The sequence below is a fragment of the Pseudomonas sp. PDM04 genome (genome assembly GCF_014851765.1).
Taxonomy (GTDB): Bacteria; Pseudomonadota; Gammaproteobacteria; order Pseudomonadales; family Pseudomonadaceae; genus Aquipseudomonas.
The window spans coordinates 57,350-288,035 of the sequence record NZ_JACVAI010000005.1 but is presented as its reverse complement, the minus strand read 5'-3'; the positions used below and the strand labels follow the sequence as shown (position 1 = coordinate 288,035).

208 protein-coding genes, 2 tRNA genes and 3 pseudogenes (2 of these 213 cut by a window edge) are annotated in these 230,686 nt (G+C 61.2%); 110 read left to right on the top strand and 103 right to left on the bottom strand.

Translation table 11 applies throughout. The features are described 5' to 3' along the window. The 5 genes in view from IB249_RS20950 to IB249_RS20930 are tightly spaced (each overlapping or abutting the next) and all read left to right on the top strand, a layout consistent with a single transcriptional unit that may run on beyond the window. Positions 1–83: the end of a hypothetical protein gene (locus tag IB249_RS20950; protein WP_225607130.1), read on the top strand. Its footprint begins 466 nt before the window's first position; 83 of the gene's 549 nt are visible here — the last part of the coding sequence; its start codon lies beyond the left edge, outside the window; its stop codon occupies positions 81–83. Next, positions 80–1,276, top strand: coding sequence for a beta-ketoacyl-[acyl-carrier-protein] synthase family protein (locus IB249_RS20945; RefSeq protein ID WP_192307615.1), 1,197 nt, complete (start codon positions 80–82; stop codon positions 1,274–1,276). The genes IB249_RS20950 and IB249_RS20945 overlap by 4 nt, the downstream gene beginning before the upstream one ends. Continuing rightward, positions 1,273–1,749 carry a hotdog family protein gene (locus tag IB249_RS20940; RefSeq protein ID WP_192307614.1) on the top strand — a complete coding sequence of 159 codons (477 nt, stop codon included), beginning with the start codon at positions 1,273–1,275 and terminating at the stop codon, positions 1,747–1,749. The genes IB249_RS20945 and IB249_RS20940 overlap by 4 nt, the downstream gene beginning before the upstream one ends. After that, positions 1,746–2,474, top strand: a complete 729-nt coding sequence (gene fabG, locus IB249_RS20935; protein WP_192307613.1) for a 3-oxoacyl-ACP reductase FabG — start codon at positions 1,746–1,748, stop codon at positions 2,472–2,474. Before IB249_RS20940 ends, fabG begins: the two co-directional genes overlap by 4 nt. Then, positions 2,474–3,703 (top strand): beta-ketoacyl-ACP synthase, encoded by a 1,230-nt coding sequence (locus tag IB249_RS20930; RefSeq protein ID WP_192307612.1) that lies wholly within the window; start codon positions 2,474–2,476, stop codon positions 3,701–3,703. The genes fabG and IB249_RS20930 overlap by 1 nt, the downstream gene beginning before the upstream one ends. A 129-nt stretch (positions 3,704–3,832) precedes the next feature. Here IB249_RS20930 and IB249_RS20925 read toward each other — a convergent pair whose 3' ends face one another. After that, positions 3,833–4,729 (bottom strand): LysR family transcriptional regulator, encoded by an 897-nt coding sequence (locus IB249_RS20925; RefSeq protein WP_192307611.1) that lies wholly within the window; start codon positions 4,727–4,729, stop codon positions 3,833–3,835. A 166-nt stretch (positions 4,730–4,895) separates the two neighbouring features. Here IB249_RS20925 and IB249_RS20920 point away from each other — a divergent pair, with 166 nt between their 5' ends. Then, positions 4,896–6,122, top strand: coding sequence for an MFS transporter (locus IB249_RS20920; protein ID WP_412548019.1), 1,227 nt, complete (start codon positions 4,896–4,898; stop codon positions 6,120–6,122). A gap of 127 nt (positions 6,123–6,249) precedes the next feature. On the opposite strand, the gene hemE is transcribed toward IB249_RS20920, so the two are convergent. The 11 genes from hemE to IB249_RS20865 all read right to left on the bottom strand — a co-directional run bounded on the left by hemE (position 6,250) and on the right by IB249_RS20865 (position 22,076). Continuing rightward, positions 6,250–7,317, bottom strand: a complete 1,068-nt coding sequence (gene hemE, locus IB249_RS20915) for a uroporphyrinogen decarboxylase (RefSeq protein ID WP_192307609.1) — start codon at positions 7,315–7,317, stop codon at positions 6,250–6,252. A gap of 254 nt (positions 7,318–7,571) precedes the next feature. Next, positions 7,572–8,990, bottom strand: a complete 1,419-nt coding sequence (locus IB249_RS20910) for an FAD-dependent oxidoreductase (RefSeq protein ID WP_192307608.1) — start codon at positions 8,988–8,990, stop codon at positions 7,572–7,574. A gap of 33 nt (positions 8,991–9,023) precedes the next feature. Beyond that, positions 9,024–13,469 carry a glutamate synthase large subunit gene (gene gltB, locus IB249_RS20905; RefSeq protein ID WP_192307607.1) on the bottom strand — a complete coding sequence of 1,482 codons (4,446 nt, stop codon included), beginning with the start codon at positions 13,467–13,469 and terminating at the stop codon, positions 9,024–9,026. A 351-nt stretch (positions 13,470–13,820) separates the two neighbouring features. After that, positions 13,821–15,416, bottom strand: a complete 1,596-nt coding sequence (locus IB249_RS20900) for an AAA family ATPase (protein WP_192307606.1) — start codon at positions 15,414–15,416, stop codon at positions 13,821–13,823. A gap of 10 nt (positions 15,417–15,426) precedes the next feature. Continuing rightward, the gene (gene aroB / locus IB249_RS20895) at positions 15,427–16,527 is read right to left on the bottom strand and encodes a 3-dehydroquinate synthase (RefSeq protein ID WP_192307605.1); all 1,101 of its coding nucleotides are present in this window, start codon (positions 16,525–16,527) and stop codon (positions 15,427–15,429) included. Between the two features lie 150 nt (positions 16,528–16,677). Next, positions 16,678–17,196: a shikimate kinase AroK gene (gene aroK, locus IB249_RS20890; RefSeq protein WP_192307604.1), complete on the bottom strand. Its 519-nt coding sequence runs from the start codon at positions 17,194–17,196 to the stop codon at positions 16,678–16,680. Between the two features lie 4 nt (positions 17,197–17,200). After that, positions 17,201–19,288: a type IV pilus secretin PilQ gene (gene pilQ / locus IB249_RS20885; RefSeq protein WP_192307603.1), complete on the bottom strand. Its 2,088-nt coding sequence runs from the start codon at positions 19,286–19,288 to the stop codon at positions 17,201–17,203. Positions 19,289–19,301: 13 nt separating this feature from the next. Next, the gene (locus IB249_RS20880; RefSeq protein ID WP_192307602.1) at positions 19,302–19,829 is read right to left on the bottom strand and encodes a pilus assembly protein PilP; all 528 of its coding nucleotides are present in this window, start codon (positions 19,827–19,829) and stop codon (positions 19,302–19,304) included. Beyond that, positions 19,826–20,449 carry a type 4a pilus biogenesis protein PilO gene (pilO, locus tag IB249_RS20875; protein ID WP_192307601.1) on the bottom strand — a complete coding sequence of 208 codons (624 nt, stop codon included), beginning with the start codon at positions 20,447–20,449 and terminating at the stop codon, positions 19,826–19,828. Before pilO ends, IB249_RS20880 begins: the two co-directional genes overlap by 4 nt. Next, positions 20,446–21,012: a PilN domain-containing protein gene (locus IB249_RS20870; RefSeq protein WP_192307600.1), complete on the bottom strand. Its 567-nt coding sequence runs from the start codon at positions 21,010–21,012 to the stop codon at positions 20,446–20,448. Before IB249_RS20870 ends, pilO begins: the two co-directional genes overlap by 4 nt. Further along, a complete protein-coding gene (locus IB249_RS20865) occupies positions 21,012–22,076 on the bottom strand; it encodes a pilus assembly protein PilM (RefSeq protein WP_192307599.1) in 1,065 nt (354 codons plus the stop codon). Before IB249_RS20865 ends, IB249_RS20870 begins: the two co-directional genes overlap by 1 nt. A gap of 219 nt (positions 22,077–22,295) precedes the next feature. Here IB249_RS20865 and IB249_RS20860 point away from each other — a divergent pair, with 219 nt between their 5' ends. Further along, positions 22,296–24,731 carry a penicillin-binding protein 1A gene (locus IB249_RS20860; protein WP_412548018.1) on the top strand — a complete coding sequence of 812 codons (2,436 nt, stop codon included), beginning with the start codon at positions 22,296–22,298 and terminating at the stop codon, positions 24,729–24,731. A gap of 215 nt (positions 24,732–24,946) precedes the next feature. Here the strand turns inward: IB249_RS20860 and IB249_RS20855 are convergent, their stop codons facing one another. The 3 genes from IB249_RS20855 to rpmE form a co-directional block, all read right to left on the bottom strand. Continuing rightward, entirely contained in the window at positions 24,947–26,215 is a 1,269-nt protein-coding gene (locus IB249_RS20855) for a malic enzyme-like NAD(P)-binding protein (RefSeq protein ID WP_192307597.1), read from the bottom strand. A 179-nt stretch (positions 26,216–26,394) separates the two neighbouring features. Further along, on the bottom strand, positions 26,395–27,186 hold the full coding sequence (locus IB249_RS20850) for a thermonuclease family protein (RefSeq protein WP_192307596.1): 792 nt from the start codon (positions 27,184–27,186) through the stop codon (positions 26,395–26,397). Between the two features lie 35 nt (positions 27,187–27,221). Next, positions 27,222–27,440 carry a 50S ribosomal protein L31 gene (gene rpmE / locus IB249_RS20845; protein ID WP_018929146.1) on the bottom strand — a complete coding sequence of 73 codons (219 nt, stop codon included), beginning with the start codon at positions 27,438–27,440 and terminating at the stop codon, positions 27,222–27,224. 289 nt (positions 27,441–27,729) lie between these two features. Here rpmE and IB249_RS20840 point away from each other — a divergent pair, with 289 nt between their 5' ends. The 10 genes from IB249_RS20840 to IB249_RS20795 all read left to right on the top strand — a co-directional run bounded on the left by IB249_RS20840 (position 27,730) and on the right by IB249_RS20795 (position 40,549). Next, complete coding sequence (locus tag IB249_RS20840) at positions 27,730–29,949, top strand: primosomal protein N' (RefSeq protein WP_192307595.1); 2,220 nt, start codon at positions 27,730–27,732, stop codon at positions 29,947–29,949. 162 nt (positions 29,950–30,111) lie between these two features. Next, positions 30,112–31,848 (top strand): arginine--tRNA ligase, encoded by a 1,737-nt coding sequence (argS, locus tag IB249_RS20835; protein WP_192307594.1) that lies wholly within the window; start codon positions 30,112–30,114, stop codon positions 31,846–31,848. 1 nt (position 31,849) lies between these two features. Further along, a complete protein-coding gene (locus tag IB249_RS20830) occupies positions 31,850–32,548 on the top strand; it encodes an SPOR domain-containing protein (protein ID WP_192307593.1) in 699 nt (232 codons plus the stop codon). A 214-nt stretch (positions 32,549–32,762) separates the two neighbouring features. Next, positions 32,763–33,293 (top strand): ATP-dependent protease subunit HslV, encoded by a 531-nt coding sequence (gene hslV, locus IB249_RS20825; protein WP_003186641.1) that lies wholly within the window; start codon positions 32,763–32,765, stop codon positions 33,291–33,293. 55 nt (positions 33,294–33,348) lie between these two features. Then, on the top strand, positions 33,349–34,683 hold the full coding sequence (hslU, locus tag IB249_RS20820; protein ID WP_192307592.1) for an ATP-dependent protease ATPase subunit HslU: 1,335 nt from the start codon (positions 33,349–33,351) through the stop codon (positions 34,681–34,683). A gap of 73 nt (positions 34,684–34,756) precedes the next feature. Beyond that, positions 34,757–35,128 (top strand): gamma-butyrobetaine hydroxylase-like domain-containing protein, encoded by a 372-nt coding sequence (locus IB249_RS20815; protein ID WP_192307591.1) that lies wholly within the window; start codon positions 34,757–34,759, stop codon positions 35,126–35,128. A 256-nt stretch (positions 35,129–35,384) separates the two neighbouring features. Beyond that, a complete protein-coding gene (gene phaC / locus IB249_RS20810) occupies positions 35,385–37,064 on the top strand; it encodes a class II poly(R)-hydroxyalkanoic acid synthase (protein WP_192307590.1) in 1,680 nt (559 codons plus the stop codon). A 147-nt stretch (positions 37,065–37,211) separates the two neighbouring features. Next, entirely contained in the window at positions 37,212–38,066 is an 855-nt protein-coding gene (gene phaZ / locus IB249_RS20805; protein ID WP_192307589.1) for a poly(3-hydroxyalkanoate) depolymerase, read from the top strand. Between the two features lie 111 nt (positions 38,067–38,177). Beyond that, complete coding sequence (gene phaC / locus IB249_RS20800; protein WP_192307588.1) at positions 38,178–39,860, top strand: class II poly(R)-hydroxyalkanoic acid synthase; 1,683 nt, start codon at positions 38,178–38,180, stop codon at positions 39,858–39,860. 68 nt (positions 39,861–39,928) lie between these two features. Further along, positions 39,929–40,549, top strand: coding sequence for a TetR/AcrR family transcriptional regulator (locus tag IB249_RS20795; RefSeq protein WP_192307587.1), 621 nt, complete (start codon positions 39,929–39,931; stop codon positions 40,547–40,549). An 83-nt stretch (positions 40,550–40,632) separates the two neighbouring features. Here IB249_RS20795 and IB249_RS20790 read toward each other — a convergent pair whose 3' ends face one another. From IB249_RS20790 to IB249_RS20780, 3 genes are all read right to left on the bottom strand, one after another. Next, positions 40,633–41,568 (bottom strand): phasin family protein, encoded by a 936-nt coding sequence (locus tag IB249_RS20790; RefSeq protein WP_192307586.1) that lies wholly within the window; start codon positions 41,566–41,568, stop codon positions 40,633–40,635. A 10-nt stretch (positions 41,569–41,578) separates the two neighbouring features. Continuing rightward, the gene (locus IB249_RS20785; RefSeq protein ID WP_192307585.1) at positions 41,579–42,001 is read right to left on the bottom strand and encodes a phasin family protein; all 423 of its coding nucleotides are present in this window, start codon (positions 41,999–42,001) and stop codon (positions 41,579–41,581) included. 247 nt (positions 42,002–42,248) lie between these two features. Next, positions 42,249–42,524: a polyhydroxyalkanoic acid system family protein gene (locus IB249_RS20780; protein ID WP_192307584.1), complete on the bottom strand. Its 276-nt coding sequence runs from the start codon at positions 42,522–42,524 to the stop codon at positions 42,249–42,251. A 154-nt stretch (positions 42,525–42,678) separates the two neighbouring features. On the opposite strand from IB249_RS20780, the gene ubiE reads away from it, so the two are divergent. From ubiE to IB249_RS30240, 11 genes and pseudogenes are all read left to right on the top strand, one after another. Further along, a complete protein-coding gene (gene ubiE, locus IB249_RS20775; RefSeq protein ID WP_192307583.1) occupies positions 42,679–43,449 on the top strand; it encodes a bifunctional demethylmenaquinone methyltransferase/2-methoxy-6-polyprenyl-1,4-benzoquinol methylase UbiE in 771 nt (256 codons plus the stop codon). Next, complete coding sequence (locus IB249_RS20770) at positions 43,449–44,072, top strand: SCP2 domain-containing protein (protein WP_192307582.1); 624 nt, start codon at positions 43,449–43,451, stop codon at positions 44,070–44,072. Before ubiE ends, IB249_RS20770 begins: the two co-directional genes overlap by 1 nt. Further along, positions 44,069–45,673: a ubiquinone biosynthesis regulatory protein kinase UbiB gene (gene ubiB / locus IB249_RS20765; protein ID WP_192307581.1), complete on the top strand. Its 1,605-nt coding sequence runs from the start codon at positions 44,069–44,071 to the stop codon at positions 45,671–45,673. Before IB249_RS20770 ends, ubiB begins: the two co-directional genes overlap by 4 nt. Positions 45,674–45,763: 90 nt before the next feature. Further along, the gene (hisI, locus tag IB249_RS20760; protein WP_192307580.1) at positions 45,764–46,165 is read left to right on the top strand and encodes a phosphoribosyl-AMP cyclohydrolase; all 402 of its coding nucleotides are present in this window, start codon (positions 45,764–45,766) and stop codon (positions 46,163–46,165) included. Further along, positions 46,158–46,490, top strand: a complete 333-nt coding sequence (locus tag IB249_RS20755) for a phosphoribosyl-ATP diphosphatase (protein WP_192307579.1) — start codon at positions 46,158–46,160, stop codon at positions 46,488–46,490. The genes hisI and IB249_RS20755 overlap by 8 nt, the downstream gene beginning before the upstream one ends. 25 nt (positions 46,491–46,515) lie before the next feature. Continuing rightward, on the top strand, positions 46,516–46,794 hold the full coding sequence (locus tag IB249_RS20750; protein ID WP_192307578.1) for a twin-arginine translocase TatA/TatE family subunit: 279 nt from the start codon (positions 46,516–46,518) through the stop codon (positions 46,792–46,794). Between the two features lie 10 nt (positions 46,795–46,804). Continuing rightward, positions 46,805–47,233 carry a Sec-independent protein translocase protein TatB gene (gene tatB, locus IB249_RS20745; protein ID WP_192307577.1) on the top strand — a complete coding sequence of 143 codons (429 nt, stop codon included), beginning with the start codon at positions 46,805–46,807 and terminating at the stop codon, positions 47,231–47,233. Beyond that, on the top strand, positions 47,230–48,024 hold the full coding sequence (gene tatC / locus IB249_RS20740) for a twin-arginine translocase subunit TatC (protein ID WP_192307576.1): 795 nt from the start codon (positions 47,230–47,232) through the stop codon (positions 48,022–48,024). The genes tatB and tatC overlap by 4 nt, the downstream gene beginning before the upstream one ends. Further along, positions 48,021–48,728, top strand: coding sequence for a 16S rRNA (uracil(1498)-N(3))-methyltransferase (locus tag IB249_RS20735; protein WP_192307575.1), 708 nt, complete (start codon positions 48,021–48,023; stop codon positions 48,726–48,728). Before tatC ends, IB249_RS20735 begins: the two co-directional genes overlap by 4 nt. 57 nt (positions 48,729–48,785) lie before the next feature. Then, a pseudogene (locus IB249_RS30245) lies at positions 48,786–49,868 on the top strand (methyl-accepting chemotaxis protein); the annotation flags it as partial. Further along, positions 49,854–50,726: a methyl-accepting chemotaxis protein gene (locus IB249_RS30240; protein ID WP_412548017.1), complete on the top strand. Its 873-nt coding sequence runs from the start codon at positions 49,854–49,856 to the stop codon at positions 50,724–50,726. The pseudogene IB249_RS30245 and the gene IB249_RS30240, both read left to right, overlap by 15 nt. Before the next feature lie 95 nt (positions 50,727–50,821). On the opposite strand, the gene IB249_RS20725 is transcribed toward IB249_RS30240, so the two are convergent. The 20 genes from IB249_RS20725 to hutC form a co-directional block, all read right to left on the bottom strand. Next, positions 50,822–51,556, bottom strand: coding sequence for an amino acid ABC transporter ATP-binding protein (locus IB249_RS20725; RefSeq protein ID WP_192307573.1), 735 nt, complete (start codon positions 51,554–51,556; stop codon positions 50,822–50,824). Continuing rightward, positions 51,549–52,508, bottom strand: a complete 960-nt coding sequence (locus IB249_RS20720) for an amino acid ABC transporter permease (protein WP_192307572.1) — start codon at positions 52,506–52,508, stop codon at positions 51,549–51,551. Before IB249_RS20720 ends, IB249_RS20725 begins: the two co-directional genes overlap by 8 nt. Before the next feature lie 130 nt (positions 52,509–52,638). After that, a complete protein-coding gene (locus IB249_RS20715) occupies positions 52,639–53,436 on the bottom strand; it encodes a transporter substrate-binding domain-containing protein (protein ID WP_192307571.1) in 798 nt (265 codons plus the stop codon). A 198-nt stretch (positions 53,437–53,634) separates the two neighbouring features. After that, the gene (mdoH, locus tag IB249_RS20710; protein WP_192307570.1) at positions 53,635–56,205 is read right to left on the bottom strand and encodes a glucans biosynthesis glucosyltransferase MdoH; all 2,571 of its coding nucleotides are present in this window, start codon (positions 56,203–56,205) and stop codon (positions 53,635–53,637) included. Continuing rightward, entirely contained in the window at positions 56,198–58,024 is a 1,827-nt protein-coding gene (locus tag IB249_RS20705) for a glucan biosynthesis protein G (RefSeq protein ID WP_318653507.1), read from the bottom strand. Before IB249_RS20705 ends, mdoH begins: the two co-directional genes overlap by 8 nt. 276 nt (positions 58,025–58,300) lie before the next feature. Beyond that, complete coding sequence (gene dtd / locus IB249_RS20700; protein ID WP_192307569.1) at positions 58,301–58,738, bottom strand: D-aminoacyl-tRNA deacylase; 438 nt, start codon at positions 58,736–58,738, stop codon at positions 58,301–58,303. Further along, positions 58,735–59,706, bottom strand: coding sequence for a prolyl aminopeptidase (gene pip, locus IB249_RS20695; RefSeq protein WP_192307568.1), 972 nt, complete (start codon positions 59,704–59,706; stop codon positions 58,735–58,737). The genes dtd and pip overlap by 4 nt, the downstream gene beginning before the upstream one ends. A gap of 104 nt (positions 59,707–59,810) precedes the next feature. Continuing rightward, positions 59,811–60,737, bottom strand: a complete 927-nt coding sequence (locus IB249_RS20690) for an alpha/beta hydrolase (protein WP_192307567.1) — start codon at positions 60,735–60,737, stop codon at positions 59,811–59,813. Between the two features lie 146 nt (positions 60,738–60,883). Continuing rightward, a complete protein-coding gene (locus IB249_RS20685) occupies positions 60,884–61,840 on the bottom strand; it encodes a choline ABC transporter substrate-binding protein (protein ID WP_192307566.1) in 957 nt (318 codons plus the stop codon). A gap of 270 nt (positions 61,841–62,110) precedes the next feature. Next, complete coding sequence (gene hutG / locus IB249_RS20680; RefSeq protein WP_192307565.1) at positions 62,111–62,914, bottom strand: N-formylglutamate deformylase; 804 nt, start codon at positions 62,912–62,914, stop codon at positions 62,111–62,113. A gap of 10 nt (positions 62,915–62,924) precedes the next feature. Then, entirely contained in the window at positions 62,925–64,130 is a 1,206-nt protein-coding gene (gene hutI / locus IB249_RS20675) for an imidazolonepropionase (RefSeq protein ID WP_192307564.1), read from the bottom strand. A gap of 114 nt (positions 64,131–64,244) precedes the next feature. Next, positions 64,245–65,777, bottom strand: coding sequence for a histidine ammonia-lyase (hutH, locus tag IB249_RS20670; protein ID WP_192307563.1), 1,533 nt, complete (start codon positions 65,775–65,777; stop codon positions 64,245–64,247). 117 nt (positions 65,778–65,894) lie between these two features. Then, a complete protein-coding gene (gene hutH / locus IB249_RS20665) occupies positions 65,895–67,418 on the bottom strand; it encodes a histidine ammonia-lyase (protein WP_192307562.1) in 1,524 nt (507 codons plus the stop codon). Between the two features lie 138 nt (positions 67,419–67,556). Further along, positions 67,557–68,387, bottom strand: a complete 831-nt coding sequence (locus IB249_RS20660) for a quaternary amine ABC transporter ATP-binding protein (RefSeq protein ID WP_192307561.1) — start codon at positions 68,385–68,387, stop codon at positions 67,557–67,559. Beyond that, entirely contained in the window at positions 68,384–69,235 is an 852-nt protein-coding gene (locus IB249_RS20655) for an ABC transporter permease (protein ID WP_192307560.1), read from the bottom strand. The genes IB249_RS20660 and IB249_RS20655 overlap by 4 nt, the downstream gene beginning before the upstream one ends. A gap of 193 nt (positions 69,236–69,428) precedes the next feature. Next, a complete protein-coding gene (locus tag IB249_RS20650) occupies positions 69,429–70,397 on the bottom strand; it encodes an ABC transporter substrate-binding protein (protein WP_192307559.1) in 969 nt (322 codons plus the stop codon). Between the two features lie 69 nt (positions 70,398–70,466). Continuing rightward, the gene (locus IB249_RS20645) at positions 70,467–71,933 is read right to left on the bottom strand and encodes a purine-cytosine permease family protein (protein WP_192307558.1); all 1,467 of its coding nucleotides are present in this window, start codon (positions 71,931–71,933) and stop codon (positions 70,467–70,469) included. Positions 71,934–72,086: 153 nt separating this feature from the next. Further along, positions 72,087–73,784, bottom strand: coding sequence for a urocanate hydratase (gene hutU, locus IB249_RS20640; protein WP_192307557.1), 1,698 nt, complete (start codon positions 73,782–73,784; stop codon positions 72,087–72,089). Between the two features lie 402 nt (positions 73,785–74,186). Then, positions 74,187–74,756, bottom strand: a complete 570-nt coding sequence (locus tag IB249_RS20635) for a HutD family protein (protein WP_192307556.1) — start codon at positions 74,754–74,756, stop codon at positions 74,187–74,189. A gap of 10 nt (positions 74,757–74,766) precedes the next feature. Continuing rightward, positions 74,767–75,477 carry a histidine utilization repressor gene (gene hutC, locus IB249_RS20630; RefSeq protein ID WP_192307849.1) on the bottom strand — a complete coding sequence of 237 codons (711 nt, stop codon included), beginning with the start codon at positions 75,475–75,477 and terminating at the stop codon, positions 74,767–74,769. Positions 75,478–75,623: 146 nt separating this feature from the next. On the opposite strand from hutC, the gene IB249_RS20625 reads away from it, so the two are divergent. After that, positions 75,624–76,988, top strand: coding sequence for a formimidoylglutamate deiminase (locus IB249_RS20625; protein WP_192307555.1), 1,365 nt, complete (start codon positions 75,624–75,626; stop codon positions 76,986–76,988). A 109-nt stretch (positions 76,989–77,097) separates the two neighbouring features. Here IB249_RS20625 and IB249_RS20620 read toward each other — a convergent pair whose 3' ends face one another. Further along, positions 77,098–77,667, bottom strand: a complete 570-nt coding sequence (locus tag IB249_RS20620) for a lipocalin family protein (RefSeq protein ID WP_192307554.1) — start codon at positions 77,665–77,667, stop codon at positions 77,098–77,100. Positions 77,668–77,698: 31 nt separating this feature from the next. Next, positions 77,699–77,953, bottom strand: a complete 255-nt coding sequence (locus IB249_RS20615) for a hypothetical protein (protein WP_192307553.1) — start codon at positions 77,951–77,953, stop codon at positions 77,699–77,701. 173 nt (positions 77,954–78,126) lie between these two features. On the opposite strand from IB249_RS20615, the pseudogene IB249_RS30235 reads away from it, so the two are divergent. The 4 genes and pseudogenes from IB249_RS30235 to IB249_RS20600 form a co-directional block, all read left to right on the top strand. Continuing rightward, positions 78,127–79,269 (top strand): annotated as a pseudogene (locus tag IB249_RS30235) (cache domain-containing protein); the annotation flags it as partial. A gap of 93 nt (positions 79,270–79,362) precedes the next feature. Then, a complete protein-coding gene (locus IB249_RS30230; RefSeq protein ID WP_412548016.1) occupies positions 79,363–80,127 on the top strand; it encodes a methyl-accepting chemotaxis protein in 765 nt (254 codons plus the stop codon). A gap of 121 nt (positions 80,128–80,248) precedes the next feature. Beyond that, a complete protein-coding gene (locus IB249_RS20605; RefSeq protein WP_192307551.1) occupies positions 80,249–80,521 on the top strand; it encodes a type II toxin-antitoxin system Phd/YefM family antitoxin in 273 nt (90 codons plus the stop codon). Next, positions 80,518–80,892, top strand: coding sequence for a type II toxin-antitoxin system RelE/ParE family toxin (locus IB249_RS20600; protein ID WP_192307550.1), 375 nt, complete (start codon positions 80,518–80,520; stop codon positions 80,890–80,892). The genes IB249_RS20605 and IB249_RS20600 overlap by 4 nt, the downstream gene beginning before the upstream one ends. Here the strand turns inward: IB249_RS20600 and IB249_RS20595 are convergent. The 5 genes from IB249_RS20595 to IB249_RS20575 form a co-directional block, all read right to left on the bottom strand. After that, complete coding sequence (locus tag IB249_RS20595) at positions 80,843–81,445, bottom strand: DUF924 family protein (RefSeq protein ID WP_192307549.1); 603 nt, start codon at positions 81,443–81,445, stop codon at positions 80,843–80,845. The two genes, IB249_RS20600 and IB249_RS20595, sit on opposite strands and share 50 nt — an antisense overlap. Positions 81,446–81,448: 3 nt before the next feature. Further along, positions 81,449–82,459 carry a class 1 fructose-bisphosphatase gene (locus IB249_RS20590; protein ID WP_192307548.1) on the bottom strand — a complete coding sequence of 337 codons (1,011 nt, stop codon included), beginning with the start codon at positions 82,457–82,459 and terminating at the stop codon, positions 81,449–81,451. 238 nt (positions 82,460–82,697) lie between these two features. Beyond that, the gene (locus IB249_RS20585; protein ID WP_192307547.1) at positions 82,698–84,071 is read right to left on the bottom strand and encodes a DUF3999 domain-containing protein; all 1,374 of its coding nucleotides are present in this window, start codon (positions 84,069–84,071) and stop codon (positions 82,698–82,700) included. After that, positions 84,068–87,283, bottom strand: a complete 3,216-nt coding sequence (locus tag IB249_RS20580) for a DUF2339 domain-containing protein (protein ID WP_192307546.1) — start codon at positions 87,281–87,283, stop codon at positions 84,068–84,070. The genes IB249_RS20585 and IB249_RS20580 overlap by 4 nt, the downstream gene beginning before the upstream one ends. 257 nt (positions 87,284–87,540) lie before the next feature. Further along, positions 87,541–89,991, bottom strand: a complete 2,451-nt coding sequence (locus IB249_RS20575; RefSeq protein ID WP_192307545.1) for a glycogen/starch/alpha-glucan phosphorylase — start codon at positions 89,989–89,991, stop codon at positions 87,541–87,543. 256 nt (positions 89,992–90,247) lie between these two features. Between IB249_RS20575 and IB249_RS20570 the strand changes: the two genes are divergently transcribed. Then, entirely contained in the window at positions 90,248–90,688 is a 441-nt protein-coding gene (locus IB249_RS20570; RefSeq protein WP_192307544.1) for a YkgJ family cysteine cluster protein, read from the top strand. A 182-nt stretch (positions 90,689–90,870) separates the two neighbouring features. Here IB249_RS20570 and typA read toward each other — a convergent pair whose 3' ends face one another. Together typA and thiI are read right to left on the bottom strand one after the other, a co-directional pair. Continuing rightward, positions 90,871–92,691 carry a translational GTPase TypA gene (typA, locus tag IB249_RS20565; protein WP_192307543.1) on the bottom strand — a complete coding sequence of 607 codons (1,821 nt, stop codon included), beginning with the start codon at positions 92,689–92,691 and terminating at the stop codon, positions 90,871–90,873. 139 nt (positions 92,692–92,830) lie between these two features. Continuing rightward, entirely contained in the window at positions 92,831–94,285 is a 1,455-nt protein-coding gene (thiI, locus tag IB249_RS20560) for a tRNA uracil 4-sulfurtransferase ThiI (RefSeq protein WP_192307542.1), read from the bottom strand. A gap of 328 nt (positions 94,286–94,613) precedes the next feature. On the opposite strand from thiI, the gene glnA reads away from it, so the two are divergent. The 5 genes from glnA (at position 94,614) to ntrC (ending at position 100,107) form a co-directional block, all read left to right on the top strand. Then, positions 94,614–96,020: a type I glutamate--ammonia ligase gene (gene glnA / locus IB249_RS20555; RefSeq protein ID WP_192307541.1), complete on the top strand. Its 1,407-nt coding sequence runs from the start codon at positions 94,614–94,616 to the stop codon at positions 96,018–96,020. 211 nt (positions 96,021–96,231) lie between these two features. After that, complete coding sequence (locus IB249_RS20550; protein ID WP_192307540.1) at positions 96,232–96,741, top strand: DUF4124 domain-containing protein; 510 nt, start codon at positions 96,232–96,234, stop codon at positions 96,739–96,741. Next, the gene (locus IB249_RS20545; protein ID WP_318653506.1) at positions 96,738–97,358 is read left to right on the top strand and encodes a DUF4124 domain-containing protein; all 621 of its coding nucleotides are present in this window, start codon (positions 96,738–96,740) and stop codon (positions 97,356–97,358) included. Before IB249_RS20550 ends, IB249_RS20545 begins: the two co-directional genes overlap by 4 nt. A 230-nt stretch (positions 97,359–97,588) precedes the next feature. Beyond that, positions 97,589–98,674, top strand: coding sequence for a nitrogen regulation protein NR(II) (glnL, locus tag IB249_RS20540; RefSeq protein WP_192307539.1), 1,086 nt, complete (start codon positions 97,589–97,591; stop codon positions 98,672–98,674). After that, a complete protein-coding gene (ntrC, locus tag IB249_RS20535) occupies positions 98,671–100,107 on the top strand; it encodes a nitrogen regulation protein NR(I) (protein WP_084322499.1) in 1,437 nt (478 codons plus the stop codon). Before glnL ends, ntrC begins: the two co-directional genes overlap by 4 nt. A gap of 536 nt (positions 100,108–100,643) precedes the next feature. Here ntrC and IB249_RS20530 read toward each other — a convergent pair. Continuing rightward, positions 100,644–101,084 carry a hypothetical protein gene (locus tag IB249_RS20530; protein WP_192307538.1) on the bottom strand — a complete coding sequence of 147 codons (441 nt, stop codon included), beginning with the start codon at positions 101,082–101,084 and terminating at the stop codon, positions 100,644–100,646. Here IB249_RS20530 and trmL point away from each other — a divergent pair. Further along, positions 101,083–101,538 carry a tRNA (uridine(34)/cytosine(34)/5-carboxymethylaminomethyluridine(34)-2'-O)-methyltransferase TrmL gene (gene trmL / locus IB249_RS20525; RefSeq protein ID WP_192307537.1) on the top strand — a complete coding sequence of 152 codons (456 nt, stop codon included), beginning with the start codon at positions 101,083–101,085 and terminating at the stop codon, positions 101,536–101,538. The genes IB249_RS20530 and trmL overlap by 2 nt on opposite strands. Positions 101,539–101,660: 122 nt before the next feature. On the opposite strand, the gene secB is transcribed toward trmL, so the two are convergent. The 3 genes from secB to IB249_RS20510 are packed head-to-tail and all read right to left on the bottom strand — an operon-like array spanning position 101,661 to position 102,857. Then, positions 101,661–102,146 carry a protein-export chaperone SecB gene (secB, locus tag IB249_RS20520; protein ID WP_192307536.1) on the bottom strand — a complete coding sequence of 162 codons (486 nt, stop codon included), beginning with the start codon at positions 102,144–102,146 and terminating at the stop codon, positions 101,661–101,663. Between the two features lie 41 nt (positions 102,147–102,187). Then, positions 102,188–102,442 (bottom strand): glutaredoxin 3, encoded by a 255-nt coding sequence (gene grxC / locus IB249_RS20515; RefSeq protein WP_192307535.1) that lies wholly within the window; start codon positions 102,440–102,442, stop codon positions 102,188–102,190. 1 nt (position 102,443) lies between these two features. Further along, positions 102,444–102,857, bottom strand: coding sequence for a rhodanese-like domain-containing protein (locus tag IB249_RS20510; protein ID WP_192307534.1), 414 nt, complete (start codon positions 102,855–102,857; stop codon positions 102,444–102,446). Positions 102,858–103,007: 150 nt separating this feature from the next. Here IB249_RS20510 and gpmI point away from each other — a divergent pair, with 150 nt between their 5' ends. From gpmI to IB249_RS20490, 4 genes are all read left to right on the top strand, one after another. Beyond that, a complete protein-coding gene (gpmI, locus tag IB249_RS20505) occupies positions 103,008–104,537 on the top strand; it encodes a 2,3-bisphosphoglycerate-independent phosphoglycerate mutase (RefSeq protein WP_192307533.1) in 1,530 nt (509 codons plus the stop codon). A 226-nt stretch (positions 104,538–104,763) separates the two neighbouring features. Continuing rightward, a complete protein-coding gene (locus IB249_RS20500) occupies positions 104,764–106,056 on the top strand; it encodes a murein hydrolase activator EnvC family protein (protein WP_192307532.1) in 1,293 nt (430 codons plus the stop codon). A 31-nt stretch (positions 106,057–106,087) separates the two neighbouring features. Beyond that, positions 106,088–107,407, top strand: a complete 1,320-nt coding sequence (locus IB249_RS20495) for a S41 family peptidase (protein WP_192307531.1) — start codon at positions 106,088–106,090, stop codon at positions 107,405–107,407. Between the two features lies 1 nt (position 107,408). Continuing rightward, positions 107,409–108,185 carry a divergent polysaccharide deacetylase family protein gene (locus tag IB249_RS20490; RefSeq protein ID WP_192307530.1) on the top strand — a complete coding sequence of 259 codons (777 nt, stop codon included), beginning with the start codon at positions 107,409–107,411 and terminating at the stop codon, positions 108,183–108,185. Positions 108,186–108,229: 44 nt separating this feature from the next. Here the strand turns inward: IB249_RS20490 and IB249_RS20485 are convergent, their stop codons facing one another. The 7 genes from IB249_RS20485 to IB249_RS20455 all read right to left on the bottom strand — a co-directional run bounded on the left by IB249_RS20485 (position 108,230) and on the right by IB249_RS20455 (position 114,090). Next, entirely contained in the window at positions 108,230–108,985 is a 756-nt protein-coding gene (locus IB249_RS20485; protein ID WP_192307529.1) for a substrate-binding periplasmic protein, read from the bottom strand. A gap of 121 nt (positions 108,986–109,106) precedes the next feature. Further along, complete coding sequence (gene hisF / locus IB249_RS20480; protein ID WP_007897430.1) at positions 109,107–109,877, bottom strand: imidazole glycerol phosphate synthase subunit HisF; 771 nt, start codon at positions 109,875–109,877, stop codon at positions 109,107–109,109. Between the two features lie 9 nt (positions 109,878–109,886). Then, positions 109,887–110,624 carry a 1-(5-phosphoribosyl)-5-[(5-phosphoribosylamino)methylideneamino]imidazole-4-carboxamide isomerase gene (hisA, locus tag IB249_RS20475; protein ID WP_192307528.1) on the bottom strand — a complete coding sequence of 246 codons (738 nt, stop codon included), beginning with the start codon at positions 110,622–110,624 and terminating at the stop codon, positions 109,887–109,889. A 42-nt stretch (positions 110,625–110,666) separates the two neighbouring features. Then, positions 110,667–110,924, bottom strand: a complete 258-nt coding sequence (locus IB249_RS20470) for a DUF2164 domain-containing protein (RefSeq protein WP_192307527.1) — start codon at positions 110,922–110,924, stop codon at positions 110,667–110,669. Further along, on the bottom strand, positions 110,925–111,563 hold the full coding sequence (gene hisH / locus IB249_RS20465) for an imidazole glycerol phosphate synthase subunit HisH (RefSeq protein ID WP_192307526.1): 639 nt from the start codon (positions 111,561–111,563) through the stop codon (positions 110,925–110,927). Continuing rightward, positions 111,563–112,156, bottom strand: coding sequence for an imidazoleglycerol-phosphate dehydratase HisB (gene hisB, locus IB249_RS20460; protein ID WP_024778052.1), 594 nt, complete (start codon positions 112,154–112,156; stop codon positions 111,563–111,565). Before hisB ends, hisH begins: the two co-directional genes overlap by 1 nt. 269 nt (positions 112,157–112,425) lie before the next feature. Further along, entirely contained in the window at positions 112,426–114,090 is a 1,665-nt protein-coding gene (locus tag IB249_RS20455) for an OFA family MFS transporter (RefSeq protein WP_192307525.1), read from the bottom strand. Positions 114,091–114,315: 225 nt separating this feature from the next. Between IB249_RS20455 and IB249_RS20450 the strand changes: the two genes are divergently transcribed. The 7 genes from IB249_RS20450 to IB249_RS20420 all read left to right on the top strand — a co-directional run bounded on the left by IB249_RS20450 (position 114,316) and on the right by IB249_RS20420 (position 120,800). Beyond that, positions 114,316–114,720 (top strand): acetyl-CoA sensor PanZ family protein, encoded by a 405-nt coding sequence (locus IB249_RS20450; protein WP_192307524.1) that lies wholly within the window; start codon positions 114,316–114,318, stop codon positions 114,718–114,720. A gap of 77 nt (positions 114,721–114,797) precedes the next feature. After that, positions 114,798–117,026, top strand: a complete 2,229-nt coding sequence (locus IB249_RS20445) for an AsmA family protein (protein ID WP_192307523.1) — start codon at positions 114,798–114,800, stop codon at positions 117,024–117,026. After that, on the top strand, positions 117,023–118,090 hold the full coding sequence (mutY, locus tag IB249_RS20440) for an A/G-specific adenine glycosylase (protein WP_192307522.1): 1,068 nt from the start codon (positions 117,023–117,025) through the stop codon (positions 118,088–118,090). The genes IB249_RS20445 and mutY overlap by 4 nt, the downstream gene beginning before the upstream one ends. Continuing rightward, entirely contained in the window at positions 118,087–118,359 is a 273-nt protein-coding gene (locus IB249_RS20435) for an oxidative damage protection protein (protein ID WP_003220737.1), read from the top strand. Before mutY ends, IB249_RS20435 begins: the two co-directional genes overlap by 4 nt. 103 nt (positions 118,360–118,462) lie before the next feature. After that, a tRNA-Phe gene (locus IB249_RS20430) sits at positions 118,463–118,538 on the top strand. Positions 118,539–118,867: 329 nt separating this feature from the next. Then, complete coding sequence (locus IB249_RS20425; protein WP_192307521.1) at positions 118,868–119,947, top strand: hypothetical protein; 1,080 nt, start codon at positions 118,868–118,870, stop codon at positions 119,945–119,947. A 64-nt stretch (positions 119,948–120,011) separates the two neighbouring features. Next, positions 120,012–120,800 carry a TSUP family transporter gene (locus IB249_RS20420; protein WP_192307520.1) on the top strand — a complete coding sequence of 263 codons (789 nt, stop codon included), beginning with the start codon at positions 120,012–120,014 and terminating at the stop codon, positions 120,798–120,800. A 27-nt stretch (positions 120,801–120,827) separates the two neighbouring features. Here IB249_RS20420 and IB249_RS20415 read toward each other — a convergent pair whose 3' ends face one another. Continuing rightward, on the bottom strand, positions 120,828–121,277 hold the full coding sequence (locus tag IB249_RS20415; RefSeq protein WP_192307519.1) for a carboxypeptidase regulatory-like domain-containing protein: 450 nt from the start codon (positions 121,275–121,277) through the stop codon (positions 120,828–120,830). Positions 121,278–121,443: 166 nt separating this feature from the next. Between IB249_RS20415 and IB249_RS20410 the strand changes: the two are divergent. From IB249_RS20410 to vapC, 6 genes and pseudogenes are all read left to right on the top strand, one after another. Continuing rightward, positions 121,444–121,643, top strand: a pseudogene (locus IB249_RS20410) (DUF1016 N-terminal domain-containing protein); the annotation flags it as partial. Positions 121,644–121,765: 122 nt separating this feature from the next. Further along, entirely contained in the window at positions 121,766–122,746 is a 981-nt protein-coding gene (locus tag IB249_RS20405; protein WP_192307847.1) for an alpha/beta fold hydrolase, read from the top strand. Positions 122,747–122,765: 19 nt separating this feature from the next. Further along, a complete protein-coding gene (locus IB249_RS20400; protein WP_192307518.1) occupies positions 122,766–123,179 on the top strand; it encodes a hypothetical protein in 414 nt (137 codons plus the stop codon). A 6-nt stretch (positions 123,180–123,185) separates the two neighbouring features. Continuing rightward, positions 123,186–123,638 (top strand): hypothetical protein, encoded by a 453-nt coding sequence (locus tag IB249_RS20395; protein ID WP_192307517.1) that lies wholly within the window; start codon positions 123,186–123,188, stop codon positions 123,636–123,638. Positions 123,639–123,787: 149 nt separating this feature from the next. Further along, complete coding sequence (gene vapB / locus IB249_RS20390; RefSeq protein WP_192307516.1) at positions 123,788–124,018, top strand: type II toxin-antitoxin system VapB family antitoxin; 231 nt, start codon at positions 123,788–123,790, stop codon at positions 124,016–124,018. Beyond that, complete coding sequence (gene vapC / locus IB249_RS20385; protein WP_192307515.1) at positions 124,018–124,425, top strand: type II toxin-antitoxin system tRNA(fMet)-specific endonuclease VapC; 408 nt, start codon at positions 124,018–124,020, stop codon at positions 124,423–124,425. Before vapB ends, vapC begins: the two co-directional genes overlap by 1 nt. Before the next feature lie 74 nt (positions 124,426–124,499). Here the strand turns inward: vapC and gabP are convergent, their stop codons facing one another. Continuing rightward, positions 124,500–125,891: a GABA permease gene (gene gabP, locus IB249_RS20380; RefSeq protein ID WP_192307514.1), complete on the bottom strand. Its 1,392-nt coding sequence runs from the start codon at positions 125,889–125,891 to the stop codon at positions 124,500–124,502. A gap of 577 nt (positions 125,892–126,468) precedes the next feature. Between gabP and IB249_RS20375 the strand changes: the two genes are divergently transcribed. The 10 genes from IB249_RS20375 (at position 126,469) to IB249_RS20330 (ending at position 136,422) form a co-directional block, all read left to right on the top strand. After that, positions 126,469–127,242 (top strand): ABC transporter ATP-binding protein, encoded by a 774-nt coding sequence (locus IB249_RS20375; protein ID WP_192307513.1) that lies wholly within the window; start codon positions 126,469–126,471, stop codon positions 127,240–127,242. Between the two features lie 13 nt (positions 127,243–127,255). Continuing rightward, the gene (locus IB249_RS20370) at positions 127,256–128,002 is read left to right on the top strand and encodes an ABC transporter substrate-binding protein (RefSeq protein WP_192307512.1); all 747 of its coding nucleotides are present in this window, start codon (positions 127,256–127,258) and stop codon (positions 128,000–128,002) included. Positions 128,003–128,080: 78 nt separating this feature from the next. Beyond that, positions 128,081–128,776, top strand: a complete 696-nt coding sequence (locus IB249_RS20365) for an ABC transporter permease (RefSeq protein ID WP_192307511.1) — start codon at positions 128,081–128,083, stop codon at positions 128,774–128,776. Continuing rightward, positions 128,773–129,462: an ABC transporter permease gene (locus tag IB249_RS20360; protein ID WP_192307510.1), complete on the top strand. Its 690-nt coding sequence runs from the start codon at positions 128,773–128,775 to the stop codon at positions 129,460–129,462. Before IB249_RS20365 ends, IB249_RS20360 begins: the two co-directional genes overlap by 4 nt. Continuing rightward, the gene (locus IB249_RS20355) at positions 129,443–130,693 is read left to right on the top strand and encodes a methyltransferase (RefSeq protein ID WP_192307509.1); all 1,251 of its coding nucleotides are present in this window, start codon (positions 129,443–129,445) and stop codon (positions 130,691–130,693) included. The genes IB249_RS20360 and IB249_RS20355 overlap by 20 nt, the downstream gene beginning before the upstream one ends. 278 nt (positions 130,694–130,971) lie before the next feature. Continuing rightward, entirely contained in the window at positions 130,972–132,213 is a 1,242-nt protein-coding gene (locus IB249_RS20350) for a nucleoside deaminase (RefSeq protein ID WP_192307508.1), read from the top strand. 119 nt (positions 132,214–132,332) lie between these two features. Beyond that, positions 132,333–132,408, top strand: a tRNA-Thr gene (locus tag IB249_RS20345). A 172-nt stretch (positions 132,409–132,580) separates the two neighbouring features. Beyond that, positions 132,581–133,903, top strand: coding sequence for a tyrosine-type recombinase/integrase (locus IB249_RS20340; protein WP_192307507.1), 1,323 nt, complete (start codon positions 132,581–132,583; stop codon positions 133,901–133,903). Positions 133,904–134,813: 910 nt separating this feature from the next. Beyond that, positions 134,814–135,794, top strand: coding sequence for an integrase domain-containing protein (locus IB249_RS20335; protein WP_192307506.1), 981 nt, complete (start codon positions 134,814–134,816; stop codon positions 135,792–135,794). A gap of 268 nt (positions 135,795–136,062) precedes the next feature. Beyond that, complete coding sequence (locus IB249_RS20330; RefSeq protein WP_007897491.1) at positions 136,063–136,422, top strand: hypothetical protein; 360 nt, start codon at positions 136,063–136,065, stop codon at positions 136,420–136,422. 116 nt (positions 136,423–136,538) lie between these two features. Here IB249_RS20330 and IB249_RS20325 read toward each other — a convergent pair whose 3' ends face one another. The 4 genes from IB249_RS20325 to IB249_RS20310 form a co-directional block, all read right to left on the bottom strand. After that, positions 136,539–138,452 carry an ATP-dependent helicase gene (locus IB249_RS20325; protein ID WP_225607125.1) on the bottom strand — a complete coding sequence of 638 codons (1,914 nt, stop codon included), beginning with the start codon at positions 138,450–138,452 and terminating at the stop codon, positions 136,539–136,541. Then, positions 138,449–140,587 carry an ATP-dependent nuclease gene (locus tag IB249_RS20320; RefSeq protein WP_192307504.1) on the bottom strand — a complete coding sequence of 713 codons (2,139 nt, stop codon included), beginning with the start codon at positions 140,585–140,587 and terminating at the stop codon, positions 138,449–138,451. Before IB249_RS20320 ends, IB249_RS20325 begins: the two co-directional genes overlap by 4 nt. Positions 140,588–141,405: 818 nt before the next feature. Next, positions 141,406–141,690: a type II toxin-antitoxin system RelE/ParE family toxin gene (locus IB249_RS20315; RefSeq protein WP_192307846.1), complete on the bottom strand. Its 285-nt coding sequence runs from the start codon at positions 141,688–141,690 to the stop codon at positions 141,406–141,408. Beyond that, positions 141,680–141,922, bottom strand: coding sequence for a CopG family ribbon-helix-helix protein (locus IB249_RS20310; RefSeq protein ID WP_192307503.1), 243 nt, complete (start codon positions 141,920–141,922; stop codon positions 141,680–141,682). Before IB249_RS20310 ends, IB249_RS20315 begins: the two co-directional genes overlap by 11 nt. Before the next feature lie 24 nt (positions 141,923–141,946). Between IB249_RS20310 and IB249_RS20305 the strand changes: the two genes are divergently transcribed. Both IB249_RS20305 and IB249_RS20300 read left to right on the top strand, forming a co-directional pair. Further along, positions 141,947–142,135 carry a hypothetical protein gene (locus IB249_RS20305; protein ID WP_192307502.1) on the top strand — a complete coding sequence of 63 codons (189 nt, stop codon included), beginning with the start codon at positions 141,947–141,949 and terminating at the stop codon, positions 142,133–142,135. Positions 142,136–142,545: 410 nt separating this feature from the next. Next, positions 142,546–142,896: a DUF6124 family protein gene (locus IB249_RS20300; protein WP_192307501.1), complete on the top strand. Its 351-nt coding sequence runs from the start codon at positions 142,546–142,548 to the stop codon at positions 142,894–142,896. A gap of 106 nt (positions 142,897–143,002) precedes the next feature. Here IB249_RS20300 and IB249_RS20295 read toward each other — a convergent pair whose 3' ends face one another. From IB249_RS20295 to IB249_RS20255, 9 genes are all read right to left on the bottom strand, one after another. Continuing rightward, complete coding sequence (locus IB249_RS20295) at positions 143,003–143,713, bottom strand: SDR family NAD(P)-dependent oxidoreductase (protein WP_192307500.1); 711 nt, start codon at positions 143,711–143,713, stop codon at positions 143,003–143,005. Positions 143,714–143,756: 43 nt separating this feature from the next. Further along, positions 143,757–144,413 (bottom strand): DsbA family oxidoreductase, encoded by a 657-nt coding sequence (locus IB249_RS20290; protein WP_192307499.1) that lies wholly within the window; start codon positions 144,411–144,413, stop codon positions 143,757–143,759. Next, positions 144,410–144,631, bottom strand: a complete 222-nt coding sequence (locus IB249_RS20285; RefSeq protein WP_192307498.1) for a tautomerase family protein — start codon at positions 144,629–144,631, stop codon at positions 144,410–144,412. The genes IB249_RS20290 and IB249_RS20285 overlap by 4 nt, the downstream gene beginning before the upstream one ends. 199 nt (positions 144,632–144,830) lie before the next feature. Continuing rightward, a complete protein-coding gene (locus IB249_RS20280; protein ID WP_192307497.1) occupies positions 144,831–145,136 on the bottom strand; it encodes a type II toxin-antitoxin system RelB/DinJ family antitoxin in 306 nt (101 codons plus the stop codon). Between the two features lie 334 nt (positions 145,137–145,470). Continuing rightward, complete coding sequence (locus IB249_RS20275; RefSeq protein WP_192307496.1) at positions 145,471–146,757, bottom strand: OprD family porin; 1,287 nt, start codon at positions 146,755–146,757, stop codon at positions 145,471–145,473. 436 nt (positions 146,758–147,193) lie between these two features. Continuing rightward, positions 147,194–147,406: a hypothetical protein gene (locus tag IB249_RS20270; protein WP_192307495.1), complete on the bottom strand. Its 213-nt coding sequence runs from the start codon at positions 147,404–147,406 to the stop codon at positions 147,194–147,196. A gap of 245 nt (positions 147,407–147,651) precedes the next feature. Continuing rightward, a complete protein-coding gene (gene aguA, locus IB249_RS20265) occupies positions 147,652–148,758 on the bottom strand; it encodes an agmatine deiminase (RefSeq protein WP_192307494.1) in 1,107 nt (368 codons plus the stop codon). Positions 148,759–148,763: 5 nt separating this feature from the next. After that, positions 148,764–149,642, bottom strand: a complete 879-nt coding sequence (aguB, locus tag IB249_RS20260; protein ID WP_192307493.1) for an N-carbamoylputrescine amidase — start codon at positions 149,640–149,642, stop codon at positions 148,764–148,766. Positions 149,643–149,923: 281 nt separating this feature from the next. Further along, on the bottom strand, positions 149,924–152,836 hold the full coding sequence (locus tag IB249_RS20255; RefSeq protein ID WP_192307492.1) for an aminotransferase: 2,913 nt from the start codon (positions 152,834–152,836) through the stop codon (positions 149,924–149,926). Positions 152,837–153,012: 176 nt separating this feature from the next. On the opposite strand from IB249_RS20255, the gene rfbB reads away from it, so the two are divergent. The 7 genes from rfbB to IB249_RS20220 are packed head-to-tail and all read left to right on the top strand — an operon-like array spanning position 153,013 to position 160,095. Then, positions 153,013–154,095: a dTDP-glucose 4,6-dehydratase gene (gene rfbB, locus IB249_RS20250; protein ID WP_192307491.1), complete on the top strand. Its 1,083-nt coding sequence runs from the start codon at positions 153,013–153,015 to the stop codon at positions 154,093–154,095. Continuing rightward, positions 154,092–154,967, top strand: coding sequence for a glucose-1-phosphate thymidylyltransferase RfbA (rfbA, locus tag IB249_RS20245; protein WP_192307490.1), 876 nt, complete (start codon positions 154,092–154,094; stop codon positions 154,965–154,967). The genes rfbB and rfbA overlap by 4 nt, the downstream gene beginning before the upstream one ends. Further along, entirely contained in the window at positions 154,964–155,509 is a 546-nt protein-coding gene (gene rfbC / locus IB249_RS20240) for a dTDP-4-dehydrorhamnose 3,5-epimerase (protein ID WP_192307489.1), read from the top strand. The genes rfbA and rfbC overlap by 4 nt, the downstream gene beginning before the upstream one ends. Continuing rightward, complete coding sequence (gene rfbD, locus IB249_RS20235) at positions 155,506–156,375, top strand: dTDP-4-dehydrorhamnose reductase (RefSeq protein WP_192307488.1); 870 nt, start codon at positions 155,506–155,508, stop codon at positions 156,373–156,375. Before rfbC ends, rfbD begins: the two co-directional genes overlap by 4 nt. A gap of 36 nt (positions 156,376–156,411) precedes the next feature. After that, entirely contained in the window at positions 156,412–158,220 is a 1,809-nt protein-coding gene (locus IB249_RS20230; RefSeq protein WP_192307487.1) for a sensor histidine kinase, read from the top strand. Beyond that, complete coding sequence (locus tag IB249_RS20225) at positions 158,217–159,611, top strand: sigma-54-dependent transcriptional regulator (RefSeq protein ID WP_192307486.1); 1,395 nt, start codon at positions 158,217–158,219, stop codon at positions 159,609–159,611. The genes IB249_RS20230 and IB249_RS20225 overlap by 4 nt, the downstream gene beginning before the upstream one ends. A 28-nt stretch (positions 159,612–159,639) precedes the next feature. Continuing rightward, the gene (locus IB249_RS20220; protein WP_192307485.1) at positions 159,640–160,095 is read left to right on the top strand and encodes a YiiD C-terminal domain-containing protein; all 456 of its coding nucleotides are present in this window, start codon (positions 159,640–159,642) and stop codon (positions 160,093–160,095) included. A 131-nt stretch (positions 160,096–160,226) separates the two neighbouring features. Here IB249_RS20220 and cysQ read toward each other — a convergent pair whose 3' ends face one another. Both cysQ and nudE read right to left on the bottom strand, forming a co-directional pair. Next, on the bottom strand, positions 160,227–161,054 hold the full coding sequence (gene cysQ, locus IB249_RS20215; RefSeq protein WP_192307484.1) for a 3'(2'),5'-bisphosphate nucleotidase CysQ: 828 nt from the start codon (positions 161,052–161,054) through the stop codon (positions 160,227–160,229). Beyond that, positions 161,051–161,617 carry an ADP compounds hydrolase NudE gene (gene nudE / locus IB249_RS20210; protein ID WP_192307483.1) on the bottom strand — a complete coding sequence of 189 codons (567 nt, stop codon included), beginning with the start codon at positions 161,615–161,617 and terminating at the stop codon, positions 161,051–161,053. Before nudE ends, cysQ begins: the two co-directional genes overlap by 4 nt. 90 nt (positions 161,618–161,707) lie before the next feature. Between nudE and yrfG the strand changes: the two genes are divergently transcribed. Beyond that, positions 161,708–162,370 carry a GMP/IMP nucleotidase gene (yrfG, locus tag IB249_RS20205; protein ID WP_192307482.1) on the top strand — a complete coding sequence of 221 codons (663 nt, stop codon included), beginning with the start codon at positions 161,708–161,710 and terminating at the stop codon, positions 162,368–162,370. A gap of 108 nt (positions 162,371–162,478) precedes the next feature. On the opposite strand, the gene lysM is transcribed toward yrfG, so the two are convergent. Further along, the gene (lysM, locus tag IB249_RS20200) at positions 162,479–162,928 is read right to left on the bottom strand and encodes a peptidoglycan-binding protein LysM (RefSeq protein WP_192307481.1); all 450 of its coding nucleotides are present in this window, start codon (positions 162,926–162,928) and stop codon (positions 162,479–162,481) included. Positions 162,929–163,065: 137 nt separating this feature from the next. On the opposite strand from lysM, the gene IB249_RS20195 reads away from it, so the two are divergent. The 4 genes from IB249_RS20195 (at position 163,066) to IB249_RS20180 (ending at position 168,050) form a co-directional block, all read left to right on the top strand. Continuing rightward, the gene (locus tag IB249_RS20195; protein WP_192307480.1) at positions 163,066–163,953 is read left to right on the top strand and encodes a LysR family transcriptional regulator; all 888 of its coding nucleotides are present in this window, start codon (positions 163,066–163,068) and stop codon (positions 163,951–163,953) included. Positions 163,954–164,047: 94 nt separating this feature from the next. Continuing rightward, positions 164,048–164,887: a formate dehydrogenase accessory sulfurtransferase FdhD gene (gene fdhD, locus IB249_RS20190; RefSeq protein WP_192307479.1), complete on the top strand. Its 840-nt coding sequence runs from the start codon at positions 164,048–164,050 to the stop codon at positions 164,885–164,887. After that, a complete protein-coding gene (locus IB249_RS20185) occupies positions 164,884–167,232 on the top strand; it encodes an FdhF/YdeP family oxidoreductase (RefSeq protein ID WP_192307478.1) in 2,349 nt (782 codons plus the stop codon). Before fdhD ends, IB249_RS20185 begins: the two co-directional genes overlap by 4 nt. 332 nt (positions 167,233–167,564) lie before the next feature. Beyond that, entirely contained in the window at positions 167,565–168,050 is a 486-nt protein-coding gene (locus IB249_RS20180; protein WP_192307477.1) for a glycine zipper domain-containing protein, read from the top strand. Between the two features lie 70 nt (positions 168,051–168,120). Here IB249_RS20180 and IB249_RS20175 read toward each other — a convergent pair whose 3' ends face one another. The 3 genes from IB249_RS20175 to IB249_RS20165 form a co-directional block, all read right to left on the bottom strand. Continuing rightward, entirely contained in the window at positions 168,121–168,540 is a 420-nt protein-coding gene (locus IB249_RS20175) for an acyl-CoA thioesterase (RefSeq protein WP_192307476.1), read from the bottom strand. A gap of 83 nt (positions 168,541–168,623) precedes the next feature. Beyond that, complete coding sequence (locus tag IB249_RS20170; protein ID WP_192307475.1) at positions 168,624–169,850, bottom strand: 3-hydroxyacyl-CoA dehydrogenase; 1,227 nt, start codon at positions 169,848–169,850, stop codon at positions 168,624–168,626. A gap of 132 nt (positions 169,851–169,982) precedes the next feature. Next, complete coding sequence (locus IB249_RS20165) at positions 169,983–171,917, bottom strand: ATP-dependent DNA helicase RecQ (protein WP_192307474.1); 1,935 nt, start codon at positions 171,915–171,917, stop codon at positions 169,983–169,985. A 253-nt stretch (positions 171,918–172,170) separates the two neighbouring features. On the opposite strand from IB249_RS20165, the gene IB249_RS20160 reads away from it, so the two are divergent. After that, a complete protein-coding gene (locus IB249_RS20160; protein WP_192307473.1) occupies positions 172,171–173,235 on the top strand; it encodes a S8 family peptidase in 1,065 nt (354 codons plus the stop codon). 26 nt (positions 173,236–173,261) lie between these two features. Here IB249_RS20160 and IB249_RS20155 read toward each other — a convergent pair whose 3' ends face one another. Beyond that, positions 173,262–173,765, bottom strand: coding sequence for a polysaccharide deacetylase (locus tag IB249_RS20155; RefSeq protein WP_192307472.1), 504 nt, complete (start codon positions 173,763–173,765; stop codon positions 173,262–173,264). Between the two features lie 426 nt (positions 173,766–174,191). Between IB249_RS20155 and IB249_RS20150 the strand changes: the two genes are divergently transcribed. Continuing rightward, positions 174,192–175,046 carry a DMT family transporter gene (locus IB249_RS20150; protein ID WP_192307845.1) on the top strand — a complete coding sequence of 285 codons (855 nt, stop codon included), beginning with the start codon at positions 174,192–174,194 and terminating at the stop codon, positions 175,044–175,046. A 49-nt stretch (positions 175,047–175,095) separates the two neighbouring features. On the opposite strand, the gene IB249_RS20145 is transcribed toward IB249_RS20150, so the two are convergent. Next, positions 175,096–176,637, bottom strand: a complete 1,542-nt coding sequence (locus IB249_RS20145; protein WP_192307471.1) for a phosphoenolpyruvate carboxykinase — start codon at positions 176,635–176,637, stop codon at positions 175,096–175,098. 179 nt (positions 176,638–176,816) lie between these two features. Then, positions 176,817–177,719 carry an Hsp33 family molecular chaperone HslO gene (gene hslO, locus IB249_RS20140; protein ID WP_192307470.1) on the bottom strand — a complete coding sequence of 301 codons (903 nt, stop codon included), beginning with the start codon at positions 177,717–177,719 and terminating at the stop codon, positions 176,817–176,819. Between the two features lie 103 nt (positions 177,720–177,822). Here hslO and IB249_RS20135 point away from each other — a divergent pair, with 103 nt between their 5' ends. Beyond that, positions 177,823–178,623, top strand: coding sequence for a phosphatase PAP2 family protein (locus IB249_RS20135; protein ID WP_192307469.1), 801 nt, complete (start codon positions 177,823–177,825; stop codon positions 178,621–178,623). A 128-nt stretch (positions 178,624–178,751) separates the two neighbouring features. Here the strand turns inward: IB249_RS20135 and IB249_RS20130 are convergent, their stop codons facing one another. Next, positions 178,752–179,159 (bottom strand): RNA-binding S4 domain-containing protein, encoded by a 408-nt coding sequence (locus tag IB249_RS20130; RefSeq protein WP_192307468.1) that lies wholly within the window; start codon positions 179,157–179,159, stop codon positions 178,752–178,754. A 116-nt stretch (positions 179,160–179,275) separates the two neighbouring features. Between IB249_RS20130 and IB249_RS20125 the strand changes: the two genes are divergently transcribed. Genes IB249_RS20125 through rimK form a run of 3 tightly spaced genes read left to right on the top strand, consistent with a single transcriptional unit; the run spans position 179,276 to position 181,453 of the window. Beyond that, a complete protein-coding gene (locus IB249_RS20125) occupies positions 179,276–180,055 on the top strand; it encodes an EAL domain-containing protein (protein WP_192307467.1) in 780 nt (259 codons plus the stop codon). Positions 180,056–180,104: 49 nt separating this feature from the next. After that, positions 180,105–180,551, top strand: a complete 447-nt coding sequence (locus IB249_RS20120; protein WP_192307844.1) for an ATP-dependent zinc protease — start codon at positions 180,105–180,107, stop codon at positions 180,549–180,551. Next, positions 180,548–181,453: a 30S ribosomal protein S6--L-glutamate ligase gene (rimK, locus tag IB249_RS20115; RefSeq protein WP_065257794.1), complete on the top strand. Its 906-nt coding sequence runs from the start codon at positions 180,548–180,550 to the stop codon at positions 181,451–181,453. Before IB249_RS20120 ends, rimK begins: the two co-directional genes overlap by 4 nt. Before the next feature lie 114 nt (positions 181,454–181,567). Here rimK and IB249_RS20110 read toward each other — a convergent pair whose 3' ends face one another. Beyond that, positions 181,568–182,881: an ATP-binding protein gene (locus IB249_RS20110; RefSeq protein WP_192307466.1), complete on the bottom strand. Its 1,314-nt coding sequence runs from the start codon at positions 182,879–182,881 to the stop codon at positions 181,568–181,570. Positions 182,882–182,984: 103 nt separating this feature from the next. Beyond that, positions 182,985–183,725, bottom strand: a complete 741-nt coding sequence (ompR, locus tag IB249_RS20105; protein ID WP_192307465.1) for a two-component system response regulator OmpR — start codon at positions 183,723–183,725, stop codon at positions 182,985–182,987. A gap of 361 nt (positions 183,726–184,086) precedes the next feature. On the opposite strand from ompR, the gene IB249_RS20100 reads away from it, so the two are divergent. The 7 genes from IB249_RS20100 (at position 184,087) to tauD (ending at position 192,433) form a co-directional block, all read left to right on the top strand. Beyond that, the gene (locus tag IB249_RS20100) at positions 184,087–186,405 is read left to right on the top strand and encodes a Tex family protein (protein ID WP_192307464.1); all 2,319 of its coding nucleotides are present in this window, start codon (positions 184,087–184,089) and stop codon (positions 186,403–186,405) included. Beyond that, positions 186,405–186,788, top strand: a complete 384-nt coding sequence (locus IB249_RS20095; RefSeq protein WP_192307463.1) for a PaaI family thioesterase — start codon at positions 186,405–186,407, stop codon at positions 186,786–186,788. Before IB249_RS20100 ends, IB249_RS20095 begins: the two co-directional genes overlap by 1 nt. Positions 186,789–187,031: 243 nt before the next feature. Next, positions 187,032–188,615 (top strand): glutamate--cysteine ligase, encoded by a 1,584-nt coding sequence (gene gshA, locus IB249_RS20090; protein ID WP_192307462.1) that lies wholly within the window; start codon positions 187,032–187,034, stop codon positions 188,613–188,615. A gap of 218 nt (positions 188,616–188,833) precedes the next feature. Beyond that, positions 188,834–189,811, top strand: coding sequence for a taurine ABC transporter substrate-binding protein (gene tauA, locus IB249_RS20085; RefSeq protein ID WP_192307461.1), 978 nt, complete (start codon positions 188,834–188,836; stop codon positions 189,809–189,811). Positions 189,812–189,826: 15 nt separating this feature from the next. After that, positions 189,827–190,621 carry a taurine ABC transporter ATP-binding subunit gene (tauB, locus tag IB249_RS20080; protein WP_192307460.1) on the top strand — a complete coding sequence of 265 codons (795 nt, stop codon included), beginning with the start codon at positions 189,827–189,829 and terminating at the stop codon, positions 190,619–190,621. Beyond that, a complete protein-coding gene (gene tauC / locus IB249_RS20075) occupies positions 190,618–191,451 on the top strand; it encodes a taurine ABC transporter permease TauC (RefSeq protein WP_192307459.1) in 834 nt (277 codons plus the stop codon). The genes tauB and tauC overlap by 4 nt, the downstream gene beginning before the upstream one ends. Before the next feature lie 139 nt (positions 191,452–191,590). Next, positions 191,591–192,433: a taurine dioxygenase gene (gene tauD / locus IB249_RS20070; RefSeq protein WP_192307458.1), complete on the top strand. Its 843-nt coding sequence runs from the start codon at positions 191,591–191,593 to the stop codon at positions 192,431–192,433. A 137-nt stretch (positions 192,434–192,570) separates the two neighbouring features. On the opposite strand, the gene mgrA is transcribed toward tauD, so the two are convergent. Further along, positions 192,571–193,608: an L-glyceraldehyde 3-phosphate reductase gene (gene mgrA, locus IB249_RS20065; protein WP_192307457.1), complete on the bottom strand. Its 1,038-nt coding sequence runs from the start codon at positions 193,606–193,608 to the stop codon at positions 192,571–192,573. A 133-nt stretch (positions 193,609–193,741) separates the two neighbouring features. Beyond that, complete coding sequence (locus IB249_RS20060; RefSeq protein WP_192307456.1) at positions 193,742–194,632, bottom strand: LysR family transcriptional regulator; 891 nt, start codon at positions 194,630–194,632, stop codon at positions 193,742–193,744. 121 nt (positions 194,633–194,753) lie between these two features. On the opposite strand from IB249_RS20060, the gene IB249_RS20055 reads away from it, so the two are divergent. Together IB249_RS20055 and IB249_RS20050 are read left to right on the top strand one after the other, a co-directional pair. Then, positions 194,754–195,494, top strand: coding sequence for an SDR family oxidoreductase (locus IB249_RS20055; protein WP_192307455.1), 741 nt, complete (start codon positions 194,754–194,756; stop codon positions 195,492–195,494). A gap of 141 nt (positions 195,495–195,635) precedes the next feature. Then, positions 195,636–195,896, top strand: coding sequence for a hypothetical protein (locus IB249_RS20050; protein ID WP_192307454.1), 261 nt, complete (start codon positions 195,636–195,638; stop codon positions 195,894–195,896). A 15-nt stretch (positions 195,897–195,911) separates the two neighbouring features. Here IB249_RS20050 and betT read toward each other — a convergent pair whose 3' ends face one another. Beyond that, positions 195,912–197,867, bottom strand: coding sequence for a choline transporter BetT (betT, locus tag IB249_RS20045; protein WP_192307843.1), 1,956 nt, complete (start codon positions 197,865–197,867; stop codon positions 195,912–195,914). 401 nt (positions 197,868–198,268) lie between these two features. Beyond that, positions 198,269–199,195: a serine O-acetyltransferase EpsC gene (epsC, locus tag IB249_RS20040; RefSeq protein WP_192307453.1), complete on the bottom strand. Its 927-nt coding sequence runs from the start codon at positions 199,193–199,195 to the stop codon at positions 198,269–198,271. Between the two features lie 213 nt (positions 199,196–199,408). On the opposite strand from epsC, the gene IB249_RS20035 reads away from it, so the two are divergent. The 11 genes from IB249_RS20035 to IB249_RS19985 all read left to right on the top strand — a co-directional run bounded on the left by IB249_RS20035 (position 199,409) and on the right by IB249_RS19985 (position 210,953). After that, a complete protein-coding gene (locus IB249_RS20035) occupies positions 199,409–200,401 on the top strand; it encodes a D-cysteine desulfhydrase (protein WP_192307452.1) in 993 nt (330 codons plus the stop codon). A 209-nt stretch (positions 200,402–200,610) separates the two neighbouring features. After that, positions 200,611–201,405, top strand: coding sequence for a cystine ABC transporter substrate-binding protein (gene tcyJ / locus IB249_RS20030; protein ID WP_192307451.1), 795 nt, complete (start codon positions 200,611–200,613; stop codon positions 201,403–201,405). Continuing rightward, positions 201,405–202,070: a cystine ABC transporter permease gene (gene tcyL, locus IB249_RS20025; protein WP_192307450.1), complete on the top strand. Its 666-nt coding sequence runs from the start codon at positions 201,405–201,407 to the stop codon at positions 202,068–202,070. Before tcyJ ends, tcyL begins: the two co-directional genes overlap by 1 nt. A gap of 4 nt (positions 202,071–202,074) precedes the next feature. Next, positions 202,075–202,830 (top strand): L-cystine ABC transporter ATP-binding protein TcyN, encoded by a 756-nt coding sequence (gene tcyN, locus IB249_RS20020; RefSeq protein WP_192307449.1) that lies wholly within the window; start codon positions 202,075–202,077, stop codon positions 202,828–202,830. A gap of 449 nt (positions 202,831–203,279) precedes the next feature. Beyond that, the gene (locus tag IB249_RS20015; protein WP_192307448.1) at positions 203,280–204,035 is read left to right on the top strand and encodes a hypothetical protein; all 756 of its coding nucleotides are present in this window, start codon (positions 203,280–203,282) and stop codon (positions 204,033–204,035) included. Between the two features lie 402 nt (positions 204,036–204,437). Next, positions 204,438–205,679 carry an SfnB family sulfur acquisition oxidoreductase gene (locus IB249_RS20010; RefSeq protein WP_192307447.1) on the top strand — a complete coding sequence of 414 codons (1,242 nt, stop codon included), beginning with the start codon at positions 204,438–204,440 and terminating at the stop codon, positions 205,677–205,679. Positions 205,680–205,717: 38 nt separating this feature from the next. Continuing rightward, positions 205,718–206,911, top strand: a complete 1,194-nt coding sequence (locus tag IB249_RS20005) for an SfnB family sulfur acquisition oxidoreductase (RefSeq protein WP_192307446.1) — start codon at positions 205,718–205,720, stop codon at positions 206,909–206,911. After that, positions 206,911–208,269: an LLM class flavin-dependent oxidoreductase gene (locus IB249_RS20000; protein WP_192307445.1), complete on the top strand. Its 1,359-nt coding sequence runs from the start codon at positions 206,911–206,913 to the stop codon at positions 208,267–208,269. The genes IB249_RS20005 and IB249_RS20000 overlap by 1 nt, the downstream gene beginning before the upstream one ends. A 116-nt stretch (positions 208,270–208,385) precedes the next feature. Then, positions 208,386–209,195: a MetQ/NlpA family ABC transporter substrate-binding protein gene (locus IB249_RS19995; protein WP_192307444.1), complete on the top strand. Its 810-nt coding sequence runs from the start codon at positions 208,386–208,388 to the stop codon at positions 209,193–209,195. A gap of 2 nt (positions 209,196–209,197) precedes the next feature. Further along, positions 209,198–210,319, top strand: a complete 1,122-nt coding sequence (locus IB249_RS19990; protein ID WP_192307443.1) for a methionine ABC transporter ATP-binding protein — start codon at positions 209,198–209,200, stop codon at positions 210,317–210,319. Then, a complete protein-coding gene (locus IB249_RS19985) occupies positions 210,309–210,953 on the top strand; it encodes a methionine ABC transporter permease (RefSeq protein WP_025211262.1) in 645 nt (214 codons plus the stop codon). Before IB249_RS19990 ends, IB249_RS19985 begins: the two co-directional genes overlap by 11 nt. Before the next feature lie 35 nt (positions 210,954–210,988). Here the strand turns inward: IB249_RS19985 and IB249_RS19980 are convergent, their stop codons facing one another. Beyond that, positions 210,989–213,823: an RHS repeat domain-containing protein gene (locus IB249_RS19980; RefSeq protein ID WP_192307442.1), complete on the bottom strand. Its 2,835-nt coding sequence runs from the start codon at positions 213,821–213,823 to the stop codon at positions 210,989–210,991. Positions 213,824–213,954: 131 nt separating this feature from the next. Here IB249_RS19980 and IB249_RS19975 point away from each other — a divergent pair, with 131 nt between their 5' ends. After that, a complete protein-coding gene (locus tag IB249_RS19975) occupies positions 213,955–214,584 on the top strand; it encodes a class I SAM-dependent methyltransferase (RefSeq protein WP_192307441.1) in 630 nt (209 codons plus the stop codon). Positions 214,585–214,680: 96 nt separating this feature from the next. Here the strand turns inward: IB249_RS19975 and IB249_RS19970 are convergent, their stop codons facing one another. Genes IB249_RS19970 through IB249_RS19960 form a run of 3 tightly spaced genes read right to left on the bottom strand, consistent with a single transcriptional unit; the run spans position 214,681 to position 219,898 of the window. Then, positions 214,681–217,734 carry an efflux RND transporter permease subunit gene (locus IB249_RS19970; RefSeq protein ID WP_192307440.1) on the bottom strand — a complete coding sequence of 1,018 codons (3,054 nt, stop codon included), beginning with the start codon at positions 217,732–217,734 and terminating at the stop codon, positions 214,681–214,683. Then, positions 217,731–218,798, bottom strand: coding sequence for an efflux RND transporter periplasmic adaptor subunit (locus IB249_RS19965; protein ID WP_192307439.1), 1,068 nt, complete (start codon positions 218,796–218,798; stop codon positions 217,731–217,733). The genes IB249_RS19970 and IB249_RS19965 overlap by 4 nt, the downstream gene beginning before the upstream one ends. Next, entirely contained in the window at positions 218,795–219,898 is a 1,104-nt protein-coding gene (locus tag IB249_RS19960; protein ID WP_192307438.1) for an efflux RND transporter periplasmic adaptor subunit, read from the bottom strand. Before IB249_RS19960 ends, IB249_RS19965 begins: the two co-directional genes overlap by 4 nt. 190 nt (positions 219,899–220,088) lie before the next feature. On the opposite strand from IB249_RS19960, the gene IB249_RS19955 reads away from it, so the two are divergent. Next, the gene (locus IB249_RS19955; RefSeq protein ID WP_192307437.1) at positions 220,089–221,249 is read left to right on the top strand and encodes an AAA family ATPase; all 1,161 of its coding nucleotides are present in this window, start codon (positions 220,089–220,091) and stop codon (positions 221,247–221,249) included. A gap of 116 nt (positions 221,250–221,365) precedes the next feature. On the opposite strand, the gene IB249_RS19950 is transcribed toward IB249_RS19955, so the two are convergent. The 8 genes from IB249_RS19950 to IB249_RS19915 form a co-directional block, all read right to left on the bottom strand. Further along, positions 221,366–222,247 (bottom strand): transporter substrate-binding domain-containing protein, encoded by an 882-nt coding sequence (locus IB249_RS19950; protein ID WP_192307436.1) that lies wholly within the window; start codon positions 222,245–222,247, stop codon positions 221,366–221,368. Then, positions 222,244–223,026, bottom strand: coding sequence for an amino acid ABC transporter ATP-binding protein (locus tag IB249_RS19945; protein ID WP_192307435.1), 783 nt, complete (start codon positions 223,024–223,026; stop codon positions 222,244–222,246). Before IB249_RS19945 ends, IB249_RS19950 begins: the two co-directional genes overlap by 4 nt. Then, positions 223,023–223,682 (bottom strand): amino acid ABC transporter permease, encoded by a 660-nt coding sequence (locus tag IB249_RS19940; RefSeq protein ID WP_192307434.1) that lies wholly within the window; start codon positions 223,680–223,682, stop codon positions 223,023–223,025. Before IB249_RS19940 ends, IB249_RS19945 begins: the two co-directional genes overlap by 4 nt. Beyond that, positions 223,663–224,328: an amino acid ABC transporter permease gene (locus IB249_RS19935; protein WP_192307433.1), complete on the bottom strand. Its 666-nt coding sequence runs from the start codon at positions 224,326–224,328 to the stop codon at positions 223,663–223,665. The genes IB249_RS19940 and IB249_RS19935 overlap by 20 nt, the downstream gene beginning before the upstream one ends. Positions 224,329–224,863: 535 nt before the next feature. Next, the gene (locus IB249_RS19930) at positions 224,864–225,646 is read right to left on the bottom strand and encodes a MetQ/NlpA family ABC transporter substrate-binding protein (protein ID WP_192307432.1); all 783 of its coding nucleotides are present in this window, start codon (positions 225,644–225,646) and stop codon (positions 224,864–224,866) included. A gap of 194 nt (positions 225,647–225,840) precedes the next feature. Beyond that, positions 225,841–226,764, bottom strand: a complete 924-nt coding sequence (locus IB249_RS19925) for a sigma 54-interacting transcriptional regulator (RefSeq protein WP_192307431.1) — start codon at positions 226,762–226,764, stop codon at positions 225,841–225,843. Between the two features lie 60 nt (positions 226,765–226,824). Continuing rightward, positions 226,825–227,406 (bottom strand): alpha/beta hydrolase, encoded by a 582-nt coding sequence (locus IB249_RS19920; protein ID WP_192307430.1) that lies wholly within the window; start codon positions 227,404–227,406, stop codon positions 226,825–226,827. A 415-nt stretch (positions 227,407–227,821) separates the two neighbouring features. Then, the gene (locus tag IB249_RS19915; RefSeq protein ID WP_192307429.1) at positions 227,822–228,895 is read right to left on the bottom strand and encodes a fatty acid desaturase; all 1,074 of its coding nucleotides are present in this window, start codon (positions 228,893–228,895) and stop codon (positions 227,822–227,824) included. Between the two features lie 100 nt (positions 228,896–228,995). On the opposite strand from IB249_RS19915, the gene IB249_RS19910 reads away from it, so the two are divergent. After that, positions 228,996–230,000, top strand: a complete 1,005-nt coding sequence (locus tag IB249_RS19910; protein ID WP_192307428.1) for an AraC family transcriptional regulator — start codon at positions 228,996–228,998, stop codon at positions 229,998–230,000. Between the two features lie 152 nt (positions 230,001–230,152). Here IB249_RS19910 and IB249_RS19905 read toward each other — a convergent pair whose 3' ends face one another. Continuing rightward, complete coding sequence (locus IB249_RS19905) at positions 230,153–230,518, bottom strand: response regulator (protein WP_192307427.1); 366 nt, start codon at positions 230,516–230,518, stop codon at positions 230,153–230,155. Between the two features lie 68 nt (positions 230,519–230,586). Continuing rightward, positions 230,587–230,686, bottom strand: partial view of a Crp/Fnr family transcriptional regulator gene (locus IB249_RS19900; protein ID WP_192307426.1) — the 3' end only. Its footprint extends 587 nt past the window's final position; 100 of the gene's 687 nt are visible here — the last part of the coding sequence; its start codon lies beyond the right edge, outside the window — the gene reads right to left on this strand; it ends in the stop codon at positions 230,587–230,589.

Sequence of the window (230,686 nt, the reverse complement as noted above, 5' to 3'; positions counted from 1 at the left end):
ACTCCCAACCGTTGAACTTTGAACTGAAACTGCCCAAGGGCCCGACGTATCAAGTCACGCCGCTGACCGGTGAAACCCCATGACCGCCTACCTCAATGCCCTCGGGGTGATCTGCGCCCTTGGCCGCGACAAACAGCAGGTTGCGCGCAACCTGTTTGCCGGCGATTGCTCCGGCATGCGCAGCGAGGCCGGCTGGGTGCCGGAACGTTCGATACCCGTGGCCGCCGTGCGCGGTGAGCTGGCGCCGATCCCCCCGGAACTGGCACGGCAAAGCAGCCGCAACAACCAACTGTTGCTGGAAGCGGCGTTGCAGATCCGCGACGACATCGACCGCGCGATCCACACCTACGGGCGCGACCGTATCGGCGTGGTCCTTGGCACCAGCACGTCGGGCATCGACGAAGCCAGCCAAGGCCTGGCCCATTACATCCGCGAACAGCAGTTCCCGGCCGAATACGACTACCGACAACAGGAGCTCGGCGCACCGGCGGACTTCCTGGCGGACTGGCTGCAGTCGAGCGGTCCGGCCTACGTGATTTCCACCGCCTGCACCTCCAGCGCCCGGGCGCTGATGAGCGCGCAACGCCTGCTGGATCTGGGCCTGTGCGACGCCGTGCTGTGCGGGGGCGTGGACACGCTGTGCAAACTGACCCTCAATGGCTTTTCTGCGCTGGAAGCCGTGTCGGGACAACGCTGCAACCCCTTCTCGGTGAACCGCAACGGGATCAACATCGGTGAAGCGGCGGCGCTGTTCCTGATGACCCGACAGCCGAACGACACCCCCTCGATTGCCCTGCTCGGCTGCGGCGCCAGTTCCGATGCCCACCACATTTCCGCACCGGAGCCGACCGGCCGCGGCGCCCTGCAAGCGATGCGCAAGGCCTTGAGCCGGGCTCAGCTGCAACCTGGACAGATCAGCTACCTGAACCTGCACGGCACGGCCACCCAACACAACGACGCCATGGAAAGCCTGGCCGTCGCGGCGCTGTTTGCGCACGGCGTGCCGTGCTCGTCGACCAAACCCATGACGGGCCACACCCTCGGCGCAGCCGGCGCGCTGGAAGCGGCGTTCTGCTGGCTGAGCCTGAGTGCGGACAACCACCGGCAAGCGCTGCCGCCTCATGTCTGGGACGGCCAGCAGGATCCCGACCTGCCGCCCTTGAAATGGGTGACCACAACCGATCATCTGACGTCCATTGCACCTCGCTATCTGATGAGCAATTCCTTTGCCTTCGGTGGCAATAATGTCAGCCTGATTATCGGAGACGCCCCATGATTGACTGGCCGCTCGCCGAACTGCTGCCGCACGCCGGCGACATGATCCTCATCGATCAGATCCTGGCGTTCGATGACGAGCAGATTCGCACCCGCCTCACCGTCAGGCCCGACGGCCTGTTCAGTCGTCCCGACGGCGGCCTGCCGGCATGGGTCGGCATCGAATTGATGGCCCAGAGCGTGGCCGCCTACGCCGGTTGCCATGCGCGTCAGCGCGGCGATGCCGTGGCGCTGGGTTTCCTGCTGGGCACGCGCAAGTTCGAATGCAACGTCGATCATTTCCCTGCGGGAACCGAGCTGGCCATTCACGGCATTCGCTCGCTGGAAGACGAGAACGGCATGGGCGTGTTCGAATGCCATATCAACGCTCCCGGCATTCATGCGACCGCTCGTCTGAATGTGTTTCGACCGCCGCAGGCGGCCCAATACCTCCATGAAACGCCACAAGCCCCTTCACAAGGAACCCAGGCATGACTGAATCCGTACTGGTCACCGGTTCCAGCCGTGGCATCGGCCGCGCCATCGCCCTGCGCCTGGCCCAGGCCGGCTACGACATCGTGCTGCATTGCCGCAACGGCCTTGCGGACGCCGAGGCCGTGAAGGCCGACATCGAAGCCTTGGGCCGCCAGGCGCGCATCCTGCCATTCGACGTCTCCGACCGCGCCAGTTGCAAGGCGGTCCTGGAAGCCGACGTTGACAGCCACGGCGCCTATTACGGTGTGGTGCTCAACGCCGGCCTGACACGCGACGGTGCATTTCCAGCGCTGAGCGAGGATGATTGGGATGTGGTGATGCGGACCAACCTCGACGGTTTCTACAACGTGCTGCACCCGGTCATGATGCCGATGATCCGTCGTCGCGCGGCCGGACGCATCGTTTGCATCACCTCGGTTTCCGGTTTGATCGGCAATCGCGGCCAGGTCAACTACAGCGCTTCGAAGGCCGGCCTGATCGGCGCGGCCAAGGCACTGGCCATCGAACTGGGCAAGCGCAGAATCACCGTCAACTGTGTCGCCCCCGGCCTGATCGACACAGCCATGCTCGACGAAAATGTGCCGGTGGAAGAACTGATGAAAATGATTCCCGCACAACGCATGGGCACGCCTGAAGAAGTGGCCGGCGCGGTGAATTTCCTGATGTCCGCGGAAGCGTCGTACATCACCCGGCAGGTGCTGGCCGTCAACGGGGGCCTGTGCTGATGAAGCGCGTCGTCGTCACCGGCATGGCCGGCATCACCTCGCTGGGCAGCGACTGGGACACCATCGCCGCCCATTTCGCGGGCAATCGCAGCGGCATTCGCCGGATGCACGAGTGGGATCGCTTCACCGAACTCAACACACGCCTGGCCGGCCCGATCGATGATTTCAAAGTGCCAAGCCACTGGACTCGCAAGCAACTGCGCAGCATGGGCCGCGTCTCGCGCCTGGCCGTCGGTGCGGCGGAACAGGCATTGGCCGACGCCGGATTGCTGGGCGACGAGTCGATCAAGGACGGGCGCATGGGTGTCGCCTGCGGTTCGTCCACGGGCAGCACCGACGAGATCAAGGCGTTCGGCAACATGCTGCTCAACTCAGTCGCCGAGGGCCTCAATGCCAACTCCTACGTGCGAATGATGCCGCACACCACGGCGGCGAACATCAGCATCTTCTTCGGCCTGACCGGCCGGCTGATCCCCACCTCCAGCGCCTGCACCAGCGGCAGCCAGGGCATCGGCTATGCCTATGAAGCGATCAAGTTCGGTCGCCTGCCACTGATGCTGGCCGGTGGTGCCGAAGAACTGTGCCCCACTGAAGCCATGGTGTTCGACGCGCTGTATGCCACCAGCCTGAAGAACGACGCGCCACAGACGTCGCCGCGCCCCTACGACAGCGGTCGCGACGGCCTGGTGATCGGTGAAGGTGGCGGCATGCTGGTGCTCGAAGAACTCGAGCATGCCCTGGCGCGCGGCGCGCATATCCACGCCGAAATCGTCGGCTTCGGCAGCAACGCCGACGGCCAGCACACCACCCGCCCGGAACAGGCGACCATGCGCCGCGCCATGGAACTGGCACTGGAAGACGCCAGCTTGCAGCCATCGGACATCGGCTACGTCAACGGCCACGGCACCGCCACCGAACAGGGCGACATCGCCGAAACCCTGGCGACCAGCAGCCTGTTCGGCGAGCACATGCCGATCAGTTCGCAAAAGAGCTTCCTCGGCCACACCCTCGGCGCCTGCGGTGCACTGGAGTCCTGGTTCAGCATCGAAATGCTCAATCGCGACCTGTACGTCCACACCCTCAATCTCGATGTGGTGGACCCGCATTGCGGCCAACTCGACTACCTGCGCGGCGAGTTCCGGCAGATGCACAACCAGTACGTGATGAACAACAACTTTGCCTTTGGCGGGGTGAACACGTCGTTGATTTTCCGGCGTTGGTCTCAGTAGCGCCAGAACGACAAAGGGCGCCTTTCGGCGCCCTTTCACAAACAGGTCGGCTTCAAACCTTCACACCCAGCGCACTGCGCACTGCGCACTGCGACCTCGATTGCCTCAAACGCATCTGTTTGCCCACGGTCAACCACCCTCACCCTTGCTCGTCAACAACGCCACAAACGCCTTGGCCATCGGCGATTTCTGATCCTTGCGCTGCACCAGCCACACCGCCGACACCGCAGCCGGGTCGAGCAAACGCCGGTAAACCACGCCATCGATGCGCACCCGCTGGTAGGAAGCGGGCAGCACCGATACGCCGAGCCCCGCGGCCACCAGCCCGATGATGGTCATCGCCTCGCCCGCCTCTTGCGCGAAGTTCGGGCTGAACCCTGCATCCCGTGTCAGGGCCAACAACTGCGCATACAACCCACTGCCGTAACTGCGTGGGAAAAACACAAAGGGCTCTTGAGCCAGGGCTGAAAGAAACAGACCGTCTTCACTGCCAAGCGCCAGTGGATGCTTGGAGCTGAGCACCGCCACCAGGGGTTCGCTCATCAATTCCACCACGCTGAGCGAATCCGGCAAACCCAGCGGGCGCATGATGCCGACTTCAATCGATTCATCCACCAGCGCATCGGCCACCTGGGTACTGCTCATTTCCCGCAGGGTCAGATGCACCGCTGGAAAGCGCTGGCGAAAGGTAAAAATCGCCTGGGGAATGGTCGAGTTGAACGGCGCCGACGAGGTGAACCCCATCTTCAGTTCGCCCAGTTCACCCAACTGCGCCCGGCGCGCCACATCGGCGGCTTTGTCGACCTGCGCCAACACCAGTCGCGCCTCTTGCAGGAACAACCGCCCCGCTTCGCTCAATTCGACCCGACGATTGGTGCGTTCGAACAACCGCGCCCCAACCTCCTGTTCCAGCGCCTGGATCTGCTGGCTCAGCGGCGGTTGCGAGATGCCCAGCATCTGGGCGGCACGGCCGAAGTGCAGTTCCTCGGCCACGGCGATGAAGTAGCGCAGGTGGCGCAATTCCATGAACACTCCATTAGGTCGTAAAACCTCTTAAACAGGTCGAACAATATATTGGATTGAATCATTAGCCAGCTATATGCTTTTTTCATTGCCTGACCGGCTGCCTGCTCCGAGGTCTCAAGTGAAAACTGTTGTCGCTCCACTCGCCCATGAAGTTCCTCCCGCCGCACTGGGTGAGACCGCCGCCGAGCTCAAGGATATCTACATCGAAAAAGGCACGCCGATGTTCATGCGCACGGTGCTGGCATTGTTCTGCGGCGGCTTTGCCACCTTCGCGTTGCTGTACTGCGTGCAACCGATGATGCCGCTGCTGTCCCACGAATACGCCATCAACGCTGCGCAGAGCAGCCTGATCCTGTCGGTGGCCACCGGCATGCTTGCCATCGGCCTGCTGATCACCGGGCCGATCTCCGACCGCGTCGGGCGCAAACCGGTGATGGTCCTGGCGCTGTTTGCCGCTGCGTTGTGCACCATCGCCAGTGCGATGATGCCGAGCTGGCAGGGCGTGCTGCTGATGCGTGCGTTGATCGGCTTGTCGTTGAGCGGCCTGGCGGCGGTAGCCATGACCTACCTGAGCGAGGAGATCCACCCCAACCACATTGGCCTGGCGATGGGGCTGTACATCGGCGGCAACGCCATCGGCGGCATGAGCGGGCGCTTGATCACCGGTGTCTTGATCGACTTCGTCAGCTGGCACACGGCGATGCTGGTGGTCGGCGGCCTGGCACTGGTCGCGGCGGCGGTGTTCTGGAAAATCCTCCCTGAATCGCGCAACTTCCGCCCCCGCTCGCTGCACCCGCGCAGCCTGCTGGACGGTTTCACCATGCATTTTCGCGATGCCGGCTTGCCGCTGTTGTTTCTCGAAGCCTTTGTCCTGATGGGTGCGTTCGTCACCCTGTTCAACTACATCGGCTACCGTCTGCTCGCCGAGCCGTACCATATGGACCAGGCCTACGTCGGACTGCTCTCGGTCGTATACCTGTCGGGCATCTACAGTTCAGCGAAAATCGGCGCCCTGGCGGACAAGCTGGGCCGGCGCCAGGTGCTCTGGGCCACCATCGTGCTGATGCTCGCCGGTCTCGGCCTGACCCTGCTCACCCCGGTGCCCGTGGTCATCATCGGCATGCTGATTTTCACCTTCGGCTTCTTCGGCGCGCATTCGGTGGCCAGCAGCTGGATCGGCCGCCGCGCCACCAAAGCCAAGGGCCAGGCATCGTCGCTGTACCTGTTCAGCTACTACGCCGGCTCGAGCATCGCCGGGACCGCCGGCGGCGTGTTCTGGCACCTCGGCGGCTGGAACGGCATCGGCCTGTTCATCGGTGCGTTGCTGGTGGTGGCGTTGCTGATCGCGTTGAAACTGGCGAAACTGCCGCCGTTGGCAAATGTGAGCGCCTGAACTCGCTCCACCACAAACAAATGAGGGAGCGAGCCTGCTCGCGATGGCGGAGTGTCAGCCAATACAAGGATGGCTGATGCACCGCTATCGAGAGCAGGCTCGCTCCCATTCGTTTAACGCCTGAAGATCACTCGTGATACTGCGCCGACAACTCGTGCACCGCGCGCAGGAACGCACCCGCATGCTCTGGATCGACTTCCGGGGTGATGCCGTGACCGAGGTTGAACACGTGGCCGCTGCCCTTGCCGTAACTGGCCAGGATCCGCCCGACTTCGGTGCGAATCGCTTCAGGCTTGGCATAGAGCACGGTCGGGTCCATGTTGCCTTGCAGGGCGACCTTGTTGCCGACACGGGCACGGGCGTTGCCGATGTCGCACGTCCAGTCCAGGCCCAGCGCGTCGGCACCGGCGTCGGCAATGCTTTCCAGCCACAGGCCGCCGTTCTTGGTGAACAGGATGACCGGCACCTGACGACCTTCGTGCTCGCGGATCAGGCCGCTGACGATTTTCTTCATGTAGGCCAGGGAGAATTCCTGATAGGCCGCCGCCGACAGGTTGCCGCCCCAGGTGTCGAAAATCTGCACGGCCTGCGCGCCGGCCTTGATCTGGCCATTGAGGTAGCTGGTGACCGACTGCGCGAGCTTGTCCAGCAGCAGGTGCATGGCTTGCGGGTTGTCGTAGAGCATGGCCTTGGTCTTGCGGAAGTCTTTCGACGAGCCGCCTTCGACCATGTAGGTGGCCAGGGTCCAGGGGCTGCCGGAGAAACCGATCAGCGGCACCCGACCGTTCAGTTCACGGCGAATGGTGCTGACCGCGTCCATGACGTAGCCGAGGTCTTTGTGCGGATCGGGAATCGGCAAGGCCTCGATGTCGGCCAGGGTGTTGACGACTTTCTTGAAGCGCGGGCCCTCGCCGGTTTCGAAATACAGGCCCTGGCCCATGGCGTCCGGAATGGTGAGGATGTCGGAGAACAGGATCGCCGCGTCCAGCTGCGGATAACGGTCGAGCGGTTGCAGCGTGACTTCGCAAGCGAACGCCGGGTTCATGCACAGGCTCATGAAGTCACCGGCCTTGGCACGGCTGGCGCGGTACTCAGGCAGGTAGCGACCGGCCTGACGCATCATCCACACAGGCGTGACGTCTACGGGTTGCTTGAGCAGGGCGCGAAGGAAACGGTCGTTCTTCAGGGCAGTCATGTCGGCATCCGGAAAAAAAGTGCGGGCATTTTCTCAGAGCTCGACGCAAAAGGCACGGCAAGAGCGGCGCCTTTTGTCTATAGGGTCAATTTGTCGCGGGGAAACAGCATTTTTTGCAACACTCAGAAACCAATGTGGGAGCGAGCCTGCTCGCAATGGCGGAGTTTCAGCCAATACATCGAGTGACTGATTCACCGCCATTGCGAGCAGGCTCGCTCCCACAGGGTTACTGCATTTCAAGTCCGGATCGGGGTTTAAACGCCCAGGTAATCCAGAATCCCTTCAGCCGCATTGCGGCCTTCGAAGATCGCCGTCACCACCAGGTCGGACCCGCGCACCATGTCGCCACCGGCGAAGATTTTCGGGTTGCTGGTCTGGTGCTTGTACTGACCTTGTTCCGGTGCCACGACGCGGCCCTGGCTGTCGGTCTGGATGCTGAACTGTTCGAACCACGGCGCCGGGCTCGGACGGAAGCCGAAAGCGATGACCACGGCATCGGCCGGGATGATCTCTTCGGAACCCGGGATCGGCTCGGGGCTGCGACGGCCACGGGCGTCCGGCTCGCCGAGACGGGTCTCGACCACTTTCACACCCTCGACCTTGTCTTCGCCGACGATGGCGATCGGCTGACGGTTGTAGAGGAACTTCACGCCCTCTTCCTTGGCGTTCTTCACTTCCTTGCGCGAGCCCGGCATGTTCGCTTCGTCACGACGATAGGCACAGGTCACCGACTTGGCGCCCTGGCGGATCGAGGTGCGGTTGCAGTCCATCGCGGTGTCGCCCCCACCGAGCACCACCACCTTCTTGCCTTTCATGTCGACGAAGTCTTCCGGCGACTTTTCAAAGCCCAGGTTGCGGTTGACGTTGGCGATGAGGAAATCCAGGGCGTCGTACACCCCCGGCAGGTCCTCACCGGCAAAACCGCCCTTCATGTAGGTGTAGGTGCCCATGCCCATGAACACGGCATCGTATTCTTCGAGCAGTTGCTCCATGGTCACGTCCTTGCCGACCTCGGTATTGAGGCGGAACTGGATGCCCATGCCGCTGAAGACTTCGCGACGATTGCTCAGTACGGTCTTTTCCAGCTTGAACTCAGGGATGCCGAAGGTCAGCAGACCGCCGATTTCCGGGTTCTTGTCGAACACCACCGGGGTCACGCCGCCGCGCACCAGCACGTCGGCACAGCCCAGGCCCGCCGGGCCCGCGCCGATGATCGCGACGCGCTTGCCGGTCGGCTTGACCTTGGACATGTCCGGGCGCCAGCCCATGGCGAACGCGGTGTCGGTGATGTATTTCTCGACCGAACCGATGGTCACCGCGCCGAAACCGTCGTTGAGGGTGCACGCGCCCTCGCACAGACGGTCCTGCGGGCACACCCGGCCGCAGACTTCCGGCAGGGTGTTGGTCTGGTGCGACAGCTCGGCGGCCTGGAGGATGTTGCCCTCGGCCACCAGTTTCAGCCAGTTCGGAATGAAGTTGTGCACCGGGCACTTCCATTCGCAATACGGGTTGCCACAACCCAGGCAGCGGTGGGCCTGATCGGCCGACTGCTGGGGTTTGAAGGGCTCGTAGATCTCCACGAACTCTTTCTTGCGTTGACGCAACAGTTTCTTCTTCGGATCTTTGCGCCCGACGTCGATGAACTGGAAGTCGTTATTCAGACGTTCAGCCATTGTTAAAACCTCATCACACTCTTCAGGCGCATATCACTGCGGGTTGGCACGGGTGCTGGAAAGCAACGATTTCAGGTTGGCAGCCTTGGGCTTGACCAGCCAGAAACGACGCACGTAATCGTCGAGGTTCTCGGCGAGTTCACGACCCCACTCGCTGTCGGTTTCCTCGACGTACTCGTTCAGCACACGTTGCAGGTGGCTGCGATAGGCTTCCATCGCTTCACCGCTGATCCGCTGGATTTCCACCAGTTCGTGGTTGACCCGGTCAACGAAGGTGTTGTCCTGGTCGAGCACGTAGGCAAAACCACCGGTCATGCCAGAGCCAAAGTTGTAGCCAGTCTTGCCCAGAACGCAGACGAAACCACCGGTCATGTACTCGCAGCAGTGATCGCCGGTGCCTTCCACCACGGTGTGGGCACCGGAGTTACGCACAGCGAAACGCTCGCCCGCGGTACCGGCGGCGAACAGCTTGCCGCCCGTGGCGCCGTACAGGCAGGTGTTACCGACGATGGCACTGTCCTGAGTCCGGTAGGCGCTGCCCTTCGGCGGAACGATGACCAGCTTGCCGCCGGTCATGCCCTTGCCGACGTAGTCGTTGGCGTCGCCTTCCAGGTACAGGTTCAGGCCACCGGCGTTCCACACGCCGAAACTCTGGCCGGCGGTGCCCTTGAAGCGGAAGGTGATCGGCGCGCTGGCCATGCCCTGGTTGCCGTACTTGCGCGCGATTTCACCGGAGATCCGCGCACCGATGGAACGGTCGCAGTTGCAGATATCCAGCGAGAACTCGGCGCCGCTCATGTCGTTGATGGCCGAAGTGGCCATCTCGACCATTTTCTCGGCCAGCAGGCCCTTGTCGAACGGCGGGTTGCGTTCCACGCCACAGAACTGCGGCTTGTCCGCCGGGACATGGTCGCTGCCGAGCAACGGGGTCAGGTCCAGGTGATGCTGCTTGGCGGTCTGGCCCTCGAGGATTTCCAGCAGATCGGTACGACCGATCAGCTCTTCGAGGGAGCGCACGCCCAGCTTGGCCAGCCACTCACGGGTTTCTTCGGCGACGTAGGTGAAGAAGTTCACCACCATGTCGACGGTACCGATGTAGTGATCCTTGCGCAGCTTCTCGTTCTGGGTCGCTACGCCGGTGGCGCAGTTGTTCAGGTGGCAGATACGCAGGTATTTGCAGCCCAGCGCGATCATTGGCGCGGTGCCGAACCCGAAGCTTTCCGCCCCAAGGATGGCGGCCTTGATCACGTCGAGGCCGGTTTTCAGGCCACCGTCGGTCTGGACCCGGACCTTGCCGCGCAGGTCGTTGCCACGCAGGGTCTGGTGGGTTTCGGCCAGGCCGAGCTCCCACGGTGCGCCGGCGTACTTGATCGAGGTCAGTGGCGAAGCGCCGGTGCCGCCGTCATAGCCGGAGATGGTGATCAAGTCCGCATAGGCCTTGGCCACACCGGCAGCGATGGTGCCGACACCGGCTTCAGCCACCAGCTTCACCGAGACCAGCGCCTGCGGATTGACCTGTTTCAGGTCGAAAATCAGCTGCGACAAGTCTTCGATGGAGTAGATGTCGTGGTGCGGCGGTGGCGAAATCAGGGTCACGCCCGGTACCGCATAGCGCAGCTTGGCAATCAGGCCGTTGACCTTGCCGCCGGGCAGTTGACCACCTTCGCCGGGCTTGGCGCCCTGGGCGACCTTGATCTGCAGCACTTCGGCATTGACCAGGTATTCCGGGGTCACACCGAAGCGGCCAGTGGCGACCTGCTTGATTTTCGAGCTCTTGATGGTGCCGTAGCGCGCCGGGTCTTCGCCGCCTTCGCCGGAGTTGGAACGCGCGCCGAGGCGGTTCATGGCTTCGGCCAGGGCCTCGTGGGCTTCCGGCGACAGGGCGCCCAGGGAGATGCCCGCGGAATCGAAGCGCTTGAGCACCGATTCCAGCGGTTCGATCTCGCTGATGTCCAGCGGCGTGTCCAGGGTCTTGACCTTGAACAGGTCGCGGATCATCGACACCGGACGGTTGTCCACCAGCGCCGTGTATTCCTTGAACTTGCTGTAGTCGCCCTGCTGCACAGCGGCTTGCAGGGTGTTGACCACATCAGGGTTGTAGGCGTGGTACTCGCCACCGTGGACGAACTTCAGCAGACCGCCCTGCTGGATCGGCTTGCGCGGGCTCCAGGCTTCGACGGCCAGGGCTTTCTGCTCGGCTTCGATGTCCACGAAGCGCGCACCCTTGATGCGGCTCGGCACGCCACGGAAGCTCAGGTCGCACACCTCTTCGGACAGGCCGATGGCTTCGAACAGCTGAGCGCCGCGGTAGGAGGCGATGGTCGAGATGCCCATCTTCGACAGGATCTTCAACAGGCCCTTGGTGATGCCTTTGCGGTAGTTCTTGAACACCTCATAGAGGTCGCCCAGCACTTCACCGGTACGGATCAGGTCGCCCAGCACTTCGTAAGCCAGGAACGGGTACACCGCCGAGGCGCCGAAACCGATCAACACGGCAAAGTGATGCGGGTCGCGAGCGGTCGCGGTTTCCACCAGGATGTTGGAGTCGCAACGCAGGCCTTTTTCGGTCAGGCGGTGATGCACAGCACCGGTCGCCAGGGACGCGTGGATCGGCAACTTGCCCGGGGCGATGTGACGGTCGCTCAGGACGATCTGGGTGCGCCCGGCACGAACGGCTTCTTCGGCCTGATCGGCCACGTTGCGCACTGCCGCTTCGAGGCCGACGCTCTCGTCGTAGTTGAGGTCGATGATCTGGCGTTCGAAGCCCGGACGATCGAGGTTCATCAGCGAACGCCACTTGGCCGGGGAAATGACCGGCGAGCTGAGGATCACGCGCGATGCGTGTTCCGGCGATTCCTGGAAGATGTTGCGCTCGGCACCGAGGCAGATCTCCAGCGACATCACGATGGCTTCACGCAGCGGGTCGATCGGCGGGTTGGTGACCTGCGCGAACTGCTGGCGGAAATAGTCGTACGGCGTACGCACGCGCTGGGACAGCACGGCCATCGGCGTATCGTCGCCCATCGAGCCCACGGCTTCGTAGCCCTGTTCGCCGAGTGGACGCAGCACCTGATCGCGCTCTTCGAACGTGACCTGATACATCTTCATGTACTGCTTGAGCTGGTCGACGTCATAGAACGCCGAACCGTGGTCGTTGTCCTCCATGGTGGCCTGGATGCGCAGGGCATTCTTGCGCAGCCATTGCTTGTATGGATGACGGGACTTCAAGCGGTTGTCGATGGCGTCGGTGTCGAGGATCTGCCCGGTTTCGGTGTCCACGGCGAAGATCTGGCCAGGACCGACACGACCTTTGGCGATCACGTCTTCAGGCTGGTAGTTCCAGACACCGATTTCCGAGGCCAGGGTGATGAAACCGTTCTTGGTGGTGACCCAGCGCGCCGGACGCAGACCGTTACGGTCGAGCAGGCAGACGGCATAGCGACCGTCGGTCATGACCACGCCGGCCGGACCGTCCCACGGTTCCATGTGCATCGAGTTGTACTCGTAGAACGCACGCAGGTCAGGGTCCATGGTTTCGACGTTCTGCCACGCTGGCGGAATGATCATCCGCACGCCACGGAACAGGTCGATGCCACCGGTGACCATCAGCTCGAGCATGTTGTCCATGCTCGAGGAGTCGGAACCGACACGGTTGACCAGCGGGCCGAGTTCTTCCAGGTCCATCAGGTCGTTGGTGAACTTGGTGCGACGGGCCTGCGCCCAGTTACGGTTGCCGGTGATGGTGTTGATCTCGCCGTTATGGGCGAGGAAGCGGAATGGCTGGGCCAGTGGCCATTTCGGCAGGGTGTTGGTGGAAAAGCGCTGGTGGAAAACGCAAATCGAGGTCTGCAGGCGCTCATCGCCAAGGTCCGGATAGAAGGCGGACAGGTCCGCCGGCATCATCAGGCCTTTATAAATGATGGTCTTGTGGGAAAAGCTGCAGATGTAGTGATCGACGTCGGCGGCGTTGGCCACGGACGACCGACGGCGGGCGCTGAACAGCTTGACCGCCATGTCCTGGTCGTTCAGGCCTTCACCGCCAATGAACACCTGTTCGATCTGCGGCAGACGCTCGAGGGCCAGGCGGCCGAGAACGCTGGTATCGATGGGCACTTTGCGCCAGCCGATCAGGTTCAGGCCTTCGGCCAGGATCTCGCGGTTCATGTTCTCGCGAGCGGCTTCGGCTTTTACCGGGTCCTGGTTGAAGAAGACCATGCCCACGGCATATTGCTTGGGCATCTCGACGCCAAAGGCTTCCTGGGCGATCGCACGCAGAAACACATCCGGCTTTTGAATCAGCAGGCCGCAACCGTCACCGGTCTTGCCGTCGGCGTTGATCCCACCGCGGTGGGTCATGCAGGTCAGGGCCTCGATGGCCGTTTGCAAAAGGGTATGACTGGGCTCGCCCTGCATGTGGGCTATCAGGCCGAAACCGCAGTTATCCTTGAATTCATCTGGTTGGTACAGACCTGCTTTCATAGACACTTTCTCACCAGGCTGCCTCTTACCGAGGCAAATTTCTTTTCAATTCAACCACTTGCCGTCCACGCCGAACGTACGCCAGCTTTGCAGGGGCAAAAGGGAGGTCATTGTACACACCGACACGGAGGCTCACAAATTTGACGACGAAATGTCGCAAATCTATGTCGCATTTGTGAAAGGTTTAAAACGATATGCTGTGCTAGTCAAAACTTTTTTTAATTTCGACCGCACTGACTCAAAGACTACTGTGACGCAGACACCACAAGGCACGCGGCCTCTAAGGCCAGCGCGCGCTTGCAGAAATTTTGAGGTGCCGGGAGAGGCGGCCTGGGTAAGGCCGCCGAATCATCAGCGAGTTGCAGCCAGTTCCTGTTGGACGCTGGCGACAGTGCGAGGCCAAGGTTTACCAGCCTGAACCTTCGCTGGCAAGGCCTTGATGGCAGATACGGCCGCATCGCGGCTGGAGAAGCTACCGTAGGTGATCACGTAAAGCGGCTTGCCGTTGAGGACTTTCTTGAAGTAACGGTACTCGCCGCCCTGCTCCTTGACGAAGTTTTGCGCCGTCGCTTCGGAGCTGGTGCCCAGAATTTGCACGACGTAATTGCTGGTCGGCTGGCCGGCGTACCAGGTGCCACCCGCCGCCTTGGCTGCGGCAACCGGTTTCTCGGCAGGTTTGGCGGTCGCCACAGCGGCCGGCTTGGCAGGCGCTGGCGCCGGTTTAACGGCAGGCGCAGTCGGAACCGGCTTGGCAGTTGCCACCTGAGTCGGCGCAGGGAGCGGCTTGGCGGTCGGTGTCGGTGCCGGACCCGCCGGAACACCTTCAGGTGGCGCGGTGGTGGTCACGGTGGGCGGCGTGTTGCTGGAGCCCTCGACCGGCACGCCATCGTCGCCCTCGGTAATACCACCGGCCGCTTCGGCGAGCGGACCGCGCATGACCGGTTGCGAATTGCCGACCAACGGCAATGGCATCGGTTGCGAGTTACCGGCGAACTCAACGGCGGGCGCACCGCCACTGTTAGGTTGCGGCGTACCCTGGCCGAGCGGCAGTTGAGCCTGTTCGTTGGCGGGTGCGCCGGTAGTCGGTGCCTTGCTGCGACCTGGCATCAACCAGGCAGCGGCTACCGCAACCACGACGACGGCGGAAATCGCCAATACGTGTTTCTTCGGCATGTTGAACCCCATCGTTGGACGCTTGACCGCTGAGCGGCTGGCAATCATGGCTTCGATCATTGCATCGCGGGCGACCTGATTGATATTGCCAGGCCAACCTTCGGAGCTTTCGTGAATATCAGAGATCTGATCCGCAGTGAAAAGTTCGACACCGCGACCTGCACCCTCGAGCCGCTGGTCCAGATACTCGCGAGTCTCTTCCTCGGTGTAAGGCTGCAGCTCGATGACGTGGAAGCGCTCTTCCTCGAGGCTCAACGCCTCCAGCTGGGCAATCAGCGAAGACTCGCCGAACAGGAACACGTGCGGTCGTCCCTCCGGCGCACCCGCCGCCAGCTCCATCAAGACTTCCAGCGCAGACTCATCCAGTTGCTCGGCGTCATCGACCAGCAAATAGACTTCCTGCCCGGTCAGCGCGAGTTGCACGACCTGAGCCAGGATCGGGCCGATCTCGGCCTGCTCGACATTCAGTGCCTGGGCGACCTGACGCAGTACCCCGGCCGCATCGCCGGCACCCCGGGCGGAAACCACCACGCTCTGCACCGACTGCTTGTTCGTGCTGGCCACCAGCGCCTGGCGCAACAGGGTTTTACCGCTGCCTTGCGGCCCGGTCACCACCAGCAACAACTGACTGTAGCGGGCCAGGTGGTGCAACTGGCCCAGCACCGGCTTGCGTTGGGCCGGGAAGAATTTGAAGCCCGGCACCCGTGGAGCGAAGGGGTCGTGACTTAACTGGTAATGGCCGAGGAAAGCCTCGTCGGCATGCAAACTGGTCATCGGGATCTTATCAACCTTTAAGCTGAGCCAGGGCGCGGTAATCCGCTCCCAGCGTGGCCTGTAGAACCTCTTTCGGATAATCGTCGGTCACCACCGCTTCGCCCATGTGGCGCAGCAGCACCAGGCGCAAACGACCGTCGATCACTTTCTTGTCAATTGCCATGTGTTCGAGAAAATCGGCCTCAGTCATCTCTTCAGGCGGGATGACCGGCAGGCCGGCACGCTGGAACAGGCGAATGCCGCGATCACGTTCCTGCTCGCTGATCCAGCCCAGGCGCGAGGACATCTCCAAGGCCATTACAGTGCCAGCAGCGACGGCCTCGCCGTGTAGCCACACACCATACCCCATGTGAGTTTCGATGGCGTGGCCGAAGGTGTGACCAAGGTTCAAGGTGGCACGAACGCCGGTTTCCTTCTCGTCGGCACCGACCACAGCCGCCTTGGCCGCGCAGGAACGTTCGATCGCATAGGTCAGGGCGACCTGGTCCAGGGCGCGCAGGCGATCGACGTTTTCTTCGAGCCAGGTGAGGAACGGTTCGTCGCAGATCAGCCCGTACTTGATGACTTCCGCCAGCCCGGCGGACAACTCGCGGGCCGGCAATGTATTGAGGGAGGCGGTATCGATCAGCACCACATTGGGCTGATAGAAGGCGCCGACCATGTTCTTGCCCAGCGGATGATTGATCCCGGTCTTGCCGCCCACCGAGGAGTCGACCTGCGACAGCAGCGTGGTCGGAATCTGGATGAAATCGACGCCACGCTGGTAACAGGCGGCAGCAAAGCCGGCCATGTCGCCGATGACGCCGCCGCCGAGGGCGATGACCGTGGTGCGGCGATCATGGCGTGCGGTCAGCAGGCCATCGAAAATCTGTTGCAGGGTTTCCCAGTTCTTGAAGGCCTCGCCGTCGGGCAACACCACCGAAATCACCGAGAACTGCGCCAGGCTGCGGGTCAGACGTTCGAGATAGAGCGGCGCAACGGTTTCGTTGGAGATGATCGCCACTTGCCGTCCGCGAATGTGCGGGGCCAGCAGCTCGGGTTGATCCAACAAACCTTCGCCAATGTGAATCGGGTAGCTGCGCTCGCCTAGATCGACCTTGAGTGTCTGCATGTGTCCCCACAGTGAAGATGGAATCAGGCGTCCTGCCCGAAGTTATCGAATGTCCACGGCATCTGCTGGTGTGACGCCGTTCGGTAGCCATCCGCCACAACTTGGGCGGTCGTGGCAGGACGCCGAGGATAGCGCATTTCGCGCCGCGCTTTAACGGGGAGGCAGTTGGTTCAGGCGCTCAAGAATGTCGAGCACGACCATTCGCGGTGGTCGCTCGTCGGTTTCCACCACCAGGTCGGCGATCTCCCGGTACAGCGGATCGCGCAACGCCAGCAAATCCCGCAGGGTCTTGGCCGGATCGGCGGTACGCAGCAGGGGTCGATTGCGATCCCGGGCCGTGCGACCGACCTGCTGCTCAACGGAAGCGTGCAGGTAAACCACCCGACCACCGGCGTGCAGGGCCCGACGATTGGCTTCGCGCATGACCGCACCGCCGCCGGTGGCCAACACCACGCCATCGCAGCCGCACAGTTCGGCGATCATCGCCTGCTCGCGGTCACGGAAGCCCGGTTCGCCTTCCTTGTCGAAAATCCACGGGATATTCGCGCCCGTGCGCAATTCAATTTCCTTATCGGAATCTTTGAACGGCAGGCGCAGCTCTTTCGCCAGCAACCGGCCGATGGTGCTCTTTCCAGCCCCCATCGGTCCAACAAGAATCAAATTTCGCACAGAATCAATGACTCACAGCAATCGCCTGATTGTTCATGATACGCGGAGTGAGAAAGACCAGCAGCTCGGATTTTTTCTCCGAAACCACGTCACGCCGGAAAAGGCGGCCAAGATACGGCACATCGCCAAGAAATGGCACCTTATCTACAACCTTGCTCTGAGTATTTGAGAAAACCCCACCGATCACGATGGTCTCGCCGTCGTTGACCAGGACCTTGGCGTTGACCTCGTTTTTCTTGATCGGCGGTACATCCTGCACCTTGTTGAGGTAGTCCGGTTCGTCCTTGGTGACCTTGACCTCCATGATGATCCGGTTGTCCGGTGTGATTTGCGGCGTCACTTCCAGCGACAGCGAGGCCTCCTTGAACGATACCGAAGTGGCACCGCTGGAAGCGGCCTCTTGGTACGGGATCTCGGTACCCTTGAGGATTTTCGCGGTTTCCTTGTCGGACGTGACCACCTTGGGCTGCGAGACGATTTCGCCGTTGCCGGTTTTTTCCATGGCGGTCAGTTCGAGGTCCAGCAGCACGTTGTCGGTGATGAACGCGATGCCGATCCCCGAGGTGTTGGCCGAGGTGCCCATGTCGACAAAGGGCGAATTGGTGCTGGTGCTGCCCGGTGTGCCGATGGTCGACGAGGCATTGGCACCGTTGCTGACACCGGACGTGTTCCAGTTGCCCTTGTTCTGCACCGAGCCACCCCAGCGCACGCCCAGGCTCTTGTCGTAGTCGACGTTGGCTTCGACGATCCGCGCCTCGATCATGACCTGTCGCACCGGGATATCCAGTTGCGCAACGATCCTGCGCAATTCGTCGAGACGGTCCTGGGTCTGGTAGGCAATGATGTTGTTGGTCCGCTCGTCGACGGTGATCGACCCACGCTCGTCGACCTTCGCCTCGGCACTGGTCACCGACTGGAACAACTTGGCGATGTCCGCCGCCTTGGCGTAATTGACCTGCAGCAGCTCCCGGCGCAACGGCGCCAGTTCGGCGATCTGCTTTTGCGACTCCAGTTCCTGGCGCTCGCGGGCGGCAATCTCGTCGGCCGGCGCCACCAGCAACACGTTACCGATCTTGCGCTTGTCCAGCCCCTTGGTCTTGAGCACCAGGTCGAGCGCCTGATCCCATGGCACATTTTGCAGGCGCAGGGTGATGCCACCCTGCACCGTATCGCTGGCGACCAGGTTGAGGTTGGTGAAGTCGGCGATCAGTTGCAGCACCGAGCGCACGTCGATGTCCTGGAAATTCAGCGAGAGCTTTTCACCGCTGTAGGCGAAACGCTCGGCGTTTCGCTTCTGCAAATCGTCGACAGTCATCGGACGGACGCTGACGGTCAGCTTGTTGTCGGTCTGATAGGTCGAATAGTCGAACGCCCCGCTGGGTTCGATGACGATGTTCGCCCGGTCACCCGTGGCGCTGGCGTTGACGAATTGCACAGGCGTGGCGAAATCCTTGACGTCCAGGCGCACCCGCAAGGGTTCCGGCAGTTGGGTCCTGGCGAAGCCCAGGACAATCTTGCCCTCGCGCTCCTGGATGTCCGGTGCGATGGACGGATCGGAGAGGTCGATGACGACGTTGCCTTCCCCCTGGGTACCGCGCTGGAAATCCACGCCGCGAATCGCCTTGCTCACCGGCGCATAGCTTTTGGCTGGCGCCGCCGTGGCCGTGGCGGCCCGTGATGGCCTGGGGGCGGAGGTCACGGCCTGGGTATTGGCACCACGCCCGACCACCACCACGACCTGATTGCCTTCGACCCTGGCGGTATACGGCGTCAGCTGGGTCAGGTTGATGATCAGCCGCGCGCGCCCCTTGGCCTCGACCACCGTGGCGCTGCGCGCATTGCCGCCGCCCAGGTCGCGGGTCTTGCTCGCCAGCTGGCTGACAACGCCGGGCAGGTCCAGCGCAATCCTGGCGGGCTGCTCGGTCGTATAGCCCTGGGGCTGCGGCGGCGGCCCATCGAATGACAACTTCAACTCGACACGGTCACCCGGCAGCGCCGCCACATCCAGCGCCTTGAGGTTGGCCGCCTGTACCATCGGTGACATCAACGCTATCCATAGCGAAATTCCGAAGGTTGCGAAAATCCTGTTCATTATTCGAGTTCCACTATGAGTGCTCTTTCAAAGGGATGGTCCGCGGCCGCTCCAGCCAGGCGCCCTGGCCATCGGGAACGATTTCGACCACATCGACTTGCGAGCTGCTGATGGCGACGATCCGTCCATCGTTACGCCCCAGGTAATCACCGACTTTCAACCGATGCACACCACCCGCCCCGCGCAGGAGCGCAAAGGAGCCCGTGGCATTGGAAAGGGTGCCGACCATTTCAAACTGCTCGATGTTGAAGCCTTCGAGGTATTGTTTCACCCGATTGGGGTCGGGCTTGACGTTGCGCGAGCCGTGTTGCCGGCCCGCCAGATCGACCCTGACCTGCCGGGAAAACGGGCTTCGCAGGTTCGAGGCGTTGTAGGTGAACGTGGGGTAAGACCGAAACGTCGGCGTTGGTTCAATCTTGCCCGGCGCACGCAGGCGCATTTCGTTCATGTAGGCATCCAGGTCCTGAAAATCACTGCCGCTGCCACAGCCGGAGAGGACAACCAGCGCCGCGATCATCGCCACTGTACGAATCAGGCTCATTTCTGCAGCCCCTTGTCGTTGTAGCGATAGGTCTTGGCCAGGATGCTCATGCGCAATTTCGGGCCACCTTCGGGGTCGACCGGCGCGATGTCGAAGTCATGCAGGGTGACGATGCGCGGCAAACCGGCCACCCCGCTGACGAACGTGGCGAGGTCGTGATAGGCGCCCGTCACGGTAATCTGGATCGGCAGTTCGATATAGAACTGTTGGGTGACTTCGGGCAGCAGCTTGATTTCCTCGAACTCCAGCCCGCTGCCGAGCCCGGTCCGGGTGATGTCCTCCAGCAAGCCAGGCACTTCGGTATCGCTGGGCAACTGCCGTAACAGCACGCCAAAGGAGTTCTCCATCTCCTTCATCTGCTGGACATACAGTTCCAGGTTCGCGGCCATGTGCACCTTGGTCGCGAATTGCTCCTTGAGCGTCGACTCTTCCTCTCGCTTGAGCTGCAGCTGGCTCTCAAGATCGCTGACGGAGAAGTTGTAGCCCAGCGCAAGCACCAGGATCATCAACAGGATGCCCACCACGGCCTTGATGGCGGGGGGCCAGGACCCCATGTTGTTGGTATCCAGGTCGTTGATATCGATCTTGCGCAGCCCCTCGAACCATTCCGCCAGGCTCATTGAACGCCCTCCCCGGCAACTGGCTGGGTTTGACGAACGGTCAACTGGAAGACGTTGGCCTGGTCCAGCTGGCCAGCGGTGGTCGCCTTGACTTCCGTCAGGGTGGGCGCGTCGAACCAGTCCGACGCATCCAGGTTGCGCATCAGGTCGGACACGCGATTGTTCGATTCTGCCGCGCCGACAATGGACAGGGTCTTGCCCTCCATTTTCACCTCGGTGAAATACACCCCTTCCGGCAAGGTTCGCGCCAACTGATCGAAGATTCGCCCGCTGATCGGGCGATTGCCTTGCAGGTCCTGAATGATGCGCATGCGCTCGAGCAGTTGCTGGCGCCGGGCCTTGAGGTCGCTGATCTGCTTGATGCGCTCGTCGACCCCGACAATCTGCTGGCCGATGTAGTTGTTTCGGGCAATCTGTCGATCGATGGCGCCACTGATGGCCTGACCGGCGATCAGCACCGCACCGATCGATCCCACCAGCACGCCGGCCAGCGCCAGCAAAAAACGCTTGCGGCGGTGTTCGCGCAGCTCTTCGCGCCAGGGTAAAAGGTTGATCCGTGCCATCAGTCGAAACTCCTGAGGGCCAGTCCGCAGGCGATCATCAGCGCCGGCGCATCGCTGGCCAGCGCCCCGGCATTGACCTTGCTGCTCAGCGCCATGTCCGAGAAGGGGTTGGCCACCTGGGTCGGCGTGCCAAGCCGCTGCTCGATCAGGCGGTCCAGCCCTGGCACCGATGCGGTACCGCCTGCCAGCAGTATGTGATCGACGGCGTTGTACTGGCCGGAGGCAAAGAAGAACTGCAACGAACGCGACACTTGCTGCACCAGTGCGTCACGGAACGGCTGCAAGACTTCGCTGACGTAATCGTCCGGCAGACCGCCCTGTTTCTTGGCAAGGCCCGCCTGCTCGAACGTCAGGCCGTAGCGGCGCTGGATCTCTTCAGTCAGCTGGCGCCCGCCGAACAATTGTTCACGGGTGTAGATGATGCGGCCGTTGTGCAGGACGCTGAGGGTGGTCATCGTCGCACCGATGTCGACCACGGCCACTGTCAGTTGCTCCCGGGAGGCGGCCAGGTGCCCGGTCAGCAAACCGAAGGCGCGCTCCAGTGCGTAGGCCTCGACATCGACCACCCGGGCGGTCAGCCCGGCCAGCGCAAGGGCGGCTTCGCGGACTTCGACGTTTTCCTTGCGACAGGCTGCCAGCAGCACATTCACCCGCTCGGGGCTGCGCGCCGACGCGCCCTGGACCTCGAAGTCGATGGCGACTTCGTCCAGTGGGTAAGGGATGTACTGGTCGGCCTCGATCTTCAGCTGGTTTTCCATGTCGTCATCGGAAAGCCCGGCGTCCATCTCGATGGTCTTGGTGATCACCGCCGACCCGGCCACCGCCACCGCGACATTCCTGAGGCCGGTCCGGGCCTTGAGCAACACACGAGTGAGTGCCTGACCCACGCCCTCGAGCTCGGCAATATTCTTCTCGACCACCGCATTGGCGGGCAGCGGCTCTACCGCATAGGCTTCGACCCGGTAGCGGTCGCCCTGGCGGCTCAACTCAAGAAGCTTTACCGACGTGGAGCTGATGTCGATCCCCAACAGCAGATTGGCCTTTTTATTGAAGAGTCCCAGCACTACCAATTCCCTATGACTTTCCGTGAGTTACGGACTCTGTAATGTCCATTGCGTTCCAACCATCTGTCTTGACAGCAGCGCAAATGACGCCCCCGATGGAAAAATGCTTATAATGCCCAACGTTTTTTTCCGCTATTCATGTCAAGCGCGGGTCGTTCTCCTCAGTATCTGAACCCTGATGCCTCACTCATTCTTTGCCCTGGATATCCCAACACCTTGATTCGTCTGCTGAAATTTTTCGGTTGGTCCATCGTCGCCGTTTTCTGCGGACTGCTTCTGGGTCTGAGCGGTGCATTTCTTTACCTTAGCCCCGGATTGCCGTCTGTGGAGGCTTTGAGAAGCATTCAGTTGCAGATTCCTCTGCGGGTTTACAGCAGCGATGACAAGTTGATCGCAGAATTTGGCGAAATGCGCCGCACGCCGATCCGTTTCGCCGACATTCCCCCCAATTTCATCAATGCGCTGCTGAGCGCCGAAGACGACAATTTTGCCAACCATTATGGTGTCGACCCGAGCAGCCTGATGCGTGCGGCCACGCAATTGGTCAAGAGCGGTCACATTCAGTCCGGCGGCAGTACCATCACCATGCAGGTCGCGAAGAACTTCTTCCTGACCAGCGAACGCAGCTTTTCTCGCAAAACCACGGAAATCCTCCTCGCCCTGCAGATCGAACGGCAACTGACCAAGGACGAGATCCTGGAACTGTACGTCAACAAGATCTACCTGGGTAACCGGGCCTACGGCATTGAGGCGGCGGCGCAGGTTTACTACGGCAAGTCGATCCGTGATGTCAGCCTGGCGCAGATGGCAATGATTGCCGGCCTGCCAAAAGCGCCCTCGCGGTTCAACCCGCTGGCCAATCCGGCGCGCAGCAAGGAACGTCGCGACTGGATCCTGGGGCGGATGTACAAACTCGGGAAAATCAGCGAAAGCGACTACACCGCAGCGATCAATGAACCGCTGAATGCCAGCTATCACGTGCCGACCCCGGAAGTGAACGCCCCCTACATCGCGGAAATGGCCCGTGCCGAGATGGTCGGCCGCTATGGCAGCGACGCGTATACCGAGGGTTTCCGCGTCACCACCACGGTGCCGAGCAACCTGCAGGAAATGGCCAACAACGCACTTCACGAAGGCTTGATGACCTACGACCAGCGCCATGGTTATCGCGGCCCCGAGTCGCGTCTGCCGGGCAAGACACGTGAAGCCTGGGCCAGCGAACTGACCAAGCAGCGCACGATCAGCAGCCTCGAGCCAGCCATCGTCACCCAGGTCGACAAAACCGGCCTGCAAGTCCTGACCCGCACCGGCAGCGAGCATGTCGGCTGGGACAGCATGAAGTGGGCGCGGCCATTCCTGAACACCAACAGCATGGGCGCCAACCCCAAGCAGCCGTCGGACGTGGCCCAGGTCGGCGACCTGATTCGCGTGCAGCGCCAACCGGACAACTCGCTGAAGTTCAGCCAGATCCCACAGGCACAAGGCGCACTGGTTTCCCTTGATCCACAGAACGGCGCGATTCGTTCGCTGGTCGGCGGCTTCGCCTTCGAGCAGAGTAATTACAACCGCGCCATGCAGGCCAAGCGCCAGCCAGGTTCGAGCTTCAAGCCATTCGTCTACAGCGCTGCACTGGACAATGGCTACACCGCCGCCAGCCTGGTGAACGACGCCCCGATCGTGTTCGTCGACGAGTACCTGGACAAGGTGTGGCGCCCGAAGAACGACACCAACACCTTCCTCGGCCCGATCCGCCTGCGCGAAGCGCTGTACAAGTCGCGCAACCTGGTGTCGATCCGCCTGTTGCAGGCGCTGGGCGTCGACCGCACCATCGACTACATCAGCAAGTTCGGCTTCAACAAGCAGGACCTGCCGCGCAACCTGTCCCTGGCCCTGGGCACCGCGACGCTGACGCCGATGGAGATCGCCACTGGCTGGAGCACCTTTGCCAACGGCGGCTACAAGATCACCCCGTTCATCATCGACAAGATCGAAAGTCGTAATGGCGACACGCTCTTCGTGGCCAACCCGCCGAGCGTGCCGAAAGGCGATGCCGCCTCGGACGGCATTGCCGCGCCGGCCGCGCAAGCGTTCACGGTCGACGCAACACCGGGCGAAGCAACGGGCCAGCCGGTCCCGCAGGCACCGGCCGTGGCCGAGCGCATTGTCGATGGCCGAACCACCTACATCCTCAACAGCATGCTCCAGGACGTGATCAAGCTCGGCACCGGTCGCCGAGCCCTGGCCATGGGTCGCTCCGACATCGCCGGCAAGACCGGTACCACCAACGAATCCAAGGACGCCTGGTTCTCCGGGTACAACGCGGACTACGTGACCACCGTCTGGACCGGTTTCGACCAACCGGAAAGCCTCGGCAAGCGCGAGTTTGGTGGCACCGTCGCCCTGCCGATCTGGATGAACTACATGTCCGCCGCCCTCAAGGACAAGCCGCCACACACCCAGCCGGAACCGGAAGGCATCCTCAGCCTGCGGGTGGACCCGATCAGTGGCCGCGCTGCGTCCCCAAGCACACCTGGCGCGTACTTCGAACTGTTCAAGGCCGAAGACACGCCCCCATCGGTGAACGAACTGGGCAACGGCAGCGCACCGGGCAGCCCGCTGCCGGCAGACGAATCGGCACCGATCGATTTGTTCTGATCCCTCGACGCACGCCAAAAGCCCCGCTCTTCGTTAGAAGGCGGGGCTTTTTTTGTCTGGAGATTCTCGGTGCAACTGCGGACCTCATCGCGAGCAGGCTCGCTCCTACACGTCCTGCTCACGATGAGGCCTGCCATATCGACCTGAAAACCGGGAGGCAATAAAAAACCCCGACGCTCACGAGCCGGGGCTTTCGGATGGAGTGCTACAACGACTTAGCCGTTGAACACGTCGTCCACGCTTTTCAGCGGGTAGTTCTTCGGATACGGCAGGGTCGCCACGCCGGTCTCGATCGCAGCCTTGGCCACGGCGTCGGAGATCAGGGTGATCAGACGGGCATCCATTGGTTTCGGAATGATGTACTCACGACCGAACTCCAGCTTGATACCGCCGTAGGCGTCGCACACTTCCTGAGGCACTGGCAGCTTGGCCAGTTCACGCAGGGCGTTGGCCGCCGCGACTTTCATCTCTTCGTTGATGCGCTTGGCGCGAACGTCCAGAGCGCCACGGAAGATGAACGGGAAGCCCAGCACGTTGTTGACCTGGTTCGGGTAGTCCGAACGGCCGGTGGCCATGATCACGTCGCTGCGGGTGGCGTGTGCCAGCTCCGGGGAGATTTCCGGGTCCGGGTTCGAGCAGGCGAACACGATCGGGTTGGCCGCCATGGACTTCAGGCCTTCGGCACTCAGCAGGTTCGGGCCGGACAGGCCAACGAACACGTCGGCGCCTTGCAGGGCATCCGCCAGGGTGCGCTTGTCGGTCGCGTGAGCGAAGACAGCCTTGTATTGGTTCAGGTCGTCACGGCCGGAGTGGATCACGCCGGTACGGTCAACCATGTAGATGTTTTCGATGTTGGCGCCCATGCTCACCAGCAATTTCATGCAGGAGATGGCGGCCGCGCCAGCGCCCAGGCAGACGATCTTGGCCTCTGGCAGGGTTTTGCCCGCGATTTCCAGGGCGTTGATCATGCCCGCAGCGGTCACGATGGCAGTACCGTGCTGGTCATCGTGGAATACCGGGATGTCACACTGCTCGATCAGGGCACGCTCGATCTCGAAGCACTCAGGCGCCTTGATGTCTTCGAGGTTGATGCCACCGAAGGTGATGGAGATACGCTTGACGGTGTCGATGAAGGCTTGCGGGCTTTCGGAGTCGACTTCGATATCGAACACGTCGATGCCGGCGAAGCGCTTGAACAGAACACCCTTGCCTTCCATCACTGGCTTGGAAGCCAATGGGCCCAGGTTACCCAGGCCGAGAATCGCGGTGCCATCGGAAATGACTGCAACCAGGTTGCCTTTGCCGGTGTATTTGTAGGCCAGCTCAGGGTCGCGACCGATTTCGCGCACTGGTTCGGCTACGCCGGGGCTGTAGGCCAGCGACAGGTCGCGGGCGGTAGCGGTGGGCTTGGTGAGCTCGACGCTCAGCTTTCCTGGACGAGGATTGGCGTGATACTCGAGAGCGGCAGTTTTCAAATCAGACATGTGGGCATTCCGCTTTTACTGTTGGACAGACTGGTCAGCGAGGATACGCGCCTCGCAAAGTCCCCACAAGACTGACCGGTCACCCCTGTCAAGCGCCCTGCACTACGACTTTGGGCCAAGAGCCGCGGAACACAAGGGATAGACTGTCTACAATCAACGGAAAAAATGTCTACAATTTTCTAGCGCGACATCACCTGAATCATCGCCGGATCGGTCAGTGGCAGCATCCAGCGCGCCTGACCAGGCTTGAGCCCACCGCGACGGGAACGGTCGAGCACCCAGCCACGCGCCTCGACGGGCTTGCCTTCCAGCCTTTGCAGCGAGTCCGCATCAAAACGACCCAACAGATTGGGTGCAACGCGCAACACAACCGAATCCTGCAATTCGATCCAAATCCCGCCACGATTGCGTTGAACCTTGCTCACACGCCCGCTGAGCAGGGCAAATCCGGACATGCTGATCTGATCCGCTTTCAGTACAGGCGACTGACGCCACAGGCCCAGTCCGGCCTGGCGCGCACTGCGCTCCGCCGCCTGTTGGCAGTCGACAAAATCAACATTCGGGGCGACCGCGACCAGATATCCCAGGCCTTCGGCGAGCATTGTCGCTTCAAGATTGGCCCCATCAGCCGCAAAGACATGGGCCAGGGTTCGACCGTAATGGTCTTTGCTTTCCTTGCCGGCCAGCAAACCGACCCGCCCGTCACTTGCCGCCACCAGGGCTTCGAGCCGTTTGCGTGCAGCCACGGCAAACGGTTCGTCGGATCGACCTTTCTTGCCCAGTTCGGGCGTATTCAAGCCGATCATGCGCACGCTGCGGCCATCAGCGAGGCGCAGGGTGTCGCCATCGACCACGCGCTGGACCGCGACCGATGTCAGCCCACCCGGCGCCGGGCAAAAGGCCTGGGCCGCGGAGAGCCAAATCGCGGACACAAAAAAGGCGCCCGCAAGGGACGCCTTTTTCATCAGCATGGAAAAACCGTAGCGGCTTCCCAAGTTGACAGGCCTTAGGCCTTTTTCGCGCCGAAAGCACCGAAACGGTCGGCGAAGCGCTGTACGCGGCCGCCAGTGTCCAGAGTCTTTTGCTTACCGGTGTAGAACGGGTGGCACTCGTTGCAAACGTCGATCGCCAGGGCTTTGCCGTAGGTCGAACGGGTTTCGAACTTGTTGCCGCAGCTGCAGGTAACAGCAACTGCTGGGTATTCTGGATGGATATCAGCTTTCATGGTGTTTTCCTCAGGCTAGCGTGCCGCCACCCAACACTATTGTTGAATACCGCACGTAATTAGGCCGCGGATTCTACCAGACAATGTCATTCGCGCAAGCTGTCGCTTCTACCGACCGTCTGCTAGGCTCCCGGCCTTGACGTACTCCCCTGTGGGAGCGAGCTTGCTCGCGATTACGCAACGCCGGCCAGCATCCATGTTGTCTGACACACTGCTATCGCGAGCAGGCTCGCTCCCACAAACAAGCCAAGTTCTTCTGTTAATTACCCGCTGATCGAGAATCCCCCGCGTGCCCGACGCCATTTTGCGCCTCGCCCTGCCCTCGCCGCTGCGCCGCCTGTTCGACTACCGGGCGCCGGCCGGGATTCTGCGTGCCCAGTTGCAGCCCGGCATGCGCCTGAGGGTGCCGTTCGGCCGGCGGGAGATGATCGGGATCCTGGTGGAGGTCACCGACACCAGCGAAGTGCCGGCGCAAAAACTCAAGCCGGCGCTGGCCCTGCTCGATGCCACGCCGCCCCTGCCGCCCGCGCTGTTCAAACTGTGCCTGTGGACCTCGCAGTACTATCAGCACAGCCTCGGCGACACCTTGAGCTGGGCGCTGCCGGTGCTGCTGCGCCAGGGCGAGCTGGCCGAAGCACGCCAGGAGCGCTTCTGGTCCGCCGCCCCCGGCGCCCGCCTGGATGACCCGCGCATCGCCCGCGCGCCGCGTCAGCGCGAGGCACTGGCGACCCTGGCCCAACACCCCCACGGCGTCGCCCACACGTTGCTGAGCAAACTGATGCTGAGCAAAGACAGTCTTGACCTGCTGCTGGCCAAGGAGCTGGTACAGGTCGAGATCCGCCGGCATGCGCCCGGCGTTCGCCACGAACACTGGTTGGCGCAACCGGAGTTGCCGCTCAACCCCGAACAGCGGGCCGCCTATGAAGCGATTCGCGCCGGTTTCGACAGTTATCACGCGTTTCTGCTGGCCGGCGTCACCGGCAGCGGCAAGACCGAAGTCTACCTGCAACTGATTCGTGAAACCCTCAAGGCCGGCAAGCAGGCACTGGTGCTGATCCCGGAAATCAACCTCGGCCCGCAAACCCTTGCGCGTTTCGAGCAACGCTTCAATGCGCGCATCGCGCTGATTCACTCGGCGGTCAACGACCGCGAGCGACTGGACGCGTGGCTGGCCGCCCGGGACGGCGAGGCCGACATCATCATCGGCACCCGCTCGGCGCTGTTCACCCCGATGAAGAACCCCGGCCTGATCATTATCGACGAAGAGCACGACGGCTCCTATAAACAGCAGGAAGGCCTGCGCTATCACGCCAGAGACCTGGCACTGGTCCGTGCACGACAGGAAAACATTCCGATCGTGCTCGGCTCCGCCACGCCATCGCTGGAAAGCCTGCACAACGCCTACACCGGCCGCTACGGCCTGCTGCGCCTGAATGAACGCGCCGGTGGCGCCAAACAACCGCGATTCCTGCGCCTGGATGTGAAAAGCCGGCCGCTGGACAGCGGCATCTCCGGCCCGATGCAACAAGCCATTGGCCAGACACTCGCCGCCGGCCAGCAGGTGCTGGTGTTCCTCAACCGCCGGGGATTCGCGCCCACCCTGTTGTGTCACGACTGCGGCTGGATGTCCGAATGCCAGCGCTGCGATGCGCGCATGACCGTGCACCAGCGCTACGGGGAACTGCGCTGTCACCATTGCGGCTATGCCGAGCGCGTGCCACGCCAGTGCCCGAAATGCAGCAAGGTCGATTTGCGCCCGGTGGGCGCCGGCACCGAACGGGCCGAAGAACGCCTGGCCATCCTGTTCCCGGACTACCCGGTATTGCGTGTCGACCGCGACAGCACCTCGCGCAAGGATGCTATGAACCAACTGTTCGCCACCATTCAGAAAGGCCAGCCGTGCATCCTGGTGGGTACGCAGATGCTCGCCAAGGGTCACCATTTCCCACGGGTCACCCTGGTGTCGATTCTCGATGCCGATGGCGGTTTGTTTTCCGGCGACTTCCGCGCCAGCGAACGCATGGCGCAACTGATCGTCCAGGTCGCCGGCCGCGCCGGTCGGGCCGAAGAACCGGGCCGGGTGATCATCCAGACCCACCTCGCCGACCATCCCCTGCTGGTGCAATTGACCGAGCAGGGTTACTTCGCCTTTGCCGAACAGGCCTTGAGCGAGCGGCGCGCGGCAGGCCTGCCGCCTTTCGCGCACCTGGCCCTGTTGCGGGCTGAAGCGCACAAACCCGGGCAAGCCGAGGGGTTTCTCGATGAAGCCTGCAGTGAAGCCGAGCGTTTGCTGCTTGAGCAGCACCTGACCGGCATTGAACTGCTGGGCCCCGTGCCGGCACCGATGGAGCGTCGGGCCGGACGCTTTCGTGCGCAATTGTTGCTCCAGGCCACGGCCCGGGCGCCGCTGCATCGGTTGCTGGCCAGTTGGTTGCTGGCGCTGGAACAGATGCCCAGCGGGCGGGCGGTGCGCTGGTCGCTGGATGTCGACCCCGTCGACCTGTATTGAACGACGGATCACCTGCGACCCGCTCGCGATGAGCGCTCGATTGTCACCGCATATCCACAACCTGCCTGCTAAGGTTGGCAAGCCAGCCCCGGCAACGGATAATGCCCAGTTTTTCCACCAGCGCACCCTGCGCCGCCGCGCCTGCGGTCGAAAGAGAAGACCATGAAAGACACCATTCGCCAGCTGATCCAACAAGCCATCACCCAACTCGTCAACGAAGGTGTGTTGCCTGAAGGCCTGTCGCCGGCGATCCAGGTGGAAAACTCCCGCGACAAGAAAAACGGCGATTTCGCCAGCAACATCGCCATGATGCTGGCCAAGCCGGCCGGCATGAAGCCGCGTGACCTGGCCGAGAAAATCATCGCCGCGCTGCCGGCCGACGAAAACGTTTCCAAGACCGAAATCGCCGGCCCGGGCTTCCTCAATTTCTTCCAGAACACCCAGGCCCTGGCCTCGCGCCTGGACGCCGCACTGGCCGACGAACGCATCGGCGTGCGCAAGGCCGGCCCGGCGCAACGTACGGTGGTCGACCTGTCGGCCCCCAACCTGGCCAAGGAGATGCACGTCGGCCACTTGCGCTCGACCATCATCGGCGACGGCGTGGCCCGTGTGCTGGAATTCCTCGGTGACGAAGTGATCCGTCAGAACCATGTGGGCGACTGGGGCACCCAGTTCGGCATGCTCATGGCCTACCTGCAGGAAAACCCCATCACCAGCGACGAGCTGTCAGACCTGGAGAACTTCTACCGCGCCGCCAAGCAGCGCTTCGACGAATCCACCGAGTTCGCCGACCGCGCCCGTGGCCTGGTGGTCAAGCTGCAGGCCGGTGACGCCGAGTGCCTGGCGCTCTGGACCCGCTTCAAGGACATCTCGCTGTCCCACTGCCAGAAAATCTACGAACTGCTGAACGTCAAGCTGACCATGGCCGATGTCATGGGCGAAAGCGCCTACAACGACGACCTGATCAACGTGGTCAACGACCTCAAGGCCGCCGGCCTGCTGGTCGAAAGCAACGGCGCCCAGTGCGTGTTCCTCGACGAATTCAAGAACGCCGACGGCGATCCGCTGCCGGTGATCATCGTCAAGGCGGACGGCGGCTACCTCTACGCCACCACCGACCTGGCGGCCGTGCGCTACCGCAGCGGCAAGCTCAAGGCCGACCGCGCCCTGTATTTCGTCGACCAGCGTCAGGCCCTGCACTTCCAGCAGGTGTTCGCCGTCGCCCGCAAGGCCGGTTTCGTGACGCACCCGATGGAAATGGAACACATGGGCTTCGGCACCATGAACGGCGCCGATGGCCGCCCGTTCAAGACCCGTGACGGCGGCACGGTGAAGCTGATCGATCTGCTGACCGAAGCCCAGGAACGCGCCTACACCCTGGTCAAGGACAAGAACCCTGAACTGGCCGAGACCGAACTGCGCAATATCGCCAAGGTGGTGGGCATCGACGCGGTGAAGTACGCCGACCTGTCCAAGCACCGCACCAGCGACTACAGCTTCAACTTCGACCTGATGCTCAACTTCGAAGGCAACACCGCACCGTATCTGCTCTACGCCTACACCCGCGTGGCCGGTGTGTTCCGCAAGCTGGGCAAGAACTTCAGCGAAGTCGACGGCCAGATCGTCCTGGAAGCCGCCCACGAACTGGAGCTGGCGGCGAAGCTCGCGCAGTTCGGCGAAGTGCTGAACAACGTGGCCGAGAAGGGCACGCCACACGTCCTGTGCGCCTACCTGTACGACGTCGCCGGCCTGTTCTCCGGCTTCTACGAGAACTGCCCGATCCTCAGCGCCGAAACCCCGGCGCAGATGCAGAGCCGCCTGCGCCTCGCCGCGCTGACCGGTCGCACTCTCAAGCAAGGCCTGGAACTCTTGGGCCTGGAAACTCTGGAGCGCATGTAAGTTGGCCGCCAAGAAAAAACCTGCACCCAAGCGTGGCGCCAGCCGTTACCAAGCCCCTGCAAAGCAACCGATCCCCGGCTGGCTGTGGATGGCCATCGGCCTGACGGTCGGTGCGTTCATCGTGTTCCTGATGAAACTGGAGCCGGGCAAGGGCAGCGACAGCGTCAAGCGCGAGAAAATCGAACAGCAGAAAGCCACCAGGATCGCCGAGGCCAACAAGACCCCGCCGAGCCCGACGCAACCGGTCAAACCCAAGTACGACTTCTACACCCTGCTGCCGGAATCGGAAGTCATCGTGCCGCCCGATGCCGTGCCGGAGAAAACCCCGCCGACACCTGCCGTGCCGACCACCCCGGTCACGCCAGCGGAAGCGGCGAAGATCGATACCGCACGCGCGCAGGCCGCACTGGCCGGCATTACTCCGCCTCCGGCACCGCCAGTGGCCAAGGCGGCGCCCGTGACCAAGTATTTCCTGCAGGCCGGTTCGTTCCGCAAGGAGGCTGATGCGGACAAGGTTCGGGCGCAGATCATCCTGCTGGGCCAGGCCGTTTCGGTGGAGTCCGGCACGGTCAAGGAAGAGACCTGGTATCGGGTGCTGGTCGGGCCTTTCAGCAACCGCGAACAACTGACCACCGCGCAGAAACAACTGGCCGGTGCGGGGTTCAGTAACCTGCTGTTACAACAGCGGCAGAATCGCTGATTCCCGACAGCGGGACACCGTGCATCGCGAGCAGGCTCGCACCCACAGGGCTCGGGTGGGAGCGAGCTGCTCGCGATGGCGTCAGCCGCCACACCGCCTCCCTTGTCGTATTGCACCGCTCGTCCCCCGCCAAAGTCCGCAGTTGAAATCCGCTCCACCACCCCCATATGAATGGGCAGAAGGCATTTTCGCCCCGCTGCGTGGAGACTCTCCCTTGACCACCATCGTTTCAGTTCGCCGCCACGGCAAAGTCGTCATGGGCGGCGACGGCCAGGTTTCTCTTGGCAATACCGTGATGAAGGGCAACGCGAAGAAAGTTCGCCGCCTGTACCACGGCCAGGTCATTGCCGGGTTTGCCGGTGCCACCGCTGACGCCTTTACCCTCTTCGAACGGTTCGAAGGCCAGCTCGAGAAACATCAGGGTCACCTGGTTCGCGCCGCCGTCGAACTCGCCAAAGAGTGGCGCACCGATCGCTCCCTCAGCCGCCTCGAAGCCATGCTGGCGGTCGCCAACAAGGACGCTTCGCTCATCATTACCGGCAACGGCGACGTGGTCGAACCCGAAGATGGCCTGATCGCGATGGGCTCCGGCGGCGCTTATGCACAGGCCGCCGCCAGCGCCCTGCTGAAAAAGACCGACCTGTCGGCCCGTGAAATCGTCGAGACCGCCCTCGGTATCGCCGGCGACATCTGTGTATTCACCAACCACACCCAGACCATTGAGGAGCAGGATCTCGCTGAATAAGCCTGTTGCGGCCCGTGTGCCACGGCTTGTTTCTGCTTGAGGACCGCCAATTATTATGTCCATGACTCCCCGCGAAATCGTCCACGAACTCAATCGCCATATCATCGGCCAGGACGATGCCAAGCGCGCCGTCGCCATTGCCCTGCGCAACCGCTGGCGCCGGATGCAGCTGCCTGAAGAGCTGCGCGTTGAAGTGACCCCCAAGAACATTCTGATGATCGGGCCGACAGGCGTCGGTAAAACCGAAATCGCCCGCCGCCTGGCCAAATTGGCCAATGCACCGTTCATCAAGGTCGAAGCGACCAAGTTCACCGAAGTCGGTTACGTCGGCCGTGATGTCGAATCGATCATTCGTGACCTCGCCGATGCCGCGATCAAGCTGCTGCGCGAGCAGGAAATGACCAAGGTTCGCCACCGCGCCGAAGACGCCGCTGAAGAGCGCATCCTCGACGCCCTGCTGCCACCGGCGCGCAGCTTCAACGAGGAAGCCGCCCCGTCGACCGACTCCAACACCCGCCAACTGTTCCGCAAGCGCCTGCGCGAAGGTCAGCTGGATGACAAGGAAATCGAGATCGAAGTCGCCGAAGCGGCCGGCGTCGATATCTCGGCGCCACCGGGCATGGAAGAAATGACCAACCAGTTGCAGAGCCTGTTCGCCAACATGGGCAAGGGCAAACGCAAGAGCCGCAAGCTCAAGGTCAAGGAAGCGCTGAAACTGGTGCGCGACGAAGAGGCGAGCCGCCTGGTCAACGATGAAGAGCTCAAGGCCAAGGCCCTGGAAGCGGTTGAACAGCATGGCATCGTGTTCATCGACGAAATCGACAAGGTGGCCAAGCGTGGCAACTCCGGTGGCGTCGACGTATCCCGTGAAGGGGTACAGCGCGATTTGCTGCCACTGATCGAAGGCTGCACGGTCAACACCAAACTGGGCATGGTCAAGACCGACCACATCCTGTTCATCGCCTCCGGTGCGTTCCACCTGAGCAAGCCAAGCGATCTGGTGCCGGAGCTGCAAGGCCGCCTGCCGATCCGTGTCGAGCTCAAGGCGCTGACGCCGGAAGATTTCGAGCGCATTCTCAGCGAGCCTCACGCCTCGCTCACCGAACAGTACTGCGCGCTGCTGAAAACCGAAGGCCTGGGCATTGAGTTCCAGCCGGACGGCATCAAGCGCATCGCCGAGATTGCCTGGCAGGTCAACGAGAAAACCGAGAACATCGGCGCGCGTCGTCTGCACACCCTGCTCGAGCGCCTGCTCGAAGAGGTATCGTTCAGCGCCGGCGACCTGGCCAGTGCCCATGACGACAAGGTGATCAAGGTCGACGCCGACTACGTCAACAGCCACCTGGGTGAATTGGCGCAGAACGAAGACCTGTCCCGTTATATCCTGTAAGCCACTCTTACTGAAACGGTGGGAGCGAGCCTGCTCGCTCCCACAAGGTTTCGCACAGGACGGAACCACGGCCATGCTCCCCACCGACATCAAGCTGCACAAAGCCTCGAAAACCCTGTCGCTGAAATACGCCTCGGGCGAGGAACATCACCTGCCCGCCGAATTCCTGCGCGTGCACTCTCCTTCCGCCGAGGTCCAGGGCCACGGCAAACCCATCCTGCAATTTGGCAAGATCGGCGTCGGCCTGAGCAAGGTCGAACCGGCCGGCCAGTACGCACTGAAACTGACCTTCGACGACGGCCATGACAGCGGCCTGTTCACCTGGGACTACCTGTACCAGTTGGGCGTGCGCCAGGAAGAGCTGTGGAACGATTATCTCGCCGAACTGAAAAGCGCCGGCAAGAGTCGCGACCCGAACGAGTCAGTCGTCAAGCTGATGCTCTAGCCCGTAGTTCTTGCTCATTAGTGGGCATTTTCTAATTTCATCTGTTTGAATGTTTGGCCGCGTGGCCACTCATTGGCCTGCTTGCGAAAAAAATTAAACTCGGGTAACCAATGGATCTGGCAAGTTCCCTGCAGTGCGCTCTGATGTGAAAGCAGCGATGCAGAATCAACGGTCACCCGAGCAGTAGTACCAGGCATTCGCTGTGTGACTACACAGCAGGACCGGGTACTCGTCTCAGGACAATGGAGCGTCGTAGATGAGTAAACAGAATAACGATGACTTGAAGTTTCAGGCCTCGGAAAACACCCTGGGGTTGAATCCTGTCGTTGGGCTACGTGGAAAGGATCTACTGGCCTCTGCTCGAATGGTACTCAGGCAAGCGGTCAAGCAACCGATACACAGCGCCAAGCATGTCGCGCATTTCGGTCTCGAACTCAAGAACGTGCTGTTCGGCAAGTCCGAGCTGCAACCGACCAGCGACGATCGCCGCTTCGCCGATCCGGCCTGGAGCCAGAACCCGCTCTATAAACGTTATCTGCAAACCTACCTGGCGTGGCGCAAGGAGCTCCACGACTGGATCGACGACAGCAGCCTGGGGCCCAAGGACGTCGCGCGCGGGCACTTCGTGATCAACCTGATGACCGAAGCCATGGCCCCGACCAACACGGCGGCCAACCCGGCTGCGGTCAAGCGCTTCTTCGAAACCGGCGGCAAGAGCCTGCTGGACGGCCTCTCGCATCTGGCCAAGGACATGGTGCACAACGGCGGCATGCCGAGCCAGGTCAACATGGGCGCGTTCGAGGTCGGCAAGAGCCTGGGCGTGACCGAGGGCGCGGTGATTTTCCGCAACGACGTGCTGGAGCTGATCCAGTACAAGCCGATCACCGAGCAAGTGCACGAGCGCCCGTTGCTGGTGGTGCCGCCGCAAATCAACAAGTTCTATGTCTTCGACCTCAGCCCGGATAAAAGCCTGGCGCGGTTTTGCCTGCGCAACAACGTGCAGACCTTCATTGTCAGTTGGCGTAATCCGACCAAGGAGCAGCGCGAGTGGGGCCTGTCGACCTACATCGAGGCGTTGAAGGAAGCGGTTGACGTGGTGACCGCGATCACCGGCAGCAAAGACGTGAACATGCTGGGCGCCTGCTCCGGCGGCATCACCTGCACCGCACTGCTGGGCCACTACGCCGCAATCGGCGAGAAGAAGGTCAACGCCCTGACGCTGCTGGTCAGCGTGCTGGACACCACCCTGGACAGCGACGTCGCCCTGTTCGTCGACGAGCAGACCCTCGAGGCCGCCAAGCGCCATTCCTACCAGGCCGGCGTGCTGGAAGGCCGCGACATGGCGAAGGTGTTCGCCTGGATGCGCCCCAACGACCTGATCTGGAACTACTGGGTCAACAACTACCTGCTCGGCAACGAGCCGCCGGTGTTCGACATCCTGTTCTGGAACAACGACACCACGCGCTTGCCCGCCGCGTTCCACGGCGACCTGATCGAGATGTTCAAAAACAACCCGCTGATCCGGCCCAATGCACTGGAAGTGTGCGGCACGGCGATCGACCTGAAGCAGGTTACCGCGGACATCTTTTCCCTGGCCGGCACCAACGACCACATCACTCCGTGGAAATCCTGCTACAAGTCGGCGCAGCTGTTTGGTGGCAAGGTCGAGTTCGTGCTGTCCAGCAGCGGGCACATCCAGAGCATCCTGAATCCGCCGGGCAATCCGAAATCCAGATACATGACCAACAGCGAAATGGCAGGCAAGGCCGAGGAGTGGCAGGAAAACTCCACCAAGCACACCGATTCCTGGTGGCTGCACTGGCAGGCCTGGCAGGCCGAACGCTCGGGCGAGCTGAAAAAGGCCCCGGCGAAACTGGGCAACAAGGCTTATCCGGCGGGCGAAGCGGCGCCGGGGACTTACGTACACGAGCGGTAACCGGAACACCTCGCCGTCCCTGTGGGAGCGGGCTTGCTCGCGAAAGCGCAGTGTCAGTCGACAGCAATGTCGAATGATCCGACGCCATCGCGAGCGAGCCCGCTCCCACAAGGAACCGAGGGCAGACTTAATCCACAGGGCCTGAGCATGCCGCAACCGTTCATTTTTCGTACCGTCGACCTGGATGGCCAGACCCTCCGCACGGCAGTACGCCCCGGCAAGTCTCATTTGACGCCCTTGCTGATCTTCAATGGCATCGGCGCCAACCTGGAACTGGTGTTTCCGTTCGTCGCGGCCCTGGACCCGGACCTGGAAGTGATCGCGTTCGACGTCCCCGGTGTCGGCGGCTCATCGACACCTAACCGGCCGTACCGCTTCCCGGGCCTGGCCAAGCTCACGGCGCGGATGCTCGACTACCTCGACTACGGCCAGGTCAATGTGATCGGCGTGTCCTGGGGCGGCGCCCTCGCCCAGCAGTTTGCCCACGACTACCCCGAGCGCTGCAAGAAACTGGTGCTCGCGGCCACGGCGGCGGGTGCGGTGATGGTGCCGGGCAAGCCGAAAGTGCTGTGGATGATGGCCAGCCCGCGACGCTACATCCAGCCGTCGCACGTGATCCGGATTGCACCGATGATCTACGGCGGCTCGTTCCGGCGCGACCCGACGCTTGCGGCCAGTCACGCAGCAAAAGTGCGCTCGGCGGGCAAGCTCGGTTACTACTGGCAGTTGTTCGCCGGCCTTGGCTGGACCAGCATCCACTGGCTGCACAAGATCCACCAGCCGACGCTGGTGCTGGCCGGCGACGATGACCCGCTCATCCCGCTGATCAACATGCGCATGCTCGCCTGGCGCATTCCCAATGCCCAGTTGCACATCATCGATGACGGGCATCTGTTCCTGATCACCCGCGCCGAAGCGGTGGCGCCGATCATCATGAAATTCCTCGAGGAGGAACGGCAACGTGCCGTGATGCACCCACATCCGGCACCACTGGGCGGTTAGTCGACCCCACGGCGGCTGGCAGGAGGCCACGCCGCGCAACTACCCGTAACAGCGTCTATGGTGTTCTGGTTCGGTGATTGTTTTGGACTGAAGACGAAGGAGTGTTGAGTCATGCGCGACAAGCCAGCAAGGGAGTCTTTGCCCACTCCCGCCGCGTTCATCAACGCACAGAGTGCCATCACCGGTTTGCGCGGTCGGGACCTGATGTCGACCCTGCGCAGCGTGGCGGCCCATGGATTGCGCAATCCACTGCACAGCGCCCGGCATGCCTTGAAGCTGGGCGGGCAACTGGGGCGAGTGCTGTTGGGCGAAACCCTGCACCCGACCAACCCTCGGGACAGTCGCTTCAGCGACCCGGCCTGGAGTCTCAATCCGTTTTATCGGCGCAGCCTGCAGGCATACCTGAGCTGGCAAAAGCAGGTCAACTGCTGGATCGACGAGAGCGACATGACCCCGAACGACCGTGCCCGCGCCCACTTCGTGTTCGCCTTGCTCAACGACGCCGTGTCGCCGTCCAACACCCTGCTCAATCCACTGGCGATCAAGGAGATCTTCAACTCCGGCGGCAACAGCCTGGTACGCGGCATCAGTCACCTGGTCGATGATTTGCTGCACAACGACGGTCTGCCCCGGCAAGTCACCAAGCAGGCCTTCGAGGTCGGTAAAACCGTGGCCACCACCACCGGCTCCGTGGTGTTCCGCAATGAGCTGCTGGAGCTGATCCAGTACAAGCCGATGAGCGAGAAGCAGTACGCCAGGCCATTGCTGGTGGTGCCGCCACAGATCAACAAGTACTACATCTTCGACCTGAGCCCGAGCAACAGCTTCGTTCAGTTCGCCCTGAAAAACGGCCTGCAGACCTTCATGATCAGTTGGCGCAACCCGGACGTGCGGCATCGCGAATGGGGCCTGTCGAGCTATGTCGAGGCGGCAGAAGAAGCGATGAATGTCTGCCGGGCGATTACCGGTGCCCGCGAGGTCAACCTGATGGGGGCCTGTGCCGGCGGGCTGACCATCGCTGCGCTGCAAGGTCATTTGCAGGCCAAGCGGCAGATGCGCCGCGTCTCCAGTGCGACCTACCTGGTGAGCTTGCTCGACAGTCAGCTGGACAGCCCGGCCACCCTGTTCGTCGACGAGCAGACCCTGGAAGCGTCCAAGCGACGCTCCTATCAGAAAGGAGTGCTGGACGGTCGCGACATGGCCAAGGTGTTTGCCTGGATGCGCCCCAACGACTTGATCTGGAGTTACTTCGTCAACAACTACCTGTTGGGCAAGGAGCCGCCGGCGTTCGACATCCTGTACTGGAACAACGACACCACCCGATTGCCGGCAGCCCTGCACGGTGACTTGCTGGACTTCTTCAAGCACAACCCGCTGGGGCATCCGGGCGGTCTCGAAGTGTGCGGCACACCGATCGATTTGCAGAAAGTCACCGTCGACAGCTTCAGCGTGGCCGGCATCAACGACCACATTACACCCTGGGATGCGGTGTATCGCTCCACCCTGCTGCTGGGCGGCGAGCGTCGCTTCGTGCTGGCCAACAGCGGTCATGTGCAGAGCATTCTCAACCCGCCTTCGAACCCGAAAGCCAACTTCGTCGAAAGCACGAAGCTGAGCAGCGATCCGCGGGCCTGGTATTACGATGCCAAACAGGTCGATGGCAGCTGGTGGCCGCAATGGCTGGCCTGGATTCAGGAGCGCTCGGGCGCGCAAAAGGACACTCACATGGCCCTTGGCAACCAGAACTATCCACCGATGGAAGCGGCTCCCGGCACCTACGTGCGTGTGCGCTGAACCTTGAATACCCCCGGCAACTGCCACCAGGAGCGCAATCGGCCTGACATGATCATTAAGAAGACTGGATGAAAACCCGCGACCGGATCCTCGAATGTGCCCTGCAACTGTTCAACCAGAAGGGCGAACCGAACGTCTCGACCATGGAAGTTGCCAATGAAATGGGCATCAGCCCGGGCAACCTCTATTACCACTTCCACGGCAAGGAACCGCTGATCCTGGGCCTGTTCGAGCGCTTCCAGGCCGAACTGGCGCCATTGCTCGATCCCCCTTCGGACGTGGAACTGGCACCGGAAGACTACTGGCTGTTCCTGCACCTGATCGTCGAGCGCCTGGCGCACTACCGGTTTCTGTTCCAGGACTTGTCGAACCTGGCCGGACGCCTGCCGAAACTGGCCAAGGGCATTCGCCATTTGCTCAATGCACTGAAACGCACACTGGCTTCCTTGCTGGCACGGTTGAAGGCGCAGGGGCAATTGGTCAGCGACACCCAGGCACTGGGACAACTGGTGGAGCAGATCACCCTGACGCTGCTGTTCTCACTGGACTATCAGCGGATCATTGACCGTGAAGGCGAGGTCAGGCTGGTGGTGTATCAAATCATGATGCTGGTGGCGCCGCACTTGCTGCCGCCGATCAAGGTGGCGACTGAGCAGATGGCGATGCAATACCTCGAAGAGCACGACTGACCCCGACACTCGGCCCCTGGCAGCAGCCCCACAAACGAAAACGCCCGACCTTGGCAGGCCGGGCGTTTTCTTGAGCCCTGGGATCAGGACTGACTCGTTGGCGTCGATGGGGTCGGCGCGACAGTCGGGGTTACAGCAGGCGTCGGTGCGGCAGCAGAGTTCGAGGCGCTGGCCGCAGGCGTCGGGGTTGCCGGTTTGGCAGCAGCCGCTGCTGGTTTCGGTGCAGCGGCTTTCGGTGCCGCCGGTTTTTTCACTGCAGGTTTCTTCGCGGCGGCAGGTTTTGCCGCTGGCTTGGCGGCCGGCTTGGCGGCAGCTGTTTTCGCAGCCGGTTTGGTCGCTGGCTTGGCGGCGGCAGTTTTCGCCGCCGGCTTGGCGGCCGGTTTGGCTGCAGGCTTGGCGGCAGGTTTTGCAGCCGCCTTCGCGGCGACCGGCTTGGCCGCTGCCTTGGTGGCTGCAGGTTTGGCGGCTGCGGTTTTCGCCGCAGGTTTGGCCGCTGCCTTGGCTGCGGGTTTAGCAGCCGGTTTGGCAGCCACTTTTGCCAGCGGCTTGGCTGCCGGCTTGGCTGCGGGTTTGGCAGCTGCGGTTTTCGCCGCAACAGGCGCCACCTTGGCACCCGTGAGTTTCTCGATCTGCCTGGTCAGGGTATCGACCTTGCTGTGCAGGGCCTTCACTTCATTGCGGCTCGGCACGCCCAGGCGCGAAATGGCGCTGTTCAAGCGCTTGTCGAAAGCACCTTCCAGCTCATCCCACTTGCCCAGCGCACGGTCTTTCACGCCAGAGATACGCGACTTGGCCGAGGACGCGGAGTCCTTGGCGGCATCGACACCCTTGCCGACAGCATTCTTGGTGAGCTTCTCGGCCTTCTCGCCGTCTTTGACCAATGCATCGAAGAGTTTGCTGCCGTCAGAGTCGATCTTCGAGTACACGCCTAAACCAGCCAGCCAGATCTTGCGGGAGTAGTCTTCGACTTTCCCGATCCACGAGCTGCCTTCTTTATCGGTGTTCTTTTTACCAGCCATCCCGTTCTCCTTAAGATTTACGCGCGACGCGTTCGAGCAATGCCGTCAGCTCATCGAGCTTGACAGAGAGTGTCTCAACGTCATGTTTAGACGGAATGCCGATACGATTCAAGGCACTTGCGACACGCGAGTCAAACGCCTTCTCGACTTTGTCGAGTTGAACTTCGACCTTGCCTTTGAAAGTGCTCACTTCACTCTTGGCTTCATCGATCTCGGTATTAGCCGCTTCAAGTTTTTCGGCAACTAGCTTTTTGCCTTTCTTTTCAACAGTTTGACCTTCCCTGATCAACTCCTGAAAGTACTCGCTGCCCTCTTGGCCGACCTTGGTGTAGGCGCCCAGGCCTGCCAGCCAGATCTTGCGGGCATAGGATTTGACGTCGCTCAGAGCAGTCGTCGAAGCGTCGATTTTTTTCTTCAAAATAATTTTGGCCATGGTGCACCTCACGCGCAGAAGGTTTGAGGAACTGCCCGGGAAAGTGTCGGGCTCATGCACAACGTAAGGAGAATAATTAGAAACGGCACCCTAACAACTGACATGAAACAATGAACACAACATCACCCCATGTGGGAGCGAGCCTGCTCGCGATGGCGGTGCAGCAGTCGATATCTACAGTGACTGACGCACCGCTATCGCGAGCAGGCTCGCTCCCAAAAGCGCAATGAACTGAGAGCAAAAGTAGTCAAGCCAACGCCTTGTCCAGCGCTTTTTCGATCTCCGCTTTGATCATGCCGCTCATGGCCGACATCATCAGCCCCAACTCCACGTCAACCCGGATCGAATCATCGGCTACGTGCACCGCGCCTTTTACGCCGGAACGCTTGAGGTTCAGGGTGTCGCCGGACCATTGCGGTTCCAGTCCATATTGATCGGACAACTTCTGCGCCAACTTGTCGGCCTTCTCACGGGCCGCTTCCTTGCCCAGACCATGGGCACGTTCAACACTAATTCGGGCCATCAACTGACTCCTGCTTTTTGAATGCGATGCTGAAGCATCTTGACCGCCGCTGCGGCAAAACGTCCCAGTGATTGACTATCTTACCTGCAGCCTTGCCAAGACAAAGCCGGCCACCGGGATTAGAATGCCCGCATTCTCTTCTGGTGACAGCGATATGACTGATCAGCGCAAAGGCAGCGATGCCGAACCCACCACTCACTTCGGTTTCAAAAACGTTCCGGAAAGCCAAAAAGCGGAAAAAGTCGCCGAGGTCTTTCACTCGGTAGCCGCCAAGTACGACTTGATGAACGACCTCCTGTCGGGCGGCATGCACCGTCTGTGGAAGCGCTTCGCAATCGAACTGTCGGGCGTGCGCAGCGGCAATCGCGTGCTCGACATCGCCGGCGGCACCGGCGACCTGACGAAAAAATTCTCCCACCTCGTCGGCCCCACTGGCCAGGTGGTATTGGCCGACATCAATGCGTCCATGCTCAAGGTCGGCCGTGACCGCCTGCTGGACCTGGGTGTGGCCGGCAACGTCGAATTCGTCCAGGCCGACGCTGAAAAGCTGCCGTTCCCGGACAACCATTTCGATTGCGTAACCATCGCGTTCGGCCTGCGCAACGTGACGCACAAGGAAGACGCCCTGCGCTCGATGCTGCGCGTCCTCAAGCCCGGTGGTCGCCTGCTGGTGCTCGAGTTCTCCAAGCCGACCAACGCCCTGATGTCCAAGGCCTATGACGCCTACTCTTTCGCCTTCATGCCGCTGGTGGGCAAGCTGGTCACCAACGACTCGGAAAGCTACCGCTACCTGGCCGAATCGATCCGCATGCACCCGAACCAGGAAACCCTGAAGTCGATGATGGTCGAGGCCGGTTTCGACCGCGTGACCTACCACAACATGACCGCAGGCATCGTCGCCCTGCACCGCGGCATCAAGCCCTGATGTTGTTCGCCGGCCTGCTCGCCAGCGTTGAACTCGGCCTGAACCGGGTGCTGCGCCTCGACAGCACGGCGTTGCCACGGCTCGCGCATTTGAGCGGCAAGGTGATTGCGGTCGAGTGCCGCAGCCCGGCCCTGCATCTGCACATCCTGCCCAGCGACGAAGGCCTGATGCTCGCCTCGCAGTGGGAAGGCGGTGCCGACTGTACGTTGCGCGCCCCCGCCACCCAACTGATCAAACTGGCGCTGAGCAAGGACAAGACCGCCGTCCTGCATGGCCCTGAAGTCGAACTCGAGGGTGACAGTGGCGTGCTGCTGGAGCTGGCGGCGATCCTTCAGGACCTCGAACTGGACTGGGAGTACGAGCTCTCGCGCTGGCTGGGGCCGGTGGCCACGCAACTGGTCGGCGGGCATCTGCGCAGTCGCGCTCGCTGGTACCAACAGGGATTCACCAGCCTCGGCCAGAACCTGGGCGAGTACCTGGCCGAAGAATCGCGTACCCTCGTCGGTCAGCGCGAAGCCGAAGCCCGTTTCACCGAACTGGACCGGATCAAACTCGATCTGGAACGTCTCGAGGCGCGTGTCGAGCGCCTTTCCCGATCCCTAGACCCAAGCGATAACGCATGAAGCTGCTTGCCGTCCGCCGTCTGTTGCGCATCCAGCGCGTTGTGATTCGTTATCGCCTCGATGACCTGCTGTTCGACCTGCCGCTGCCCTGGTTCCTGCTGGCGCTGCGCTATGTGTTGCCGTGGCGCTGGTTCCCGCGCAAGACCCTGGACCTGAGCCGTGGCGCACGCCTGCGCCTGGCGCTGCAGGACCTGGGGCCGATTTTCATCAAGTTCGGGCAGATCCTGTCCACCCGCCGCGACCTGCTGCCGGAAGACATCGCCGACGAACTGATGAAATTGCAGGACCGCGTGCCGCCGTTCGACTCGCAAGTCTCGGTGAAGCTGATCGAAGAACAGCTGGGCAAGAAGATCAGTGAAGTGTTCAGCCGTTTCGACGTCGAGCCGCTGGCTTCGGCGTCCGTGGCGCAGGTTCATGCCGCGCAACTGAAGACCGGTGAAGAGGTCGTCGTCAAGGTGATTCGCCCGGGCCTCAAACCGGTGATTGCCCAGGATCTGGCGTGGCTGTTCATCCTGGCCCGCGCGGCGGAAAAGCTCTCGGCCGATGCGCGCCTGCTGCACCCGGTGGACGTGGTCAGCGACTACGAAAAAACCATCTACGACGAACTCGACCTGTTGCGCGAAGCGGCCAATGCCAGCCAGCTGAAGCGCAACTTCGAGGGTTCGCCGATGCTCTACGTGCCGCAGGTCTACTGGGACTGGTGCCGGCCGAAAGTGCTGGTGATGGAGCGCATCTACGGGATTCAGGTCACGGACCTGGCCACCCTTGCCGACCAGCGTACCGACATGAAAATGCTCGCCGAACGCGGGGTGGAAATCTTCTTCACCCAAGTGTTCCGCGACAGTTTCTTCCACGCCGACATGCACCCCGGCAACATCTTCGTCAGCACCGTCAACCCGTGGAGCCCGCAGTACATTGCGATCGACTGCGGCATCGTCGGCAGCCTGACCCCGGAAGACCAGGATTACCTGGCGCGCAACCTGTTCGCCTTCTTCAAGCGCGATTACCGGCGCGTGGCGCAACTGCACATCGATTCGGGCTGGGTGCCGGCGGAAACCAAACTCAACGAATTCGAAGCGGCCATTCGTACCGTGTGCGAGCCGATCTTCGAAAAACCGTTAAAAGATATTTCCTTCGGTCAGGTGTTGATGCGCCTGTTCCAGACGGCGCGACGCTTCAACATGGAGGTGCAGCCGCAGCTTGTCCTGTTGCAGAAGACTCTGTTGAACATCGAAGGCCTGGGCCGTCAGTTGTACCCGGACCTGGATCTGTGGAACACCGCACAACCGTTCCTCGAGCGCTGGATGCGTGAACGCGTCAGCCCGAAGGCCTTGCTGGGCAATGTGCAGAGCCAGTTCGAGCAACTGCCGCACCTGGCCAACATGGCCCGCGACCTGCTCGAACGCATGTCGCAGCCCCACGCCTACGATCCGCCGCCTCCGTGGCATCGACGTCGGGACGACTGGTTCCTGCGCCTGCTCGGGACGGCCCATCTGGCAGGTGGTGCAATTCTGGCCATGGGCGGTCCGTTGAACGAGTTGGCTTACTGGCCGGCCGGGATCATGATGGCCGTCGGCTTGTATCTGGTCGTTCGCCGATAGCCAGTTGAGTTGCGCACTGGCACACTGTTTCAACGCTGAATGTCACACAGGCCTCTATTTCATGAAGTGTGGCCTGCCTCGGAGTCGAAGATGAGTAACTGGCTGGACGAGATCAAATGGGACGCCGATGGCCTGGTACCGGCCATTGCCCAGGATCACAAGACCGGGCGCGTCCTGATGATGGCCTGGATGAACCGTGAAGCGCTGGAACTGACCGCTGCCGAGAACCGCGCCATCTACTGGTCGCGCTCGCGTGGCAAGCTGTGGCGCAAGGGCGAAGAGTCAGGGCATGTGCAGACCCTGCATGAGATGCGCCTGGACTGTGACGCCGATGTCATCATCCTGATGGTCGAGCAGATCGGCGATATCGCCTGCCATACCGGCCGCCAGAGCTGCTTCTACCGCGTCTTCGAAAACGGCGACTGGAAAACCGTCGACCCGGTCTTGAAAGACCCGCACGCCATTTACAGCGCAGGACACAAACATGAGTGACACCCTGACCCGCCTCGCTCAGGTGCTGGAGGAGCGCAAAGGCGCCGCCGCCGACAGCTCGTATGTCGCCAGCCTGTACCACAAGGGCTTGAACAAGATTCTGGAAAAGGTCGGCGAAGAGTCGGTCGAAACCATCATTGCCGCCAAGGATGCCGCCATCAGCGGCGACTGCAGCGATGTGATCTACGAAACCGCCGACCTGTGGTTCCACAGCCTGGTCATGCTCGCCCAACTGGGGCAGCATCCGCAGGCCGTACTCGATGAACTGGACCGTCGTTTCGGTCTGTCCGGACACGCCGAGAAAGCCTCGCGCCCGTCCGCCTGAACAACCTTTTGAGAGGAGCAGCAACATGGGCATTTTTGACTGGAAACACTGGATCGTCATCCTCGTTGTCGTGGTGCTGGTGTTCGGCACCAAGAAGTTGAAAAACCTCGGTACCGATGTCGGCGAATCGATCAAGGGCTTCCGCAAGGCCATGAACGACGACGAGAAACCGGCCGATCCGACCGTCACCCCGGCCCAACCGGTGCCGCCGGCCCAGCCACAGCCCACCCAGGCCGTGAACCAGCCGCACACCATCGACGTGCAGGCGCAAAAAGTCGAAGAGCCGATCCGCAAAGACGTGTGAGCACTGACTAATGTTTGGTATCAGCTTCTCTGAACTGCTGCTCGTCGGCCTCGTTGCCCTGCTGGTGCTGGGCCCCGAGCGCCTGCCGGGTGCCGCGCGCACCGCCGGCCTGTGGGTCGGTCGCCTGAAGCGCAGCTTCAACGCGATCAAACAGGAAGTTGAACGTGAAATCGGTGCCGATGAGATTCGTCGGCAACTGCACAACGAGCACATTCTGTCGCTGGAACAGGAGGCGCGTAAGATTTTCACGCCGACCCAGCAGGAGCCGACACCGGTCCAGCCAGAAGTCACGCCGACAGTGGCTGCACCTGCGGCTGAAGCAGCGCCTGTCGAACCGACGCCTGCTGTTGCAGCCGCACCGGTTGAACCCGTCGTACCGGCGGCTGCGCCTGTTGCGCCGGCCCCTCAAGACCCTACATTGCCGCCGCGAGCCTCATGAGCGACCTTCCTGAAAACGACCAGCACATGCCGCTGGTTTCGCACCTCACCGAGCTGCGTACCCGTCTGCTGCGCTGTGTAGCGGCGATCTTCATCATCTTCGCCGGGTTGTTTGCCTTTACCCAGCAGATCTACACCTTCGTCTCCACGCCGTTGCGCCAGTACCTGCCAACGGGGGCGACGATGATTGCCACCGACGTGTCGTCGCCGTTCCTGACGCCGCTGAAGCTGACCATGATGGTCTCGCTGTTCCTGGCGATCCCGGTGATCCTGCACCAGATCTGGGGCTTCATCGCGCCCGGTCTGTACAAGCATGAGAAACGCATCGCGGTGCCCTTGCTGGTGTCGAGCATCCTGTTGTTCTATGCCGGCATGGCGTTCGCCTATTTCCTGGTGTTCCCGCTGATCTTCAAGTTCTTCGCCGCTGCCACCCCGGCCGGCGTGGAAATGATGACCGACATCACCAGCTACCTCGATTTCGTCATGACCCTGTTCTTCGCCTTCGGCGTGGCGTTCGAAATCCCGGTGGCCGTGGTGCTGCTGGTGTGGATTGGCGTGGTCGACGTCAAGTACCTGAAGAAAATCCGCCCGTACGTGATCATCGGCTGCTTCGTGGTCGGCATGATCCTGACACCGCCGGACATCTTCTCGCAGACTCTGCTTGCGGTGCCGATGTGGCTGCTGTTCGAGATCGGCATCCTCTTCGGCGGCCTGATCAGCAAGCGCGGCGATCATCCGGACGACCAGCCGGTCGACGATCACAACGACCAGCCGCCAGCGACCCAGGCGTGAACCTGCTGCTGCTCGAAGACGCCGACTTCATTGCGGCCGACCGGGTGGTCCTGCGTGATCGCCGGTTGACGCACATGCAGGAGGTCCACCGTTGTGAAGTGGGTGACAGCCTGCGGGTCGGACGGGTCGGCGGCCTGATGGGGTCGGCCAGCGTCCTGCGCCTGGACGCCGATGAAACCGAACTGCACGTCACCCTCGATCAGGCGCCGCCGGCCAAGCTGCCGCTGACCCTGGTACTGGCCCTGCCACGCCCCAAGATGCTGCGCAGGGTGTTTCAGACCGTGGCGGCCATGGGTGTGCCACGAATCGTGCTGGTGAACAGCTACCGCGTCGAGAAGAGCTTCTGGCAGACGCCATTCCTCGAGCCCGAGGCCATTCGCGAGCAGTTGATCCTCGGCCTTGAACAGGCCCGGGACAGCGTCTTGCCGGATGTGGTCATCGAAAAGCGCTTCAAGCCGTTCGTCGAAGATCGCCTGCCGGCAATTGCCCAGGGCACCCTCGGCCTGGTCGGCCATCCGGGCAACTACCCGCCCTGCCCGCGCGGCCTCGACGAGCCGGTCACCCTGGCCATCGGTCCGGAGGGCGGCTGGATTCCCTATGAGATCGACCTGTTGGCCAAATCCGGCCTGCAACCGGTGCAACTGGGCGAGCGTATCCTGCGGGTCGAAACAGCCGTCACAGCCCTGCTTTCACGGCTGTTCTAAAGAACGCACGCCCCTACAGAAACTTTTCCGCCCGCCGATACAACTCCCATAAAACCAATGAGTGGTTCAGGGAGTTGCAGCATGTACCGATGGCTAGCCGAAAGACTGGGAAACGTTAGCGTCAATCGAAAACTGAGTGCCGGTTTCGGTCTGGTGTTGCTGCTGACGTCGCTGATTACCTTCACCGGCTGGACCGGCCTGAAGGACGTGATCAGCCGTGGCGACAAACTCGGGTTCATTGCCAGCCTCAACGACCTGACCAAGGATTTGCGCATCGCCCGCCTGGACTACGAAATGCGACGCGGCGAACAGGGTACGGGCACCGTCAACGACCTGCTCGGTCAACTCGACACCGGCTTGAAAACAGCACGCACACTGATCGAACAGCCGGACGATGCGGCCAGGGTCGACCAGCAACTGGCGGCCGTCGGCGAGTACAAGCAAGCCTTCGCCGCCATGGCCCAGGCGGGCGCCAACCGTGAAGATGCGCGCAGCAAGCTCGGCGCTTCCGCCGACAATGCCGTGGCCCGGGTGGCTGAAGTCGAGAAATCCCTGCTGCAAGGCGACAGCGTCACCGATTTCAACCATATCGTCGAGGCCGGCAAGCTGCTGCAACAAGCCCGCTACCAGGTGCGCGGCTACACCTACAGCGGCAAGGCCGACGCCGAGCAACCGGCGCTGGATGCGATTGCCAACGTCCTGACTTACCTCGACAGCCTGCCCTCGAAACTGCCCCCGCAGTACACGGCCAATCTGCAACAGGCCAGCGAATCGTTCAAAACCTATCGCGCGGCGGTCAGCCAGTTCCGCGACTCACAGGTCGCCACGGCGGCCGCGCTGGTGCGCATGAAGACGCAAGGCGACATCCTGATCGACCTCAGCCAGAAGCTCACCGCTTCGCAAACCATCGTGCGCGATACCGACGCGGCACACGCCAGGAACCTGTTGTTCCTGGCCACTGCCCTGGCGCTGGCCTTCGGCCTGTTCGCAGCCTGGGCGATCACCCGCCAGATCGTCATTCCACTGAGTCAGACCCTGAAGGTGGCTGAACGCATCGCCGCCGGCGACCTGAGCCAGGACCTGGTTTCGCAGCGTCAGGACGAACTCGGCCAGCTCCAGCGCGCCATGCAGAACATGACCCTGGGCCTGCGCGAGTTGATCGGTGGCATCCGCGACGGCGTCACGCAAATCGCCAGCGCCGCCGAAGAACTGTCCGCCGTGACCGAGCAGACCAGCGCCGGGGTCAACAGCCAGAAAGTCGAGACCGATCAGGTGGCGACCGCCATGAACGAAATGACCGCCACGGTGCAGGAAGTGGCGCGTAACGCCGAGGAAGCCTCGGAAGCGGCGGTTGCCGCCGACCAGCAGGCCCGCGAGGGAGACAAGGTCGTCGGTGAAGCCATCGCCCAGATTGAGCGTCTGGCCCTGGAAGTGGGCAATTCCACCGAGGCCATGGGCGATCTCAAGCGCGAAAGCGACAAGATCGGCAGTGTGCTCGACGTGATCAAGTCCGTGGCCCAGCAAACCAACCTGCTGGCGCTCAACGCTGCCATCGAAGCTGCCCGTGCCGGCGAGGCCGGGCGCGGTTTTGCGGTGGTCGCCGACGAAGTCCGCAGCCTCGCCCAGCGCACCCAGAAGTCCACCGAGGAAATCGAAGAGTTGATCGTCGGCCTGCAAAACGGCACCCAGCAGGTCGCGACCATCATGGACAACAGCCGCAGCCTGACCGACAGCAGCGTCGAACTGACGCGCCGCGCCGGCGGCTCGCTGGAAAGCATCACCCGCACCGTGTCGGCGATCCAGTCGATGAACCAGCAGATCGCTGCGGCGGCCGAACAACAGAGCGCCGTGGCAGAGGAGATCAACCGCAGCGTGCTGAACGTGCGCGATGTGTCCGAGCAGACCTCGGCAGCCAGTGAGGAAACCGCGGCCTCCAGTGTCGAGCTGGCGCGGCTGGGGACCCATTTGCAGACGCTGGTGGGGCGGTTCAAGGTCTGAGGCAAAGCTTTCGCGAGCAGGCTCGCTCCCACAGGTTGACGTGGTCACCCGTGGGAGCGAGCCTGCTCGCGAATAAGACTGAACAGGCCGTGAACCTACAAAACCTGGCGCAGGAAGGCCTGCGCGCGCGGGTCCTTGGGTGCATCGAAGAACTCGGCCGGGGAGGCGTCTTCCAGCAGTTTGCCGTGATCGAAGAACAGCACCCGATCCGCCACTTCCCGCGCAAACCCCATCTCGTGGGTCACGCAGACCATGGTCATGCCTTCCACGGCCAGGTTCTTCATCACGTCGAGTACTTCGCCGACCATTTCCGGGTCCAGCGCCGAGGTCGGTTCGTCGAACAACATGACCTTGGGCTCCATCGCCAGCGCCCGGGCAATCGCCACGCGCTGCTGCTGGCCACCGGACAGGCGTGACGGAAACTCGTTGGCCTTCTGTGCGATGCCGACCTTTTCCAGCAATGCCATCGCCTTGGCTTCACGCTCTTTCTTGCCACGCTTGCGCACGACCTTCTGGGCCAGGCACAGGTTCTCCAGCACGGTCATGTGCGGGAACAGGTTGAAGTGCTGGAACACCATGCCGACTTCGCGGCGGTAGGCATTGACGTCGGTTTTCGGATCGGCCAGTTGCAGGCCGTCGATGCTCACCGAACCCGAGTCGAATGCCTCCAGGCCATTGAGGCAGCGCAGGAAGGTCGACTTGCCGGACCCGGACGGGCCGATGACGACGAGCACCTCGCCCTTCGCCACTCGGGTCGAGACGTTATCGACCGCGCGAACCACCTGGCCGCGGGTATCGAAGACTTTTACCAGATCGCGGACTTCAATCACTTTGCGCGAGCCTCCGCTCAAGCCGGCCGGCGATTTTCGACAGCGGCAGGTTGATCAACAAATACAGGCCGGCCACACAGAACAGGATTTCAAACGGCGAAAACGAGGTGGTGATGACTTCGCGGCCGCTTTTCAGCAGTTCGGTAATGGCGATCACCGACACCAGGGACGTGTCCTTGACCAGGCTGATGAATTGCCCGGCCAGCGGCGGCAGCACGCGCTTGAACGCCTGCGGCAGCACCACGTGGCGCATCGACTGGCCCGCGCTCAAACCCAGAGAGCGTGCGGCCTCGTTCTGGCCCCGGGCAATCGACTGCACGCCGGAGCGGATGATCTCCGCGACATACGCTCCGGTGAATAACGACAGCGCGGCGATACCGGCGAATTCCCGGGACAGGTTCATCACAGTGCCGATGAAGAAATAGAAAATGAAAATCTGCACCAGCAGCGGCGTACCGCGTACCAGTTCGATGTAGATCGTCGACAGGTCGCGCAGGGTCGGGTTGTTCGACAGGCGACACAGGCCGGTGGCCAGGCCGATCAACAAACCCAGCACACCTGACACCACCGACAGCCACAAGGTGGTCCAAAGCCCCCACAACAGCGGTCCGGCCGCCCAATGGCGGGTCACGCCGATCACATCGCCTTCAGCCACGTCGTCGCCCTGGGCGACTTGCAGGCTGTTGTCGTCGACGGTGACGCGCTGTTCGTCACCGGCGTCGTTGCGCAGGGTCACTTCAGCCTTGTCGCCGCTGCGCACCAGTTCGCTGACGGTGGAGATGTCGGCGGCACGCTGCGACTCTTCGGCGTGGTAGGCAAAGTACTGCGGCACGCGGTTCCAGCGCCATTCGTAGGACATCAGCGAGGTGGCGTAATACATCGCGGCGGCGAGGCCGATGAGCACCAGCCCGGTCAGCAGGTGCCAGGGCCATTGGGCTTTTTTCTGTTTCATTGCCAGTTCCGAAATTTGCATTGCTTACAAGGCCGTCTTCGCGAGCAGGCTCGCTCCCACAGAAATACGTGGCCTGAATATGGGAGCGAGCCTGCTCGCGAATGAAGCGACGCGGTCTGTCTGACCGGTCTTACTCCATGTCCTTCAGCCAGGCGGTGTCTTTAAACCACTTGTCATGGATGCGGTCGTAGGTGCCGTCGTTGTGGATCTGGTGCAGGAAGTTGTTGATGAAGTTGATGCTGTCGTAGTCCCCCTTCTTCAGACCGAACGCCAGCGGCTCATAGGTGAACGGCTTGTCGAGGAACACCAGCTTGCCGTTGCCGACCTTGGCCAGCGCCACGACGTTGTACGGCGCGTCATAGATAAAGGCATCGGCCTTGCCGTTGACCACGTCGAGCACCGCTTCCTGCTCGTTGTCGTAGCCGTGGTACTTGGCTTTGGAAATCAGCTTTTTGGCGACCATCTCGCCGGTGGTGCCGAGTTTGGAGGTGATGCGGTAATCGGCGGTGTTCAGGTCTTTGTAGGACTTGATGGTGCCTTCCAGCTCCTTGCGGATCAGCAGGGTCTGGCCTACCACGATGAACGGTTCGCTGAAGTTCAGGCGCAGGTTGCGTTCCTGGGTCAGGGTCATGCCGCTGCCGATCATGTCGAACTTGTCGGTGAGCAAGGCCGGGATGATGCCGTCGTAGCCGGTGGACACCAGCTCGAGCTTGACGCCCATGGCCTTGGTCATGGCCTTGAGGATATCGACTTCGAAACCGATGATCTCGCCGCGCTTGTTGGTCATTTCGAACGGCATGTAGGTCGGGTCCATGCCGACTTTGAGCGTGCCACGCTTGACCGCGTCATCGATGGCGCCGGCCTGTGCCGAGCCGACTGCAACCCATGCCGTGACGCCGACCAACAGCATCGAGAGGTACTTCTTCATCATCATTTCCCCAAACCCATTGCGTTATGAGGCGCGCAATCGCCGGCTTTCCAACGGGAAAACCCTGCGATACGGACAAAAATTGCCCGGGCGCACCAATTCGGGGACGGATGCTAACGCACTCGCTCGTTTGCACAAGGGTTCAGGCGGGATTTATTGCTGCAGGAGCGAGATCGCTCGCTCCTGCAGGGGGAGGCATCAGGCCAACTGCGGCTGCGCACTCAACGGCTTGAGCGGCAGGAGCGGCGCGTGGGGATCGGCTTTCACCGATTGGCGCCAGGCCTGCAGCCATGCCGGGTGAGCTTCGGTCCAGACCTGCTCGTGCAAGCGGGCCAGTGCCACCGGGTCACTGAGCAGTTGCACACGCTCATTGTTGGTCAGGCCCTCGGGCCCGACTTTCAATGCGTGGCGGACCCGTTCGATGCGCAGCCACTCGATCGGCTCGGCTTCGCGGTGACGCGAAGTCGCCAACGAGCACGCCAGGGCGTTCTGCTGTGGATCGACCACCGAGCGAATGAAGCCGTCTTTCAGCGCGTGGTAACGGTTTTCATGGGTGTACTGGTCAGTGGCCAGCAACGCCTGTGGCGGATTGTATTCCTCAGGGATCAGGAACAGGCTTTCGTCACGGGACTTCAAACCCAGGCCCACACGGCTGGAGATCACCGACACCGGGATCGACAGCATCAGCGAACCGACAATCGGCACCAGCCACCATAGGAAGCTCGGGTTCAGCCAGATCACCAGCAAGGCCCACAGGAAGCCCAGCACGGTTTGCGGACCGTGGCGCTTGACCGCTTCGCTCCATGGTGTGGAGTCGTCGTCACGTTGCGGCGAGTTCCAGGTCGCGGCCCAGCCGAGGAACGCGGCGAGGACGAAGCGGGTGTGGAAAATCATCCGCACCGGCGCCAGCAGCATGGAGAACAGCATCTCCAGCAGCATCGACAGGGTCACCTTGAACTTGCCGCCGAACTCTTTCGCGCCCTTGGCCCAGATCAGGATGATGCTCAACAACTTCGGCAGGAACAGCAGCACGATGGTGGTCGAGAACAGCGCGATCGCCTTGTCCGGGTGCCATTGCGGCCACAGCGGATACAGTTGGCGCGGTTCCAGGAAGTACTGCGGCTCCATCAACGTATTGACCGCCAGCAGCGCCGTCGACAGCACCAGGAAGAAGAACCACAACGGCGCCGACAGGTAGGACATCACGCCCGTCAGGAACACCGCACGGTGAACCGGGTGCATGCCCTTGACCAGGAACAGGCGGAAGTTCATCAGGTTACCGTGGCACCAGCGACGGTCACGCTTGAGTTCATCCAGCAGGTTCGGCGGCAGCTCTTCGTAGCTGCCCGGCAAGTCGTAGGCAATCCATACGCCCCAGCCGGCACGGCGCATCAGCGCCGCTTCGACGAAGTCGTGTGACAGGATCGCACCGGCGAAGGCGCCTTTGCCCGGCAGCGGCGCCAGGGCGCAGTGCTCGATGAACGGCTTCATGCGGATGATCGCGTTGTGGCCCCAATAGTGCGACTCACCCAACTGCCAGAAGTGCAGGCCGGCGGTGAACAGCGGACCGTACACACGGGTGGCGAACTGCTGCATGCGCGCGTACAGGGTGTCCATGCCCGAAGCACGCGGCGCGGTCTGGATGATCCCGGCATCCGGCGTGGCTTCCATCAGGCGCACCAGACTGGTCAGGCACTCGCCGCTCATGACCGAGTCGGCGTCGAGCACGACCATGTACTTGTAGTCGCCGCCCCAACGACGGCAGAAGTCGTCGAGGTTGCCGCTCTTGCGCTTCACGCGACGGCGGCGGCGGCGATAGAAGATCTTGCCGAAGCCCTTGGCTTCGCGGCAGACGTCCAGCCAGGCCTGCTGCTCGGCGACGCAGATGTCGGCGTCGTTGCTGTCGCTGAGGACGAAGAAGTCGAAGCGATCCAGGTCGCCGGTGGCCGCGACCGACTCGAATGTCGCCCGCAGACCGGCGAACACCCGCGGCACGTCCTCGTTGCATATCGGCATGACCAGTGCGGTGCGCGCGTCTTTCGGAATCGGCTCGTTACCTGCACTTTTACCGGAGATACGGTATTTATCGTGCCCGGTCAGCAACTCCAGGAAGCCCATCAACGCAGTCCAGAAACCGGCCGACACCCAGCAGAACAGAATCCCGAACATGATCAGGATGCTGGTTTGCAACGCATACGGCAGCACTTGCGTGGCCGTTTGCATCAACGGTTGGTGCAGGACTTCGTTGAGGTCGACGAACGACCAGCCCTGGTACGGCATGATGCCTTTCATGTACCAGCCGGCCACGATGGTCTGGCCCAGCATCAGCACCAGCAGGATGTAGCGACGGATCGAACCGACCGTGCGCCAGCGCGCGGCCGGCAGGACGTTTTCGTCTTTCGGCGGCTTGGGCGGGTTGGTGCGACCGGTCAGGCGACGCCAGCCACGCACCAGGATGTTGGTGCGCCACGGCTCCGGCACGACCTTGGTCCGGCGAATCGGCGGGGTCGCCTTCAGGCAAACCCGGCCACTGGCGTCCAGGGTCAGCATTTCGGCGTCTTGCAGTTCTTCGGCAGTGCTCAGGATCAGGCGCTTGCCGACCGAAGCCTGGGCGGCGTCGGTCGGTGCATCGAACGTGGAGGACGAAAGACGTTCATGCAGTTCGCTGAAGGACTGGCAGCCCGCGAGTTCCGCGCGCTGCTGGTCGGTCATCGGCAAATGGGCCAGATACTCCGAGAGCGACTCTGGCTGTACTTGGGAATTACTCATCGGCAGGCAACTGGTAGCTCCAGGTCTCGGTCAGGACTTCTTCAGTCGGCGCCGATTCCGGTGTGGCTGGGGCCGCGTCGGCAGCGGCAGGCTGCGTGGCGTCATTGTTGTTCGCCTTGTCCTTGGCATCGGTAGCTGGCTTGGCCTCGGCCTGTTTGGCCTCGGCAGCCTTCGCGTCCTTGTCGGCCTTCTCGGCTTTCTCCGCTTGCTTGGCGGCGACCTTGTCGGCCTTGGCCACGGAAGAGTTGGACGCCGGAATCGACGTCTTGGCCAGATCGGCCGGCACGATGTTCTGTACCAGTGCCGCACGCATCTCGGTGGATTTGCCCGGGTCCTTGACCTTCAGGCGCAGGGTCAGGCGCCAGCCCTTGGTTTCAGGGTTGTAGCGCACGCTGTTCTCGACCAGATCGGCGTTGTCGCCGACGCTGACCTGGCTGCGCACATCGGCATCAGGTGGCAGTGCCGCCAGAGACGGGCCTTCGAAATCCACCAGGTAGGCAACGCTGCCGTCCGGCTGACGAATCAGGTTCGATTGCTTGACGTCACCGGTGGACTTCAGGGTCTGACTGACCCAGGCGCTGTCCGGGGAGTGCAGCGCCGCCTCGTCCATGGTCCAGTGCATGCGGTAGCCGAATTCCAGCGCCTTGCCGGGTTCAGGCAGGGTTTCCGGGCTCCAGAAAGCCACGATATTGTCGTTGGTTTCGTCGGCGGTCGGAATCTCGACCAGATCGACGGTGCCCTTGCCCCAGTCGCCCTTCGGCTCGATCCAGGCGCTTGGGCGCTTGTCGTAGCGGTCGTCGAGGTCTTCGTAATGGCTGAAGTCACGGCCACGCTGCAGCAAGCCGAAGCCACGCGGGTTCTCGACCGAGAAATTGCTTACCGCCAGGTGTTTCGGGTTGTTCAGCGGACGCCAGATCCACTCGCCGTTGCCGGCATGGATCGCCAGACCGCTGGAATCGTGCAGCTCACGACGGTAGTTGAGGACTTTGGACGGCTGGTTGGCGCCGAACAGGAACATGCTGGTCAACGGGGCGATGCCCAGTTTGCCGACCCTGTCACGCAGGTACATCTGCGCCTTGACGTCGACAATGGTGTCGCTGCCCGGACGCAGGGTCAGGCGGTAGGCGCCGGTTGCACGTGGCGAATCCAGCAGGGCGAAAATCACCAGGTGCTTGTCGCCCGGCTTGGGCTGTTGAATCCAGAACTCGCGAAAACGCGGGAATTCCTCACCGGACGGCAAGGCGGTATCGATCGCCATGCCACGCGCGGACAGACCGTAGACGTGGTTCTTGCCGACGACGCGGAAGTAACTCGCGCCGAGCATGGTCATGATTTCGTCTTGCTTGTCGGCCTTGTTGATCGGGTACAGCACCCGGAAACCGGCATAGCCGAGCTTTTCGGTGGCCTTGGGATCGAACTGCAGGTCGCCGAAATCAAACCGGGTCGGGTCGTACTTGATCTCTTCCACGGTGTTGGCCGTGATTTCGTTGATTTTCACCGGCGTGTCGAAATGCATGCCCTGGTGATAGAACGACAGCTTGAACGGGTTCTTCTGATCGGCCCATTCGGCTTTTTCGGTGCGGAAACGAATTTTCTGATAATCCGCGAATTTCATCTCGCGAAATTCAGTCGGCAGGTTACTGCGCGGGGCCTCGTATTTCTGTCCGGCCAGCTCTTTTGCCTTGGCCGAAACATCATCCAGACTGAATGCCCAAAGCTGGCCGGCGCTGAGCAGGCAAAGCAGGGCCGAACCCGCTACCAGAGCGCTACGCAACCGTTTGGCAGACAATTTTGGTGCAATAAACGGACTTACAATCACGAGCAACCCTCGCCGAAAACAGATCAATAAACCAACGGCCAGCTATCTATATGCCAGGTTGGCGAGCATTGTTCCGACTCCTATGGGGCTAAATGATTCCCCAACAGGTCCAGGACAAGTCTCTACCTAAGTCAAAATGGACCAACGAACGCCGATCCGCGTAGCGCGCGATTATCTAGCAGGCCGCGTTACAACGCATCAGGTGCAACAAAGTATTTATCGCGAAAAAGCCCTGTTTTCAGTCGAAAAGCCTTCAAAAAGAGGTTTCAAGCGCTTTCATGCCTGTAACAGGAAGGTTACCGGGCCATCATTGACCAGGTGCACCTGCATATCGGCGCCGAATCTACCTGATGCCACAGTGCCATGCACCTGTTTCGCTTTCTCCAGCAAATAGTCGAAAAGCTCTTCACCCAGCGCCGGAGGGGCGGCCGTCGAGAAACTCGGACGCAATCCACTCTTGGTGTCAGCGGCCAGGGTGAACTGAGAGACCAGCAACAACCCGCCACCGACGTCCGCCAAGGATAGATTCATCTTGCCCTCCCCGTCGCTGAACACCCGATAGTTAAGCAGCTTATGCAGAAGTTTGTCGGCGCTGGCCCGAGTATCCTCGGGTTCCACCGCGACCAGCACCAACAGGCCCTGGTCAACCGAACCGACGACCTCCCCCGCCACTTCGACTCGCGCGCCGCGCACGCGCTGCAGCAAGCCCTTCATGCTTCGTCAGGGGACAGGTCGAGCAAGCGCCGGGCCATCTGGTCGGCGGCGCGCACCAGCGCATCGGTGATGCCCGGTTCGGACGCCACGTGCCCGGCTTCGCGGATGACCTGCAATTCGCTGTTCGGCCAGTTCTCATGCAGTTCCCAGGCGTTGTCCAGCGGACAGATCGCGTCGTAGCGCCCGTGGATGATCACGGCGGGCAAATGGGCGATCTTGCCCATGTTGCGGATCAACTGATTCGGTTCGAGGAACGAGTTGTTGGTGAAGTAGTGGCACTCGATGCGGGCGATCGAAAGCGCGCGCTGCGGTTCGGAGAAACGCTCGACGACCAGCGGGTTCGGGCGCAGTGTCGCGATCCGCCCCTCCCAGGTGGACCACGCCTTGGCCGCGTGCATCTGGGCGATCTGGTCGTTGCCGACCAGACGCTTGTGGAAAGCGCCGAGCAGGTCGCCGCGCTCCTCCGGCGGGATCGGTGCGATGTAATCCTGCCAGTAGTCGGGAAACAGACGGCTGGCGCCTTCCTGGTACATCCACTTGATGTCCTGCGCACGGGAGAGAAAAATCCCGCGCAGGATCAGGCCGTGTACACGTTCAGGATGGGTTTGTGCATAGGCCAGCGCCAGGGTCGAACCCCACGAGCCGCCGAACAGCACCCATTTGTCGATCCCCAGGTGCAGGCGAATCCGCTCGAGGTCGGCAACCAGATCCCAGGTGGTGTTGTTTTCCAGGCTGGCGTGGGGGGTAGAACGACCGCAACCGCGCTGGTCGAATGTGACGATGCGGTACAGGTTCGGATCGAAGAAGCAGCGACTCTGCGCATCACACCCCGAGCCTGGGCCGCCGTGGATGAACACCACAGGCAAACCTTCCGGTGAACCGCTTTCGTCGACATACAGGGTGTGGGTTTCATCGACTGCCAGATCGTGCCGGGCGTAGGGTTTGATCTGCGGGTACAAAGTCTGCATTGCGCGCTCCGTAAGGGGTCGAGGTCATCCCTGGGGGGACTTCTATGATTCTGCCGTCCGGCATCATAAACCCGAATTACGTCAATGAGCATGCCCTTGCTGAGTCAGAGTTTTGTCGCCAGTTTTTTAGCCAGATAGCCGAGCAGGGTTTCATGCAGCGCGTCCACCTCGGCGACCTGGCCACGCCCGCGCAAACAGCCATGAACCAGTCCCTCGCCGTAGTACAGCGCCACTTCCACGCCTGCGGACTTGAGTTGCTCGGCATAGCGCACACCGTCATCGCGCAAGGGATCGAATTGCGCCACGGCGATCAGCGCGGGTGGCAAACCGCTGAAATCCTCGGCAAGCAATGGCATTGAATGGGCACAGGGCTGCCGGGCGCCCAGGTACAGGGCGTGGTAATCGTCCACGTCACGGCGGCTGAGCAACGGCGCGTCGCTGCATTCGCTGCGCGACGGCAGGCGATCGTCGCCACCCAGCCCGGGGTAGATCAGCACCTGCGCCGCCGGCAGTGGCTCACCCGCATCGCGCAAGGCCAGGCACAACGCCGCGGCAAGATTGCCCCCCGCGCTGTCGCCAGCCACCAGCGTGCGTTCGGGGTCGAGGCGAAAGGGCCCGGTCCGCAGTGCCCGCCAGACGCTCAGGCAGTCGTGGAACCCCGCCGGAAACGGGTGCTCCGGCGCCAGGCGATAATCGACGGCGATCACCAGCACGCCGAGCGTCGACGCCAGTTCGGCGCAGATGAAGTCATGGGAATCCAGGTCACCCACCACCCAACCGCCGCCATGTAGGTACACCACGCACGGATCACCGGCCGGCGGCGACGACAGCGGCGGTTGATAGGCGCGAACCCGCACCCCGGCCAACTCGAAGTCGACCACATACAGCCCGGCAGGACGCGCCGGGGTGAACGCCCGGCACATCTCGTTGTAGGCCTGACGCATGCCGGCAAGGCTGTTGTCGGGGCCGTTGAAGCTGATGGTTTTCTCGACGAACGCCATCATCGACGCAGAAAGCGGGTAGGTAGCCATTGATCGGATACCCCTTCAGGGGATGGGTAGGATCCCTAGTGGGAGCGAGCCTGCTCGCAAGGACAGAGTGCCATTTGGCATTGGTCTGCCTGATACGCCGCTTCGCGAGCTCGCTCGCTCGCTCCCACAGGGTTGACGAAAAGGGGTCAGTTTTTCAGGCTGGCCTGGACACTGGCCACACCGTCCTTGCCATCAAAACTGCTGACACCCGCCAACCAGCGCTGCAGGTCTTGCGGGTGATCACGCAGCCATTGCCTGGCAACGTCCTGCGGGGTCTTGCGTTCCATGATCGGCACCATCAACTGACTTTCCTGGGACGCGGTGAAGGTCAGGTTTTCCAGCAACCGGTTCACGTTCGGGCAGCGCTCGGCGTAGTCCGGCGAGGTCACGGTAGAGACCGTCGCCGCGCCTTCGTTGGGGCCATAGACATCTTCGCTGCCGGTCAGGTAGGTGATCTTCATGTTGATGTTCATCGGGTGCGGGGTCCAGCCGACGAACACCACGAATTCCTTGCGATTCACCGCCCGCTGGACCGCCGCGAGCATGCCGGCCTCACCGGATTCGATCAGTTTGAAATCCTTCAGGCCAAAGTGATTGGTCTCGATCATGGTCTTGATCGTGGTGTTGGCCCCGCTACCCGGTTCGATCCCGTAGATCTTGCCGCCGAGCTGCTCCTTGAACCGGGCGATATCGGCGAAGGTCTTGAGGCCCGCAGCCGCCACGTATTCCGGGACAGCAAGGGTGGCCTGGGCATCGGCCAGGCTCGGTTTGTCCATGACCTTGACCTGGTTGGCCGCCAGAAACGGCGCAATGTTCTTGTCCATTGCCGGCTTCCAGTACCCGAGGAAGATGTCGAGGCGTTTATCGCGGATGCCGGCAAAGATGATCTGTTGCACGGCGCTGGTCTGCTTGCTTTCGTAGCCCAGGCCATTGAGCAGCACATCCGCCATGCCGCTGGTGGCGATGACGTCGGTCCAGTTGACCACACCCATGCGCACGGCCTTGCAGGAGGCGTCGTCGCTGGCCAGGGCAGCGGTGCTCAGCAGAGCGGTACCGCAGAGGATGGAGAGACAGCGGGTAAACAGAGCTTTGGTGCTTGTCATGGGGCGTTCTCGTGCGGCAGCGGATTGTTATGGGTTCGGTGTCTTTGTGCACCGTGCGCAGAACATTACGCAGCAGACGAGAGGTAAAAGCGAACTGTAGCGACCGGGATTTGCACGGTGGCGACTGTTTCTCGCAGAACGCCTGGCACAACGCAATCGCGAGCAGGCTCGCTCCCACAGGGCCTGCTTTTGAAACACACATTGTGTAAGCACCAGCCATCGATGTGGGAGCGAGCCTGCCGCGATGAGGCCAGCAGATGGTTCAAGGAATCAGGCGTTGTAGTGATCTTTGCCCCAGGTCAGCAATTCCTGCAGCAGTTCTTTCAACACCACCTGCGTCGGCGCCGCCAGGTCCGGACGGTAGCGGAACGGTTCGAACTCTTCCATGTAGGTGCACTGGCCCAGCTCCAGTTGCACCGCGTGGATGTTATCCGCCGGATTTCCGTAATGCCGGGTGATGTGGCCGCCCTTGAAACGGCCGTTGAGCACATGGCTGTAATCGGCGTGCCGCGCGCAAACGGCTTCCAGTTGTGTCGCCAACTGCGGATCGCAACTGGCGCCATTGAACGTGCCGAGGTTGAAGTCCGGCAACTTGCCGTCGAACAGGTGCGGAATGATCGAACGGATCGAATGCGCGTCGAACAACAGCGCATAGCCGAATTCGGCCTTGAGCCGTGCCAGTTCCTCCTGCAAGGTGCGGTGATACGGTGTCCACACCTGTTCCAGATAGGTCGCCCGCTCGGCGGCGGTCGGCTCCATGCCCTCACGGAACAAGGGAATGCCGTCGAACAGCGTCGCCGGATACAGCCCCGTGGTCGCGCCGGCATACAACGGTTTGTCGTCGGCGGGCCGGTTCAGGTCGATGACGAACCGCGAGTACTCGGCGGCCAGGGTGCTGGCGCCCAGTTCAGCGGCGAATTCATACAGTTTCGGAATGTGCCAGTCGGTATCGGGCAGGCTTTTCGCGTCGGCGATCAACCCGGCCTCGACCGCCGGGGTCAGGCGTACGCCGGCGTGGGGCATGCTGATCAGCAGCGGCACGCGGCCTTGTTTGAAGTTCAGAACCTTATCCACAACAGCTCTCCTAAACGCTCGTTTCGACGCCGTGACGCACGACGCGTTTTTCCAGGTCACCGCCCAGCCAGTACGACAGGTCGGCGGGACGATCGATTTGCCAGGCGACGAAATCCGCGACCTTGCCGGCCTCCAGCGAACCGTGGGTCTGCGCCATGCCCAGCGCGGTGGCGGCATGAATCGTGGCGCCGGCCAGGGCCTCTTCCGGGGTCATACGGAAACAGGTGCAGGCCATGTTCAGCATCAGGCGCAGCGACAGCGCCGGCGAAGTGCCAGGGTTGAGGTCGCTGGCGATGGCGATTTTCACCCCGTGCTTGCGCAGCGCGTCCATCGGCGGCAACTGGGTTTCGCGCAGGAAGTAGAACGCGCCGGGCAACAACACGGCGACGGTGCCGGACGCGGCCATGGCGATGGCGTCATCTTCGGTCATGAATTCCAGGTGGTCGGCGGACAAGGCGTGGTAGCGCGCCGCCAGGCTCGAGCCGTGCAGCGACGACAACTGCTCGGCGTGCAGCTTCACCGGCAATCCGAGTTGCCGGGCAGTGAGGAACACGCGCTCGACCTGTGCCGGGGAAAACGCCAGGTACTCGCAGAATGCATCCACCGCATCCACCAACCCTTCGGCAGCCAGGGCCGGAAGCATGTCGGCGCAGATGTGCTCGATGTAATCATCGGCGCGGTCCTTGTATTCCGGCGGCAGGGCGTGGGCCGCCAGGCAAGTGGTGCGCACGCTGACCGGCAGTTCGGCGCCGAGGCGACGGGCAACCCGCAGCATCTTGCGCTCGCTGGCCAGGTCGAGGCCGTAACCGGATTTGATTTCGATGCTGGTGACGCCGTCGCGCATCAGGCTTTTCAGACGCCTGGCGGCACTGGCGAACAGTTCGTCTTCACTGGCCGCCCGCGTGGCGCGTACGGTGCTGGCGATGCCACCCCCGGCAGCGGCGATGTCCGCGTAGCTGACCCCTTGCAGGCGCTGTTCGAATTCGCCACTGCGGTTACCGCCGAACACCGTGTGGGTGTGGCAGTCGATCAGGCCCGGCGTGACCCAGGCCCCCTTCAGATCGTTGACCGTCGGGTATTGGCCCGACGGCAGTTCAGCACGGGGGCCGATCCACTCTATTTGCGCACCGGACGTCACGATGGCCGCGTCCTCGATGATCGAGTAGACGCCTTGCGCCATGGTTGCGACGTGGCAGTGTTGCCAGAGCGTTTTCATCTCAGAGTCTCCACAGTATTCAAGAGCCAATCGCGAGCAGGCTCGCTCCCACCGATAAGCGCATTCCAAGGTGGGGGCGAGCCTGCTCCGGGCGGCGTTCCGACGATGGGGCCATCACAGGCTCGGCAGTAACTGCGCCGTTACCAGCTCGGTCAGGCACCCCGATGCCAGCAGTTCAGTCGCCGCATTGATGTCCGGCGCGAAGAAGCGGTCCTTCTCGTAGAACGGCACTTCGTTGCGCAGGATGGCGCGCGCCTTTTCCAGCGTCGGCGAGGTCTTCAGGCCGTTGCGCAGGTCCAGGCCCTGGGCTGCCGCCAGCCATTCCACCGCGAGGATGCCACGGGTGTTCTCGGCCATTTCCCACAGGCGCTTGCCGGCCGCCGGGGCCATGGACACGTGGTCTTCCTGGTTGGCCGAGGTCGGCAGGCTGTCCACCGAATGCGGATGGGACAGCGCCTTGTTTTCGCTGGCGAGGGCCGCAGCGGTGACCTGGGCAATCATGAAACCGGAGTTCACGCCACCATTGGCCACCAGGAACGGCGGCAGTTGCGACATGTGCTTGTCCATCATCAAGGAGATGCGCCGCTCACTCAGCGAGCCGATTTCAGCGATGGCCAACGCCATGTTGTCGGCGGCCATGGCCACCGGTTCGGCGTGGAAGTTACCGCCGGAAATCACGTCACCCTCGGCAGCGAACACCAAGGGGTTGTCGGAGACGGCGTTGGCTTCGACCGCGAGCACCTCGGCAGCCTGCCGGAACTGGGTCAGGCAGGCACCCATGACCTGTGGCTGGCAACGCAGGGAGTACGGATCCTGGACCTTTTCGCAGTTCTCGTGGGAGTCGGAGACTTCACTGCGCTCGCCGAGCAGATCACGGTAAGCGGCGGCGGCGTCGATCTGGCCTTTCTGGCCACGGGCGGCATGGATCCGCGCATCGAAGGGCGAACGCGAGCCAAGGACCGCTTCGACGGTCAACGCGCCCAACGCCAGGGCACCGGCGAACAGGTCTTCGCCTTCGAACAGGCCGCGCAATGCGTAGGCGGTGGACACCTGGGTGCCGTTGAGCAACGCCAGGCCCTCTTTCGCCGCCAGGGTCAGCGGGGCCAGGCCGACGACTTTCAGTGCTTCGGTCGCGGGCAACCATTCGCCCTTGTAGCGCGCCTTGCCCTCACCCAGCAGCACCAGCGACATGTGCGCCAATGGCGCGAGGTCGCCGGAGGCACCGACCGAACCTTTCAACGGGATATGCGGGTACACCTCGGCGTTGATCAGCGCGATGAGCGCGTCGATCACGACCCGGCGAATGCCGGAGAAACCACGGCTCAGGCTGTTGACCTTGAGCACCATGATCAGGCGCACCAAGGCGTCGCTGATCGGCTCACCGACACCGGCAGCGTGGGACAGCACCAGCGAACGCTGCAGGTTTTCCAGGTCTTCGCTGGCAATGCGGGTCGAAGCCAGCAGGCCGAAACCAGTGTTGATGCCGTAGGCGGTGCGGTTCTCGGCGAGGATCTGCTCCACGCAGGCGACGCTGGCTTCGATCTGTCCCGAGGCGCTGCTGTCGAGGGTCAGCGTGACCGGGTGCTGATAGACGTCGCGCAGTTGGGCCAGGCTCAGCTGGCCGGGAATCAGGTTCAGTGCAGTCATTAAAATGCTCCTTTTGGGACATTGTTATTAACTACCAGTCGCTCCGGAGCATTCCGTTATCCGTCGTTTCTCGCCTTTTGAGCGATCCACGCCTTGGCACGCTGGTATGGGTAGTGGTCAGTGCAAATTCGGTAAGGCGTCGTGCAGCAGCTTCGAATCTTTCAGGACGCTCGCGGCGGCGGCGATGTCCGGCGCCAGCCAGCGGTCCTGATCGTAGGCCGGGACGCGCTCGCGCAGCAGACGCCAGGCCGCATCGGTGCCGGCGCCAAAGCGCTGGGCCTTGAGGAACTCAAAGGCCTGGGCGGCCAGCAGGTATTCGATGGCGAGGATCTGCGTGCAGTTTTCCAGGGCCCGATGCAGCTTCAGCGCGGCGTTGGTGCCCATGCTCAGATGGTCTTCCTGCAAGCCGGAAGTGACGTAGTTGTCGAGCACGGCCGGTTGCGCCAATTGACGATTTTCCGCACACAGCGAAGCGGCGACGTATTGCACGATCATCATCCCGGAATTCACCCCCGGGTTGGCCACCAGGAACGCCGGCAGGCCGCTGACGTGCGGGTTGATCAGACGGTCGAGGCGTCGCTCGGCGATCGAGCCGATCTCCGCCATGGCGATGGCCAGCAGATCAGCGGCCATGGCCACCGACTGACCGTGCGGGTTGGCCTGGGACATGATCCGGAAATTGTCCGGAGTACCCAGCAGCAAGGGGTTGTCGGTGCAGCCGTTGAGTTCGGTTTCGATCTGTAGCATCGCGTGCGCCAGCTGATCCCGCGCCGCGCCATGGACCTGCGGGATGGAACGGATGCTCAGCGCGTCCTGGGTGCGGATGCCTTTGCTCGACGCGATCACTTCGCTGCCGTCCAGCAGCGCCCGCAGATTGAGACCCACCTGCTGCATGCCGGGATGCGGCTTGAGCGCGATGATCTCGGCATCGAACGCCGCGATCTGGCCGCGCTGGGCCTCGAAGCTCATGGCGCCGATCACATCGGCCCATTGCAGCAGGCGCGTGGCGTCGGCAATGGCCAGGCAGCTGAGGCCGGTCATGCACGGCGTGCCGTTGACCAGGCACAGGCCGTCCTTGGCGCCCAGTCGAACCGGTAGCAGCCCCTCTTCGGACAGCGCCTGCTGTGCCGAAACGATCCGTCCGCGATAGCTGACATTGCCGACGCCCAACAGCGCGATGCCGATGTGCGCCATGTGGGTCAGGTAACCCACCGAGCCCTGGGACGGCACTTGCGGCGTGATGCCACGGTTGAGCAAGGCCAGCAGCGCTTCGACCACCTGGCGGTGAATGCCGGATTTACCCTGGCTGTAATTGCGAATGGCGGCGCACATGATGGCGCGGGTCTGTTCATCGGCCAGCGGGGCGCCGACGCCACAGGCATGGCTGAGCAAGGTATTGCGTGACAGCTGGCTGAGTTGTTCATCAGCCAGCGACACATTGCACAGCGCGCCCAGGCCCGTGTTGACGCCATAGGCCCGTTCGCCGCTGGCGACGATGCGCTGGACGATCGCCTGGGCATTCTCGATGCGCGCCCAGGCCTTGGCCGACAGTTCAAGCGGCGCGCCGTGACGGGCGACCGCAACCACATCCTGCCAACGCAATGGAGCGTCGGCGATTACGACTTTTTCAGCCTGGGACATCTTTTACCTCTAGCCAATATTGATGCAGCTTCACTGGCCCCATCGCGAGCGGGCTCGCTCCCACAATGGGCCTGCGCACGCTGCCCCCTGTGGGAGCGAGCCTGCTCGCGATGGGGCCAATAAAAGCACTGCAAATTCTTAAACCACCGCCGCCCGCCGCTGCACAAACCGGTCGACATACTCATCGGCCGGCGAATGCAGGATCTCGCGCGGCGTGCCGACCTGAATCAGGCGGCCGTCCTTGAGGATCGCGATACGGTTGCCGATGCGCACGGCCTCGTCGAGGTCATGAGTGATGAACACGATGGTCTTGTGCAGGGTCTTTTGCAGCTCCAGCAACTGGTCCTGCATCTCTGCACGGATCAGCGGATCGAGGGCGCTGAAGGCCTCGTCCATCAGAATGATGTCGGTGTCCGCCGCCAATGCACGGGCCAGGCCCACACGCTGACGCATGCCGCCGGAAAGCTGATGCGGGTATTTGTTTTCGTAGCCTTTGAGGCCCACGGTGTTGATCCAGTGCAGCGCGCGTTCGGTGCACATCTGCTTGCTTTCACCGCGCACTTTCAGGCCGTAGGCGACGTTGTCGACCACAGTCTTGTGCGGCAGCAGGCCGAAGCTCTGGAACACCATGCTGATCTTGCGCCGGCGGAATTCGCGCAGGGCGTCCATGTCGTATTGCAGGATGTCCTCGCCGTCCACCAGGATCGCGCCGCTGGTGGGGTCGATCAGGCGGTTGAAGTGGCGCACCAGGGTGGATTTGCCGGAGCCCGAGAGACCCATGATGACGAAGATCTCGCCGCTGCCGATGCTCAGCGACAGGTCGTTCACACCGACCACACAGCCGGTCTCGGCCAGCACCTGATCCTTGGTCTTGCCCTGGCCGATCAGGCCCAGCGCGTCCTTGGCACGGTTGCCGAAAATCTTGAAGACGTTCTTGACTTCGATCTTGCTTACGCTTGCGTTGTTCATTTGCTCACCTCATGCCGGGCGCGACCATACGCCTGCGTAATGCGGTCGATCACCACGGCCAGAATCACGATCGCCAGGCCCGCTTCCAGGCCACGCCCGACGTTGAGGGTCTGAATCCCGACCAGCACGTCTTCGCCCAGGCCACGGGCACCGATCATCGAGGCGATCACCACCATCGACAGGGCCATCATGGTGGTCTGGTTGATCCCGGCCATGATGCTGGGCAGGGCCAGCGGCAGTTGCACGCCGAACAGTTGCTGCCAGCGGTTGGCGCCGAAGGCATTGATCGCTTCCATCACTTCCCCATCGACCTGACGGATGCCCAGGTCGGTCAGGCGGATCAGCGGCGGCGCGGCGTAGATCACGGTGGCGAAAATCGCCGGAACCTTGCCCAGGCCGAACAGCATCAGCACCGGAATCAGGTACACGAAGCTCGGCATGGTCTGCATGATGTCCAGCAGCGGCATCAGCACCGAACGCAGGCGATTGCTGCGCGCAGACAGAATGCCCAGGGGCACACCGATCAGCACCGAAATGACCGTCGCCACCAGCATCAGTGCCAGGGTTTGCATCAGCTTGTCCCAGAGGCCGACCGCCCCCACCAGGAACAGCAGGCCGACGATCACCGCCGTGGTCACCACCTTGCGGGTCGCGTGCCAGGCCACGCCGGCGACGATGGCCAGCATCAGCCACCAGGGCGCCGCACGCAGCAACCCTTCAAGATTGACGATGGCCCACAACAGGGTGTCGGAGATGTGCCGGAACACGTCGCCGTAGTTGGTGACCAGCGAATCGACCCAACCGTTGACCCAGTCGGCGATGGAAAAGGTAAAGCTTTCGGGAAACATAAGAGACTCTCAATCAAGGGCTTCGCAGCACCACAAAGCAGTGCTGTAAAGCTTTGCCCTTATAAACAAGCTGTTTGAAAACGTAGCGAGCGAAGGCAAGACAAGGCGAAAGCAGGCAAGAAAGCGGAGTTGACTTTAGTCAATGAGCATTTCGAGTCTGCTTTCAACGCAGTATTGCTGAGCGCAGTAGTTTTCAAAGCGCAGCGTCGATTTTCTTGGCTGCGTCTTCGCTCACCCATTGGTGCCAGACTTCAGGATGTTCCTTGAGGAAGATTTTCGCCAGTTTTGGCGACTCGATACGTTCCTTCGCCATGCGACCCAGGTTCTGGTTCAGCAGGTCGATCGGCAGGTTGACCTTTTCCAGCACGGCCACCAGTTCCGGCGCTTCCTCGTGGAAAGTCTTGGAAAGGCCGACCTTGATGGTCACGGTTTTATCCACGCCTGGTTTTTCTTCGAGCTTCACGACATCGACCTGGCCCATCAACGGCGTTGGCGACCAGTAGTAGAACAGGATCGGCTCGCCACGCTTGTAGCTCGACAACACGGCGGCATCCAGTGCCGGGCCGGTGCCTGGGCGGAAGTTGGTGTAGCTGTTTTCCAGGCCGTAGCTTTTCAGCATTTCGCTGTTGTCGAGTTCACAGGTCCAGCCGGCCGGGCAGTTGTAGAAACGGCCTTTGGACGGCTCCTCGGCATCCTTGAACACGGCGGAGTACTTGGCCAGATCGGCGATGTTCTTCAGGTCCGGCGCCTTGGCTTCCAGTTTGCGCTTGGCGTCGCCCTCGATCACGTAGCGCGGCACATACCAGCCTTCGATCGCCCCCACGATCGGCGCACCGACGCCTACCACCTTGCCGGCCTTCTCGGCCTTGTTCCAGACCTCGCTGCGGCCGACCCACTCCTCGGCAAACACCTGGATGTCGTTGCTGCTCAGGGCGTTTTCCATGGTGATGGAGTTGCCCGGCAGGCTGTCGGTCTTGCAGTCGTAACCTTTCTCCAGCACCACCTGCAGGACATCGGTCAGCAGCATGCCGCTTTCCCAGTTCAGGCCGGCGAACTTCACCGGTTTGCCCGATTCGCACCAACCGGCTGCCTGGGTGGCGCCGGCGCTGGCCAGCAGGCCCATGGAAAGCAATGTGGTCAGCAGGGTCTTGTTCGATTTCATTGTTGTGACGCTCCTAATCATGAATTGGCTTACGGCAGTCAAGAGGCATCCAGCCCTGTCCACGTCCAATCAGGCCTGCGCCGCAGCGCGACCATTTCCGCTTGTTTTAGGTTGTACAACGTTGTCCTGCGGCAAAATCAGTCGATCGGGTACTGCACCGTGCCATTTTTTCGCGCACACGTAGTACAGCGCAGCCGGAAGCACCAGACCGATAATCCAGGAAATGTCCACACCGCCCAGCGCCTCGACCAGCGGACCGGTATAGAACTTGGTGGCGATGAACGGCAACTGCACCAGCACGCCGAACACGTAGATGCTGATACCGAGCATGTTCCAGCGGCCGTAACGACCATTGGGATCCGCCAGCGCCGGGACGTCATAGCGTTCGCGGGTGATGCAGTAGTAGTCCACCAGGTTGATCGCGCTCCAGGGTGTAAAGAACGCCAGCAGGAACAGGATGAACGACTTGAACGCACCGAGGAACGAATGCTGGCCGAGCAACGCGATCAGGGTCGCCGTACCGACGATCGCCAGCACGAACACCAGACGCTGCAGGCGCGACACCTGCAAGTGGCCACGAAAACCGCTGATGACGGTCGCGATGCACATGAAGCTGCCGTACGAGTTAAGCGTGGAAATGGTGACCTTGCCGAAGGCGATGCTGAAGTACAGCAGCGCAGCGGTGGCACCACTGCCGGCAAACCCGACGATGTAGGCCACTTCGTGGCCGGCGAATTGCCCGTTGGCCATGGCCGCGGCAAACACGCCGAGGATCATCGCCACCTGTGCGCCAATCACGGAACCTGCGCCCGCAGCGAAAAAGGTTTTCACCGAGGACGTCTGGCTCGGCAGGTAGCGCGAATAGTCGGCCACATAGGGGCCGAACGCGATCTGCCAGGACGCCGCGAGCGAGACCGCCAGCAGGAAACTGCTCCAGCTGAAGTGGCGGATTTGCAGCAATGCGCCAATATCGGTCTGGCTCATCAGGCGACTGAACAGGTAAACGAAGGCAATCACCCCAACGATGCTGGCGACACGGCCGATGAAATGGATCACCCGGTATCCCAGCACCGTGACCAGCACGATGACGCTGGCGAAGATGAGGATACCGACGGTGTCGCTGACACCGAACAACTGACCAAGGGCCTGGCCGGAAAGCACGGTGCCGGTTGCGGTGAAGCCCAGGTACATCAGGCACACCAGCACGATCGGGATGGCCGCGCCGTAGACGCCGAACTGGACCCGGCTGGAGATCATCTGCGGCAAGCCCAGCTTGGGCCCCTGCGCCGCGTGCAACGCCATGACCCCGCCGCCGAGCAGTTGACCGATCAACAAACCGATCAACGACCAGAACACGTCGCCGCCGAGCACCACGGCCAACGCCCCGGTGACAATCGCGGTGATTTGCAGGTTGGCACCCATCCACAGGGTGAACTGGCTGATCAGACGGCCGTGTCTTTCCGCTTCCGGGATGTAGTCGATCGAGCGCTTCTCGATCAACGGTTTGTTGCCTGCACGCTCATCATTGACAGCCATGGTTCAACCTCTGTGGATTGTTCTGGGTAGAGTCCGGTTTCTGTGGGAGCGAGCCTGTTCGCGACAGGGGGCTGTCAGTCAACAATCAAGCTGAATGTGCCGCCATCATCGCGAGCAGGCTTGCTCCCACATAGGGCGCTCATCAATTGCCTGTTACTTGCCGGTAATCATCGGCAGGTTCAGCCCTTGTTCCTTGGCGCAGTCGATGGCGATCTGGTAACCGGCATCGGCGTGACGCATGACACCGGTGGCCGGGTCGTTGTGCAGGACGCGAGCGATACGCTCGGCCGCTTCGTCAGTACCGTCGCAGACAATCACCATGCCCGAATGCTGGGAGAAGCCCATACCGACGCCGCCACCGTGATGCAGGGAGACCCAGGTCGCGCCGCTCGCGGTGTTGAGCAGGGCGTTGAGCAGCGGCCAGTCGGACACGGCGTCGGAACCGTCCTGCATCGATTCGGTTTCGCGGTTCGGGCTCGATACCGAACCGGAGTCCAGGTGGTCGCGACCGATGACGATCGGTGCCGACAACTCGCCGCTGCGCACCATTTCGTTGAACGCCAGGCCGAGCTTGGCGCGCAGACCCAGGCCGACCCAGCAGATACGCGCCGGCAGGCCCTGGAAGCTGATGCGCTCGCGCGCCATGTCCAGCCAGTTGTGCAGGTGGGCGTCGTCCGGGATCAGTTCCTTGACCTTGGCGTCGGTCTTGTAGATGTCTTGCGGATCGCCGGACAGTGCAGCCCAACGGAACGGGCCGATGCCACGGCAGAACAGCGGACGGATGTAGGCCGGCACGAAGCCTGGGAAGTCGAATGCGTTTTCCACGCCTTCTTCCTGAGCCATCTGACGGATGTTGTTGCCGTAGTCGAAGGTCGGCACACCCATTTTCTGGAAGTCCAGCATGGCTTTGACGTGCACGGCCATCGATTGCTTGGCGGCCTTGACCACCGCGGCGGGCTCGGTCTTGGCGCGAGCGCGATATTCGTCCCAGGTCCAGCCGGCAGGCAGGTAGCCGTTGAGCGGGTCGTGGGCGCTGGTCTGGTCGGTGACCATGTCCGGGCGCACACCGCGACGCACCAGTTCAGGGAGGATTTCAGCGGCATTGCCGCACAGCGCGATGGAGATCGCCTTGCCTTCGGCGGTGTATTTGGCGATGCGGGCCAGTGCGTCGTCGAGGTCTTTGGCCTGCTCGTCGACGTAGCGGGTTTTCAGGCGGAAATCGATGCTGATCTGCTGGCATTCGATGTTCAGCGAGCAGGCACCGGCCAGGGTCGCGGCCAGCGGCTGGGCACCGCCCATGCCGCCCAGGCCTGCGGTCAGGACCCACTTGCCGGTGAGGTTGTCGTTGTAGTGTTGGCGACCGGCTTCGACGAAGGTTTCGTAAGTGCCCTGGACGATGCCCTGGCTGCCGATGTAGATCCAGCTGCCGGCGGTCATCTGGCCGTACATGGCCAGGCCTTTGGCGTCGAGCTCGTTGAAGTGCTCCCAGGTGGCCCAGTGTGGCACCAGGTTGGAGTTGGCGATCAGTACGCGCGGGGCGTTGCTGTGGGTCTTGAACACGCCGACCGGCTTGCCGGATTGCACCAGCAGGGTCTCGTCGTCATTCAGGTTGGTCAGGCTTTCGACGATCTTGTCGTAGCACTCCCAGTTACGGGCCGCGCGGCCGATACCACCGTAGACCACCAGCTCTTTCGGGTTCTCGGCGACTTCCGGGTCGAGGTTGTTCATCAGCATGCGCAACGGCGCTTCGGTCAGCCAGCTCTTGGCGGTCAGCTTGTTGCCGCGGGCAGCGCGGATTTCAACGTCACGGCGCTTTGTTACAGAGGCAGTGGTGCGGGTATTGTCAGTCACGAAAAAGACTCCTCAGCGATCAATCCAAACCAACCCTGGCGGTGGGTAAGCCAGCCTGTGCGCGTCGTTGCGTCACAAGCGAATCAGGTGGACGTTGCGGGGAGTTCAGGTCGACTCATACGCATACGTCTTTACTTGTACATACAAGCATATGCAATCAAGCGGCCAACTTGTTGAATGGGCATTCAGGAAAAATGCTGAAACAGCTGAAGAGCGCCTGAATCAAGGGTTCTGGCGTAGATGAAATTTTTTACGGGGAAGATCTGAACGAGGCGAGAGATGTTACGTGAGCGTGGTTTTGCGCCACGCTGGGGCGTTAGGTAACAAGTTGGTGCGCCCAGGGAAACGATTTTTCATGCAGGAGCGAGCAGGGTCGCTCCTGCCGATACGCGGGGCAGGAGATCAGCGCGCCGTCAGCTCGATCACACAGCAGGCGCCATTGCTGGAGATGTCCAGCAACCCGCTGTTACCGTCGAATTGCAGGCAATCATGGCGACCCAATTGCGCAGCGGTGTTACCGACCTTCACCTCAAGCGCATCGCTGACACTGAACACCAGGACCGTCCCGGCGTCGCTGAAGAACCGTTGTTCGCCGTCCAGCCACTGCAACCGCGCGCGGTAACGCGTTGGCGCATAGATCAGGTTGAAGTCGCGGATCGGTCCACCCAGCAACGTGCAGGACACGCGGCTTTCGCCGCTGAATGCAAATGGCTCGACGGGTAGCAGCGGCCGAGTGACCTGGCCATCGACCGACAAGGTCATGCCGTCACCCTGCAACACGGTGATGATCCGCTCGTAACCGGCGAACGTGGAAAAGCCGCCCGACTCACCAATGTCGGCAATCGACAGGCGCCAGCCAAACCCGTCCAGGCCAATGCCGACGTCGCGGGTGATTTCTTCGGTGCTGCCGCCGCCGTTTTTCCACGGCATGCGCGGGTAATCCCTGGCGCGTAGAACGTTGAAGCTGCTCATGTGTGGCTCTCTATTTATGAAACCGACCTTCCAGACGATGACGGGAACCGGGGTGGATCAGACGGGCGGCAGTCACCGGCTGGCGGCCGGACCAGGTGCGACGACGGATCAGCAGGCAAGGCTCGCCCTTTTCGATCTGCAACAACTTGCACTCCGACGCCTCGGCCAGGATCGCTTCGACCACGTGCTCGCCTTCGGTCAGTGGCGCGACCTGGTTCAAGTAGGCGTACGGGGTTTGCAGGGTGAAATCCTGCTTGAGGTAATCCGGGGCCACCAGTGCGTTGACGAAGCGGTCCTCGATTTGTACCGGAATATCGTTCTCGTAATGCACGATCAGCGAGTGAAAGACCTTCTGCCCTTCACGCATGTCCAGCGCCAGGGCACGTTCGGAACCGGCCGCCTCTTCTTCAAGGGTGATGACCGTGCAGGTGTGACGATGGCCACGGGAGGCGATTTCATCGGCGATGTTGTGCACTTCAAACAGGGCGGACTGGCTTTTCGGCTCGGCGACGAAGGTGCCGACGCCCTGCATGCGCACCAACAGGCCGTCGGCGGTCATCTCGCGCAACGCGCGGTTGATCGTCATGCGGCTGAAACCGAGCTGGCTGACCAGCTCGCTTTCCGACGGCACACGGTAGTGCGGCGGCCAGTTTCCACTGTCGATCTGCTGGGTGATCATTTGTTTGACGCGAGCGTACAAGGGCGCCGGACTGTCGCCCATGTTCGCGGCCAACGGTGAGACTGCAGGCGGAGTCGGCACGGTTAATCCCTGTTCATTTAGTAAAGGTTGCTAGCTTGCCGGAGTTTACCGGGCAGGCAAACGTCTGTATATGTATATACAAATAACACACGATGGGGTGCTGAACCATGTCCGCCTTCTTTGCCGAACGCGCGCTGCTGCCTAGTGGATGGGCCAACAATGTACGTCTTGAGGTCAGCGCCGACGGCGTCCTGACCCATATCCAGGCCGATTCCCATGCAGATGGCGCCGAGCGGCTAAGCGGCCCGTTGCTGCCGGGGATGCCGAACCTGCACTCCCACGCGTTCCAGCGCGCCATGGCCGGGCTGGCGGAAGTGGCGGGGAACCCGAACGACAGTTTCTGGACCTGGCGCGACCTGATGTATCGCCTCGTCGGAAAAATCAGTCCGGAACAACTCGGCGTCATTGCCCGCCAGCTGTACATCGAAATGCTCAAGGCCGGGTACACCTCGGTCGCCGAGTTTCATTACGTGCACCACGACACCAGCGGCCAACCCTACGCCGACCCGGCCGAACTGGCGCTGCGCATCAGCCAGGCCGCGAGCGACGCCGGTATCGGCCTGACCTTGCTGCCGGTGCTCTACAGCCACTCGGGTTTCGGTGGCCAGACACCGAACGACGGCCAGCGCCGCTTCATCAACAGCACAGACAACTACCTGAAGCTGCAAGCACGCCTGCAACCGCTGCTGGCCCGGCAGAAAGCGCAGTCGCTGGGCCTGTGTTTCCACTCGTTGCGCGCGGTCACCCCGCAACAGATCAGCGAAGTGCTGGCCGCCGGCGACCGGCAATGCCCGGTGCACATTCACATTGCCGAACAGCAGAAGGAAGTCGACGACTGCCTGAGCTGGAGCGGCCGCCGTCCGCTGCAATGGCTCTATGAAAACGTCGAAGTCGATCAACGCTGGTGCCTGGTGCATGCGACCCACGCCAACCCTGAAGAAGTCGCGCTGATGGCCGGCAGTCGCGCCATCGCCGGCCTGTGCCTGACCACCGAAGCCAACCTCGGCGACGGGATATTCCCGGCGGTGGACTTCCTCGCCCAGGGCGGCCGCATGGGCATCGGCTCCGACAGCCATGTGTCGCTGAGTGTGGTGGAGGAGTTGCGCTGGCTGGAATACGGCCAGCGCCTGCGCGATCAACGGCGTAACCGGCTGTACGGCGCGGATCAACCGATGGTCGGTCGCACGCTCTACGACGCGGCGCTGGACGGCGGCGCCGAGGCGCTGGGTCAGCCGATCGGTGCTCTGGAAGTGGGCAAGCGGGCGGACTGGCTGGTGCTCGATGGCAATGACCCGTACCTGGCGACGGCCAGTGGTGACGGAATCCTGAACCGCTGGTTGTTCGCCGGCGGCGATCGCCAGGTGCGTGATGTATTGGTCAATGGCCAGTGGGTCGTGCGCGATGGCCGCCATGCGGGGGAAGAGCAAAGCAGCCGGGCGTTTACCCAGGTCCTGCGCGATCTGCTGGGCTGACCCGAAATGAAACGGTGGGAGCGAGCCTGCTCGCGATGGAATGTCAGACAACACAGGTGTCACAGACAGATCATCGCGAGCAGGCTCGCTCCCACAGGGTTACAGGCGATCAGTTCGACGTCTTGGCCATCTGCGTATCGGTCGCACGCCAGATCAACCGCGTGGTGTCGTAACCCTGCTGGCGGGCCTTGCTCAGCAGCTCTTCACGCACGACGCCATTGACCGTCGGAGTGCGCGACAGCAGCCACAGGTAACGGCGGCTCGGATCGCCGACAATGGCAGTCTTGTAGTCGTCGCTGACGAACAACACCCAATACTCGCCCTTCGCTACGCCCGGAAGCAGCCGCGAAAACCAGGTATCGAACTCGACCCACAACTTGTCGGTCTTGCCGGGCACCTGTGGATACGCCGTGCCCTTGGCTTCTTCCCATTGCCAATCCGCAGTGAGGCAGCGATTGAGCACCAGGATGTTGCCGTCGGGCTTGAGGGTGTAATGCGCTTCGGACTGCGCACAGTTGCGCTGGAAATACATCGGCAAACGCGCCAACTCGTACCAGGTCCCTTGATACTTCTTCAGATTGACGCTGTTGACGGTTTTCGGCGCCAACGGATCTTCGCCGGAAGTAGCGCAGCCGGCCAAAACCAGGCCGGCCAAAAGGAGGATCAGTAACTGCTTCATTGTTTTTCTCCCGTGGGCATGACGCCCCGGATTACTTCAGGCCTTGGCCAGAAAACATCATCACTTTGTCACCGGCGTACTGCACGCTGATAAAGCTGTTCTTGTCGCCCCAGGTACAGCTGGACAAGCCAAGCGCACCCGAACAGTCGGTGGGTTTGCCGAGCAAGGCTTCAACCTCGGCCTTGGCCATGCCCGCCGACAGCTTGGAGTAGTTTTCCTGATTGACCTTGCCACACGCGACCAACAACACGCAGAACGAAAGCAGGGCGACGAATCGCAGCGACATGGTGAAACTCCTGGAGCGAAGGGGGAATGGCAAACTGCCAAGCAGAAGCTTAGAAGTAAAAACCCCCTTCGGGTTCCCTGACCGGCCGCCTATTTGTTGGGCCGCTCGTCTGCCTTTTGCCGAAAAATCAGCCACTTTCCTGCGCTGTTGTGCATTTCGTCGGCTTTGGCCAAATGCGCCTAATCTTTGGCGCCGCCCAGTCGACAAAAAAGCAGCGCAAAGCCCTCTGTTATGGCAAATTGGCGCCCTTCTTGACTAGTTCTTTCGCGGTAGTTCATTTAATGACCAGAAACATGAAGTTCAGCCACAAAATCTTGTTGGCTGCCGCCCTCGTGGTGGCCGTTGCATTTGCCTGCTTCATCCTGTTCAACGACTACCAACAGCGCCAGACCCTGCGCAGCAGCACCGAATCATCGATGCAGGAACTCGGCAGTCTGACCACCAGCAACATCCAGACCTGGCTGGAAAGCCGCATTCATCTGCTGCAATCGATGTCGCAGCAGATCTCGGCCGATGGCAGCGCCCTGAGCAGCCTGAAACGGGTGATCGACCTGCCCGCCTACACCGGTAATTTTCAACTGAGCTACTTCGGCGGCACCGATGGCGTGATGTTCTCGGTCCCGGCGGGTAACCGCGCTGCGGATTACGATCCGCGCGCCCGTGGCTGGTACAAGGCGGCCAACAGTGCGCAACAGACCATCGTCACCGAACCCTACATCGCCGCCTCGTCCGGCAAGCTGGTCATCACCATCGCCACCCCGGTGCAGCGTCAGGGCCAGATGATCGGTGTCGCCGGGGCCGACATCGACCTCTCGAGCGTCAGCGCGATCATCAACTCGCTGAACTTCGGCGGTCACGGTCATGCCTTCATCGTCGGCGCCGACGGCAAAATCCTGATTCACCCCGACAGCAAACTGGTGCTCAAGAGCCTGGCCGAGGCTTACCCGAACGACACTCCGAAAGTCAGCCCGGGCATGAAAGAGGTGGAAATCGATGGCAAGCGCCAGTTCATCTCCTTCACCCACGTCAACGGCGTGCCCTCGGCCGACTGGTACGTGGCGCTGGTACTGGACCAGGACACGGCGTTCGCCATGCTCAGCGAGTTCCGCACCTCGGCGATCGTCGCCATGGTGATTGCGGTGGTGATCATCATCACCTTGCTGGGCCTGCTGATCAGCTTCCTGATGCAGCCGCTGCTGACCATGGGCCGCGCCATGCATGACATCGCCGAAGGTGAAGGCGACCTGACCAAACGCCTGACGATCCACGGCCATGACGAATTCGGCGCACTGGGGCTGTCGTTCAACCGATTCGTCGAACGTATCCACACCTCGATCCGCGAAGTGTCCTCGGCCACCGGCCAGGTCAACGAAGTGGCGCTGCGCGTGGTGGCGGCCTCCAATTCGTCGATGTTCAACTCCGACCAGCAGGCCTCGCGCACCAGCAGCGTCGCCGCAGCAATCAACCAGCTCGGCGCCGCCGCCCAGGAAATTGCCCAGAATGCCGCCCTCGCTTCGCAGCATTCGAGCGATGCCCGGGCCCTGGCCGAAGACGGTCAGCAGACGGTGGATAAAACCATCACGGCCATGCATCAGCTGTCGGCGAAGATCAGCGATTCCTGCGGCAACATCGAGACGCTCAACAGCAACACCGTCAACATCGGACAGATTCTGGAAGTGATCACCAGCATCTCCCAGCAGACCAACCTGCTGGCGTTGAACGCCGCCATCGAAGCAGCCCGAGCCGGCGAAGCCGGGCGCGGTTTTGCCGTGGTCGCCGACGAAGTGCGCAACCTCGCGCACCGCACCCAGGATTCGGCGCAGCAAGTGCAGAAGATGATCGAGGAACTGCAGGTCGGCGCCCGCGAAGCCGTGAGCACCATGACCGACAGCCAGCGCCAGAGCGAAAGCAGCGTCGGCATCGCCAACCAGGCCGGCGAACGCCTGAGCAGCGTGACCCAGCGCATCGGCGAAATCGACGGCATGAACCAGTCCGTGGCCACCGCGACCGAAGAACAGACCGCCGTGGTTGAATCGATCAACGTCGACATCAACGAGATCAACACGCTGAACCAGGAAGGTGTGGAGAACCTGCAGGCCACCCTGCGCGCCTGCGCCGACCTTGAACAACAGGCGGCGCGGCTGAAGCATCTGGTGGGGAGCTTCAGAATCTAAGGCGCACTTGCGGGCCTGTCGCGAGCGGGCCCAGCCTCAAGGCCACTGATCAGGCCCCCAATGACGCTAGTCTTAATTAAGACTAAACTCAGTCCTATTCAATCTGGCGAGGCTGCCTGCCATGAAGCTGTCATCTCAAATCAAGCCCATCAGCTACCTGAAAAGCCACACCGCCGAGATCGTCAAAACCCTCACAGAAAGCCGCGAGCCTTTGGTTATCACCCAAAACGGTGAAGCGAAGCTGGTGGTGATGGATGTGAAAAGTTTTGAAGAGCAAGAAGCCACAATGGCTTTGCTCAAACTCCTGGCCTTGGGAAATCGCGAAATTGAAGAAGGCAGGTTTCGTGACGCTGAAGAAGTTTTCGCTGATCTGGATAAGGCCGATCATCAATGAGTTTGAAGGTCGTCATTCTTCAGACCGCTGAGATTGATTTGAAAGAACTACGCGCTTACATAGTCAAACAGTTCTCGCCCCAGACCTGGCAAACCACTTACGCCAGCCTCAAAACAGCTATCCGCGACTTGGGGACGCAGCCTCTTTCAGGATCGATTCCGCCAGAGATCGAGAGACTCAATCTTTGCCAGTACAGGCAAGTTCTCTCAGGAATGAACCGGGTTATCTATGAGGTTCGGGGGCAGAGTGTCTATGTCCACATCATCGCTGATACGCGAAAAGACCTGCCGACACTGCTGATGAAGCGGTTGCTGCAAACACCTAGAAACGAGAACCCGGCTTCGCCAGAAACACCAACTCCTCAGCCGTAGATTCGCGCCCCAACACCGCATTGCGATGGGGAAACCGTCCAAACTGCGCGATCACCTTCTGATGCTTTTCTGCGTAGTCGAGATAATCGGCAAACAGCGCCCGATCATCTTCCGGCTGTTGCTGCAGCAGGTCGATGTAGCGCGAGATGCATTCGTTTTGCACCGCCAGGTGTTCGCAGTGCTCGAGCACCAGATAGATGAACACCCGCTGGATCGGCTGCAATTGCCGGTCGAAATCGGCGGCAATGCCTTGCGCCACCAGGGCCTGGGCCCTGCTGTCACCGGAAAAGGCCTTGGCGCAGTCGCGAAAGAGCATGCGCGGCAGTTGATCGAGCAACAGCACCAGGGCCAGCCAACCTTCGGGGCGTTGCGCCCAGTCGGTCAATCCGCCGGCCAGTGCCTGCTCCACCCATTCCCCGAAACGCTCGCGCGCTTCGAGGTCCTGGCTGTCACGCTTGCCGAACCACAACTTGCCCTTCTGTGCCGCCACTTCCTTCGCTGATCCGGACGTTCCGAACCACCAGTCGAGCAACGGCTGCCAGGGCGCGGTCATGGCTTACTCCTGGTGGTAGGCCGTGGCGCGAGCCACTTCTTCTTTCGAACCGAGGAACACCGCACAACGCTGGTGCAGGCCTTCAGGCTGAATGTCGAGGATGCGCTGATGGCCGTTGGTGGACGCGCCACCGGCCTGCTCGACCAGGAACGACATCGGGTTGGCTTCGTACATCAGGCGCAGCTTGCCCGGCTTCGACGGCTCGCGGCTGTCGCGCGGGTACATGAACAGACCGCCACGGGTCAGGATGCGGTGCACGTCGGCCACCATCGCGGCGACCCAGCGCATGTTGTAGTTCTTTTTCAGCGGACCTTCTTCACCCGCCAGCAATTCGCCAACGTAGCGTTGTACCGGCGCTTCCCAATGACGCTGGTTGGACATGTTGATCGCGAATTCCTGGGTGGACTCCGGGATCTTGATGTCTTCGTGAGTCAGCACGAAGCTGCCCATTTCACGGTCCAGGGTGAAGCCTTTGACGCCGTCGCCCAGGGTCAGCACCAGCATGGTCTGCGGGCCGTAGATGGCGTAGCCGGCGGCCACTTGCTGGGTGCCTGGCTGCAGGAAGGCCTTTTCGTTCAGGGCTTCGTTCTGGCTCAGGTATTCGCTTGGGCAACGCAGCACCGAGAAGATGGTGCCGACCGGCGCGTTGATGTCGATGTTCGACGAGCCGTCCAGTGGGTCGAACACCAGCAGGTACGCGCCTTTCGGGTACTTGCCCGGGATCTGGTAGGCGTTGTCCATTTCCTCGGACGCCATGCCGGCCAGGTGACCACCCCATTCGTTGGCTTCGAGCAGGATCTCGTTGGAGATCACGTCGAGTTTCTTCTGCACTTCGCCTTGGACGTTTTCAGTGCCCATGCTGCCCAGAACACCGCCCAGGGCGCCCTTGGACACGGCGTGGCTGATCTCCTTGCAGGCACGCGCCACCACTTCGATCAGGAAGCGCAGATCGGCAGGAGTGTTGTTGCTGCGGGTCTGCTCAATCAAATAGCGACTCAGGGTAACGCGGGACATGGACGGCTCCGGTTGAATGGGGGGGCTAAAAACCCGCGCAGTTTAGCGCGAGTCGAGGCGCATTTCCTCCTATCAGACGTGATACGCCAAAGAGAGTTCATGCACCGGGTTCAGCGTAGTTCGAAACCGACACGTTTACCGACCGGCAGATCGCTTTCACGAACAGGCTCGCGCCCACGGGATTGTGCATTCCCCTGTGGGAGCGAGCCTGCTCGCGAATGGGTGCGCAGCACCCGCCTCAAGGCTTGATGGCAGGCTTGCGCAGCAGACTGAAGGCCATCGCCGCCAGGAACAGCACACTCAGCAGCAACACCGCCCACAAGCCGAATGTCTTCCAGTCGGTGTCAGTGGATGCCGCCCCCACTGCCGTTGACGTCGGCGTGGTCGCCACTTCGCCATCCACCGTGGCCCGACCCAATGCCGCCCAACGGCCTGCGCTGTAATCCGGAATCAGCGTCGTCAACGGCAGGTTCGCCGTCTTCACCGTCGCATTGCCCAACGCCAACCGGTAGGGCCCGGCGCCGCGCGCCAGGAACACCAGCTGCGTGGCGCGCACGGCAAACTTCACGCTGGGCGCCTGCTCGCCCAGGCCGCCGCCGCGCTCGTCGACGATCAACTTCACCTGCTGCACGGTTCGTCCCGGCACCTGCAGCTCGTTCTGCACCACCTCCTGACCGCCCTGGGTCAGGCGATAGAGCAAGCCGCTGCTCAACACCTGCCACGGCCGGCGACTGTCCAGCCGTCCGTACAGGATCACTGGCGCCAGGCTGTTGGGCTGACCCAGCTCGACCTGCAGGCGCTCGACATTCACCTGCGTCGGCAACTGCCAGGTGTACTCCCCGGCCTTTTCGCGGGCACCCGCCAGCGCTGGCGACCACACCAAGGGCAGCGGCACGCTGCGCGCGGTGGCGCTTTGCAGTTGCGCGGACGTCAGCGTCGGTGCCGAATTCGGCGTGCTCCACAGCAGGCGCAGATACCGCGCGGGTTGCCCCGGCAAGCCCACTTCGTGCTGTTCGACCCGCTCGTCGGCGAACGTCAGCCGCGCCACCTGTCCGTCGCCCCACGCCTGCCAATGCTGCAAGTCGTCGCTGGCTTCGATGCTGAAACGCTGGAAGCCATCGCGCTCGCTGGTCCAGTCGATGATCAGCTGCTGCAACGGCGCCTTGATCGCGCTGGCATCGAGCAGCCAGCCGCGCAGCACCTCTTCACCGGCTTCCAGCTGACTCGCTGGCTGCACTTCAACCAACGCGCCGTTAGCGTTCGATTGCACCCGCACGCTCGGCGCGCGCTCGGTGTCGTCGGCGGCGTTATACAGCGCAAACCACTTCACGTCGGTCAGCTCACGCTGTTCACTGACCTGCGCACTTTCCCGTGCCAGGGCATAGGCCTGGGCCTCGCCCGCCGCGTTGAACACCCGTACGTCGCTCAGGTCACTCTGCTGCGCCTTCAATTGCACAGTCAGGGGCAATTCGAGGCGATACCAGGGGCCCTCGCCGCTCAGGCTCAACGGCACGTGCGTGGCAAAGTCCGCGGGCTGTTCCTGGGCGTTGATCGACAGCGCGACAGCCAGGGCAACGGCGCCCCACCAGACACGGTTCAACTTCTGACTCAAGACGACACTCCTTCGGTTTGCGGGCCCGGTTTTTCGGCGTTGGCTGCGCCATCATGCGCAACGCCGGCACGCTTGGGCGGCAACGGGGCGAAATAGCCCACCACCAACAGCAGCACCCCGACACCGATAAACGAGACGATCCGGGCGAGTCCGCCACGGTTGCTCAGTTCGACAAAGAACAGCTTGGCGACCACCACGCCGATCAACGCCGCGCCCATCAGCCAGACTTCGCGACGACCGCGCAGATGCCCGCCAATCATCAGGCTCAAGGCCATCAAGGTCCAGACGATGGACAGGCCGGCCTGCACCTGCATCGAGGCGAGCAAAGCGTCCAGCTCGAAGGGCACGCCACCCCAATGGTGAGCCGTACGGTTCACCATTGGGGTGAAAAACGCGAACAGCGAAACGCCGGCGATCAGTTGTGTGGCGTACTCGACGCAGTCCTTGCGCATCGCCAGTTGCGGCGCGGCACTGAGCGCCCAGACATACACCCCGAACAGGGCAAACAGCAGGCCCAACTCCAGCGGGTTGAGCAGCGGCACGTAAGGCAAGGGCTCGGCGGCGCCACTGCTGAAGCTGTTCGCCAGCCAGAACCAGCCGAGCATCAGCAACGCCAGCGGTGCCGCAGCGTACAGTCGGTACTCGCGCGGATACGCCGATACCGGCCACGGCCAGTGACGAGGACTGGCCATCAGCACCAGGTACAGACTTGGCAGAATCGCCCAACCCAACCAGCGCCAGGCGTTGTACTGCTCGGCCAGCAGCAACAAGCCGAAACGCAGTTCGAGCGCCAGCACGCCGATCAACAGCCAGACGCCCAGCACGTGGGCAATGCTCAGCGCCCGTGCCGGCAACATCGGCGCCAGACGCCGCAGCGAAATGAAATGCACCCCGAACACCGCCGCCCAGGCCAACCAGGCGAAATCAGCCGCCGGGTGATAACGCGAGTGCCACGCCGCAAGCAGGATCACGCCAGCCACCGGTATCAGCACCGTACCGAGCAAGCCCAGCGCCGGCCACTCAAGGCGCAGCGCCAACACCGCCCACAGGGCGACACTCAGCGCCGCCACGGCCAGCAACAAGGTCGCTTGCAGGTCCGCCGGGGCAAAGCGCAGCACCTCACTGCCCCACGCCAACGCCCAGGCACCCGCGCCCCACAGCAGCAACACAGCGGACAGGCGCTGGTTCAACACTGCGACGGGACGTTCCTGTTGCAAGCGCCAGGCCCCGACCCCTGCCGCCAGGCCCAACACCCATGGCGTCCAGAACCGGCCATGGGCCAGCGGCCGCAACCCTTCGCTGGCCAACGACGCCAGGAAGTCCGAACCGGCGACCACGAACAACGCACCACCGAGAAACTGCACGGCAAACCCGCACAACAGGAAGGTCCGCGATGGCAGGCGCAGACCCGCAAACAAGGTCACCACACCGGCCAGCGCCCAGGCAATCGCAGTGCCATGGATCAGGAAGAACAACGGCGCCAGCAGATAAAGGAAGGTCAGGCCCAGACCGGCCAACACCGGCCTGCCCCGTTGCTCCCACGCCGACGCCTGCCCGGGCGAGGCCTTGTGCAATTGATGGAAGCTGAACAGCAACGCCACGCCGAGCAGCAACGCCCCCAGCGGCGCCCCGGCGATCAGGCTGGTGTCGCCGGCCCGCAACTCGCCGAGAAACGCCAGCGTCGACCCCAATTGCAGCAACAAGGCGAACGCTCGGGCCAGCGGCCGTTTCTGCCGCAACCCGAGCCAGAAGATCCCGGCACCCTCCACGGCCCAGGCGGCCGTCGTCCAGCGCGCATCGAGCCCCAGGGGAATCGCCAGGCTGGTAAAGATCACGCCCAGGGCCAGGCAGGTCTCCGCCAGGAGCAATGTGCGTCCCGTGAACAGCACGCGAGCAAGGGCCATGTACAGCATGCCCAGCGCCAAGGCACTGAACGCGGCGGCGAACGGCAGGTGCTGAATCAACGCGAACTGCAGACCGAAACCCACCAGCGGCGGGCCGAACAGCAGTGTGCCGTCGACGTAGTCGCCCTTGCGCGCCGACCGGCGCAACAACGCCTCGCGGTCCTCGACCTCGGGGGCATCGCCCATTTCCCGCAACTTGCGCCGGGCGAACAGCAAGCCGATGGCCAGGTACATGAGGAAAAACAGGATCAGGAACGGCTCGGTGCTCCACAGCAACTCCGCTGTGTAGGAACGCAGGCCCCAGGTGAAACCGATGCCGAAGGTGCCGACGAAGCCGATCACATTGAGCGGCCGCCAGGCCTTGAACCAGGCAATGGCCAGGATGCCGGCATTGAGCAGGGCGAAATAGCTGAACAGCGCGACATGGCTGCCGGTGCCGCTGGAGGTCAGGATCGGCGCGGCGAAACCGCCCAAGGCGGCGGCGCACGCCAGCGCCAGGGAATCCTGAGTGATGGCCAGCACCGCCGAGAACACCGTCACCGCCACCAGCAAACCGAATGCGGCCGTCGGATCCAGCAGCGGATGCAAGCGCATTGCCGCAAACACCGTCAGGTACAACACGCCAATCCCGGTGCCCTGGAGCATCAGCGCATAGTGAGGATTGCGCTGGCGCAACCACCAACCCAGGGCGAGCAAGGCCAGCGCAGCCGCCGCGACGCCGGCATAGCGCAGCTCCAGCGGCACCACCAGGCCTTCGGTGGCGTAGCGCAGTAAAAACGCGAGACCGAGAAACAGCAGCACCACGCCGACGCGCAGCACGGTGTTGCCGCCCAGCAACCAATTGCGCGCACCGGCGAGGGCGCGCTCGATGACATTTGGCGCACGGGGGGCAGCGGGCTCTCGGGTCCAGGCATCGTCGGACAATGGGCGACGGGGGGTCGCTGTCGTAGCGGCGTCCGGTTCAAGTTCGGGTGGAAGCTCCCAGACCAAGGCCGGGGCCGAGTCGGCGATGTCGTCGAGGGTGAAAACAGGAGAAACCGCAGGTTCACTGGCAAGCGGCACTTCAACAGGCGCTGGCGCCGGGACACCAGCGACTTCCAGCACCGCCAGGCGTTGCTGGAGCGCATTCAGCGTCGCCTGCGCCTGCTCCAGCAGCACGCGCTGCTGCGTCGCTTGCGAATCCAGCCGGTGGATGCGAATGGCCTGGCCGATCCCCAACCCGAGCAGCGCGCCCAACAGCGCATCGCTGAACGACTCGTCGAGCATCCAGCCCAGCACCAGCCCGATCAACATGAACATCCATTGCATGGTCGATATCCCTAAGCGGCCCCAATGAGGGGCGAATCCGGGAGATACAGCATTCGGCTGAGTCTAGTGTGAAACCACACAAACCTGTGGGAGCGGGCCTGCTCGCGAAGCGCCCTGACATTCAGCATCGATGTTGAATGTCGGAACACTTCGCGAGCAGGCTCGCTCCCACAATGCGTATCGCCCGGTGAACTACCGCGCAGTATATCGGCCAGGGCCCACCACCACCGGGCCTGGCTCGCAATTATTGCTGAAAGTTACTCCAGAGCTTTCCAGATGTCCGTGGCGTACTCGCGAATCGTCCGGTCGGAGGAGAACCAGCCCATCCGGGCGGTGTTCAACACGGCCGAGCGCCACCACGACTGGGAATCGTGCCAAAGGGCTTCGACGCGCATCTGCGCTTCCCAATAGGCATCGAAGTCGGCGCAGACCAGGAAGCGGTCGAAGTCGATCAACGAATCGATCAGGCCGGTGTAGCGGGACGGATCATCCGGCGAGAACACACCGCCGCGAATCGCCTGCAGCACATCCCCCAGGCGATGGGACGCGGCGATGTCCGGCGTCGCATTGAACTCGTGGTTCTGCTTGCGTGCTTCCACCTGTTGCGCGCTGAGGCCGAAGATGAACATGTGTTCGGCGCCGATGAGCTCGCACATTTCCACGTTGGCGCCGTCCAGGGTGCCGATGGTCAGCGCGCCATTGAGGCCGAACTTCATGTTGCTGGTGCCCGACGCTTCGAAACCGGCAGTGGAAATCTGCTCCGACAGGTCCGCCGCCGGAATGATGCTTTCCGCGAGGCTGACGTTGTAGTTGGGCAGGAACACCACCTTGAGCAAACCGCGCACGGTCGGGTCGTTGTTCACCACCCGGGCGATATCGTTGGTCAGCTTGATGATCAGTTTGGCCTGGTGATAACTGGCCGCCGCCTTGCCGGCGAAGATCTTCACCCGTGGCACCCAGTCGATTTCCGGCTCGGCACGGATGGCCTGGTACAGCGCGACGGTGTGCAACAGGTTGAGCAGTTGACGCTTGTATTCGTGGATCCGCTTGACCTGCACATCGAACATCGCCGCCGGGTTGACCGCGATCCCGAGTCGTTCGTGAATCAGGTAGGCCAGGGCCTTCTTGCTGTGCAGGCGCTGCTCGGCGAAGGCCTTGCGGAACGCCGGTTTCTCGGCGAACGGTGCCAGTTCCTGCAAACGCTCTTCCGGGTGGTCCAGCAGATCCGGACCGAGGGCATCGACCAGCATCGAGGTCAGCTCCGGGTTGGCCTGGTAGAGCCAGCGGCGGAAGGTAATCCCGTTGGTCTTGTTGTTGATCCGCTCCGGATAGAGTTTGTGCAACTCGGAGAACACCGTCTTGCGCATCAGCTGCGTGTGCAGGCCGGACACGCCATTGACGCTGTGCGAGCCAAGGAAAGCGAGGTTACCCATGCGCACGCGACGGCCATTGTCTTCCTCGATCAGCGACACCGCGCGCAGCACGTCGAAATCATGGATGCCCTTGGCGCGCAGCGAGTCGATGTGCTGGGCGTTGATCAGGTAAATGATCTGCATGTGCCGCGGCAGCATGCGCTCCATCAAACCGACCGGCCAGGTTTCCAGCGCTTCCGGCAACAACGTGTGGTTGGTGTACGACAGCGTGGCGACGGTCACTTCCCAGGCTGCGGCCCATTCGACGTCGTAGACGTCGACCAGTTGACGCATCAGCTCGGCGACGGCAATCGAGGGGTGGGTGTCGTTGAGCTGGATCGACGCGTGATCGCCCAGGGTCAGCACCGAGGTGTGCATGTTGCGATGGCGGCGCAACAGGTCCTGCAGCGATGCGGCGACGAAGAAATACTCCTGGCGCAGGCGCAACTCCTGGCCGGCTTCGGTGCTGTCCGCCGGATAGAGCACACGCGAAATGCTTTCCGCCCGGGCCACTTCGGCGACTGCGCCCAGGTGGTCACCCGCGTTGAAACGCTCCAGGTGCAGGTCTTCCATGGCCCGGGCACGCCACAGGCGCAGGGTATTGACGCTCGCCCCGCGCCAGCCGACGACCGGAGTGTCGTAGGCAATGGCCCGCACGGTTTCCGCCGGTGACCAGACTTGCCGGGTCTTGCCGTTTTCGTCGGTGACGGTTTCGACGCTGCCACCAAAACCGATCGGGTACACCACCTCCGGCCGTTCGAATTCCCACGGGTTACCGAAATCCAGCCAATGCTCGGTCTGCTCCTGCTGCCAGCCATCGACAATCGCCTGGCGGAACAAGCCGTGTTCGTAACGAATGCCGTAGCCGTGGCCGGCGATGCCCAGGCTCGACATGCTCTCCATGAAGCAGGCCGCCAGACGTCCGAGGCCACCGTTGCCCAGCGCCGCGTCGGGCTCCAGCAGGCGGATACGCTCCAGGTCGACGCCCAGTTCGGTCAGGGCTTCACGGGCGACATCCAGCAGGCCAAGGTTGCTCAGGCTGTCGTAGAGCAGCCGGCCAATGAGAAATTCCAGGGAGAGGTAGTACACCCGCTTCTGACCTTTGCGGTAGATCTGCCGGGTGTGATCCATCCAGTGCTCGACCATGTGATCGCGCGCAGCCAGCGCAATGGCTTCGAACCAGTCGTGGTCAAAGGCGTGATCCGGGTCTTTGCCCACCGCGTAGGTGAGCTTGGTCAAGACGGCGTCGCGAAATGCGGCCACCTCTGCTTCTCGAACAAGTGGTTCTTGAGTCATCGATAGGACCTCGAGCGAGCGTGGAATAGTTGAGCCTAGACGGTCTGACAGACGGCGCTGGCTCTGGTTCGGCAGTTTTTCCTGTAAATGCGAGATAGGCGGCATTGGATTGTCGTGTGGCCTGAATCAATGCAGGGGCCGTGCCGGATAACCCCGCGAATGAAGCGGTGCAGAAAAAATCTGGCGAAAGGTTGTTCAAAAATCCACCAGTCCCGGTATGATCGCGCGCCCTGATGCACACGCCTGGTAACAACCGATGATGAAGCCCAACCTGATCGCCGCCGCCGAGATCGATCGCCTCGATACGTGGGCCAAGTACTCCGCCCCGATGTGCGGTTCGTGCATGTCCAGCTGCTGCACCCTGCCGGTCGAGGTCAAGATCAAGGACCTGATCCGCATTGGCATCGTCGATGAGTTCGAGCTGGGCGACCCGCCGAAGAACATTGCCAAGCGCCTGCAAAAGGAAGGGCTGGTCGAGCGTTTCAATCAGAAATCGGGCATCTTCACGCTGCAGCGCATGAGCAACAACGATTGCTACTACCTGGATCGTAAGAGCCGCCTGTGCACCATTTATGACAAGCGCCCGGACACCTGCCGCAATCACCCGAAAATCGGCCCACGGCCGGGGTATTGCGCCTACAAGCCGAAGGAAGTGGCGCGGGAAACCGGCAGTCGCCGGACTTTAGAGAAGTTCTGATCCGCCCTCTTCCCGCACGACAAACCGCCATCGCGAGCAGGCTCGCTCCCACATTGAAAAGCAATCCCTTGTGGGAGCGAGCCTGCTCGCGATGGGGCCGGCACCGCCCCGGCACAAACCCCGGACAAACAAAAACGCCCCCGGCCTTTCGACCGGGGGCGTTTTCGTTCAGCCGGGGCTAGTTACGCCTTGGCTTTCTTGGCAGCGCGGGTACGCTCGCTTTCGTCCAGGATCTTCTTGCGAAGACGGATGGACTTAGGCGTGACTTCGCACAGCTCGTCTTCCTGGATGTATTCCAGAGCCTGTTCCAGGGTGAAGCGAACAGGTGGAACCAGAGCGATGGTTTCGTCTTTACCCGAAGCACGCATGTTGTCGAGCTTCTTGCCCTTGGTAGGGTTGACGCCCAGGTCGTTGTCGCGGCTGTTCTGACCAACGATCTGACCGTTGTAGATCTCCTGGCCGTGTTCGACGAACAGCTTGCCACGAGCCTGCAGGGTTTCCAGCGAGTAGGTCAGTGCCTTGCCGGTTTCAACCGACACCAGAACACCGTTCTGACGGCCGGACATGTGGCCGGACTTCACTGGAGCGTAACGATCGAAGATCGAGGTCAGGATGCCAGCACCGTTGGTCAGGGTCAGGAACTGGTTACGGAAACCGATCAGACCACGAGCAGGGATGTTGTATTCCAGACGCACACGGCCTTTGCCATCCGGCACCATGTTGCTCAGGTCGCCTTTACGCAGACCCATCTCTTCCATCACCTTGCCCTGGGATTCTTCAGGGATGTCGATGGTGACGTTCTCGAACGGTTCCTGCTTGACGCCGTCGACTTCACGAATGATCACTTCAGGACGGCCCAGGGCCAGCTCGAAGCCTTCGCGACGCATGGTTTCGATCAGTACCGAGAGGTGCAGCTCACCACGGCCGGAAACCTTGAACTTGTCGGCCGAGTCGCCTTCTTCAACGCGCAGTGCAACGTTGTACAGCAGCTCTTTGTCCAGACGATCCTTGATGTTACGGGAAGTCACGTACTTGCCTTCTTTACCGCAGAAAGGCGAGTCGTTGACCTGGAAGGTCATGGAAACGGTTGGCTCGTCAACGGTCAGCGGCTTCATCGCTTCGACGTTCAGTGGGTCGCACAGGGTGTCGGAGATGAACAGCTCGTCGAAGCCGCTGATGCAGACGATGTCGCCGGCCGCTGCTTCTTCGACGTCGACGCGGTGCAGGCCGTGGTGACCCATCAGCTTCAGGATACGACCGTTGCGGCGCTTGCCGTCGGCATCGATGGCGACGACCGGAGTGTTCGGCTTGATGCGACCACGGGCGATACGGCCAACACCGATCACACCCAGGAAGCTGTTGTAGTCCAGTGCCGAAATCTGCATCTGGAAAGGACCGTCACGGTCGACTTTCGGGGCTGGAACGTGGTCGACGACCGCTTGGTACAGCGGGGTCATGTCTTCCGCCATGGCGGTGTGGTCCAGGCCGGCAATACCGTTCAGGGCCGAAGCGTAAACAACCTGGAAGTCCAGTTGTTCGTCGGTGGCACCCAGGTTGTCGAACAGGTCGAAAATCTGGTCCAGAACCCAGTCAGGACGCGCGCCCGGACGGTCGACCTTGTTGATCACGACGATTGGCTTGAGGCCGGCTTCGAACGCTTTCTTGGTCACGAAACGGGTTTGCGGCATAGGGCCGTCCTGAGCGTCAACCAGCAGCAGCACGGAGTCGACCATCGACATCACGCGCTCTACTTCGCCGCCGAAGTCGGCGTGGCCCGGGGTGTCCACGATGTTGATGTGGTAGCCGTTCCAGTTGATGGCGGTGTTTTTCGCCAGAATGGTAATACCGCGCTCTTTTTCCTGGTCGTTGGAGTCCATCACGCGCTCGTCGTTGAGCTCGTTGCGCTCCAGGGTGCCGGACTGACGCAGGAGTTTGTCTACCAGGGTGGTTTTACCATGGTCAACGTGGGCAATGATGGCGATGTTGCGTAGATTTTCGATCACTTGTGTATCTCGATCAGAGGATTCGGTGTGCTGACAAGTCTTGGCAGCGATTAACAGTAGCGTCCGTGAAAGCCGTTACAGCTTGACGGTGGCGTCGGGGGGCCGGTGACGCAGGCCACAGGCAAACAGCCCCGGGCACTTAGCTCGGTCGATAAACGCGCACATTGGCATGCCCCTCACTGAGCAAATGGTGGGCATGCAGGCGACTCATCACGCCTTTGTCGCAATACAACAGGTACTGGCGAGTAGGGTCCAGTTCCTTGAAACGAGCGTTCAGTGCATAGAACGGCATCGTTTGTACCTCGATGCCAGCCAGCGCCAGCGGGTCATCCTCGGCCGCATCCGGGTGGCGGATGTCGATCACGATCTGACCGGCCAGCGCATCGCTGACTTCTTCAATCTGTACGTCCTGGCCCAGCTCATCGATCACGCGGTCGATGGGTACCAGCTTGGCGTTCTCGAGCGCACGCTCAAGCACTGCCATGTCGAATTCTTTCTCTTCGTGCTCTACGCGGTGGCGCTTGGCGGCGGTCTTCGGGTTGACCGAGATGACCCCGCAGTACTCCGGCATGTGCCGGGCGAAATCGGCCGTGCCGATTTCATTGGCCGTGTCGATGATGTCCTGCTTGTGACTGGCGATCAGCGGGCGCAGCACCAGCTTGTCGGTCACGCAATCGATGACGGACAGGTTCGGCAACGTCTGGCTCGACACCTGGGAGATCGCCTCACCGGTCACCAGCGCGTCGATGTGCAGTCGATCGGCAATCCGGGAGGAAGCGCGCAACATCATACGCTTCAATACGACGCCCATATGACTGTTATCGACTTTTCCGAGAATTTCGCCCAACACTTCCTCGAACGGCACACTGACAAATAACACGCGTTGCGAGCTGCCGTACTTCTTCCAGATGAAATGCGCGACTTCCATGACGCCCAGTTCGTGGGCACGTCCGCCCAGATTGAAGAAGCAGAAATGCGCCATCAGCCCGCGTCGCATGATCTGGTAGGCGGCGACCGTCGAGTCGAAACCGCCCGACATCAGCACCAGCGTCTGCTCCAGCGCCCCCAGCGGATAACCGCCGATGCCATTGTGCTGGCTGTGGATGACGAACAACCGTTGGTCGCGAACTTCGATGCGGACTTCGATTTCCGGCTTTTTCAGGTCGATCCCGGCGGCACCGCACTGGCGGCGCAACTGGCTGCCCACGTACTTCTCGATGTCGATCGAGCTGAACGGGTGCTTGCCGGCGCGCTTGCAACGCACCGAGAAGATCTTCCCGGTCAGCGCATCGCCGTAATGCTGCTTGCACTTTTCGACGATGTCGTCGAAATCGCCCAGCGGGTATTCGTCGATCTGCAGGAAGTGCGCGATGCCCGGCATGCAGCTCAGGCGCTCGCCCATCTCTTTCAGGGCCTTGGGGTCGCTGACGCGGGTTTCCAGCTCGAGGTTGTCCCACACGCCGTTCACCACCACAGCCGGGTCCAGGTCGCGGAGCACGGCACGGATGTTCTTGGCCAACTGGCGGATGAAACGCATCCGTACCGGGCGGCTCTTGATGGTGATCTCGGGAAAGACTTTTACGATTAGTTTCATGAAAACAGCGCGCGCTGGGCCAGCCGAAAAAGGGGGGCGCGGATTATAGCGGAAATTGCTCAAGGTTTAACCAGTTAATGTGCAGAAGGTTTTGCACGCACCAAAACGGGTCGTTTTCGAATCCAGGCGCTACATTGTAGGGCGAGATTTTTCCGAATTTGCGCCCGCAAGCCTTTATAAGCCTGAAAAAGAGGCAAAAAACCCATGCTGGGGCACTGGCATGCAATTTGCTCCCTTGTGAGGCAGGTTGCCTTGGCAGAGTATTCGCGCCGGCATCACACATATCTAAGGGCATCCACTACCCGCCCTAAGCCACCCGGAGGACAGTATGTCGAAGTCGGTTCAACTCATTAAAGATCATGACGTCAAGTGGATTGATCTGCGCTTCACGGACACCCGCGGCACTCAGCACCACGTGACCATGCCGGCTCGCGATGCGCTGGATGAAGACTTCTTCGAAGTCGGCAAAATGTTCGACGGTTCCTCCATTGCTGGCTGGAAAGGCATCGAAGCTTCCGACATGATCCTGCTGCCAGACGACGAAACCGCCGTTCTGGACCCGTTCACCGAAGAGCCGACCCTGATCCTGGTCTGCGACATCATCGAACCTTCGAGCATGCAAGGCTACGATCGCGACCCACGTGCGATCGCCAAGCGCGCCGAAGAGTACCTGAAGTCCACCGGCATCGGTGACACCGTATTCGCCGGCCCGGAGCCAGAATTCTTCATCTTCGACCAGGTGAAATTCAAGTCCGACATCTCCGGTTCCATGTTCAAGATCTACTCCGAACAAGGTTCGTGGATGTCCGACCAGGACGTGGAAGGCGGCAACAAGGGCCACCGTCCAGGCGTCAAAGGTGGCTACTTCCCGGTTCCGCCGTTTGACCACGACCACGAAATCCGTACCTCCATGTGCAACGCACTGGAAGAAATGGGCCTGACCGTCGAAGTTCACCACCACGAAGTGGCAACTGCCGGCCAGAACGAAATCGGCGTCAAGTTCAACACCCTGGTGAAGAAAGCCGACGAAACCCAGACCCTGAAGTACGTTGTGCACAACGTTGCCGACGCCTACGGTCGCACCGCTACCTTCATGCCAAAGCCTCTGTACGGCGACAATGGCTCGGGCATGCACGTCCACATGTCCATCTGGAAAGATGGCAAGAACACCTTCGCTGGCGAAGGTTATGCCGGCCTGTCCGACACCGCCCTGTACTTCATCGGCGGCATCATCAAGCACGGCAAGGCCCTGAACGGCTTCACCAACCCGGCCACCAACTCCTACAAGCGTCTGGTGCCAGGCTTCGAAGCCCCGGTAATGCTGGCCTACTCGGCCCGTAACCGTTCGGCTTCGATCCGTATTCCTTACGTGTCGAGCCCTAAAGCCCGCCGTATCGAAGCACGCTTCCCGGATCCGGCCGCCAACCCGTACCTGGCGTTCGCTGCACTGATGATGGCTGGCCTGGACGGCATCCAGAACAAGATCCACCCTGGCGACGCGGCTGACAAAAACCTGTACGACCTGCCGCCTGAAGAGGCGAAAGAGATCCCACAAGTTTGCGGCAGCCTGAAAGAAGCCCTGGAAGAGCTGGACAAGGGCCGTGCGTTCCTGACCAAGGGCGGCGTGTTCTCCGACGACTTCATCGACGCTTACATCGCTCTGAAAAGCGAAGAAGAAATCAAGGTCCGCACCTTCGTACACCCGCTGGAATACGACCTGTACTACAGCTGCTGATCCGTTGACGCCTGCGCAAGCGGCGTGACGAAAAAGGCCTCCTTCGGGAGGCCTTTTTTTTTCGCACGTTGATGCCCTGTGAGCCCGCTCGCACAGGGTTTTGTGCGGAGATCGGAGGGTGAACGGTTTTTTGCCCAAATGTTTACAACTTTGGCCTACCGCCATCACTGACCTATGCTGCAAGCCAACGCTCTCGCTTCTGGTCGATTTTATGGGTCGTGGTTTTCTGTTCATCCTGCTGTTGGTCGCCCTGCCCGTCGCCGCGCAGATCTACAAGTACACCGACGCCGCCGGCAACACCGCCTACAGCAATCAACCGCCCGACGGCGTCAAAGCCGAGCCGGTCGAATTGCCGCCCCTCAATAGCGTCGAGCGCCAGGCACCCCCGGCGCCACCGGTCGAAACCTCCAGCCGTGAGCGGCCCCTCGGCGCCTACGAGGTGCTGGAACTGACCAACCTGCCGACCAGCGAAGCCCTGCGAGCCAACAATGGTACGTTCACGGTCAACGTTCTGATCAAGCCCAGGCTGCAAGGGCCCCATCTATTCCGTCTGCTGCTGGACGACCAGCCGTACGGCCAGCCGAGCAACGTGCCGATCCTGCAACTGGTCAATGTCGATCGCGGCACCCACAACCTGGCGGTTCAGGTGATCGACGGGGAAAACGTCATCCAGCAGAGCCCCAGCGTGACCTTCACCCTGCAGCGGGTCCACACACCGTGAACGGGTGGCTGCTGATCGCCTGCCTGGTCGCGCTGCCAGCGTCGGCCGAGGTGTTCACCTATGTCGATGGCCAGGGCAACCGGGTCTTTACCGACCAGCCCGGCAACGGCAACGCCAAGCGCGTGCCCCTGGCGACGAGCAACCGCATGCCCGCCAACCCGACTGGCGCCGCGCCACTGAAGGCCGAGAAAAAAGCCGCCGCCAGGCCCGCGCTCCACTACGACATGCTCAGGGTGCTGGTGCCCGAGCCGGACGCCACGATCCGCAGCAGTGCCGGCGAACTGATCGTCAGCATCACCAGCGAACCCGGCCTGCAACCGGGTCACCGCTACCGCCTGCTGCTCGACGGCCAGCCCACCGCCGAACCCGGTCCCAGTCCGGTATTCGCCTTGAGCAACATCGACCGGGGCAGCCATCAGCTGTCCATCGAAATCCTCGATGAACAGGGCCGAACGGTCGAGCGCACGGCCAATCAGCCCTTTCACATGCAGCGCATCTCCCTGGCGCAAAAACGCAAAACCCAGCCATGCACACTGACCGACTACGGCCAGCGACCGGAATGCTCACTCAAGGACAAGCCGCCGGAGGAAAAGAATCCGTTCCTGCGCTTCTTTTAACGCCGTTCAGCTTGGCGCACTATGTTGGTGCAAATGCATGCACCGCCCCCACCAGCCAGCCCATTTTGGTTCGAAAATACCCGTTCAAGCTGGCATAACGCCACAACATTGAGCGTAGAACGCCCGTTTCAGGCATCAAACGCTTCTTTTCGGAGCCTTGGTTTGGTTTTTGCATTTTCCGTGCATCTGCGCTGTATTCATGCGCGCGCCCTGCTCCAAAAGAGGTCCTGATGACCATTAGCGACGCACTGCATCGATTGCTACTCGACAACTTGACCACCGCCACCATTCTGCTCGACGCCGAACTGCGCCTCGAGTACATGAACCCGGCAGCGGAGATGCTCCTGGCCATCAGCGGCCAGCGCAGCCATGGGCAATTCATCAGCGAACTGTTCACCGAGTCCACCGAAGCGCTGAATTCCCTGCGCCAGGCGGTCGAGCAGGCGCACCCTTTTACCAAGCGCGAAGCGATGCTCACCGCCCTCACCGGCCAGACCCTGACCGTCGACTATGCGGTGACGCCGATCCTGGCCAACGGCGCCACGCTGTTGCTGCTGGAGGTGCACCCCCGTGACCGCCTGCTGCGGATCACCAAGGAAGAGGCCCAACTGTCGAAGCAGGAAACCAGCAAGATGTTGGTGCGCGGCCTGGCCCATGAAATCAAGAACCCACTGGGCGGCATTCGCGGCGCCGCGCAGTTGCTGGCCCGCGAGTTGCCGGAAGAGAGCCTGCGCGACTACACCAACGTCATCATCGAAGAGGCCGATCGCCTGCGCAATCTGGTCGACCGCATGCTCGGTTCCAACAAGCTGCCATCGCTGGCCATGTGCAACGTCCACGAAGTGCTGGAACGGGTCTGCCACTTGGTCGAGGCCGAAAGCCAGGGTTGCATCACCCTGGTGCGCGACTACGACCCGAGCATTCCCGACGTACTGATCGACCGCGAGCAGATGATCCAGGCCGTGCTGAACATCGTGCGCAATGCGATGCAGGCCATCAGCAGCCAGAACGAGCTGCGCCTGGGCCGCATCACCCTGCGCACCCGCGCCATGCGCCAGTTCACCATCGGCCACGTGCGCCATCGCCTGGTGACCAAGATAGAGATCACCGACAACGGTCCGGGCATTCCTGCGGAACTCCAGGAAACCATTTTCTTTCCCATGGTCAGCGGTCGTCCGGACGGTACCGGACTCGGCCTGGCCATTACCCAGAACATCATCAGCCAGCACCAGGGCCTGATCGAATGTGACAGCCATCCAGGCCACACCACCTTCTCGATCTTTCTGCCACTGGAACAAGGAGCCACATCGACATGAGCCGTAGTGAAACCGTGTGGATCGTCGATGACGACCGTTCTATCCGCTGGGTCCTGGAAAAAGCCCTGCAACAGGAAGGCATGACCACGCAAAGCTTCGACAGCGCCGATGGCGTGATGAGTCGCCTGGCGCGCCAGCAGCCGGACGTGATCATCTCCGACATCCGCATGCCCGGGGCCAGCGGCCTGGATTTGCTCGCGCGGATTCGCGAACAACACCCGCGGTTGCCGGTGATCATCATGACCGCGCACTCCGACCTGGACAGCGCTGTCGCTTCCTACCAGGGCGGTGCGTTCGAGTACCTGCCCAAGCCGTTCGACGTCGACGAGGCGGTGTCGCTGGTCAAGCGGGCGAATCAGCACGCCCAGGAGCAACAGGGCCTGGAAGTCGTGCCGACCTTGACCCGCACCCCGGAAATCATCGGTGAAGCGCCGGCGATGCAGGAAGTGTTTCGCGCCATCGGGCGCTTGAGCCACTCCAACATCACAGTGCTGATCAACGGCGAATCCGGCACCGGCAAAGAGCTGGTCGCCCATGCGCTGCACCGCCACAGTCCGCGGGCGGCCTCGCCGTTCATTGCGCTGAACATGGCGGCGATTCCGAAGGACCTGATGGAGTCCGAGCTGTTCGGCCACGAGAAGGGCGCGTTCACCGGCGCGGCCAACCTGCGTCGCGGTCGCTTCGAACAGGCCGACGGCGGCACGCTGTTCCTCGACGAAATCGGCGACATGCCGGCGGACACCCAGACCCGTTTGCTGCGCGTGCTGGCAGACGGCGAGTTCTACCGCGTCGGCGGCCATGTGCCGGTGAAGGTCGATGTGCGCATCATCGCCGCGACCCACCAGAATCTGGAAACTCTGGTTCACGCCGGAAAATTCCGTGAAGACCTGTTCCACCGCCTCAACGTCATTCGCATCCATATTCCACGGCTGTCGGACCGTCGCGAAGACATCCCGACGCTCGCCAAGCATTTCCTCAGCCGCGCCGCGCAGGAATTGGCGGTCGAGCCGAAGCTGCTGAAAAGCGAAACCGAGGAATACCTGAAGAACCTGCCGTGGGGCGGCAACGTGCGCCAGCTGGAGAACACCTGCCGCTGGATCACGGTGATGGCCTCGGGGCGCGAGGTGCACATCAGCGACCTGCCACCGGAGCTGCTGAGCCTGCCGCAGGACTCCGCTCCAGTGACCAACTGGGAGCAGGCGCTGCGTCAGTGGGCCGATCAGGCGCTGGCTCGCGGTCAATCGAGCCTGCTCGACAGCGCGGTGCCGGCCTTCGAACGGATCATGATCGAGACCGCGCTCAAGCACACCGCCGGTCGCCGCCGCGATGCCGCCGTCCTGCTGGGCTGGGGACGTAACACCCTGACGCGCAAGATCAAGGAATTGGGGATGAAGGTCGATGGCGGGGATGACGATGAGGGGGAAGAAGGCTAACAGGCCTTCGGTTCATCACCGACTGTCAGATCCAATCGCGAGCAGGCTCGCTCCCACGGGGATTTCAGGTGTTCACACCAGTCCAATGTGGGAGCGAGCCTGCTCGCGATGCTTTTTGAGGCCCGCATGCACCACTGCAAAGCACCCTGACCCGCAATCGCGCATGCCGCATCCTGGCAAAAGCTGCGAAAACTCAGACAAAACCCCGCCGCAAAAAAACACGAAAGCCCCGTATTCCGGGGCTTTCGCCGCTTCAGGACGTCTTTATGTTCCAACCTGTTAAAACCTGGCACGCCCCCTGCAATAGTCCATTCAGTGATTCAGTTCACTACCCGGTTTCGGGGACCTTGGTACAGGCAGGCCGGGGATTCCCCTCTTTACATCGGGCTCACACCGCACAAGCGACGAGCCCAGCCGTTTTGGGGCCCTTGATACAGGCAGGTCAGGGGTTCCTTCTTTACACCGGGCTCACGACGCAATGCGCGAGCCCTGCCGTTTTGGGGACCTTGGTACAGGCAGGCCGGGGATTCCCTCTTTTATTGCTCCCGGAGATGGATCTCCAGCCGCCAGCGGTCATCGACCTCGCGACCGGCCCACTCGCCCTGTAGCGGTCGGGCCGCCACCACCGACAGCAACAACCCCTCATCACTCGACAGCACCCGCCAGTTCACGCTCTTGTCATTGAGCTTGAGCTGGCCTTTCTGCGCCCGGCCTTGCGCGTCGAACAGCAGCGCCAGGCTGCCGTCCACGAACTCGCCATGGGTCTTGGGCTCATTGTTGAACCACACCACCAGCCCGTCGTCCGTCACCTCGATCTGCTGCAGCTCACTGGGGTCGGGCGTCGTCAGGCGGCCAATCATCAACCCCACCATCAACCCGAAAAGCGCCAGCGACCCCATCACCCGAGGGAATAGTTTCGAACGCGGGTCCGCTTGCGGCGTAGAATGCCCGTCATCTTTACCTGCGGAGCCGTGCATGTTTCACGTCATCCTTTTCCAACCAGAAATTCCGCCGAATACCGGCAACGTTATCAGGCTGTGCGCCAACAGCGGCTGCCACCTGCATTTGATCGAACCGCTGGGCTTCGAGATGGACGACAAACGCCTGCGCCGGGCCGGCCTCGATTACCACGAGTATGCCACCCTGCAGCGCCACGCAGACCTGGCCAGTTGTCTGGAAAGCCTGGGCCATCCACGCTTGTTCGCCTTCACCACCAAGGGTTCGCGGCCGTTTCACGATGCCAGCTTCGTCGAGGGTGATGCGTTTCTGTTCGGCCCTGAAAGCCGTGGCTTGCCGGCCGAGGTGCTCGACGCCCTGCCTGCCGATCAGCGCTTGCGACTGCCGATGCGCGAAGGCTGCCGTAGCCTGAACCTGTCGAACACCGTGGCGGTGGCCGTGTACGAGGCCTGGCGCCAGAACGGCTTCAAATAGCTGCATACAAAAATGTGGGAGCGAGCCTGCTCGCGATTACGGGGAGTCAGTCAGCTATGCGTTGATTGACACCCCGTAATCGCGAGCAGGCTCGCTCCCACATCGGGACTTGCGCTGCTGACTTACTGAACGGTCGGCGTCTCGCCAGCTTCCTGCATGCGTTGCAGTTCCTGGGCGTACAGCGCATCGAAGTTCACCGGGGCCAGCATCAGGGCCGGGAACGAACCACGGGTCACCAGGCTGTCCAGGGCTTCGCGAGCGTACGGGAACAGGATGTTCGGGCAGAACGCGCCGAGCGTGTGGCTCATCGAGGCATCGTCCAGGTTCTTGATCAGGAAGATCCCGGCCTGCTGCACTTCAGCGATAAAGGCCACTTCGTCACCGTTTTTCACGGTCACCGACAGGGTCAGCACGACTTCGTGGAAGTCGGCTTCCAGCGCCTTTTGACGGGTGTTCAGATCCAGGCCGACGCTCGGCTCCCATTGCTGGCGGAAGATCGCCGGGCTTTTCGGGGCTTCGAAGGACAAGTCACGTACGTAGATGCGCTGCAAGGAGAATTGCGGTGCGCTATCGTCTTCGCCAGCTGCAGTGTTCTGTTGGTCAGTCATCTCAGATCCTTTCTGATCCAGGGGGCTTGTAGGGAGGGCATTCAGGCCTTGAGCAGGGCGTCGAGCTTGCCGGCGCGCTCCAGGGCAAACAAATCATCACAGCCACCCACGTGGCGTTCGCCGATCCAGATCTGCGGCACGGAGGTCCGGCCGGCTTTCTGGGCCATGGCGGCGCGCACCTGTGGCTTGCCATCGACCTTGATCTCTTCGAAGGCCACGCCTTTGTTCTCGAGCAGGTACTTGGCTCGCGAGCAATAAGGGCAGTAATCGCTGGAATAGACGACGACGTTGCTCATATCACTTCACCAGCGGCAGGTTGTCGCCTTTCCAGCTGGAAATACCGCCGGACAGCTTGGCGGCGGTGAAGCCGGACTTCATCAGTTCGCGGGCATGCGTGCCGGCAGTCTGACCCATGGCATCGACCAGGATGATGGTCTTGGCCTTGTGCTTTTCCAGCTCGCCGATACGCGCGGCCAGCTTGTCATGGGGAATGTTCAGCGCACCGACGATGTGACCGGCGGCGAAATCCTTGGCCGCACGGATGTCGATGACGACACCGGCGTCCTTGTTGACCAGGCCCGTCAGTTCGCCGGTGCTCAGGCTACGGCCGCCGCCTTGCATCTGATAAGCGACCAGCAGCGCCAGCAGCACGATGAAGAGACCGACGAGCAGATAGTGGTTAGTGGCAAATTCAATCAGGTGAGCAACCATCGAAGGAGGTTCCAGGGCGTTAAAATGTCGGCCAGTATACACAGCCACTATGGTGGGCCAAACCCCGTCCGGCGGTGACGTGGCCGGAACTTCGCTTTAAACTCCTACTCCCTTTTGCATCGCCCTCTTATTCAGCCACGAGTCGAATCCATGACTACCACGCCTAAACCTTTGGTCCTGATCATTCTCGACGGCTTCGGTCACAGCGATAGCCCTGAGTCCAACGCCGTGTTGGCGGCCAAGAAGCCCGTACTGGACCGCCTGTGCGCCACCGTACCGAACGGACTGATCTCGGGCAGCGGCATGGATGTCGGCTTGCCGGACGGTCAGATGGGCAACTCCGAGGTCGGCCACATGAACCTTGGCGCCGGCCGCGTGGTGTATCAGGACTTCACCCGCGTGACCAAATCGATCCGCGACGGCGAATTCTTCGAGAACCCGACCATCTGCGCCGCCGTGGATAAAGCCGTGGCAGCTGGCAAGGCCGTGCATTTCATGGGCCTGCTGTCCGATGGCGGCGTGCACAGCCACCAGGATCACCTGATCGCCATGGCGGAGCTCGCCTTCAAGCGCGGCGCCGAAAAAATCTACCTGCACGCCTTCCTCGATGGTCGTGACACACCGCCGAAAAGCGCCGAGTCGTCCATCGAGCTGCTCGACGCGACGTTCCAGGCCCTCGGCAAAGGCCGGATCGCCAGCCTGATTGGCCGCTACTTCGCCATGGACCGTGACAACCGCTGGGACCGCGTGGCCCAGGCCTACAACCTGATCGTTGACGGCAACGGCCAGTTCAACGCCGCCACCGCCCAGGAAGGCCTTCAGGCGGCGTACGAACGTGGCGAGAGCGACGAGTTCGTCAAAGCCACCACCATCGGCGAACCGGTGAAGGTCGAAGACGGCGATGCCGTGGTGTTCATGAACTTCCGCGCCGACCGCGCCCGTGAACTGACGCGGGTGTTCGTCGAGGACGATTTCAAGGAATTCGAACGCAGCCGCCAGCCGAAACTGGCCGGTTACGTCATGCTGACTCAGTACGCTGCCAGCATCCCTGCCCCCTCGGCCTTCGCCGCCGGCAGCCTGGACAACGTGCTGGGCGACTACCTGGCGAAAAACGGCAAGACCCAACTGCGTATTGCCGAAACCGAGAAATACGCCCACGTCACCTTCTTCTTCTCCGGCGGCCGTGAAGAACCGTTCCCGGGCGAAGAACGCATCCTGATACCGTCGCCGAAAGTCGCCACCTACGACCTGCAGCCGGAAATGAGCGCACCGGAAGTCACCGACCGCATCGTCGATGCCATCGAACAGCAGCGTTACGACGTCATCGTGGTCAACTACGCCAACGGCGACATGGTCGGCCACAGCGGCGTGTTCGAAGCAGCGGTGAAGGCCGTGGAATGCCTGGACCTGTGCGTTGGCCGCATCGTCGACGCGCTGGAGAAAGTCGGCGGCGAGGCGCTGATCACCGCCGACCACGGCAACGTCGAGAAAATGGCCGACGAGGAAACCCACCAGGCTCACACCGCCCACACCACCGAGCCGGTGCCGTTCATCTATGTAGGCAAGCGTGACTTCAAGGTTCGCCAAGGCGGCGTCCTGGCAGACGTGGCGCCCACCATGCTCAAGCTGATGGGCCTGGAAAAACCGGCGGAAATGACCGGAACTTCGATTCTGGTGTAGACCGCCTTCACCACCGTGAAACCCTTGTGCGAGCGGGCCTGCTCGCGATGACGCAGGGTCCGCCGGCAACCGGTTGACTGACCTGACGCCATCGCGAGCAGGCTCGCCCCCACACCGGTTCACGGTGTTTTTTCCGCCAGTTATCACACAGCCCCAATTGGGCGTTTTTTTTGCAGCGTATGGCGGGCATACTAGGCCGTCCCTTACCCTGGTGCCGCCCGCCTCTATGCTTCGCGTCCTGATAGCCCTTGCTCTGACTTGCCTGCTCCAACCGGCCTTTGCTGACGAGCGCGCGCAAACCCAACAACAGTTGGACGCCACGCGTCAGGACATTGCCGAGCTGAAAAAACTGCTGGGCAAGCTCCAGGAAGAAAAGTCCGGGGTCCAGAAAGACCTCAAGGGCACCGAAACCGAGATGGGCAAGCTCGAGAAGCAGGTCGAAACCCTGCAAAAAGAGCTGAAGAAAAGCGAATCCGAGTTGCAACGACTCGATGCCGAGAAAAAAAAACTCCAGAGCGCGCGCACTGAACAGCAACGACTGATCGCCATCCAGGCCCGCGCGGCCTATCAGAATGGCCGGCAGGAGTATTTGAAACTGCTGCTCAACCAGCAGAATCCGGAAAAATTCGCCCGCACCCTGACCTATTACGACTACCTGAGCCAGGCCCGCCTGGAGCAGTTGAAGAATTTCAACGAAACCCTGCGCCAACTGGCCAACGTCGAAAAAGACATCGGCTTGCAGCAAGCGCAATTGCTGGTGCAGAAGAGCGATCTCGACAGCCAGCGCGAGGAACTCGAGAAGGTTCGCAAGGAGCGCCAGCAAGTCCTGGCCAAGCTCAACGACGACGTCAAGGCGCGTGACCAGAAGCTCGCCGCCCGTGAGCAGGATCAGGCGGACCTGTCTAAAGTCCTTAAAACCATCGAGGAAACCCTGGCTCGCCAGGCCCGTGAGGCAGAGGAAGCGCGGCAGAAAGCGCTGATCGCCCAGCAGGAAGCCGAAAAAAAGCGTTTACGTGAGGCTCAGGCTGACGCAGAGGCCACTGACGCCCCACGTAAAATCACCCGATCGACACCCGGCGCGCTGGTTTCCAGCTCAGGCGAAACCTTCGGCGGCCCTTTTGCTTCAACGCGCGGCAAACTTCCATGGCCGGTTGATGGTCGACTGCTGGCGCGCTTCGGTGAAACCCGTGGCGACGATTCGCGCACCAAGTGGGATGGCGTGATGATCGGCGCCTCCGCCGGCAGCCAGGTGCACGCGGTGCACGGCGGCCGCGTCGTGTTCGCCGACTGGTTGCGCGGTGCCGGCTTGCTGGTGATCCTTGACCACGGCAACGGTTACTTGAGTCTTTACGGTCACAACCAGACGCTGCTCAAGTCTGCGGGTGACGTGGTAAAAGCCGGTGAGTCCATCTCCACTGTCGGTAACAGTGGCGGGCAGGACACGCCGGCGTTGTATTTCGCTATTCGTCAGCAGGGTCACCCCAGTGATCCGGCGCAATGGTGCCGCGCGCAAGGATAAGCGTGCCGCCTAATTCAGGAGTTCGTTCGACATGCTGCATTTGTCCCGTCTTACCTCGCTAGCCCTGACGATCGCCCTGGTGATCGGCGCGCCATTGGCGTTCGCTGCTCAACCAGCTCCGGCGGTCGCACCGGCTGGCGCCGCAGCCACCGCCAAGGCGCCATTGCCGCTGGATGAGTTGCGCACCTTTGCCGAGGTCATGGACCGGATCAAGGCCGCCTATGTCGAACCGGTGGATGACAAGACCCTGCTGGAAAACGCCATCAAGGGCATGCTCAGCAACCTCGACCCGCACTCCGCGTACCTGGGCCCGGAAGACTTTGCCGAGTTGCAGGAAAGCACCAGTGGCGAGTTCGGCGGCCTGGGCATCGAAGTCGGCGCCGAAGACGGCTTCATCAAGGTAGTGTCGCCGATCGATGACACCCCCGCTTCAAAAGCAGGCATCCAGGCCGGCGACTTCATCGTCAAGATCAACGGCCAGCCGACACGCGGCCAGAGCATGACCGAAGCCGTGGACAAGATGCGCGGCAAGATCGGCCAGAAAATCACCCTGACCCTGGTCCGCGATGGCGGTACGCCGTTCGACGTGACCCTGTCGCGCGCCATCATTCAGGTGAAGAGCGTGAAGGCGCAGTTGCTGGAGTCCGGCTACGGCTATATCCGCATCACCCAGTTCCAGGTCAAGACCGGCGAGGAAGTCTCCAAGGCCCTGGCCAAGCTGCGCAAGGACAACGGCAAAAAGCTCAACGGCATCATCCTCGACCTGCGCAACAACCCGGGTGGCGTGCTGCAGGCAGCCGTGGAAGTGGTCGATCACTTCATCACCAAGGGACTGATCGTTTACACCAAGGGTCGCATCGCCAATTCCGAGCTGCGCTTCTCCGCCACCGGCAAGGACGAAAGCGAAGCGGTGCCTCTGGTTGTGCTGATCAACGGCGGCAGCGCCTCGGCCTCGGAAATCGTCGCCGGCGCCTTGCAAGACCAGAAGCGTGCCGTGGTCATGGGCACCACCAGCTTCGGCAAGGGCTCGGTGCAAACCGTGCTGCCACTGAACAACGACCGCGCCCTGAAGATCACCACGGCGCTGTACTTCACGCCAAACGGTCGCTCGATCCAGGCCCAGGGCATCGTTCCGGATATCGAGGTGCGCAAGGCCAAGATCACCAACGAACAGGACAGCGAGTACTTCAAGGAAGCCGACCTGCAAGGTCACCTGGGCAACGGCAACGGCGGCGCCGACAAACCGACCGGCTCCGGCGCCAAGGCCAAGGCCATGCCGCAGGATGACGATTACCAATTGGCCCAGGCCCTGAGCCTGCTCAAAGGGCTGAGCATCACCTCCGGCCGCTGAGATGCGCCTGCGGTTGCTCTTCGGCCTGCTGGCCTGCCTGGCGGGTGTTGCTCACGCAACGCCCGCCACGGCAGCCCCGCAAAAGGCCTATCTGAGCCTGATCATCGATGACCTGGGGCAAAACCTGCCCCGGGATCGCCGCGTACTCGCCCTGCCCGGCCCGGTGACCACGGCGATCATGCCCGACACGCCCCACGCTGCCGAATTTGCCCGCGAAGCCCACCGCGCCGGCAAGATCGTCATCCTGCACATGCCCATGGACCCGGCCACCGGCCCGTTCGCCTGGCACCCCGACCTGCCCATCGACGAACTGGAAAAACGCCTGAACGCAGCGTTCAAGGCCGTGCCCTATACCGCCGGGATCAACAACCACATGGGCAGTCGCATGACCGCGCAACCCGCCGCCATGGCGTGGTTGATGGCCGACTTGCAGCAGCGGCACAAGTTCTTCGTCGACAGCCGTACCAGCGCGCAGACCGTGGCCGCCGCCCAGGCGCAGAAAATCGGGTTGGCGAGCGTTTCACGGGATGTGTTCCTGGACGACGAACGCACGGAAGCGGCGATCTACACCCAACTGCAGACGGCGATCAACCTGGCGCGCAAGCAGGGGTCGGCGGTGATGATCGGTCACCCGTATCCACAGACCCTGGCGGTGCTGGAGCGCGAGCTGCCGAAGCTGAAGGCCCAGGGCATTGACTGGATCGACATCAAATTGATGATCAGCGTGCGCAGCAACAAGGCAACGGCGGCGCATGGCAAGGATGGGGTGTACCGCTAGTTTGCCGCCTGCAAGTCCACTGTGGATTTTTTCAGGATTCGCGGTCAGAGATACCGCGCCATGATCTCATCCACCACGCCGTCCTTGCGCAACTGATCGAGCGCGGCCTGCAGCTTGGCGACGGTCTCGTCCGGCACGTCCTTGTTCAACGCCAGGTACAGCTCGGCACTGTTGAAGCGCAGCACGGTCTTGAGCCCGGTCACGCCATCCTGACGCGCCAGGTAGCGCCCGGCCGGGTCGCCCGTGGCCCACAAGTCGATCTGTCCGCTGGTGAGCTTCTTCGCGTTGTCCTGGTCGCGCAGCACGACGATCGGCTTCAACCCCTGCTTGGCCAGGGTCTCGGCAATCGCATCGCCCTTGTACGCGCCGATCTTGTACTTGCGCGCATCGTCCAGGGTTTCCAGGGTGATCTTGCTGTCGGCCTTGGCCAGCATGATCCAGTCATCCGGGCCAATCGGACCGACCCACTTGAACAGCTTCTCGCGGTCCGGCAGCCGCGCCATCACGAACACGCCGTAGCCTGGTTTTTCGAGGGCAAGCTTGTAGATGCGCTCCCATGGGAAACGCAGCGTCAGGCTGTAGGAAATTCCGGCGCGCTTGAAAATCTCGCGGACGATGTCCACGGCGATGCCGTTGATGTTCTCGTCCTGGGCGAAGTTCTTGCCATTCCTGGCCATGTTGTAGGGTGGGAAGTTTTCCGTTAGCAACACCAGCCCGGAACCGGGGTGATCCGCAGCGTGCGCGCCGCCAACCAACAGGAGCGAGGCACTGGTGAGGGCAAGAAGAAGGCGTTTGAACATGTCTGGCTACCGAAATCCATGGCGTACCCAAGAGTGCCCTGAGCGTGTGACGCTGTCTACTGGCCTTTTGATCTCATTGCATGGCCAGCCCCCGGAACTGCATGCGCCGAGGGCGGGCGCTTCAGCGCATCACGATCCCGCGATGCGCCATGTAGGCCTTGGCTTCCTGCACGGTGTATTCGCCGAAGTGGAAAATACTCGCCGCCAGCACCGCACTGGCGTGGCCTTCGAGAATGCCATCGGCCAGATGTTGCAGGTTGCCGACGCCGCCGGACGCGATCACCGGAATGCCCAGGGCGTCGCTGATGGCCCGGGTGACGCCCAGGTCGAAACCGTTTTTCATGCCGTCCTGGTCCATGCTGGTCAGCAGGATTTCACCGGCGCCCAGGCCTTCCATTTTCTTCGCCCACTCGACAGCGTCGAGACCGGTCGGCTTGCGCCCGCCATGGGTGAAGATTTCCCAGCGCGGCGTTTCGCCAGGCCCGGACACCTTCTTCGCGTCGATGGCCACGACGATGCACTGCGAGCCGAAGTGCTGGGCCGCTTCGCCGACGAATTCCGGGTTGAACACTGCGGCAGTGTTGATCGACACCTTGTCCGCGCCGGCATTGAGCAGGTTGCGAATGTCCTGCACGGTGCGCACGCCGCCGCCGACGGTCAGCGGGATGAACACCTGGCTGGCCATGCGCTCGACAGTGTGCAGCGTGGTGTCGCGGCCATCGACGCTGGCAGTGATGTCGAGAAAGGTAATCTCATCGGCACCCTGCTCGTCGTAGCGACGGGCGATTTCCACCGGGTCGCCGGCATCGCGGATGTTCTCGAACTTCACACCTTTGACGACCCGGCCGTTGTCCACGTCCAGGCAAGGGATGATGCGTTTGGCCAGCGCCATGGTCAGTCCTCAGCCTTTGTACGAATCGCAGAAAGCTTGCGCTTCGGCGACGTCGAGGGTGCCTTCGTAGATCGCGCGACCGGTGATCGCACCGATGATGCCCGGCGCCCTGGCGTCGAGCAGCGACTTGATGTCACCCAGGTTGTGGATGCCGCCCGAGGCGATCACCGGGATTTTCGTGGCAGCCGCCAGCGCGGCGGTGAACGGCACGTTGCAGCCCTGCATCATGCCGTCTTTGGCGATGTCGGTGTAGACGATGGCGGACACGCCGTCGGCCTCGAACTGCCTGGCCAGGTCGATCACCTGGACGGTGCTGATTTCAGCCCAGCCGTCGGTGGCGACAAAACCGTCCTTGGCGTCGAGACCGACGATCACCTTGCCCGGGAACGCGCGGCAAGCTTCGGTGACGAAGGCTGGATCCTTCACCGCCTTGGTGCCGATGATCACGTAGCTCACACCTGCCTTGACGTAGTGCTCGATGGTGTCCAGGGAACGGATGCCGCCGCCGATCTGGATCGGCAGGTTCGGGTAGCGCCTGGCGATGGCGGTGACTACTTCGCCGTTGACCGGCTGGCCTTCGAAGGCACCATTGAGGTCGACCAGATGCAGACGACGGCAACCGCCCTCCACCCACTTGGCAGCCATGCTCACCGGGTCATCGGAGAACACCGTGGAATCTTCCATGCGGCCTTGGCGCAGACGCACACAGGCACCGTCTTTAAGATCGATAGCGGGAATAATCAGCATCTGGCAAACCTTCAAATTCGATTGTTCAGCTTCGCTCGGAAATCAGTTTTTCTCGAGCGCCCACAGGTCGCTTTCGATGCTTTCGAACCTCTCCTTGAGGTGCGTCTGCACATCGAAAATCGCCCTGTTGTAATAGTGCGGAGCAATTTCACGGGTAAACAGCTCAAGGATTTCAGCCGCCTCGAACGAACCCAGGTCCAGTTCGAAGCGGTCCTCCATGAACCGCTGGATCTTGTGACTGGCCTCGCGCTCCTGTTCGGGCGTGAGGGTCAGGATCGGCGGTTTTTTCTTGACCGCCATTTACCAGCGACCATCCCACGCCGCGAAGTTCTGCAGCAATTGCAGGCCATGTGTATGGCTTTTCTCCGGGTGGAACTGCACGGCGAAACGCGAGCCGTCGGCCAGCGCTGCGGCGAAATGGACCCCATAGTGCCCGCGACCCACCACCTGACGCGCGTTGGCGGCGTCGATGTAGTAGCTGTGCACGAAATAGAAACGCGCCAGGTCCGGAATGTCATGCCACAGCGGGTGATTGACCGCCTGTTTCACTTCGTTCCAGCCCATGTGCGGCACCTTCAGGTGCTCGCCGTCTTCGTGCAGGTCCTTGCCGAAGAACTTCACCGCGCCGGGAAACAGGCCGATGCAGTCGACGCCGTCGTTCTCCTCGCTGCTGTCGAGCAAGGCTTGCATGCCGACGCAGATGCCGAGGAACGGACGGTCCTGGCTGACTTCACGCACCAGCGTGTCGAAGCCCAGGCGACGGATCTCCGCCATGCAATCGCGAATCGCGCCCACACCGGGAAACACGACCCGGTCGGCCTCGCGAATCACGTTGGCATCGCTGGTGATCAGGACCTTGCCGGCACCGACGTGCTCGAGGGCCTTGGCCACCGAGTGCAGGTTGCCCATGCCGTAATCGATAACCGCAACCGTCTGCATTACAGGACGCCCTTGGTCGATGGCATCTGACCGGCCATGCGGTCATCGAGCTCAACGGCCATGCGCAGTGCGCGCCCGAAAGCCTTGAACACGGTCTCGATCTGGTGGTGGGTGTTGTGCCCACGCAGGTTGTCGATGTGCAGGGTGACGTTGGCGTGGTTGACGAAGCCCTGGAAGAACTCCTGGAACAGGTCAACGTCGAAGCCGCCGACGGTGGCGCGGGTATACGGCACATGCATCTGCAGGCCCGGACGGCCGGAGAAGTCGATCACCACGCGCGATAGCGCTTCATCGAGCGGCACGTAGGCATGGCCATAGCGGCGGATGCCCTTCTTGTCGCCGATGGCTTGGGTAAAGGCCTGACCCAGGGTGATACCGACGTCTTCCACCGTGTGGTGGTCATCGATATGCAGGTCGCCCTTGCTGACAATATCCAGGTCGATCAGCCCGTGACGGGCGATCTGGTCCAGCATGTGCTCAAGAAAAGGAACACCGATATCAAATCGGGCCTTTCCGGTGCCATCCAGGTTGATCGAGGCTTTGATCTGGGTTTCCAGAGTGTCGCGCTCGACTGACGCCTTACGTTCGGCCATCACCAGCTCCGCAAAATCATTGGGCGAAAAAGGCAGCCATTATAGGCGTGCGGGCCGGAAACAGAAACACGAGAGGCGATATCGCTGACGGAGTGAATTCACGGCTGCCGAGGATGTACCTGTCCATACAAGCCAATTGAAAAACACACCAGACAAATGTGGGAGCGAGCCTGCTCGCGAAGGGGCCAGCACATTCGATATCGCTACCGACTGTCAGACCGCTATCGCGAGCAGGCTCGCTCCCACAAGGGCGTTGCGTTACCGATTGCTTAGTGGAACAGCACTGCCGTTTTCTGCAGGGTCACCCAGATGCCCCACGCCAACGGAATGCCCACCACCAGCCACGCGGCAATCGCCAGTGGCTTGGTGCCCGGAGCCGCTTTCCACTCCAGCACGGTGCTGGCATCGGCACCCTTGTCGTGGCCCAGCGCCTGTTCGGCGGCCAGTTCAGCGTCGGTCATGAAGTACTTGTCGGCCACCGGGCGCACCAGCAGGTTGCAGATGAAACCCAGCACCAGCAGGCCCGCGAGGATGTACAGGGTGATGTCGTAGGCCGCAGCGCGTTCGACGCCGATGCTCAACTGATATTCACGCAGGTAGTTGACCAGCACCGGACCCAGTACGCCCGCCGCCGCCCACGCGGTCAGCAGACGACCGTGGATGGCACCGACCATTTGTGTGCCGAACAGGTCCGCCAGATAGGCAGGAACCGTCGCGAAACCACCGCCGTACATCGACAGGATGATGCAGAACGCCGCCACGAACAGCGCAACGTTGCCCAGGTGGCCGAGGTTCGGGATCAGCGCGTACAGGGCAAAACCCAGGGCGAAGAACACGAAGTAAGTGTTTTTACGGCCCAGATAGTCCGAGAACGAGGCCCAGAAGAACCGGCCGCCGATGTTGAACAGGCTCAGCAAACCGGTGAAACCGGCGGCAATGGCGGCAATCGCGGCCAGTTGACCGGCGTCCAGCTGGCCAAACGTCTGGTCAGTGCCCAGCAGCTTGCCGGCGAACACTTCCTGCAGCAGCGGCGAAGCCATGCCGAGGATGCCGATACCGGCGGAAACGTTCAGGCACAGCACCAGCCATACCAGGCGGAATTGCGGGGTTTTCCACGCCACGTTCACGTGAACGTGACGGTGGGTGATCATCGCGTTGGCCGCTTTTTTCACCGGAGCGGTCCAGCCTTCAGGCTTCCAGCCGGTTGGCGGGACACGGTAGGACAGTGCGCCGCCGATCATGAACACGAAATAGATCGCGGCCATCACCAGGAAGCTCTGCCACACGCCCACGCTGGTTGGCGAAGCGAAGTGGCTCATCAGGGCGGCAGCCAGCGGAGCACCGACCATCGCGCCACCGCCGAAACCCATGATTGCCATGCCGGTCGCCATGCCGCGCTTGTCCGGGAACCACTTGATCAGGGTCGACACCGGCGAGATGTAACCCAGGCCCAGGCCGATACCGCCAATCACACCAGAACCGATCCACATCAGCCAGATCTGGTGCGTGTACACGCCCAGCGCCGAAATCAGCAGACCACCACACCAGCACAGGGCGGAAACGACACCCGCCTTGCGCGGCCCGGCGTGTTCCAGCCAGCCGCCCCAGATCGCTGCCGAGCAGCCCAGGAAGATGAAGAACAGGGTGTAGATCCAGCCGAGCATCGAGATCGGCCAGTCGCATTGCGAGGAGAAAACCTGCGCGATGAAGCTCATGTCAGGTGAACAGGCCACGGCCTGGGTCACGCCCAGGGCCTTGGACAACGGCAGCCAGAACACCGAGAAGCCATAGGCCATGCCGATGCAAAGGTGGATGGCCAACGCGGCCGGTGGTACCAGCCAGCGGTTGAAACCGGGCTTGGCGATAATGCGTTCCTTGGACAGGAACGAGGGCTGGTCGGCGCTGATGCCGCCCGCCGCAGTGCTAGTGCTCATTAGGTATCCCCCAATTATTAGAATGGTTCGCCAGCCACTCCTCACCCTCAGCCTTTATGCGCACGCATGACTGTTTTTTGCAGGGTGAAGCTCCATTTTGGTGCGACATCAGGTCGCAGAAGGACGGACGAACCCGCAGAGGTTACCATTTGCGCGTGACAGAAAAAGCAATCTGATATCACTTTTGCAAAGTCACCTGCTTTCGCCCCCCGTGAAGGAACCGCCATGCCGATCGTTGTCGAGCCGCTGAACGAATTCACCTGCCAGGATCAGCAGGATCTGCAGAAGATCTATCGCGACGCGCCGCCGTGGCTGTTTGCGCCATTCGACGACGACGCACAACTGATCGAAAGCGGCCTGCGGGACGGTGCCCTGATCGGTGGCCGCTTCAATGACCGGCTCTTGGGCGCGGCACGCCTGGAGAGGCGCCAGGACGTCTGGCATCTCTCTCATCTGTGTGTACGAAAAATCACCCGCCGCCGTGGGGTCGCCGAGCGAATGGTGAACGAAGCACGGAAAATGGCGTCGCAATCGGGTGCGACATTACGACTGCTGGCCCCGGCCGGGCACCTTGAAGCCCAGGCACTGGCAGCCAAACTGAAAGTGCCGCTGGATGTGTCGCCGGACTGATCGATGACCGATCGTCCACTTCTGAGCGCTATACTCCCCGGCTAAATTCGAATTCGACTAACTACAAGGACTCGCCCATGAAAGCGTTCGGCAAAATCCTGGGTCTGGTGCTTCTCGGGCTGTTGCTGATCATTGTGGCGCTGGGCTTCGCCCTGACCCACCTCTTCGATCCCAACGACTACAAAGACGAAATTCGCCAGATTGCCCGCAACAAGGCCCACATCGAGCTGACGCTCAATGGCGACATCGGCTGGAGCCTGTTCCCGTGGCTGGGCCTGGAATTGCACGAAGCCAGTGTTGCGACCCTGGCCAAGCCCAACGAGCCCTTCGCCGACTTGCAGATGCTCGGCCTGTCGGTGCGTGTATTGCCATTGCTGCGCCGCGAAGTCCAGATGAGCGACGTGCGTGTCGAAGGCCTGAACCTGCGCCTGAACCGCGACAAGGACGGCCATGGCAACTGGGAGGACATCGGCAAGGTCCCCGCCACCGCCAATCCAGCCACGCCCGCCACCCCGGACGAGCCTGCCCCAGCCCCACAAACCACCGCACAGGCGGAAAAACCGGCGCAACCGGTTCGTCTGGACATCGACAGCCTGACCGTCAACAACGCCCGGGTCGAATACAACGACGAACAGACCGGCAAGCAATTCAGCGCCGAAAGCATCCAACTGAGCACCGGCCCGGTCCATGACTCCACCAATATCCCGGTCAAGCTCACTGCCTTCCTTGGCAGCAATCAGCCAGTCCTGCGGGTGCGCACCGAACTCAACGGCGAACTGCGCTTCGAACGCGCCTTGCAACGCTACAAATTCGAAGACATGAAGTTGTCCGGGGAAGTGGCCGGCGATCCGCTGCAAGGCAAAACCGTGACCTTTGCCGCCCAAGGGCAGTTGTTGCTGGATAAAGCAGCGAACGTCGCCGAATGGACCGGCATCAAGATTTCCGCCAACCAGTTGCGCGCCCTGGGCGAACTGAAGGTCAACGATCTCGACAAGACGCCGCAAATCAATGGCGGCATTTCCATTGCACAACTGGACCTGGCGAAATTCATCGACAGCATCGGCCAGCAACTCCCGGCCATGGCCGAGGGCAGCCTGAGCAAGGTCGAACTGGTCAGCCGCGTGGCCGCCACGCCCACCAGCCTGTCGCTGGACAACATCAACCTGAAAATCGATGACAGCAGCTTCAGCGGCCGGATCGCCGTCGAGGATTTCGCCCGGCAATCGCTGCGCGCGGTGCTCAAGGCCGATACGTTCAACGTCGACCGCTACCTGCCGCCCAAATCCGCCGAAGCCAACAGCGCAACGCAAGTGCGCCAGGCCGAAGTGGCTAGCACCGAAGCCGACGCCATGGCCGGCAGTGGCAGCACGCCGCTGCCGGACAAACCGACCAAAGGCGCCTGGAGCACCGAACGCCTGTTGCCGGTGGAGCGCTTGCGCAAACTCGATGTCGAGGCAGACCTGACATTTGGCCAACTGACCCTGGAAAAACTGCCGATCCAGAACGCCGTGCTCAAAGCCAATGGCAAACAGGGCCTGCTGACCCTGGAAAACCTGCGCGGCGACCTGTACGACGGCAACTTCGAGACCAAGGCCACCCTCGACGTGCGCCAGGACGTGCCGGCCCTGAACCTGCAGACCAACATCAGCAAAGTGCCGGCGGAAAAGATCCTCGAAAGCCAGGGTAAAAAGCCGCCGGTCAAGGGCCTGGTCACGCTCAACAGCACGCTGACCGGCAATGGCAACAGCCAGAAAGCGCTGATCGACACCCTCAACGGCAATGCCAGTTTCGTCATCAACAATGGCGTGCTGCTCAATGCCAACCTCGAACAGCAACTGTGCAAGGGCATCGCCACCCTCAACCGCAAAACCCTCAGCGGCGAGCCACGCGGCAAGGACACCCCGTTCCAGGAACTCCGGGGCAACCTGACCTTGCGCAATGGCGTGGCCAGCAACCCGGACCTCAAGGTGCGTATCCCGGGGATGACCGTCAACGGCGATGGCGACATCGACTTGCGCGTGCTGGGCATGGACTACCGCGTCGGCATCATCGTCGAAGGCGATACCAGCGCCATGCCGGACCCGGCCTGCCAGGTCGGCGACAAGTTCGTCGGCATCGAATGGCCCCTGCGTTGCCGTGGTCCGCTGGAGCTGGGCGCCAAGGCCTGTCGTCTGGATAACGAACGCATGGGCCAGGTCGCAAGCAAACTGGCCGGGGACAAGATCAGCGAAAAAATCGACGAAAAACTGGGCGACAAGGTCAGCCCGGAACTGAAAAATGCACTGAAGGGGCTGTTCAAGCGATGAGGGCCGAGCAGTTTTCAACGGCGGTACTGGACTGGTACGACCGCCATGGCCGTCACGACCTGCCCTGGCAACAGGGCATCACCCCGTACCGGGTGTGGGTCTCGGAAATCATGCTGCAGCAAACCCAGGTGAGCACGGTGCTCAATTACTTCGACCGGTTCATGGACTCGCTGCCAACGGTTCAGGACTTGGCGGCGGCTCCTGAAGACGAAGTGCTGCACCTGTGGACCGGCCTGGGCTACTACACCCGCGCGCGCAATTTGCAGAAGACCGCAAAGATCGTCGTCGCCGAGTATGGCGGCGAATTCCCCCGGGACGTGGAAAAGCTCGTCGAGCTGCCGGGGATCGGCCTGTCGACCGCCGGCGCCATTGCCAGCATCAGCATGGGGCTGCGTGCGCCGATCCTCGACGGTAACGTCAAGCGCGTGCTGGCGCGCTTCACCGCGCAGGAAGGCTACCCGGGCGAGCCGAAGGTCGCCAAACAGCTGTGGGCCAACGCGGAACGCTTCACGCCCCATGACCGGGTCAACGCCTACACCCAGGCGATGATGGACCTGGGCGCCACGCTCTGCACCCGCAGCAAACCGAGCTGCCTGCTGTGCCCGCTGGAAAAGGGCTGCGAAGCGCACATGCTCGGCCTGGAAACCCGCTACCCCATCCCCAAGCCGCGCAAGGCCGTGCCACAGAAACGGACACTGATGCCGATGCTCGCCAACGACGAAGGCGCGATCCTGCTTTACCGCCGCCCCTCCACGGGGCTGTGGGGCGGGCTCTGGAGCCTGCCGGAACTCGACGACCTCGACGACCTGCCGCACCTCGCCGCGCAGCACTCGCTCGAACTGGGCACGCAACAGGCACTGCCGAGCCTGGTGCACACCTTCAGCCATTTCCAGTTATCCATCGAACCCTGGCTGGTTCAGGTCCAGGAAGCCGGCCATCACGTGGCCGAGGCCGACTGGCTCTGGTATAACCTCGCCACCCCGCCGCGCCTGGGCCTTGCCGCCCCGGTCAAAACCTTGCTCGAACGCGCGGCCGCCGTATTGAACGCAGGAGAGTCCCGATGACCCGCACCATCATGTGCCGCAAATACAAAGAAGAACTGCCCGCCCTGGAGCGCGCCCCGTTTCCCGGCGCCAAAGGCCAGGACATTTTCGACCACGTCTCGGCCAAGGCCTGGGCCGACTGGCAGAAACACCAGACGCTGCTGATCAACGAAAAGCGCTTGAACATGATGAACGCCGAAGACCGCAAATACCTGCAGGGCGAAATGGACAAGTACTTCTCGGGCGAGGATTACGCCAAGGCAGAAGGCTACGTTCCGCCGGCAGAATAATCCCGTTGCATCGGGGGCCGGAACGTAAGCGACGGTAATAATTAAATATTTTTTGAAAACTTGCTTGACGACCCCCTGAAAAACCCGTTTAATGCGCCCCGTTGCCCAGATAGCTCAGTCGGTAGAGCAGGGGATTGAAAATCCCCGTGTCGGCGGTTCGATTCCGTCTCTGGGCACCAAATACCGAAAACCCTGAATCGCAAGATTCAGGGTTTTTTTATGCCTGGGATTTGATGAAGCGCGGTGCAAGCCTCCCTTGGAGCACATGACACAACATCAATCCGCCAACTTTTCGCTTCGCCAGCAAACGCCTGCAAAGCTTCTCATGACCGGGTGCCTGAATGTTTCAGGCAGGAGTGGTCGGTCGCTCTCAAGAATCTCTCAGGACTGTCGGAGCACTCCGTGTGCTTTCACGGAAATGGACGACATACGCTCATTATCGGGTTGAGCAGAATCAGCAAGGATCTGCCACATGATCGGGAGCAGATGCACAACTGAGACCCAGGCAATGACTGACGCGATGAAACCAGATGCTGAGACCACTGAGTTTGTTATTGAGCACGAAATCAGAACGTTCAGTTTTGAAGTCTGGCAATCAAAGCTACTGCACCAATTTTCCGAAGAACTGGCTGCCGTCGGTGGGCCGCAGAGCTCAGGAGCCAAGTCAAAAGCCTCCCTCGCTGCCGCAGCGTTAAAGCACTCTTGTTCGAAACAACAATGCGAACTGCTGCAAGCCTACTCGAATGGCCTTGTCTCAGTGCTGATCTTCGAGGGCCTGCAAAGAATCAGCAATGTCAGCCCCCCAACTGAGCTACCGGATCTTGAATCCCTGGAAAATCGCCATGACGTCTTATGCTTGGCGGCCCGCAATCAGATCTTGCTGGAACTGGTGGATAACAGCGCCTTCGCCTACGACATGGACAACGAAGGGAAACTGATCCGACTGGTGGCCAACTTCAAAGGCGGCGGACTGATCAGAATCCCTGACGAGCCGGTTCTCAAAGAACTGAGCTCCCACTCCGGCCTGGCGCTCGGTCCACATACCGAGGCGCCTTACTGGTGTGCAATGGATGCAGAGGACGGCCACTCACCCTCTCCCTCATCTCTCATACTTACCGCTTTGTGGAATCCGGGGCAGGAACCGACCCGAGTCATTCCATTGCCACCCATACTCGAGAAAATTGGCGCTATCAATTGCCTGGCACTCTCCACGAGCCACTTCCAGTTCACCCGCAGCGACTCCTTTGTACGCGGCAAAGGTGAAGATGGCCGGAACGTTTCAATTCTGGAGTTCAACGAAAAGGTTGGCTTCACTGCCCGTTTCAACGCGTATCGCTTTTCCGTCAATGCCAACGCTTCGACCTTTGTCAAAACGGCCTACAACGCACTTTGCGAAGGTATCGGCGAAGCGACTCACGCTGAATACGCACTGACTCAGGAATCAGCCATGACCATTAATAACTGCCGCGCTCTGCACTGTCGCGACGTCATCAAAGACAACAGACGTGTCCTGGTTCGAATTTTTGGCCTTTCGAAATTTTCCTCCCCCATCGTTATTTCAGAAGACCCGTTAGTGCTCAAGGGCTGATGGTTGAGCAGCGGAACTGTTGACCAACCGATCATGCGATCAATGACTGCGAAGAGGGAATGGAATGGCTTGGGATGTAATTGGCATGTTGGCGCTCGTCGCCTTTTGCGCCGGATTTTTTGATGCTATTGCCGGTGGCGGCGGACTTATCACACTACCTGCATTGGTTCTGGCAGGCCTGGACCCCATCAGTGCCATCGCGACAAACAAATTTCAGGCCGCTTCGGCGACTGTCTCGGCAACCGCAACCTTTGCTCGCAAAGGAATGATCGAGTGGCGCGAGGGTCGTTACCTGATTATCTGCGGGTTTATTGGCGGCGCCAGCGGGGCCTTACTGGTCAGTTACATCGACAAGAGCTACCTGGAAGTGTGCGTGCCCGTCATGCTGATTTTGGTAGCCATCTATTTTGCGCTCGCCCCCAAGCTGGCCAATGAAGATCGGCGCAAGAGAATGGGTATTCTGTTTTTTTCTTTTACCGTGACGCCGATCCTCGGGTTTTACGACGGCGTATTTGGCCCGGGAGTGGGGTCTTTTTTTATCGTCGGATTCGTCCTTCTCTGCGGCTTGGGCATGATGCGGGCGATGAGTTTCACCAAACTCGCCAACGCCTCGTGCAATCTCGGGTCCCTTTCGATTTTCATCACCAAAGGCGTGATTATCTGGCCAATCGCACTCGCCATGGCTTTGGCAGCTTTCATTGGCGCTCAATTGGGTGCACGAGCCGCTGTCCGCGTCGGCCCACGATTGATCAAACCGATGTTGATCGTGGTCTGCTGCGCCTTGGCCCTCAAGCTACTGAGCATGGAAAACAACCCATTGCGCATCGCGATAATCCATTCATTTGCGTTTTAAGGATTATCGGGTGCAGCACGTCGGCAACTACTCCTCGCCCTTCCAGTTAAAAACCAGCTGTCGAGGCGAGCCGCTGCCGACCTCCGCCGTGTCATGTCGCGCCTCGCCGTTGCGTGTCGCGACAACCGTGTATCGACCGGGCGGAAGCTGGACGTAGACCAGGGGGCCCGCCTGGCTCAGCGTCAACACGGGCTGTCCCTGGGGCTTTTGCACGATCACATCGACGTCGGGTACGTATTTGCCTTCCGGCCCGATGGAAAAGGTCATGTGCAGGTTATAACCCGTCGCTTGCTGGATAGCCTTGGCCTCATCTTCGCCAATACCGCCGGACAGATAAGCCACGCCATTTTGTTCCTGCCGCTGAATCTGCACACCGGCATTGTCCACAGGCTCAAGGCTCGCAGCCTCCAGCACAATCGGGAACATCAACAGACCGACAGCGGCGATGGGTAAAAGCAGGAGATGGAAACGTTTCATGGGGGCGACTCCCGGGTTCTTTCGAACCCATTCGTTACCCTTGTTGGATTTCCAGGGCGATGGGCAAGTTCCAGACTGATTAGTACTTGGGCTCACTGCGATTTGGACTACAGCCTGTATTGCTCAAGCGTCACTGGCCGTCGGAGCGATCCCGCAGTACAAACCGAAAAGCCTGCCGGCGGGGTTCGGGAAAGGCTTTGATGAGCGCAACCTGCGATACAAGCGGGACTTTTATCAAACCTTTCCAATTTGGGACGCACTGCGTTGCGAATTGAGCTGGACCCATTATCGCCGCTGCTATGCGTCGATAACGAACACGCACGCCGCTGGCATATGACAGCGGAGAGGAACTGCGCGCAGAACTGGCGCGAGAGCAAGCGGCCATCGAACAGCGCCTGATCGATCAGAAACCGTTTTGACCCCGCATGGATTGTTCACCCGCCGTCCGAGGGCTATCGTTGGCAGCTCCCCGTAGAGGTCCGCACGTGATGAACTCGCAGGACATGTCACTGGCCCCCACTCAAATCGAGTGGCCGCTGCCCACTGCCGTTTCCGGCGAACCCTTCAAGGAGTCCGCCGCAGACGGCTTCATCCTCGGCGGTTTGACCTGGCGCCATGCGGCCCATGACGCTCGGCGCCCGGTGGTGATCATCAACGCCGCGACGTCGGTGCGCTGCCGACACTATTCGCGCTTCGCCGATTACCTGTTCGCCAACGGCTTCGACGTCATCACCTATGACTACCGGGGCATCGGCGAATCGCGGCCCGGTTCACTGAAGGGGCTGCAGGCATCCTGGTCCGACTGGGGCGTGCTGGATTTCGAGGCGATGCTGGGGCGCGCACAGCGCGAGTTTCCCGGCCAGCCCATCGACGTCGTCGGCCACAGCTTTGGAGGCTGTGCGGCGGGCCTTGGTGCTTCAGGACGGGCCATTCGGCGCCTGGTCACTGTCGGCGCCCAGTTCGCTTACTGGCGTGACTATGCACCGGCTCACCGCTGGCGGATGTTCGGCAAGTGGCATGTGCTGATGCCACTGATGACCCTGATCTACGGCTACTTCCCCGGCAAACGCCTTGGCTGGCTGGAAGACACCCCCGCGGGTGTGGTCCGCGACTGGAGCACACCCACCGCCCGTTATGAAACCCGCCCCAGCGGTCGCGCCATTGCCGCCAGTGCCGGTGCCTTGCCGTTTGCGACAATGACGGCAAAGACCCTGGCCATCAGCATCACCGACGACCCCTACGGCACGATTCCGGCCATCGAGCGCCTGCTCGGCTACTTCACCGGCGGCACGAACACCCACCTGCGCATTGCCCCCGAAGACATCGGCGAAGAAGAAGTCGGACATTTCGCCTTTTTTCGCAGCGCATACCAAGCCACACTATGGCCCATCGCATTGTCCTGGCTGCAAAACGGCGAGCTGGCCCCTGAGACACCGGGGCGGCTGGTGCCGCGCGGCGAATCCTTTTAACGCACCACGGATCAACATCATGGCTTCCGCCAACAAGCAGCAAAAACGTGCCACCCGCGCCAAAGCCAAGGCCAAGCAGAACCGCACCCAACGGGCTGCCGCGCCGGTCGAGCTGGACCCGAACGACGACCGCATCGATTTCGAGTCGGTGGACCTTACCGAACTGTTCAAGAAAATGATCGACGCCGAAAAAACCAGCCAGCAGGCCATGTGCACAGCGTTCCTGGAAGACCCGCTGCTGGAGCTGGTGTACGAACAGGAAGGCGAGGAAGGCGCGATGGATTTCATCCTGGCGGCGCTGATCGAGTACCGCCAGTGGTCCACCGAAGCGGACGAAGCCGGCGCCCTGGCCTGGATCGAATCCCCGGCGTTCCAGAAAGATTACGTGGCAGCGTCCGACGCTATCGCCGCGCAAACCCAACAGAAAAACTGAGTTCCCATGGCCTCCCCGAACAAACAGCAGAAACGCGCCAAACGTGCCAAAGCCAAAGCCAAGCAAATCCGCATGGTCGGTAGAAAACCCGTTGCCCTGGACGACGACCTCGGCCACCTCGCCGAACCGATCCCGGAATACACCTTGGCGATGTTCAGTAAAATGCGCGATGCCGAAGCGGCCAGCCGCAGTGACATGCTCTCGGTCCTGTTGACCGACCTCGCCGGGATCATCAACGATCACCCTGAACTGCTCGACCTGGAAAACGCCGACAACGAAGCCATGGCCGCCACTCACCTGGCCGCCGACATGCTGATCGACTACCGCATGTGGGCCGACGGCATGGACCGCGAGGCTGCGCAGGCCTGGCTCAGCGAGCCGCAGTTCATCAGTGATTTTGGCCAGGCGCTGGATGTTTATCGCCAGTCGCTGGAAGCACGGGAAGAAAAAGGCGAGTAACCAAGCGCCTGAATGAAAACGGCCGCTTGTCATCACTGACAGCGGCCGTTTGTGCTTCACAACCTCCCGTCAGCAGCCTGGCATATCCCATTGACATATCCCAATGCCGACCTATGCTTTGCCCATCTGGGCAAGCACAGGAGCCACGCATGGAACAGACCACCCTCTTCATGAGCAATCGCAGCCAGGCTGTCCGTTTGCCCAAGGCTGTTGCCATGCCAAGCGACGTGAAACGAGTCAACGTCATCGCTGTCGGCCGGACTCGAATCATTACCCCTGCTCAAGAGACCTGGGACAGCTGGTTTGCTGGCGACTGCGCAAGTACCGACTTCATGACCGATCGTGATCAGCCTGTCGATCAGGAGCGCGAGTCGTTCTGATGATCAAGTTCATGCTCGACACCAACATCTGCATCTATACGATCAAGAACAAACCTCAAGCGGTGAGAGACGCTTTCAACAGGCACGACGGCCAGATGTGCATGAGTGCGGTCACGCTTATGGAGCTGGTTTACGGCGCCGAAAAGTCGGCAACGCCGGAAAGAAATCTTTCGGTCATTGAGGGATTGGCCGCTCGCCTCGAGGTCTTGCCATTCGACAACGACGCGGCGGCCCATACCGGGATGATTCGATCTGAACTGGCCAAGGCCGGAACTCCCATCGGCCCCTATGACGGCATGATTGCAGGCCATGCGCGTTCTCGGGGGTTCATCGTCATTACCAACAACTTGCGGGAATTTTCACGGGTACCGGGTTTGCGCGCCGAGGACTGGGTGCACCCTTGCTGACCCAACGAAACAGACCAAACAAAACGGCCGCTTGTCATCACTGACAGCGGCCGTTTTGCGTCATGCGCTGTGGATCAGTTCAGCACGACCGCACCTGTTCCCTGCAGTTTGCGACGACGAGCCACAAACATGCCGGCAGCGACCACACACAGGCTCAACAGGCCGGTCGCGAGGATTTCCACGCGGTGGGCATCCTGGAAGCCCATGATGGTCAGGGCCGCGACGATGAAGATGATCACCGCGTAGGTCAGGCCCGGGAACAGCCACATGCTGAAGGCAATTTGCTCACCGCGCGCCACACGCTGTTTGCGCATGCGCAATTGCGAGAACGCGATCACCAGGTACACCAGCAACGCAATGGCGCCGGAACTGGCCAGCAGGAATTCGAACACGGCGGCCGGGGCCACATAGTTGGCGAAGGTCGCCAGGAACGCTGCGCCGGTGGACAACATCACCGCCCAGTAAGGCGTGCCGCTGTTGTTGGTGCGGGTGGCCACGGCCGGTGCATCGCCGCGCTTGCCCAGGGAAAAGAGCATGCGCGAGGAGGTGTATAGCGCCGAGTTCAGGCAGCTGGTCACAGCAACCAGTACGACAATGTCGACGATCATCTTGGCGTTAGGGATGCCCATGCGCTCAAGAACGGTCTGGTAGGAGCCGAGGCTGGCCAGAACCGGGTCGTTCCATGGCACCAGCGCCACCACGATGAAGATCGACACGAGGTAGAACAGACCGATCCGCCAGATCACCGAGTTGGTGGCCTTGGAGATTTGCTTGCCAGGGTTTTTCGATTCCGCAGCCGCGATGGTCACGATTTCGGTGCCCATGAAGGAGAACATGGTGGTCAGGATGGCGCCCAGCACCGCACCCATGCCGTTGGGCAGGAAGCCCTGGGTGTCGAACAGGTGCGATACGCCGCTGACCTGACTGCCCGGCAGGAAGCCGAAGATCGCCAGTACGCCGAGAATGATGAAACCGATGATCGCCACCACCTTGAGCAGGGCGAACCAGAATTCGAACTCACCGTAGTTTTTCACGCTGAACAGGTTGGTCACCGTCAACAGCAGCGTGATGACCAAGGCGAACGCCCAGATGTCCACGCCGGGGAACCAGGCATGCAGGATGGTCGCGGCGGCGTTGGCCTCCAGCGGGATGACCAGCACCCAGAACCACCAGTAGAGCCAGCCGATGGTGAAGCCGGCCCAGTGACCGATCGCGCGATCGGCGTAGGTCGAAAAGGAACCCGTGTCCGGCGAGGCAACCGCCATTTCACCGAGCATACGCATGACGAGTACAACCAGCATGCCGGCGGCGGCATAGGCCAGCAGCACGGCTGGTCCAGCGGCGGCGATGGCGTGGCCGGAGCCGACGAACAGGCCGGCACCGATAACCCCGGCGATCGACAGCATGGTCACATGACGCGGTTTGAGCCCCTGTTCGAGGCCGTTGGAGCTTGGGGTACTGCTCATTGAAACTACCTTTGTAAAGGAAAGCGATGTGCATCTGCCCGGCCTGGTCTTCCTTCTCGTAAAAAGAAACCAACAGGGCGTTCCGGATTCTGCACGCAAATATTGCGCCAAAATGTTTCACAGTCTTCAAGCACGGGGCCTCCAGCGCGACCGGACAGTCATCGCAACCCATTGAGATTAATGGCATTTTGCCAGAACGTTACCCTGCGACTCACTTTGGGAACGAATCTGCGCACCAGAAACACACTGAAAAAAGGCTGGACGCACAATAAAAGTGCGGATCGATAACGTTTGGCCGGTTAGCGCTTCCAACACCCCGCCAAAGCTGGCAACATCGCGCCCCTTTTGCGAACGCCGCCGCGCTTTTCATCTGGCTTTTCATTTGAGTGCGGGCTTCAAACGGCTGTTCGGTTGATAGCAGCGCGACAGTCTGCTGTGCCGATGCGACAACCTGCCGCAGACCGCCCGTTTACTGCCCGTGGCGCTGTTGGCTGGCATTCAGACGCTATGCTAGGTTGGCCGCCTCGTCAGGAAGGCCCGCCAACAGCAGGAGCGCAACACACTATGAGGAACGCACATGGCTGAGGCCACGCCCGCGCTTGAAATCCGCAACTTGCACAAACGCTACGGACAGCTCGAGGTGCTCAAGGGCATATCGCTGACCGCCCGCGACGGCGATGTGATCTCGATCCTGGGTTCCTCCGGTTCCGGCAAGTCCACGTTCCTGCGCTGCATCAACCTGCTGGAAAATCCGCACCAGGGCCAGATCCTGGTCGCCGGCGAAGAACTCAAGCTTAAAGCCGCCAAAAATGGCGAACTGGTCGCCGCCGACGCCAAACAGATCAACCGTCTGCGCAGCGAGATTGGTTTTGTGTTTCAAAACTTTAATCTGTGGCCGCACATGAGCGTGCTCGACAACATCATCGAAGCCCCGCGCCGCGTATTGGGCCAGAGCAAGGCCGAAGCCATCGAGGTCGCCGAAGCCCTGCTGGCCAAGGTCGGCATCGCCGACAAGCGCCACGCCTATCCGGCCCAACTCTCCGGTGGCCAGCAGCAACGCGCCGCCATCGCCCGCACGCTGGCGATGCAGCCCAAGGTGATCCTGTTCGACGAACCCACCTCCGCCCTTGACCCGGAAATGGTCCAGGAAGTACTTAATGTCATCCGCGCACTGGCCGAAGAAGGCCGCACCATGCTGCTGGTCACCCACGAAATGGGCTTCGCCCGCCAGGTGTCCAGTGAAGTGGTGTTCCTCCACCAGGGCCTGGTAGAAGAGCAAGGATCGCCACAGCAGGTGTTCGAAAACCCGCTTTCGGCGCGCTGCAAACAATTCATGTCCAGCAACCGCTAACGGAGCTACCCGCATGCAGAACTACAAGAAGGTCTTCCTGGCCGCCGCCGTCACTCTGGCCTTCAGCGCCGGCGCCATGGCCGAAACCTTGAAGATGGGCATCGAAGCGGCTTACCCGCCGTTCAACAATAAAGACGCCAGCGGCAACGTCGTCGGTTTCGACAAGGAAATCGGCGACGCCCTGTGCGCCAAGATGAAAGTCGATTGCACCGTGGTCACGTCCGACTGGGACGGCATCATCCCGGCCCTGAACGCCAAGAAGTTCGACTTCCTGATCTCCTCGATGTCGATCACCGACGAGCGCAAGCAGGCGGTGGATTTCACCGACCCGTACTACTCGAACAAGCTGCAGTTCATCGCCAAGAAAGACGCTGACTTCAAGACCGACAAGGACGCCCTCAAGGGTAAAGTGATCGGCGCCCAACGTGCGACCCTCGCCGGCACCTGGATGGAAGACAACATGCCGGGCGTCGAAGTGAAACTCTACGACACCCAGGAAAACGCCTACCTCGACCTGACGGCTGGCCGCGTCGACGGGATCCTGGCCGACAAGTACGTCAACTACGAGTGGCTGAAAAGCGACGCCGGCAAGTCGTACGAATTCAAGGGCGACCCGGTGGAAGAAAGCGACAAGATCGGTATCGCTGTACGCAAAGGCGACCCGATCCGCGAGAAGCTGAACGTTGCACTGAAAGAAATCGTTGCTGACGGCACCTACAAGAAGATCAACGACAAGTACTTCCCGTTCAGCATCTACTGATCCTGACGTGCCGGACCGGCGCCGTCCTGCGACGTCGCCGGTCCCCGGCCTTGCCTGCCGCGATTTGAAAAGAAATCCATGATTATCGACCTCTACGGATTCGGCCCGGCGCTCGCCGCCGGTGCGCTGATGACTGTGAAACTGGCGCTCTCGGCCCTGTGCCTGGGACTGGTGCTGGGTTTGCTCGGCGCCCTGGCCAAGACTTCCCCGTACAAGCCGCTGCAATGGCTTGGCGGCACCTATTCGACACTGGTTCGCGGCATCCCGGAATTGCTCTGGGTGCTGCTGATCTACTTCGGCACGGTCAACCTGATGCGTGCCCTGGGCGAGTTCTTCGGCAAGCCCGACCTTGAACTCAATGCCTTCGCCGCCGGCGTGATTGCGCTGGGGCTGTGCTTCGGCGCCTACGCCACGGAAGTGTTCCGCGGCGCCATCCTCGCCATTCCCAAGGGCCATCGTGAGGCCGGCGTGGCCCTGGGCCTGTCGAAGTGGCGGATCTTCACCCGGTTGATCATGCCGCAGATGTGGCGCATCGCCCTGCCCGGCCTGGGCAACCTGTTCATGATCCTGATGAAGGACACCGCGCTGGTGTCGGTGATCGGCCTGGAAGAAATCATGCGCCACGCGCAGATCGGCGTGACCGTCTCCAAGCAGCCGTTCACCTTCTATATGGTGGCGGCGTTCATGTACCTGGGCTTGACCGTTCTGGCCATGACCGGCATGTACTTCATGGAAAAACGCGCCGCTCGCGGCTTCGCCAGGAGCACCCAATGAACTGGGAAGTCATCATCAAGTGGCTGCCGAAACTGGCCCAGGGCGCCACACTGACCCTGGAACTGGTCGCCATCGCCGTGATCGCCGGTCTGCTGCTGGCGATTCCATTGGGCATCGCACGCTCGTCGCGCCTGTGGTGGGTGCGGGCATTTCCCTACGGCTACATCTTCTTTTTCCGAGGCACGCCGCTGCTGGTTCAACTGTTCCTGGTCTACTACGGCCTGGCGCAGTTCGATGCGGTCCGCAACAGCGTGTTGTGGCCGTACCTGCGCGATCCGTTCTGGTGCGCCACGGTCACCATGACCCTGCACACCGCCGCCTATATCGCTGAGATCCTGCGCGGTGCAATCCAGGCCATTCCACCGGGCGAGATCGAAGCCGCGCGGGCGCTGGGCATGTCCCGGAACAAGGCGCTGTTCTACATCATCCTGCCCCGTGCCGCGCGCATCGGCCTGCCGGCCTACAGCAACGAAGTGATCCTGATGCTCAAGGCCAGCGCCCTGGCCAGCACGGTGACCCTGCTGGAGCTGACCGGCATGGCCCGCACCATCATCGCCCGGACGTATTTGCCGGTGGAAATCTTCTTCGCCGCCGGCATGTTCTACCTGCTGATGGCTTACGTGCTGGTGCGCGGCTTCAAGCTGCTGGAGCGCTGGTTGCGCGTCGATGCCTGCCAGGGGCGTTGATGCCGGTGTGCTGACGGGCGAGGCCCTGCTCGCCCGATTCCAGGCGCTGGACGCATTCCTGATCGAACACCAGGCGCTGTGGAAACCTCGACCGTTTACTCATCTGCACCTTCCCTGGGAAGCGTCCTACCCCGAGCTGGCTTCATGGCTACGCAGCCGCTCGCTGGAAGACGCGGAAAACGCACATAACCAACCGGCGCTGCTGGATGCGCCGGAGCCGTTTGCCTCATTGGCGGCGCGGTCTGTTGCATTGAGCGCGGTAGGACCATTGCCCGCGCATGCACTGGAAGCCGCCGGGCACCGGTTGAACGTCGACGTGCCGGGGCGCAAGTGGCAACAGATCGAAGCGTTTGCCAGCCGCCTATCGTTCGCCAGGTCGCCCACGCACTGGCTGGACTGGTGTTCCGGCAAGGGTCACCTGGGACGACGGCTGCTGCAGACCGACCAGCAACTCACCTGCCTTGAACACGACCCGGCGCTGGTGGCGGCCGGCCAGGCGCTCAGCCTGCGTCATCAGTTGCCGGCGCAGCATGTCGAGCAGGATGTGCTGGCGCCCGATGCCACCTCATTACTGAGCTCCGTACACACGCCCGTGGCCCTGCACGCCTGTGGCGACTTGCACGTGCGCCTGATCCAGCTCGCCAGCGCCGCAGGCTGCAAGCAAATGGCCGTCGCGCCGTGTTGCTACAACCGGATCGATCTGACGCACTATCAGCCGGTTTCCTCGGTGGCGGCTCGCTCCAAGCTACAGCTGAGTCTCGACGACCTGTCTCTGCCGATGAGTGAAACCGTTACGGCGGGCGCTCGCGTGCGACGCCAGCGCGACCTCTCAATGGCCCGGCGTCTGGCATTCGACCTGTTGCAACGGCAACTGCGAGGCGTCGATGAGTACCTGCCCACGCCGTCGCTGCCCAGCGCCTGGCTGGACAAACCCTTTGCCGACTATTGCCATCATTTGGCCGCGCTCAAGGAGTTATCCACAATCGGTACGCAGGACTGGTCAGCCCTCGAGGCGGCTGGATGGCAGCGGCTGGCAGAAGTGCGCAATCTGGAGCTACTTCGCGGACTTTTCCGACGCCCACTAGAGCTTTGGCTGGTGCTAGATCGAGCACTATTCCTCACCGAGCAGGGCTACACCCTTCGCCTCGGCACCTTCTGCGAAACAGCGCTGACGCCGCGTAATTTACTGATGCTCGCGGAGCGCGATCAAGCCGTCGCAGCCTGTGGATAACTCTGTTGATGAAATATCATGGATCCAATATTTACAGCTGTTTCAGGCTTGAAACCAATTTGTTCAATTTTCGTACACAGGTAGAAAAAACCACAAAAACAGGTATTTGCGGCCAAATGAGAACGGATCCACATTTTTGCGCCGCGTCAAGTGCATCAGGCAGCCCGTTGTGCATAAGCGTTAAGCCAAAACAACATAAACACCCGGAAAATCCTCGACTATCTTTGCCAGGCGTCAGAATTCTCTGACCTCAGGGACCAGCAAGGAGCTAAGCAATCATGAGCACATTGAACAGTGCGCAGGAAGCCGTCGATACCGTCGCCAATCAAGCCATTTACGCGGCGCTGCAACAGACCTTCGCCGTGGGCGGCGCCATCATCAACAACGCAACCGGCGAGCTCATCGCCGCTTTGCACAACAACGTGCTGATGCCTTTTCCCGGCAACGCCACCACCTGGTTTCTGCCCCACGACCCGACCGCCCATGGCGAACGACAATTGGTGGACTGGTATTACAAGAATGCGGTGCGCCTGAACCTGCCCGCACCCGATCAGTTGACCGTGGTCACCACGCTGGACCCCTGCGCCATGTGCGCCGGTTCGCTGCTGACCGCCGGATTCAACGTCGCCGTCAGCGCGATCGATGACTACGCCGGCATCAACTACAACAGCCAGTTCAACTTTCCGTCATTGCCACCGACAATCCGCCAGCAAGCCCAGGGCACCTGGGCTTACTACGCCGTTGCGGCGCCGGTGAGCCGCCCCTACCAAGGCTCGACCCGCCCGGTGTTCGGCGGCGAGAGCATCGACTCGGCGGCGTATTTCCTCTGCAGCTCGATCTTCTCCGCCAGCGTCAACACCGTACGCGACGCCAGCAACAACAGCGGCCTGCCACCGGAGCAACTGCAAAACCCGGCCACCCTGCCCGCCAACAGCAAAGTGCGCCAGGCACTCACCGCGCTCAGCCCGTTCGCCCTGACCGTGCAATCGGCCAACCCCCGCGACCCGGGCGTAGAACTCGCCGCGCCCCTGCTGAAAACGGCGCAGCAAAGCCGGGTGTTCAATGCGGTCGCGCTGATCGACCCCTTCGGCAACCTGCTGGCGTGCCTGGGCGGTGCGGAAGACCAGTCGCCGATTCGTACCGCTTTCATGGAAACCACCCGCAACTACGCCGTCATGCGCTGGACCCTGATGAATGACCCCGACCCGGCCGTCCGCGCCGAAGCCGGGCACTACCTGACCCACCCCAAATACGGCACCTTCGTCTTCCTCTACGCCCCCGACCCGACCACGCCGCAAGCCGTCATGACCTTCGGCGCCTACGGCTCCACCATGGAAGGCCCGGTGCCACAGAGCTACCCGTCCAACCTGCAATACGTGCTGCTACCGGGCAACACCACGGCCCAGGCACTCTCGACCCTGGCCCAGAACCTGCCGCCGTTCTACACCCAAAGCGTCCAGGTCGCCCCCGCCCAGGTCCTGAGCCAGGACCTGATCAACGCCGTCCGAAACGGCGTATAACCCCACCCCGCCCAGCCCCGTGGAAGCGTCTGCGGGGCGGGTCTGGCGAGCGCGTAAAAATAGTCTGAATTCAGGGGTTTACAGAACCAACCCAATCGCTATAATCGTCGCCCTAACACGCCGGTATAGCTCAGTTGGTAGAGCAACTGACTTGTAATCAGTAGGTCCCGGGTTCGACTCCTGGTGCCGGCACCATCCAAGGTTCCAGAGAAGGCTTTCAAAATCTCTAGAACCCCAGAAAAACCCGCCTTCTGGCGGGTTTTTTCGTTTTGGCGTTCCGTCGGATTCCGCCAAAATCTTATGGATACCAGCCGTTTTAAGGATAAAGATAGGGGTAAGGTCATTCGATAAAGGGAGGAGTACCCTTATGTCGCGCACCACTGCTCCACTCTCCGACTCGGCTTGCCGTTCAGCCAAGCCCACCGACCGCGCCTACAAGCTTTTCGACGGTGACGGCCTCTACCTTTTAGTCCAACCCAATGGCCGCAAAGGCTGGCGTTTCAGGTATGTAAAACCTGATGGACGTGAAGGACTGACCTCGTTTGGCAACTACCCCGTGGTCGGCCTCGCCGATGCGCGCAAGAGGCGCCTGGAGGTCAAGCGCATGCTGGCGGAAGGCATCGACCCCATCGAGTCCAAACACCAAGCCAAGACGCAAGCCACAATCCGAGGCCGAACCTTTGAGAGCGCAGCCTTGGACTGGCACAAAGCGATGTCTGCCAAATGGGCTCCAGGCCATGCCAAGACGGTCCTGAGCCGTCTAAAAACCCATGTTTTTCCACTGATCGGTGATCGCGCTATTGTCGACCTAGACACTCACGACTTGATGCAACCTCTGGAAGCAATCCAGAAGCGCGGCACGATTGACGTCGCCTTAAGGGTACAAAACTACCTGCAAAGCATCATGCGCGAGGCGAAACGTGCTCGACAGATCGCGGCAAACCCTGCCTCCGATCTTGAAGGTTTGATCAAAGCCCCGAGGGTAGTTCACCGCCCAGCTTTACCCTTATCGCGTCTGCCCGAATTGCAGGAGCGCATCGACACCTACAAAGGACGAACGCTGACTCGGCTGACAGTCATGCTCTCGCTACATGTGTTTGTCCGCTCCAGCGAACTACGCTTCGCCCGCTGGAGCGAGTTCGACCTCAAGCGCGGCACCTGGGAGATACCGGACACTCGACCCGCGTTGGACGGAGTACCCTTTTCAACAAGAGGTACGAAGATGGCCGGGGACATCCACCTTGTACCCTTATCGCCGCAAGCCGTGACCCTGCTTGAACAGATCCGCACCCTCACCGGCGAATTCGACCTGGTATTTGCAGGCGATGCCAACCCGTCGAAACCGATGTCTGAAAACACGGTGAACAGCGCGCTTCGAAATATGGGTTACGACACCAAAACCGAAATCTGTGGCCATGGCTTCCGCTCGATGGCCTGCAGCGCACTGATCGAGTCAGGATTGTGGTCGGAGACAGCCATTGAACGGCAGATGAGCCACAAAGAACGCAACAACGTCCGCGCTGCTTACATCCACAAGGCCGAATTCATTGAGGAGCGCAGATTGATCATGAACTGGTGGAGCCGGTACCTTGAGACGAATCGACAGGAGCATGTCACCCCCCACGAATTCGCGAACCAGACCGGACCGAACGTCACTCGCTTAAAAGCAAAACGTGGCGCAACTGAGTAAGCGCTCGGTCTTTATATCTCAGTGATCCTCTTGTCCACGCGGGTCCATCCAAACAGGGCTGCAAAGCCGCCCTGTTTGGATGGACCTCACTTAAAAAATCTAAAGCCCACGCAACTGTCTGTGGAAAACCACGGATTTCCACCGGTGGATAATTTCATCCACAGCCGCAGAACTCCCGAAAATTCGAGTCTTGACCCGAATTATCCACAGGCGTAGAAAAGATCGGGCAAAGCGCTGTCGTTGACAGCAACCCAGGTAGCCAGAACCTTTAAGGCTAAGCCACACCGTGGTGGTTCTCCCAAAGTGCGATTAGCGTCCGGCGGCTCGCACGGTCACAGCGATGTGATGGATGCCTACTTCTACCAGAGTGCCACTGCGGCAACTCATACCCTTTTATAGCTGCCCTGCAGCAACCTATTCGCTTGGCCATTTCATTGCGCCAACCCGCGCCCGTCTCTTTCTCCCGGAAAGAGACGGGCGCTCCTACCGCTGCTGCAGCCCAACTCGTACAAGGCTTTGCGGCATTCCCCCTTGTGACAATCGGCGTGACAAACACCGAGGTCACCAGCAACAGCAATGCAGATGATGGTGCCGCAGCCCAAGGAATGGGTTGCACCTGACTGACAGTCAGGCATGCCCCGGTCATCTCATCACTGCCTTCACCCGACTCAGGATCTCGCGGCGCTGATCTCGTCAGCCAGTGCAGCCTCCACCCGCCCACTTCTTCGGAAGTGCTCAGGAGGTCAGATCATGAGATGCCCAAGCTCCCGGTCGTAAGGAGCCGCAAGTCCCGCGTTAGTGGACAACCCTCACAGGTCGCAGGGGCCTTGATCCCTGATAACACTCAACATTCTTGGCGGGATGACGTGGGGAAAATCTTCAACGTTTTGACTTCGAGAGGAGTTTGATCATGGCGTTGGTCGGTAAACGGGATGGGCGCAATTTTGGGTATGGACGACAGCTGAGCTACGCCGGGCCGCAAGCGTTGAAAGACATGTTCGGCGGTGGGCATTACGGGACTGTCAAAGCACACACCGATCGCTGGCAAGCGTTTGTGCGCTGGTGTCGGTCCGAAGATGGGCCGGGATTCAACGATGCGAGGAAAATCGACCGGCAGACCTTGCTGGACTACGCCGGGTATCTGCGCCAGCAAGTTGAACATGGTGAGCTTGCCATCGCGACTGCGCAAAACCGATTGTCCAGCGTCAACCGAACCTTGGCAGCGCTGCGTGGTGATCAGTATGTAAGGGTGGCGAGTCCGAGCAAGGCGCTTGGGAAGCAGCGCACCAGCGTCCGCACCATGCCGCCGCAAGGCCAGGACCGCGATCACGTAAAACGTATCGTCAACATCCTATCCGAACATCTGCAGCCGCGCGCCGCGGCCATCGCTCAGCTGGCGCGAGCAACCGGCATGCGCTTGCGAGAGGCCATTTTGGCTGATCTTCCTCGACTGCGAAGGGAAGCCGAACGATACGACAAGATCAACATTCAAGATGGCACCAAAGGTGGCCGCTCAGGTGCGTCGGCGTCTCGTTGGATCTGGGTGGATAACCATATTCGTGAAGCGCTCAAGTACGCAGAGCAGGTCTCTCCCGTCGGAAGCGGCAACTTACTTGCACCGAACGAAAGCTACCTAGACTTTCACCAGCGAATCATCCGCCCTGCACGGGACATCCTTCACGCGTACAACCTCAAGGGATTCCACGAATTGCGTGCGGCCTACGCATGCGAACGGTATGAGCAGATTACAAACCAACTTGCGCCAATCAAAGGAGGTAGTTGCTACCAGCTCGACCAACACCTCGATCAGGAGGCACGCGCACAAATCAGCTATGAGCTGGGGCACGGTCGTATCGACGTAGTTTCGGCTTACATCGGTGGCCGAGCATGAGCAAGCCATTCGATATGGAGGTATTCCTCGCGGGAGTCATGAGCGGATCGCAAACGACACGTCAGCGCCACCTACACCAAGCAAAAGCCATCCAAGCAGCTATAGCTGTGCGCTGGAACCGAGACAATCCATGGACGTGGCAAAGAAAGCATGTGCTATGGTTTTTGTGCAGGAAAATACGACATCGAGCCGCGTCCACGCGTTATTACTATAAGCTGACTGCAGAGTTAATTGCTATGCGATTAAGTAAAAAATGGAGATTTGACACATGAAAGAAACAACGCGAGCTAGGGTCGCCGCCATAGTCGGCGCTGCCAAAAATCAGAAAAAAATAAGTTCTATTTACGACTATTCGACTTCATGCCATAGGAATATTTCAGCTAGCATTTCAAACGGAAAAGTTGAAGGGTATGACTATACAACATCTAGCTTCTTTTCTGGAAGCAGCAACAACTCACTAGACTTCTATGACTACAACAATTCAAAACATGTAAATCTCAAAATGAACGGAAAGAAATTTGATGGCTATGACTACGACACAAAAAAATATTTTAGCGGAACCATAAATGGAAAAAATATTTCTCTGTACGATTACGATACTGGAACACACTACAACTACAGCATTTAAACGTTAAGAATTAACTAAAAGCGTCACCAATTAAATATGCATCTGAACTTCATTAGCACTGCCTGACTTATCCAGATTTCCAGATAGTATCAGGCACTGCCTTCCAGCACCGGAAGCTAATCTAGATTTTTTACGTTCTCATGGCCGAACCAGTCCTTCGCTTTTTCAACAACTGCGTCAGATGGCGAGTGATAAAATAAAGCCAAATTTGATTTTGCACGGGTACAGCATACGTAGAGAATTTTACGCGTCCTATTCACCACACTTTCTTTATCCATACGATCAGTAAACAAATAATCAAAGTTATAGGAGTTCCACCGCCCATTATTCAGAACAACCAGAACATCAGGAAATTCTCGACCTTTGGTTTTATGCTGAGTAGAGAATGGTGTGAATCCTTCAAGATATTCAAATAATTTCTGAAATTGAGAGAATGGGAGCGCAGCCACTTGGTTATAAATATAACGTTTCGACTCGATAAATGATTGAAGGCGATCGTCAACCCTAACAAGGCCATTTACATTTGCCTCATCGATAACTTGCTGTACTGTTTTATCATCGATTTTCGATAAATTGACAATCCTCTCCTTCAGTCTAACTTTATCACTCTTAGATGTGACCGCATGCTCAGTTACGCGAAGAAACTCATTAAAATTTCCATCCAAGTAAAGCTGGACATTTTTTTGTATTTTAAATAAATGTTTTATCAGGTCATCTCTATTACCACCGCCACGCCCCAGCTCACTTCGATCAGATTTCTGATCGTCTATAAGCTGGTCTTTGTCAATATATAAAGAAGCCAGCTCACCATATGGGAAATCTAGCGCTCGATCATATATAGCTTGGTGTTCTGTAATATATATGGCCATGCCGTCTGTGGGATCAACTTCTTTTAAGGCTTTACCTGTCTTTTGATACTTCAACTCGGCCAATACTTCTCCGAACGATTTTCCCTCGGAGTTAAAAGCAGGCTCCTTTTTCTTAATATAACTTTTGATCCGACGGACATACTCTAAAATCTTATCGCCATCATAAATCCTCATCAACTCACTAAACCCTGCTTTGGCAGCGATAAGGTTATGAGTGAGATTGAGTTCCTTAGCGCCTGATGACTCGGAGAACTCCCAACCCAAATATTCTTTTACAATATTAACGTCATCATTGGATGAATATAGAAATTGTATATGACCATCTTTTACACCCCCACCGCTGGTCATATTGGGAGCATTTAAATCTTTAGAAGGAACTTGGAAAAGCCCATCATTCCTAAGTTTGTTTGCCAAATCGATTACATTTTTTGGATTTCTTCGATTTTCTTCTTTCTTTATTTCTCTAACCTGCCCAACCCCCTCCCCTTTGTAAGCATCTAAATCACCAATGCCTTCATCATAAATTGCCTGCATTGCATCGCCAAAAAAACCAATAACATTTGGATCGCCAACTCTAGTCAACTGCGTAAGAAGTATATCTACAACTTCCGCCTGAGTATCTTGATACTCATCCACCATGATATATGGATAACAATCTTTCAGTATTCGGCATAGTTTGTCGTATCTTTTAAACATCTCGTTAGCAAGTACAATAACTTCATCATGTGAAATTACCCCCTCCCTAAATTTTACGTACTCCTTATACCTAACATCCCCCTCAATAGCATCTAACTTTTCTGGCTCGCCGTTGCCATCTAAAACTTTAAAACCTAATATTTCGTCATCATTAATCAGCGCTAACAAAACCTCCTTTAGTTCTACTTGAAAATGTTTTATTACTCCCCAGAGAAAGTCATGAATCGTAGAAACGTGCAGATTTGGATGGCTGGCTCTGCCCTCAATCTCCCGCACCGCGGCGTTAGTGTAGGTAATACACGCTACGCGTGCCAAAGGCTTGAGGGTAACCAGATTCGTTATAACTTCTACCAAAGAGTAGGTTTTACCACTTCCAGCACCGCCACTCAGTAAAAAACTCTTACCCTCACAGATAGTATCAAGAATCTTTTTCGCCTCGTCACTAACCTCCTCTAAGTTCTTCATTTGCGCAACCATCCCAGGCCCTCTTGGATATAGTGAGGAGTCTTCCAATTGGAAAAGTCAGATTTTTTATCAGGTATACTATTAAGCAAGATTTCAATCGCTAACGAAGGCTTTTTGCCAACTGCCTTCTCTGCAAACTCAAATGCATCGCACTCGCCATTTATATATTTGTTGAACCACTTAGGCGTTAGAGATGGAAATTTTTCAGAGTCAGTTCCAAGTAGTGCTTTGTTTAGCGAAAAGAATGCATCTTCGAAGCTTCTTCCATGATAGCCATCGTCTTTAGTTTGATATGCTAGAAAAATACAGCCATCGACATCGACCTTCCATTCGCCTCCGACTTTAGATAAAGCCTTACCTTCAATATTAAGGGAGGTAAAGTAGCCCAAATCCTCTCTGACCTTGCCGTGATAAAATATTAACGATCCATTAGCTGTATGGTCTGCCGCGGGGTCATCAGGACGACATTTTATAGTCTCTATTTTCTGAGTGCCTTTTTTGTATAGCTGGGGAGTAACTCCATCCTTTTCAAAAAGCAATTCTTTAATCCCGCTATCTATATCAGTCAAAATTAAAGCTTTAATACCAATAAAATGGATAAACTTTTCAAAAATTTGAGCATGTGCTCCTACCTCCACAATTGAAATATTCTGTGAAAGTAGAGGTATAGCGCCAGCATCAGGAGTCTCTTGATCAAACTTTCTCATCATTGCTGGCAGAAGAATTTTCTCAGTATCACCCTCAATAAGTATTGCTTTATCAGCAAAAAATAGCTCGGCGCGGTTCAACGTAAGATATTGCTTAAGGAATTTGTAGTGGAGTTCAGCCTGGGCATTGTCATTCACATCATCGGACGAATACTCCGACTTGAGCGCCTTAAGATTTTTTGCGTCCACACTGTTAGCAAGAGGTGACTTCCTCAAATACTTGATATCGTCGAAGTCACACTCTGCCACGATATGAGATGAGTGAGTGCTGATAATCGTTTGAAGATGAATCTCCACTCCATCTTCTCTCATCCTGCTTTCTTTCAACAGGGACTTTATATTCTTTATAAACGTATATTGCATCTGAGGATGTGTATGCGCTTCCGGCTCCTCAATAAAAAGTAAATTAATCGCAGCAGGATTTTCTTTACTAGATCTCCGAAAAGAAGTCATCAGCATTTCTATTTCAAAAATCATGCTGATTAGATTCATATAGCCAAGCCCATTAAAGTGCTCTGGAAGATCATGGGTATCGTGGGTATACATCACAGTTGTATTTCCATCCAACAGTTCTCGATGCTGCAGGGTGGATGCAATCTTAATATGCGTCTCGGACAATCTAGATCCGCCAAACTTTGCAACTTTCCCCAACAATCCAGAAAACATATCCTGATATATTTCGCTCAGCTCCTTATCAGTCGAACGCAGTTGCTTCTTAAAGCCCTCGACAGCCTCTTGCTGCTCTTGGTTCTCAGATGTCTTTTTGTATATGATTGCAGTCTGAGAAGAGAGTGTTTTATCATTATCTTTATTCGTAACACTCCGCTTCGCACCGATAGATCTAAATGAAATAACATCAGCCAAACTAATATTTTCTTTAGTCAAGTCTGTGAACACATCCGGATCACTATAGGAAAAACTTTTCTTCCTGACTTGATCAAAGTAAATATGCTGATTTTCCTTAAGAAACAAACTCGAATCGTTGTCATATTTTTCTTTTACATCATTGTAATCATTCCGCATCGCCGTTAACTGCGGATAGCTAACCAGATACTCAAACCCAAGCACTATATGATTATCATCAGGATCCAAGCTCATTATTAACTGGCTTACTGGTGACAAATTATCGATACCATCGTACTCAATATATAACTTCAACGTTATACCCAAGGGGGTATAGGCATTCTCTGGACCTATCGGGTCAGCCCCACTCACCAATTTAATTAAGGCTGCTTTTAAATCGACGTTGAAATCGTCAAAAACAATTTGACGCTTTTCAGAAGAATTTATAAACTTCTCTAATGCAGAGAGCAGCGAAGTCTTTCCGCTATTATTTTTACCCAACACCAGAGAAAGATTGCTCTCAAGGTCAAGAGAGAACTTCTTCAGCAAGCGAAAATTATTAACTTCGATCCTTACTACTTTCATAAACCTATCCTTGTATTAAAATAAATTGCCCCGCAATTAGATATCAGACACATCTAGTCCCTGACATAAAACAGTCAGTTAGCAATCAACAAAATTAGAGCTATCGATGTGTAAGAGGCTGATATTAATGAGCTTAATCGCTTAAGCGGATTATTTGCATCCATGCTAATCAAGCCTCGCCGCTGCTAAGGGTTACATGACCCAAGGAGCTGGCCACTTGCCAGACAGTAGCTAAAGCTTGGTCTACCTTGCAAGCAGCTAGCAAAGGCGCAGCTGGCATCGCACTCTTCGAGTGAGAGAGATGTTCTAGATCTCAGGATAAATTTAGAGGTAGAAATTTCAGAAACATTATAAATATCAAATAAAAACAATAAATTAGATTTATATTCGACTCCTGGTGCCGCATCATAAAAAACAAAGCCCCTGCAGAAATGTAGGGGCTTTGTTGTATCTGGAACGTCCACTTTTTGTCCACACACTGAAACCCGTGGGAGCGAGCCTGCTCGCGATGAGGCCGTCAGACCCAACGACTATCTAGTGACCAGGCGGCACGTCGATCGATACGCGCGCGGTGGAAGAATTTGCTGCTCTCGAACTCGTGGTGTAGATCCATTACGGGTTTTCCTTGGTGTGGGTACAGGCTCAAAACCGAAGCATTTGTGGGTAAATGTTGTGTTAAACGCTATCACCACTGCGCGCAGCCCCCCAACTTTAGTCAGGAAAATAGATCCGTTTAGGGAAGTCTTGGCAATTCGGCCACTACGCATCGGACGGCAGGAAGAGGCATTTCATTCTGACCAGAGCGTTTTTACGCGCCTTCACCACTTGGTGCGAGGGCGTTGCCGTGTGTGAAACACACCGAGGATTTGGAGGCGATCACCACGTACTCGATAGGGAATGAGATAGGACCAGTTGGGCACTGCCCATTCACGCGTATCTTTGACTCGACCCTCACGGCCCATGGCTGGAAATTGGGCCAGCTTGTCTACGCTGGCGAAAATTGCATCTGAGAAATCATCAGCAGCCTTGGGGTTTTCAAGGGCTATGTAACTAGCTTCGTCTTCCAGGTTTTTGAGGGCTTTTTCAAGCCACTCAACCCGCATTTTTGTCCCAGCGGCGGGCGCGCATTGCCGCAACTTGGTCATCGGTGGCGAATTTACCTTCATCAGCCTCTTCAACCGCCCGTTCAATCTGCGCAGTCAAAGCTCTCTCGTGCTCGATGTAGTCGCGAAGCACATCCATCGCCAGATAGCTCACGGTTTGGCCATTCGTCTTAGCCAGATCGGAGAGCGAGTTCGAAAGGTCTTCTGGCAGGTTCAGGGATATCCCGGTCATGGCAGCCTCGATGGTGAGCGGTTGATGAACATCTTATACCGGCAAGCGCTCACTTGGATTAGCAAGTCGTCGCAACGATATTTCAATTTTTCGCAGTGCCGGATTTTTCCGGAAGTGGTCACGCGAATTGATGGATCAAGAGAAGCGGGGAACTTGACGGTGATGGGCTTTCCAAATGATTGGAAACGTCAGCAGCAATGGGCGCTGGTGTAAGAGAACCGTCGGAAATTTCCCCTTCGCTCTATGGAAATACTCCGCTGACGGATTTGTTTGTCGGATGTTTGGCGTTTGTTTAATCACGCTGCGCGTCACTTCCTGAAAGCTACAAAACCTTGCGGCGCTGCCTACGGTTACGCCAGAATCCGCCGGCTTGTGAGGCTTTACCGTGGGTTTTATCGTTGACCTGCCACTGGTGTTCAGTGGCCGGGTTTAGCAGCTCGCGGTTCATCCGTTGCACGTGCATCTATCACACAGGTGATTCTGCCTGCGTTTGATGGTGGCTGTACGTAGGGCGCCCTAGGGCGCGCCGGCTTTGCGATGTTCCCCGGTCTGCTAACCTGCGTGCAGCTGCCACCCTTGTCGTTTAGCAGCGAGGAGGTTGGCACCCAATAGGGAACAACGCCATGCCTAAGGTCACTCCAAATCCCCCAGAAACAAACAACAAATCCAGCCACGCAAGCCCCGAAACCCAAAACTCCAACCACCTCGACGAAGAACACCAAGCCTTCCTAGCCGACACCAAATCCACCCCCCGCACCCCCTGCTCGATGTACGCCGTCAACCCGGACATCGACGTGCAAACCCTGCTCGGCTGCGTCAGCGAATCATTGGCGTCCGCGAGCGTCATCACCATGGACATTGCCGACCGCGAAACGGGGCCGAGTCGTAATTCTCTGCTGGGCATTCACCAGATCATCATGCTGGCGGAAATCTCGGTGAACCGCGCACTGGATCAGCTCGATCCGATTGGCTGAATCACGGCATTTCCCGGACACGCTAGCGGATGATTTTTCGACCCTGCAAAACGAAGCCCTCGTATCGCTACGAGGGCTTTGTTGTTTGCGGTGTGCAAATCAGGTGTCAGTGACCCGCGCTCTGGCCACCGTCGACGTGGAGGATTTCGCCGGTGACGAAGTTGGCGCTGTCCAGGTAGACGACTGCCTGGGCGATGTCGCCGATTTCGCCCATGTGGCCGACCGGGTGCAGGGCGCCGAGGGCGGCGTGGGTTTCTTCGCCGTGCATCGGGGTCTTGATGATGCCTGGGGATACGGCGTTCACGCGGATGCCGCGTTTGGCGTATTCGATGGCCAGGGATTTGGTCGCGGCATTCAGGCCACCTTTGGTCAGGGAAGCCAGCACCGACGGGACGCCGTCGATGGCGTGGTCGACCAGGCTGGTGGTGATGTTGACGACGTGGCCGCTGCCTTGTTTTTCCATCTCGGCGATGGCGAGTTGGGTGATGTAGAAGAACCCGTTCAGGTTCACCGACAGGACGTTGGCGTAGTCTTCAGCGGTGTATTGGGTGAAGGGTTTGGCAACGAAGATCCCGGCGTTGTTGATCAGGGTGTCGACGCGGCCGAAACGTTCGATGGCTTCACGGATGACTTTTTGGGCGACTTCCGGGTGACCGATGTCGCCAGCCACGGTGAGGATGTCCGGGTCGGTGGACGGTTGGATCGAACGAGAAGTGGCGACGACTTTGTAGTCCAGGTCACGGAAAGCCTTGACCATGCCTGCGCCGAGACCTTGGGAAGCGCCGGTGATAACGATGACTTTTTTCGAATTGCTCATGATGAACCTCTGCTAATTGATAAATGATTTGGAAGATAAGTAATCAGGCTTCGGCGGGGGCCTTCGCCATTTGTCTCAACATCTGCTCGTAGTACTCGACCGACTGTGAACCGGACACCAGGTGGCGACCGTTGAGGACCATGGCCGGCACCGAGTTGATGCCGCGCTGTTGGTAAAAGCCTTCCAGTTCACGCACTTCTTTGGCGAATGCGCCGGAATCCAGCACCTCTTTCGCGGCGGCTGCGTCCAGGCCCGCTTCGGCGGCCAGCTGAACCAGGGTTTCGCGATCACTCGGGTTCTGGCCGTCGGTGAAGTAAGCGCGCAGCAGGATCTTCTTCAGTGCCACTTGCCGGCCTTGCTGCAGCGCCCAATACAACAGTCGATGAGCATCGAAGGTGTTGTAGAAGTGGCTGCGCTTCTCCAGGTCGAAGGTGAAACCGATGGCCTCGCCACGGGCGATCTGCATGGCTTTACCGGCGGCGACGTCTTCGGCGGTGCGCCCGTACTTGCGCATCAGGTGCTCGACGGCTTTCTCGCCCTCGGGCGGCATGTTCGGGTTCAGCTCGAACGGCTTGTAGGTGAGCACCACCGAAACTTCACCGGCGACGTTCTCGATGGCCTGCTCCAGCGCCGTCGCACCCAGTGCGCACCAGGGGCACACCACGTCGGAGATAAAGTCGATGGAAACCTGCGCCGTCACGACTTGCCCTCCTGCTCAGCCAGCTGTTTACGGTACTGAGTGGTGGTAATCCCGGCGTAGCCCCAGTTATCGGTGTCGACTTCTTCGATCACGATGTGGGTCAGGTGCGGGTCCTTCTTGAGCACGCGTTGCAGTGTTTCCGTGATTTCGGCGATCACCCGAGCTTTCTGCTCAGAGGTAACGCCGTCGCGGGTGATACGTACGCTTACGAAAGGCATGAGGAAGATCTCCAGTGACCTGCTCATCGGGATGATGGGTAGGTGTTGGAGCCAAATGTAGGCGCATGGACGGGGGGGATAAAGGTGGGGGCGGGAACATCATTAGTTACGTTGTGTAATGTATTAGGCGAGTTGGTTTATGGGTCCTTGCTTGCTCGCCAGACAGGCCCAGAGAACTTAGGCATTCTGAAAACCCGCTTTATCGTTGACGATCATCGCGAGCAGGCTCGCTCCCACATGGGGCTCCATCAGTGTCCCCCAGCAGGTCGTCTATGGAGTCAAAGCTCTGCCGAATGTCTCGCGCTTCCATCATGGCGCGAGCAGTTTTTTCTGATGGGACACGAACTTCAAACGGAAGGCCTTGAGTCGCCACCACCTGACGCAGAAACAGCCGCATGGCATCGCTAATGCTCAGGCCGCAGGCGTTCAAAACTTCGGTGGCACGCGCCTTCAAATCTTCATCGATGCGGCAACGCACATCTGTCGTTTTCAGTAATGCACCCATGTGATTCACCTCTTTTGAAAATCTGTAGCTACATCAGCGCTACCTCCGGCATTTTGGTGCTGCACTCACTTGAGGGTCAAGCCAGGCGAGACAAGCGGCTCCGTCCTATCAGGCGCCGCTGACATCCTTCTGAGCTGCCCGCCGCATATGTCAGCCCATTGAGCCTGCAATGACGATCAGCCCGTTCCCTTTCTTCCCTGAGAACGGCCGTGGCACCACACAGGAAATGACTGATGGACCCGACCGCCAATTCGCACCCACAAAAAAGCCCCGAACCAGTCGGGGCTTCTTGTTTTCTCAGCCTGTGATCAGGCCTCGAGGCGACAACCCATCATCAGAAGATGTTGATCGGGTAGTCGACGAACACGCGCAGTTCGTTACCGCTGACGTTGTACTCGCTGGATTTCTGCGACACGCGCAGTACCGAGCTGCGCAGTTTCACGCTCAGGTCTTTGGCCGGGCCGCTTTGCACGACGTACTTGAACTGGTTGAAGATTTCGCGCTCGGTGCCGCCTTCGCTGGTGGACGTGGTGATGTTGTCACCGCGTACGTAAGCCACGTTGTAGCTCAGGCCAGGGATGCCGAAAGCGGTGAAGTCCAGGCCGTAGCCCAACTGCCAGCTGCGCTCGTCTTCGGCGTTGAAGTCGGACCAGTAGGAGTTCGCCAGGTAGATGGTGTTGCCGCCATCACCGACACGACCCTGATCTTTCTGGTAGCCGCCGTAGGCGTAGCCCAGGTTGCTGTCACCGGTGCTGCGCTGGTGGGCGACGGTGAACGAGTGCGGGCCGGTGGCGAAGGTGGCCGCCAGGCTCCAGATCTTGTTGTCGTCGCCGGTGGCCTGGGCTTCGCGGACGTAGGAGTTGTCCAGCTTGGTACGGTAGCCGTTGAAGTCCAGGGTCAGGGACTGATCCTTGTCGATCGGGAACACGTAGTTGGCGTTCACGTATTGCTTCTTCAGCACGTCTTCGACGTCGGAGGCGTACAACGCAGCCTTGAACTGTTCGGTGAACTGGTAGCTGCCGCCCAATACGTTGATCGACTTCAGGCCACCACTGTCACGGCCTTCAGCGCTTTTACGCGATTCGGCGGTGAAGCGGCCGGCGTTCAGTTCCAGGCCCTTGATCTCTTTCGAGGTGATCAGGGTACCGGTGTAGCTTTCCGGCAGCAGGCGCACGTTGTCGTAGCTCAGCACCGGCAGTGCTGGCATTTGGTCGCCGTAGGTCAACACCGTGTTGGACACACGGAACTTGACCGCTGCGCCACCCTTGGACAGGTCGTCGGCGGCGTTGCCGCTGTCGCCCTTCTTGAAGAAGTCGATACCTTGCGCGCCGGTGCGGCCCTTGCCGCCATCCAGACGCAGCGCGTACAGACCGAAAGCATCCACACCCACACCCACGGTGCCTTGGGTGAAACCGGACGAGAAGGTACCGATGGCGGCCTGGCCCCATTCGGCCTTGTCCGCACGACCATCTTTGTAGTCACGGTTGATGTAGGCATTGCGCAGCAGCACTTTGAGGCTGCTGTCTTCCACGAAACCCTTGGATTCGGCCTGGTCGTTAGCCATTGCCGATGTAGCGCTCAACATCCCCAGAGCGATCAGACTGATCCGCTTATTCAACATTTTGTTCTTTTCCTAATGACGGGTGGATACGCGCTGTGTCGAACGGCTGAATCGGCGCTATCGCACTCTTTTTTCATCCCGAAACAAAAAAGCCCGCCCACGAAACATCGCGGCGGGCCTTTTTATTATTTTGAGTCATGGCGGTTGGCCACAGGCGTTGGACGGCATCCTAGTCGGGCCCGGAAGCCTGTGTCAATTTCATGAATCTTCTGAATATAGGCGAAAAAGGTCTAAGGGGACTTGTGTGCGACCAATGGCTACAGGAGCGAGCCTGCTCGCGAAAGTGTTTATCCAACAGCAGGGTTGTTGAATCAGTGACCGCTTTCGCGAGCAGGGCTCGCTCCCACATTGGGCCTGCAGTGCCCGAGGCAAAACACCCGCCCATAAAAAACGCCGCCATCCTGGCAGCGCTTTGCTCGATCCGTCGTTTTTCTTCTTATCCTTCCATCACATCCCACAACGCATCCAGTTCCGCCTCGCTGAACAAACCAGCGGGATAGCGCTCGATCATCATCCGGCGCGGATCAGTTTCCCTGATCTGACGCGTTCCATTGGACTTCAACCAGTGCGCCAGGACCTGGAGCGATTCACTGTTTACAGCCAGGGGATGCGGTGCCCGCTCATTCATCATGTTCACTTCAGCGTTCATTTCCGCGCTCTCTCCCGGTTTGTGAGCGGCTAACTTATCCAAGGTTTATGACAGAACATCGAAGTTCTCCCCCTCCCCGTTTCACTTCATGAGAGATACAAGAGCTGTGCCAATGTGTCGCAACGGTCGACCAGCGGATACATAAAAGCCCGCAGTCCTTGCGGGCTGCGGGCTTCTTGCACGGCATCGAGGGAACGCTTTTACCTGAGTGTTTTTGTAGGAAACTCAGACTGTTACAACTGCACTCACTCTTTGTGCGGCGCGGGTTGCTGTTGGGTAAGGCAATGGATATTGCCGCCCCCCAGTAACAGTTCGCGACCCGGCACCATGACCACCTCGTGCTGCGGGAACAGGCTTTGCAGAATCTCCTTGGCCGGGCCATCCAGCGGATCGTCGAAGCTTGGCGCAATGATGCCGCCGTTGACGATGAGGAAATTCACGTAGGAACCGGCCAGACGAACCGACGGATTACGTTCCTGGGTGCCATCCACCGGATCGACACCGGCACATTCCTCTTCGGTGGCATACAACGGCCCCGGAATCGGCATCTTGTGCACCGTGAACGGGCGTCCCCGGGCGTCCGTGCTGCTTTGCAGCACCTTCATCGCGGCCTGGCAACGCGGGTAGTTCGGGTCCTGCGGATCATCGGTCCAGGCCAGCAATACTTCACCCGGACGCACGTAGCAGCAGAAGTTATCCACATGACCGTCGGTTTCGTCGTTGAACAAACCGTCCGGCAGCCAGATGATTTTATCCACCGCCAGCTGCGCGCTGAGCACCGCTTCGATCTCCTCGCGACTCAGGTGCGGGTTACGGTTGCGGTTGAGCAGGCATTCTTCGGTGGTGATCAGGGTGCCTTCGCCGTCGACGTGAATCGAACCGCCCTCCAGCACGAAGCCTTCGGTGCGATAACGCGGGCTGCGTTCGATCTCGAGGATCTTGCCGCCGACCTGCGAATCACGGTTCCACGGTGAATACAGGCCACCGTCAAAACCGCCCCACGCGTTGAAGTCCCAGTTCACGCCACGCACTTCACCGCTGTTATTGATGACGAAGGTCGGGCCGGTGTCGCGCACCCAGGCATCGTCGCTGGACATTTCCACCACGCGGATATTCGGCACGTCGAGGCGCGCGCGGGCGTTTTCGTACTGGCCGGCGGAAACACCGACGGTCACCGGTTCGAACCGGGCAATCGCCTTGGCGACGGCGACGTGGGCGGCTTGCGCCGGTTTGCCGCCCAGGCGCCAGTTGTCCGGGCGCTCGGGCCAGATCATCCAGGTCTGGGTTTGGGGGGCCCACTCGGCCGGCATGTAGAAGCCATCGGCGCGTGGCGTGCTGTTTAATGTGGTCATGACGATCAGGACTCCAGAGAACCGTCGAGGGTTTTGAGAGCACCATACAGGTTCGGACGGCGGTCACGGAAGGCGCCCCAGGCGCTGCGGATGTGTTCCAGCTCGTCGAGGTCGAAACGATGGACCAGCACGCCCTCTTCGGTTCTGTCGAGTTCTTCGACTTTCTCGCCGAACTGGTTGGCGATGAACGACGAACCATAGAAGGTGATGTCGTAGCCGTCCTGCTCCTCGTTGCCGATGCGGTTGCTGGCGACCAGCGGCATCAGGTTGGCGCCGGCATGGCCCTGCTGCACGCGCTGCCAGTGATCGCGGGAGGAAATGCTCTTGTCGTGCGGCTCGCTGCCGATGGCGGTCGGGTAGAACAGGATCTCCGCACCCTGCAACGCCATGCTGCGCGCGCATTCCGGGAACCACTGGTCCCAGCAGATGCCCACACCGATTTTTGCGTAACGGGTGTTCCACACTTTGAAACCCGTGTCGCCCGGGTTGAAGTAGTACTTCTCGTGATAGCCGGGGCCGTCCGGAATATGGCTTTTCCGATAAATCCCGAGGTTGCTGCCGTCGGCATCGATGATCGCGATGCTGTTGAAGCGCGCACGCCCGGCCCGCTCGTAGAAACTGATCGGCAGCACCACCTGCAACTCTTTGGCGACCTTCTGGAAATGCTTGATGGCGACGTTGTCGTCAACCGTGGTGGCCAGTTGCAGGTAATCCGGGTTGGGCTTCTGGCAGAAGTACGGCGCCTCGAACAGTTCCTGGATCAGGATGATCTGCGCGCCCTTGGCCGCTGCCTCGCGCACCAGTCGTTCAGCGTTTTCGAGGTTGGCTTCAAGGTCCCAGGAACAGGCCATCTGGGTGGCGGCGACGGTAACGATACGGCTCATGAATCATCTCCGGGCAAGTGCGTGATGGTCGGGCATGGTTCATCCATATCCAGACATTGGCAACTTTATAGCCGATAAATATCGGCTTTAGAAGTGATTAATTTGCCATACGCCTCAAATCACGCCATCCAAACCAGATAACAATCGAATTAAGCCATCACAAAACCTTGTGGGAGCGAGCCTGCTCGCGATGGCGATGGACCCGACAACAATCATGCTGGCCGGTAGACCGCTATCGCGAGCAGGCTCGCTCCCACAGGTGATGGTTTCAACAGATGAGATCAGAGACCTTCGCCGAGCACCTTGGAAAGCATGTCGACAAAGAAATCCACGCTGCGACGCGAGGTGACCATCGGCGGCTTGATCTTGAGCACGTTCAGGTAGTCGCCGGTCGGCTGCATGAAAATCCCCAACTCGCGCAGGCGATCGCACAGTGCGGTGGTTTCTTCGGTCGCCGGCTCCAGGGTCTCGCGGTTGCGGATCAATTCGACGCCCAGGTAAAAACCGGACCCGTGCACCGCGCCCACCAGCGGATGGAGATCGATCAGCGCTTCGAGACGCTCCTTGAAGTAGCCGCCGACGACCTGAGCGTTTTCCCAGAGCTTTTCTTCCTCCATCACGTCCAGCACCGCCATGCCGACCTGGCAACTGACCGGGCTGCCACCGGCCGACGAGAAGAAGTAACCCTCGGCCTCCAGTGCCTCGGCGATCTCCCGGCGGGTAATCACCGCACCCAGCGGCTGGCCGTTGCCCATGCCCTTGGCCATGGTGATGATGTCCGGCACCACGCCCTGCTCTTCAAACCCCCAGAAGAAATGCCCCATGCGCCCGTAACCGACCTGCACTTCGTCGGCGATGCACACGCCGCCCTGGGCGCGGACCAGACCGTAGACCTGTTTCAGGTAACCCGGCGGCAACGAGATGCCCCCGGCATTGCCGTACACCGGCTCGCAAATGAAACCGGCCAGCGGACGACCTTGCGTGGCGATTTTCGCCAGGTTGTGCTCGACGCTGCGCACGTAGTCCGGCGCGCTGTCCGGGCCACGGAACTCACCGCGATAGGTGTTCGGCGCAGGCACCGGATGCACCCAGTCGGGGCGGCTGCTCAAGGCCATGGGGTTGTCGGCGATCGACGTCGACACCGCATCCGCGCCCACCGTCCAGCCGTGATAGGCCTCCAGCACGCTGATGATGTCGCGACCGCCGCTGTAGGCCCACGCCAGACGGATCGCCAGGTCATTGGCCTCGCTGCCGCTGTTGACCAGGAACACCCGATCCATGGAATCGGGCGACAACTTCAGCAAGCGTTCGGAAAACTCGGCCACCGCCGCATAGTTGAACCGCGAGTTGGTGTTGAGCAGCGACCACTGGCGGGCAGCCACCGCGGCCATGCGCGGATGACCATGGCCCAGCACCGCGACGTTGTTCAGCATGTCGAGGTAGGAGCGGCCCTGCATGTCGATCAGGTGGTTGCGCCAGCCGCGCTCGATGCGCGGCGGATCGACGTAATAGTGTTTTTGCGTGCGGGCGAAGCTGGCGTCGCGGCGTGCCAGCAAGGTGTGCGCATCCAGTTCCGCTTCGGCGTCGCACGCCAGCCCCAGCAACGCCGCCGGTGACGGGCACAACGCCTGCCAGGCGGCCGCGCGCGAGGGCGTGCAGAACAACGGTGCCGCCAGCGAAGCGCCTCGACACAACTGCACCCGCAATGGCCCGCTGACCGCGCCCAGCACCTGCCCTTTGACCAGCGCCGCACCGCTGTGCAGCGACGGCGTCACGCCCCACAGGCGCACGCTCAACTGCGGCCCGTCGAGTTGCAGCACCCCCGGCGCCGGTTGATGCACCACGCCGGCAAACGGTGACTCGACCGCCGTCCCCTGGGGCACGCGCAACTCGACATGCAGCGGGCAGGTCTCCGGTTCGCCGGCGCTGTCCGGGCGGGTGCGCGACAAGCGGTACTGCCCGTAACGACTCGCCGCCAGGCCATGCACCGCCGCCGCTTCATCCAGCAGGCGCTGATCGATGCCCTCCTGCTCCCAGTTACCGGCCTCGAAATGCGGGCTGAGCACGCCCAGGTCGATCAAGGCGAATTCGCCTCCGACCAGGCTTGGCAACAACGGCGCAAAACCCTCGTTGCCGATCTCCGGCAGGCGCTGTCCCACGCACGTGAGGATGGCGGCCTCCATCAGCGCCAGAGGCAGCGAGGTGGCGACACGGAAAATTTCCCACTCGTGGGTCAGGTTGTCGCGACTGTATTGGTTGCCCGGATCGATGCTGACCTGCTGTTCGCCGCTGAGCACCAACACGGCGGCCCGGGCAACGATCAACGGCCACAGCGCCAGCAGTTCTTCGTGTTGCAGCGGATTGACCGCGTGATAGGCCTGGATCGCCGGCAGGATATAGAACGGATCGCCATCGGCATGGTGCAGCAACGCCGCGCAGGTCACCGACAGGTCGGTGATGCGCCAGGTGCGCACCAGGTCGCCGAAATCGATCACGCCCTGCAACTGCCACTGGCGCTGCGCATCACGCTGCCAGACCACGTTGTCATCGGTGATGTCCATGTGGATGGCCTGCACCGGCAACCTGTCCACCAACGGCCGCAAGGCCTGTTCGGCTTGCGCGGCGGCTTGTGCGATCAAGGTTCGTTGCGCGTCGTCCTTGATGACGGGTAACAGGTGCGCGATCAGCGCAGCGGCGTGGCGAGCGTCCCATTGCAGGGTGCGTTCCAGCCCCGCATGGCTGAAGTGGGCCAGCGCCAGGTCCATTTCACCGCAGAGCCGACCGAAACCGCTCACCACCGAACGGGGCAGATGGTCCAGATGGGTGAGCGGCTGGCCCTCGATGTACTCGAGCAGGCGCACGTGCACCGCTTGCCCCGCGACTTCCAGCGACAGCAGGTCGGCGCCGGTGCGGGAGGCAATCACCCGCGGCACCTGCACCCCCGAGTGCTCGGCCAGGTGCTTGAGGCCGGCGTGCTGGGCCTGCAACTCGAGCACCGAATAGTCACCCCGGCAGATTTTCAGGACGAAACGCCCTTCGGCGCTGTCGACACGGTAGTTGAGGTCCTGCTGGCTGCCGAGAGCCTGCAAGCGCCCGCTCAGCCCGTAATGCCCCTCGAGCAGCTCTAGCGCTTGCGCCGCAGACACCTGCGGGCTGGGCAAACTGGCGCGATGAATCAACGTGGCGAGTGGCATGCGACAACCCCTGAAATATTATTAGGCGCTTATATCGCCACTGCGCCGATCGATAATCAACCCCCGCCCATGCGCCAAAACCCAAATAGCCGTCACAACGCTATTGCACCACCCGCCTTCTGCCGACAAGCTATGCTCATTTGCTTCAATGCTCTTACAAATAAAGGCTGGCCTACATGCGTATTCTCATCACCGGCGGCGCCGGATTCATTGGCTCTGCTCTGGTTCGCCACCTGATTCGACACACCGAGCACGAAGTGCTCAACCTGGACAAACTGACCTACGCCGGCAACCTGGAATCGCTGACCAGCATTGCCAACGACACCCGCTATGAATTCGTCCAGGCCGACATCGTTGATCAGCCGACGGTGAGCGCGGTGCTGGCGCGCTTCCAGCCGCACGCGATCATGCACCTGGCGGCGGAATCCCATGTCGACCGCTCCATCGACGGCCCGTCGGATTTCATCCAGACCAACATCGTCGGCACCTACAGCCTGCTGGAGGCCACCCGCGCCTACTGGAACACCCTGGCTGAACCGGAAAAAAGCGCCTTCCGCTTCCATCACATTTCCACGGACGAGGTCTACGGCGACCTGCACGGTGTCGATGACCTGTTCACCGAAACCACGCCTTACGCACCGAGTTCGCCCTACTCCGCCAGCAAGGCTGCGTCCGACCACCTGGTCCGCGCCTGGCAGCGCACCTACGGCCTGCCGGTACTGCTGACCAACTGCTCGAACAACTACGGCCCGTTCCACTTCCCGGAAAAGCTGATCCCGCTGGTGATTCTCAATGCCCTGGCCGGCAAGCCGCTGCCGGTCTACGGCAACGGCCTGCAGATCCGCGACTGGCTGTTTGTCGAAGATCACGCCCGGGCCCTGTTCAAGGTGGTCACCGAAGGCGTCGTCGGCGAGACCTACAACATCGGTGGGCACAATGAGCAGAAGAACATCGACGTCGTGCGCGGCATCTGCGCCCTGCTCGAAGAACTCGCGCCGCACAAACCCGCAGGCGTTGCACATTTCGCCGACCTGATCACGTTCGTCCAGGATCGTCCCGGCCATGACCTGCGTTACGCCATCGATGCCGGCAAGATTGAACGCGAACTCGGCTGGGTGCCCGAAGAAACCTTCGAGACCGGCCTGCGCAAAACCGTCCAGTGGTACCTGGAAAACCTCGAATGGTGCCGTCGCGTTCAGGATGGCAGCTACCAGGGTGAACGATTGGGCGCCATCAATACCAAGGAGTTGATCGCATGATGAAAGGAATTGTGTTGGCCGGTGGCTCGGGCACGCGTTTGCACCCGATCACCCTCGGCGTGTCCAAGCAACTGCTGCCGATCTACGACAAACCGATGATCTACTACCCGATCTCGGTCCTGATGCTGGCCGGCATCAAGGACATCCTGCTGATCTCCACCCCCCAGGACCTGCCGCAGTATCGCAACCTGCTGGGTGACGGCAGCCAGTTCGGTGTGCGTTTCAGCTACGCCGAGCAGCCTTCGCCGGATGGCCTGGCCCAGGCCTTCCTGATCGGTGAAGAATTCATCGGCGATGACCCGGTGTGCCTGATCCTCGGTGACAACATCTTCCACGGCCAGCACTTCGGCGATCAATTGAAGGAGGCGGTGAAGCGCGAGTCCGGCGCGACGGTCTTCGGCTACTGGGTCAAGGACCCGGAGCGTTTCGGCGTGATCGATTTCGACAGCGAAGGCCGCGCCCTGTCGATCGAAGAAAAACCCAAGGCCCCGAAATCCAGCTACGCCGTGACCGGGCTGTACTTCTACGACAACGATGTGATCGAGATCGCCAAGGCCGTGAAGCCCTCGCCTCGCGGCGAACTGGAGATCACCGACGTCAACAATGCCTACCTGCAACGCGGCGACCTGCAGGTCGAGCGCTTCGGTCGCGGTTTCGCCTGGCTGGACACCGGCACCCATGACAGCCTGCTCGATGCCTCGCAATACGTGCAGACCATCGAACACCGCCAGGGCCTGAAGGTCGCCTGCCTCGAAGAAATCGCCTACGACAACGGCTGGATCAGCCGTGAACTGTTGCTCGAGCGCGCTCAGTATTTCGGCAAGACCGGGTACGGCCAGTACCTCTTCAAACTGGCCGAGGCTGGAAAATGAATGTGATTGAAACCGCCCTGCCCGGCGTGTTGATCCTCGAGCCCAAGGTGTTCGGCGACGAACGCGGCTTTTTCTACGAGAGTTTCAACGCCAAGGCCTTTGAGCAGGCGACGGGCCTTCAACGGCAGTTCGTGCAGGACAACCATTCACGCTCCGTAAAAGGCGTGCTGCGCGGTCTGCATTACCAGCTGGAAAATACCCAGGGCAAACTTGTACGTGTAACGCTGGGTGAAGTGCTCGATGTGGCGGTGGACGTTCGTCGCAGCTCACCGAATTTCGGCCGGTGGGAAGCCGTGCGCTTGTCGGCACAAAATGCTCGGCAACTCTGGGTGCCGGAAGGTTTTGCCCACGGGTTCGTGGTGTTGAGTGACGTCGCCGAATTCCTCTACAAGACCACCGACTATTACAACCCGGCCGCCGAGCGCTGCATCCGTTGGGACGACCCGACGCTCGCCATCGACTGGCAGTTGACCGAAGCGCCGCAACTGTCGGCCAAGGACCAACTGGGTAAAACCCTGCAGGAGGTCGACCTGTTTCCATGAGAATTCTTATCAGCGGTCAACATGGACAGGTCTCAACTGAACTGCAACATCACCTGAAAACGCTTGGCGAACTGGTTGTTCCGGGGCGCGGTCAGTTCGACCTGACCGACCCGCAACAACTGCGTCAGCAAGTTCAACGCGTTCGTCCCGACCTGATCATCAACGCCGCAGCGTACACCGCGGTCGATCAAGCCGAGACCGAACCGCAGGTGGCTTTCGCCATCAACGCCGTGGCACCAGGCATCCTCGCCGAAGAAGCCGCGGCATTGGGTATTCCACTGATTCACTACTCCACCGACTACGTGTTCGACGGCAGCAAAAGCTCGCCCTACACCGAAGACGACGCGCCGAATCCGCTGGGCGTCTACGGCCAGAGCAAGCTGGCCGGCGAGCAGGCGATCAGCGCGGTGCAAGGCCAGCACCTGATCTTGCGCACCAGTTGGGTCTACTCGGCCCATGGCCGCAATTTCCTGCTGACCATGCAACGCCTGCTGCAGGAAAAACCGGAGCTGCGTGTGGTCGCCGATCAGATCGGTGCGCCCACCTGGGCCGGCACCATCGCCCGCAGCACGCTCGCCTTGATCGAACGTTGGCAGGCGGGACAAACCGGCGCCTGGGGCACTTATCACCTGACGGCTCAAGGCGAAACGTCCTGGTTCGGCTTTGCCCAGGCCATCGGCGAGGCGTTGCGCGCACAGGGCAAGCCATGCGCCAACCTGATACCGATCCCGTCCAGCGACTACCCGACCCCCGCCACCCGACCGCTGAACTCGCGCCTGGACGGCCGACGCCTGCAGCGTGAATGGGGCGTCAGCCAGCCCGACTGGCAAACCGCGCTGCACGAGTGCCTTGCCGAACAAGCCTAGGCATAATGCGCCTGTACCCACAGGCGCCTGATGCTCATGACTCCGACCCTTCCCCGCCGACCCCGCTGGCGCAGCCTGGCCCTGCTTGCACTGTGCCTGGCGCCCTTGCTGTGGCCGCTGGAGCATCTGGCCGAGCGCTACTACCGCAGCGAACTGGCCGGGCAGAACCGTCAGACCCTCGACCTGTACGTCGCCAACCTGTTGGGCACCCTGCACCGCTATGAGGTGCTGCCGCAGATCCTCGGCGACCTGCCGGCCCTGCGCGCGGACCTGTCGGCACCGGACGATGGCGTCATCCAGGGCAACGCCAACCGCCTGTTGAAGAACATCGCCACGCAGACCGGTGCCGAAGTCATGTACCTGATGGACACGCAGGGCAATACGATTGCCGCGTCCAACTGGGACAAACACGACAGTTTCGTCGGCCGCAACTTTGCCTTCCGGCCTTATTTCAGCGAGGCCATGGCCGGGCGCCTGGGGCGTTTTTTCGGCCTGGGCACCACCTCGGCCAAACGCGGGTATTTCTTCGCCGCAGCCGTGCGTGACCGGGAAAAGGTCATCGGCGTACTGGTGACCAAAGTCGACCTGGACCACACCGAAAGCCTCTGGGGCAAGACCCCCGAACAACTGCTGGTCACCGACCACAACGGCGTGGTCATCCTCACCTCGCGGCCTGAATGGCGCTTTCGTGCGACCCGGCCGTTGAGCGACGCCGAGCGCGCGGCGATCATCGCCATCCAACCCTATCCGACCCGCGAGCCAAAGCCGCTGCATCTCAGCCCCGATGCCTGGTTGACCCAGACCCAACAGATTGACGAAACCGGCTGGAGCGTGAGCATCCTCGCGCCGCGCACGCTGATCGACCGGCCCGTACGCACGGTGGTCGCCATCGGCGGCGCGACGCTGCTGGTGTTGATGCTGTTGCTCGGCCTGATGATGCAACGCCGCCGCCATTACCTGGAGCGGATCGCCTTCGAAGCCAAGGCGCGACGGGAACTGGAAGGCCGGGTCGCCGAGCGTACCAGCGACCTGGAAGGCCTCAACCGCCGGCTGAAGCAGGAAGTGCTCGAGCGCGAGCACGCGCAACAGGAGCTGGTGCGCGCCCAGGATGACCTGGTGCAGGCCGGCAAATTGTCGGCGCTCGGCACCATGTCGGCGAGCATCAGCCACGAACTCAATCAACCGCTGGCGGCCATCCGCAGCTACGCGGAAAACGCCGAAGTGCTGCTCGATCATCAACGCATCGACGACGCGCGCGGCAACCTCAAGCTGATCAGCGAACTGACCGGGCGCATGGCCTCGATCATTGCCCACCTGCGGGCCTTTGCCCGCCGTGATCGCCACGCGCCGGAAAGCGTGGCGCTGCAACCAGCGCTGGATGACGCGCTGGCGCTGCTGGCCAAGCGCCGGCGCAGCATGGAAGTCGAACTGATCCGCGACCTGCCGGCTGCCGCCCTGTGGGTCGAGGCCGGGGAAACCCGTCTGCGCCAGGTGCTCGGCAACCTGCTGGCCAACGCCCTGGACGCGCTGACGGAAAAGGGCCCGCCACGTAAACTCTGGTTGAGTGCCCAATCCACCGCCGACGGCGTCAACCTGACCATTCGCGACAACGGCCCGGGCTTTTGCATGGAAGCCCTGGGGCGCGCCAGCGAGCCGTTCTACACCACCAAGACCCGGACTCAGGGGCTGGGGTTGGGACTGGCGATCTGCGAGACACTGATGCGCGCCTTCGGCGGGGAACTGTTGTTCTCCAACCACAAGGAAGGCGGCGCGCTGATTACCCTGAAACTGCGCGCAGGCGCGCCGGGCGTGAGCCTGCAACCGTCCGAGGACCGAAGTGCATGACCATCGACAACCGCATTCAGGTCGTGCTGATCGACGATGACCCACACCTGCGTCAGGCCCTCAGCCAGACCCTGGACCTCGCCGGCCTGAAAATACTGCCGCTGGGCGAAGCCAAGGGCCTGGCCGGACAACTGGAACGCGACTGGCCGGGCGTGGTGGTCAGCGACATCCGCATGCCGGGCATGGACGGTCTTGAGCTGCTGGGCGAACTGCATGCCATGGACCCGGAGCTGCCGGTATTGCTGATCACCGGCCATGGCGACGTGCCGCTGGCGGTGCAGGCGATGCGTGCCGGGGCCTATGACTTTCTGGAAAAGCCTTTCGCCAGCGACGCCCTGCTCGACAGCGTGCGCCGCGCGTTGGCCGTGCGCCGACTGGTGCTGGACAACCGCAGCCTGCGCCTGGCCCTGAGCGACCGTCATGAACTGAGCGCGCGGCTGGTCGGGCAATCGGCCTCCATGCTGCGCTTGCGCGAGCAGATCGGTGCACTCGCGGCGACCAAGGCCGACGTGCTGATCCTCGGCGAAACCGGTGCCGGCAAAGAAGTCGTGGCCCGGGCGCTGCACGATCTGTCGAGCCGGCGCAATGGACCGTTCGTGGCGATCAATGCCGGTGCCCTGGCGGAGTCGGTCGTGGAAAGCGAGTTGTTCGGCCACGAACCGGGCGCCTTCACCGGCGCGCAAAAACGCCGTATCGGCAAGTTCGAATTCGCCAATGGCGGCACGCTGTTCCTCGACGAAATCGAAAGCATGAGCCTGGACGTGCAGGTGAAACTGCTGCGGTTGCTGCAGGAGCGCGTGGTCGAGCGCCTGGGTGGCAACCAGTTGATCCCGCTGGACATCCGCATCATCGCGGCGACCAAGGAAGACTTGCGCCAGTCCGCCGATCAGGGACGCTTCCGCGCCGACCTGTATTACCGGCTCAACGTCGCGCCGCTGCGCATTCCGCCGCTGCGCGAGCGCGGTGAGGATGCGCTGATGCTGTTCCAGCACTTCGCCGACGAAGCCAGTGCCCGCCATGGCCTGCCGCCCCACGAACTGCAACCGGGGCAGCGGGCGCTGTTGCTGCGCCACACCTGGCCGGGCAACGTGCGGGAACTGCAAAACGCCGCCGAACGCTTCGCCCTGGGCCTGGAACTGGCGCTGGACAACAGCGCAGCGGACGGCATGCCCGGCACCCCGGTCGAGGTGGTCAGTGGCGGGCTGAGCGAGCAGGTGGAGAACTTCGAGAAATCGTTGATTGCCGCCGAACTGGCACGCTCCCACAGCTCGGTGCGCAGCCTTGCCGAAGCCCTGGGCATTCCGCGCAAGACCTTGCACGACAAACTGCGCAAGCATGGGCTGAACTTCGCCGACAGCGGTGCGCAACACGCTGCCGACGAATCCGATTGAACCCTTCACCTCCAACACGAGGCCCCGCATGAACCGCGACAGTCGCCACCTGGAATCAGTCCTGCACCACGACATCCCTCTGACGCAGGCCATGGGCGTCAAGGTGCTCGACTGGCACGACCAGCAACTGCGCCTGCACTTGCCGCTGGAGGCCAACGTCAATCACAAGAGCACCATGTTCGGTGGCAGCCTGTATTGCGGCGCGGTGCTGGCCGGGTGGGGCTGGCTGCATTTGCGCCTGCGCGAGGAAGGGATTGAGGACGGGCACATCGTGATCCACGAAGGGCAGATCAGCTATCCGCTGCCGGTCACCCGTGACGCGGTCGCGATTTGCCAGGCGCCGAGCGCGGCGGTGTGGAAGAAATTTCTGGCGATGTACCAGCGTTATGGCCGGGCCCGGTTGACCTTGCACTCGCGGATCGTCAATGCCGACAGCGAGGAAGACGCCGTGACCTTCAGCGGGCAGTACGTCCTGCACCGCTAGACCTGCCAATCCAAAAACCTGTGGGAGCGAGCCTGCTCGCGATGCGGTGTGTCAAACGCAAACTCTGTTGACTGACACTCCGCCATCGCGAGCAGGCTCGCTCCCACAGGGGACCATGCATGACCCGGCCGTCAGGCGCGGGCCAGTTCCAGGAGTTTTTCGCGCCACGCGGCCTTCGCCGGCAACGCCAGGAAAGACCCGTTCAGCAATGATTCCCGAGCCGGGTAGCTGAACGGCGCACCGCTCAACTCCAGCACTTCGCCGCCCGCGCCTTCGAGCACGCCCTGGGCGGCTGCCGTGTCCCACTGCGAGGTCGGCGCCAGGCGCGGGTAACAATCCGCTGCACCTTCGGCCAGCAGGCAGAACTTCAACGAACTGCCGATATTGGCCAACTCCAGTGCCCCCAGACTGGCGCTCAGCCCGGCCAGCAGACGCTCCTGCTCGGGGCTCGAATGGCGACGACTGGCAACCACGGTAAACGCCTCCCCTGCGGCCGGCGCCTGGCGAACCTGGATCGCCAGCGGCTCCGCACCCTGGTCGCCCCGCCACGCCCCCAGGCCCGCCCCGCCGACGTAGAAGCGCCCGCTGGTCGGCATGGACACCACGCCAAACACCACTTGGCCCCGCTCGATCAGGGCAATGTTCACGGTGAACTCTTCGCTGCCGTTGATGAACTCTTTGGTGCCATCCAGCGGATCGACCAGCCACCACCGATGCCAACCGGCACGTACGCTTTGTGGGATATCGGCGTCTTCCTCGGACAACACCGGAATGTCCGGGGCCAGCGCGGTCAGCCCGGCCAGAATCAGGTGATGGGCAGCCAGGTCGGCGGCAGTCACCGGGGATTCGTCAGCCTTGGTCGTCACTGCGGTGCCGGTGCGCCAGAACGGCAGGATCGCCTCGCCCGCCTGCAAGGCCAGTTCCACAACGGGAGTCATCAACGGATGCGGGAATGTCATGGCAGGAACTCCCCGCGCTGGGTCAGCAGGTCGCGGGCCAGGTACAACGCCGCCAAGGCACGACCCTCGGTGAATTTCGGGTTCTGCGCCAGCCCCGACAGCTCGCGCAGATTGATCTTGTCCACGCCCATCGGCTCCGGTTCGTCGCCCTCCAGCCGTTCTTCGTACAGGTCCATGGCCAACACCACCTGGATCTTCTGGCTCATGTAGCCCGGAGACAACGACAACTCGGTCAGGTGCATCAACTGGCGCGCGCCATACCCGGCTTCTTCCTTGAGCTCACGCTCTGCCGCCGCCAACACGTCTTCACCCGGCTCGATCAAGCCTTTGGGCAGCGACAGTTCGTACTCATCGGTGCCGCCGCAATACTCCTCGACCAGCACCGCGTGTTCGGCGTCGAGCATCGCCACGATCATCACCGCGCCATAACCCGCGCCCCTGCCGACCAACCGCTCATAGGTGCGCTCCGCACCATTGGAAAAACGCAGTTTCAGTTCTTCAACGCAGAACAGGCGGCTGGTGGCGACGATCTCGCGGGCGAGGACAGTGGGTTTCTGGCGCATGAAAAGCTCCTTGGCGTGAACGGGTTACTATACCCGGCCTATCCTGATTGTTGATCCCGGATATCTTTTTTACCGTTGGAGACGTTTTTTATGTCACTGCTGCCGTGGCGCGACATCGATACCGTTCTGCTGGACATGGACGGCACGTTGTTGGACCTGCATTTCGACAATCATTTCTGGCTCGAACACCTGCCGCAGCGTTACGCCGAGTTGCACGGGGTGAGCCGGGCCATGGCGGACATGGAGCTGCAACCGCTGTTCGAACGCAACGCCGGGCAGTTGCGCTGGTATTGCCTGGACTTCTGGAGCGCCGAGCTGAAACTGCCGGTGCGCGAACTGAAACGGGAAACCGCCCACCTGATTGCGCTGCGCCCGGATGCGGACACGTTCCTGGCCGCGATCAGGCAGGCGGGCAAACGTGTGGTGCTGATCACCAACGCGCACCGCGATTCGCTGTCGTTGAAGCTGGAGAGAATTGAACTGGCGCCGTATTTCGAACGGTTGATCAGCTCGCACGACTACGGGTTCGCCAAGGAAAGCCGGCAATTCTGGGATGCCTTGCAAGCGGACATCGGCTTCGATCCGGCGCGCAGCCTGTTCATCGACGACACCTTGCCGATCCTGCGCAGTGCACGCGACTTCGGCGTGGCGCACCTGCTGGCCGTGCGCGAGCCGGACAGCCGCAAGGGGCCGAAGGACACGGCGGAGTTTGCGGCGGTGGAGGATTACCGGACCTTGATTGCTGGGCTTTAAGGCCGAGTCGCGCCCATCGCGAGCAGGCTCGCTCCCACAGGTTTCGCAGCGTTCAAAATACCTGTGGGAGCGGGCTTGCCCGCGAAGGCCATCACTCGGTCTTGAGCCCTACTCGGGAATGCGCAGCGACTGCCCTGGGTAAATCTTGTTCGGGTCCTTGAGCATCGGCTTGTTGGCCTCGAAGATCTTCTGATACTTGTTGGCATCCCCGTACACCCGCAGTGAAATCGCGCTGAGGGTATCGCCCTTCTGCACCACGACGAACTGCGAGGCGACGACGACCGGGCCGGTCACCGTGATCTGGTCGTCAACGCCGCTGATGCCGGCCACGTTCCCCAGGGCCAGGAGAATTTTTTCCTTCTCTTCCTGGCTGGCGGCTTCACCGGTGGCGATGATTTTTTCACCCTCGACCTTCACCTGGATCTTCGACGTATCGATCCCGGTCAGTGCGTCCTTCACATGCTGGGTCAGTGCCTCGCTGTTGGCCTCGGCCTTGTCTGGCGTCAGGGCATCGAGGATTTTTTCACCGGCTTCCTTCAGAAAACTGAACAGGCTCATTGTGTGCGCTCCCTGGTAGTTAAGTGTCCAGACGCAAAAGCCTAGTCCACCTTTGCCAGAAACGGATCCAAGCCGACCAATGACGCCACTCGCCGCCAACCGCTAGAATCGCCCACTCCCCGTGCCCTGGAGCGAAAATGGACATCAAGCAGCTGAAATTCCTCATCGCCCTCGACGAAACCCGGCACTTCGGCCAGGCCGCCGCACGGTGTCACATCACCCAGCCGACCCTGTCCATGCGCCTGCGCAGCCTGGAGGAAGAGCTGGAACTGCCGCTGGTCAACCGGGGACAACGCTTCGAGGGTTTTACCGCACCGGGCGAGCGGGTGCTGGCCTGGGCCCGTACCGTGCTGGCTGCCTGCGACGGGTTGCAGGCCGAGGCCGCGGCGTGCCGCGGCAACCTGATCGGTACGTTGCGCCTGGGCGTGGTGCCGCTCTCGAGTTTCGATCCGCTGCCGATGATGCAACGCCTGCACAGCGAACACCCCAACCTGCGCTTCGAACTGTCGGCATTGAGCTCCGAGCAGATCCTCGAACAACTGGCGAGCAATCGCCTGGACCTCGGCGTGTCCTACCTCGAACGCCTGGACGCCGAACGCTTCGATTCCCTGAGCTTCAGCGAAACACACATGGGGCTGCTCTACGACCAGCGTCATTTCACCTTCGGCGAGGCGCCACTGAGCTGGGAGTCGCTGATCGAACTGCCCCTGGGCATGCTCACCAGCGGCATGCACTTCCGCCAGTCCATCGACCACAACTTCCACAGCCGTGGCCTGATCCCGCAACCGCTGTTGCAGACCGATGCCGTGCATCAGTTGCTTCAGGCCGTGCACGGCGGATTGTGCTGCGCCGTCATGCCGCTTGAGGGCGGCCTGGAAAACCTGACCGACCATTTGCGCCTGCAACCGATCGAAAACGCGCAGACCCTCGGCCGGCTGGGGCTGATCATGCGTCGCAGCGCCCCGCGCTCGGCGTTAGCCGAAGCCTGTTTTGCGCTGTATCAGAAATCGCCAGCCGACTCTTGATCGATGTCATCTATCGGTAGATCAGTAATAGCAATTAGACGTGACAGATTGTCGCGCTTAGGCTTAACACTGACCAAACCGTCGGTGATGCCTCATGAACGCCAAGCGCACTGCCTGCGCGGCGCCCGCTCTCGAAACGCCCGCGCCCGCCGCCAGCCAGACGTACACCTACAGCGACCTTCAACTCACTGAATCCGCCAGCACCGCGCTGGCCGAAGAGGTCGCGTTGGCGATTGCCTACAACGGCATCAGCCAGGCGGTGATGCTGGTGACCCCGACCGACCTCGAAGACTTCATCGTCGGCTTCAGCCTCGGCAGCGGCATCATCGAAGACCCCTCGGACATCTACGACCTGCAACTCAGCGGCTCGGGTTCGGCGCAATACGCGCAAGTGACCATTGCCAACCGCGCCTTCTGGAACCTCAAGCAACAACGCCGGCAACTGGCCGGCACCAGCGGCTGCGGCCTGTGTGGCGTGGAAGCGGTCGAGCAGGCTCTGCCGGACCTCAAGGTCATGCCCGGCGCCCCGCTGCCCCCGGCGCAATGGCTCGACGGCCTGCGCCAGCGCATCGGTGCCTTCCAGCCCCTGGGCCAGTACAGCGGCGCCGTGCATGCGGCGGTGTTCATGGACGCCAACGGCGAGCTGCGCCTGGGTCGCGAGGACATTGGCCGGCACAACGCCCTCGACAAGCTGATTGGCGGGCTGGTACGCCAGAAGATCCCGACCGCCGGCGGCCTGGCGATTGTCACCAGCCGGTGCAGCCTCGAATTGATCCAGAAAGTCCTGCGCGCCGGCATCCAGACCCTCGTCAGCCTGTCATCGCCCACCGGCCTTGCCGTGCAATGGGCCCGCCGCCACAACCTCAATCTCATCCATTTGCCACAGAAGAACGCACCACGGGTCTACAGCCCGGCGTTGGAGAATCAAGCGTGAGTCAACATCGTCAAGCCGACCAGACCCCCGTTCCCCGTTACAAACCCTACAAAGGCCCGGCCGGTGGCTGGGGCGCGCTGATCAGCGTCGCCCAGGCCTGGTTGACCAGCGACAACGCGCTGAAAAACCTGCGCATGATGCTCAAGACCAACAAGAACGGCGGCTTCGACTGCCCGGGTTGCGCCTGGGGCGATTCGCTGGAAGGCGGCATGGTGATGTTCTGCGAGAACGGCGCCAAGGCGGTGAACTGGGAAGCGACCAAGCGACGTGTCGACAGCAAGTTCTTCGCCAAGCACAGCGTGACCTCATTGCTGGAACAGAGCGACTACTGGCTCGAATACCAGGGCCGCATCACCGAACCGATGAGCTACAACGCCGAAACCGACCGCTACCAGCCCATCAGCTGGGACGATGCGTTCGCCCTGATCGCCAGGCACCTGCGCGGCCTGTCGAGCCCGGACCAGGCTGAGTTCTACACCTCGGGTCGGGCCAGCAACGAAGCGGCGTTCCTCTATCAATTGTTCGTCCGCGCCTTCGGCACCAACAACTTCCCCGACTGCTCGAACATGTGCCACGAGGCCAGCGGTGTCGCGCTGTCGCAGAGCGTTGGCGTCGGCAAAGGCACCGTGACCTACGATGACTTCGAACACGCCGATGCGATTTTCGTCTGGGGCCAGAACCCTGGCACCAACCACCCACGGATGCTCGAACCGCTGCGTGAAGCGGTGAAACGCGGGGCGCAAGTGGTGTGCATCAACCCGCTCAAGGAGCGTGGCCTGGAACGCTTCCAGAACCCGCAGCGCCCGATCGAAATGCTCACCAACGGCGACAAGCCGACCAACACCGCGTACTTCCGTCCGGCACTGGGCGGCGACATGGCGGTGATGCGCGGCATGGCCAAGTTCCTGCTGCAATGGGAACGCGATGCGCAGAAGGCCGGTGCCCCGGCGGTGTTTGACCACGATTTCCTCAACGAGCACAGCGTCAATGTGCTGGATTACCTGGCCGTCATCGACGACACCTCGTGGGAGCAGATCGTCGAACAGTCCGGCCTGACCCTGGTCGAGATCGAACAAGCCGCGCGCATGTACCTCAAGGGCAAGAAGGTCATCATGTGCTGGGCGATGGGCATCACTCAGCACCGTCACTCGGTGCCGACCATCCAGGAAATCGCCAACCTGATGCTGCTGCGCGGCAACATCGGCAAGCCGGGCGCCGGCCTGTGCCCGGTGCGTGGCCACAGTAACGTGCAGGGCGACCGCACGATGGGCATCAACGAGCGTCCACCGGCGGCGTTCCTCGACGCCCTGGAGCGTCGCTTCCAGTTCAAGGTGCCCCGCGAAAACGGCCACAACGTGGTCGAGGCGATCCACGCCATGGCCGAAGGCCGTGCCAAAGTCTTCATCGGCCTGGGAGGCAACTTCGCCCAAGCCACGCCGGACAGCCCGCGCACCTTCAAGGCGCTGACCAACTGCGACCTGACCGTGCAGATCAGCACCAAGCTCAACCGCAGCCACCTGGCCCACGGCAAGGACGCGCTGATCCTGCCGTGCCTGGGCCGGACCGATATCGATATCCAGACCGAAGGCCCGCAAGCGGTGACCGTGGAAGACTCGTTCAGCATGGTCCATGCCTCCAATGGCCAGTTGGAGCCGCTGTCGAACCAGATGCGTTCGGAACCCGCGATTCTGGCCGGCATCGCCGCCGCCACGTTGGGCAGCCATCCGGTGGACTGGAACTGGCTGGTGGCCGACTACAGCCGCATCCGTGACCTGATTGCCGAGACCATCCCTAACTTCAAGGACTTCAACGAGAAGATCAAGAACAAGGGCGGTTTCTACCTCGGCAACACGGCCGGCGCGCGCAAGTGGAACACCGCTTCCGGACGAGCCAACTTCCGCGCCAACGTACTGCCCAAGGACCTGGTCCACGAGCGCACTCGTGCCACCGGCGTGTTGCCGGACCTGATCATGCAGTCGATGCGCTCGCACGATCAGTACAACACCACGATCTATGGTCTCGACGACCGTTATCGCGGCGTGAAAGGTCAGCGTGACGTGTTGTTCGCCAACGAGGCGGACATCATCCGCCTGGGCTTCAAGCCGGGCCAGAAGGCCGACATCGTCTCGCTCTGGGACGATGGCCGCGAACGCCGGGTGAAGGGCTTCACGCTGCTGGCCTTTGACATCCCGGCCGGGCAGGCCGCGGCATACTATCCGGAAGTGAACCCGCTGGTGCCGCTGGAAAGCGTCGGGGACGGCAGCCATACGCCAACGTCGAAGTTCGTCGCGATCCGTCTGGAAGCGGCGAGTGATAATGGGTTGATCATGGCCAGGTCGGCGTAACAGGCCCGACTTTTCGTTGACCCCATCGCGAGCAGGCTCGCTCCCACAAGTTCGTCATGTACTGACCTGTGGGAGCGAGCCTGCTCGCGATTTGCGTTGGCAGGGCCAACGATTTTCCGGGCCAGGCACTTTTCCATCGCCCACAAAAAAGGCCGTTTTTTCACAAAAACGGCCGTTCCGAAGTAGCTAAAGACCGGCGAAAAAACATTAAGTTCCGTCTAAAAAACAGTAACTTATGGAAATGTGCTGAAGTCGTGTTACTCGTCGGATTTCGATTGTCACACCCCTGACAGGGCCTCAGGATCGCGGCGTCATCCCCTTGAGGTTCCTCCATGAAGTTTTCCTCGATTCTCTTGTTGTCCCTTGGCCTGGTCAGTGGCATCGCCTCTGCCGGCGGCACCACCGAAGCAGGTGTGGGCGGCGCATTGGGCGGGGTTCTAGGCTCGGTCGTCGGTCAGTCGTTGGGCGGCAATACAGGTTCAACCATTGGCGCAGCCCTCGGCGGCGCGGGTGGTAGCGCAGTCGGCGCAGACAAACGCAGCCGTGGCGAAGCCGCCATTGGCGGTGCGTTGGGCGCTGCTGGCGGTAACGTGGTCGGTCGCAGCCTGGGCGGCAGCACCGGCAGCCTGATCGGCTCTGCCGCAGGCGGTGGCGCCGGCGGCGCACTGGGTAACTACATGGGCAACAAGAGCGACGAAGACGATGATCGTCGCTCGTACCGCCGTGGCCATGATGATCGTCGCTACTACCGTGACGGCCATCCGGGGCGCGGCCATGCCTACGGCCACCGCAAGCACAAGCATCGCTACCGCGACTGAGGCTTGAGTCGCCTCGTTTATCGGTAGAGCAGGCAATCGCAGCCCCAGGGGCTGCGATTTTTTTTGCCGGTCAAACCACCAGCCGCTCCAGGGCACCGCGCAGGCCGGCAGGAATCGCCACGGGCTGATTCGATGCCCGATCCACAAATACATGCACGAACCGCCCCGCCGCGCAGGCTTCGTCTTCTCCCGCCTTGAACACGGCCAGCTCGTATTGCACCGAACTGTTGCCCAGCTTGGCCACGCGCAGGCCGATGTCGATCCGGTCGGGGAACGCGATGGAAGCGAAGTAATCACAGGCCGAACTCACCACGAAACCCACGACTTCGCCGTCGTGAATATCCAGGCCGCCGACTTCGATCAGGTAGGTGTTCACGGCGGTGTCGAAGAAGCTGTAGTAAGTGACGTTGTTCACGTGGCCGTAGGCGTCGTTATCGTGCCAGCGGGTGGTGATGGGCTGGAAGTGCGGGTAATCGGTGCGTAAGGGCATCGGTAGGGGTTCCTGGGCGGGTTCGTCAGTCTAAGTCGCAAACCGCATTGTAATCATCGCGAGCAGGCTCGCTCCCACAGGGATCAATGGTCGGCAAAAGCCTTGCCCGCCGCCGCCAACTCGCCAATCAACCGCGCCGGCTGCCAGTGATCGCCCTGGCGGGTTTCCAGGGCCAGCAAGCGCTGATGAATGTCCGCCAGCCCCTGCTGGTCCGCCCAGGCCATAGGCCCTCCTTTGGCGGCCGGGAAACCATACCCGTTGAGGTACACCAGGTCGATGTCATGCGCGGACGCCGCGACGCCCTCCTGAAGGATCTTCGCCCCTTCGTTGACCAGGGCCAGCAGGCAGCGCTCGAGGATCTCCTCAGCGCCGATCTCGCGACGCTGGAAGCCCAATCCTTCACTGACGCGCAGCACCAGCGCATCCACCGTCACATCGTGCTCGGCCTCACGGCTGCCCACCTCGTAGTGGTAGTAGCCGTTACCGCTCTTCTGGCCGAAACGCCCCATTTCACAGAGGCGATTATCCACCTGGACCTCTGGCGCATCCTGACCGACACCCGCCAGTTCCCGGGCGCGCCATTGCAGGTCGATGCCGACCACATCGAACATGCGAAACGGGCCCATGGCAAAACCGAAGCCCTGCAACACCGCGTCGACCTGATAGGGTAGAGCTCCCTCAAGCAACATTTTGCGCGTTTCAAGCACGTAGGTATTGAGCATGCGGTTGCCGATGAACCCATCACAATTGCCGGCCACCACGCTGACCTTGCCCATGCGCTTGCCCAAATCCAGCGCAGCGTCCAGCACTGCCGGTGCGGTCTGTGCCCCACGGACGATTTCCAGCAGCTTCATGATGTGCGCCGGGCTGAAGAAGTGCAGGCCCAGCACCTGTTGCGGACGGCGCGTGGCGGCGGCAATCGCGTCGATGTCCAGCGCCGAGGTATTGCTTGCCAGAATGGCCTCGGGCTTGAGCAGGCCGTCCAGCTCGCGGAAGATTTTCTGCTTGAGTTCGAGGTTCTCGTAAACCGCCTCGATCACCAGGTCGACATTGCGGATCGCCAGATAATCGGCAGCCGTCTCGATCCGTGCCATGCGCGCATCCGCCTCGGCCTGATCGATCCGCCCCTGGCGCACGTTATGCGCCCCGGTCTCGGCCACGGCAGCCAGTGCCTGCTCGAGCATCTGCGGATTGTTATCGACCCACTGCACCGGTATTCCGGCGTTGGCCAGGCACATGACGATGCCACGGCCCATGGTGCCCGCTCCGATGACGGCGGCGCGCTGAAGGTTGAACGGCGTCTGGCTCATTTTTTGTTCTCGTTTTAGTGGCGGGCAGAAAGTCGTAGCAGCCTCACCTTAGAGAGCCAGGGCGCATTTTTGAAATTTATTCCTGTGATGGCGGGCATTCAGCGGATGGATGCGCGCTCTGCCACGGGCGTTTCAGCCCGCAAGATGCCCTTGGGCCCAGTCGCGCACGTCGCCATACGGATACGCTTCCAGTGCCGCGAACCCCGGAATGGTCCGCGCCTTGAGCCGGGTGAACAGCGGCACGCTGATCCCGCACAGGAACCGCGTCACCCGCTCGGCAGAGGGCACACTGCCCGTGTGCTGCTGGTGCCTGTGGATAAAATCGCCGCACAGCGCCTCGAAAGACTTATCCACAAGCGCTGGCAACGACGGCGGCTCAGGGAGGTGCGCCACCTGCCCGTTGCACACCGAACAATGCCCGCATCGCTGCAGGACGTTTTCGTCGCCAAAGTACTCGGCCAGCCGATGCCCCAGGCAGCGTTCGGTGGCGAACAACGCCAGCATCGCGTGAATCCGCGAAATTTCGGTACGCTCGTGCCGGGTGAAGCCCGCATGCAGCTCGGCACTCAGCGCCTCGCTGTCGACCTTGGTTTGCAACAGGCTGTAGACCTCGGTCATCTGCTTGCTCTCGAGCTCGACCCAGCCTTTCTCCTGGAAATAATCCAATGCCTTGACCACCCGGCTGCGCTCGGCGGAGAACTGCGCGTACAACGCGTCGAAGTTCACCGTGGCCCAGGTCCGTGCGCGGGGCGAAGCCTGGATGATGGCGGCCACGAAGTCCTTGCGCTCACCTTCGAACCGGGCCAGCAGCGCTTCGGGCTCCAGCAGATACTTGAAACGGTATTCGGCGTAATTGGCATACCGCGGCGCGATGATGCCTCGCAGCTCCAACTGTACGAGCAGGGTCTTGAGCGGTAGCTGGCGAATGTTGCTTTGATCGGCCAACGGCCCCAGCAGAAACTCCCACTGCCCGTGCGGTGCGGCGTCCTGCAATTCGTCGAGCACACAGCGAATGCCGTCCAGTTCCGGCGTATCGCCGTACACGAAGTTTTCCAGCACGTTGAGGCTGTCGCGATTGGCCAGCACCAGGCAGTCCGACGGGTGTCCGTCACGGCCGGCGCGGCCGATTTCCTGACTGTAGTTTTCGATGGATTTGGGCAGGTCGAAATGCACGACGTTGCGGATGTCGCTTTTGTCGATGCCCATGCCAAACGCGATGGTCGCGACAATGCAATTGGATTGCCCGGCCATGAAGCGCTTCTGAATCGCCTCGCGCTGTTCATGGGGCAAACCGGCGTGATAAGCCTCGGCCTGGATGCCGTTGCGCTCAAGATGCTGCGCAACCTGCTCGGCGGTTTTCTGTAGGGTGACGTAGACGATGCTCGGCTGGCCAGGACGTTCGCGCATCCAGTCGACCAGGCGTCGGCGCTTGTCCTCACCCCGCACCGGCTCCACCAGCAAGTTGAGGTTGGGGCGGTAGAAACCGGTGGTCACCACGTCAGCCGGCGCGATGGCGAATTTGGCCTGCATGTCCGTGATCACCTGGGGCGTGGCCGTGGCGGTGAGCAGCAGCACCTGAGGAATATTGAACTGACGCTGGTAATCGGGAAGCTTGAGGTAGTCAGGGCGGAAGTTATGGCCCCACTCCGAGATGCAGTGGGCCTCGTCCACCACCAGCAGCGAAATCGGCACCTGCTGCAGGAAATGGCGGAAGCGCTCGTTTTTCAAGCGTTCCACGGAGATCATCAGGATCTTCAGTTCGCCTGACCTGGCGCGGGCCATCACGGCACTGGCGTCGTCGCGGCTCTGGGCCGAGTCGATGCTGCCCGCCGCAATGCCATGGCGCTGCAGGAACGCCAACTGGTCCTGCATCAACGCCAGCAGCGGTGAGACCACCAGTGTCAGGTGCGGCAGCAGCACCGCAGGCAACTGATAGCACAGGGACTTGCCCGAGCCGGTGGGGAAAATCGCCGCCGCCGAGCGTCCGTCGAGCACCGCGCTGATCGCCGCTTCCTGGCCCTGACGAAACTGTGGATACCCGAAAACCTGTTCCAGGGTGTTGCGCATAGGCTGTCACTCCTTTGACCGCTGCGAAGCCCAAAGCCTAGCCGGCGAACGCAGCAGGTCGAGAAAAGGCCGGGTGAAAAAATGCTACGCGATGATACCGCATCCGCCTTGCTCCCCCTTCGCCACAGGTTGATACACACAGGGCACTTGGCCTTCATGACGGGACTGCCCGCTCCAACGGTAAGGTTCAGCTTCCCGAAAACCTTGGCCGCGCACACTGTGCAGCGCAGCAGCAAACCCTGAAGGAACGATCATGCGCCAACGTACCCTGCTTTCATTCACCACCGTGCTCACGGTCCCGTTTTTCTTGAGCGGGTGCCTGACGAACCCGGCCAAACCCAACCTCGATACAGCGCCCTTCGAGACGATCGAATACAAGGGCCAACAGGGCCTGGCCGTGGTCAAGGCCTCAAGTCTTTATGCGCGTGGCGGGACCGGCCAGGGCAAGACCGTCGGGCTGATCGACTCGGGCCTGAACCAGACGCTGTCGGAATTTCAGGGCAGGGTCGCCGATCCCGGACATGACTTTGTCGATAACCGTCCGGGCACCACCGACCGGGTCGGCCATGGCACCCAGATGGCCGGCATCCTCGCCGCCAACAAGGACGACCAGGGCATGCACGGCGTCGCGTTCAACGCCCAGGTGATCCCCTACCGTTTCGGCGACAACAACGAGCCCTTGTTCTTCGACAGTGAAATTGCAAAGTCCTGGCAGTACGCCTTCAACCATGGCGCCTTCATCCTCAACAACTCCTGGGCCAATGCCATTCCGGCGACCGAAATCAGTGAGGCGCGCTACAACCAGGTCATGCCGGAGTCGCTGAAGGTCGCCCGGCAACTGGTGGAGGACGGCGCGGTGTTTGTGTTCCCGACGGGTAACGAATTGAAAAGAGAACCCCTGGCCGAACCCGGCCTGCCCCACGCCCTTCCAGAACTGGAAAAGGGCTGGATCGCGGTGGTCGCACTGAAGGCGGATGGCACGGCCGTCAACGCCAAATCCAACTATTGCGGCGTGGCGGCGGCGTGGTGCATCGCGGTTCCTGGCGGCGATGCCGGAGCCGAGAACGGGCTGTTGACCACCGGCAAGGACGGAAAATACGTACAGACCGCAGGCACCTCACCGGCGGCGGCCATGGTCAGCGGCGCACTGGCGGCCTTGCACAGCCGCTATCCGGAGCTGACCGCGCAGCAGGTGCGCGAACGCCTGCTGGCCACGGCGAACCGCAGCGGGATCTATGCCAACAGTGAAGCCTACGGTCGGGGCTTGATGGACCTTGAAGCGGCTTCGCGCCAGGCACCGCAACCGGCGATCAACTGAACCGGCACGCGACGGGTGGCCTGGCCCTAGGGCTGCAATACCGCCACCCGCAACTGCTCATTCAGCGCGTGCTCATGGACCACTTGGCTCTTGCTCACCCAGACGGCATGGGCCTGGCTGATGTCGCCGGTGAACGCCGCAGCCAACTGGCGCAAATCCGCGATGTTTCGTGCACGCGGGCAAAACCTGTCGCCGTCACAGTTCTGACTGGCGTGGCGGTAGGTCGTCAGCAATCGGTCCCACAATCCGTCGCGCACCTGGCGCACGGACTTGAGCTTCAGCGTCTGTACACCCAGGCGCTGTTTCAGCGCCTGTTCGTCCAGCACTTCGCTGGCCAGCAGTGCCTTGCCGAACATCAGCACTTCGGCGCGGGACGCAGTGTCCCTGTCAGCCTGGGTGGCGAGCGCATCCGGCCACCCCGTACGATCCGCGTTGGCGATCAACATCGGGGAGGTCGCATCGGATGCGCCCGTCACACGATAAACACCCACCCACAACAACAAAACCGAGGCCATTCGTAGCCACTTCATCCCTGATTCCCTTTAAGTGCGACCGGACATTTGCGAAATGTCCTACATAATCTGGCGCGCACCATACAGAGGTTTGCGGCGCTGCGCCTGACAAACTCGCGGGAATTTCCACCCGTAGGGGTTTGACTGTTGAAGCGCGTCGTCGCACCTAGGGCCATTCCCCAAAAAACCGTAAAACCCCCTACGTTCTCTGTCCTCGACGCCGCCCGTTCACGCTCGACTTCATGGACTTCGAAAACCATCGCTATTTCCAGCCCGACGGCTAGGATGTGTCTCTGAAACGCAAAGCCAAGGGGCGTGGCGAGCAAGTGTCATTGACCCTGGGCATGCTCTGGCGGGTGATCAGGACTCTACGTTGGGACGCCTCGGCTTGAAGGCCTGGAGCGCTCCGGCGCATCACGATAAGGACATCGCTTGGACGTACTGATGGGGTTGTTGGCCGCCGTGCTGTGGGGCGGTACGGATTTTCTGGTGGGCTTGAATGCCCGCGCCGTGGGGGTCAAACGTGCGGTGTTCTTCGGCCAGGCATTGGGCTTTTGCATCATGAGCCTGCTGCTGGTCGCGTTTCCGGCGTTCATTCTCAAATCGATGTCGGCCTCACTGCAGGTCTGGTTGTTTGGCGTGTTCGCCGCCGCGCTGACAGTGTCCGGAGCGTTGGCGCTGTCCAAGGCATTTGCCTTGGGCAAGGCGTCTATCGTCGCACCGCTGGTCACGTCCTATGGCGTGGTGACAACATTGCTGTCCTGGGCCAGTGGTGAGCAGATCAGCCTGCTGCAATTGCTGTGCATCGCCCTGTGCGTAGCCGGGGTGGTTCTGTCCAGCCTTCATTCCGATCCGAAGATACCCCACAGCATTCACGCCAGCCGTTCGATTGCCTACGCGCTGTTGGCCGCGTGTTTCTACGGCACCAGTTTCTGGCTGCAAGGCCAGTTCGTATTGCCGGCGCTCGGGCCGGTGATGATGCTCTGGCTGGCGTACCTGATCGGCCTGTTCGTGTTGGTGGTGATCGTGCTGCGGCTCGAAGACGGGCTGAAGGTTCCCGCGTTGAAAAACTGCCTGACGCTGACCGGCGCCAGCCTGATGAACCTCGGCGGGTTCTCGGCGTTCGCCTGGGGCGCGGTGGCGGGCTCGGTGTCGGTGGTGACCGTGATCAGCACGCTGTCCGGCGGGATCGCGGCGATCCTGGGGTACGTGTTCTTCAAGGAAAGGCTGGGGAAGATGCCGATGTTGGGCGTCGTGCTGGTGCTGGTGGGCGCCTTCGTCCTGCACCTGAAAACCTGACGCCCACAAAAAAGCCGCCCCGAAGGGCGGCTTTTCATTCCAACCGATCTTACAACTTTGGACCGGCAGCCTTGATTGCGTCGCTCACGTCGAACTTCTTGAAGTTCTCGATGAACAGGCCGGCCAGTGCCTTGGCGGCTTCGTCATAGGCAGCCTTGTCGGCCCAGGTGTTGCGTGGGTTCAACAGACCGGTTTCAACACCCGGTACGGCCAGTGGCACGTCGAGGTTGATGGTGTCCAGGTGCTCGGTTGCAGCACCGACCAATGCGCCGCTCTGGATGGCAGCGATGACACCGCGAGTGGTCGGGATGTTGAAGCGTTTGCCAACGCCGTAGCCACCGCCGGTCCAGCCGGTGTTGACCAGGTAGACCTTGGAGCCGAAGCCACGGATGCGCTTGATCAGCAGCTCTGCGTATTCGCCAGCCGGACGCGGGAAGAACGGTGCGCCGAAGCAGGTGGAGAAGGTCGACTTGATGCCGCCGCCGGAGCCCATTTCGGTCGACCCCACCAGAGCGGTGTAGCCGGACAGGAAGTGGTAGGCCGCCTGTTCTTCACTGAGGATCGACACAGGTGGCAGTACACCGGTCAGGTCGCAGGTCAGGAAGATCACCGCGTTTGGCTCGCCACCGAGATTCTTCTCGGAACGCTTGGCAACGTGCTCCAGCGGGTAGGCCGCACGGCTGTTCTGGGTCAGGCTGACATCGGCGTAGTCGGCGTGCTTGGCGTCATCGATCACGACGTTTTCCAGCACGGCGCCATGCTTGATGGCTTTCCAGATCACCGGCTCGTTTTTCTCGGACAGATCGATGCACTTGGCGTAGCAGCCGCCTTCGATGTTGAAGACAACGCCTTCGCCCCAACCGTGCTCGTCGTCACCGATCAGGTAACGGCTTTCGTCGGCGGACAGGGTGGTCTTGCCGGTGCCGGACAGGCCGAAGAACAGAGTCACGTCGCCCGCTTCGCCGATGTTGGCAGCGCAGTGCATCGGCAGCACATCGGCGGCCGGCAGCAGGAAGTTCTGCACCGAGAACATGGCTTTTTTCATCTCACCGGCGTAACGCATGCCGGCGATCAGCACTTTTTTCTGTGCGAAGTTGAGGATCACGCAGCCGTCGGAGTTGGTGCCGTCACGCTCTGGCACGCACTCGAAGTTGGCCACGTTGAGCACCTGCCACTCTTCACGACCCGCCGGGTTGTACTGCGCCGGGTTGATGAACAGGCAACGACCGAACAGGTTCTGCCAGGCAGTCTGGGTGGTCATCTTCACGGCGAGGTAGTGATCTTCCGCTGCGCCTACATGGACGTGGGAAACGAAATGCTCTTGCGCGTTGTTGAATGCCTCGACGCGAGCCCACAGGGCATCGAACTTGTCGGCCGGGAACTTGCGGTTGATCGGGCCCCAGGCAATGGCGTCCTGGGTGGTCGGCTCTTCAACGATGAAACGGTCGACTGGCGAGCGGCCGGTACGGTGACCGGTGCGAACCACCAGCGCGCCGGTATCGGCAAGCTCGCCTTCACCACGATTCAGGGCTTCTTTAACCAGATCATCGACACTCAGATCGGTGTACACGGCGTTATTGGCTTGCGTCATGAGGTTCCCCGTCGGCCAGTGGCCGAGTGCTCCAAACGTGTTGTAGTAGAAAGTCGTGCACTACTACCGCGAAAAAAGTGGGCCGGATTATGCCAGAAAAGCCCAAAAATAGTAGGGCCCTCCCGTCGTAACGGCGTTATTCCGGCACAAACCAGTGAATTTACCTGCGCTGAACCGTTTTAGTGACGGGTATCTGACGGCGTCTCGACGCCCGCTCCGGCGAATAATTGAGCGATATCGGCGGCATCGAACAGGTAACGCTGGTTGCAGAACTGACAATCGACCTCGATGTTGCCACCGTGTTCGACCACCAGGCTCTGGGCATCTTCCTGACCCAAACTGACCAGCGCATTGGCCGAACGTTCGCGCGAGCAGCTGCAACGGAAGCGCAGGCGTTGCGCATCGAACAGACGAACCTGCTCTTCGTGGTACAGGCGATGGAGCACGGTTTCGTTGTCCAGGCTGAGCAATTCATCGGCGGTCAGGGTGCTGGCCAGCGCCGTGATGTGCTGCCAGCTGGCCGCGCGTTCTTCTTCGTCTTTGAGACGGTCGGCGGGCAGTTGTTGCAGCAACAGACCACGGGCGCGACGGCCATCGGCGTACAGCCAGAAACGCGTGCCGACCTGCTGGGACATGACGAAGTAGTTGGTGAAACATTCGGACAGGGTCGCGCCATCGAGATCGACGATGCCCTGGTAGCGCTGACCCTGGCGAGGATCGATGGTCAGGGCCAGGACGCCGTTGGGCATCAGGTCGGCGAGGGTCGCATCCGGGGCGATTCGGTCCGCCTCGTAACGGGCCAGGCCACGGATTTCACGCTCGCTGGAGCATTCGATCATCAACAGCGGAATCGGGCCATCGGAACGGGCCTGGAGAATCAGCAGGCCGTCGAATTTCAAGGCGCCGACCAGGAGCGACGCTGCCGCCATCAATTCACCGAGCAATTGCGCGACCGGATCCGGATAGGGGTGCTTGGCGAGGACTTCGGCGTAGCTGCGCTCCAACGAAACCAGCTCGCCGCGGGTGTCGCTGTCATCGAAGATGAAGCGTTGGGTGTAGTCGGTATCCGGAAGATCGGTCATAGGTCTGGGTATCTGAATTGATGACAAAATGATTACAAAGCATGAAGATTGCGCCCCCGCGACACCCTGTCGGTGCGCGATGTTCCGCCAAGGGAGGCATTTTATGAACAATCCGGGTTTGTTCCAAGCAAGGTGGAACTTCCGCCGGTTGGCGTTCTGCAATCTTGTGCCAGTGGCACTGCTGGCCTTCTGGTTATGGCCTACGGGCCAGATGTTGTGTGTGCTTTTCGACGAGTGGCTGTTTCACCTGCTCAACTCGCCGCTGGCCACTCACCCGATATGGCTCCACGTGTGGGCAATTGCAAGTCTGCGACCCTTCGACGCAGTGGTCGGGGTGATTCTGCTGAGCTTGTTGATCAAGGGCGACTGGGTGTTCAAGGGCAGTGAAGTGCGCCGGGCGTTTTTCGGGTTCTTCTCCGTTCTGTTGCTGTTGCTGTTCATCCGCATGCTGTTTTCCAAACTGACCGGTTACATGGGATGGCAGCACAACAGCCCGTCGATGATGATCGACAGCGCGGTGCGCCTGAGCGACTACTTCCCGGGGCTCGAGGCACGCTGGGAATTGAAGGACCGCTCAACCCAGAGCTTTCCCGGCGACCATGCCTCGGTGCTGCTGATCTGGGCGCTGTTCATGACCGTGTTCAGCCGCACGACCTGGCAGACCGTGGTGATCTGGTCCCTGGCATTGCTGTTCATGATGCCGCGGTTGGTGGCCGGTGCGCATTGGGGCCAGGACGATTACATCGGCGGTGTGTTGATGGCGGTGTGGGCGCTGGGCTGGGGTTACTACACGCCGTTTGCCTATCACGTGTCGCGTTTTTTCCTGAAAGTCACGGCGCCGGTGTTCGGGGTGCTGGAGAAACTGCCTTTGGTGTCGCGGATGAGCGTGGTGCGCAGCGCCTGATCCTTCCTGCGCCACACGTTCACGGGTAAGCTCGCTCCCACGCTGGATGCACCGCTCGCGTGGGAGCGAGCCTGCTCTGGGCGGCATTCCGACGATTGCGGCAGCCGGGACATCGCAGCAGCACCGGCTCACTCGTCGTTGCTGCTCCCGCGAAACTTGAACAAGTCCCGCCGCTGTTTCTTGCTCGGCTTGCCATCGGTGCTGACCCCCAGGGCCCCCGCCTTGCGCATGGCCGCTGCGGCTTCGCGCTTGGCGATGCTGGCTTCGGTTTCGGCGTACAGCGTCTGCGCCTCCGGCGCGCCACGGCGCACGATCGACAGCGCCTGAACCACGATCGTCCGTTCATCGAACCCGGTACGAATCTGCAACTCGTCGCCAACCCGCGGCTCCTTGCCCGGCTTGCAACGCTCACCCCGGCAATGCACTTTGCCGCTTTCTATCGCAGCCTTGGCCAACGCACGGGTTTTGTAAAAACGTGCGGCCCACAGCCATTTATCGAGACGAACCTTGTCGTCCTCTTCGTTTTTTTGTGCCACTTGAATTCCTCTTTCCGAGAATAGTCGGAACTGTACTACCGTTTCTGTCGGGCGCAAGAACTCGGCTCCCCAGATAGACTGTCGACGTGGCCGCACCTGCGGCATGGAGGAATCGAGTGACCCAATTTCCATCTTCTTTGACCTCGCCGAAAGGCGCTTGCCAGGGCTGCCAGCAAAGCGCGCCGCTGGGTTTCGATTTTGCCTTCGCCTATCAGCCGATCGTCGACCTGAGGGACCAATCGATTTTCGCCCATGAAGCCCTGGTGCGCGGTACTGCCGGGGAAGGCGCAATGACCGTGCTGGAGCAGATCACCGACGCCAATCGCTACCGTTTCGATCAGTTGTGCCGGACTCGCGCGATTGCAGGTGCAGCCCGCTTGAACATGCAGACACACTTGTCGATCAACTTCATGCCCAACGCCGTGTACCGCCCGGAACTGTGTATTCGCAGCACATTGGAGGCTGCGCAAAAACACAACTTCCCCATCGAGCGGCTGATTTTCGAAACCCTTGAAAGCCAGCAAGTAGATAACTATCGCCATTTGACTAATATTCTGCGTGAATACCGCGAATTCGGCTTCAAGACCGCGATCGACGATTTCGGCGCCGGTCACTCGGGGCTCAATCTGTTGGCGGATTTCCAACCGGACCTGATCAAACTCGACATGGCGCTGATCCGCGATGTCGACCGCGATCGTGTCCGTCAGGCCATCGTTCGGGGAATTGTCACAATCTGTGCGGAGTTGGACGTTACAGTCATCGCAGAAGGCATTGAAAGCGCCGGTGAACGTGACTTCCTGGCGGACTGCGGGATTTTTCTGATGCAGGGTTACTGGTTCGCCAAGCCTGCATTCAAAGCAATGGCTCAGGTGTTGCCTGAAGCCTGGGCACGTTAAACAGCGGCTGTTCCTATTGAAGACATTTGACCATTTGACCGTCGTCGGTCTGCGCGAGTGGGTGGCGCTCCCGGATCTGGGAGTCGCGGGCCTGCGGGCAAAAATCGACACCGGCGCCAGCACCTCCAGCCTGCATGCCACCGATATCGAGCCGTTCGAGCGCGACGGCGAAAGCTGGGTGCGCTTCACCGCGCACCTGGGCACGGTGGTGCAACTGCGTCACCGGCGTTGCGAGGCGCCCCTGGTGACGATGAAAACCATCAAGAGCTCCAACGGCCAGGCGCAGAAGCGCTACGTGGTCAGCACCACCCTGGCCCTGGGCGACCGGGTCTGGCAGGTCGAGTTCACCCTCGCTTGCCGCAAGTCCATGCGCTACCGCCTGCTCCTGGGCTCCAAGGCCCTGATCGACGGCCAACTGGTGGTCAGTCCGGGCGTCAAATATGTACAAGACAAGCCGGTGTTCCCGGTATCTACCTCCTCCACAGGTGTTGCATGAAGATCGCTGTGCTGTCGCGGAACCCGCGTCTGTATTCCACTCGTCGTCTGGTCGAAGCCGGCACCGAGCGTGGCCATGAAATGGTGGTGATCGACACCCTGCGCGCCTACATGAACATTGCCAGCCACAAGCCGCAGATCCACTACCGGGGCAAGCCGCTGGAAGGCTTCGACGCCGTGATCCCGCGGATCGGCGCTTCGGTCACGTTTTATGGCTGCGCCGTGTTGCGCCAGTTCGAAATGATGGGGGTATTCCCGCTCAACGAGTCGGTGGCCATCGCCCGCTCGCGGGACAAACTGCGTTCGCTGCAATTGCTGTCGCGCCGTGGCATCGGCCTGCCGGTGACCGGGTTTGCGCACTCCCCCGATGACATTCCCGACCTGATCGACATGGTCAACGGCGCGCCGCTGGTGATCAAGGTGCTCGAAGGCACCCAGGGCATCGGCGTGGTGCTGTGCGAAACCGCCACGGCGGCGGAATCGGTGATCGAGGCGTTCATGGGCCTCAAGCAGAACATCATGGTGCAGGAGTACATCAAGGAAGCCGGCGGTGCGGACATACGCTGCTTCGTGGTCGGCGACAAGGTGATTGCGGCGATGAAGCGCCAGGCCAAACCCGGTGAATTTCGCTCCAACCTGCATCGCGGCGGCAGCGCCAGCCTGATCAAGATCACACCGGAAGAACGCATGACCGCGTTGCGCGCGGCGAAGGTCATGGGGCTGACGGTGGCGGGGGTGGATATCCTGCGATCCAATCACGGCCCGCTGGTGATGGAAGTGAACTCGTCACCCGGCCTGGAAGGGATCGAGACCACCACCGGGAAGAACGTGGCGGGAATCATCATCGAGCACCTTGAGAAGAATGGCGGGCCGAACATGACCCGGACCAAGGGCAAGGGTTGATCGTGAATTTGCGGTGACCGGGATGTCGCCTTCGCGAACAGGCTCGCGCCCACTTTTCCTGTGGGAGCGAGCCTGCTCGCGAAGGGGTATCAGACCCAAACCGAATGCCAGCGGCTAAACCGCATCCCGCGGCAACAACAACCCCAGCGGCAAGCGCACCCGCGCTTCCAACCCGCCACCGGAGCGGTTGCGCAGCTCGACGTTGCCGCCATGCATCGACGCGATCCGCTTCACAATCGCCAGGCCCAGGCCCGTCCCTTTGCCGCCACGGGCACGATCCCCCCGGGTGAACGGGTTGAAGATCGCCTCCAGCTCCGACGGGTCGATCCCCGCCCCCCGGTCCATCACGCTCAGCACCACGTACGGTGCATTCACATCCCCGGACACATGCGCCGCCACTTCCACGCCACTGCCGGCGTGATGCAGCGCATTACCGATCAGGTTGTTCAGCAGACGCTTCATTGACACGCGCCGCAATGGAAACGGCTGGATCGGCTCCAGGCGTAACCTGACCTTTTCTTCGTTCTGGTTGTACGGTGCGGCGACTTCGCGCACCAGGTCGGTCAAGTCGACTTCTTCCACCGACTCGTCGCGACCGTCGCGGATGAAGGCCAGGAACTGGTCGAGAATCGCGTCCATGTCTTCAATGTCACGGACCATGTCGTCCGTCAGGTCGCTACGGTCGCCCATCAGTTCCAGTGACAATCGCAAGCGAGTCAGCGGCGTACGCAAGTCGTGGGAGACCCCAGCCAGCATCAGCTCGCGCTCGCGGCCCGCCTGTTCGACGTCTTCAGCCATCTGGTTGAAGGCGCGATACACCTCGGTCATTTCACTGGGCGTGTCGCTGATGGGCAGGCGCACGCTGCGACCCTGGCCCAGTTGCCGGGCGGCGTAGACCAGACGCTTCAGGGGTTGGTTGAGCTGACTGACGAAGATCCAGGCCGAGGCCGTGGACAACAGGCCGATGGCGAGGAACCAGCCGAGTACGTTCCAGATTTTCTGGCCGCGCAGCGGATGCGGGTACAGCGGCACTTTCAGCCAGCCGTCGCCCAGGCTCGGGGCCCGGACCCACAAGGCCGGCGGCGAGTGCATGCGCAATCGCACCTCGGTGTCGGCGCCCAGTTCGGCCTGCATCTGCCGCTGATAGATCTCGCTGTAAGGCCAGTGCTGCTCGCCTTCCGGCACGCCGGCACCCACCACCCGGATCAGGGTTGCGGCCTCGGCAATCTTGTCACGGTTGTTTTCATCGGCCGCCCAATAGGCACGCAGGGTCAGGGCGACGCCGTGGCTGTATTGGCGATCCACCAACACGTCCTCGTTCATCAACAGATAAACCAGCGTCAGTGCCTTGGAGAACAGGACGACGATCAGCACCAGCCACAGGGTGCGGGAGAAGAAACTCTGAGGGAACCACACGGGGGTTTTCATGGATAACCGCTACACACTTGCAGGAGCGAGCGATGCTCGCATATTGCGGATTGCGAGTCTGCGGACAACTTCATCCGCAGCACCCGCTCCTACAAATCGCCGATCACTTGGTGGCGGCGCCATCCGGAACGAACACGTAACCCACGCCCCAGACGGTCTGGATGTAGCGCGGCTTGGACGGATCAGGCTCGATCATCCGGCGCAGACGGGAGATCTGCACGTCGATGGAACGCTCCAGCGCATCCCACTCACGGCCACGGGCCAGGTTCATCAGCTTGTCGCGGGTCAGAGGCTGGCGGGCGTTCATGACCAGTGCCTTGAGCACCGCAAACTCGCCGGTAGTGAGCATGTGCACTTCGGCACCGCGCTTGAGCTCGCGGGTGGCCAGGGACAATTCGTAGTCCCCGAAGGTCACGCTTTCCTCTTCGCTGCCCGGCGCGCCCGGGACCGGGGCCGATTGACGGCGCAGAACCGCCTTGACGCGAGCCATCAGCTCATCGGGGTTGAACGGCTTGGCCAGGTAATCGTCGGCACCCAGCTCCAGGCCCTTGATACGGCTCAGCTCGTCGCCCTTGGCGGTGAGCATGATGATCGGAATCTGATTGTTCGCGCTGCGCAGGCGGCGGCAGGCGGTCAGACCGTCTTCGCCGGGCAGCATCAGGTCGAGGACGACCAGGTTGAACACCTCGCGCGCCAGCAGGCGGTCCATTTGCTCAGTGTTCGGGACGGCGCGGGCGCGGTAGCCCTTGCTGACGAAAAAGCGCTCCAGCAGGCTGCTGAGCCCCGGATCGTCGTCAACGATAAGAATTTTTTCGCCTTCAGCAATGTTTGCAGTGCTGCTCATTGGATGCTCCTTTGATCTCGGCGCGCATTATGGCGTAGCTGCCGTTATACGCACCGTGTGCATTGTTAGCAGATTTTTCCTTCACCGCCAGAAATACGGGCATTGTGCCTACACCCTGTGATGCCCCCGAATGACAGAACGCTGGTTATAATGCGCGGCCATTTGTGTCAGGCAACGTCTGATCATCGCTGCCGCGGCCTCTGTTTTTTTTTCCTGGTCGCCGCAGTAATTGTTCGATTTCACGGGTCAACGGCAAGCCTGTTGATCCAGGCAGCGGCGCTGGCCAGGCCGCTCAACCAGACTCGCCGAGCCCTTATTCGTGCGCCTGCGAGCCTGCTTTCACAATTTGTCAGGTGGTTTTATGGACAGCATCAACAGCCGCATCGCCGAGGAACTCGGCGTCCGCCCACAACAGGTCGAAGCGGCCGTCGCGCTACTCGATGAAGGTTCTACCGTTCCCTTCATCGCCCGTTACCGGAAAGAAGTGACCGGCAGTCTCGATGACACTCAACTGCGGCACCTGGAAGAGCGTCTGCGCTACCTGCGAGAACTCGACGAACGGCGTATCAGCATCCTCGCCAGCATCCAGGAACAGGGCAAGCTGACCCCGCAACTGGAACGCGACATCAAGCTCGCCGACACCAAGACCCGCCTCGAAGACTTGTACCTGCCGTACAAGCAGAAGCGCCGCACCAAGGGCCAGATCGCCCTGGAAGCCGGCCTCGGCGAGCTGGCCGACGGCCTGTTCAACGACCCGACCCTGAGCCCGGACACCGAAGCCGCGCGTTTCATCGACGCCGAAAAAGGCGTGGCCGATGTGAAGGCCGCCCTCGAGGGCGCCAAGTACATCCTCATGGAGCGCTTCGCCGAAGACGCCGGCCTGCTGGAAAAGCTGCGCAGCTACCTCAAGCAGGAAGCCATCCTCAGCGCCCGCGTGATTGCCGGCAAGGAAGAGGAAGGCGCCAAGTTCCGCGACTACTTCGAACACGACGAACCGCTCAAAAGCATGCCGTCGCACCGTGCCCTGGCGATTTTCCGTGGCCGCAACGAAGGCATTCTCAGCTCCGCGCTGAAAGTCGGCGACGAGTTGCCAGGCACCCTGCACCCGTGCGAGGGCATGATCGCCCAGCACGTCGGCATCCAGAACCAGAACCGCCCGGCCGACAAATGGCTGGGCGAAGTGGTGCGCTGGACCTGGAAGGTCAAGCTCTACACGCACCTCGAAACCGACCTGCTGGGCGAGCTGCGCGATGGCGCGGAAACCGAAGCGATCAACGTGTTCGCCCACAACCTGCACGACTTGCTGCTGTCGGCGCCGGCCGGCCCGCGCGCGACCCTGGGCCTCGACCCGGGCCTGCGCACCGGGTGCAAGGTCGCCGTGGTCGATGCCACCGGCAAGTTGCTGGATCACGCCACGGTCTATCCGCACGTGCCGCATAACAAGTGGGACCAGACCCTGGCCATCCTCGCCGCCCTGTGCGCCAAGCACTCGGTGGACCTGATCGCCATCGGCAACGGCACCGCCAGCCGCGAAACCGACAAACTGGCGATCGAGCTGATCAAGAAATACCCGGCCATGAAGATGACCAAGGTCATGGTGTCCGAGGCCGGTGCATCGGTGTACTCGGCATCGGAACTGGCCGCCAAGGAATTCCCGGACCTGGACGTGTCCATCCGTGGCGCGGTGTCGATCGCCCGTCGCTTGCAGGACCCGCTGGCCGAACTGGTGAAAATCGATCCGAAATCCATCGGTGTCGGCCAATACCAGCATGACGTGTCGCAGTTGAAACTGGCGCGCGGCCTGGACGCGGTGGTCGAAGACTGCGTGAACGCCGTGGGCGTGGACGTGAACACCGCTTCGGTCGCGCTGTTGGCGCGCATCTCCGGCCTCAATGCGACCCTGGCGCAGAACATTGTCAGCCACCGTGACGAGCACGGCGCGTTCAAAACCCGTGCAGCGTTGAAGAAAGTCGCGCGCCTGGGCGAAAAAACCTTCGAACAGGCCGCCGGTTTCCTGCGCGTGATGAACGGCGACAACCCGTTGGATTCGTCGGCGGTGCACCCGGAGGCCTACCCGCTGGTGCAACGCATCGCCGCTGAAACCGACCGCGACATCCGCTCGCTGATCGGTGACGCTGCGTTCCTCAAGCGCCTCGATCCGAAGAAGTACACCGACGAAACCTTCGGCCTGCCGACGGTCACCGACATTCTGCAGGAGCTGGAAAAACCCGGACGCGACCCGCGCCCCGAGTTCAAGACCGCCGAGTTCCAGGAAGGCGTCGAAGACCTCAAGGACCTGCAACCGGGGATGATCCTCGAAGGCGTGGTCACCAACGTGACCGCCTTCGGCGCCTTCGTCGACATCGGCGTGCATCAGGACGGTCTGGTGCACATTTCTGCGCTGTCGGAGAAGTTCATCAAGGACCCGCGTGAAGCGGTGAAAGCCGGTGACGTGGTGAAAGTGAAGGTGATGGAAGTCGACATTCCGCGCAAACGCGTGGGTCTGTCGATGCGCATGGGCGACACCCCGGGGGAGAAGATCGACGGCGCCCGTGGCGCGCGCCCGGGATCGGCACCGCGACAGAACAACGCCCCGCGCAAGGAAACCACGGCGGCGGCCCCGACCAACAACGCCATGGCGTCGCTGTTCGCCAACGCCAAGCAGTTGAAGAAACGCTGATGGACATCCCGGCCGGGCTGACCGAAAGCGCGTTTTTCAAGCACCTGGGCTGCCGCGTGCACAGCCTGGAAACCGGGGTGGCGCAGGTCGCCCTGGCCCTTGAACCGCCCTTGCGCAATCGGGGCGGCAAGCTGCACGGCGGGGCCCTGTTCAGCCTGGTGGACATTGCCATGGGGCTGGCCTGCTCCAGCACCCACGGCTTCGACCAGCAGAGCGCGACCATCGAATGCAAGATCAACTACATTCGCGCCGTGTCCGACGGTGAAGTGATGTGCACGGCGCGGGTGATCCATCCGGGCCGACGCACGCTGGTGGTCGAAGCGGACGTGATGCAGGGCGACAAGCTCGTCGCAAAAGCACAAGGCACGTTCGCTGTCCTGTAGCTAGAGTTCATCGATTTGAGTTAATTTCCTGTGGGAGCGAGCCAGCTCGCGATAGCGGAGTATCAGACGGCAACGACGTGACTGACACACCGCTATCGCGAGCTGGCTCGCTCCCACAGCGATTGTTCAAAAATTGATCAACCGGCGACAAAAACCAGGCGAAAACGCCAGTTTTAACTTCACCCTTGTAGACCGTCTTGACCACCCCCATATTGGGGCGACTGACGCGTGAAGGAATCCAACTTGAGCGAACTTCTCAACCGCCGCCTGGCTCTGCTCGGCGAGCGCGCTAACCTCTCTCTGCTCGAACAGTGCCTTCACGGCATCGAACGTGAATGCCTGCGCGTGACCGGCGAAGGTCGCCTGGCGCAAACGCCGCACCCGGAAGCATTGGGTTCCGCGCTGACCAACGAACAAATCACCACCGACTACTCCGAGTCGCTGCTGGAGTTCATCACTCCGGCCCTGCCTGACCCGGCCGACACGCTGGCGAGTCTGGACAGCATTCACCGCTTTGCCTACAGCAAGCTCGGCAACGAGTACCTGTGGAGTCCGTCGATGCCGTGCCCGTTGCCGGCCGAGGAAGATATCCCGATCGCCTATTACGGCACCTCCAACATCGGGCAGCTCAAGTATGTGTACCGCAAGGGCCTGGCCCTGCGCTACGGCAAGACCATGCAGTGCATTGCCGGGATCCACTACAACTTTTCCCTGCCGGAAAAACTCTGGCCGCTGCTCAAGCAGGCCGAGGGTTTCGTCGGCACCGATCGCGACTATCAGTCGTCGTCCTACATCGCCCTGATCCGCAACTTCCGTCGCTACAGCTGGCTGTTGATGTACCTGTTCGGTGCCTCGCCGGCGCTGGACGCCGGTTTCCTGCGCGGCCGCTCGCACCAGTTGGAACAACTGGATCCGGACACCCTGTACCTGCCGTACGCCACCAGCCTGCGCATGAGTGACCTGGGTTACCAGAGCAGCGCCCAGGCCGGCCTGACGCCGTGCTACAACGACCTGGCGAGCTACACCGACAGCCTGCGCCAGGCCGTGGCCACACCCTATGCGCCCTATGTGGAAATCGGCACCCATCAGGACGGTGAGTGGGTTCAGCTCAACACCAACATCCTGCAGATCGAAAACGAGTACTACTCCAACATCCGCCCCAAACGCGTGACCTACACCGGCGAGCGGCCGATCCAGGCGCTGATGGCCCGTGGCATTCAGTACGTCGAAGTGCGCTGCCTGGACATCAACCCGTTCCTGCCGATGGGCATCGACCTTACCGAGTCGCGCTTCATCGACGCCTTCCTGCTGTACTGCGCGCTGAACGACAGCCCGCTGCTGACCAACAGTTCATGCAGCGGTGCCACCTCGAACTTCCTCAGCGTGGTCAAGGAGGGCCGCCGTCCGGGCCTGCAACTGCAACGCGACGGCCAGCCGGTCGACCTCAAGGAGTGGGCCAGCGAGTTGCTCGAGAAGATTGCCCCCCTGGCGGCGTTGCTGGACCAGAGCCATGGCGGCGATGCCCACAGCAAGGCGCTGGATGCACAGTTGGCGAAGGTCCGGGACCCGTCCCTGACACCTTCGGCCCAGGTGCTGGCGGCGATGGCCGAGCACAAGGAAAGCTTCAGCCAGTTCTCCCTGCGCCAGAGCCAGGCCCATGCGGAGTTTTTCCGCAGCGAGCCCCTGAGCCGCGAAGCGCAGGCCGCGTTTGAAGAGCGCGCGCGGGCGTCGCTGGCCGAGCAAGTGGAACTGGAGCAGAACGAAGTCGGCGATTTCGATGTATTTGTCGGGTCGTATCAGGCGAGCATCCTGGCGATCAGCAACTGATCCTCGAAGGTCCTGCGGACCTTTGTCGCGAACGGGCTCGTGCCCACAGGCTCAGTGTCATCCCTGTGGCCGCGAGCCCGCTCGCCCTGGACCGCGCTGCGGTTACCTTAAAATCCTTCCACGCTAAGCTAATTCGAAAAAGTTATTTATTTTCTAATTCTTAGATCATTTAGTCTCCTTTCACGCCGATCCTCGGTCGCCTGACAAGGAGCTTCCCCATGAAACTGCACTTCCCCCTTCGCCTCCTGGCGGCCGCATCGTTGGCTGCCGCGAGTCTGTTTGCCCAGGCGGCCGACGTCACCGTCGCCTACCAGACCACCGTCGACCCGGCCAAAGTCGCCCAGGCCGACGGCGCCTATGAAAAGGCCACCAAAGCCGACATCAACTGGCGCAAATTCGATAACGGTGCCGACATCATCGCCGCCATCGCCTCCGGCGACGTGCAGATCGGCTACCTGGGCTCCAGCCCCCTGACTGCGGCCATCACCCGCAAGGTCCCGGTGGAAACCTTCCTCATCGCCACCCAGATCGGCGCCGCCGAAGCCCTGGTCGCCCGAGACGGTTCCGGGATCAAGACACCGCAGGACCTGATCGGCAAGAAAATCGCCGTGCCGTTCGTTTCCACCGGCCACTACAGCCTGCTGGCCGCACTGAAACACTGGAACATCGACCCGTCGAAGGTCACCGTGCTCAACCTCGCGCCACCGGCGATCATCGCCGCCTGGAAACGCGGTGACATCGATGCCACCTACGTGTGGGACCCGGCGCTTGGCGTGGCCAAGGAGAACGGCAAAGTGCTGATCACCTCCGGTGAGCTGGCCAAGTTCGGCGCACCGACCTTCGATGCCTGGATCGTGCGCAAGGACTTCGCCGAGAAGCACCCGGACATCGTCACCGCCTTCGCCAAAGTCACCCTCGACGCCTACGCCGACTACCGCAAGGACCCGAAAGCCTGGCTCGCCAACCAGAGCAACGTCGACAAGCTGGTGAAGCTGTCCGGCGCCAAGGCCAGCGACATTCCGTTGCTGCTGCAAGGCAACGTCTACCCTCTGGCAGCTGACCAGGTGAGCAGCCTCGGTGCACCGACCACCAAAGCCATCACCGACACCGCTGTGTTCCTCAAGGAGCAAGGCAAGGTCGAGGCCGTGCTGCCGGACTACGCACCGTACGTCAGCGCCAAGTTCATCACCAACTGATCGGAGTAGATCGCGATGGCCTTGCTACAGCTGGAGCGCATCAGCGCACAGTACCCCGGCAGCCCGGAACCGGTGCTGTCGGACATTTCCCTGAGCCTGGGGCCCCGGCAACTGCTGGTCGCCCTCGGCCCCTCCGGCAGTGGCAAGACCTCGCTGTTGAACCTGATTGCCGGCTTCGTCGAACCCAGCGCCGGGCGCATCACCCTCGATGGCGTGCCGGTCAAAGGCCCGAGCGCCGAACGGGGCGTGGTGTTCCAGGACGATGCCCTGCTGCCGTGGCAGGACGTACTGGCCAATGTCGGTTTCGGGCTCGAACTGGCCGGCGTGTCCCGTGAAAAACGCGAGGCCCGCGCCCGGGAGATGCTGGCGCTGGTCGACCTGTCCGGTTTCGAACAACGGCGGATCTGGCAGCTTTCGGGCGGGCAGAAGCAGCGGGTCGGCCTGGCTCGCGCCCTGGCCGCTGACCCTCGGGTATTGCTGATGGACGAACCGTTCGGCGCCCTCGATGCCTTCACCCGCGAACAGATGCAGGAACTGCTGTTGCAGGTGTGGCAGCGCGCCGCCAAACCGGTGTTCCTGATCACCCACGACATCGAAGAAGCGGTATTTCTTGCCACGGACCTGATTCTGCTCGCCCCCAATCCCGGACAAATCGTCGAGCGCCTGCACCTGGATTTCGCTCAGCGTTACGCGGCCGGTGAGTCAGCTCGCGCGATCAAGTCCGACCCGCGCTTTATCGAAACCCGCGAGCACGTGCTCGCCAAAGTGTTCTCCCAACGCAGCGCCGCCACGCGGCAGGAGCGCGCATGAGCAGCTATGAGATTCCCGCCGTCGCGGTCAAACCCGGCTCGTCGGTCGCGCCGCTGCGCCGTCGCTTGAGCACCCGCTGGATCAGCGCCCTGACACTGGTCGCACTGCTTGCCCTGTGGTGGGCCGTCACCGCCACCGGGTTGATCGAGCCGCTGTTTCTGCCGCCACCGGCCGCCGTGCTGCAAAAGGGCTGGTTGCTGGCGACCTCGGGCTACATGGATTCCACCCTGTGGCAGCACCTGGGCGCGAGTCTCGGGCGGATCGGCCTGGGCCTGTTCTTTGCGGTGCTGACGGCCGTGCCGGTCGGTATCGCGATAGGTGCCAACCGTATTGCACGCGGCATTCTCGACCCGCTGATCGAGTTCTATCGACCGATTCCGCCACTGGCCTACTTGCCGCTGATCGTGATCTGGTGCGGCATCGGTGAGCTGTCGAAAGTGTTGCTGATCTACCTGGCGATTTTCGCACCGATTGCCATCGCCACGGCCACCGGTGTACGCACGGTGGACCCGGCAAAACTGCGCGCGGCCCAGTCCCTGGGGGCAACTCGGGCGCAACTGATTCGCCATGTGATCCTGCCCGGTGCCCTGCCGGACATCCTGACCGGTGTGCGCATTGGCCTGGGTGTGGGCTGGTCGACACTGGTCGCCGCCGAATTGATCGCCGCCACCAGCGGCCTGGGCTTCATGGTGCAGTCGGCCGCGCAGTTCCTGGTCACCGATGTGGTGGTGCTGGGGATTCTGGTGATTGCGCTGATCGCCTTCGCCCTGGAGATGGGCCTGCGCGCCCTGCAACGCAAGCTGGTGCCGTGGCACGGCCAAGCGCATTGAACACTGACCTCTGTGGGAGCGGGCTTGCTCGCGAATGCGGTTTTACATTCAACATCTGCGTTGACTGACACGACGCATTCGCGAGCAAGCCCGCTCCCACAAAAAAACGCGGCACACCCCGAATTCGAAGAGAACCACCATGAGCAGCCTGAACATCACCCCTTTAAGCGCCGCCCTCGGCGCACAAATCAGCGGCATCGACATTAGCCAGCCGCTGTCCGTGGCCCAGCGCAATGCCATCGAACAGGCGCTGTTGAAATACCAGGTGCTGTTCTTCCGCAATCAGCCGATCACCCCGCAACAGCAAGCGCGTTTTGCAGCCAACTTCGGCGACCTGCACATCCACCCGATCTACCCCAACGTGCCGGAACAGCCGGAAGTGCTGATCCTCGACACCGCCGTCACCGACGTGCGCGACAATGCGATCTGGCACACCGACGTGACGTTCCTGCCGACCCCGGCGATGGGGGCGGTGCTGAGTGCCAAACTGCTGCCGGAGTTCGGCGGCGACACGTTGTGGGCCAGTGGCATTGCGGCCTACGAAGCACTGTCCGCACCGATGAAAAGCCTGCTGGAAGGGCTGACGGCCACCCACGATTTCACCCGTTCGTTTCCGCTGGAGCGTTATGGCAATACGCCGCAGGCCCTGGCGCAGTGGGAAGAAACACGGCGCAAGAACCCACCGCTGTCGCACCCGGTGATTCGCACCCACCCGGTCAGCGGACGTCGCTCGCTGTTCGTCAGCGAGGGTTTCACCGCGAGGATCAATGAGCTGTCGGACACTGAAAGCGAGACGATTCTGAAGTTCCTGTTCGCCCACGCCACCCGCCCGGAATTCACCATTCGCTGGCGCTGGCAGCAGGACGACATTGCGTTCTGGGATAACCGCGTGACCCAGCATTACGCGGTGGATGACTACCGTCCGGCGCGGCGGGTGATGCAGCGGGCGACGGTGTTGGGGGATGTGCCGTTCTTCAGGTGAACCCGGATGACTTCGCTGGCGGGGCTGGCCCCTTCGCGGGCAAGCCCGCTTCCACAGGAGCAATGCACTCCAGGTGTGGGAGCGGGCTTGCCCGTGAAGGGGCCGGTACAGACATTCACTAATCCCGGGCCAGGCCCTTACTCCGCCGTCGAAGGCTTCTCCCAGAGATTGATCCCACCCTCCTGGGCGAACCGGTCGATCTCCGCCAGTTCCTCCGCGCTGAAACTCAAGTTCTTCAACGCCCCGACGTTCTCGATGATCTGTTCCGGCCGGCTCGCACCGATCAGCGCCGAGGTCACGCGCGGATCGCGCAGGGTCCAGGCCAGGGCCAGTTGCGCCAGGCTCTGGCCGCGACGCTGGGCGATCTCGTTCAGCGCCCGAACGTGAGCGATGTTGGCTTCGGACAAGTGCGAGGCCTGCAATGAACCACCGCCGGGACGATTGACCCGCGCATCCGCCGGCACCCCGTTCAGGTACTTGTCGGTCAGCAACCCTTGAGCCAGCGGCGTGAAGGCAATCACCCCGGCACCCAGTTCCTCGGTGACGTCCAGCAGGTCTTTTTCCACCCAGCGATTGAGCAGGTTGTACGCGGGCTGATGAATCAGCAGCGGCACTTTCCACTCGTTCAACAATGCCGCCATCTCACGGGTTTTGACCCCGGAATACGACGAGATACCGATGTACAAGGCCTTGCCCTGCTGCACCGCCGTGGCCAGGGCGCTGGCGGTTTCTTCCAGCGGCGTGTCCGGGTCGAAGCGGTGCGAGTAGAAAATATCCACGTAGTCCAGGCCCAGGCGTTGCAGGCTCTGGTCGAGGCTCGCCAATACATACTTGCGCGAGCCGCCGCCCTGACCGTAAGGGCCGGGCCACATGTCCCAGCCGGCCTTGCTGGAGATGATCAGCTCGTCGCGGTAGTGCTTGAAGTCTTCACGCAGCAGACGCCCGAAATTGATCTCGGCGCTGCCATACGGCGGGCCATAGTTGTTGGCCAGGTCGAAATGGTTGATCCCCAGATCGAACGCCGTGCGCAGCAGGGCGCGCTGGGTGTCGATCGGCGTGCTGTCACCGAAGTTGTGCCACAGGCCCAGGGACAACGCCGGCAACACCAGGCCGCTGCGACCGACGCGGCGGTAGGGGATGGAGTCGTAGCGGTTTTCGGCAGCGGTGTAAGTCATCGAATCCTCTCTTGTCTGTCTTGAAGTTGGCATCGACTGCATGGCAAGTCACCGAGCATACGCCCAGACAAACGCCAAAAAACCTCTGACTGGATGATTAGCTGAAACGTTTCACACATTTCACCTTTCGATCTCACTGCGCCCCCGCAAATACCTCCCCCAACCAGTCCACAAACACACGGACCCGTGGCGACAGGTGGCGGTTGTGCGGGTACAACACGGAAACCGGCATGGGCGGCGGCGGGTTGTCAGGCAGGACTTCCTGGATCAGGCCCTGGGCGATCTGGGTCTCCATCCGGTATTGCGGGCACTGGATCAATCCCAGCCCGGCAATGGCCGATGCGGCGTAGATCTCGGCACCGAACACCGAAATCGCGCTGTCGATGGGTATTTCCTTGAGCTCGCCATCGACCATGAATTCGAACGGAAACAGTTTGGCGGTCGTGCGCGAGACGTAGTTCACCGCCCGGTGATGCTTGAGGTCACCGAGGGTTTTCGGTTCGCCGTACTTGCGCAGGTACGATGGGCTGGCACAGGTGATCTGGCGCAGGCTGGCCACGCGCTTGCCGATCAATGCCGAGTCGCTCAGCGTGCCGGCGCGCAGCACACAGTCGACACCTTCGGCGATCAGGTCGACAAAACGGTCGGATTCGCTGATCGACAGTTCGATCTGCGGGTAGCGCTCCATGAACTGCGGCAGCGCGGGGATCACGAAATTTTTCGCCAGGGTGCCGTGCAGGTCGACGCGCAATCGACCCTTCGGTGCGCAGCCACGGAAAGCCAGTTCGGCTTCTTCGAGCTCCGCCAGCAACTGCACACAGCGCAAGTAGTACGCCTCGCCGTCCAGCGTCGGGCGGACTTTGCGCGTACTACGCTCCATCAATCGAGTGCCGAGCCAGGCCTCGAACCGATTGAGCGTGTGGGTCAGGGTGGCGCGCGGCAGATTCAGGTCTTCGGCGGCCAGGGTGAAGCTGCTGCGTTCATAGACACGCACGAACACCCTCATCGCTTTGACTTGATCCACGCTGCGCTCCCGGCTGTCGATTGTTGGCGATTATTGAACAGTCAAGGCAACTCTCGTGCATTTATCGACCAGAGTAAACATGTGAATCTGGCTCCACCCCAACCTTCACAGGAATACTGTCATGACCACTCAGACCTCTAAAGTTGCCATCGTGACCGGTGCCTCCCGCGGCATTGGCGCGGTGATTGCCAAACAGCTGGCCAGCGAAGGTTTCGCCGTCGCCATCAACTACGCCAGCAGCGCCACCGAAGCATCGAAGCAGGTGGTGGAATTGCGCCAGGCCGGGCATCGCGCCATAGCGATCAAGGCTGACGTGGCCAACGCCGACGACGTGCGCCGGCTGTTCGACGAAACCGAAGCGCAACTGGGCAAGGTCGACGTGCTGATCAACAACGCCGGCATTCTCAAGGTCATGCCGCTGGCGCAACACAGCGACGAACTGTTCGACCAGACCTTCAACATCCACGCCCGCGGCACCTTCAACACCCTGCGCGAAGCGGCCACGCGGCTGAACGACGGTGGACGAATCGTCAATTTTTCCAGCAGCACAGTGGGCCTGAACCTGCCCGGCTACGCGGTGTACATTGCCAGCAAGGCGGCGGTGGAGTCCCTGACCCAGGTGTTCGCCAAGGAGATGCGCGGCCGCCAGATCACGGTCAACGCGGTCGCCCCGGGTCCGGTGGCGACCGACCTGTTCCTGCACGGCAAGAGTGAGGAGCAGATCCAGAACTTCGCGAAGATGGCGCCGCTGGAACGCCTGGGACAGCCGGAAGACATCGCGCGGGTGGTGTCGTTCCTGGTGGGGCCGGACTCGGCCTGGGTCAACGGGCAGATCCTGCGCGCCAATGGTGGTCTGGTTTGACTAAGCTCAATCGGAGACCGAGTTGACCCCATCGCGAGCAGGCTCGCTCCCACAGAAACCTTTTCAGGAAATCCCTTGTGGGAGCGAGCCTGCTCGCGACAGGGGCCGCGCGGACACCCCACATGCGGCAGGCAACCCATCATGCACACCACCATCATCATCACCTTCGGCCTGGCCCTTCTGGCGCTGATGCTGTTCATCGGCGAGAAGATCGGCTTCAGCCGCCAGACGCTGACCTACAGCTTCATCGTCCTGTGGCTGGCGCTGACGATGATCAACGGCGCCATTGGCGTGGTCACTGCCGGCCAGTCGGTGACCACGGAAATGATGGTCGGCAGTATCGTGTTCGGCGTGCCGGTGGCGGCGCTGGTGCTGTTCATGGTGTTGACCGCGCAGACCTGAAAGGCCCACTGCCGGTCAGCGCACCAGGTGCAGGAACTGCATGTGCCGCTCGTACTGGTCGAGGATGTCGTTGATCACCTGCTCCCGGGTGTACCCCACCAGGTCGTAGTCCTGGCTGCCTTCGCTCAGATGCACCTCGGCCCGGTAGTAACGCCGGTTGTTGAGCTGCTTGGAGCCCATGCCGCCACGGGCGAACGACGGGGTGAAATACCCGCGCATCTGCACCTGGTAGATGAACGGGTGCTGCTCGCCGTGGCCGATCTCCAGGCTGACGCTGTCATGGGCCGGGTCCGGCACCGTGACCACGTTCAGCCCCTTCTCGACGAACACTGCCGTGACCTCTTCGATGGCCGGACGCACGGTGCTTTCCATGAAACGGTAAACCTCGTCCCGCGACGGGAAATGCACCGCCTGGCTCAAACGCTGCCGCCAGCCGCCACGTCGCGCACCGGACACCGGCGCCAGGGAATGCAATTGCGCGATCTGCTTCTGCGACTCCAGATAGAACGCCTTGTGCAGCCCCCACATCATCAGCAGCAAGATCATCGAGAACGGCAACGACGTCAGCACCACCGCCGACTTCAGTGCATCGATGCTGCCGGAGAACAACAGCGCACTGGTCACCAGCGCGGTCATCGCACCCCAGAACACCCGCAGCCACTTCGGCCCGTCTTCGTCCGGGGTGCCGCCCCTGGCGGACAGCGTCGACAGCACCACGGTGCCGGAATCCGCCGAAGTGACGAAAAACACGAAGCTGATGAACACCGTGACCGCGATCACCGTTTTGCTCCACGGGTAGGTTTCCAGCAGCAGGTACAGGGTCATCGACGGGTTGTCGATGGCCGAAACGCCTAGCGCCGACATGCCGTGGTTGAGCACCTGGTCGATGGCACTGTTGCCGAAGATCGACATCCACGCCAGGGTGAAACCCAGCGGAATGAGCAGCACGCCGAAGACGAATTCGCGAATGGTCCGCCCCCGGGAAATCCGCGCAATGAACAACCCCACGAACGGCGACCAGGCAATCCACCAGGCCCAATAGAACACGGTCCAGCCACCCAGCCAGTCGCTGGGTTTGTCGTAGGCGTAGAGGTCGAAACTCTTCACCGGCAGCGCGCCAAGGTAGTCGCCGATGTTCTGGATCAGGGTGTTGAGCAGGTGCTGCGTGGGGCCGGCGAACAACACGAACAGCAGCAGCGCGCAGGCCAGCAGCATGTTGATGTCGGACATCACCCGCACGCCCTTGTCGACGCCGGACACGGCGACGATGATCGCCGCGCCCATCATCAAGGTGATCAGGCCCACCTGAATCCACTGGGTGTGGGCGACGCCGAACAGGTAGTCGAGCCCCGAGTTCAGGTGCAACACGCCAAAGCCCATGTCGGCGCCGAGGCCGAACACCGTGGCGATAATGCCAAAGCCGTCCACGGCGTAACCGATGGGGCCGTTGATGCGTTTGCCGATCAACGGATACAGCGCCGAGCGCAGGGCCAGCGGCAGGTTGTGGCGGTAGGCGAAATAGGCCAGCGCCATGCCGACAAAAGCGAACACCCCCCAGCCATGCAGGCCCCAGTGCAGAAACAGAATCTGCATCGCCTGACGCGCCGCGTCCGCCGTCCCGGCCTCGCCTTGGGGCGGTTGCGCCAGGTGAGTCAACGGCTCGGAGACGCAAAAGAAGAACAGCGTGATGCTGATCCCGGCGGCGAACAACATGCCGGCCCAGGACAGGTAACTGAATTCGGGTTCGTCGTGGTCGGCACCGAGCTTGATCTTGCCGTAGCCGGACAAGGCGGTGACCACCACGAAGACCAGATACAGGGTCATCGCGAGCAGGTAATACCAGCCGACCGTGTTGGCCGCCCAGTTTTGCGCTTGAAGAAGCCAGGCGCCAGCCTGTTCCGGCAGGGTAATGACGACCATGCCGAAGAGCAGGATGAAGGTCGCTGCGAAGTAGAACACCGGCGGGTTCATGCGCACCGGATCGTTGGCGGTGGTGGACGGCACACTCATGAGCGGTGTGCCCTTGGGCGGTGAAACGGGGCAATCAATAACGGACTCGGCAAGGGCAAGCCTCCTGTTGTGAGCGGGCAGCAAACCGGCGGTTTAACTTGAATGAGCGTTCAAGTTAAACATGAATAGGGTGCTAAGGACTAATCCACGGGCTCGACGGTCCTGTGGTTACGCTAGCTCAAGGAAGGGTAGGAGGCGCGATGCAGGAGATCGTTCCGTCGCCAATCAGCTGAATGCCCCTATCCGGCATTAGCTTGAAATCCATTCGCGAGCAGGCTCGCTCCCACAGAGAATTCCCGAAGCCCAGGTGGGAGCGAGCCTGCTCGCGATGGGGGTCGGCTCGGGCAGCGCAGACGCCGAAACTACTTCTGCGTCCCGTCATCATGTTGCAGATTGGCCTGCGTCAGGTTCGACCCCGCCGGCACGCTGCGGGTCAGCCAGACGTTGCCGCCGATGGTCGAGCCCTTGCCGATGGTGATCCGCCCCAGGATGGTCGCACCGGCATAGATCACCACGTCGTCTTCGACGATCGGGTGCCGTGGATGGCCCTTCTGCAACTGCCCGTCTTCATCCGCCGGGAAGCGCTTGGCCCCCAGGGTGACGGCCTGATAAATGCGCACGCGCTCGCCGATGATCGCCGTTTCGCCAATCACCACGCCGGTGCCGTGGTCGATGAAGAAACTGCGGCCGATCTGCGCGCCGGGATGGATGTCGATGCCCGTCGCCGAATGGGCGATTTCCGCGCTGATCCGCGCGAGCAAGGGCAGCCCGGCACGGTAAAGATGATGGGCGAGGCGATGGTGGATCACCGCCAGGATTCCCGGGTAGCACAACAACACTTCATCGACGCTGCGGGCCGCCGGGTCGCCGTGATAGGCCGCCAGCACGTCGGTATCCAGCAGGCTGCGCAACCCTGGCAGGGCGAGGGCGAACGCCTGGATGATCGCAATGGTCCTGGCCTCGACCTCGGAGTCGGCCTCGGCGTTGTGACGGGCGACGTAGCGCAGCTCCAGTCGTGCCTGGCCCAACAATGCGTTCAGCGCAACGTCCAGGGTGTGGCCGACGTAGAAGTCTTCGCTCTCTTCACGCAGGTCCACGGGCCCCAGGCGCATCGGAAACAACGCCCCGCACAACGCTTCGAGAATTTCCGCCATGGCCGCTCTCGAGGGCAGCTCACGACCGCCCTGCTCGCCGCTGGCGCGGCCGTTTTGCGTACGCCACTGGTCACGCGCGGTGCGCAGCTGGCTGACGATGGTCTGCAATTGCCAATGGCTGGAACGCTCGCTCACGGTAAAAACTCCACACGGGCGGCCGGACTGTCTGGCCGCGCTGACGGCGATTACTTTACGGCAAGCGTCGGAAGCCGAATTAAGAACCGATTGTGCTGTGCTCAGTACTTTTGGCTATAAGTGATTGGCGGTTGCCCACCCTGATAGCCGTGCTTATAGTCCCGACACTCAGCCCCCCGACTGTCAGTCCGACATGCAACCGCCAGAGGACCCATGATCAAACATCAGCTTGCCCGTTTCGACCGCCTCGACTTGCTCAGCCACCCGACCCCGCTGGAAAAACTCGAGCGCCTGTCGAGCTGGCTGGGCCGCGACGTTTACGTAAAACGCGATGACCTGACGCCGTTGGCAATGGGTGGCAACAAGCTGCGCAAGCTCGAATACCTGGGTGCCGATGCCCTGGCCCAGGGTGCGGACACGTTGATCACCGCTGGCGCGCTGCAATCCAACCACGTGCGCCAGACCGCCGCCCTCGCGGCCCGGCTTGGCCTGGGTTGCGTCGCCCTGCTGGAGAATCCCCTCGGCACCGACGACAGCAACTACGTCGGCAATGGCAATCGACTGCTACTGGACCTGTTCGACGCCAGGGTCGAATTGGTGGAGAACCTGGACAACGCCGACGAACAGCTGCAGGCACTCGCAGCGCGCCTGCGCAGCACCGGCAAGAAGCCGTACCTGGTGCCGATCGGCGGCTCCAATGCGCTGGGTGCCCTGGGTTACGTACGGGCCGGCCTGGAACTGGCCGAACAGATCAAGGATACCGGCCTGGCGTTCGCGGCCGTGGTCCTGGCCTCGGGCAGCGCCGGCACCCACAGTGGCCTGGCACTGGCACTGAGCGAAGCCCTGCCGGACCTGCCGGTGATTGGCGTGACCGTGTCGCGCAGCGATGAAGATCAGCGCCCGAAAGTCCAGGGCCTGGCCGAACGGACCGCAGCGCTGCTTGAAGTGAACCTGCCGTCAGCTTTCAAGGTCGAGCTGTGGGACGAGTACTTCGCCCCGCGCTACGGCGAGCCGAATGCCGGGACCCTGGCAGCGGTCAAACTGCTGGCGAGCCAGGAAGGCCTGCTGCTGGACCCGGTCTACACTGGCAAGGCCATGGCCGGTTTGCTCGACGGCATCGGCCGTCAGCGTTTCGAGGCTGGGCCGATCATTTTCCTGCACACCGGTGGCGCACCCGCGTTGTTTGCCTACAAGGATTTTCTGTAAGGAAACAGTGAAGGCCCAGTTATTCCAATAAGGAATAACAAAGATAATATTCATTATTTTCCTATCTAAAAGAGCCATCATATAGTCATAACGCAGGCAAATTGCCGCGAGACGCATAAGCTGCTTTAGGGCAGGATATTGCAGTCGTTCAAATCCCGATTTCGCCAACATCCTAGAAGCGTCTTCATAAGAAAACACAGGGGCTTGTCATGAATTTTTCCGCACTACGTCGAAATCTGCTGGTCGGTTCGCTGGGCCTGGCTTTGAGCGCCGGCCTGCTGGGGCAAGCGGTTGCCGGTGAGCAGCTGCAAAAAATCAAGGACGCAGGCGTGATCAACGTCGGCCTGGAAGGCACTTATCCACCGTTCAGCTTCGTCAACGCCGACGGCAAGCTGGCCGGCTTCGAGGTCGAATTCTCCGAAGCCCTGGCCAAGGAGCTGGGCGTGAAGGTCAAACTGCAGCCGACCAAATGGGACGGCATCCTCGCGGCCCTGGAATCCAAGCGTCTGGACGCGGTGATCAACCAGGTGACCATCTCCGAGGAACGCAAGAAAAAGTATGACTTCTCCGAGCCGTACACCGTTTCCGGGATCCAGGCACTGGTGCTGAAAAAGAACGAGAACACCATCAAGACTGCGGCCGACCTGGCCGGCAAGAAAGTCGGCGTGGGTCTGGGCACCAACTACGAACAGTGGGTCAAAGCCAACGTGCCCCAGGCTGACGTGCGCACCTACGAAGACGATCCGACCAAGTTCCAGGACCTGCGTGTCGGCCGCATCGACGCCATCCTGATCGACCGCCTGGCCGCGCTGGAATACGCCAAGAAAGCCAAGGACACCACCGCCGCCGGCGAAGCGTTCTCCCGCCAGGAAGCCGGTATTGCCCTGCGCAAAGGCGAGCCGGAGCTGCTGGCAGCGATCAACACCGCCATCGACAAGCTGCGCGCCGACGGCACGCTGAAGAAGCTTTCGGAAAAATACTTCAGCGCTGACGTCACTCAATAATGGAAGAAGCTTTCCAACTCGCACTGGATTCCGCGCCCTTTCTGCTCAAGGGCGCGTACTACACGGTGATCCTGAGCCTGGGCGGAATGTTCTTCGGCCTGCTGATGGGCTTCGGCCTGGCGTTGATGCGCCTGTCGCGCTTCAAACTGGTGAGCTGGATTGCCCGCATCTACGTGTCGTTCTTTCGCGGCACGCCGTTGCTGGTGCAACTGTTCGTGATCTATTACGGCTTGCCGCAACTGGGTGTCGAGCTGGATCCGTTGCCAGCCGCCCTGATCGGCTTCTCGCTGAACATGGCGGCCTATGCCTGCGAAATCCTGCGGGCCGCGATCAGCTCCATCGAGCGCGGCCAGTGGGAAGCTGCGGCCAGTATCGGCATGACCCGTGCGCAAACCCTGCGCCGGGCCATCCTGCCCCAGGCCATGCGCACGGCGCTGCCGCCGCTGGGCAACAGCTTCATCTCGCTGGTCAAGGACACGGCACTGGCCGCCACCATCCAGGTGCCGGAACTGTTCCGCCAGGCGCAGCTGATTACCGCCCGGACTTTCGAAATTTTCACCATGTATCTGGCCGCCGCGCTGATCTACTGGGTTCTGGCCACGGTGCTGTCGCACCTGCAGAACCAGTTGGAAGCCCGGGTCAATCGGCACGACCAGGAGTCCTGACCCCATGATTGTCGTGGAAAAACTGACAAAGCAGTTCAAGGGTCAGGTCGTGCTCAACGGCATCGATCTGGAGGTGAAGGAAGGTGAGGTGGTGGCGATCATCGGGCCCTCCGGCTCGGGTAAAACCACGTTCCTGCGTTGCCTGAACTTCCTCGAGGAGCCCAGCAGTGGCCGAATCAAGGTCGGCGACATCGAGATCGATGGCAGCCGCCCGTTGAACCAGCAGCAGGCCCTGGTGCGGCGCTTGCGCCAGCACGTTGGCTTCGTGTTCCAGAACTTCAACCTGTTCCCCCATCGCACGGCACTGGAAAACGTCGTCGAAGGTCCGATCGTGGTGAAGAAGACACCGCCCGCCGAAGCCATTGCCCTGGGCAGGAAGCTGCTGGCCAGGGTCGGCCTGGCCGGCAAGGAAGATGCTTACCCGCGACGCCTTTCCGGCGGTCAGCAACAGCGCGTGGCCATCGCCCGGGCCCTGGCGATGGAGCCGGAAGTGATCCTGTTCGATGAACCCACTTCGGCGCTCGATCCGGAATTGGTGGGTGAGGTGCTGTCGACCATCCGCAGCCTGGCCGAGGAAAAACGCACCATGGTGATTGTCACCCACGAAATGGGTTTTGCCCGTGACGTGGCCAACCGCGTGGTGTTTTTCGACAAGGGCGTGATCGTTGAACAAGGCGAAGCCAAGGCGCTGTTTGCCAATCCAAAAGAAGAGCGGACCAAACAGTTTCTCAGCAAGTTTCTCAACAACGCCCACAACTAAGTCGTCATGACAAAATGTTAACTTCCATGGATGGAAGTCATTTCATACTCCGATACCGCCTGCCCCCAAACTAAACCCGCCATTCCCGCCTTCACCGTTGTGTGCGGTACATATCTATGTCCTGCCTGGCATTCAACGCGCCTAGAATCCATTTGACCTTCAGAGCCTGAGCAAAGGGTTGCCTAGCCGAAGCGCACGCACGGGCCGATTCCGCGGATATGTTCGACCAGGCATTGCGGCTTCTTAACCTGAGTACGTAGGAGCTTTCTGAATAACATCGTATTCATTACTTCACTAACTCACTCTATTGACACTTATTGGCGCGCACTTTTATCTAGCGCCGATCAATCTGCACACTCTTGTTTGAGCAGTCAGTTATCAGGCACTTGTGACTCGGTCATTCAGTTATTCAAGAAACGGACTTCTGCTGGACCTCAAGGAGAACCCCCATGAAAACACCCTCGAACCCATCCGAACTGGCGGCACCGACGGTGGCGCAATCCCACCGCAGCGGCATCAACATCGCCTCGGCGGCTCATTTGTTGATCGATGTCGCGCCCTATCCCGGGATGGACGACGGTGACCTGATCGAGCTGTTCTGGGACAACTGCTATGTGGCGTCCAAAGTGCTGGATGCCCAGGACGTCGGCCAAACGCTGAGCCTGCGAGTGCCGCCACGCTTTATCGCCAATGGTACTTCGCGCATTCACTACCGCCTGATGCAAGTCGGACAGGGACCGGCGCTGTCCGCCGCCACCCGCGTCCAGGTCAAGCTCGACTGCCCAGGTGGCGCGCCCTGTGCGTTGTGCAGCGACGAAAATCAGCGTCTGGCGCCGGTCGGCATCCCCGAAACCATCCGCCGCCAGGGGGTCAACCCGAACCAGATCAAACGCGGCGTTCCCTTGACCATCGAGCCCTACCTGAACATGGCCGCCGATGACGAAATAACCCTGCGCTGGGGCGACGCGCGCATGGACCTGCCACGGCTCAAGGCGAACGAAGTGGGTCAGCCGGTTCACGTCTGGGTGCCGCCTGCGATCATTCTCGAGGCCGGCGAAGACCTGCGGCTGGAAGTGACCTACTGCATTCTTGATCGGGTCGGCAACAACTCGCGCTGGGCACCGGCGAGGACGTTGAAGATTGGTTGCGCCAATCCATCCTTGAAACACCCCACGCAAGCGAGCACCACGGCTGGCGAGCATTGAAACCTGCGCTCCCACAGCTGTGCGGCTGTCCAATGTGGGAGCGAGCCTGCCCGCGATGGATCTCCGGGCAATGCAAGCCGCCAGGCAGCCCGCGTCATCGTCGACGTCCAGCGTGAGCACGCTCGCGCCTGCAACGAGCAAAACGGCATTCAACTGTTGCCCCACAAACAACTGTTTCCCTGCCAACAGTTGGTGGCGACACACTTCTATTCATATTCCAAAAAGCTAGTTTATTAATTTTTTATACGCAATTAGGGTATATGAACCGGACCACCGGACCTTCTTGTTATTCCTTCGCCGCGTCCTGCGGCGTCCCATGAGATGTGAGGTAGGTATGGTCCGGAACACAATCACCCCAGTGCAGATCGCCAGGGCATTGCGTGCAGCCAAGGAGCGGCACTGATGTCCAGTCTGGCAGATGCAATCGTCCAGAGTGATCAGGACGTCGCCCCGTTGTTGTTGCCCGCGCAGGTCTTGCGCAACGACGCCCAGGCCATCCAGGCCGCCCACGAGTTGGCGCAGGTCGCCCGCTTGCAGGCGGCCAAGCGCGACCGGCAGCGCAAGTTGCCATGGTCGGAAATCGAACAGTTCACCCGCAGCGGCCTGGGCAGCATTGCCATCCCGCGCGAATACGGTGGCCCACAGGTTTCATTCGTCACGTTGGCCGAGGTGTTCGCGATCATTTCCGCCGCCGATCCGGCGCTGGGCCAGATCCCGCAGAACCAGTTCGGCATCCTCAACCTGGTGCTCGGCAGTGCCACCGAAGCGCAGAAAAAGCAGCTGTTCAAGAGCGTGCTCGAAGGCTGGCGCATCGGTAATGCGGGGCCTGAGCGCGGCACCCGGAACACCTTGGAGCTCAAGGCCCGGATCACCGCCGATGGCGACGGCTTTGTCATCAACGGGCAAAAGTTCTACTCGACCGGCGCCCTGTTCGCCCACTGGGTTGCCGTCAAGGCATTGAATGACGAGGGCAAGCAGGTCCTGGCCTTCGTGCGTCGCGGCACGCCGGGGCTGCGCATCGTCGACGACTGGTCCGGCTTCGGCCAGCGCACCACCGCCAGTGGCACGATCCTGCTCAACAACGTGCGGGTCGACGCCGACCTGGTGGTGGACAACTGGAAGATCAATGACAAGCCGAACACCCAGGGCTCGGTGTCGCAGCTGATTCAAGCGGCCATCGACGCCGGCATCGCTCGCGGTGCCATCGACGACGCCATCGAGTTCGTCAAGACCCGCGCCCGCCCATGGATCGACGCCAAGGTCGAACGGGCCAGCGATGACCTGTATGTGATCGCGGACATCGGCAAACTGAAGATCGAACTGCACGCGGCCGAAGCACTGCTGCGCAAGGCCGGGCAAGTGCTGGACCAGGTCAATGCCGCGCCGCTCACCGCCGAATCCGCTGCGCGCGCCTCGATTGCGGTGGCCGAAGCCAAGGTGCTGACCACGGAAATCTCGCTGCTGGCCAGCGAGAAACTGTTCGAACTGGCTGGCAGCCGCGCCACCCTCGCCGAATTCAACCTCGACCGCCACTGGCGCAACGCCCGCGTGCACACGCTGCATGACCCGGTGCGCTGGAAGTACTACGCCGTCGGCGCTTATCGCCTGAACGGCACCTTGCCGGCTCGGCATTCCTGGATTTAACGACCAGCACACTTTTGACCAGATCTCTGGAGAAACACATGTCTCTTTCTCGTCACGTCGCGGTCATCACCAGCGATGAGCAAGCCCTGATCGTCGCCAGTGACCTGGCCGAGGATTTCAAACGCGATGCCGCCCTGCGTGACCGCGAGCGCCGTCTGCCGCTTCCGGAGCTGGAAGTGTTTTCCCGTTCGGGTCTCTGGGGCATCGGCGTGCCGAAAGCGTACGGCGGTGCCGGCGTCTCCAACGTCACCCTGGCCAAGGTCATCGCCCTGATCGCTCAGGCGGATGGCTCCCTGGGGCAGATTCCGCAGAACCATTTCTATGCCCTCGAAGTGCTGCGCGTAAACGGCAGCGACGAGCAGAAAAAACGTCTCTACGCCGAAGTGCTGGCCGGTCAGCGATTCGGCAACGCACTCGCCGAACTCGGCACCAAAACCGCCCATGACCGCACCACGCGCCTGACCCGCTCTGGCGCCGGCTATCGCATCAACGGTCGCAAGTTCTACGCCACGGGGGCGATTTACGCGCAACGCATCCCAACCTCGGTGGTGGATGAAAACGGTGTGCAGCAACTCGCCTTCGTGCCGCATGACAGCAAAGGCCTGACGGTCATCGACGACTGGAGCGGTTTCGGTCAACGCACAACCGGCAGCGGTTCGGTGGTGTTCGAAGACGTCTACGTCGACGCCGCGGACGTCATCGCGTTTCAAAGCGCGTTCGAACGGCCGACGACTGTCGGCCCGCTGGCGCAGATTCTTCACGCCGCCATCGACACCGGCATCGCCCGCGCGGCGTACGAGGATGCGCTGCATTTCGTGCGCACCAAAACCCGCCCGTGGATCGACGCGACCCATGAAAAGGCCAGTGAGGACCCATTGACCCTCAAGAGCTTCGGCCAGCTGAGCATTCGCCTGCATGCCACCGAGGCCCTGTTGGAACGCGCCGGTGAATACCTCGACAAGGCCCAGGCCGACCCCCGGGCCGAGACCGTCGCGGCCGCCTCGATTGCCGTCGCCGAGGCCCGCGCCATCAGCACCGAAATTTCCCTCGCTGCCGGCAGCACCCTGTTCGAACTGGCAGGCAGCCAGGCCACGCTGATCGAGCACGGCCTGGACCGTCACTGGCGCAACGCGCGGGTGCACACGCTGCACGACCCGGTGCGCTGGAAATATCACGCGGTGGGCAACTACTACCTCAACGACGAAAACCCTCCATTGCGGGGGACGATCTGATGGCCGAGGCGAAAAAGAAAATCCTGCTCAACGCGTTCAACATGAACTGCGTCGGGCACATCAATCACGGTTTGTGGACCCACCCACGGGACACCTCCACCCAGTACAAGACGATCGAATACTGGACCGAACTGGCGCAGTTGCTGGAGCGCGGTCTGTTCGACGGTTTGTTCATCGCAGACATCGTCGGTGTGTATGACGTCTACCAGAACTCGGTGGACGTGCCGTTGAAGGAATCGATCCAGCTGCCGGTCAACGACCCCTTGCTGCTGGTGTCGGCGATGGCCGCCGTGACGAAAAACCTCGGCTTCGGCCTGACCGCCAACCTGACCTACGAACCGCCCTACCTGTTCGCCCGTCGCATGTCGACGCTCGATCACCTGAGCCGTGGCCGGGTCGGCTGGAACATCGTCACCGGTTACCTGGACAGCGCCGCCAAAGCCATGGGGCTGAGCGAGCAGGTGGAACACGACCGGCGTTACGACCAGGCCGACGAATACCTCGAAGTGCTCTACAAGCTCTGGGAGGGCAGTTGGGAAAACGACGCGGTGCTCAACGATCCCCAACAGCGGATCTACGCGCAGCCGGACAAAGTGCACAAGGTCGAGCACAAGGGCGAGTTCTATCAGGTCGAGGGTTATCACCTCTGCGAGCCTTCGCCGCAGCGTACGCCGGTGCTGTTCCAGGCCGGCAGTTCGGATCGCGGCTTGCTCTTCGCCGGGCGCCATGCCGAATGCGTGTTCATCAGCGGCCAGAACAAACCGTCGACGAAGGCCCAGGTCGACAAGGTGCGCGCCAGTGCCGTCGAGGCCGGGCGTCACCCACAGGACGTGAAGGTGTTCATGGGCCTGAACGTGATCGTCGGCGCCACCGAGGAGCTGGCCTGGGCCAAGCATGCCGAGTACCGCAGCTACGCCAGCGCCGAAGCTGGCGTGGCGCATTTCTCGGCGTCCACCGGCATCGATTTTTCCGAGTACGCCATCGACGAACCGATCCAGTACGTCAAGAGCAATGCGATCCAGTCGGCCACCAAACACTTGCAGAACAACGACTGGACCCGCCGCCGACTGCTCGAGCAACACGCCCTGGGCGGACGCTACATCACCGTGGTCGGTTCGCCCGGTCAAGTGGCGGATGAGCTCGAGTCGTGGATTGCCGAAACCGGGCTGGATGGTTTCAACCTGACCCGCATTGTCACGCCGGAAAGCTATGTGGACTTCATCGACCTGGTGATTCCCGAGCTGCAGCGTCGCGGGTCGTACAAGACCGCTTATGACGACGGCAGCCTGCGGCAGAAGCTGTTTCACGAGGGGGCGCATTTGCCTGAGCAGCATACGGGGTCGGCGTTTCGCCGGTAAAAGCATCGCGAGCAGGCTCGCTCCCACAGTTAACCGCGTTTCCCTGTGGGAGCGAGCCTGCTCGCGATTGGCCCCAACAGACACCCAAAATCCAAAGCACTGACTGGAAATTCATCATGACCAAAAACTACCTCTCCCACCCAGTCAAAGCACTGGCCCTGGCCCTCGGCCTCTTCAGCTCCGTCGCCTTCGCCGCCGACGCGCCGCTGAAAGTCGGCACCACCGCCGCGTTCGCCATCCCGCTGGAAGCCGCGGTCGAGGAAGCCGGCAAACAAGGCCTGAAAGTCGAACTGGTGGAATTCACCGACTGGATTGCCCCCAACGTCAGCCTTGCGGCCGGCGACATCGACGTGAACTATTTCCAGCACGTGCCGTTCCTGGAAAACGCCAGGGCCGCTTCCGGTTTTGACCTGGTGCCGTTCGCGCCGGGGATCATCAACAACGTCGGCCTCTACTCGAAGCAATACAAAAGCTTCGACGAGCTGCCCGAAGGCGCCAGCGTGGCCATCGCCAACGACCCGATCAACAGCGGTCGCGGCTTGCAGTTGCTGGCCAAGGCCGGGCTGATCACGCTCAAGCCGGGGGTGGGCTACAAGGCCACCGAAGAAGACATCGTCGCCAACCCCAAGCACATCAAAATCCTGCAGGTCGAAGCCGTGCAACTGGTGCGTGCCTATGACGACGCCGATCTGGTCCAGGGTTACCCGGCCTATATCCGCCTGGCGAAAACCTTCGATGCCGGCTCCGCGCTGCTGTTCGACGGGCTCGATCACAAGGAATACGTGATCCAGTTCGTGATTCAGCCGAAAAGCAAAACCGATCCGCGACTGATCAAGTTCGTCGACATCTACCAGCATTCGCCTGCCGTTCGCGCCGCCCTGGATAAAGCCCACGGCAAGCTCTATCAAGCCGGTTGGGAAAGCTGAAAATGACTGCGGCGACGCCCTTGCGACTGGAAATTCCAGAGCGACATAAAGTCGAACAGACCGAACTGCACCCGCAGCTCAATCACGCCCACGTGCGCTTCATCGGCGTGGGCAAGACCTACAACGGCCAGCAAGGCCCGGTGGCCGCCCTGCACGGCATCGACCTGGCGATCCAGCGTGGCGAAGTGTTCGGCATCATCGGTCGCAGCGGCGCCGGCAAGTCGTCGCTGATCCGCACCATCAACCGCCTGGAGCAGCCGAGCAGCGGTCGCGTGCTGATCGATCAGGTCGACATCGGCGAGTTCGATGAAGACCGCCTGGTGACGCTGCGCCGGCGCATCGGCATGATCTTCCAGCACTTCAACCTGATGTCGGCCAAGACCGTCTGGCAGAACGTCGAGCTGCCGCTGAAAGTCGCCGGCGTGCCCAGGGAACAACGCGAGCGCAAAGTCCGTGAACTGCTGGAGCTGGTAGGCCTGCAAGCCAAACACAAGGCGTACCCGGCGCAGCTTTCCGGCGGACAGAAACAGCGCGTCGGCATCGCCCGCGCACTGGTGCACGACCCCGAGATCCTGCTGTGCGATGAAGCCACGTCGGCACTCGATCCGGAGACCACGCAATCGATCCTCGGCCTGCTGCGCGAGATCAACCAGCGCCTGGGTTTGACCATCGTGCTGATCACCCACGAAATGGCGGTGATCCGCGACATCTGCGACCGCGTGGTGGTGCTGGAGCATGGTCGCGTCGTCGAGCAAGGGCCGGTGTGGGAAGTCTTCGGCAACCCGCAGCACGAGGTCAGCAAAACCTTGCTCGCCCCGTTGCAACACGGATTGCCGGCGGAACTGCAGAGCCGTCTGCAGACGCAACTGCAATCCCCCGAGGCCGCCGTGGTCCTGCGTTTGCAGTTCACCGGCAGCGCCACCGACGAACCGGACCTGGCCGCGCTGTTCGCCGCCCTCGGCGGTCGCGTGCGGTTGCTGCAGGGCGGCGTGGAACGGATTCAGGGGCATGCCCTGGGGCAATTGCTGCTGGCGGTGTCCGGCTCGTCGCTGGGCGCTGAAGAATTGCGCCTGCGCGCCAGTCGCTGGGCCCAACAGGTGGAGGTGCTGGGTTATGTGGTTTGATCGTTTGCTGCAAGGTTTCATCGACACCTTCCTAATGGTCGGGGTGTCGTCATTGATCGCGCTGCTGGCGGGCATTCCGCTGGCGGTGATCCTGGTCACCAGTGGCAAGGGCGGGATCTACGAGGCACCGGCGCTGAACCGCGCGCTGGGCGCGTTCGTCAACCTGTTCCGCTCGATCCCGTTCCTGATCCTGATGGTGGCGCTGATTCCGTTCACCCGCCTGATCGTCGGCACCACCTACGGCGTCTGGGCCGCCGTGGTGCCGCTGACCATCGCCGCCACGCCATTCTTTGCGCGCATCGCCGAGGTCAGTCTGCGCGAGGTCGATCACGGTTTGATCGAAGCGGCGCAGGCCATGGGCTGCCGGCGCTGGCACATTGTCTGGCATGTGTTGTTGCCTGAGGCGCTGCCGGGAATCGTCGGTGGTTTCACCATTACCCTGGTGACCATGATCAACTCCTCGGCCATGGCCGGCGCGATTGGCGCGGGCGGGTTGGGCGACATCGCCTATCGCTACGGCTATCAGCGTTTCGACAGCCAGATCATGTTGACGGTGATCGTGTTGCTGGTGGCGTTGGTGGCGGTGATTCAGTTGGGTGGGGATCGCCTGGCTCGGGGGTTGAACAAGCGTTGATCGCGAGCGGGGGCGGGGAATCCGCCCCCCGCGTTTTAGTGATGTGGATTCACTATATCCATGACGGTGTATTTATTGCCTTTGTCGTGATGAAGCATCAATCTGTAAGCGCCGCGCCCCGTGTGCTCGTTATATCCAGACAAATCTGCAGACCATAAATTTTTACCGTAGCCATGCCAATGGACCGCGCTGAAACGCCCCTCGCGCAAATGTTCGAGCGTCCTATTCACGATCTGACTGTCACGATCTTCGGCCGCCAGGATCGCCGATATTGCTGTTGTATCAATTTCCAGCCGTGGCGAGGGGGCAGTTCGCGTGTAGGGCCTCAGGGATGGAACGGAGCTGGACGAGGGCGTTTTACGCCCCTTTTTCGCTCGCTGGGATTCAGCGACCGGACTGCCTGACTCAAACTGAGTGCCAGACGCTCCACTTGGGGCTGATGTTGAGGGTTCTTTCCGGGCGGCGCGAATCGACTTCACGGCATAACCCAATGGTTTTAAATCTCGTTCTGGATTCTTGCTGTCAGCCAGGACTTTACGTGCCTTTTCCATATTGGCCTTAGGCCCTCCGTAACCAAAAATCTCTCCTGTTTTTAGCAGGAAAAGCGCGAAGGCCATCGGGGTGCTCCCACGAACCTTGCGTTGCGCAGCTTCAAAGGCCTTAAAGCTGTTGGTTTCTTCGGAGGTCAAGCCCACTCGGTTCGCAACATTGACCATTCGCTGTTTTGAGCCCGACGCCGCCCATTGCGAATGTCGGTAATTCAGGAGTGTTACGAACAATAATGCCCCCGTTACGGAGCCAACTGCAGTAATGCCCGTGAGCTTGGCCACGCCGACCCCAACCAACAATGAAACGATGGCGATGGCCACTGTCTCGAAGACTTCCTGAAAGACGCTGACTTCTCCAACCAGGCCAAATCGGTCAATGAAATTAATCGGGTTGTTGCCCACCATCACATAGCGATTGGGTCCGTCTTCGTCGCCCGCCGGGTCCGGGCTGATCCAACGCTGCAACCACGTTGCCAGGTACCGGAAGCCGTAGTAGTACAACCCCGTCGCATCGCGCTCCTTGCCCGAATAACGAAGGGTTTTGTATTTCGCCACCCCCTCGTTTTGACCGGCCCAGCAGGCTGTTCCGCCGAAGGGGTAGTAGTGCTCCTGGGTCAATACCCCCGCCTCGTCGTCCACCTCCAGCGTGGTGGAGCCGAGGTGATCGCGCAGGTTGTAGCGCAGTTGTTCGGCATGCTCACCTTGCGGCCAATGCAACACTCGAACGCTGCTGCGTCCCGCTTCGGCCAGGATCACGTGGTGTTCCCCGCCATCGGCCTGGCAGCGGATTTCCAGGCTGGGGAGATAACGGACTTCATCGTGGAGCTCGCGCGCGGGCGTATGGCGAATGTGCACCTTGCGCAGGCGATGGCCCGGACGGTCATAGGTATAACACTCGTCATCACCGGGCTCATCTTCGCGGCGGACCAAAGAAACCCGGCTCAACTGGTTGCGCACATCCCAGGTCATGGTTTGTCCGCGCAACAACTCACGCTGATTACCGCAGGCATCGAAGCCCGACTCGATGTCCGGCTCCCCCGGCAGCGAGCCGTCGTCCCGTTGCGCCAGGCTGCGGTTGCTGCGCCCGGACGTGAACATGGAAAAACCCGGCGCCCCGCTGTGATGGCGGGTGATCAGGTTACCTGCTGCGTCGTAGTCGAAACGCTGGGTGTAATGGCGTCGTTGGTTGGGGTCCAGCGGCGTGGGTAACAGCGCGGGTAACGGCGGACCGTGGCTCGGCGTGCTGACTTCCCAGCCAGTGGCTTCGACCAGCTGATAGAGGCTGTCGTAACGATAGCGGTTGATCGGTTCGATGCGCTGGTTGTTGAACCAGCTCACGGCCTGGGCCCTGTCTTCCAGTTCGATGATGTTGCCGACTGGATCATAAGTGTAATTCAGGTCCTGCAAGGGGCTGTCAGCCTCCACAGCCGACACCAGGCGAGTCAGCCGCCCCTCCTCGTCAGCGTAAAAGGCTTGACTGATCACGCCATTGCCAGCGGTCTCGCGTTCGACCTGACCCTGGGCGTTGTAGCGAATATTGCTGACCAGGCATTGCGTCGTTTTGCCGTTCCCGGCCAGCGACAACCAGACCGCTGCCGACTGCCCCGCTACGTCGTAGCCGAAGCGTCGAAGATTACCCATGGCATCGTGTTGCTGCTCAACTTCCCCGGTGGGCAGGAAAGCATGCCGCGTGACGTACGCCTGATCTTCCAGCCACGCGTCCCGGGCGTCGATGTCGAGAGGCCAGTCGGGGGCTTCCAATTCGATGAGAAAGCGCCGGCTTTCAACCCGCACCGCGCCGATCAGGCCGTATTGCTGGATGCTCTGAGAGCCGGCCGGGTCGTCATGGCGAATCAACCGGCCACATTGGTTGCGCTCGGCCCGCTCCTCGCCAGTGTCCCCGTAGGTGAAGCGGTCAACCACACGGGGCGATGCGTCAGCGGCCTGTTCCGTGACCGCCAGCAGACGCTGCTGCTCATCATAGGCGCAATGCATCCGGCTCCCTCGCCCATCCCAGGATGCATGCGGCAAGCCCGCGCGATTCAACAGGCTCAGCAGCCAACCGGCGTCCACGCTGTCCGTCAGCAAGGGTTGACCACTCAAACCGTAGACCGTCGCCTGGTTTGGTTTTGCGGTCGAGCCGTGGAGTCGCGGGTCCCAGGACTCGACCTCCCGCCCCACCCCATCGTAAAGGTGTCGGTTGATGCGCGATTCAATGACGCAAGAGCCGCCCTGACGGCAATAACCGACACGGCGGACGACCCGCGAACGCGGGTCCGCGACCAGCAAGGTCGGTGTATCAGCGTCATGATGAGCATTCACGGCACAACATCCCTTTGCTTCCATCGGCAAAAGACTGAGCCTTTTTTGACTTGACCGATACTGTAAGAAGTAACAGGGTCGACCGCCTGCATGGCGTATATTCGGCAGATTCCCAGCCTGTGCAGCCGACCATGAAACAGACCCCCGCCGACCTCGAGCAAATCACCGCCACCACCCTGGGCCATTACAATTCGGTGGCCGAAGGCTTTCGCGAAGGCACCCGCGATCACGATGTCAGCCAGAACATCGATGCATTGCTGCGCCATATTCAGGGCGAAGCGCCGTTCGATATTCTCGATTTTGGTTGCGGGCCGGGGCGCGATTTGCAGACGTTCACGCGCCTGGGCCACCGCGCGGTGGGGCTCGACGGCTCGGAAAAGTTTGCGCAGATGGCCCGTGAAGACAGCGGTTGCGAGGTCTGGCAGCAGGATTTCCTCAAGCTCGACCTGCCAGCCGGGCGCTTCGACGGTATTTTTGCCAATGCCGTGCTGTTCCACATTCCGCGCCAGGAATTGCCTCGGGTGTTGCAGCAATTACATGGCACGTTGAAACCCGGTGGTGTGTTGTTCAGCTCCAATCCGCGCGGCGAGAATCAGGAAGGCTGGAACGGCCCCCGGTATGGGGCGTATCACGACCTGGCGGCCTGGCAGAGCTTGCTGACCGCAGCCGGGTTCGTCGAGCTGGAGCACTACTACCGGCCGGCGGGGCTGCCGAGGGCGCAGCAGCCTTGGTTGGCCAGTGTCTGGCGCAAGTCGGCATAGGCTGGGGGGCCGCCTTCGCGAGCAGGCTCGCTCCCAAAGGAGACCGCGTTGTGCCAGAACGACTCGGGTCCCCTGTGGGAACGAGCCTGCTCGCCTTTACTGCGCCTCCTGCTTCGGCTCGCGAATCCTGTACCAGGCCACATACAGCGCCGGCAAAAACAGCAGTGTCAGCAGCGTCGCGATGATGATGCCGCCGATCATCGCGTAGGCCATCGGCCCCCAGAACACTTCCCGGGCAATCGGGATCATCCCCAGGCTCGCCGCTGCGGCGGTCAGCAGAATCGGCCGGCGCCGGTGTTCCGTGGCTTGCACCACCGCGTCCCATGGCGTGGAACCGGCCTTCTCGTAGGCGTCGATCTGGGTTACCAGAATCACCGAGTTGCGGATGATGATGCCGATCAACGCCAGAATCCCGAGGATCGCCACGAAGCCCATCGGCGTGCCCGTCGGAATCAGCGCCAGGACCACGCCAATCAGTCCGAGCGGCGCGACGCTGGCGACCAGGAACAGCTTCTGCCCGCTGTGCAGCTGGATCATCAAGAAGGTCGCCATCAGGAACAGCATCAACGGCACGACCTTGGCGATCGGCCCCTGGGCCTTGGCGCTTTCCTCCACCGTGCCGCCAGTGGCGACCTTGTAACCCACCGGCAACGAAGCGGCGAACTGGTCGATGGTCGGCTTCAACTGCGTGACCAGGTCGGTCGGTTGAATCTCGTCGCGCACCGCCGCCTTGATGGTGATCGTCGGCCTGCGGTCGCGACGCCACACCAGTGGCTGCTCGAGCTCATAGCGCAGGGTGGCGAAAGCCAGCAGTGGAATCGAGGTGCCGCTGGGCGTGACGATTTGCAGGTTCTGCAGGGTTTCCGGCGTACCGCGCTCATCATCGACCGCGCGCCCCACGACGTTGATCAGGTAGATGTCATCATCGACCTGCGTCACGGGTGCTCCGGCGACGATGCTGTTCATCAGGTTCGCCACTTCTTCCGATGACAGCCCCAACTGCCGCACCTTGTCCTGGGCGATGTCGATGCGCAGCACTTTGCCCGGCTCGTTCCAGTCGTAGATGATCTCGCCGATGTGCGAATTCTTGTCCAGTTCGGTGGCCAGGGCGATGGCGTGCTTGCGCACCTGGTCGATGTCCTTGCCGCTGACCCGGTATTGAATGGGCCGACCGACCGGCGGCCCCATTTCCAGTGCCTGGACGTAGCTGCCGATGCCGACGAACTCCTTGCGCAAGCGCTCGCGCAACCGCTGGCTGAGGGCCTCGCGCGACTCCAGGCCTTTGCTGACGATGACCAGTTGCGCGTAGTACGGGTTCTGCAACTGCTGGTCCAGCGGCAGGTAGAAACGGATCGCGCCTTCGCCGATGTAGGTGCTCCAGCGCTCGATGTCCGGGTCGTCCTTGAGCGTCGCTTCCAGCTTGTCCACGGCCTTGCGGGTTTCGGCGATCGAAGCGTTTTGCGGCAGGTTCAGGTCGACGAGGATTTCCGGACGGTCCGAGGACGGGAAGAACTGGTTCTGCACAAACTTCATGGAATACACCGACACGACGAACAAGGCGATGGTGATGCCGATGGCCCACCAGCGATTGCGCATCGCCCAGAGCATGCCGTAGTTGAAGCCGCGGCCAATGCGCCCGGGCTCGGCGGCATGGGGTTTGACGTTGGCGCTGAGGATGTGCACGCCGATGACCGGCGCGAACAGCACCGCGACGATCCATGACACCAGCATCGCCACGGCGATCACCGCGAACAGGGTGAAGGTGTATTCGCCCGCCGAACTGGCGTTCAGGCCAATGGGCACGAAACCCGCGACCGTCACCAGCGTGCCGGTGAGCATCGGGAACGCGGTGGAGGTGTAGGCGAACGTGGCCGCCTGTTCCTTGGTTTCGCCCATTTCCAGGCGCGTGACCATCATCTCCACGGTGATCATCGCGTCATCCACCAGCAGGCCGAGGGCGATGATCAGGGCGCCGAGGGAGATCCGCTGCATGGTGATGCCGCTGTATTCCATGAACACAAAGACCATGGCCAGCACCAGGGGAATCGAGCAAGCCACCACCAGACCTGCGCGTACACCCAGGCTGACGAAACTGACCAGCATCACGATCACCACCGCTTCGAACAGGGCGCTGGTGAAGCCACCGACGGCCTTTTCCACGACGGCGGCCTGGTCGGACACATTGTGCACGCCGACGCCCACGGGCAGGTCGGCGGTCAGTTCGGTCATGCGCTGATGCAGCGCCTTGCCGAACGTCTGGATGTTGCCACCCTTCTTCATGGCGATGGCCAGGCCGATGGCCGGCTTCCCGTTGAAACGAAACTCCGGGTTCGCCGGGTCGACATAACCCCGGCTGATCTCGGCAATGTCCGCCAGGCGATAGAAGCGATCGTTGAGCCGCAGGTTGACGTTTGCCAGGTCCTTTTCCGAAGCGAACTGGCCGCTGGTGCGCACGGAGATCCGCTCCGGACCGGCCTCGATCACCCCGGCGGGCGTCACCGCGTTCTGCGATTGCAGGCTGGACACCACCTGACGCTCATCAATGCCCAGCGCCGCCAGTTTGCGGGTGGAGAAGTTCAGGTAGAGCACTTCATCCTGTTCGCCGATCATCTCGACCTTGCCCAGCCCGGGCACGTCACGGATCTCGGCGCGGACCTGCTCGACGTAATCGCGCAGCTGGCGCATCGACAAACCGTCGGCGGTGAAGGCGTACACCGAACCGAACACATCGCCGAACTCGTCGTTGAACGCCGGCCCTTGCAGCCCCTGGGGAAACTGGCCACGGATGTCGTTGATCTTCTTGCGCACCTGGTACCAGATTTCCGGGATGTCCTTGGCGCTGGTGGTGTCGCGCAGGAACACGAACACCGTCGATTCGCCGGGCCGGGTGTAGCTTTTCACGTAGTCGAGGGAGTCGAGCTCCTCGAGTTTTTTCTCGATGCGGTCCGTGACCTGCTTGAGGGTTTCTTCCTGGGTCGCACCGGGCCAGCGGCTCTGGATCACCATGGTCTTGATGGTGAACGAAGGGTCTTCCTCGCGACCCAGGTTCAGGTAGGAGAACACCCCCATCAGCAACGCGACCAGCATCAGGTACCAGATGAACGACTGATGCCTGAGCGCCCATTCGGATAAGTTGAAACTCCCTTTCATCGTGGGCTGTCCTCGTCGATTTTCACTTTCTGCCCGGGCTTCAGGCTGTTGACGCCGGCACTCACCACCCGTTCGCCAGTCTTCACACCGCTGGCCAGGACCATCGTCGAACCGCTGCGGCTGACCACCTGCACCTCCCGGGGCGAAACCGTTGCATTCTGCACATCGATGACCCAGATCCGGGTTTTCCCATCGGCGTCCTGCAGGGCGGTCAGGGGCAGCTCGATACGCGGTTTGATCGTCGAACTGAGGATCACGCCGATGGCGGTGCCCAGGCGAAAACCGGGCGGTGTTTCGGCCAGGGTCAGGCGCGCGCGGCGGGTGCGGGTGGCGCTCTGCGCCTGGGGTTCGATTTCACGTACCGTGGCCGTGGTGGTGATGCTCGGGTCCAGTTCCACGGCGACCTGGAACACCACGTCCGCCGGCAACTGATCGACCAGCGTGTCGGGCAGGTCGATCACCGCTTCCTTGATGTCCGGCTGCGCCAGGGTCACGACCTGCTGGCCGGCCGTCACCACCTGGCCGGCTTCGGCATTCCACGCGGTCACAATGGCCTTGTGATCGGTGTGCAACTCGACGTAGCCGAGCGCGTCCTGGGCCTGATCGACGGCCGACTTCGCCTGGTCATAGGAGGCTTGTGTGGTTTTCAGATTGGTCTGGGCAATGTCCAGTTGCGCCTGGGCGCCCACCCCGCGATCGAACAATTCCTGTTGGCGACGGGCGTCGGCCTGGGCATTGATCAACTGCGCCTGGACCTGCGCCAGATCGCCCTGCGCCGCGCGCAACTGGTTCTGCTGATCCGTGGGATCGAGCGTGGCGAGCAACGCCCCCTTCTCCACTTCGGCGCCGACATCGACGTTGCGACTGGCGATCCGCCCCGGCACGCGAAAGCCCACATTGGTTTCGTAACGGGCCTGGATGCTGCCGGCGAAGCGACCGAGCGTTTGCTCGTCCAGCGCCTGCACCCGGACCGACAACACCGGGCGTACCGGCTCCGGGGGCGGTTCCTTGTCCGAGCACGCCACCAGCATCACCACGGCGCAGGCCAGCAACAGGTGCTTCATGGCTGGACTCCCTCGGCCAGGTCCTTGTAGGTATTTTCGGCGATGTCGACCTTGACCCCTGGGTGCAACAACTGACCGCCGGCGATGATGACCTGGTCGCCATCCTTCAGGCCGTCGCTGACAATGACCTTGCCGGTCAGGTAGCGCCCGACCGTGACCGTTTGCAACTGCGCCGCACCCTGGTCGTCCACCCGCCACACGGCCGGTTCGCTGAGGTTTTTGGTGAGCGCCGACCACGGCAATTCGACCGCGGATGTGCCCGGAACCTTCGCCGTGGCACTGACCACCGAGCCGAGCTGCATGCCATCCGGCAGGCCGTCGAGCGTGACCTTGACCTGCACCGTGCCGGTCTGCGCGGAAACCGCCGGGGTGATCTCCCGCACCGTGCCGGTGGTCTTGATGGCCGGGTTGTCGAGCAGGCTGACCACGATGGTCTTTTCTTCCGGCTCGTGCGCCAGCAACGATTCGTAGACGTTGAACACCGCGTCCCGCTCACCGTCCCGGGCCAGGCTGAAAATCGGCACCGTGGCCTGCACCACCTGACCGACCTCGGCCTGGCGGGCGGTGATGATTCCCGGCGCGTCGGCGACCAGCGCGGTGTAGCTCAACTGATCACGGGCGTTGGCCAGTTGCGCCTGGGCGGCGGTCAACGCACTCTGACTGCTGCGCAATGCCGCCTGGGCCGAATCGTACTCGCTCTGGCTGGTGTAGCCCTTGGGCAGAAGTTTTTGCTGGCGGACGAAGGCGGCAGCGGTCTGGGTCACCCGCGCCTGCTCGGCGACCACCTGGGCCTTGGCCGAGTCGACACTGTTCTGCAGGTCTTTCGGGTCGAGTTTGGCCAACACCTGCTTGGCCGACACCCGGTCACCGACATCGACCGAGCGCTGGATGATCTTGCCGCCGACGCGAAACGACAGGTCGGTCTGGACCCGTGCCTGCACATCACCGGTGAGTGTCACCGACGCGGCGTATTCGGCCGGCTTGACCACCTGCACGAAGACCCGTGGGCGATCTTTCTCGACCTGGGGTTTTTCGCCGCAGGCGCTCAACAGCAGCAGGAGGCTCAGGCCCACCACTCTTTTCAACCCGGGACCAGCCATGCAAACTCCTTTGCGCTGTACGGACGTGCCAATGGCAATACGACTGTGAGCTTAGAACAGGGTTCAATAGCTGCACAGCTGGCGGCCTTCCCCTTAGGAGCGAGCTCGCCCGCGATGGTCTTGAGAGTGCCGTGAGGCGCGCGCCCACAAGAAGGCAGGCAACCGGACGACCCGGTAAAGGAAGCTTTTCATGCTCAAAACCCTCGCGGTGGCCAACTACCGCTCGATCAACAACCTGGTGATTCCCCTGGGGCGCTTGAACCTGATCACCGGACCGAACGGCAGCGGCAAATCCAACCTCTACCGCGCGTTGCGTCTGTTGGCGGAAACCGCCCAGGGCGGCGTGGTCAACGCGCTGGCCCGCGAGGGCGGCCTGGACTCGACGTTCTGGGCGGGGCCGGAAATCATCACCCGGCGTATGCGAAGCGGTGAGGTGCCCATCCAGTCGACCGTGCGGCACGGCGTCAAACGCCTGCGCCTGGGATTTGCCGGCGAGGACTTTAGCTATTCGATCGCCCTGGGCCTGCCGGTGCCGAGTCTGTCGGCGTTTTCCCTCGACCCGGAAATCAAGAAAGAATGCATCTGGTCCGGGCCGCTCTATCGCCCCGCCAGCCTGTTGGTGGATCGCGATGGCTCGATGATTCGCGCCCGTGCCGGTCGCAGCTGGGACGTGCTGGCCCAGCACACGCCACATTTTGACAGCCTGTTCGATCAGGTCGGCAGCCTTCGAAGCTCTCCGGAAGTCGTGCAGATGCGCGAGTTCATTCGGCGCTGGCGCTTTTACGATCACTTTCGCAGCGACGCCGACGCACCGGCGCGCCAACCACAGCTGGGGACGCGTACGCCGGTGCTGCATCACGACGGGCGGGACCTGGCAGCAGCCTTGCAGACCATTCGCGAGATCGGTGATCCCGACGCCTTGCAGGCCGCGATCAGCGATGCGTTCCCTGGTGCGCGATTGAATATCGAGCCGCTGCCGGGTGGACGCTTCGCGATCGAGTTTTATCAGGAAGGTTTGCTGCGCCCGTTATCGGCGGCCGAGCTGTCCGATGGGACGCTGCGTTATCTGTTGCTGATCGCGGCGCTGCTGACACCCCGTCCGCCATCGCTGATGGTGCTCAACGAGCCGGAAACCAGCCTGCACCCGGATCTGTTGCCCGCGCTGGCGCGCCTGATCATCAGGGCCTCGGAACACGCTCAGGTGTGGGTGGTGTCCCATGCACGACGGCTGATTTCGGCGTTGCAGGAAGACCCGGCATGCCATTGCATCGTGCTGGAAAAAACCCTGGGCCAGACCGGGATGGTCGGGCAGCGGGTGCTGGATGAGCCGGCGTGGAATTGGCCGGGCTGATCGGCGCCCTGTTCATCGAATCGCGAGCGGGCTCGCTCCCCCAGGTTTTGTGCAGTACCTGGGGGAGCGAGCCCGCTCGCGATGGGGACGCGCAGATCGTCTGAGGCGCTAGTGAGTTACCCCTGCCACTTGCCACCCTCGACAATCACGCTCTCGGGCTTTGTGTCGTCGCTCAGTTCCTTGCGCACGTACTGGTCGTACAGCTTGAGCAGGTATTTCTCTTCACCCAGCTTCGCCAACTCGGCGTTGACCCAGTCACGCAGCTCGATGTTGCCCTTCTTCACCGCCGGCGCAATCGGCGCTTCGGCACCCAGCGTCTGCGCCAGCACGCGATAACCCGGGTTCTGCTTGGCCCAACTGAACAGCACCAGGTTGTCCTGGGCATAGGCATCGCCGCGACCATTGGCCAGGGCTTGCAGCGACTCGGAGTTCTTCTCGAACTTGAGCAGTTTCCAGTCCGGGTGGTTCTTGGTCAGCCAGATGTCTGCCGTGGTGCCGGTGGTGACGATGGTGGTGCGGGTTGCCAGGTCATCGAGGGTTTTCACCTCGCTGGCCTGTGGCACCAATGCCTGCACCGCGACTTTCAGGTTCGGGTTGGTGAATTCCACCGCCTCCTTGCGCTCCGGGGTCACGGTCATGTTGGCCAGGATCAGGTCGACCTTGTCACTTTGCAGGAATGGAATCCGGCTGGCCGGTTCCACCGCGACGAATTCGATCTTGTTTTCGTCGCCCAGCAGGTCCTTGGCGAAACGACGGCCGATGTCGGTATCGAAACCGACGTAGCGCCCCGCCTCATCGACGAAGCCGAACGGCGGCTTGTCAGTGAAGACGCCGACGATCAACTTGTCCCGCGCCTTGATCTTTTCCAGGTAGCCGGCCGGCGCGGTGCTTTCGCTGGCGACTTTGGGCTTTGGCGGTTCTTCGGTTTTATTGCAGCCGGCCAGCAGCGCGAGGCCGAGCAGCGGGAGTAGCAAGCGTGAAGCCTTGGCAGTTTTCATGGCAGTTCCAGTTCCTTTGTTTGAGTCGTTTCGGGTAGGGCGGCGACGTAGGAGAACTTCTCCAGGAACTGCTGCGCGCGTGCGGTTTGCGGGTTCGTAAAGAAAATCTCGGGGGGGTTCTGTTCAAGGATTCGCCCGGCATCCATGAACACGATTCGGTCGGCCACGGCACGGGCAAAGGCCATTTCGTGGGTGACGATCAGCAGCGTCATGCCTTCACGGGCCAGGCCTTGAATGACTTCCAGCACTTCCTTGACCATTTCCGGGTCGAGGGCGGCGGTGACCTCATCAAACAACATGACCCTGGGGTTCATGCACAGCGAACGAACGATGGCGATCCGTTGCTGCTGACCGCCGGAGAGCTGGCGGGGAAAGGCATCGCGCTTGTCCAGCAGGCCCACCCGCGCCAGCAGGGCTTCAGCCTGGACCTGTGCCTCGCGACGTTCGCGCTTTTGCACCTTGACCGGGCCGAGCAGCAGGTTGTCGAGCACGCTCATGTGCGGGAACAGGTGGTAACTCTGGAACACCATGCCGATCTGTTGCCGCACTTCGCGCCAGTCGGTGCCCTTGTCCAGCAACTCGCGACCGGCAAATGCCAGGCTGCCGCCGTGGGCGACTTCCAGGCCGTTGAGGCACCGTAACAACGTGCTCTTGCCGCAGCCGCTGGGACCGAGGATGACGATCACTTCGCCTGAGTTGACGTTCAGGTCGATGCCCTTGAGCACCTGCTGCTCGCCAAAGAACTTGTTGAAACCCTTGAACTCGATCAATGCGCTCATGCTTGCGTCCAGCGCCGCTCCAGCACACGCGAGGCGGCTGACAGCGGGTAGCAGATGAAAAAGAAAAACAGGAACAGGGCGCCGTAGATCAGCACCGATTCGTAGGTGCGCTCGATGATCTGCTGGCCGACCTTGATCACGTCCACCACGCCGATCAACACTGCCAGGGAGCTGGTCTTGATGATTCGCGTGTAGACGTTGATGGTCGGCGGCGTCATGCGTTTCAGGGCCTGGGGCAGCAACACGTAGCCGTAGAGTTGCGGCCCGTTCAGGCCGATCGACAACCCGGCTTCACGCTGCCCGCGTGGCAGCGAATGCAACGCACCGCGCACCACCTCGCCCACTTCGCTGGCGCCCCAGAGCGACAAGACCAGCACCGCGCACCAGAAGCTCGGAAGGCTGAGGCCGAAGAAAATCGGCAGGCCAAAGAACAGCAGGTACAGCCAGACCAGCACCGGAATCGCCCGGAACAGCTCCAGGTACACCCGCAGGATCGCGTTCAAGGCTTTTGAATTCAGCGTACGCAACACGCCGTAGAGCACCCCGCCCACCGTGCTGATGGCGATGCTCAGAAAGGAAATCGACAGGGTTTGCGCAGCGCCCTTGCCCAGTTGCGGCAACGACACCCAGAGCAGTTCAAGACCCGAACTGGCCATGCTGGAGCCTCCTTTCCAGACGGCTGAGCAACAGCGACAGCGGTAAAAACAGCAGCACGCAGATCAGCGTCAGCACGGCGAGCATTTCGTAGGTTTTGTAGTAGAGGGCGATGTAGCTTTTGGTGGTGTAGAGAATTTCCGGCACCGCCACCGCCGAAACCACGGTGGTTTCTTTCAGCAGGAAAATGAAATTGGCGAACAGCGAAGGCAGGCTGAGGATGCCCGCTTGCGGCAGGATCACGTAGCGCAGCAATTGACCGTGGGACAACCCGATGGAACGACCGGACTCCAGTTGCGCCGCAGGTACGGCCTCCACCCCGGCACGCAGCACTTCGGTGAGATAGGCACCGCCGAGGAACGTCATGGTGATGATCGCGGCCGCAAAACCGGACACCTTGATGCCCAGGGCCGGCAGCGCGAAGTAGACGAAGAACAGCTGGATCAACAGCGGCGTGTTGCGCGCCAACTCCACATACAGCCCGACCAGGCGCTGCAGGTACGGCGTGCGGAACACCAGGATCGTCGCGTTGATCAAGGCCACCAGCAGCGACGTGCCGATGGCGATCAGGCCGACCTGCAACGTCACGCCCACCGCCGTGGCGAACGCCGGCAGGGTGCTGAGGATAAAAGCGTAATCGAAGTTCATTGAACATCCTGGACGCCGCTCGGTAAGCGACGGTGGTGCGGTCCATGGGCCGTGGGTAACGACCCGGCAAGCACCGACTTTAAAGGTATAAGAAATTAAATTTAAATACCGTTAAAGCATATTGATATCACGCAAAAACCTATCCGCCGAATTTGCCGGCACGCAGGAAGCCGACTACTTTCCTTTGCGCTGCAGGGGGATCTTTTTCTCGAATCCACCCTCCAAGGACGCACAGCTTCTGGCCAGACCCGGCCGGACCACACAAGGAAGAACATCATGGCTGACGTAAAAGCACCGCAACCACTGGACCCGCAGGACATCCTGAAACTGCTGGTGGCGTTGCGCAGGGCGTTGAAGGCCGGGGTGGCCTGAACACCTGTCCTTCGCGGGAGCGAGCCTGCTCGCGAACAGGCGGTGCCTGTTGCTACAGGCACTGGCTTGCACACGGTTAACCTCGAGAAACGAGCAGGCAAAAAAACGCCGACGCTATCGCTAGCCGTCGGCGTTCGAAACCGTGAAGGGATTTACGCGTGAATCAGAACGCCGGCAGTACCGCGCCGCTGTACTTCTTCTCGATGAAGGCTTTCACTTCAGGGCTGGTCAAAGCCTTGGCCAGTTTCTGGATGGCTGCGCTGTCCTTGTTGTCCGGACGAGCCACCAGGAAGTTCACGTACGGCGAATCGGCACCTTCGATCACCAGCGCGTCTTTGGCCGGGTTCAGACCGGCTTCCAGCGCGTAGTTGGTGTTGATCAGGTCCAGGTCGACTTCTTTCAGAACGCGTGGCAGCAAGGCCGACTCCAGTTCCTTGAACTTGAAGTTATGCGGGTTCTTGGCGATGTCCTTTGGCGTCGACAGGGCGTTGCTCGGGTCTTTCAACTCGATCAGGCCGGCTTTCTGCAGCAGGATCAGGGCACGGCCGCTGTTGCTGCCTTCGTTTGGCAGCGCGATGGTCGCGCCGTTTGGCAGTTCGGCCAGGGATTTGTATTTGCTGGAGTAGCCGCCGAACGGTTCAACGTGAACGCCGATCACGGTTTCCAGGTTGGTGCCCTTGCCTTTGTTGAAGCTGTCCAGGTACGGCTTGGTCTGGAAGTAGTTGGCATCCAGACGTTTTTCGGCAACCTGTACGTTCGGCTGAACGTAATCGGTGAACACCTTGATCTCCAGGTCCACGCCTTCTTTGGCGAGGGTCGGCTTGATCAGCTCCAGAATCTCGGCGTGTGGAATCGGGGTCGCCGCCACCACCAGTTTCTCGCCAGCCTGGGCCAGGCCTGCGGTCAGGGCAGCCGCCAATGCGGTAAACAACAGAACCTTTTTCATGCAGTGTCCTTATCGAAAATCACGGTCGTCATCGACGACGGCTATTAATACCTGTGCCAGTGAAGTGCTATCGCTGGCGTGGAGCGGACAATACCGGGATTTTATATGCCCGAACAATATCTTTTATTCACTTTGATATTCCATTTTGCTCATACAGCTCTAAATCGCGGATTACCCCTGTGGCGCGCTCGCGCCTACGGGAGCATTTCGAGACGACTCAAGAGCTGCCGCAACGCTTCTTTCTCCGCCGCAGAGCCGTTGCCCAGAATCAGCCTGAGCTGATGCTCGATCTGCGTCAGCGATTCGGGCAGGTTCAGATGCTCCGGCAGGATCTCGTCACCGTGACTCACCAACAATGCGAAGTGAATGACGTTTTCCAGTTCGCGGGTATTGCCCGGCCAGTTGTGGCGCTCGAGCACCCGTTGTGCGGCCTCGCTGATCAGCGGCACTGGCAGGTCGAGGCGCTGGCTGTAGATCCCCAAAAAATACTCGGACAGCGACAGGATATCGCCGACCCGCTCGCGTAGCGCCGGCAGTTCGAGCTGCCCCTCGCTGAGGTAGTGGTAAAGCCGCTCATGGAATTTTCCGGCGGCCACCGCCTGCGCCAGGTCGATGCTGGTCGCCGCGACCAGACGCACGTCCACCGGGCTGGGGTGCGTGGCGCCCACGCGAGTGACTTCATGATTTTCCAGGGCGGCGAGCAATTTGATCTGGATCGGCAGTGGCAAGTCGCCGATCTCGTCCAGGTAGAGCGTGCCGCCATTGGCCGAACCGAACCACCCGGCGCGGCTGCTCGCCGAGCCGCTGTGGCTGCCGGCCGCATAGCCGAACAGCTCGGCGTCGGCGTAGGTCGGGCTGATCGCGCCGCAGTTGACCGACACGAACAAACCGCCGCGATCACTGGCGCGGTGGATATGCCGGGCCAGCAGTTCCTTGCCGCTGCCGGTTTCGCCGCGGATCAATACCGAAATCGAACGCGGCGCCAGTTGCTCCAGCTCCTCACGCAACTGGCGCGAGCGCGGATCGACGAACACCAGGGCCTTGGCGCGGATGCTCAGGGGGCTTTTTTCGGCGTCGGGGAAGGTCAGCAGCGGCTGGCCGAAGGTTTCAAAACTCATGGCAGGCTCCCGCCCCAAACCGCCGGGAGACGGGGAGGCGTTTCTAAAAAAATGACGAATTCAAGCGCGGCGCAGCGCGTGGTGTTCCATGCGGTTCTGCAGGCGGTAGAGATAGGCAAACCCCTGCTCCCAACGCTGATGCCCGGACTTCACATTGATGTGCCCGGCACCCGACAGGATGCCCGCCTCGGCCCCCCAGTTACGCGCCAGCTCCAGCGCACGCGGCGCACTGACGGCGCTGTCGTTGTCGGAGCTGACCACCTGGCTGGGAAACGGCAAGAGGTCGGTGGGGATCGGCGCAAAGTTGCGCAGCGCCGGCGCGCAGGCCGGACGCTCGACATCCGCAGGGGCGACCAACAGGGCACCACGCACCTGACGCAAGACGTTCAAGGGCGCGGTGGCGGCCCAATGCGCGACCGTGATGCAACCCAGGCTATGGGCGATCAGGATCACCGGCGTGCTGTCGGCGGCAATCGCTTCGGCCAGCGCCGCCACCCAGTCTTCACGGCGCGGCGTCAGCCAGTCGGCCTGTTCCACCCGCGCACTGTTCGGCAGGCTGTTCTGCCAATGGCTTTGCCAATGATCTTCTGGCGATCCTTGCCAGCCCGGCACAATCAGGTAGCGGATTGATTCGTTGCGCATGGGGAACTCTCCTGCTGCGTGTCTGTTGCTGACCGAGTATAGGGAGGAGAGTTATATTCGTTAAGGAATAAGAAGCTATTTATTAAGACCTATAATGAATAACAAATCATTTCCTGTGGGAGCAAGCCTGCTCGCGATGGCGATCATCGGCCTCGATGGCGACAGTCACACCCTCGCGAGCAGGCTCGCTCCCACAGGAGGTCTACAAAAAAAAAGGGGCCCCACCCTGCCAAGGAGACGGCCCCGGAAACTCACACGCTGTAGCGCGATGATTGGCTGAAATGATTATCCAATAAAGGAATATTTAATTACTTTATTAGACTCATATGGCATATGCCATTCACTTTCCAAGCCTCAACGTAGCGCTGATTTGGGTCAAATTGATGACCGGCGTTTGAGGTTCCGGGTGTTTGGATCACGCCTGTGCCGTTCGCACTTCCTGTGGTTCCGCGGCGTCCTGGCGCACGAAGCGGTTGGCCCGCGCAAACGTGCCGTAGTCGTTGAAGCGCACGCCCATCTCGCGCATGACCTTATGCGCCACCGGCACGGTCATCTGGCGGATGTAGAACGGCTCCTTCACCACAAAATGGTGAATCCCGTGGCTGCTGCCGAAGTTGAAGCAGAACGCCTGCAGCGGCCACAGCCACCACGGGTTCAAGACCTGGGTTTGCTGGATCACGTTGCCCGGTTCCACATCGCCGTAGTAGTGCATGTTCGAGCTGATGAAGTGCAGGCAAAACGTGCGCAACACGTTCGGCCCGATGATCACCACCACCGCGATGTCGATCACGCCCATGACCGACAGCGTGGTCGCCGACCACTCGACGCTCGTTCCCAGCAGGTGGGCGACGCCATTGGCCCCATGGAAACCGAGGAACAGGTACCACGCCCCCCAATGCAGCAACGCGAGCGGCGCATAGACTTTCAGGACACGCTTGAGGATGCCGAACTTGTGGGCCCAGGTTTTGGCCCGCAGCAAGCGAATGAACGCCGACATCATGTTGTCGCCCACCATCAGCAACCGGGCAATGCCCCAGGGCTCGCCGTTGGTGATCGCCCGCTCTTCCATGTCCGCTTCCGTGCCGGACAGCTTGTGGTGGTTGAGGTGCAGTTGCCGGCGAATCCAGGGATTGATCGTGCTCGGCCGCGCCAGCCACACCAGGCCCATCATCAGGTTGTGCGGCAGGCGCTGTTTGCGAAAGTACATGCTATGGATCAGGTCGTGCTCCAGCTCATGGGTCAGCGAGGCGAAAAACGCGTTGAGCAGCAAACAGGCCCACCACGCCATGTAGCCGCCGAGATACAGCGCCGCCGAACCCACCATCCCCGCCAGGGCGAACGCCAGAATCCCCGCACCCAGTGCGTCCTGGTGGTTGAGAATCGGGTAGCGCTGGCGCAGCTCGACGCCCCTGGCCAACACCACTTCGCGAATGTGCGCCGAGCGCTGGGCTGCATTCAGTCGCTGGGGACTTGCAGAAGTACCTTCCATGCTTCCATCCTCTGGTTATTGATGTCTGCATCCTGCCCTGCGAACCCTCGGCACGCGGTAGCCGTAGACGCCAACCTGTTGACCGGAAGCGCCAATCAGCATGACTGAACCGACCTCCCTCGCCAGCTGGACCCGCGCCCTGCGCAAGCAACTCGATGCGCTGGGCCTGGACAGCACCGCCCTGTGCCAGCAGGCCGGGCTCGACCCGCAATGGATGGACGACCCCAACGCCCGCTATCCGTTGTCCGGCACCACGCGCCTGTGGGAAATCGCCGTGCAGGTCAGCGGCGATCCGGCGATCGGCCTGCGCGTGTCGCGCTTCGTCAGCCCGACCACCTTCCACGCGCTGGGCTACGCCCTGGTGGCCAGCGGCAGCCTGCGCGAAGTGTTCGAGCGCATCGTGCGTTATCACCAGGTGGTCAGCGATGCCCTGGAGCTTGAGTTGAGCCGCACCGAGGACCGCTATCGCTTTCGCCTGAAGATCCCACCCGGCAACCCGGCGCCGGCGTTCGAGGCCATCGACGCCTTCGCCGCGATTTATGTGCGCACCTGCCGCAATCGCCTGGGTCGCGACTATGCGCCACTGGCGGTGTATCTGCGCCGCCCGGAACCGGTGGACGCGCATCAATGGCACAAGGTCTTTCGCGCCCCGGTGTATTTTTCGGCGGCCGAGGACCGGCTGGAGTTTTCCCTGGCGGATTTCGACAGTCACCTGGACGACGCCAACCCGGAACTGGCCGAGCACAACGAAACCGTGCTCAAGCGCACCCTGGCGCAACTCAAGCCCCTGACCTGGGAGCGCAAGGTCCGCGACGCCATCGAGGAGCAATTGCCCGAAGGCGAGCCCAGCGCGGAGCACATTGCCCAGGCCCTGCACCTGAGCCTGCGCAGCCTGCAACGGCACCTGGCGGACGAAGGCTGCCGGTTCGATACGCTGCTCAACGAAAGCCGCGAAAACCTCGCCCTGCTGCACCTGCGTGATCCGCAATGCTCGCTGAGCGAGATCAGTTACCTGCTCGGATTTTCCGACACCAGCAGCTTCAGCCGGGCGTTCAAACGCTGGACCGGAATGACGCCGGGGCAGTTTCGCGATGGGTTGCGCTGACCGATCCGCAAAGCGGATTATCCGGGCCAGCCTCATCGCGAGCAGGCTCGCTCCCACAGGGGGGGCGGTGTGAACCACAAGGTTGTAGTCAACCTCCAAAACCTGTGGGAGCGAGCCTGCTCGCGAGACGATGGAACAGACGCCGCAGAACCTCAGTGGCCCCGATCCCGCCGCAACAACTTGCGCACCCGCGCCACCAGCTCACTCAGCGTAAACGGCTTCAGCAGGTAAGCGTCCTCGTGCAATTCCAGTCCGCGCAGGCGATCTTCGATGCCATCGCGGGTGGTCAGGAACAGCACCGGCGTTGCGCCGAGCTTGCGGACCTGTTGCTGCAACTGCCAGCCGTTGAGCCCCGGCAGCATGACGTCGAGGATGATCATCCGGTACTCGCCGGACTCGATAAAACGCCGGCCGTCCATGCCGTTGAGCGCTACATCCACGGCGTAACCGGCCTCACCCAGGCCAATGGCCAGGCGCTTGGCCAACTCCGGTTCGTCTTCCACTAACAGCACACGCATGGCACACCTCATTGTCGTCGTCACAGGCTAAGCGCCTTCACGGCCAAAGCCCAGCACCAACGTGTTTTTCAGACAATGGCCAAGGCCCGCAGCCGTTCGGCATCGAGGATTTCGATCTCGCCGTACTTCAGGTTCACAATCCCCTGGCTCTGGAACTCCTTGAGGATC

Coding starts and splice junctions, on each gene's coding strand:
- IB249_RS19905 (WP_192307427.1), bottom strand. CDS start 230,518: ATGCGTGTGCTGTTAGTGGAAGACGAACCGGAGTTGGCCAAGCGCCTG.
- IB249_RS19970 (WP_192307440.1), bottom strand. CDS start 217,734: ATGAAAGGGAGTTTCAACTTATCCGAATGGGCGCTCAGGCATCAGTCG.
- IB249_RS20110 (WP_192307466.1), bottom strand. CDS start 182,881: ATGAAAACCCCCGTGTGGTTCCCTCAGAGTTTCTTCTCCCGCACCCTG.
- IB249_RS19995 (WP_192307444.1), top strand. CDS start 208,386: ATGACCAAAAACTACCTCTCCCACCCAGTCAAAGCACTGGCCCTGGCC.
- IB249_RS20770 (WP_192307582.1), top strand. CDS start 43,449: ATGTTGTTCGCCGGCCTGCTCGCCAGCGTTGAACTCGGCCTGAACCGG.
- pilQ (WP_192307603.1), bottom strand. CDS start 19,288: ATGAACAGGATTTTCGCAACCTTCGGAATTTCGCTATGGATAGCGTTG.
- mgrA (WP_192307457.1), bottom strand. CDS start 193,608: ATGACTTACACCGCTGCCGAAAACCGCTACGACTCCATCCCCTACCGC.
- IB249_RS20285 (WP_192307498.1), bottom strand. CDS start 144,631: ATGCCTTTCGTAAGCGTACGTATCACCCGCGACGGCGTTACCTCTGAG.
- IB249_RS20225 (WP_192307486.1), top strand. CDS start 158,217: ATGACCATCGACAACCGCATTCAGGTCGTGCTGATCGACGATGACCCA.
- trmL (WP_192307537.1), top strand. CDS start 101,083: ATGTTTCACGTCATCCTTTTCCAACCAGAAATTCCGCCGAATACCGGC.
- IB249_RS20445 (WP_192307523.1), top strand. CDS start 114,798: ATGAAAGCGTTCGGCAAAATCCTGGGTCTGGTGCTTCTCGGGCTGTTG.
- IB249_RS20400 (WP_192307518.1), top strand. CDS start 122,766: ATGGCTTCCGCCAACAAGCAGCAAAAACGTGCCACCCGCGCCAAAGCC.
- IB249_RS20375 (WP_192307513.1), top strand. CDS start 126,469: ATGGCTGAGGCCACGCCCGCGCTTGAAATCCGCAACTTGCACAAACGC.
- gpmI (WP_192307533.1), top strand. CDS start 103,008: ATGACTACCACGCCTAAACCTTTGGTCCTGATCATTCTCGACGGCTTC.
- IB249_RS20095 (WP_192307463.1), top strand. CDS start 186,405: ATGGACATCCCGGCCGGGCTGACCGAAAGCGCGTTTTTCAAGCACCTG.
- IB249_RS20050 (WP_192307454.1), top strand. CDS start 195,636: ATGCACACCACCATCATCATCACCTTCGGCCTGGCCCTTCTGGCGCTG.
- IB249_RS20145 (WP_192307471.1), bottom strand. CDS start 176,637: ATGACGCAAGCCAATAACGCCGTGTACACCGATCTGAGTGTCGATGAT.
- IB249_RS20355 (WP_192307509.1), top strand. CDS start 129,443: ATGCCTGCCAGGGGCGTTGATGCCGGTGTGCTGACGGGCGAGGCCCTG.
- IB249_RS20220 (WP_192307485.1), top strand. CDS start 159,640: ATGAACCGCGACAGTCGCCACCTGGAATCAGTCCTGCACCACGACATC.
- IB249_RS20650 (WP_192307559.1), bottom strand. CDS start 70,397: ATGAAATCGAACAAGACCCTGCTGACCACATTGCTTTCCATGGGCCTG.
- IB249_RS20600 (WP_192307550.1), top strand. CDS start 80,518: ATGAGTTTGAAGGTCGTCATTCTTCAGACCGCTGAGATTGATTTGAAA.
- hutC (WP_192307849.1), bottom strand. CDS start 75,477: ATGGGCGACAGTCCGGCGCCCTTGTACGCTCGCGTCAAACAAATGATC.
- vapB (WP_192307516.1), top strand. CDS start 123,788: ATGGAACAGACCACCCTCTTCATGAGCAATCGCAGCCAGGCTGTCCGT.
- IB249_RS19985 (WP_025211262.1), top strand. CDS start 210,309: ATGTGGTTTGATCGTTTGCTGCAAGGTTTCATCGACACCTTCCTAATG.
- IB249_RS20305 (WP_192307502.1), top strand. CDS start 141,947: ATGAACATCTTATACCGGCAAGCGCTCACTTGGATTAGCAAGTCGTCG.
- IB249_RS20420 (WP_192307520.1), top strand. CDS start 120,012: ATGGCTTGGGATGTAATTGGCATGTTGGCGCTCGTCGCCTTTTGCGCC.
- IB249_RS20750 (WP_192307578.1), top strand. CDS start 46,516: ATGGGCATTTTTGACTGGAAACACTGGATCGTCATCCTCGTTGTCGTG.
- IB249_RS20320 (WP_192307504.1), bottom strand. CDS start 140,587: ATGAAAGTAGTAAGGATCGAAGTTAATAATTTTCGCTTGCTGAAGAAG.
- pilO (WP_192307601.1), bottom strand. CDS start 20,449: ATGAGCCTGGCGGAATGGTTCGAGGGGCTGCGCAAGATCGATATCAAC.
- IB249_RS20135 (WP_192307469.1), top strand. CDS start 177,823: ATGAACAATCCGGGTTTGTTCCAAGCAAGGTGGAACTTCCGCCGGTTG.
- lysM (WP_192307481.1), bottom strand. CDS start 162,928: ATGAGCCTGTTCAGTTTTCTGAAGGAAGCCGGTGAAAAAATCCTCGAT.
- IB249_RS30230 (WP_412548016.1), top strand. CDS start 79,363: ATGTTCAACTCCGACCAGCAGGCCTCGCGCACCAGCAGCGTCGCCGCA.
- IB249_RS20755 (WP_192307579.1), top strand. CDS start 46,158: ATGAGTGACACCCTGACCCGCCTCGCTCAGGTGCTGGAGGAGCGCAAA.
- secB (WP_192307536.1), bottom strand. CDS start 102,146: ATGACTGACCAACAGAACACTGCAGCTGGCGAAGACGATAGCGCACCG.
- hisH (WP_192307526.1), bottom strand. CDS start 111,563: ATGCAGACGGTTGCGGTTATCGATTACGGCATGGGCAACCTGCACTCG.
- IB249_RS20635 (WP_192307556.1), bottom strand. CDS start 74,756: ATGAGCAGCTTCAACGTTCTACGCGCCAGGGATTACCCGCGCATGCCG.
- IB249_RS19930 (WP_192307432.1), bottom strand. CDS start 225,646: ATGAAAAAGGTTCTGTTGTTTACCGCATTGGCGGCTGCCCTGACCGCA.
- tcyN (WP_192307449.1), top strand. CDS start 202,075: ATGATTGTCGTGGAAAAACTGACAAAGCAGTTCAAGGGTCAGGTCGTG.
- aroB (WP_192307605.1), bottom strand. CDS start 16,527: ATGCAGACACTCAAGGTCGATCTAGGCGAGCGCAGCTACCCGATTCAC.
- IB249_RS19915 (WP_192307429.1), bottom strand. CDS start 228,895: ATGGAAGGTACTTCTGCAAGTCCCCAGCGACTGAATGCAGCCCAGCGC.
- IB249_RS20310 (WP_192307503.1), bottom strand. CDS start 141,922: ATGACCGGGATATCCCTGAACCTGCCAGAAGACCTTTCGAACTCGCTC.
- IB249_RS20550 (WP_192307540.1), top strand. CDS start 96,232: ATGGGTCGTGGTTTTCTGTTCATCCTGCTGTTGGTCGCCCTGCCCGTC.
- IB249_RS20870 (WP_192307600.1), bottom strand. CDS start 21,012: ATGGCACGGATCAACCTTTTACCCTGGCGCGAAGAGCTGCGCGAACAC.
- hisF (WP_007897430.1), bottom strand. CDS start 109,877: ATGGCGCTGGCCAAACGCATCATCCCTTGCCTGGACGTGGACAACGGC.
- IB249_RS20580 (WP_192307546.1), bottom strand. CDS start 87,283: ATGCAATGGATGTTCATGTTGATCGGGCTGGTGCTGGGCTGGATGCTC.
- tcyL (WP_192307450.1), top strand. CDS start 201,405: ATGGAAGAAGCTTTCCAACTCGCACTGGATTCCGCGCCCTTTCTGCTC.
- IB249_RS20615 (WP_192307553.1), bottom strand. CDS start 77,953: ATGTCGCTGCGATTCGTCGCCCTGCTTTCGTTCTGCGTGTTGTTGGTC.
- IB249_RS20625 (WP_192307555.1), top strand. CDS start 75,624: ATGTCCGCCTTCTTTGCCGAACGCGCGCTGCTGCCTAGTGGATGGGCC.
- IB249_RS20015 (WP_192307448.1), top strand. CDS start 203,280: ATGAAAACACCCTCGAACCCATCCGAACTGGCGGCACCGACGGTGGCG.
- rfbB (WP_192307491.1), top strand. CDS start 153,013: ATGCGTATTCTCATCACCGGCGGCGCCGGATTCATTGGCTCTGCTCTG.
- pip (WP_192307568.1), bottom strand. CDS start 59,706: ATGCAGACTTTGTACCCGCAGATCAAACCCTACGCCCGGCACGATCTG.
- IB249_RS20340 (WP_192307507.1), top strand. CDS start 132,581: ATGTCGCGCACCACTGCTCCACTCTCCGACTCGGCTTGCCGTTCAGCC.
- tatC (WP_192307576.1), top strand. CDS start 47,230: ATGAGCGACCTTCCTGAAAACGACCAGCACATGCCGCTGGTTTCGCAC.
- IB249_RS20160 (WP_192307473.1), top strand. CDS start 172,171: ATGCGCCAACGTACCCTGCTTTCATTCACCACCGTGCTCACGGTCCCG.
- phaC (WP_192307588.1), top strand. CDS start 38,178: ATGCGCGACAAGCCAGCAAGGGAGTCTTTGCCCACTCCCGCCGCGTTC.
- ompR (WP_192307465.1), bottom strand. CDS start 183,725: ATGAGCAGCACTGCAAACATTGCTGAAGGCGAAAAAATTCTTATCGTT.
- tauB (WP_192307460.1), top strand. CDS start 189,827: ATGGCCTTGCTACAGCTGGAGCGCATCAGCGCACAGTACCCCGGCAGC.
- IB249_RS20490 (WP_192307530.1), top strand. CDS start 107,409: ATGCGCCTGCGGTTGCTCTTCGGCCTGCTGGCCTGCCTGGCGGGTGTT.
- fdhD (WP_192307479.1), top strand. CDS start 164,048: ATGAACGCCAAGCGCACTGCCTGCGCGGCGCCCGCTCTCGAAACGCCC.
- IB249_RS20595 (WP_192307549.1), bottom strand. CDS start 81,445: ATGACCGCGCCCTGGCAGCCGTTGCTCGACTGGTGGTTCGGAACGTCC.
- IB249_RS20335 (WP_192307506.1), top strand. CDS start 134,814: ATGGCGTTGGTCGGTAAACGGGATGGGCGCAATTTTGGGTATGGACGA.
- IB249_RS20000 (WP_192307445.1), top strand. CDS start 206,911: ATGGCCGAGGCGAAAAAGAAAATCCTGCTCAACGCGTTCAACATGAAC.
- IB249_RS19925 (WP_192307431.1), bottom strand. CDS start 226,764: ATGAGTTTTGAAACCTTCGGCCAGCCGCTGCTGACCTTCCCCGACGCC.
- cysQ (WP_192307484.1), bottom strand. CDS start 161,054: ATGACATTCCCGCATCCGTTGATGACTCCCGTTGTGGAACTGGCCTTG.
- IB249_RS20940 (WP_192307614.1), top strand. CDS start 1,273: ATGATTGACTGGCCGCTCGCCGAACTGCTGCCGCACGCCGGCGACATG.
- rpmE (WP_018929146.1), bottom strand. CDS start 27,440: ATGAAAGCTGATATCCATCCAGAATACCCAGCAGTTGCTGTTACCTGC.
- IB249_RS20570 (WP_192307544.1), top strand. CDS start 90,248: ATGATGAAGCCCAACCTGATCGCCGCCGCCGAGATCGATCGCCTCGAT.
- IB249_RS20005 (WP_192307446.1), top strand. CDS start 205,718: ATGTCTCTTTCTCGTCACGTCGCGGTCATCACCAGCGATGAGCAAGCC.
- tauD (WP_192307458.1), top strand. CDS start 191,591: ATGAGCAGCCTGAACATCACCCCTTTAAGCGCCGCCCTCGGCGCACAA.
- IB249_RS20495 (WP_192307531.1), top strand. CDS start 106,088: ATGCTGCATTTGTCCCGTCTTACCTCGCTAGCCCTGACGATCGCCCTG.
- IB249_RS20855 (WP_192307597.1), bottom strand. CDS start 26,215: ATGTCTGATTTGAAAACTGCCGCTCTCGAGTATCACGCCAATCCTCGT.
- tatB (WP_192307577.1), top strand. CDS start 46,805: ATGTTTGGTATCAGCTTCTCTGAACTGCTGCTCGTCGGCCTCGTTGCC.
- IB249_RS20150 (WP_192307845.1), top strand. CDS start 174,192: ATGGGGTTGTTGGCCGCCGTGCTGTGGGGCGGTACGGATTTTCTGGTG.
- IB249_RS20485 (WP_192307529.1), bottom strand. CDS start 108,985: ATGTTCAAACGCCTTCTTCTTGCCCTCACCAGTGCCTCGCTCCTGTTG.
- IB249_RS20450 (WP_192307524.1), top strand. CDS start 114,316: ATGCCGATCGTTGTCGAGCCGCTGAACGAATTCACCTGCCAGGATCAG.
- IB249_RS20715 (WP_192307571.1), bottom strand. CDS start 53,436: ATGAAGAAGTACCTCTCGATGCTGTTGGTCGGCGTCACGGCATGGGTT.
- mdoH (WP_192307570.1), bottom strand. CDS start 56,205: ATGAGTAATTCCCAAGTACAGCCAGAGTCGCTCTCGGAGTATCTGGCC.
- gabP (WP_192307514.1), bottom strand. CDS start 125,891: ATGAGCAGTACCCCAAGCTCCAACGGCCTCGAACAGGGGCTCAAACCG.
- IB249_RS20275 (WP_192307496.1), bottom strand. CDS start 146,757: ATGTTGAATAAGCGGATCAGTCTGATCGCTCTGGGGATGTTGAGCGCT.
- IB249_RS20720 (WP_192307572.1), bottom strand. CDS start 52,508: ATGAAACAGAAAAAAGCCCAATGGCCCTGGCACCTGCTGACCGGGCTG.
- IB249_RS20690 (WP_192307567.1), bottom strand. CDS start 60,737: ATGGCTACCTACCCGCTTTCTGCGTCGATGATGGCGTTCGTCGAGAAA.
- aguA (WP_192307494.1), bottom strand. CDS start 148,758: ATGACCACATTAAACAGCACGCCACGCGCCGATGGCTTCTACATGCCG.
- IB249_RS20360 (WP_192307510.1), top strand. CDS start 128,773: ATGAACTGGGAAGTCATCATCAAGTGGCTGCCGAAACTGGCCCAGGGC.
- IB249_RS20605 (WP_192307551.1), top strand. CDS start 80,249: ATGAAGCTGTCATCTCAAATCAAGCCCATCAGCTACCTGAAAAGCCAC.
- hutH (WP_192307562.1), bottom strand. CDS start 67,418: ATGTCCCAGGCTGAAAAAGTCGTAATCGCCGACGCTCCATTGCGTTGG.
- IB249_RS20395 (WP_192307517.1), top strand. CDS start 123,186: ATGGCCTCCCCGAACAAACAGCAGAAACGCGCCAAACGTGCCAAAGCC.
- IB249_RS20590 (WP_192307548.1), bottom strand. CDS start 82,459: ATGTCCCGCGTTACCCTGAGTCGCTATTTGATTGAGCAGACCCGCAGC.
- IB249_RS19945 (WP_192307435.1), bottom strand. CDS start 223,026: ATGAGCGCATTGATCGAGTTCAAGGGTTTCAACAAGTTCTTTGGCGAG.
- gltB (WP_192307607.1), bottom strand. CDS start 13,469: ATGAAAGCAGGTCTGTACCAACCAGATGAATTCAAGGATAACTGCGGT.
- IB249_RS30240 (WP_412548017.1), top strand. CDS start 49,854: ATGCAGAACATGACCCTGGGCCTGCGCGAGTTGATCGGTGGCATCCGC.
- IB249_RS19910 (WP_192307428.1), top strand. CDS start 228,996: ATGACTGAACCGACCTCCCTCGCCAGCTGGACCCGCGCCCTGCGCAAG.
- IB249_RS20685 (WP_192307566.1), bottom strand. CDS start 61,840: ATGACAAGCACCAAAGCTCTGTTTACCCGCTGTCTCTCCATCCTCTGC.
- IB249_RS19920 (WP_192307430.1), bottom strand. CDS start 227,406: ATGCGCAACGAATCAATCCGCTACCTGATTGTGCCGGGCTGGCAAGGA.
- IB249_RS20325 (WP_225607125.1), bottom strand. CDS start 138,452: ATGAAGAACTTAGAGGAGGTTAGTGACGAGGCGAAAAAGATTCTTGAT.
- IB249_RS20660 (WP_192307561.1), bottom strand. CDS start 68,387: ATGAACAACGCAAGCGTAAGCAAGATCGAAGTCAAGAACGTCTTCAAG.
- hslU (WP_192307592.1), top strand. CDS start 33,349: ATGTCCATGACTCCCCGCGAAATCGTCCACGAACTCAATCGCCATATC.
- tauA (WP_192307461.1), top strand. CDS start 188,834: ATGAAACTGCACTTCCCCCTTCGCCTCCTGGCGGCCGCATCGTTGGCT.
- IB249_RS20500 (WP_192307532.1), top strand. CDS start 104,764: ATGCTTCGCGTCCTGATAGCCCTTGCTCTGACTTGCCTGCTCCAACCG.
- IB249_RS20230 (WP_192307487.1), top strand. CDS start 156,412: ATGACTCCGACCCTTCCCCGCCGACCCCGCTGGCGCAGCCTGGCCCTG.
- IB249_RS20255 (WP_192307492.1), bottom strand. CDS start 152,836: ATGCCACTCGCCACGTTGATTCATCGCGCCAGTTTGCCCAGCCCGCAG.
- yrfG (WP_192307482.1), top strand. CDS start 161,708: ATGTCACTGCTGCCGTGGCGCGACATCGATACCGTTCTGCTGGACATG.
- IB249_RS20455 (WP_192307525.1), bottom strand. CDS start 114,090: ATGAGCACTAGCACTGCGGCGGGCGGCATCAGCGCCGACCAGCCCTCG.
- grxC (WP_192307535.1), bottom strand. CDS start 102,442: ATGAGCAACGTCGTCGTCTATTCCAGCGATTACTGCCCTTATTGCTCG.
- IB249_RS20945 (WP_192307615.1), top strand. CDS start 80: ATGACCGCCTACCTCAATGCCCTCGGGGTGATCTGCGCCCTTGGCCGC.
- IB249_RS20930 (WP_192307612.1), top strand. CDS start 2,474: ATGAAGCGCGTCGTCGTCACCGGCATGGCCGGCATCACCTCGCTGGGC.
- argS (WP_192307594.1), top strand. CDS start 30,112: ATGAAAGACACCATTCGCCAGCTGATCCAACAAGCCATCACCCAACTC.
- IB249_RS20295 (WP_192307500.1), bottom strand. CDS start 143,713: ATGAGCAATTCGAAAAAAGTCATCGTTATCACCGGCGCTTCCCAAGGT.
- hslO (WP_192307470.1), bottom strand. CDS start 177,719: ATGACCGATCTTCCGGATACCGACTACACCCAACGCTTCATCTTCGAT.
- IB249_RS20655 (WP_192307560.1), bottom strand. CDS start 69,235: ATGTTTCCCGAAAGCTTTACCTTTTCCATCGCCGACTGGGTCAACGGT.
- IB249_RS20815 (WP_192307591.1), top strand. CDS start 34,757: ATGCTCCCCACCGACATCAAGCTGCACAAAGCCTCGAAAACCCTGTCG.
- betT (WP_192307843.1), bottom strand. CDS start 197,867: ATGAACCCGCCGGTGTTCTACTTCGCAGCGACCTTCATCCTGCTCTTC.
- IB249_RS19960 (WP_192307438.1), bottom strand. CDS start 219,898: ATGGCTGGTCCCGGGTTGAAAAGAGTGGTGGGCCTGAGCCTCCTGCTG.
- IB249_RS20900 (WP_192307606.1), bottom strand. CDS start 15,416: ATGACCAGTTTGCATGCCGACGAGGCTTTCCTCGGCCATTACCAGTTA.
- IB249_RS19940 (WP_192307434.1), bottom strand. CDS start 223,682: ATGGCCAGTTCGGGTCTTGAACTGCTCTGGGTGTCGTTGCCGCAACTG.
- IB249_RS20785 (WP_192307585.1), bottom strand. CDS start 42,001: ATGGCCAAAATTATTTTGAAGAAAAAAATCGACGCTTCGACGACTGCT.
- IB249_RS20405 (WP_192307847.1), top strand. CDS start 121,766: ATGAACTCGCAGGACATGTCACTGGCCCCCACTCAAATCGAGTGGCCG.
- thiI (WP_192307542.1), bottom strand. CDS start 94,285: ATGAAACTAATCGTAAAAGTCTTTCCCGAGATCACCATCAAGAGCCGC.
- IB249_RS20645 (WP_192307558.1), bottom strand. CDS start 71,933: ATGGCTGTCAATGATGAGCGTGCAGGCAACAAACCGTTGATCGAGAAG.
- IB249_RS20910 (WP_192307608.1), bottom strand. CDS start 8,990: ATGGCTGAACGTCTGAATAACGACTTCCAGTTCATCGACGTCGGGCGC.
- tauC (WP_192307459.1), top strand. CDS start 190,618: ATGAGCAGCTATGAGATTCCCGCCGTCGCGGTCAAACCCGGCTCGTCG.
- IB249_RS20510 (WP_192307534.1), bottom strand. CDS start 102,857: ATGGTTGCTCACCTGATTGAATTTGCCACTAACCACTATCTGCTCGTC.
- IB249_RS20370 (WP_192307512.1), top strand. CDS start 127,256: ATGCAGAACTACAAGAAGGTCTTCCTGGCCGCCGCCGTCACTCTGGCC.
- hutI (WP_192307564.1), bottom strand. CDS start 64,130: ATGAAAACGCTCTGGCAACACTGCCACGTCGCAACCATGGCGCAAGGC.
- rimK (WP_065257794.1), top strand. CDS start 180,548: ATGAAGATCGCTGTGCTGTCGCGGAACCCGCGTCTGTATTCCACTCGT.
- tcyJ (WP_192307451.1), top strand. CDS start 200,611: ATGAATTTTTCCGCACTACGTCGAAATCTGCTGGTCGGTTCGCTGGGC.
- mutY (WP_192307522.1), top strand. CDS start 117,023: ATGAGGGCCGAGCAGTTTTCAACGGCGGTACTGGACTGGTACGACCGC.
- IB249_RS20880 (WP_192307602.1), bottom strand. CDS start 19,829: ATGAGCCTGATTCGTACAGTGGCGATGATCGCGGCGCTGGTTGTCCTC.
- IB249_RS20195 (WP_192307480.1), top strand. CDS start 163,066: ATGGACATCAAGCAGCTGAAATTCCTCATCGCCCTCGACGAAACCCGG.
- rfbD (WP_192307488.1), top strand. CDS start 155,506: ATGAGAATTCTTATCAGCGGTCAACATGGACAGGTCTCAACTGAACTG.
- ntrC (WP_084322499.1), top strand. CDS start 98,671: ATGAGCCGTAGTGAAACCGTGTGGATCGTCGATGACGACCGTTCTATC.
- IB249_RS19950 (WP_192307436.1), bottom strand. CDS start 222,247: ATGAAAACTGCCAAGGCTTCACGCTTGCTACTCCCGCTGCTCGGCCTC.
- IB249_RS20530 (WP_192307538.1), bottom strand. CDS start 101,084: ATGCACGGCTCCGCAGGTAAAGATGACGGGCATTCTACGCCGCAAGCG.
- IB249_RS20010 (WP_192307447.1), top strand. CDS start 204,438: ATGTCCAGTCTGGCAGATGCAATCGTCCAGAGTGATCAGGACGTCGCC.
- IB249_RS20270 (WP_192307495.1), bottom strand. CDS start 147,406: ATGAACGCTGAAGTGAACATGATGAATGAGCGGGCACCGCATCCCCTG.
- hisB (WP_024778052.1), bottom strand. CDS start 112,156: ATGGCCGAACGTAAGGCGTCAGTCGAGCGCGACACTCTGGAAACCCAG.
- IB249_RS20425 (WP_192307521.1), top strand. CDS start 118,868: ATGACTGACGCGATGAAACCAGATGCTGAGACCACTGAGTTTGTTATT.
- IB249_RS20035 (WP_192307452.1), top strand. CDS start 199,409: ATGATCAAACATCAGCTTGCCCGTTTCGACCGCCTCGACTTGCTCAGC.
- IB249_RS20330 (WP_007897491.1), top strand. CDS start 136,063: ATGAAAGAAACAACGCGAGCTAGGGTCGCCGCCATAGTCGGCGCTGCC.
- phaC (WP_192307590.1), top strand. CDS start 35,385: ATGAGTAAACAGAATAACGATGACTTGAAGTTTCAGGCCTCGGAAAAC.
- IB249_RS20155 (WP_192307472.1), bottom strand. CDS start 173,765: ATGAAGTGGCTACGAATGGCCTCGGTTTTGTTGTTGTGGGTGGGTGTT.
- IB249_RS20470 (WP_192307527.1), bottom strand. CDS start 110,924: ATGGCGGTCAAGAAAAAACCGCCGATCCTGACCCTCACGCCCGAACAG.
- rfbC (WP_192307489.1), top strand. CDS start 154,964: ATGAATGTGATTGAAACCGCCCTGCCCGGCGTGTTGATCCTCGAGCCC.
- IB249_RS20300 (WP_192307501.1), top strand. CDS start 142,546: ATGCCTAAGGTCACTCCAAATCCCCCAGAAACAAACAACAAATCCAGC.
- IB249_RS19990 (WP_192307443.1), top strand. CDS start 209,198: ATGACTGCGGCGACGCCCTTGCGACTGGAAATTCCAGAGCGACATAAA.
- IB249_RS20280 (WP_192307497.1), bottom strand. CDS start 145,136: ATGGGTGCATTACTGAAAACGACAGATGTGCGTTGCCGCATCGATGAA.
- IB249_RS19965 (WP_192307439.1), bottom strand. CDS start 218,798: ATGAAGCACCTGTTGCTGGCCTGCGCCGTGGTGATGCTGGTGGCGTGC.
- IB249_RS20170 (WP_192307475.1), bottom strand. CDS start 169,850: ATGAGCCAGACGCCGTTCAACCTTCAGCGCGCCGCCGTCATCGGAGCG.
- IB249_RS19955 (WP_192307437.1), top strand. CDS start 220,089: ATGCTCAAAACCCTCGCGGTGGCCAACTACCGCTCGATCAACAACCTG.
- IB249_RS20795 (WP_192307587.1), top strand. CDS start 39,929: ATGAAAACCCGCGACCGGATCCTCGAATGTGCCCTGCAACTGTTCAAC.
- IB249_RS19975 (WP_192307441.1), top strand. CDS start 213,955: ATGAAACAGACCCCCGCCGACCTCGAGCAAATCACCGCCACCACCCTG.
- hutH (WP_192307563.1), bottom strand. CDS start 65,777: ATGACTGCACTGAACCTGATTCCCGGCCAGCTGAGCCTGGCCCAACTG.
- IB249_RS20790 (WP_192307586.1), bottom strand. CDS start 41,568: ATGGCTGGTAAAAAGAACACCGATAAAGAAGGCAGCTCGTGGATCGGG.
- IB249_RS20435 (WP_003220737.1), top strand. CDS start 118,087: ATGACCCGCACCATCATGTGCCGCAAATACAAAGAAGAACTGCCCGCC.
- hisI (WP_192307580.1), top strand. CDS start 45,764: ATGAGTAACTGGCTGGACGAGATCAAATGGGACGCCGATGGCCTGGTA.
- IB249_RS20850 (WP_192307596.1), bottom strand. CDS start 27,186: ATGCTGATGAAAAAGGCGTCCCTTGCGGGCGCCTTTTTTGTGTCCGCG.
- IB249_RS20350 (WP_192307508.1), top strand. CDS start 130,972: ATGAGCACATTGAACAGTGCGCAGGAAGCCGTCGATACCGTCGCCAAT.
- IB249_RS20620 (WP_192307554.1), bottom strand. CDS start 77,667: ATGAAGCAGTTACTGATCCTCCTTTTGGCCGGCCTGGTTTTGGCCGGC.
- IB249_RS20575 (WP_192307545.1), bottom strand. CDS start 89,991: ATGACTCAAGAACCACTTGTTCGAGAAGCAGAGGTGGCCGCATTTCGC.
- phaZ (WP_192307589.1), top strand. CDS start 37,212: ATGCCGCAACCGTTCATTTTTCGTACCGTCGACCTGGATGGCCAGACC.
- IB249_RS20925 (WP_192307611.1), bottom strand. CDS start 4,729: ATGGAATTGCGCCACCTGCGCTACTTCATCGCCGTGGCCGAGGAACTG.
- IB249_RS20415 (WP_192307519.1), bottom strand. CDS start 121,277: ATGAAACGTTTCCATCTCCTGCTTTTACCCATCGCCGCTGTCGGTCTG.
- IB249_RS20315 (WP_192307846.1), bottom strand. CDS start 141,690: ATGCGGGTTGAGTGGCTTGAAAAAGCCCTCAAAAACCTGGAAGACGAA.
- IB249_RS20780 (WP_192307584.1), bottom strand. CDS start 42,524: ATGGCCCGAATTAGTGTTGAACGTGCCCATGGTCTGGGCAAGGAAGCG.
- IB249_RS20175 (WP_192307476.1), bottom strand. CDS start 168,540: ATGCCCTTACGCACCGATTACCCGCACTTCCAGCCCATCACCACCCGC.
- hisA (WP_192307528.1), bottom strand. CDS start 110,624: ATGCTGATTATTCCCGCTATCGATCTTAAAGACGGTGCCTGTGTGCGT.
- hemE (WP_192307609.1), bottom strand. CDS start 7,317: ATGACTGCCCTGAAGAACGACCGTTTCCTTCGCGCCCTGCTCAAGCAA.
- aguB (WP_192307493.1), bottom strand. CDS start 149,642: ATGAGCCGTATCGTTACCGTCGCCGCCACCCAGATGGCCTGTTCCTGG.
- IB249_RS19935 (WP_192307433.1), bottom strand. CDS start 224,328: ATGAACTTCGATTACGCTTTTATCCTCAGCACCCTGCCGGCGTTCGCC.
- IB249_RS20180 (WP_192307477.1), top strand. CDS start 167,565: ATGAAGTTTTCCTCGATTCTCTTGTTGTCCCTTGGCCTGGTCAGTGGC.
- IB249_RS20055 (WP_192307455.1), top strand. CDS start 194,754: ATGACCACTCAGACCTCTAAAGTTGCCATCGTGACCGGTGCCTCCCGC.
- IB249_RS20100 (WP_192307464.1), top strand. CDS start 184,087: ATGGACAGCATCAACAGCCGCATCGCCGAGGAACTCGGCGTCCGCCCA.
- fabG (WP_192307613.1), top strand. CDS start 1,746: ATGACTGAATCCGTACTGGTCACCGGTTCCAGCCGTGGCATCGGCCGC.
- dtd (WP_192307569.1), bottom strand. CDS start 58,738: ATGAAGGGCTTGCTGCAGCGCGTGCGCGGCGCGCGAGTCGAAGTGGCG.
- IB249_RS20365 (WP_192307511.1), top strand. CDS start 128,081: ATGATTATCGACCTCTACGGATTCGGCCCGGCGCTCGCCGCCGGTGCG.
- ubiE (WP_192307583.1), top strand. CDS start 42,679: ATGACTGATCAGCGCAAAGGCAGCGATGCCGAACCCACCACTCACTTC.
- ubiB (WP_192307581.1), top strand. CDS start 44,069: ATGAAGCTGCTTGCCGTCCGCCGTCTGTTGCGCATCCAGCGCGTTGTG.
- IB249_RS20165 (WP_192307474.1), bottom strand. CDS start 171,917: ATGCGCAACACCCTGGAACAGGTTTTCGGGTATCCACAGTTTCGTCAG.
- rfbA (WP_192307490.1), top strand. CDS start 154,092: ATGATGAAAGGAATTGTGTTGGCCGGTGGCTCGGGCACGCGTTTGCAC.
- glnL (WP_192307539.1), top strand. CDS start 97,589: ATGACCATTAGCGACGCACTGCATCGATTGCTACTCGACAACTTGACC.
- glnA (WP_192307541.1), top strand. CDS start 94,614: ATGTCGAAGTCGGTTCAACTCATTAAAGATCATGACGTCAAGTGGATT.
- vapC (WP_192307515.1), top strand. CDS start 124,018: ATGATCAAGTTCATGCTCGACACCAACATCTGCATCTATACGATCAAG.
- nudE (WP_192307483.1), bottom strand. CDS start 161,617: ATGCGCCAGAAACCCACTGTCCTCGCCCGCGAGATCGTCGCCACCAGC.